Source organism: Caballeronia udeis (genome assembly GCF_001544555.2).
GTDB lineage: Bacteria > Pseudomonadota > Gammaproteobacteria > Burkholderiales > Burkholderiaceae > Caballeronia > Caballeronia udeis.
Map to the genome: position 1 here is coordinate 1 of NZ_FCOK02000009.1, position 188,179 is coordinate 188,179.

The following is a 188,179-nucleotide window of genomic DNA, read 5'->3' on the forward strand; positions in this document are numbered from 1 at the left end:
GCCAACCGCAGCATTCCAACCCTCAGAACCCTGCCGCTTTCGCGTCGCTGCATCTGCAGCACAGAAACGAGATTATGTCCTGCGTTTCGCTTTTCGTCAACAGGTTTTTTACTCAACCCCGACTTTCCGATTCGCTGCGAAGCCCGTCCTGCTTGGCTCCGCGGCATCCTCTTAAACGACACGCCACCTGCACTTTCTCACTCCCCTTCGCTTCTTCGTGAAGCGAAGGAACGGAATTCTAGTGCCCGTTTCCCCCTCGCGCAAGGGGTTCGCGAAAAGAATTTCAGCGGTGCCATTTCCGCCAGTGACAGAGGGCGCAAAACCGGCGTCGCCGAGGGACCGCGCACTAATGGTCCAAGCGGACTCATAGCGACTACAATCTAAGGTTCTCTGCACCTGATAACTGCCTCCTATGCGCTCGCGAATCGCCAAACGACTTCCCCCCGACGCCGACAAGCTCGTCGGTCTTTCGCTCTCGCTGTTCGCATCGGGCAGCCGTATCGAAGACCGGTTCTGGGAAGCGCGCCTCGACACGCTTCTCGGGAAAATTGTTCGCAACGGCAATCAGACTGCGCTCGATGCCGCACTCGATCACCTGCAACTCAAGTTCCCGGACGCATACGGTGCGCTCGCCGACATGGCGGAAACACAAAGCGAATCGTTCGCGATCGAGATCGACGGCGTGCCGCACGAAGCGCTGCTGATCGCGGCGCCCGTGCTGGCATGGACGCGTTACTCAATCCCTTCCGGGCCGCTCAAGGCTGACGTGGTCGACGCGTTGCGCACTCAACTGCAAGCACATGTGCTCGCGGAAGGCGCCAAGGTAGCGGTTGCGCCGTACCTCTATAGCATCGACCAGTTGCCGCGCCACCACGTCGAAACAGCACGTGTTGCGCAGCAACTCATACAGACTGTGCTTGGCCACGCCCCGGCACGTCTCAATCTCGGTGACCTGCCCGAAACCTCACCCATCCTCGCCGATCCGCGATTTTTGCTTGCGATGGCCATTGTGCCCTCGGGCGCCCCACTGTTCCGGTGGCAAGAGGAAACAGTCGGTGGCGCCCGGATCGAACGCGGCCAGTGCCTTGAACATTGGGCGGCGCAAGGCGGCGCCAGTTTTGCCGCCATCCTGCCCGGCTGCGAGTTCGAGTGCCTGCTGCCCGACGCCTACTATTCGGCATGCCGCGACGCCGACGAACAGGTCCGGCCTCACTCGGTCCGCACCGCCGTCCGCTACCTGTTCGACACACTCGGAACAGCGCCTGACGAATTGCGCGCCGTGATTGCCGGGTTCGGTGAGCAACGCGTGGACGAATACCGGATCGGCTTTACGCGCCGTGGCAGCAACGACGTGATCTATGGCGTCGTTTGGCCACTTTACGGACGGGAAAACGGTGAAATTGGCGCAGCGGAAGAAGCGGCCGAACTGGAAGGCGCGGATGGTCCGGTGGAAGAGATCGTTGCGTTGCTGAAGCGCTCGGGCGTGACCGACGTGCGCCGGCACACCGGCCGTTTCGAGCCGGAATATTGCGACGATTGCGGCGTGCCGCTGTATGCGGATCCGCTCGGGGAAATCGTCCATGCGGAAATGCCGGAAGACGCCGAGCCCGCCCAGCCGCATTTTCACTGACCCAAGAGGTTGAAACCGGGCGCGGCTTTTGTGCTGAACGTTGTCACTCACCCGTTTGAATCAACCCAAGCGATCGCGGTGGTAGCGTTTCCGGACCTGTGATGTAACCTGCACCCAAAATCATGTTGCGACGTATCCAACCGTCGCTCTTGAGACGGTACAAAGACCGTTCCCGCGCCCGTTGGAACGGTCTTTTTTTACACGCCTACCTCGTCATGCCCGAGTAACGATTGATGCGACGCTTCCGGGACCGGCATTGCGCCAACGAACAAACGCGCTCGAACTAGCCTCCGCAACAAAATCCATTTCACGAAGCAGTCCCGAGCGTCGAGTCCACGACTATCACGGAAATGCGTTTTCGACGATTGATCGCCCTGCCGTCTTCCCGACACAACCTGGTTAGCGATGCCTTCCGCGTGCACCGCGGTCCCAGAAGCCTTGCCTTCCACTCCTTCAGCGCTACTGAGCGCACAAACTCAATGCGCGAAACGCAGAAAAGCTCAAGATCACTCACTCGGTTGTCAGGTCAAAACAACGCCGTCGGTAGATTCACGCGGGATCAAACAAAATTATCCCGATGCAATTCGACGCCACGGCGCGGAAACGCACGTCAGATTTGTCTCATTACGTCTCGCATTCTCATTCGCACCTAAGAAGCATCTCAACCGCGACCACAGACATTTGAGACTCGTCCCGATAAAACTGCGCTGAGCGAAAATTAATTCACCAAAAGACCCCTCAAGCGAAACACAACCGCAGATTTTGTGCGTAATACCTATGCCATTCGGTCAGGGCGCAATTTCGGCCGCGATTGGTCATTATTGGTTCAGCCGCATATCGTCCGCCCGGAAGCGGGCATCGCGCCGAAGCCATATAACAACGAGGCACGCATGAAATTCACCATAGTCAACTCCGAAGCTGAACGCCGCGAAGGTTTGAAAGCGCTTTTACGGCATATCGACCGGCGCGCGCGCTTCAACGAGGCGAAAGACTGGCGGCAAGCCGCAAGCGCAGTCCTGAGGCTCGACCCGGACATGATCGTGATCGATTGGCACGACGCCATGCGCATGGCCGATCTGCGCACGCTGCTGAACGCCTTCCCGAAGATCCCTGCGGCAATCATCGTGGACGAAGCATCAACCGCGCAGGTCCGCCTGCTTCTCAGTGCCGGCGTGCTCGGCGTGGTGCCGCGCAATCTCGACCCCACACTGATTGTCCGAGCGCTCGAAATGGTTCTGCTGGGTGGACATTACGTCCCCGCGTGCGCGCTCGATCCTGCGCTTGAACCCCTGCTCCTGCCGCGTCGTGACGCCGCACCGAAAGAATTCCGAAAGGGCTCAAAACGGTTCAACACGCTGTCACTGCGCCAGCAACAGATCATGCGGTGCGTGCATATGGGCAGCACCAACAAGATCATTGCCAAGACACTCGGGATCAGCGAAGGCACGGTGAAAATCCACCTGGGCAGTATCTTTCAGCAACTCGGTGCACCGAATCGCGCCGCCGCCGTTGCTATTTATAACGGCTGGCAGAACGGTTACCTCGAAGTCCTGAAGCGCGAAGCTGACGCGTCGCCCCGACCCGCGCTCGGCGATGCCGGCCCGGTACCGCTTCGCGCAACCGCTTTGCTGACCTACGGGCCGCGGCCGGAAATAGACGAACACTTGCTGCCAATGGCAGCTCAACCCCAACCGCGCTTCGGCGACTGAACACGGTTATTCCATAGTCTGGGCGCAACGCGTGAATTGACGCGTTGCGTGTTGGAAAATCCCCGCTGGCACAGTCAATGCACACGTTTTCGGGCGCAAACGAGTAATATAAGATTTATGGGTTTCTTCTACACACCTCTTCCGCTTTGGCTCGCAATAGGTGGCTGGATTGTCACTGCGGGTGTGCTCGCGCTTGCGATCTGGAAGAACCCGTTTCGCCGGTTGCAAGACGGGACACTTCAGCATGTCTGGTTCGGCATCGTCGTGGCGGTGACCGTGCTGTGGGCGTGCAACACGTGGTTCGAAGACGGTCCCGCCATTCATCTGCTCGGCGCAACGCTCATGGTCACCCTGTTCGACTGGCAACTCGCGCTGGTCGGCATGGCGGTGACAAGCGGGCTGGCGGCCGTCGTGCTGGATGCTTCATGGCCCGGCGTTCCCGTGACCTTCATACTGTTCGGCGCATTGCCAGTCGCGGTATCGTCGCTGCTACAGAAGGCCATCCAGGCGTGGATCCCGCGCAGTCTCTTTGTCTTCATCGTCGGCCACGGTTTCCTGACGTCGGCATGCGCCGTTGCAGCAGCATGCTCTGCCGGACTGCTCCTGGAAATCGTGCTTGCCAATGGCGAGCTTATTATCCCGGCTGGATTCATGCTGGCGGCCGCCCTGCTGGTCGCGGGCGAAGCCTTGTTCACAGGCGTGTTCACCATCCTGATCACCGTCTACCGGCCTACCTGGATCACTACGTTCGACGTGCGGCGTTATCGGCTTGATCGTGGGCCGCGGGTCTGAACGCTGCATCAATTCCAACCCTTGCCCGCATCACAAGCCATCCACAATCCATCGCGGAACCTATGTTGTGGCCGGCCGTCATTGACGGTCGATCAAAGAATTTAATATAAGATGGAACTCCCGTTCACTGTCGGGCATCTTACGTGCCTGTTGTCTCTTTAGTGCAGAACCCGATGGATAGTATTCAAGTACCGCGTCGACTGCTTCGGCTGGTCGGCCGGCTGGTGGCAATTGCATCAATGGCGACATTTGCGTCGGCCGCATGCAGCGCTACCGCGTTCGCCGATACGCTCGACGAACGCAACGAGCTCGTCAATCACTTCGTCACCGACTTCAACGCCAATCCCCTTGTGGCCGACTGTGCCGCACACGGGAGTTTCGTAGCAAGTACCTCGACGGCGTTCGACCATGTGGAGTTTCCGGCGAGTTCCTTCGATTCCGCTCATGGCAGCATCGTCCCGTGGAACGACGCTTTCGACGACCGCAAGCAACGCATCAAGGTCGATAACGTCGTGACAGTCGAGGGCCTTGGGATCACGAAGGACGGCGACACCAGCCCTACCACGCTGAAGTTCCGCTGCGGCTATGTAGGCAGCCAGATGCTGGCATTCGGCTGGAATGATCCCGTGCCGTCAGCCAGGCCCCGCGCCGAACCCCGCTCAGGCCACGGCGTAAAAGGCCGGCATGGCGCGGTCAAGGGCAAAGGCAAGACGAGCTCGAAATCAGCCGGCGGCAAGACGACGAAAAAATCGGCGAGCAAAAAGAAACTCTGAGCCACCGTATCGCGTACGAACCGAGCATGAACGTCAACGTCAAGACAAAAGGGCGTGATTGCCAATCAGCAATCACGCCCTTTTGATGCAGGCCCTTCGGAATGCGCGTGCATCCGTGTGCGTTCAGTGGCCCTCACGCGACTCCGCTCGTCAGCCTTAGAACGCCTGCAAGTGCCGCAGGATAGCCTGAAGCATTGACGCGCCCAGTGCCGCGCTGCGCTCGCCATTCCAGCCCACCCGCTCGTCCGGCAGATTCGCGTTGTCCTTGAACGGCATCTCGAGCGTCAGCGACAAACAGCCAAACTCATTGCCCACATATTTCGACGCCAGCTTCAGCGCGTCCGTCTGGTACTTGCTCGCTTCATAGCCGTGCACGTCCTGGAAATCCGGGCTCGCCTGCTTGAAGCATTCGATGAAGGCCTTCTGTTCCTGCGCTTGCTTTTCGGTGAAACCAGGCAGCATCTCCGAGCCGGCCACGAACACGTAAGGCAGCGCTTCGTCGCCGTGGATATCGAAGAAAAGATCGCAACCCAGCGCATGAATCGCGTTGCGCACGGCAAGTACTTCAGGACTGCGCGCAGCGTCAGGTTCCATCCATTCGCGATTCAGGTTCGCGCCCGCTGCGTTCGTGCGCAGGTTGCCGAGTACGCTGCCATCGGGATTCATGTTGGGCACGATATGGAACACCGCGTGATCAAAGATCAGTCGCGCGACGGGGTCACCCGCCCAGTCGCCCCAACCCGCCAGCCGTTTGATCAGCCCTTCGACAAACCACTCGGCCATGGCCTCGCCGGGATGCTGGCGCGCAATGATCCACACGTTCTTCTTCGGCTTTACCGGGCGCTCTGTCTCTTCGGTCAGCCCGAGCGACACCAGCGACATGGGCCGGCCTTGCACCGTCCGGCCTATTTCGGTCAACGTTGCGTGCGGCATCTGCTGCACGGCGCCAAGGAAACCGGCGTGGCGCTCTTCGCTATACGGCTCGAAATAGGCGTAATACACAGCGTCGAAATCAGGTGTGTGCTCAATGGTCAGTACACGGCCGTCATACCGCGTTGGCACGCGAAACCAGTTGATCCGGTCGTAGCTCGCCACCGCCCGATACTCGCGCCAGCCGTCGGCGAACGCGCAGTCAGCGGCGTTCTCGAAGGTCATTGTGAGCGGCTCGTCGCGTACGCCCGAGACGCGGAAGTAAAACCATTGCGCAAAGTCGGCGTGGCTGTCCGGACGCACACGCAGGCGAATGGCCGCGGGGTCCTCGGCAGACACTACGTCGATCGCGCCTGCATCGAATTGACTCGTGATTGAAATGCTCATGATGCTTCCTTGATCAATGCGTAAGCGCTGAGCTTAAAGACCCAGCCGCCGGCGATACACATAACTCGTTTCAGTCGATGCCTTTTTATCGAAGGTATAACCTTCGCTGTCGAAAGCCTGCAGGCCTTCCGGCTCGTCAATCCGATGCTGCACCGCAAATCGTGCCATCAAGCCGCGCGCGCGTTTCGCGTGAAAGCTGATGATCTTGTACTGGCCATTCTTCCAGTCCTGGAAGACCGGCGATATCACCGGTGCGTCCAGGCGCTTCGGCCGCACCGACTTGAAATACTCGTTGGACGCGCAGTTCACCAGTACGCGCGCGCCCTTCTGCTTTTTCATCTGCGCGTTCAGGGCAGCCGTGATGCGATCGCCCCAAAACGCATACAAATCCTTGCCGCGCGTGTTAGTGAACTTCGTGCCCATTTCCAACCGATACGGTTGCAACAGATCCAGTGGCCGCAGCAATCCGTAAAGCCCGGACAACACGCGCACATGATTCTGAGCGTAGTCGAGATCCGTGGCAGGCAGTGACTTTGCGTCAAAACCTTCGTAGACGTCGCCGTTGAACGCCAGCATGGCCTGCTTGGAATTATGCGTGCCAAAGGTCGGCGACCAGTCCGCATAGCGCTGGAAATTGAGTCGCGCGAGCGGATCGGAGATATGCATGAGACTGCCGATTTCCTGTGGCGAGAGCTTGCGCAAGCCATCGATCAATTCAGCGGAATCGGCGGCGAATTCAGGCAACGTGTGCTTGGTGACGTGAGGCGGGGTCTCGTAGTCGAGCGATTTGGCCGGCGATAGAACGATTATCATAGAGGCTCGCCGGCATGCTGCCAACGATGAAGACGGAAACCCTCGATTGTATCGAATGAAAAAATCCCCCGTGCTGCGCGCCGTGCTGGATTCGAATGTCTGGATCGATATCCTGGTGTTCGATGACCCCATCACGCGTCCAATCCGCGCCGCGCTCGAAGCCGGTACGCTGGCAGCGCTGATCGACTCGCGCTGCCTCAAAGAACTGACGTATGTGCTGGACTATCCGCAATTCGTGCGCTTCGCCGTGAATAAGTCCGAAGCGCTTGAAACGCTCGCGCGGCTCTCGCAATTCGTTGCACCCGAACCGCCGCCCGCCGACGCGCCACCATTGCCCAAATGCCGCGACCGCGACGACCAGAAGTTTCTGGAACTGACGCACGCGAGCCGGGCGGACTGGCTGGTATCGAAGGATCGCGCAGTGCTTAAACTCGCGAAACGCACAGCACGCGACTTCGGGTTTCGAATCGCCCAGCCCGCGCCGTTCGTGGCCAGTTTCGAAGCCCACATTGAAGCTTGTGAAGAAACGAAAGGAGAAACAAACGCCATCGACGTTTAAAATGGAACACATTTCCCTTTAGCGCCGCCGATCGCCCACACCATGAACGCCTCGCACGACCTTCCGTACTCGCCCGCCGTTCCTGCCATCACCTCGCGCCTGCCGAACGTCGGCACGACCATTTTTACGGTCATGAGCGCGCTCGCGACGCAAAAAGGCGCAGTCAATCTAGGCCAGGGCTTTCCGGATTTCGCATGCGACCCGCGCATTGTGGACGCCGTGTCGAACGCCATGCGCGACGGCCACAACCAGTACCCGCCCATGGCCGGCGCCGCGCCGCTGCGCCACGCGATCAGCGAGAAGATCGGGCGCTTGTATGGCCGCCAATATGACGCCGAGCGCGAGATCACGGTCACGGCCGGCGCGACCCAGGCCATCCTGACCGCCATTCTGTGCTGCGTGCATCCGGGCGACGAGGTCGTCGTGATCGAACCAATGTACGACTGCTACGTGCCGGCCATCGAGCTGGCGGGCGGCAAACCCGTGTTTGTATCGCTGGAAGCACCCGACTACGCGTTGCCCTTCGACAAGATAGCGGCCGCGATCACGCCGAAAACGCGCCTGCTGATTATCAACTCGCCGCACAACCCGACGGGCCGCGTCTGGCGCGCAGAGGACTTACAGAAACTCGACGAGATCCTGCGCGGCACCGACGTGCTGATTCTCTCCGACGAAGTCTACGAACACATGGTCTTCGACGGCGCCCCGCACGAAAGCGTGTGCCGTTATCCGGACCTGGCCGCGCGCAGTTTCGTGGTGTCGAGCTTCGGCAAGACCTTCCACGTGACGGGCTGGAAGGTTGGTTACGTCGCCGCGCCCGCCGCGCTGACGGCGGAATTCCGCAAGGTCCACCAGTTCAACGTCTTCACCGTGAATACGCCGATGCAGGCCGGCATTGCGGAATACCTGAAGGACCCCGCTCCGTACCTGGAATTACCCGCTTTTTATCAGCAAAAACGCGACTTTTTCCGCGAAGGCCTCGCCAATTCGCGCTTCAAGCTGCTGCCTTGCGACGGCACGTATTTCCAGTGCGTCGACTATTCGGCCATCAGCGACCTGCCTGAAGCCGAGTTCTCGCAATGGCTCACGAGCGAGATTGGCGTCGCGGCCATTCCGGTGTCGGCGTTTTATCACGAGAGCCACGAATCGGGCGTCGTGCGCTTTTGCTTCGCGAAAAAGGAAGAGACGCTGCGCACCGCGCTCGAGCGCCTCGCCAGTCTTTAAAGACTAGATCTTCGGCAGCGCTTTTTTCTGCGCGTTCATGAAGGCGAGCCGGTCCGCCGTGACTTTCTGCGCGGCCGGCCGCTCGCCCACCAGCTTGTTGTGCGTCTTCCAGTCAATCCCCGCTTCCAGCAGGAAATCCCCTCCGTAGATCGCTTTCGTCGTCAGCCCGATCAGCGGCAAATTCACGAATGCACTCACATCGGCGATACTGAAGGTCGTGCCGAGCGCGTACGGTTCGAACTTCGCAATCCGCCTGAATCCGGCAATGCCGTGCCGGAGCCGTTTTTCTGCGCGCACCTTGGTGTAATCGGTCACTGTGCCACCGAAAAACGCCTGCTTGTAGAGCTCGCGGGCAGCCAGTTCCAGGTGTGTCTCAATGAACGCGATCATCTCGCGCTCCTTGGCGGCCGTGAACGGATCGGCGGAAAAAATGGGTTTCTCCGGATAAGCGCTCGCCAGATATTCGACAATCACCTGCGACTCGCACAGCGCCCCGGCCTCGGTCTCCACGTACGGAACCTTGCCAAGCGGCGAGAGCGCAAGTGTTGCTTCGTCCTGGCCGAAATTCGCGCGCACCTCCTCGAACGGAATGCCGTGTTCGAGCAGCACGAACTTCACCTTGTTCACGTAGTTGGACAGCGGAAAACCATACAGCTTGAGCATCTTGAGTCTCCTGGACATCTTTCGTTTTAAGCAATACAGGCAATCGGCGGCCTTCGAGGCCACGTCACGAACAGCACGATCGTGCTAATCTAGCAAATAAGGAGTGAGACACGCCATGAGTTTTCGCGATACAGAGATTCGGACCATAGGGATTGTCGGTAGCGGCGCGATGGGCCGCGGCATCGCGCAGATCGCAGCGTTGGGCGGGTTGAACGTGCGTTTGTACGACACCAACCAGCAAGCCATCACCGCAGCACGCGAGTATCTCGCCGATACCCTGAACAAACTCGCCGCAAAAGGCAAGCTGAACGAAGCCGATGCGAACGACGCGCTGGCGCGCATTCATGCGGCCGGTGCAATTGGCGACCTGGCAGATTGCGATGTGGTGGTCGAAGCGATCGTGGAAAAGCTGGACGTCAAGCGGGAGTTGTTTCGCGAGCTCGAAGGCGTGGTTGGCGAGAATTGCATCCTGGCGTCGAATACGTCGTCGCTATCCATTACCGCCATTGCCGCCGGTTGTGCCAAGCCGGAGCGCGTGGTCGGCCTGCATTTCTTCAACCCCGTGCCCCTGATGAAAGTGGTCGAAGTGATCGACGGCTTGCGGGGAGACCCCGCTGCCGGCGACGCGCTGATGGCGCTCGGCCGCCAGATGGGTCACACGGCCGTGCGGGCGAAGGACATGCCTGGTTTTATCGTGAATCACGCCGGGCGCGGCATGAACACCGAGGGTCTGCGGATCGCGGGCGAAGGCGTGGCGAGTTTCGCGGATATCGACCGGATCATGCGTGAGCAAGCCGGTTTCCGGCTCGGGCCATTCGAATTGCTCGACCTGACGGCGCTCGACGTCTCGCATCCGGTAATGGAGTCGATCTATCACCAGTTCTACGAGGAACCGCGCTTTACGCCGTCCCCTATTACGGGCACGCGGCTCGCCGGTGGGTTGATTGGGCGCAAGGTGGGTGAAGGTTTTTATAAATACGTGGACGGCAAGCAGCAGATTCCCGGGGAAGCGCCCGCGCCTACAGCGCTGCCGCGTCGCGTGTGGGTGAGCCGCTCATCTGCGCATGCGCGTGAAGAAGTATTCCGGCTGATCGCGAAGATGGAAACGGCTGTCACCATCGATACCGGCGGCACCCCGGCACCGGACTCGCTGATCATTGTCACGCCGCTCGGCCACGACGCCACCACCGCAGCCGTCGCGGAGAAACTGGACGCGTCGCGCACGGTCGCCATCGACACCTTGTTCCCGCTCGCCGATGCAGCCCGCCGCACCATCATGACCACGCCCGCCACGACCGCCGAATTTCGCGACGCCGCGCACGCGCTCTTCGCATTCGATGGCGTGCCCGTCACCGTGATCCGCGATTCGACCGGGTTTGTCGCCCAGCGCGTGGTGGCGACCATCGTCAACATTGGTTGCGATATCGCGCAGCAACGCATTGCATCGCCCGCGGATATTGATCTCGCCGTGACGCTCGGCCTGGGTTACCCGCGTGGCCCGCTTGCCCTTGGCGATGCGCTCGGCGCAAGCACCATTCTCACGATCCTGCGCAACATGCAGGCCGTGCTCGGCGACCCGCGTTATCGTCCGTCGCCCTGGCTCGCGCGCCGTGCGCAACTCGGGCTGTCCCTCACCTTCGACGAGGCCGCAGCATGAGCGCCGAACTGCTCTCCGTCCGCCCAGCCGAAAGCGACACCACGCTCGTTCTCAAGCTGTCCAATCCGGGCGCCCGCAACGCGCTGCACCCGGACATGTACACGGCCGGCGTTGAAGCGATGAATACAGCTGAGCGGGATACGTCGGTGCGCGCGATCGTGCTGACCGGCGCCGACAACTTCTTTTGCGCCGGCGGCAATCTGAACCGCTTGCTCGAAAACCGCGCGAAGGATCCGTCGGTACAGGCTGCGAGCATCGACATGCTCGGCGAGTGGATCGTGGCATTACGGTCATCGACGAAACCAGTGATCGCGGCCGTGGAAGGCGCTGCAGCGGGCGCCGGTTTCTCGCTTGCACTGGCGTGCGATCTGCTGGTCGCAGCTGAAGACGCCAAGTTCGTGATGTCATATTCCCGCGTGGGCCTCACGCCTGACGGCGGCGGCTCGTGGTTCCTCACGCGCGCGTTGCCGCGTGCGCTCGCGACCGAAATCCTGCTTGAAGCGAAGCCGATCGGCGCCACGCGCTTGCACGAAGTTGGTGTCGTGAACCGCGTGACGAAACCGGGTGCGGCGCTCGATTCCGCCATTGCCTGGGCGGATGAGCTGGGCCGCATGGCGCCGAAAGCGCTCGTACGGATCAAGACGCTGATCGCGGCGGCCGAAACGCAGTCGTTAGCGGAACATCTGGACGACGAACGCGATGGTTTTGTCGATGCCCTGCATAACGGCAACGCGCTCGAAGGCATCAATGCGTTCCTCGAAAAACGGCCACCGCACTACAAATGACGACCTCGTACGAATTGCCCAAACGCCGCCGCATTTTCCTGATGCGCCACGGCGACGTGACTTACTTCGATGCCAGCGGCCGTGCCATCGATCCGGAAGGCGTGCCCCTGAACGAACGTGGCCGCGAGGAAGCAAGCGCGGCGGGACGCGAGTTCAAGGCGCAGCAGATTCGCTTCGATAAAGTCATCGCAAGCGGTTTGCCGCGCACGCTCGAGACGGCGCAGCGTGTGCTGGCCGAAACCGGTCAGCAGATCGACATCGACATCTGGCCGGAGTGGCAGGAGATTCGCGGCGGCCGGCTAGGAGACCTTCCACCCAAGGACGTCGAGCGCGCTTTCCTCAGCGTATTCGATGGCATCGTGCCTGAAAGCACTGCGTTTCTGGGCGGCGAGACTATCGGCGAGTTGCTTGATCGCGTGTTGCCGTCGCTGCAACGACTGCGCGACCATGCAGCGTGGGACACCGTGCTGCTCGTGCTTCACGGCGGTGTCAATCGTGCGCTGTTGTCGCACGCAATCACAAGCGGCGGCCGTACGTTTTTCGGCCATCTTTCGCAGACTACTGGCTGCATCAATGCACTCGATGTCGGCGATAAACCGAACGATTGGGTGATCCGCGCGCTGAACCATTCGCCGCCCTCGCCGCTTCACGCCGCCGTACGCAACACGACTATGGAACTGCTGTATGCGCAGTTCGTGCGCTTTAAATCGCTCATGAAGTCATAACGGGCACGCGGCCTGCACGCGGAACAACTGCGCCGTGAACGGCGCGATGCCGCGTGATGCTTCAACAAACGCAAGGCCGGAGGAGACAACGATGGCTGCAAACAACACCCCCGCACCGCAGGACTTTTCAGCGTTCGAAGGAACCCGTCCGGTCAACGAGCGGCAACAATTCGATGTAGCGGCATTGTCCGCGTGGCTGGAAACACATGTTGAAGGCTTTGCCGGACCACTCACCGTCGAGCAGTTCGCCGGCGGCCAATCGAATCCCACCTTCAAGCTCATCACGCCCGCGCGCAGTTACGTGATGCGTTCGAAGCCCGGGCCGGCGGCGAAGCTATTGCCATCGGCGCATGCGATCGAGCGTGAATATCGCGTGATGGACGCACTCGCCGGCACCGACGTTCCCGTCGCGAGAATGTTTGCGTTATGCGAGGACGAAAGCGTGATCGGTCGTGCGTTCTATGTGATGGAGTTCATCGAGGGCCGCGTGTTGTGGGATCAGTCGCTGCCGGGCATGACGCCATCCGAACGCGGCGCGATCTACAACGAGATGAACCGCGTGATCGCGGCGCTCCATTCGGTGGACATCGCTCAAGCGGGACTCGACACCTACGGCAAGCCCGGCAACTATTTCGAGCGCCAGATCGGGCGCTGGAGCAAGCAATACGTTGCGTCGGAAACCGAGCCTATCGAAGCAATGAACAAGCTGATCGAATGGCTGCCGAAACATATTCCACGTAGCGAAGCAGGCGCACCGGCAGAACGTGTATCAATCGTTCATGGTGATTTCCGACTCGACAACCTGATCTTCCATCCGACCGAACCGCGCGTACTCGCCGTGCTCGACTGGGAGCTGTCCACGCTAGGGGACCCTCTCGCCGATTTCGCTTACCACTGCATGGCATGGCACGTCGACCCTACTCAATTTCGTGGCATCGGCGGCCTGGACTGGGGGGCGCTGGGCATTCCCGATGAAGAGAAATACGTCGCGGCATACCTCGCCCGCACGGGCTTTGCGATTCAGGGCGACTGGAATTTCTACCTCGCCTACAACATGTTCCGCATTGCCGCGATCCTGCAGGGAATCATGAAGCGGGTGAGCGAAGGCACGGCGGCGAGCACGCAGGCTCTTGATGCCGGAAAGCGCGCGAAACCCATGGCCGAACTCGCGTGGTCGTATGCGCAGAAAGTCGGTGAATAGCGATTAATGAAGAGGAGACGATATGAATTTCGATTACACGCCGAAAGTGCAGGAACTGCGCCAAAAGCTAAGCCATTTCTTCGATGAACACATCTACCCGAACGAGCGCGCGTTCAACAGTGAAGTCGCTGCCAATCGCGCAAACGGCAACGCGTGGGTTCCGACGGAGCTGATCGAAAAACTGAAGGAACAAGCCCGCGATGCCGGTCTCTGGAACCTGTTCCTGCCGGAGTCCGAACGCGGCGCCGGACTGAGCAACCTGGAATACGCGCCGCTCTGCGAGATCATGGGCCGGGTGCCATGGGCGCCGGAAGTCTTTAACTGCGGCGCGCCGGACACGGGCAACATGGAGACCATCGAACGGTACGGCAGCGAGCAGCAGAAGCTGCAATGGCTCGAACCGCTGCTGCAAGGCGAGATCCGCTCTGCATTCCTGATGACTGAGCCGGACGTGGCTTCGTCGGATGCCACGAACATTCAGTGCAGCATCGTGCGCGACGGCGACAGCTACGTGATCAACGGCCACAAGTGGTGGTCGTCGGGTGCGGGGGACCCGCGCTGCAAGGTGTATATCGTTATGGGCAAGACCGATCCCGACGCGCCGAAACATCAGCAGCAATCGATGATCCTCGTTCCTGCGGACGCGACCGGTATCACCGTGCATCGGCCGCTCCCGGTTTTCGGCTATGACGATGCGCCGCACGGCCACATGGATATCACGCTCGAGAACGTACGCGTACCGGTATCGAACATGCTGCTCGGTGAAGGACGCGGCTTTGAAATCGCGCAGGGGCGTCTTGGACCGGGTCGGATTCATCACTGCATGCGCCTGATTGGACTGGCCGAACGCGCGCTCGAATTGATGTCGAAACGCACGCTTCAACGGGTCGCTTTCGGCAAGCCGATCGCCGCGCACGGCGTGACGCAGGAGCGCATTGCCGAGGCGCGCATCATGATCGAACAGGCGCGTCTGCTCACCCTGAAAGCGGCTTACATGATGGACACCGTCGGCAATAAAGGCGCACGCGGCGAGATCGCGATGATCAAGGTGGTGGCGCCGAATATCGCGTGCCAGATCATTGATTGGGCGATTCAGGCGCATGGCGCGGGCGGTGTATCCGATGATTTTCCGCTGGCTTATGCCTATGCGCATGCGCGGACGTTGCGGCTTGCTGATGGGCCGGATGAGGTGCATAGGAACGCGATCGCCAAGCTGGAGCTTTCACGGTACGCGTGAACCGGTGTTCAGCGTCTTTCTGCGAACTATGGTCTAATTTTCGGCAGCGTTTTTGAGTGGCGATCGCGGGTTGCGGGGATCGCCGCTTTCCCGTGTTCAGCACCAGGAGCGAAAATGATCGACGTCTATAGCTGGGCCACGCCGAACGGCCATAAAATTCATATCATGCTCGAAGAAGTCGGACTCGAGTACAAAGCATTTCCCATCGATATTGGAGCCGGCGATCAGTTCACGCCTGAGTTCCTGGCTATCAGCCCGAATAACAAGATCCCCGCGATTATCGATAGCGATGGACCGGACGGTAAGCCACTAGCGCTTTTTGAATCGGGTGCGATCCTGTTTTATCTCGCTGAGAAGACGGGGAAGTTTTTGCCTCAGGATCCGGTCGGCCGATATACGACCATGCAATGGTTGATGTTTCAGATGGGCGGCGTCGGCCCCATGCTCGGTCAGGCGCATCATTTCCGGATTTATGCGCCGGAGAAGATCGAATACGCGGTTAACCGATATTCGAACGAAGCCAGGCGTTTGTATGGCGTGATGGATAAACGATTGGGCGTGACCCGGTTTCTCGCCGGAAATGACTATTCCATCGCGGATATCGCGACGTTTCCGTGGACGCGGTCCTGGAAAAACCAAGGAATCGAGCTAGACGAGTTCCCGAACGTCAAGCAATGGTTCGAGACCATTGCCGCGCGGCCGGCTGTTGTGAGAGGCGTTGAAGTGCTGGCCGCGGCTCGCAAAGAACTTACCGGCGATAAACAACGCGAAGTTTTATTCGGTGCGCAGCAGTACGCAAGGCGTTAAGTGCGCAACGGCAGATTCCTCTTTCGAGGAATCTGCCTGGTTACTGCACAGCGGAGCCACAGCCACGAAACTTCAAAAGTAATGCCGGGTGATGAACTCCGCGATGCATACCGGCTTGTCACTGCCTTCCTTCTCGAGTGTGACGCGCCAGATGACCTGGACGCCGCTTGCTTCCACGTCCGTCACCGTTCTCACTACGAACTTCGCCCTCAGCTTCGCTCCGGCCGGCACCGGCGACATGAAGCGCACCTTGTTCATGCCGTAGTTCACACCCATCTTCTGCTGCATCGGCACGCACTGTTCCAGCCACATCGGGATCAGCGCCAGGGTCAGGAATCCATGCGCAATCGGCCCGCCAAACGGCGATTCTTTTTTCGCCCTCTCGACGTCGACATGGATCCACTGGTGATCGTCGGTGGCATCGGCGAATTGGTTGATGCGTGACTGATCGATTTCCAACCACTCGCTCACATATTCGTCCCGGCCTTCCGCAGCTTTGAACTCGGCTGCATTCGCCAAGGTCATTGCGTCGCTCCTGGATGACGAAGGCCGAATATAGCCGATGAATCTACGGTCAACACCAGTTCGCCGTGCTGGTTATAAGCTTCCCAACGTGTGGCGATAATTCCACGATCAGGCTTGCTGGCGGATACCCGCTTGCTCAACACCCGGCTCGTCAATCGCACTGTGTCATTGACCCGGACAGGTTTAAGCCAGCGGATGTTGTCGAGCCCTGGCGAACCCATTGACGTGGAATCGGAGAGCAGGTCGCGCACCAGAATGCCCATCATTGCAGAACACGTGTGCCAGCCGCTGGCGATCAATCCGCCGAACGGCGATGCCTCGCCACCCGCTTCGCTCAAGTGAAAAGGCTGCGGATCAAAACGCCCGGCAAATTCGATAATCTCTTCTTTCAGAAACGTGTGACTGCCCAATTGCGCCACCGATCCAACTTCGAAATCCTCATAGCTGAACGTCATCCGCGCTCTCCTTTTCTCAATGCTTTGATTGTTCAAACGTCAGTGTCGGTGAATCCAGGCAACGACGCGAACCGTGCAAGGTGATGGTCGACATCACCTAACGTTGTCTCGATGATCGACAGACGCTTGAACCAATGTGCCGCTGCAACTTCGTTCGTCACGCCCATCCCGCCATGCAGTTGCACCGCCTGCTGACCGACGAAACGCGCCGCCTGACCGACCCGCGCCTTGGCCGCGGAAATTGCCCGGCGGCGTTCATCGGCGTCATCGCTCGTGTATCGCGCGGCGGCGAGATAGGTGATCGAACGCGCCTGCTCGGCATGGATCAGCATTTCGACCATACGATGCTGCAACGCCTGGAAACGCGCGATGGGCGCGCCGAATTGCTTACGCTCCTTCGTGTACTCGACCGTCGCGTGATTCAGCGCGTCGAGCACGCCGACGGCTTCGGCGCACAGCAGGAACGTCGCATAGTCGGCTATACGCTCAAGCGTGGCTGCACCCGCATTAGCCTTGCCAAGACGATCGGCAGGCGTGGCCTTGAACGTGAGCGTCGCGGCGCGCTGGCCATCGATCGTCCGATACTCGGTGACTTCCGCGTTCGCCGCGTCACGCGCAACAACGAACAATGCGATTTCGCCATTCAGCCGCGCCGGCACGATCCAGCGGTCGGCCTGTGCGCCGTGCAGAACCAGCGACTTCTGGCCGCTCAGCGCGAAACCATCGCCTTTCTCTTGCGCGGTGGTATCGATCGAGAACAGGTCGTAGCGAGCATGCGGTTCGTGAAACGCCACCGCGAGCTTGATCTCGCCGGCGGCAGCGCGTTCGAGCAATACGTTCGCGTGGTCATCGCCCACCAGTCGCAGCGCTTCGATACCCACTGCCGTCGCCCAATACGGCTCCACGACGAGAGCACGTCCGAGTTCCTGCATCACGACCAGCATATCGGCCGGACCGCCATCGAATCCGCCCTGCGCTTCGGGCGCGGGCAAGGCCGTCAAGCCTAGTTCAGTAAATGCCGCCCAATGTTTTGCATCGACACCGTCCTTCGACGCCACGATCTTCTGCCGTGCATCGAACGTGTACTCGTTGTCGAGATACCGGCGCAATGCGTCCCTGAACTGTTGCTGCTCATCGGTGAAATTGAAGTCCATGTGCAGCTCCTCACAAGCCCAGAATCATCTGCGCGATGATGTTTTTTTGAATTTCGTTCGAGCCGCCGTAGATCGACGTCTTGCGAAAGTTGAAGTAGTACGCGGCAAGCGGCGCGGCATCGTCGTCGCCGGCAAGGCTGTGTTCACGTTCGCCTTCGAGATATGCGGGATCGAACGCGGCAGCTTGCGGGCCAACGGCTTCGACCATGAGTTCGGTAAGCGCCTGCTGGACTTCGGTGCCCTTGATCTTGAGCATGGATGCCTCCGGTCCGGGACCGCGGCCGTTCGCTTCGCTCGCCACCACGCGCTGCACGGTGACTTCAAGCGCCATCATCTCGATCTCCAGCGCCGCGATTTTCGAAGAAAACACGGGGTCTCCGAGTAACGAAACGCCGCCCTTCTTTTGATTCGCGGCAAGCCGTTTCAGGAACACCAGTTCCCGCTTCGATTGCCCGACGCGGGCAATGCCGGTGCGCTCATGCCCGAGCAGATATTTCGCATAGGTCCAGCCGCGGTTCTCTTCACCGACGAGGTTCTCAACCGGCACCTTCACGTCTTCCAGGAACACCTCGTTGACTTCGTGGTCTTCGTCGAGCGTGATGATCGGGCGCACGGTGATGCCGGGCGTCTTCATGTCGATGAGAAGAAAGGAGATGCCTTCCTGCTTCTTCGCGCCGGAGTCGGTGCGCACGAGGCAGAACATCATGTCCGCGAACTGGCCGAGCGTAGTCCAGGTTTTCTGGCCATTGACCACGTAGTGGTCGCCCTGCCGTTCAGCACGCGTTCTCAGCGACGCCAGATCCGAACCCGAACCGGGTTCCGAATAACCCTGGCACCACCAGTCCGTGCCATCGAGAATCCGCGGCAGATAGTGGGCTTTTTGCGCGTCGCTGCCGTATTTGATCAGGACGGGTGCGACCATGGATACACCGAACGGCAACACGCCGGGCGCACCAATACGCGCGCATTCCTCGTCCCAGATATGGCGCTGCGTCGCGTCCCAGCCGGGACCGCCATATTCCTTCGGCCAGGCGACAACCGACCAGCCACGCGTGCCGAGCAGCTTGTGCCAGCTCGCGTAGTCGTCGCGATTCAGACGTTTATGTTCGAGCACCTTGGTCCGCAAAACCTGCGGGAGGTTGGCGTCGAGCCAGGCGCGGATGTCGGCGCGGAATGCGTCGTCGGCGGGGGAATAATTCAGGTCCATACGCTGTGTCTCCTGTCATGACCCGGGTCGGCCATGAGGAGACGCGCCTTAGCTGAACGTATTCAGCTTATTGCAGCGGCTCTTTCAGTGCGGCCGGCACGGGTAACGGCATCACGTCGATGCCTTCTTCCATCAATGCGTGCGCATCTTCAGGCGTTGCGACGCCACGAATATTTCGCGCCGGCGCTTCGTCGTAATGCATGCGCCGCGCCTCTTCAGCAAAACGGTCGCCCACGTTTTCCGTGTTCGCGAGAATTCCCCGCATGAACTGCAGCGCACGCGCCTGAAGCGCTTGATCGGCGTTTTGCGGTGGCTGGGCCACCTGCGTAGCGCTCGATCCGGCAACTTCCTTTTCACCTTGCTCCGAACGGCTGGTCGACAAATTCAGGCGCGGCGCCGACGGCATGCGGCTCACCTCCGTTGTCGAGCACACCGGGCAAGCCACGAGCTTGCGCGACAACTGGGATTCGAACTCATCGGTCGAAGCAAACCAGCCTTCGAAACGATGGTCGTGTGAGCACTTCAAGTCGAGAACCTTCATGCTGATCGGGGCTTGCCAGAAAGTTTAGTCGCAAAAACGCGTTTTGTGAACGACCGTTCGCAAAAATATGGCAATGCGACGGTTTGAGGGGTGTGTAGAAACACACGTTCGATTTTATCCCGCCGTAAGAACGCGTGCCGAACGACGCGCAGCCTTGATTGAACAGACAAATAAAAAGCGGCCTTCACGGCCGCTTTTTTATGCGAATACGTCGGGCATCCCGGTCGCGGTTCAGTCGCTGACCGGATCGCCCAAGGTCCACTCGCCCGACATCACCTTCTCCAGCCAGAAGCTGCCGATGATTGTCTTGACGTCGCTGATATGGCCGCTCCTGATCCACTCGAAAACCTGCGACCGGTCCGCGATGAACGTTTCGAGGAACTCACCCTCGTCGAGCTTGCTCTCGCCTGCCGTCAACCCACGGGCCAGGTACAAATCGATGAACTCGGTCGAATAGGAAATAACCGGATGGATCCGCGTCAGGAAAAACCATTCGCGCGCCGTATAACCGGTTTCTTCATGCAGCTCGCGCTTTGCGCACGCCAGTTCGCTCTCGTTCGGATCGAGTTTGCCGGCGGGAAATTCGCGCAGGACTTTACGGATCGGATAGCGATACTGCCGCTCCAGCAGCACGCGGCCGTCGTCGAACATCGGCAGGATCATCACGGCGCCCGGATGTTCGACGAACTCGCGCGTGGCGTGCTTGCCGTCGGGCAGTTCGACCGTATCGATCTTGAGCGTGAGGAACTTGCCTTGATGGAGCAACTTGCTCTCGACCGTCTTCTCGATCAAGCCATCGTCGGAATCAGGGAACTCGATATATGGGTCAGCCATCGTGCACCTTGAAGGAAACGCGCGAAAGTCAAGCGCGAGGATCAAGCTACGACGGCCGTCGCCGTCAGCGGCGCTTGACGAGATATTGGAACGCGAAACCGGGGAATGCGAGCACCAGGAACAAGCTGAAGGTCACGGCATAAAACTGCCAGCCCTGCTCGAAACGGTTGCCCGCACGCGCCTCAAGCATAAAGCCGAGCGCACCCACAATAAAATAAAGCACGATTATTTCCGCGATGCGAATCCAGACGCTTTTCTTCGCCGCCTTGAGCGGGATAACGGCGAAAAGGCGCTGATTCGCGAACGGGAGGTTGGCGCCGACCAGCGCCAACAACACAATAAACCAGCCCGCCGCCGACATTACAACTGGAACGGCAAGGTGTGCGAGATCGCAGCCAGGCAGGCGTTCATCAGCGGACCGGGGACAATGCCAAGCACCAGCACCGCCAGGCCGTTGAAGGCGAGCAGCGCGCGCTTGAGGTTGTCCGCGACGATCGGCGACGCATCGGTCGGTGCATCGAAATACATCAGCTTGACGATACGCAGGTAGTAGAACGCACCCACCAGCGACGACAGCACCGCCAGCACGGCAAGCCACGTCAGGCCGGCGTTCATGGTGGCCTCGAGCACGGCGAGTTTCGCGTAGAACCCGACCATTGGCGGAATACCGGCGAGCGAGAACATCATGATCATCATCACGAACGCGAACACCGGGCTACGCTGGTTCAGGCCCTTGAAGTCGTCGAGCGTTTCGGCTTCGAAGTCCTTGCGTGCCAGCAGCATGACTACACCGAAGGTGCCAAGCGTGGTCAGCAAATAGATGATGCTGTAGAACATGGCCGAGCTATACGCGTTTGCCGCGCCATCAGCCTTGCCGTCGACCACCCCTGCCAGCATGCCCAGCAGCACGAAGCCCATGTTCGAGATAGCCGAGTACGCCAGCATCCGCTTGATGTTCTTCTGCACGATACCGGTCACATTACCCACGATCAGCGACAACGCAGCCAAAATCACCAGCATCTCTTGCCAGTCCACCGCCAGCGGCAGCAGCGCCATCACCAGGAAACGCAGACCCCACGCAAACGCCGCGGCCTTCGGACCACCGCCTGTGAGCAGCGTCATCGCGGTCGGTGCGCCCTGGTACACGTCAGGCACCCACATGTGGAACGGCACCGCGCCCATCTTGAACGCCACGCCCGCCACCACGAAGATCACGCCGAACAGCAGGACTGCGTCGTTGATGCGGCCGGTTGCGATCGCCTTCGCGACTTCATTCAGTTCGAGCGAGCCGGTCGCGCCGTACAGCATCGAGATGCCGTAGAGCAGGAAACCCGAAGCCAGCGCACCGAGTACGTAGTACTTCATCGCGGATTCGTTGGCCTGCGGCGAGTCCTTGCGCAACGCGATCACCGCGTATAACGACAGCGACATCAGTTCCAGGCCAAGATACAGCGTCAGGAAGTTGTTGCCGGAAATCATCACGCACTGCCCGAGCAGCGAGAACAAGCCGAGCAGGAAGAAATCGCCGCGGAACAGGTCGCGATCCTCAAGATACTTGCGCGAATAGATGATCGATACCGCAAAGCCGAGCGTCACGACCGCTTTCATTGCGCTCGCAAACGGGTCGACCACGTACATGCGCGTGAAGTAGTAATGCGGCGTGGGATCGAGCGCCTGGAAGGCGAACCACACACCGACCACAATGGCCGACACAACCGAAATCAGGTAGGTCGAGTGACGGCTCTTCACACCGAAGATGGTGTCGTTCAACCAGGCCACGACGACCATCAGCATCAACAGTCCATCGGGTAACAGGGCACTCATGGGGGCGTTTTGCATGATCTTTTAATTCCTCCGCACGCGTTACTGGGCCAGCGGCAGTTTGGACTGCGCGACGTGGGAGAGGAGATTTTCTACGGATGCGTGCATCACGTCGGTGAACGGCTTCGGATACAGGCCCATGTACAGCGTGAATACGGCAAGCACGGCGAGTATGAAGAATTCGCGCTTGTTGATGTCTTTCAGCTTCGCCACGTGATCGTTCGCTACAGCGCCGAAGTGCACGCGCTTGTACATCCACAGCGTGTAAGCCGCGCCGAGAATCAACGTGAAGGCCGCCAGGAAACCGATCCAGAAGTTGAACTTCACGGCAGCCAGGATCACCATGAATTCACCAACGAAACCCGAGGTCCCCGGCAAGCCGCAGTTGGCCATCGCGAACAACATGGCGAATGCGGCGAACTTCGGCATGACGTTCACCACACCGCCGTAGTCGGCGATCCGGCGCGAATGCATCCGGTCATATAGAACACCGATACACAGGAACATGGCGCCCGAGACAAAGCCGTGCGAGATCATCTGGATGATCGCGCCTTCCATGCCGAGCGTGCTGAAGATGAAGAAGCCGAGCGTGACGAAGCCCATATGCGCAATCGACGAATACGCCACCAGCTTCTTCATGTCTTCCTGCACCAGCGCCACGAAGCCGATGTAGATCACCGCGATCAGGGACAACGTGATCACCACCGGCGCCAGGAAATGGCTGGCATCCGGCGCGATAGGCAGCGAGAAGCGGATGAAACCGTACGCGCCCAGCTTCAGCATGATCGCGGCCAGCACGACCGAGCCGCCTGTTGGTGCTTCAACGTGGGCGTCAGGCAACCACGTGTGGACCGGCCACATTGGCACCTTCACGGCGAAGGCCAGGAAGAATGCGATGAACAGCAGGATCTGCGGCGTGAAACCGATCTTCAGGGCATGCCACGTAGCGATGTCGAACGTGTGCGTCTGCGTGTAGAGATACAGCAGCGCGATCAGCATCAGCAGCGAGCCCATCAGCGTGTAGAGGAAGAACTTGAACGCGGCATACACGCGGTTCGCGCCACCCCACACGCCGATGATGATGTACATCGGGATCAGCGTCGCTTCGAAGAAGACGTAGAACAACATGCCGTCGGCGGTCGAGAACACGCCGATCATGAGGCCCGACAGAATCAGGAACGCGGCCAGGTACTGCGCCACGCGCACCGTGATGACTTCCCACGCGCTGATGATCGTGATCACCGTGATCAGCGCGGTCAACACGACAAACCACATGGAGAGGCCGTCGACGCCAAGGTGATACGAGATGTTGAAGCGTTCGATCCAGACCGACTTCTCTTCGAACTGCAGCGCGGCCGAAGAGTTGTCGAAGCCGGTAATCAGGGGAATGGTGACGATCAGTCCAAGAATCGAGCCGATCAGCGCAAGCCAGCGCGACGGGCCCGGATTGCTGTCATTGCCTATTGCCAGTACAAGGATGCCGACAATGATCGGCAACCAGATCGCGAGACTAAGAATGGGTAAAGAGTGCATAGATAGGTGTCCCCGCCTTATTTGCCGCCGAGCGTTACAAACAGGGTCAAGAGCCCCAACATGCCAATGATCATGGCGAACGCGTAGTGATAGATGTAACCGGATTGGAGGAAGCGAATCACACCGGCAAACCAGCCGACGAACTTCGCGAGGCCGTTGACGATACCGTCGATAACGGCAACATCACCCTCTTTCCAGAGTCCGCGGCCAATGGCGACCGCGCCCTTTGCAAATACGACGTCGTTGATCTTGTCGAGGTAGTACTTGTTGTCGAGCAAGTTATAGATCGGCAGGAAGCGTTGCTTGATCACGCCCGGCAGATCCGTACGTTTCCAGTACAGGAACCACGACACCACCACGCCCGCGAGCGCCAGCCACACCGGGAGACCCGCGACCGAATGCAGGCCCATCGCGAACCAGCCCTGGAATTCCTCGCCCATCTCGTGGAGCGCAGGATGATTCGCGCCAATGGCGATCACCTGGTCGAACACCACGCCGTGCGCGAAAAAGTCGCCGAACAGCATTGGGCCAATCGCAATCGCACCGATAATCACCGACGGAATTGCCAGCAGGATCAGCGGAAGGGTAATGACCCATGGCGTTTCGTGCGGAACATGCACGTGGTCATGGCCATGCCCGTGATCGTCATGGCCGTGTGCATCGTGGCCATCGTGACCATGCGAGTCGTGCGCGTGCGCCGCGGCTTCGATCGCCATCGGGCTTTCCGGATGCTTCGGACCGCGGAAGCGCTCCTTGCCGTGGAACACCATGAAGTACATGCGGAATGAGTACAGCGCAGTCACGAACACGCTCGCGACCACGGCGAAGTACGCGAAGCCCGAACCCGGAAGGTGCGACAGCTTCACCGCGTCGATGATCGAATCCTTCGAATAGAAACCGGCGAAGAACGGCGTACCAATCAGCGCGAGTGATCCGATAAGCGAAGTGATCCACGTGATCGGCATGTATTTACGCAGGCCGCCCATGTTGCGCATGTCCTGATCGTGGTGCATGCCAATGATCACCGAACCGGCGCCAAGGAACAGCAGCGCTTTAAAGAACGCGTGCGTCGCGAGGTGAAACACAGCGACCGGATAAGCGGAGACGCCGAGCGCCACCGTCATGTAACCAAGTTGCGAGAGCGTGGAGTAAGCCACCACGCGCTTGATGTCGTTCTGCACCACACCCAGAAAACCCATGAACAGCGCCGTGATCGCACCGATCACCGTCACGAACGACAACGCCGAATCCGACAATTCGAACAGCGGCGACATCCGCGTGACCATGAAAATACCGGCTGTCACCATGGTTGCCGCGTGGATCAGCGCCGAGATCGGTGTCGGGCCTTCCATGGAGTCCGGCAGCCACACGTGCAGCGGGAACTGCGCCGACTTACCCATCGCGCCGATGAACAGGCAGATACAGGCAACGGTCAGCAAACCCCAGTCGGTGCCCGGGAACGTCATGGTGGCCAGCGCGGTACGGTGAGCAAACACATCGCCGTAGTTGAGCGAACCGGCAAACGCCAGCAACAAGCCAATGCCGAGCAGGAATCCGAAGTCGCCCACGCGGTTCACGATGAACGCCTTCATGTTCGCGTAGATGGCCGTCGGACGCGTGAAGTAGAAGCCGATCAGCAGATACGACACCAGGCCCACCGCTTCCCAGCCGAAGAACAACTGCAGGAAATTGTTGCTCATCACGAGCATCAGCATGGAGAACGTAAAGAGCGAGATGTACGAGAAGAAGCGCTCGTAGCCCACCTCTTCGTCGGCCATGTAGCCGATCGTATAGATGTGCACCATCAGCGAGACGAAGGTGACGATCACCATCATCATGGCGGTGAGCGAGTCGACCAGGAAGCCGATCTCCATCTTGAGCGGACCGACCGTCAGCCATTCGTAGATGGTCGCGTTGAAGCTCGCGCCCTGCACCACATCGAGGAAGACGATGCAGGAGAGCACGAACGAGATCATCACGCCAAGGATCGTGATGCGGTGCGAGCTCTTACGCCCGATCTTCCAGCCGAACAGCCCCGCGATCAGCGAGCCGGCAAGCGGCGCCAGCGGAATCGCGAGCAGAAGGTTTTCATTGAGTGTCGTGGACATAGCTGTCTTGCCTGAAATTAACCTTTGAGCTGATCGAGGTCTTCGACGTTGATCGTGTCGAGACTGCGGAACAACGTGACCAGGATGGCGAGGCCGATTGCTGCTTCAGCCGCCGCGACCGTCAGCACGAAGAACACGAAGATCTGTCCGTGGATGTCGCCGAGATAGTGCGAGAAAGCGACGAAGTTCGTGTTGACCGCCAACAGCATCAGTTCGATTGCCATCAGGATGATGATCACGTTACGTCGGTTCAGAAAAATGCCGACGATGCTGATCGCGAACAGGATCGCGCCAAGCACAAGGTAATGGGCAAGACTCAACATGGTTATTTATCTCCTCAGCCTTTGTTGTCGACCGTGCCGGCGCCGGCATTGCCGGTCACGGGCGGATTGGCCGTGGCGTCGTCCGGCACTTCTTTCTCGGACTTCATCTTGACGATCCGCACGCGATCTTGCGCACGCACCTTGACCTGGTCGCTGATGCGCTGGCGCTTGCTGTCCTTCTTCTCGCGAACCGTGAGCGAGATGGCCGCAATGATCGCCACAAGCAGGATCAGGCCGGCAATTTCAAACGCGAAGATGTAGTCGGTGTAGATGACCTTGCCGATCAGGTGCGAGTTCGACATCACCGCACTGCCCGCCGCCACGTTGCCGAGCATCGGGTCGCGCACCGGCGTGATGGTCGCACCGTAGCCGTGCCACAGGATCAGCGCCGTTTCAATGATGATGATCGCGCCCACGATACTGGCTATAGGCACGAACTTCTTGAAGTCGCCATGCAGCACGTCGAGGTTGATGTCGAGCATCATCACCACGAACAGGAACAGCACCATCACCGCGCCGACGTAGACGAGAACCAGCAGAATGGCGAGGAATTCGGCTTCAAGCAGCATCCAGATCGCGGCCGCGTTGAAGAACGCGAGCACGAGGAACAAGGCGGACGCCACCGGATTGCGCGAAGTGATCACCTTCAGCGCCGACACAACCAGCAGCAGCGCGAAGATGTAAAACAGTACGGTCGTGAATTCCATGATTACCGGTTCATCGTTAGGCTTTGTGTTTTGACACAAGCGCGCCGCGTCGCGTTTTTTCAGGAACGCAACCTACAACCTTGGCGCGCGGGCCGGAACAGCAGGTCAATTCAAATGCAGGAACAGCAAGGGGCGCGGCGGTATTCTGTCTGCTCTGCCCCGCTTCGCTTTACCGCGTTTACTGCGTTTCACCGATAAGGAGCATCAGCCGCCTTCGCAGCGGCAATCTCTGTTTCATAACGGTCGCCCACTGCGAGCAGCATCTCTTTCGTGAAATACAGGTCGCCGCGCTTCTCGCCGTGATACTCGAGGATGTGCGTTTCGACGATCGAATCGACCGGGCAGCTTTCTTCGCAGAAACCGCAGAAGATGCACTTGGTCAGGTCGATGTCGTAGCGCGTGGTACGGCGTGTGTTGTCAGCGCGCGTTTCCGATTCGATCGTGATGGCGAGCGCGGGGCACACGGCCTCGCACAGCTTGCATGCGATGCAGCGCTCTTCGCCATTTTCGTATCGGCGCAATGCATGCAGTCCACGGAAACGCGGCGAAATAGGCGTCTTCTCTTCCGGGAACTGAACGGTGATCTTGCGCTGGAACACGTAGCCACCGGTCAGCGCCAGACCCTTCAGCAACTCGGTCAGGAAAAACGTTTTGAAGAAATTCTGAAATGCGTTCATGGTTATTTCATCCGCCCATTATTTCCAGATGTTCAGCGGCGACATGATCCAGAACCCGACCACGACCACCCACACCACCGACACCGGCAGAAAGATTTTCCAGCCGAGACGCATGATCTGGTCGTAGCGATAACGCGGGAACGTCGCACGCGCCCAGATGAACACCGACAGCAGGAAGAAGATCTTCAGCACGAACCAGAAAATGCCCGGGATGAAGGACAGGAAACCAAACGGTGCGCTCCAGCCGCCAAGGAACAGCGTGGTTGCGATCGCCGAAATCACGATCATGTTGATGTATTCAGCCAGGAAGAACAGCGCGAACGCCATGCCCGAATAATCGATCATGTGACCCGCGACAATCTCCGACTCGCCTTCCACCACGTCGAACGGGTGACGGTTCGTTTCAGCAATGCCCGAGACGAAGTACACAACGAACATGGGCAGCAGCGGCAGCCAGTTCCACGAGAGGAAGTTGATGCCCCAGCTCGCGAAGATGCCCTGTTCCTGCGACACCACGATGGCCGACATGTTCAGGCTGCCGGTCACCATCAGCACGACCACGAGCGCGAAACCCATCGAGATTTCGTACGACACCATCTGGGCTGCCGCGCGCATCGCGCCAAGGAACGCGTACTTCGAGTTCGACGCCCAGCCGGCGAGAATCACGCCGTACACGCCGACGGATGAAATCGCCATCACGTAGAGCAAGCCCGCGTTGACGTCGCCGAGCACCGCTTTCGCCTGGAACGGAATCACCGCCCACACCGCGAACGCGGGCACCACGGTCATGATCGGCGCGATCAGGTAGATCCAGCGGCTGGCTTGCGTCGGCTGAATCACTTCTTTCAGCAGCAGCTTCAGCACGTCGGCGATCGGCTGCAACAGGCCCATCGGACCCACGCGATTCGGCCCGAGACGGACGTGCATCCAGCCGATGAGCTTGCGTTCCCACAGAATCAGGTACGCCACGCACAGCAGGATCACTACCGAGACCACGAGAATGCGGACTAACGCCCACACCGTCGGCCAGGCGACGCCGAGAATCTGCGTCCCGCCTGCGTTGATCGTATCGAACAAGCCCATTTACGCCTTCTCCACTACCAGTTCACCGAACAGAGCCCCGAGCGCTGCACCGGCCGACGTTCCGCTCGACACACGCACCACGCTTTCCGCCAGATTCGCGTCGCGAACTGCCGGCAGGACCACCGCGAGATCACCTTGAGCGACACGCACCGCATCGCCGTTTTTCAGACCGAGTTTCTCGAACAGCGACGTCGGCAACCCAACCACGTTCGCGTCGCGCGCAGCAGCCGTCAGATGCAGCGATTCGGCGCGGCGCGACAATGCGTCGGCGTGATAGATCGGCGTGTCGGCGAGGCGCTCGTAGCTGCCTTCTTTGGTTTCAGCCGCTTTCGAAACAGCCTTGATCGCGACGTCCGTCTTGTTCGACAGACGCGCCGTCAGATCGCCCGTGCCCAATGCGGCGTCGCGGACTTCTTCGGCGGTATCGAATTCGAAGCCTTTCAACCCGAGGATGCTGCCCAGCACGCGCAGCACCTTCCAGCCCGGACGCGTTTCGCCCAGCGGACGCACCACGCCGTTGAACGTCTGCGCGGTACCTTCGGCGTTGACGAACGTGCCCGAGGTTTCCGTGAACGGCGCGATCGGCAGCAGCACGTCGGCGTAATCGGCGCCATGCTTGAATGCCGACAACGCGACAACCATCTCCGCCTGCTTCAATGCGGCAAGCGCCTGAGCGGGGTTGGCGGTATCGAATGCGGGTTCGACGTTGAACAGCACATAACCCTTGCGCGGCTGTTCGAACACTTCACGAGCGTTCAGACCGCCCTCGCCCGGCAGTGCATCGACGAGATGTGCGCCAACCGTATTGGCCGCTTCCGTCAGATAACCCAGCGTCGCGCCCGTGTTGTCCGCAATCCATTGGCATACGGCCTGGATCTGCGCGAACTGCGGATGCTGAACCGCGCTGTTGCCGAGCAACACCACGCGCTTGTCACCCGCCGACAACGACGATGCAATGTCTTTCGCAGCCGCTGACGCTTCATATCCGGCGAACGCTTCGGGCACTGCAACGCCACGTGCTTCGGCCACCGCTGCAGCCAGACTGCCGAGGCGGTCGAGCCATTCCGACGGCGCCGCGACCACGCGGTGCGCAGCCGGGATCAGCGAGTCATCATTCGTCGCGTTCAGGAACGTGAGCTTCGCACCGCCCTTGGCGGCTTGACGCAGGCGTGCCGCGAACAGCGGATGATCGCGACGCAGGAACGAACCGACCACAAACGCCGTGTCGATATTCGTCAGGTCTGCGATCTTCACGCCAAGCCACGGCGCGCTATCCGACACCGGCGCCGAGAAGTCGCTCTGACGCAGACGGAAGTCGACGTTCGGCGACCCCACGCCTTCGGCGAATTGCTTCAGCAGATACAGTTCTTCGACTGTGCTATGCGGCGTAGCCAGCGCAGCGATCTGATTCGCGCCGTGATCGGCCGTAATGCCCTTGATACCCTTCGCCACGTATTCCAGCGCCGTCTGCCAGTCCGTCTCGATCCACTTGCCGCCCTGCTTCAACATGGGCTGCGTGAGACGTTCGTCGCTATTCAGCGCTTCGTACGAGAAGCGATCCTTGTCCGAGATCCAGCATTCGTTGATGGCTTCGTTTTCCATCGGCAGAACACGCATCACGCGGTTGTTCTTCACTTGCACGACCAGGTTCGCGCCGACGGAATCGTGCGGACTGATCGACTTGCGGCGCGACAACTCCCACGTACGGGCGCTGTAGCGGAACGGCTTGCTCGTCAACGCGCCGACCGGGCACAGGTCGATCATGTTGCCCGACAGTTCCGAGTCCACCGTCTTGCCGACGAACGACGTGATTTCCGAGTGCTCGCCACGGCCCAGCATGCCGAGTTCCATCACGCCGGCCACTTCCTGACCGAAACGGACACAACGCGTGCAATGGATGCAGCGCGTCATCTCTTCCATCGAGATCAGCGGTCCGACGTTCTTGTGGAACACCACGCGCTTTTCTTCGTTGTAGCGCGATTGGGACTTGCCGTAACCGACCGCTAGGTCTTGCAGCTGGCATTCGCCGCCCTGATCGCAGATCGGGCAATCGAGCGGGTGATTGATCAGCAGGAATTCCATCACGGACTGCTGCGCCTTAACGGCCTTGTCCGATTTCGTGCGCACGATCATGCCCGCCGACACCGGCGTGGCGCAGGCGGGAACCGCCTTTGGCATTTTTTCGACTTCGACCAGGCACATCCGGCAGTTTGCCGCGATCGACAGTTTCTTGTGATAGCAAAAGTGCGGAATGTATGTGTCTACCTTATGCGCAGCCTGGATCACCATGCTGCCTTCAGGCACTTCTACACTTTTGCCGTCGATTTCTAGTTCAACCATGATGGGGAATGGTCCTTGGCCTGATCACTGATCACGCGGTAAGCGCTTCGGACGTGTGCGCATGATGCGCGTGTCCGTCGACGAGACAATGTTTATGCTCGACGTGATATTCAAATTCGTCCCAGAAGTGCTTCAGCATGCCGCGCACCGGCATGGCCGCCGCGTCGCCGAGAGCACAGATGGTGCGACCCATGATGTTTTCTGCGACCGAGTTCAGCAGATCCAGGTCTTCCTTGCGCCCGAGTCCATGTTCAATACGATGGACCACGCGATACAGCCAGCCCGTACCTTCACGGCAAGGCGTGCATTGGCCGCACGACTCTTCGTAGTAGAAATAGGACAAGCGCAGCAGCGAGCGCACCATGCAGCGCGTTTCGTTCATCACGATCACGGCGCCCGAACCGAGCATGGAGCCGGCTTTCGCGATGGAGTCGTAGTCCATGTCGGTCTTCAACATGATGTCGCCCGGGATCACCGGTGCCGACGATCCACCCGGGATCACCGCTTTCACCGACTTGCCGCGCACGCCGCCAGCCAGATCGAGCAAGGTTTCGAACGACGTACCAAGCGGCACTTCAAAGTTGCCAGGGAAATTGACGTCGCCTGCAACCGAGAAAATCTTCGTGCCGCCGTTGTTCGGCTTGCCGATCTCGAGATATTTCTGCGGGCCGATAGCCAGCAGGAACGGCACGGCCGCGAAGGTTTCGGTGTTGTTGATGGTGGTCGGCTTGCCGTACACGCCGAAGCTCGCCGGGAACGGCGGCTTGAAGCGCGGCTGGCCTTTCTTGCCTTCCAGTGACTCGAGCAGCGCGGTTTCTTCGCCGCAGATATACGCGCCGTAACCATGGTGCGCATGCAGTTCGAACGAGAAGCCCGAACCCAGGATGTTCGCACCGAGGTAACCAGCCGCACGCGCTTCTTCAAGCGCCTGTTCGAAGATCCGGTAGACCTCGAAAATCTCGCCGTGAATATAGTTGTAGCCGACCGTGATGCCCATGGCATACGCGCCAATGGCCATGCCTTCGATCAGCGAATGCGGATTCCAGCGCAGGATGTCGCGGTCCTTGAACGTGCCCGGTTCGCCTTCGTCCGAGTTGCAGACGAGGTACTTCTGCCCCGGGAACTGACGCGGCATGAAGCTCCACTTGAGACCGGTCGGGAAACCCGCACCGCCGCGGCCGCGCAGGCCCGACGCCTTGACGTCGGCAATGACCTGCTCTTGGGGGATCTTTTCTTCGAGGATGCGACGCAGCTGGGCGTAACCGCCGCGCGCCACATAGTCTTCGAGGTGCCAGTTGTCGCCGTTAAGACCGGCGAGAATCAGGGGCTGGATGTGGCGGTCGTGAAGAGACGTCATTTCGATAGTTCCTCGAGGAGCGTGTCGATCCGCTCGCGACTCATGAAACTGCACATACGATGATTGTTCACGAGCAACACGGGTGCATCGCCGCACGCGCCGAAACATTCGCCTTCTTTCAAGGTGAATTTGCCGTCAGCGGTGGTTTCGCCAAAGCCGATGCCGAGCTTTTGCTTCAGGTATTCAGCAGCGCTTTCCGAACCGCCGTCCGGCCCGAGCTGGCACGGCAGGTTCGTACAGAGCGTGATCTTGTGTTTGCCGACCGGCGAGGTCTCGTACATGGTGTAGAACGTCGCCACTTCCTGCACGGCCACGGCGGGCATGCTGAGGTAGTCGGCCACGAACTGCATCAGTTCCGGCGATAGCCAGCCGTGCTCTTCCTGAGCCACGGTCAACGCCGACATCACCGCGGACTGTTTCTGGTCCACGGGATATTTCGCGATCGCGCGATCGATTTCTTTCAGGCCTTCAGCTGAGATCATTTCAGACACGACTCTTTCAGTTCCTACCGAACGAACACCCGCCGCGTTTTTCTTTTGCGGCAGACCTGGCGTCCTGCTGTTGTTGGTTCGCCGGCATGCTCAGCGCTACTGCGCGTGCTTGCCGGCGAGGTGCGGCGCAGATTCCTCGCGACTGCATGTCAGCGATCGATCTCACCGAACACGATGTCCTGCGTGCCAATGATGGTCACCGCGTCCGCAATCATGTGACCACGAGCCATTTCGTCAAGTGAAGCAAGATGTGCATAACCTGGCGCACGAATCTTCAGGCGATACGGCTTGTTCGCGCCGTCCGAGATCAGATAAATGCCGAATTCGCCCTTCGGGTGCTCGACCGCCGCATACGTCTCGCCTTCGGGAACGTGAAAACCTTCCGTGAAGAGCTTGAAGTGGTGAATCAGCTCTTCCATGTTGGTCTTCATGCCCACGCGCGAAGGCGGCGCAATCTTGTGATTGTCGACCATCACCGGGCCTGGATTCTTGCGAAGCCACTCAATACATTGTTTCGCGATGCGGGTGGACTGACGCATTTCTTCCACGCGCACGAGATAACGGTCGTAGCAGTCACCGTTCACGCCGACCGGAATGTCAAAGTCGAGCTGATCGTAGACTTCATACGGTTGCTTCTTGCGCAAATCCCATTCAATGCCCGAGCCGCGCAGCATCGCACCGGTCATGCCGAGCTGCAACGCGCGCTCAGGACTGACCACGCCGATACCCACCAGCCGCTGCTTCCAGATGCGGTTATCGGTCAGCAGCGTCTCGTACTCGTCAACGCACTTCGGAAAGCGGGTAAAGAAGTCGTCGATGAAATCGAGCAACGAACCTTGACGCGTTTCGTTCATCCGCGACAACGCTTTCGCATTGCGGATTTTCGACGCCTTGTATTGCGGCATTGCGTCAGGCAGATCGCGATACACGCCGCCCGGACGGTAGTACGCCGCGTGCATCCGTGCGCCGGATACCGCTTCGTACACGTCCATCAGATCTTCGCGTTCTCGGAACGCATACAAAAACACCGCCATTGCGCCGACGTCGAGCGCGTGCGAGCCGATCCACATCAGGTGGTTCAGCACGCGCGTAATTTCGTCGAACAGCACGCGGATGTATTTCGCGCGAACCGGAATGTCGATACCGAGCAGCTTCTCGATCGCCATCACGTAGCCGTGCTCGTTGACCATCATCGACACGTAGTCAAGACGGTCCATGTACGGCACGGACTGAATGAAGGTCTTCGATTCCGCGAGTTTTTCGGTCGCGCGGTGCAGCAGCCCGATATGCGGATCGGCGCGCTGAATCACTTCGCCGTCCAGTTCCAGCACGAGGCGCAGCACACCGTGCGCGGCCGGGTGCTGCGGGCCGAAATTGAGCGTGTAGTTCTTGATCTCTGCCATGGCGTTCTCTTAGTGTTTCAGACCGCCATAGCGGTCCTCGCGGATCACGCGCGGCGTGATTTCGCGCGGCTCGATCGTCACTGGCTGGTACACGACGCGCTTCTCTTCCGGGTCGTAACGCATTTCGACATAACCCGACACCGGGAAGTCCTTGCGGAACGGATGGCCGATAAAACCGTAGTCGGTGAGAATGCGGCGCAGGTCGGGGTGGCCTTCAAAGACGATACCGAACAGGTCGAATGCTTCCCGTTCGTACCAGTTCGCCGACGACCAGACGTCGACAGCCGAAGGCACGATCGGCACTTCGTCGTCCGGTGCGAACACGCGCACGCGCAGACGCCAGTTGTTCGCGATCGAAAGAAGATGGAGGACGGCCGCGAAACGCGGGCCTTCGTAGGCGCCGTCGCCGTACGTGGAGTAGTCCACGCCGCACAGGTCGACGAGTTGCTCGAAGCCGAGCGAACGGTCGTCGCGCAGCTTGAGCACTACATCAGCGTAGTTCGCTGCCTTGACAACAATGGTCAGTTGCCCGAGCGACTCGGTGATGCTTTGCAGGCGGTCGCCGAACGCCGCCTCGAGGTTCGCTTTCAGGGTCTCGAGTTTGCTTGCCATATTGGGGAGGCTCTGGCCTTGGTGACGCTTAATGGGACTTCAGGGACTTCAACAGCGCTACTGGCGTGCTTACGTGCGCCAGGACTTGGCGGCGCACTTGGCTGACGACAATTACTGACGAGCGATCGTGCTGGTGCGGCGAATTTTCGCCTGCAACTGGATCACGCCATACACCAGCGCCTCAGCCGTCGGCGGGCATCCGGGCACGTAGACGTCGACCGGCACGATCCGGTCACATCCGCGCACAACCGAATACGAATAGTGATAGTAACCACCGCCGTTGGCGCACGAACCCATGGAGATGACCCAGCGCGGCTCCGCCATCTGGTCGTAGACCTTGCGCAGCGCCGGCGCCATCTTGTTGCACAGCGTGCCGGCGACGATCATCACGTCCGACTGCCGCGGACTCGGACGAAACACCACGCCGAAACGGTCCAGATCGTAGCGGGCAGCGCCCGCGTGCATCATCTCGACCGCACAGCACGCCAGACCGAACGTCATGGGCCACAGTGAACCCGTGCGCGTCCAGTTGATCAGCTTGTCAGCCGTGGTGGTGACAAACCCTTCCTTCAAGACCCCTTCGATACTCATTTGCTTTCACTCCAGATGAGCAGCCAGCCATAGCCGCCCAGCAATCCGGTGATCTTCAACCCGCCCGATACTTCCTTACTCCCAGTCCAGCCCACCCTTTCTCCAGATGTAGGCGAAACCAAGCAGAAACTCGAGCAGAAAAACCATCATTGACAGGAAACCGGGCCAGCCGATGTCGCGCAGGGCAACGCCCCACGGAAACAGGAACGCGGTTTCGAGGTCGAAAATAATGAACAGAATAGCGACGAGATAGTAACGCACATCGAACTTCATACGGGCGTCTTCGAATGCTTCGAAGCCACACTCGTAAGGTGCGTTCTTTTCAGTGTCAGGCTTATTGGGACCGAGGATCTTACCGATGCTGACGAGCGCGATACCTAAACCGGTGCCCACGACAAGGAACAGCAAGACGGGATAATAGGCTGAGAGATTCACGACTATCCTCAAATCGGTTTGATCTGGTGTGCCGGCCGGGACGACTGCCCCACCGATTTTCAACTAAAGCCGAGAAACATGCACAAGAGATCTTGAGCAAATTCACTCGCCAGAAGTGACAATGCCAGCCGAAGCAATGCATGCGGCTGGCATTGGATAACTTTTGGTGCCGACGGCGAGACTCGAACTCGCACAGCTTTCGCCACTACCCCCTCAAGATAGCGTGTCTACCAATTTCACCACGTCGGCACTGTCTTGCAATCCGGAAAAACAACTTCTAATTGCCGGGAATCGCTTCAAGAACAAAATTATAACCGGGTTAACCAGTTTGTTCAACGCACAAAAAGCGCTCCAGGCGAAAAATTATTTCGGCACGTCCGAGCCAGGACCCGACGACGCGACCGGCGCCGAAGCCGCTGCCGGAACCGACCCGGCGACCGCCGGATGTGCCGCAGGCGCGGTTACCGCCGCCCCGCCCAGCAAGCCTGCGGAGGCCGCCGGCTTATAGCTGCCGAGGTACGTCAGCGCCAGTGTCGAGATGAAAAACACGGCGGCGAGGACCGCAGTTGTACGCGACAGGAAGTTGGCCGAACCGGTTGCGCCGAACAGGCTTCCCGACGCGCCGCTACCGAACGCCGCGCCCATGTCCGCACCCTTACCGTGCTGCAACAATACCAGCCCGATAACACCGAACGCCGACAACAACTGGACGACGATAATCAAAGTCTTTAAATACAGCATTCCGTTCACCCGACTCTTTAATGTTCACGTGACACTGTTGCGTCACGCTTTTGATGCTTACATCTTCGAAAGCTTAAACTCGGTTATTAAACCGAAACGTTTTGTGCCGCCTGGCAAATCGCAAGGAAATCGTTCGACTTCAGCGATGCGCCGCCAATCAATCCGCCATCAATGTCCTGCTGAGCGAATAATTCTTCCGCATTCTCCGGCTTGACACTGCCGCCGTACAAGACCGGCACGTCCGCCACTGCTGCACCCTTGCCGGCCAGTTGCGCGCGCAGGAATGCGTGAACCTGTTGCGCCTGCTCCGTCGTCGCGCTTTTTCCCGTGCCGATCGCCCAGACCGGCTCGTACGCCACGACGATCTTCGCCGCCTGGTGCTCGCTCAGCACCAGCAACACGGCTTCCAGTTGCGTGCCGACTACTTGCTCTGTCAAACCGTTGTCACGCTGCTCCAGCGTCTCGCCCACGCACACGATGGGCGTCAGCCCGGCTTCCAGCGCTCGCTGCGCCTTCACCGCGACCAGGTCCGAATGCTCGCCATGATAGGCGCGCCGCTCCGAGTGACCAACGATCGCGAATGTTGCATCAAAATCCGCTGCCATGCCTGCGGCGACTTCACCGGTATAAGCGCCCTGCGTGTGGGCCGAGACGTCCTGGACACCCCACGCGACCACCGATCCGCCCAGCAGCGCCTGCGCCTGCGCAAGATACGGCGCGGGCACGCAAACCGCGGTGCGCACGCCCTTCTGCAACGTCGCGGCGCCAGCGGCCACTGCCTGCATCAAGACCGCGTTCTCAGCCAGACGGCCGTGCATCTTCCAGTTTCCGACTACCAGTTTTGCGCGCTCGGCTTGTTCTTTCGGCATTTGTCTCGTCGTAGCAGCGAGGCTGCCGATCATTGAAATAGAAAAATGGAACTTTCGGACGCAACGCGCCAGCACAACATATGATTTTACTGTGCCCGGCGGAAATCGGTCAAACAACGCGGTCAAACAACGAAACCTGATCCGCCGGTCAATTCAGGTCCCGGACCGGCAATCAGGCAACCTGGCCCCAGTCCAGCATGATCTTGCCGATATGCGTACTGCCTTCCATCAATGCATGAGCGGCGGCGGCCTGATCGGCGGGGAAAACCTGATGAATGACAGGTTTGATCCGTCCGGCCTCGATCTCCGGCCATACGTGCGTCTTCAGTTGCACCGCGACCCTGCCCTTGAACGCGACCGAGCGCGGCCGCAGTGTGGAGCCGGTAATCACCAGGCGGCGACGCAGCACTTCGTTGAGGTTGATCTCGGCTTTCGAACCGCCCAGCGTTGCAATCACGACCACCCGGCCGCCGTCGGCCAGCGTCTTCAGCTCACGCGGAAGATAGTCGCCAGCGACCATGTCCAGGATCACGTCCACGCCGCGGTCGTTCGTCAGCGACTTCACCACATCGACGAAATCTTCCGTGTTGTAGTTGATCGCGCGTTCCGCGCCGAGCTTTTCGCACGCCTGGCACTTTTCGTCGCTCCCAGCCGTCACGAACACGCGATGCCCCAGCGCCTTTGCAATCTGGATGGCCGTCACGCCGATACCGCTCGACCCGCCCTGGATCAGCAGCGTTTCTTCCGCACCGTTCTCGCCCTTGCCCAGATGCGCACGCTCGAACACGTTGCTCCAGACCGTGAAGAACGTTTCCGGCAACGACGCCGCCTCAATATCCGTCAACCTCTGCGGCACCGGCAGGCATTGATCGAGCGGCGCGCACGCGTATTCAGCGTACCCACCGCCCGCGAGCAGCGCGCACACGCGATCCCCTGCTCTCAAACCGAACGGATTGTGCTTCGGATCGAAGTCGCCGCGCACGATCTCACCGGCCACTTCCAGCCCCGGCAGATCCGAGGCGCCCGGCGGCGGCGCATAACCGCCCTTGCGCTGGAACACGTCCGGGCGATTCACGCCCGACGCCGCGACCTTGATCAGCACTTCGCCGGCCTTCGGCTCCGGCATTGGACGCTCGCCCAGCTTCAATACGTCGGGCGAACCGAACTCGGTGATTTCGATGGCTTTCATCTGCTTATTCCCTTCAAGTCACACTCGCCTGACACCGATGCATAACCCCATGGCATTGCGGGCTCACTCAGCCGAAACCCGCAATAACATCGAATCATGTTTGAACCGTCACATTCAAAAACGGCCGGCGCGCGGGACTCACGCGCCGGCCATCCCGAACTTACCGCATTACTGCTGCGTCGGCTGGATCGGTTCGATAGGCGCGCCGCCTTCGTTCAGCAAAGCCTTCGCCGACAAACGAACACGACCCTTTTCGTCTGTCTGGATGACCTTGACCTTCACGATCTGGCCTTCCTTCAGGTAGTCGTTGATGTCCTTGATGCGCTCGTTCACGATTTCCGAGATGTGCAGCAGACCATCCTTACCCGGAAGAATATTCACGATCGCGCCGAAGTCCAGCAATTTGAGTACCGGGCCTTCGTAGACCTGACCCACTTCCACTTCGGCCGTGATGTTCTCGATGCGCTTCTTCGCTTCCGCCATGCCTTCGCTGCTCGTGCTCGCGATGGTCACCACGCCGTCGTCCGAAATGTCGATGGTCGTGTTGGTTTCTTCGGTCAACGCACGGATCACCGAACCGCCCTTGCCGATCACGTCGCGGATTTTCTCCGGATTGATCTTCATGGTGATCATGCGCGGCGCGTAGTCCGACAGGTTCGTGTTCGTACCCGGAACCGCGGTCGTCATCTTGCCCAGGATATGCATGCGGCCTTCCTTCGCCTGTGCGAGCGCGACCTGCATGATTTCCTTCGTGATGCCCTGGATCTTGATGTCCATCTGCAGTGCCGTCACGCCTTGCGCCGTGCCCGCCACCTTGAAGTCCATGTCGCCGAGGTGATCTTCGTCGCCCAGGATGTCGGTCAGCACCGCGAACTTGTTGCCTTCGAGGATCAGGCCCATCGCGATACCCGCGACGTGCGCTTTCATGGGAACACCAGCGTCCATCAACGCGAGACAGCCGCCGCAGACCGAAGCCATGGACGAAGAACCGTTCGATTCCGTGATTTCCGACACCACGCGGATGGAATAGCCGAATTCGTCGGCGCTCGGCAGGCAAGCCGCCAACGCGCGCTTGGCCAGCCGGCCATGACCGATTTCACGGCGCTTCGGCGAACCGACGCGACCCGTTTCGCCGGTCGCGAACGGAGGCATGTTGTAGTGAAGCATGAAGCGTTCGCGATACTCGCCTTCGAGCGCGTCGATGTTCTGTTCGTCGCCCTTCGTGCCCAGCGTCGCGATCACGAGCGCTTGCGTTTCGCCGCGCGTGAACAGAGCCGAACCGTGCGTACGCGGCAGCACGCCGGTACGGATTTCGATCGGACGGACGGTGCGGGTGTCGCGGCCGTCAATACGCGGTTCGCCGTTCAGGATCTGCGTACGGACGATCTTCGCTTCGATGTCGAACATCACATTGCCGATGGTCGCCTTGTCAGCCGGCGTTTCGCCCGCTGCAACCGCGTCTTCGGTCAACTTTGCGGTCGTTGCTGCGTAAACTTCCTTCAGCTTGGCGGTACGAGCTGATTTGTCGCGGATCTGGTACACGGCGTTCAGATCGGCTTGCGCCAGTTCCGACACGCGTGCGATCAGCGGTTCGTTCTTCGGTGCCGGCGCCCAATCCCACTCAGGCTTGCCACCTTCGGCGACGAGTTCGTGGATCGCGTCGATAGCGACCTGCATCTGGTCGTGACCAAACACCACGGCGCCGAGCATGACTTCTTCGGTCAGTTGCTGCGCTTCCGATTCCACCATCAACACCGCGCGTTCCGTACCGGCAACGATCAGGTCGAGCGCCGATTCCTTCATTTGCGGACGGGTCGGGTTCAACACGTATTCGTTGTTGATATAGGCCACGCGTGCTGCGCCCACCGGGCCGTTGAACGGCAGGCCGGAGATAGCCAGCGCTGCCGACGCGCCGATCAGCGCAGGGATGTCGGCAGGCACGTCGGGGTTCAACGACAGCACATGGATTACTACCTGCACTTCGTTATAAAAACCTTCCGGGAACAGCGGACGCAACGGACGGTCGATCAGGCGCGAAATCAACGTTTCGCCTTCCGACGGACGGCCTTCGCGACGGAAGAAACCACCCGGGATCTTGCCGGCTGCGTAGGTCTTTTCCAGATAGTCGACGGTCAGCGGGAAGAAATCCTGGCCCGGCTTTGCCGTCTTCGCGCCGACAACCGTCGCGAGCACCACGGTATCTTCCACATCGACGATCACGGCGCCGCTTGCCTGGCGCGCGATTTCACCTGTTTCCAGGCGAACGTTGTGTTGTCCCCACTTGAATTCCTTGACGATCTTTTTAAACATTCTCACTCCTTCTTCGTTATGCCTCGCGTGTTTCCTGACGTGTTGTCGTGGACGCCGGAGCATCCGGAGCCCGTGCACACGGTAAAGAAACGGCGAAGCCAAGCGATGACCGGAACCGCACGAAAGAGGGGTGTATGTCATTCCAACGCAACACGACACGCGATGCGCATGACGCGCTGGAATGACACAAAGCTCCGCCGTGAAGCCCGGCCTGTAGTCGAATCGGTTTCCGATCCGGGGTTGGCCTTAATGCAAGCCTTCGATATTTCCCGCCACTTTCCTTTCTACGCCCATGAAGAGCGCGCCGTTCAAAAACAAAATGCCTGTATCAGCAAACTGACACAGGCATTTCGTTGTGAACGCTAGCCGCTTACTTGCGCAGGCCCAGCTTCTCGATCAGCGAGCGATAACGGTCAGCGTCTTTGCCCTTGAGGTAATCGAGCAGCTTGCGACGGCGGCTCACCATGCGCAGCAGGCCGCGGCGGCTGTGGTGATCCTTCGTGTGAGCCTTGAAGTGAACGGTCAGTTCGTTGATACGGGTGGTCAGCAGTGCAACTTGCACTTCTGGCGATCCGGTGTCATTAGCGGCGCGCGCATATTCTGCGACAACGTCGGACTTCTTTGCATGAGCAGCAACTACGGTAGACATTTGATTTTCCTTTGAAACGGACAGGCGGTCACGGAAGAAAGGCCGTGCCGTGGGTTTTCTACGTTACTTGAATCAACCTCTGATTCGCTTGCCGGACGGGGTTCTGCAACCCTCCCCAAGTACGGCAAGTCGCGAATTATAGCACAGCGGTTTTCGTCGTCGACCCGGTTGGGGACGACGGACGAAATGATGCAATAGTCCTGCGCCCAGGACGTGTTGTTTTTACGGCGCGGGACGCTTCATCTGGCAGGTGGTGGGCATGGCGGTCTGGGCGGCCGGGATCTTTAACAGCGTTCGAAAGCCAAAACCGGACCCTTCGTTGTCAAAATGCACGCCCGGCGTGCCCACCTTGTCCATCTCCATCACATAAAGGGGCTGGATCAATTGATGATCGGCGGCACGCATTTCTGTTGTCTGGAATCCTTTGTCCAGCTTCATGCCTTCCAGTGCGCGGGCGACCGCGGCCGGGTCGGCGCTGTGCGCTTTCTCCATGGCCTGCGCCAGCATCTCGATCATGACCGGCATGCGCAGGAAGAGGTAATCGTCGGCCGCAGCAGGAAAACGGGTGCGAAAAGCCGCGTAGTAAGCATCCGACGCGCTGCCGCCTACATTCGGATGCCAGTCGGCCACCGCCACGACATGTTTTACGCCGGCGTCCCCCAGAGCGGCGGGCGCGCCCAGGCTGTTGCCGTAAAACGTATAGAAATGCGTGTCGAGCCCCTGTTCGCGGGCAGCTTTGACAAGCAGCGTCAGGTCATTGCCCCAGTTGCCGGTGATCACCGCGTCGGCGCCGCTTGCGCGGATCTTGGCCACGTACGGCGCGAAGTCCTTCACGCGCCCGGCGGGGATGAATTCATCGGCGACGATTGCGATGTCCGGGCGACGCTCCTTCAGCGCACGCTGGGCTTCATGGCTGACGTCGTGGCCAAAGCTGTAGTCCTGGTTGAACAAATAGACCTTCTTCACCGATTGATCGTGCTGGATGACATCGGCGAGCGCATTCATCCGCATGCCCGCGTGGGCATCGAAGCGAAAGTGCCAGAAACTGCAATCGGCGTTGGTGAGCGCGGGGTCGTCGGCGGAATAGTTGAGGAAAACCACGCGATGTTCCGGATCGCGGGAATTTTGCTTATTGATCGCGTCGATAAGCGCAGCCGCGACCGCCGAGCTGTTGCCCTGCATGACAAAGCCAATATCCTGGTCGATAGCCGCACGCAACTGGACGAGGCTGGCTTCGCTGCTGCCCTTGCCGTCGAGGACCACCAGCTGGAGCGGATGTTTGCCGTCGGGCAATGCAACACCGCCGTTCGCATTCACGCGCTCTACGCCAAAGCGAAGATTCCGTTCGACGGCCGCGCCGGCGTTGGCGAACGGACCGGACATGCCTTCGATCATCGCAATGCGAATGGGGGGCAAGCCGGGCGCGGCGTCCGCCGCACGCGCGGGAGCGACAAGCGCACTGACGACGCATGACGCCACCAGCAACAAACCGCTCAGGCGCTTGCCGGCATGCAATGCGCGGCCGAGAAGCCGGGACCGACGCGTCGGCAAGCACCGCTCACTTGCCCTGAGAGAAACCACGCGCCGCAAACCGGGGCCGAGGTCGAGACCCATACAGTCCATTACAGTCCATCCATGGATAAATGACAGCGAAGATGACAGCAAAGCGAATCGCGGATCATAGGACGTTCGCCATGCTGCATGCAACCGCCAGGGAAATGCGAATGGAAATGGAATAGCCGCCCGGCCCCGCACGTTCCATCTACATGCAACAAGCGCGTCCTGACGGCCGCGATCAAAACCGCGCGCCGACCCCGCATGTCAAAATAAGCGATGCGGTGCAAGACAGCAGAAAAACCCACGGCCGATCGTTGATACGGCGTGGATACGAATACGAAGGAGGCTTCGATGTTGAGCAAGGCAATACGAAAACCCGCGGCGGCAATGGCACTCGCCCTTCTGCTCACGGCGTGCGCACAGCCGTGGCAGAACTACCAGGCAGGCGCGGACTCGTCCACCATCACGGCAAAGCTGGGACCGCCCAGGGAGGTCTATGACTTGCCGAACGGCGGCAAGCGCCTGATGTGGCCGACCCAGCCACTGGGCGAAGTGACCACGGCGGCGGATATCGATGCATCGGGAAAGATCGTGAGCGTGCGCCAGGTCCTCGATGAAAACGAGTTCTTCAAAGCCCAGGTCGGCACCTGGACACGCAAGGACGTGCTGATCAACTTCGGGCGTCCGGTGGAGACGTCCTACTTCCCGTTGATGAAACGCGAGGTGTGGACCTACCGGTACATGGAAGCAAACGTCTGGTACATGATGTACAGCTTTTACTTCGACGATCAGGGCACGCTGCGCCTGACACAAAAAACGCCCGACCCGCTTCACGATCCCGATCAACGGAATTTCTTCTGATTTCGCCTTTCGCCTGATTTCACCTGATCAAGCACCGAAGAAATTTTTTGTCGACGAAAAAAAATGCCGCTCGAAAAATGCGGCATTTTTTTATGACTGGACTGCCCGGATCTTTTAATAGAAAGTTATTCGTAAGGTTTCTCGCGGCGCCGCGATGACGCCGGAAATACATTCCCGGCGATAATTTGGCCGTTGCAGTGTTGTGCCTCTCGTTACGCTTTTGGAGCTGATACCCATGAATCGACCCAAACGCATGCTGGTTGAAAACGTCGGCTGGGCGGCTGAAATTGCCGCCAGCGACCCGGATTTCTTCGAAACCCTGGCCCAGGGCCAAAGTCCGACGGTGCTCTGGCTTGGGTGCTCGGACAGCCGCGTGCCGGCCGAAACCATCACGCACTCGAAGCCCGGAGATTTATTCGTCCATCGCAACATCGCGAACCTCTTTTCACCCGACGACGACAACACCATGAGCGTCCTCGAATACGCGGTGAGCGTGCTGAAAGTGGACGACGTGATCGTGTGCGGTCACTACGGCTGCGGCGGCGTGCGAGCGTCGTTGCTGCCGTTGTCCGACGCCCTGCCCCACGTGAACCGGCGCATTGCCCCGCTGTGTGCGCTGGCGCGTGAGCACAGCGGCGAACTCGACGCGATCGGCGCGTTGGATTCACGCATCGACCGGCTGGCGGAACTGAGCGTGCTTCAACAAGTGCGTGCGCTACGCGACACACCCATCGTGCGTGATGCCGAACGCCCGCCGCGCGTTCACGGCTGGATCTTCGGTCTGCGCGATGGCCGTATCAAGGTGCTTTCGTCCGGAGATCCCGCCGATGCCGATACCGGGGGCGAGCCCGCCACTCCATCAATTGTGGCGGCGGGAATAGTAAAACCCGCAAAACCGGCAGAACCCGTGCCGGCGCCTAGCGCAGTCCAGCGCGTGATCGAAAGCTCCCGCAACTAGCCGTTCAATCCCACGTTTCAACCCTTCACCGTGCGATGCCTCCCGGGCATCGCATGGACTAACTCACGCCCGAAAAAGCCCATGACCCTACGTGAAACGTTTGCAACTTTCCCGCGTGATCTGTTCGCGGGCACTGTCGTCTTCCTTGTCGCCATGCCGCTATGCCTCGGCATCGCCAACGCGTCCGGCGTCGAGCCGTTTGCCGGCTTGCTGTCCGGCATTATCGGCGGGCTGGTCGTCGCGCTGCTGAGCGGCTCGCACCTGAGCGTAAGCGGACCGGCGGCCGGACTGGTCGTCATCGTTGTAGACGGCATTGTCAAGCTCGGGAGTTTTTCAACCTTCCTGATGGCGGTCATGCTCGCAGGCGTGATCCAGTTCGGCTTCGGCATGCTGAAGGCCGGGCGCTTCGCCGCTTATGTACCCTCATCGGTCATCAAGGGCATGCTCGCGGCTATCGGCTTGTTGCTGATCATCAAGCAGATACCGCTTGCGGCCGGTTTTGCCAACGGCGGCGCTCATGTTGCCGCGCAAACCCCGGGCACGTTCGATACGCCGTTCGGCGCGATGTCGCTCGCCGCGTGCGCCGTCGCCGTGCTCTCGCTCGCCATACTGGCGGCCTGGGAAACGAAAGCGATGCGCCGCTTTACGCTGGTGCGCGCGTTGCCCGCGCCGCTGGCGGTGGTTTTGCTCGGCATTGCGATCACGCTGGCGCTGGACTTTGCCGCGCCAGGCTTCGCGCCGCCGGCGGAGCATCGCGTGTTGCTGCCGTCGCTCGCTTCGCTTGCTGCATTGAACGCCGCGTTCGACTGGCCTGACTTCGGACAACTCATCAATCCCGATGTCTGGCGCCTCGCGATGACGCTTGCCATCGTCGCAAGCCTGGAGACCTTGCTGAGCCTCGAAGCCGTTGAGCAGATCGACCCGAAGAAGCGTTCTGCTCACCCGGATCGGGAACTCAAGGCGCAGGGTATCGGCAACATGATGGCGGGCGCGATCGGCGCGTTGCCGATTACCTCGGTCATTGTCCGTAGCTCCGCCAATGTCCACGCGGGTGCGCAGAGCCGCTGGTCTGCCGTCGTGCATGGGGCCCTGCTGCTCGCGAGTGTGTTCGCGCTGACCGCCGTGATCAATCTGATTCCACTCGCCTGTCTCGCCGCCATCCTGATTTTTACCGGACTTAAGCTGGCGAAACCTTCGTTGTTCGCGGCGGTTGCGAAGCAGGGATTCGAGCGCTTTGCGCCGTTCATCGTGACGATTGTGGGCGTGCTCACGACCGATCTGCTGATCGGCATCCTGCTGGGTATTGCGTGCAGTATCGGGCTCGCGATTCACGCGAATCTGCAACGGCCGATCACCATCGCGCAGCATGGCGACCACTTCCTGCTGTCGTTTCGCAAGGACGTCTCGTTTCTCGGCAAGGTGTCGCTCAAGCATCACCTGAGGCAAATTCCGGACAACGCGACGGTAATCGTGGACGCAAGCCGTGCCGATTTCGTCGATCCGGACGTGCGCGAACTAATCGATAAATTCATCGTCGATGCGCCCGAACGCGGCATTCATGTGGAATGCCGCCAGCTTGAGCGCGTGGCGCGGGAACGGCCGGGTTTGCAGCAACATTTGGCGTTCTTCAGACGGGCGTCCATCAAGTGAAAGTGCCATGAAAAACGGCCCTCGCTTGTGGCGAGAGCCGTTTTTAAACCGATGAAGCGCCAGGTACGCGCTTCATCAATCGAATCAATTCGAAAGCTGCGGATTCAGCTTCTCGACCTTCGAATGCAGCTTGTTGAGCGCCGCAAGATAGGCCTTCGCCGACGCCGCCACAATGTCCGGATCCGTGCCCACGCCGTTCACAATCCGGCCGCTCTTCGACAGGCGCACGGTCACTTCGCCCTGAGCCTGCGTACCGGTGGTAATCGCGTTCACCGAATACAGCACCAGTTCGGCGCCGCTCGTCACCTTCGATTCGATCGCGTGCAGCGTGGCATCGACCGGGCCATTGCCACGCGATTCACCCTGCACTTCAATACCGTCGACGGCAAACACCACGCGTGCATGCGGCTGCTCGCCCGTTTCCGAGTGCTGAGCCAGCGAGACGAAGCGGAACGTTTCCTTGGCCTGCATTTCCGCTGATTCTTCGGAGACGATCGCCATGATGTCTTCATCGAAGATCTCGGATTTACGATCGGCGAGTTCCTTGAAACGTACGAACGCGGCGTTCACATCCGTTTCCGATTCCAGCGTCACGCCCAGATCTTCCAGGCGTTGCTTGAACGCATTGCGGCCGGACAACTTGCCGAGCACGATCTTGTTGGTCGACCAGCCCACGTCTTCGGCGCGCATGATTTCGTAGGTATCGCGCGCCTTGAGCACGCCATCCTGGTGAATGCCGGACGCATGCGCAAACGCGTTCGCACCGACAACAGCCTTGTTGGGCTGCACGACAAAACCGGTGATCTGCGAGACGAGCTTCGAGGTCGGCACGATATGCGTTGTATCGATACCCAGTTCCAGCCCGTAGTAATCCTTGCGCGTTTTCATCGCCATCACGACTTCTTCCAGCGCCGTGTTACCCGCGCGCTCGCCCAGGCCGTTGATGGTGCATTCAATCTGACGCGCGCCACCGATATGCACGCCGGCCAGCGAATTAGCCACCGCCATGCCGAGGTCATCGTGACAATGCACGGACCAGACCGCCTTGTCCGAATTCGGCACCCGTTCGCGGATAGTCTTGATCAGGTTGCCGTAGCCTTCCGGCACGGCGTAGCCGACGGTATCGGGGATATTGATAATGGTCGCGCCTTCGGCAATCACCGCTTCCAGCACCCGGCACAGGAAATCGAGATCCGAACGGCTGCCGTCTTCCGGCGAAAATTCAACGTCGTCGGTGAACTTGCGCGCGAAACGCACGGCGAGACGCGCCTGTTCGTAGACCTGATCCGCGCTCATGCGCAGCTTCTTTTCCATATGCAGCGCCGACGTGGCAATGAACGTATGGATGCGGAAGTGATCGGCGGGCTTCAGGGCGTCGGCGGCACGCTGGATGTCTTTATCGTTGGCGCGGGCGAGCGAGCAGATCGTGCTGTCCTTGACCAGGCCGGCAATGGTGTGGATCGCGTCAAAATCGCCGTTCGAGCTGGCAGCGAAGCCTGCTTCGATCACATCGACCTTCATCCGCTCGAGCGCCTTCGCGATCCGGATCTTCTCTTCCTTTGTCATCGACGCGCCGGGGGATTGCTCGCCATCGCGCAAGGTCGTGTCGAAAATGATCAGTTTGTCTGCCATGTCGGGCTCCAGTGGGGAGTTTCAGAGTTTTGAAAACGGTGGGGAAAAACAATACGGAATCCGGGTGTTCGCGCCACCGCTGGCGTCGAAAACCACGAACGAGCAGACGGGAGGCGGGAAGCTTAGCGCGGCAGGCGCGCTAGTAGCGGTAGCGCGCGTAGCGGCGCACCAGCTAGGAAAGACGAGAGGGGATGGGTGAAAAAAATCATTTGCAGACTATAACGAGATTTTTGAGAGCGTGCAATTGGGCTTTCCGATCGATCCGATTGATGTCATCCGCCGGGTTTGGGGCCATAAGACGCCCAAAAGCAAACGGCGCGCACCGGGTTCAAGCCAATGCGCGCTGTGCTTTCAATGCGGTTTTTCAGACGACCTGGCCGGATTCGGCCGGCCGCGCATGGCCATGTACCCCCACCACGCGTAACCGGAGAAACCGTACAACACGAACAAGCCGAACAACATCAAAGGCGGATCCGACGATACCAGCACGAACGCCACCACCACCAGCAACACGCCGGCGAACGGAACGCGGAACCGCACGTCGAGCGCCTTGCCACTGTAGAACGGTGCGTTTGACACCATGGTGACACCGGCATAGATGGTCAGCGCGAACGCCACCCACGGCAGCCAGACCAGCTTCAGCGGCACGCGGTTGTCCGTGGCGAGCCACACGAAACCAGCGATCAACGCCGCCGCGGCAGGGCTCGGCAGGCCCTGGAAATAGCGTTTGTCCACTACGCCTACATTCGTATTGAAGCGCGCGAGACGCAATGCCGCACCCGAGCAATAGACGAATGCCGCGAGCCAGCCCCAGCGACCCAAGTCCTTCAGGATCCACTCGTACATCACCAGCGCCGGGGCGACACCAAACGAGACCATGTCGGAAAGGCTGTCGAACTGCTCGCCGAACGCGCTCTGCGTATGCGTCATGCGCGCGACACGGCCATCCATGCCGTCCAGCACCATTGCCACGAAGATTGCTATGGCCGCGATCTCAAAGCGCACGTTCATGGCCTGCACGACGGCGAAAAAGCCGCAGAACAACGCGGCCGTGGTGAACGCGTTGGGCAGCAAATAAATGCCGCGCTTCCTCAAAAACTGTTGCCGCTTCGCACGCCGAGTTTCCAGCACGCCGATGTCCTGCGCCGCCTTGTTGCGGCGAAAAGCCCGCGGGGGTGTTGTCGTGCTTCGCGTCCGGCGCGGTTTGAGTGCCGCCATCGAGTCCTCCGTTGTGCAGCCTGGTTTTACCGCTCTACTTGTGCCGATTCTCCGGCTGATTACTCTGCGAACTCGGCAAGGATGGTGGACGAGGCCGACACTTTCTCGCCAATAGCCACCCGCGGACGGCTGCCCACCGGCAAATACACATCGACCCGCGATCCGAAGCGGATGAAACCATAACGCTGGCCCCGGTTAAGCGGCTCGCCCACGTGGACATAGCACAGGATGCGCCGCGCAATCAGTCCGGCGATCTGCACCGAGGTCACCGTATGCCCCGCAGCGGTCTGGATCACGATCGCATTACGTTCGTTCTCGGTCGAAGCCTTGTCAACGGCGGCGTTGAGATACGAACCCGGAAAGTACTCGACCTTGCTGATGGCGCCATCTACCGGCGAACGCTGCGAATGGACATTGAACACGTTCATGAACACGCTGATCTTCAGCGCTTCGCGGCCCGCGTAGGGATCGTGAGCGGTTTCCACCGCGACAATACGACCGTCGGCCGGACACAACACGGCGTTCGCCTGAACGGGAATCGGCCGGGCCGGGTCACGGAAAAACTGGACGACGAAGATCGTCAGTAGCCAGAACGGCCAGGCAAAACCAAAGCCGCCGATGGCCTGGATCAACACGGCAATGACAGCCGCAATGGCAATAAACGGCCAGCCTTCACGCGCGATGATCGGATGTGGATAGTTCATGAACGAGTTCTATGTTTTTAGTAAAACCGTAGGATAGCAAAAGCCGTCCGGCGCCAAGCGACACCGGACGGCTTGCGGTCTTCACTAGGACCGGCGCACATGGCCGGTCGTTCAGCTTCTTTAGTTCTGAGGCTGCTTAGTTCTTCGACTGATCAACCAGCTTGTTTGCCGCAATCCACGGCATCATCGCACGCAGCTTGGCACCGACCGTTTCGATCTGGTGCTCAGCCGTCAGGCGGCGACGCGATTGCAGCGTCGGCGCGCCGGCCTTGTTTTCGATGATGAAGCTCTTTGCGTACTCGCCGGTCTGGATGTCCGTCAGCACTTGCTTCATTGCCTTCTTCGTTTCAGCCGTCACGATCTTCGGACCCGTCACATATTCGCCGTATTCGGCGTTGTTCGAGATCGAGTAGTTCATGTTGGCGATACCGCCTTCATAGATCAGGTCGACGATCAGCTTCAGTTCGTGCAGGCATTCGAAGTAAGCCATTTCCGGCGCGTAGCCTGCTTCCACCAGCGTTTCGAAGCCGGCCTTGATCAGGTCGACCGTACCGCCGCACAGCACAGCTTGCTCGCCGAACAAGTCAGTTTCCGTTTCTTCGCGGAAGTTCGTTTCGATAATGCCGGCACGGCCGCCGCCGTTAGCCACCGCATACGACAAAGCCACGTCGCGTGCCGAGCCCGACTTGTCCTGCGCCACTGCGATCAGGTGGGGAACGCCGCCGCCCTGGGCGTACGTGCCACGCACCGTGTGACCCGGCGCCTTCGGGGCGATCATGATCACGTCGAGGTCGGCACGCGGGATGACCTGGCCGTAGTGCACGTTGAAACCGTGCGCGAATGCCAGCGCAGCGCCTTCCTTGGCGTTGTCGTGCACTTCGTTCTTGTAGACTTCGGCGATCTGCTCGTCCGGCAGCAGCATCATGACCACGTCAGCGCCCTTTACGGCTTCGGCCACTTCCTTGACCTTCAGTCCGGCCTTTTCAGCCTTGCTCCACGATGCGCCATTCTTGCGCAGGCCGACCGTCACGTTCACACCGCTGTCCTTCAGGTTCAGCGCGTGTGCATGGCCTTGCGAGCCATAGCCGATGATCGTGACTTGCTTGCCCTTGATGAGGGAGAGATCGGCGTCTTTGTCGTAGAAAACTTTCATGGTGGTTCCTTTGCTTGAATTTAATTTGTGAAATTGGGTGCGAAATAACGTTCAACGTTCGCGTTGTTCAGCCGCTCTCAGACCTTCAGGATCCGCTCGCCCCGGCCAATGCCGGAACTGCCTGTACGCACGGTCTCGAGAATCGCCGTTGCGTCCAGCCCCTGAATAAATGCGTCAAGCTTGTCGCTCGCGCCCGTCAGTTCCATCGTGTAGCTTTTTTCGGTGACGTCGATAATGCGGCCGCGGAAGATGTCCGCCATCCGTTTCATCTCTTCCCGTTCCTTACCGACCGCTCTCACCTTGATCAGCATCAGCTCGCGCTCGATGTGGGCGCCCTCTGTCAGGTCGACCACTTTCACCACCTCGATCAGGCGGTTCAGGTGCTTTGTGATCTGTTCGATCACGTCATCCGAGCCAATGGAAACGATGGTCAGCCGCGACAGCGAACTGTCTTCGGTCGGCGCCACCGTCAAGGTTTCAATGTTGTAGCCGCGTGCGGAAAAGAGGCCGACGACGCGCGATAACGCGCCCGGTTCGTTTTCCAGCAGCACGGAAATAATATGTCTCATGATTCACGTTCCTGATTTATCCAGTGAATAAGCGTGTTCCCGCAAAACTCACGCGCCACGATCGTCTTTTGTGGAGACGGGCGCGCGTGAGCCGCGCTAGGGAAAACAGCCGTTATAGATCTTCCGATCCGAGCAGCATTTCCGTGATGCCCTTGCCTGCCTGGACCATCGGAAATACGTTTTCGGTGGGATCTGTCTGGAAGTCGAGGAACACCGTGCGATCCTTCAGGCGCAGTGCTTCCTTCAGCGCCGGTTCAACATCACGCGTGTGTTCGATACGCATGCCCACGTGGCCATAAGCCTCAGCCAGCTTCACGAAGTCAGGCAGCGCGTCCATATACGAACTGGAATAGCGCTTCTTGTATTCGATCTGCTGCCACTGGCGAACCATGCCGAGATAGCGGTTGTTGAGCGAAATGATCTTGATCGGCGTGTTGTACTGCTTGCACGTCGACAATTCCTGGATGCACATCTGGATCGAGCCTTCGCCCGTGATGCACAGCACCTCGTCGTCCGGGTGCGCCATCTTCACGCCCATGGCCGCCGGCAGGCCGAAGCCCATGGTGCCGAGACCACCCGAATTGATCCATCGACGCGGCTTGTTGAAGCGGTAGAACTGCGCCGCCCACATTTGATGCTGGCCAACATCCGAACAGACGAACGCTTCGCCGTCGGTCAGTTCCCATGCCTTTTCGACCACGTATTGCGGCTTGATGATCTGGCTTTCGCGGTCGAACTTGAGGCAGTCCTTCGAGCGCCACGCTTCAATGTCCTTCCACCAGTCGGCCAGCGCCACGGTGTCCGGACCGTGTTCGGCCGTCTGCAGCTGTTCGATCAACTCCTTCAGCACTTCCTTCACGTCGCCGACAATGGGGATATCGACTTTCACGCGCTTGGAAATGGACGACGGATCGATGTCGATGTGAATGATCTTCTTCGCATGCGACGCGAAATGCTCCGGATCGCCGATCACACGGTCGTCGAAACGCGCGCCGATCGCGATCAGCACGTCGCAGTGCTGCATGGCCATGTTGGCTTCGTACGTGCCGTGCATGCCGAGCATGCCGAGGAATTTCTTGTTGTCCGCGCGATAACCGCCCAGGCCCATCAGCGTGTTCGTCACCGGATAACCGAGCAGGTCGGCGAACTGGTTCAACTCACGCGCCGCATTCGCCAAAATGATGCCGCCGCCCGTATAAATGTACGGACGCTTCGCCGAGAGCAGCAACTGCACGGCCTTGCGGATCTGGCCGGAATGGCCTTTGGTCACCGGATTGTACGAACGCAGCGACACCGACTTGAGCGGTTCGTACTTGCACGGCGTCTTCGACACGTCTTTCGGAATGTCGATCAGCACCGGGCCGGGACGTCCCGTACGGGCGATATAAAACGCTTTCTTGACGGTCGCGGCGAGGTCGCGCACGTCTTTGACGAGGAAATTGTGTTTGACGCAGGGACGCGTGATGCCGACCGTGTCGCACTCCTGGAACGCATCCTGGCCGATTGCCGCGGTGGGAACCTGGCCGCTGATAATGACGAGCGGGATGGAATCCATGTAGGCGGTGGCAATACCGGTCACCGCATTGGTGACGCCGGGGCCGGAGGTCACGAGGCACACGCCGACATTACCCGTGGAGCGCGCGTAGGCGTCGGCGGCATGAACCGCGGCCTGTTCGTGGCGCACGAGAATGTGCTGGATCTCGTCCTGCTTGTACAACTCGTCGTAGATATAGAGTACCGAGCCGCCGGGATAGCCCCAAATGAACTCGACTTTTTCGTCAGCGAGCGCGCGCATGAGCACGGTGCCGCCAATGGATTCAGCTTCGAGGGAGGGAGTCGTATCCGACGTGGAGAATTCCGCGCTGGGCATATTCATACATTCACCTTTCGAATTTTCGGCAAAAAATTGATTGGGTGCTCTCTGCCGGGCTTATGGCTCGGGTTCAAGCGGCGCGTCTAAATGGGAAGCGGGCTTCTTGGGCTCGCCTCAAAGAGACAGTTCACTTTATGATGCGAGTCGGAAACGATAGCCCGAGGCCATAAAGCTCGTCAAGCAAAAATTGCACAATATCCCCCTGAAGCACGCCGAAATCGCGCTCTAAAGGCTCGGATTTATCCGAAATACTGAAGAAAACTCCGTGTTTCAGCCTGTAACAGCGGCGCATTTCCTCGCTGTTCACTCAAAAGTTTGCTAGCATCCGCAGGTTTTAAACCTCTCACCAACCCTTATCGACGCACGCTCGTTGCGCCGGGCCTCACGGATGGCATCAGACAAGGAACTCGCCGATTTTCTGGCGGGCGTCGAAAGACGCGCGTTTAAGCAGACGGTGTACACCGTACGCGACGACGATGCGGCGCTCGACATCGTTCAGGATGCGATGATCAAGCTCGCCGAAAAATACGGCGACCGGCCTCAGCCCGAGTTGCCCCTTTTGTTTCAGCGTATCCTGCAAAATGCAACGCACGACTACTTTCGCCGGCAGAAAGTCCGAAATACGTGGGTAAGCCTGTTTTCCTCGTTCGGCAACGCTGACGACGACGAATTCGACCCTCTCGAGACCTTCGAATCACAGGACGGCACGGTCGGTGCGGAAAGCAGCGAAAGCCGGCTCGAGCGTGAACAGGTGCTCAACCTGATCGACGCGGAGATCCAGAAACTACCAGCACGTCAACGGGAAGCGTTTCTCATGCGTTACTGGGAGGATATGGACGTCGCCGAAACCGCCGCTGCAATGGGCTGCTCCGAAGGCAGCGTAAAAACACATTGCTCGCGGGCCACGCACGCGCTGGCACATGCGCTGAAGGCGAAAGGAATCACGCTATGAGCAACGCTCTCGATCACAAGGAAACCGAGTTCGCGCTGAAGGTACGCCGCGCGCTCGACGAAAACATCAATTCGCTGCCCGCCGCCTCGCTCGACAAGCTGGCGGCGGCTCGCCGGACGGCGATCGCACGCAAGAAACCGGAAAAGGTCGCCGTCGCGGCACCGGTTTTCGCGCCTTCGCTCGCCGGCGCGGGTGCGGCCGGCTCCCTGGGCGCCGCCGGGTCTGGTCACGCGGGTAAACGCGGCCGCTTCTCGCGCCTCGCGCTGGCGTGGCCGCTGCTCGCACTTGTGGTCGGATTGGCCGGCATCGCTTATTGGGAGGACCAGCAGCGCACCGCGGAACTCGCCGATATCGACGCGGCCATGCTCAGCGACAATCTCCCGCTCGACGCCTATCTCGACCACGGTTTCAACGCGTACCTGACGCGCAATCATTAAGACTGCAGGAGTCATCGGGTGAGTTACAAGCGCGGCCTCGCGATTGTCTTTGGATGCGCAATTGCGGGACTTGTCGCGTTTGCCGCCACCTATCCGCGTTTTTACTCGTCCGCTTCGGCGGTACCCGCTGCTGCCGCCCCGCTCGGGGCGAGCACGGGAGAAGTCCTGTCTCCGCTTTCTTCGCTCGCCTCCCCGCCAAGCCCCATGGCCTGGGCCCGGCTCACCGACGCTCAACGTGTCGCGCTGGCGCCGTTTGCCTCGGAATGGGATCAGTTCAGCGAGGAACGTAAGCGCAATTGGATCAAGATAGCGTCGCGATACAAGAAGATGTCGCCCGATGCGCAAAAACGCCTTCATGAACGCATGACCGAATGGATCCGCATGACCCCGGATCAGCGTAAGGTGGCCCGCGAAAACTATCAGGTCTCAAAGTCCGTCCCCGTTGAGAAGCGGGAACGCGCCTGGGACGCGTATCAAAAACTCCCGGAAGATCAGAAGAAAAAGCTCGCCGCCACCGAGCGCCCTCGCCGCCCGACCGTTGTCAGCGCGCCGCCTTCCGGCAAAACCGAAGTCAAGGATATCGACCGGCTGATGACCGACCGGGAACATGCGCGTGCTTCCGAAGCGGCTGGTGAAATCGGGGCATCGGCTTCTGCTGGCGCGCCTGCCGCGCCCGCCATCCCAAGTGCCGCCAGCTTTGTGCCGGCCACGCCGATTCCCGTTTCGCCGCAGCAGGCGCCGTCCGTTTTCAACGGGTCATAGCCAAACCGTGAGCGCCTCCCCTTTGGAATCTGTCGAGTCTTCCGGATTGACCGCGCCCCGGCTGCGTCGCCGGCTGGCTACGATGCTCTACGAAGGCGTGATCCTGTTCGGGATCGTTTTTATCGCCGGGTATTTGTTCAGTACGCTCACCCAGCAACGCAACGGGCTCACCCACCATAATATTTTGATGGCATGGATCGGGTTCGTGCTTGCGGCTTATTTCGTCTACTTCTGGACGCATGGCGGGCAAACCCTGCCCATGAAAACCTGGCGCCTGAAAGTAGTCGATGCGCATGGAGCGCCGGTTTCGACTGCACGCGCCATCGCGCGCTATGTGTTTGCGTGGTTGTGGTTCTTGCCGCCGCTGGCGCTGCACCCGCTGCTCAAGCTTTCCGTTCCGACCACGCTTGTGGTGACCGCCGTATGGATCGTGCTCTGGGGCGCCGCGGTCTGGCTCGACCCGGCGCGACAGTTTCTGCATGACCGGCTGGCCGGAACGCGGATCGTGAGCGCGGTACCACCGGCGGCTTAGGCCGGCGTTCTCCGGCTTACTTCAGGTCAACGCCGCCGCTCATGGCAGCGGCACAGGAATACCTCAGGCATCTGAATCGTCATGCTGGTCGCCGGACCACTCCCCGATACTCTCCCCGGGTTTAAATCAGCCACGCCGGATCTTCCTTCAGCGCCATATGCAGGTTGTCATTGAAGTGATGAATCCGATAGCCCAATCCGCCAAACATAGTCTGCAATGATCGTCGCGTGTAAAGCGTGATATGGCCGTTGCGAGGCGCGATGTACCAGTTGTCCATTCCCCGTGGCAACACGTGATCGATCGTCAACGTCGAAAACAAAAACACTCCGCGCTCGTCCAGCAACTCAAGCGCTTCCTGAACCGTCGCCAACGGTTCGGGCGTGTGCTCCAGGACCTCGAATGCGCTGATGAAATCGAATGTGCCGAACGGCGCTACGCCCTCTTCATCCATCGGGTCCCAGCTGTGTCCGTCCGCCCCGCCCTCGCGCAATAACGACGTGAGCGTGCCATTGCCCCCGCCATAGTCGAGACATCTCAACGCGTGACCTTTCTTGATGAAATCGAGAATGAAAGCAGCATTGCCGGCAGGCCGTGAATCAATGTAGTCAGGGTCGACCAGCACGTAGTCATCGTTATAAATGTGTTGCAGATACTCGGCTTTGCTCCAGTGGTCGAACGCGCGGGTAAAGATGAGGCCGCAGGCATCGCATCGGTGGTAATAGACCGGCACACCGGTGAGCGGCAGGTAGCGTCCACGACGCTCTTCGCAACTCTTGTTGAAGTCGGTGACGCCGTAGAGAGGCGCCGGTTCGTTGCATATTTTGCACATCGACATTCGAATGACAGGCCCTATTGTTCCACTATCTGTTTGCATAGGATTCCAATGTAAATACGAAGTATAGGCGATGCCAACACGACAAGCGGCCCGTACGAGTTCACCAGGCAACGTACTTTTTCGGCGATGGAGCACGTCCGGGCAAGAGCGATCCATGCATGATCGACTTACCTCGGAGGAGATGATCGCGGGTCGCCCGGCCGTGGCTTCGCTGTGCACAAGTATGTTGGTCCATACCAACCTCGACCTGCGACGCGCAACACGTCCGATCCCGCACAAGATAGCGGCTCGTGAGCCTCGCGTGATCTCATCGCATGCGAGTGTCGGTGAGGCTCATTGCATCGGCTTTGGATGCGTTCCGAAAACTGCATCGAAGGTGCCGCCATGCCCCCGGTTTTCTCGTTCTTCGCACCCGCTGTACCCGTATAGCAACACTTAGTAATAAGAAGTTTTCGTGACTGTCATGGCTCCGTCACGTGCGCATGGCGCAATGGCCCCACTGCAACCCGTTGCGCGTGCCCATGGCTACCAAATCGTCTGCGAGTCACCTCCTAGGCACTACCCTCCGCGACGCCGAAGCCATCGCGTTTCGCACCGACGTCGCGCCACCCCCTCCTCCCGGCTCCGCCGGCGCCGGCCACGCTCCCCAGACGATTTCCGAGCCGCCCTCCCGCTCCGACGACGGCCCCGCCGATCATCGCTACCGCACCATCTGGCTGTCCGATATCCATCTCGGCTCCGGGGGCTGCCAGGCGCGCTATCTCCTCGATTTTCTCCGCCACAACGATTCCGAGTACCTGTACCTGGTCGGCGACATCATCGACGGATGGCAACTGCGCAAAGGCTGGTTCTGGCCGCAAGCGCACAACGACGTGATCCAGAAAGTGCTGCGCAAAGCCCGCAAAGGCACGCAGGTGGTCTACATTCCCGGCAATCACGACGAAGCCGCGCGGCAGTTCTGCGACCTCGCTTTCGGCGACATCCACGTGCGCAGCGAAGCCTTCCACACCACGCTCGCAGGCAAGCGCCTGTGGATCGTGCACGGCGATCTTTTCGACGGTGTCATCCAGCACGCGAAGTGGCTCGCTTATCTCGGCGACACGCTCTACACGCTGATCCTGCTGCTCAACCGCTGGTTCAACCGGGTGCGCAGCCGCTTCGGCCTGAACTACTGGTCGCTCTCGCAATACCTCAAGCATCAGGTCAAGAACGCGGTGAACTTCATCTCGAAGTTCGAACACGTGATGACCGACGAAGCGCGCCGCCGCGGCTGCGACGGCGTTGTCTGCGGTCACATCCATAAAGCTGAAATCCGCGATATCGACGGTGTCCTGTACTGCAACGACGGCGACTGGGTCGAAAGCCTGTCGGCGCTTGTCGAGACATTCGAAGGCGAGCTGAAGATCATTTACTGGACCGTCCTGCGCTCCCCTGAACACCATTCGCAAAAGGCCGGGGCAACTGCCTGATCAACCGTCTGCGCGCTTTCACTTATCGAGGCCATCGAATGAAAATCATGATCGTTACGGACGCATGGGAGCCGCAAGTCAATGGCGTCGTGCGCACGTTGAAAAGCACCAGCCGCGAACTGACTGCGCTGGGACATCGCGTGGAATTGCTGACGCCGCTCGAATTCAGGACCATCGCGTGCCCGACTTATCCCGAGATTCGCCTGTCGCTGCTGCCGCGCCGCCGCGTCGCCCAGCGCATAGAGGAATTTGCGCCGGATGCGCTGCATATTGCAACGGAAGGTCCGCTCGGCATGGCCGCGCGCTCGTTCGCAGTGCGCAACAAACTGCCGTTCACGACCGCGTATCACACGCGCTTTCCTGAATACGTTCAGGCGCGGTTTCACATTCCGCTCGCCGCGACCTACAAGTTCCTGCACTGGTTCCACAAGCCCTCGCAAGCGGTGATGGCGCCCACGCCGGTGGTCAAGAACGACCTGGAAAAGTTCGGTTTTACGAACGTGGTGCTGTGGACACGCGGCGTGGATCTGGATATCTTTCAACCGATGGACTCGAAGGTCCTGAATACGACGCGGCCCATTTTTCTGTATGTCGGGCGTGTTGCGGTCGAGAAGAACGTCGAGGCTTTCCTGAAGCTCGATCTGCCGGGATCGAAGTGGGTGGCAGGTGAAGGCCCGGCGTTGGCCGAACTGAAATCGCGCTATCCGAACGCGAATTATCTTGGTGTACTGTCGCAGGGGGAGCTGGCGAAAGTCTACGCAGCAGCTGACGTGTTCGTGTTCCCGAGCCGCACGGACACATTCGGTCTCGTGCTCCTCGAAGCAATGGCATGCGGCACGCCGGTCGCAGCGTACCCGGTGACGGGTCCGATCGATGTGCTCGGTACCGATGGCCCGGGTGCGCTCGACGAAGACCTGCGCGAAGCGTGCTTGCGGGCACTCAAGATTGAACGCGCCGATGCCCGTGCTTGGGCGGAGAAGTTCTCGTGGCGGGCGGCATCGGAGCAATTCGCGTCGAATCTGAAGCCGCTTGCGACTCGCGGCGCTACGCAGAAGCAGGCAACGGCGTAATCTGGCTTTAATCTGGCTTTAGCCGGGACAGCGGCATGATTGAATGCCGCGTGGCTCCCGGCGCAATGTGGCGGGTATCAGAACGCGCTGTGCGGTTCGAGATCCACCGGCCACGGAAGGCAACGAGGCGATGTGGCCGCCCGCAGCTGCAACAAGCCGCCGGCGGACTCGCCCCTGGTAACTTCTGCAGAGCGGTCGCTGGAGAAGTCATCCGCGAGTCATCCCCGCCCCGCGGAGCGGCTTTGAGCGTGACTCGGAGCGTGCGTCAGCACAACCACAGCAAGTTTCAAAGAAGCGCAATGTGAAAGCCAAACCTTCAGTGCAAGCGAAATCCCTGCTCTTGATCCACCGGGAACCCTTCAGCAACGAAGACGACGACATCGAGGCCACGCCGCATCCCAGCGAACCCTTGAGCGCCGACGATCCGCTCGCTCCGTTGCCGTTCAATCCCTACAAGGGCAACCGCGGTCTGACCCGCGCCTGGCACGCGATGAAAAACTCGCTGAACGGCTTTCGCGTGGCGATCCGCGAAGAAAGCGCGTTCCGCCAGGAGCTGACGCTCGCGGCAATCCTGGTGCCCTGCGGCATCTTCGTGCCGGTCTCGCCGGTTGAACGCGCGGCGCTGCTCGCATCGGTGCTGCTGGTGCTGATGGTGGAATTGCTGAACTCGAGCGTGGAAGCGGCTATTGACCGGATTTCGCTGGAGCGGCACGAACTCTCCAAACGGGCGAAGGATTTCGGCAGCGCGGCGGTCATGGTCGCCCTGCTGGTGTGCGTGCTCACATGGGGCCTGATTGTCGGCCCGCTGCTCTGGCGCTGGGCCCTGATGCTGTTTTAAACGCGCCTGAACGCGCCTGAGCGAGATTTAACGCGCCGCGGCGCCCCGCCGCCGCCGCTCGCGCAGACCCGGCCCCTGCTCAGCCGTTTATAATCGTCCGATATCCAAGATACCCACCGTTTTCCGGGATCGTGACGCTGTCGCCCAGATTGTCACGCAGGCCGCACCCGGCCGCCCTCACCCGGAACCGGTCAACCAGGTCCGGACGACATGGAAGCAAAACCTCCCCGCCGCACCCGTGAACGGATTCTCGAACTGTCGCTGAAGCTGTTCAACGATATCGGGGAACCGAACGTCACGACGACCACCATTGCCGAAGAGATGGAGATCAGTCCAGGTAACCTGTACTACCATTTCCGCAACAAAGACGACATCATCAACAGCATTTTCGCGCAATTCGAACAGCAGATCGAAAAGCGGCTGCGCTTTCCTGAGGACCATCGTCCGACGATTGACGAGATGTGGTCGTACCTGCAGTACATGGCGGATTTCCTGTGGCAGTACCGGTTTTTGTATCGCGATCTGAACGACTTGCTCGCACGCAACCGGACGCTGGAAACACATTTCAAACAAATCATCACGCACAAGGTCAACTTCGCACAGGCCCTGTGCGAGGGACTGGTCGCCGATAACGAAATGGTAGCAACGCCAGCAGAAATCAAGGTGATGGCGACCAACATGGGCGTGATTGCAACGTACTGGCTGTCGTACCAGTTCGTCATGAACCCGCGCAAATACAACGAGCAGGAGACGATCCGCGCGGAATTGCATCAGGCAAGTCTGCAAATCATTTCGGTGATGGCGCCGTATCTACGCGGGCGATCACGGCAGATTTTCGACGACCTCGTGTCGGGGAAAATGCCGGAACGCGTCTTTGCCGATTACCGCGCGCCGAAGGAAGACGGCGCACCTAAGGAATCTATTTAATGAAAGCTGTCTGCGTATATTGCGGCTCCGCCAATGGGGCCAGACCGGTCTATGCCGAAGCGGCAAAAGCGTTCGGCCGCGCGTTGGTGGAAGCGGATCTCGCGCTGGTCTACGGCGGCGGGAGCGTGGGGTTGATGGGCACCATCGCCGACGAAGTGCTCTCGCTTGGTGGCCGCGCCATCGGCGTGATCCCCGAATTGCTGATGACCAAGGAAGTCGGCCATAAAGGTCTGACGGATCTGTACGTCGTGCCCGACATGCATCAGCGCAAGAAGAAAATGGCCGATCTCTCCGATGCGTTTGTATCGATGCCCGGCGGTGTCGGTACGTTCGAAGAGCTGTTCGAGGCCTACACGTGGGCTCAACTCCGGTATCACGAGAAGCCGGTCGCGCTGCTGAACGTGGACGGGTATTACGATCCGCTGCTCGCGATGCTGCGCCATACGGTGGAAGAAGGTTTCATGCGCGCGCCGTTCCTCGGCATGCTGCAAGTCAACGCCGATCCCGTGAAGCTGATCGAAGCGCTCACCGCGTATAAACCGCCGCTGGTCGACCGCTGGCCAGAGAAACGCGACGCTGTTTAAACGGGGAATCTGACGATGTCGAAAGTGGTGTTGATCACAGGCGGCAGCCGCGGAATCGGCCGTGCCGCCGCCTTGCTGTGCGCGGCGCGTGGCTGGTCGATCGGCGTGAATTACGCGACCAACCGCAGTGCCGCCGATGAAACCGTTGCCCGCGTGGAAGCCACTGGTGGCCGCGCAATCGCGATCCAGGGCGATGTCTGCGAAGAAGCCGACGTGATCGCCCTGTTCGATGCAACCGCGCGTGCGTTTGGCCCGATCGATGGCTTCGTGAACAACGCGGGCATTGTCGCGCCCGGTTCCGCACTCGCCGACATGGACGTCGCGCGCATGAAACGCGTCTTCGATACGAACGTGCTCGGCGCATATCTCGGGGCGCGTGAAGCCGCGCGGCGCATGTCGACGAAACGCGGCGGACGGGGCGGGTCGATCGTCAATGTGTCGTCGGCGGCAGCGCGGCTCGGGTCACCGAACGAATACGTGGATTACGCGGGGTCGAAAGGCGCCGTCGATACCCTGACGATCGGACTCGCAAAAGAGCTCGGCCCTGAAGGCGTGCGCGTGAATGCTGTCCGGCCGGGCCTGATCGATACCGAGATTCACGCGAGCGGCGGCAAGCCCGATCGCGCGGCTCAACTGGGCGCGCTCGCGCCGCTGGGGCGCCCCGGTACGGCGGAAGAAGTCGCGGAATCGATTGTTTGGTTGTTGTCGGATGCGTCGGCGTATGTGACCGGCGCATTGCTCGACGTGGCGGGCGGACGGTAGAACGTCAGAAGCCGCCTTTCTGCTTGAGCCACGTGCGTTCTTCGGCTGTTGTCTCGCGGCCGAGGATCACGTTGCGATGCGGAAAGCGGCCGAACCGCTCGATCACTTCAGCATGACGCAGGGCATAGTTCAGCCGGTCTTCGATGTCCTTGTCGCCGGTTTCATTGAAGAGCGCCTGGTGCAAACGCACGGATTCGTGCTGGCTTGCCAGCGTCTCGTCGTGCTCGAACGGCATGTACACGAACACGCGATGACGAAGCGTTGGCAACGTGAGTTCTTCGCGCGTATCGACCAGCATGCGAGCCAGCTTCAACGCTTCGGCGTCCCCGGCGAAGGCACGCGGCGTGTTGCGAAAACAGTTGCGGGTGAACTGGTCGAGCAACACGATCAACGCCAGCGCGCCAAGCGGTGTGGCGGACCACGCGGCAAGCCGGCCTTCCAATGCATCGTCGAGCAAAATGCCGAAGCGCTCGTCAAGCATGGCGTCGAAGCTTGCGACCTTCTTGAACCAGGCCTTGCGCGGGTGGCCGAACTCCGGTGAATCCGGCGCACCGAACCATGCATCGAGCACCGCTTGAGCGCGTGCGTCGAGCATCACGCGAACTCGATCACAAGACGCCGCGTGCGCGCGCTTTTCTTCTCCACCTTCGTTATACGCAGCTCACCGATCTCGCTCGTATTGCGCACATGCGTACCGCCACACGGCTGCAGGTCGATACCCTCAATGCGCAGCAAGCGCACACGGCCCATGCCGACCGGCGGCTTCACGCTCATTGTGCGCACAAGCTCGGGACGCTCTTCCATTTCCTGATCTGTGATCCATTGGGTCGCCACCGGATGCGCGCCGCCAATCAGCTCACGCAAGCGTGCTTCCAACTCCTCGCGTTCGATCGGTTCGACCGTCGCGAAGTCCATCCGCGCATAACTGCTGGTGATGCTGCAGCCATCGACGGGATAGGGTAATGCCGCGCACAGCAGATGCGTCGCCGTGTGCAAACGCATGTGCCGGTAGCGCCGTTCCCAATCAATCTCGGCCGTCACCCGATCGCCCACGTTCAGTTTCGCGAGCAGCGCTTCCTGATCCGGCGCGGGCACGTGGACGGCGTCGTCGGGTGTCGCCCCTTCGAACCTGGCCTTGCGGGTATCGGCTATTTCAATGCGCGTGCCGTCCGCCAGCGTCAGCGATCCGGCGTCGCCGGCCTGACCGCCGCCCAACGGATAAAACACGGTTTGATCGAGATGGATACCGAACTCATCGATAGCCGTGATCAGCGCCTCGCAGCGCGTCAAATAGGCGTCTTCGCGAAATAGCGCGCGTGTGCTCATGGGGAAGTCTCCTGGTCTGTCGCCGGTTGAAAATGAACCCGTATTATGCGGGCGGCCCGCCAAGCCTCCTTAGCCAGGGCGGTTTACCATCCAGTCGGCGGTATCGAAGAAGGACGTGAGGAGGCGCTCGCGCAAGGCGGCGTCGAGGCCGATGTCTTCCATTGCCCACGCCATGCAGCGCAGCCATTGATCCCGTTCCGGCGATGCAATCGCGAAGTTCATGTGGCGAGCCCGCAACCGCGGATGCCCAAAGCGGCTGATGTAATGATCCGGGCCGCCCATCCAGCCGCACAGGAACCAGAAGAATTTATCGCGGGAATTCTCGAGCGTGGGGGGATGCAATGCGCGTAAAGCTGCGAATTCCGGTTCGAGATCCATCAGGTCGTAAAACCGGTCGACGAGTGCACGCACGCGCTCCTCGCCACCAACGAGTTCAAACGCCGTAGGTTGCGGCGCTTGTTCGATATTTGCTTCGGTCATGCGTTTTCTTCAGGGTTATCGGGACAGGCAGCAATGAATGCTGCGGCAAGCGGCGAGTTTCATCTTGAGTGTAGCGGGGAGCGCCCGGCCATGCTTTATCCGGTCTTGTCCGGCTCGATCAGGCATCCCGCAACGATTGCAGCGCGGGCCGCGACAGCACGCGGCGCAGGCTCATCCAGCCGCCCACGCCCGAACACACGACACCCGCCACGACGCCCGCGGGCACGAGCCACGGGTTGAAATCGATGTGAAATTCGAACACGCGCGACGCCAGCACCCAGCCGATTCCCTGCGCGCCAAGCGCCGCCATCAGCCCGCTCAATGCGCCCACCGCCACGAACTCCGCGGTCTGCACCGCGCGCACCTGTTTGTGCGACGCCCCGAGCGCACGCAGCAACGCGGACTCGTGTACACGCTCGTCGCGCGTACCGGCCAGCGCCGCGTACAACACGAGCACGCCCGCCGCGAGCGTGAACACAAACAGGAACTGCACCGCGCCGATCACCTGCTCCAGCACGCGCTGGATCTGCGCGAGAATCGGCGCGATATCAATGGCGGTCACGCTCGGATATTTGTTGATCAAGCCATCGATCAAACCCTGCTGCCCCGGTGGCAAATGAAAACTTGTGATGAACGTGGCGGGCAGATCGCTGATGGACGGCGGCGGCATCAGCACAAAGAAGTTGACCTTGAACGAATTCCAGTCAACCTTGCGCACGCTTGTGACCGGCCCTTCCACCTGCATGCCGGCTACGTCGAAACGCATCGTATCGCCAAGCTTCACGTGGATAATCTTCGCGAGCCCCTCTTCTATCGATATCTGCGGCTTCGCGTCCGTGCCGTACCAGTCGCCGCCGACCACGCGGTTATCGCTAGGCAGTTCGGTGGTGTACGAGAGGTTGAACTCGCGGTCGACCAGGCGCTTTGCATCGACCTTCTCGTAGTTGTCGGGACTGACCGGCTTGCCATTCACGGCGATCAGCCGACCGCGCACCATGGGCGACAACGCCGCGTCGGCCTGGCCATGCTGCTTGAGGTAGTCGGTTACGCCGGCGCGCTGGTCGGGCTGGATATCGATGAGAAACTGATTCGGCGCATCCGGCGGTGTTGATTGCCGCCAGCCCGCGATCAGGTCACTGCGTGTCATTGCAATGAGCAGCAGGCACATCAGGCCGATGCCGAGTGCCGTGATCTGCAGCGCGCTCGCGCCGCTGCGCCGCTCAAGCGACGCCAGTGCGTACCGCCAGCCCACTCCCGCACCCACGCGTTCGCTGCGAACAAATCGCGCGGCGGCCCAGAGCGCCACCCGCGCAATGCCGCCAAACACCACCAGACCGCCCGCGAATCCTCCCGCCACGATCCCGCCCAGTTTCCACTCGCCCGCCGCCAGCACAAGCAAACCGGCGAACAGCAGCACGCCCACGCCGTAGGCGATCCACGCTACCCGGCCCGCATCGCCAAGCTCCCGGCGAATCACGCGAACCGGCGGCACGCGCGTAAGCGGCAGCAACGGCGGCACGGCGAAACCCAGCAGCAGCACCAGTCCGGTCGCAATGCCCTGCAACGCGGGCCAGGCGCTGGGCGGCGGCAATTCGACATCGATGAGTGTTCCCAGCCAGTCCAGCAGTACCAGGTGCCCGCCGAAGCCGAGCACGACCCCCACCGCACTGCCAAGCAGTCCAACAGCCAGGAATTCACCGATAAACAAAGACCGCAACGTCCCCTGGCTTACGCCGAGGCAGCGCATCGCGGCGCAGCCGTCCAGATGCCGGCGTGCGAAGCGGTGCGAGGCCATGGCGATTGCAACCGCCGCGAGCAGCGCGGTCAGCAGCGAGACGAGCGTGAGGAAATGACTGGCGCGGTCGATGGTCTGACGCACTTGCGGCTGGCCGTCCTGCAACGATTCCAGAGCGACGCCGCGCAGCTTGCCGTCGTCCACCTTCGCGCGGGCGAAGGCGGCGAACTGTTTGACCTGAGCATCCGGTCCCGCCACCAGCAGCCGATAGGTCACGCGGCTGCCGAACGTAACCAGGCCGGTGGACGCGAGTTCATCCTCACGCATCATCAGGCGCGGCGAAAAGCTGACGAACGAAAAACCGCGATCGAGTTCGCGGGTAATGACCGCCGCCACCTTGAACGCGCGCGTACCGACGCGGACGGTGCCGCCGACGGGCACTTTCAGCGCATCGAGTAACGCGGGGTCGACCCAGACGGTGCCGGGTGCAGGAATGGAGGTGGCGGGCGTGCCGGGTTGATCGACGGCCGTCGCAATGCGCACCGCACCGCGCAGCGGATATCCGGGGGAAACGGCTTTCAACGCCGCAAGGCGCGCAACAGGCGGGGTGGATGCATTGCCCGAAACACCCGCGCTGATCATGCTGGGGAAGATGGCAGTGGTGGCAGTCTCGAGCTTGAGTTGCGCCGCTTCTGCGGCGAACGCGGGATCGACCGGATGATCGGCGCGCACGACAAAATCCGCGGCGATCATCTGGCGCGCATCACGCTCCAGCCCCTGGCGCATGCGGTCCCCGAGAAACCCGACGCTCGCGAGCGCTGCAACCGCCAGCACGAGCGCGAGGATGAGCATGGTCAACTCGCCCGCCCGCCAGTCGCGAGCGGTCATTCGCAGTGACTGACGCACGATTTGCACAAAGCCCAGCCCTTGCTTTGACTCCTGCCTGGAATCCTGCTTCGAAATCTGCTCCGAAGTCTGCTTCTGCTCGCCGCCCACGCCACTAGTACTCAATCGTGCTTGCTCCCGAAGCGGCCGACACCCGGATTCACGCGTGCGCTGACACTGGGCACCATGTGCTTGGCCATTCGCCCAAAGCCGCCGCGCACGCCTCTCACGAGCCGTGGCAGCAGCCAGCCGGCACACAACAGGAACGCGATGATCAGGACGAGGCACAGCAGCGGCACGAACAACGCGAGCGTGATGCCCAGCAACGCGCCGAAATCCTCGGTCGCCGAGGCCACCCAGTTCGACACCGGTTCCGGCGATAAATTGATCAGCGCACGCGTGCCGGCTTTCGCCAGATGCGCGGCGCCCGCGAGCGTACCGCCGGCGAGCGCGGCCACGGTCAGCAGCGCCGGATCGGCGTGGCCGAATGCACCGACCGCCAGCACCGCGCCGGCCGGAATGCGAATGAAGGTGTGGATGGCGTCCCAGAGGGAGTCGAAGGCGGGGATTTTATCGGCGAAAAACTCGACCACGGCGAGCGCCGCCGCCACGCCGATCACCCACGGTGAACCTAGCACCGCGAGGGTGTCGGGTAGATGCACCAGACCCAAACGCTCGAACAGCCCCGCGACGAACACCGTCAGGTACAGTCGTAGCCCGCTGGCCCACGAAAGACCCGCTGCCAGCGAAAGTGCTTCAAGCATGACTGTCTCCTTGCGCGCTGCTCGCCCCGCGCCCGAGCGCCGGGCAAATTCCGGCGCATCTGGCTGCGAATGCCTGACCCGCCGCTCAAGCTGCCCGGCGACGGGCTGGGATAAATGGATGCGGCCCGGTATTCGATTGGCCCGGCCCACCTTTCTGGCGCTATGCCGGATTCATATGGCAAATTCAGCTGCCGAACCCGGTGAATTTTTCAAGACAGCTAAAAGTCATTATAGCCACGCGTTGCCCGTTGATGCATCGCGCCATACGTCGGCGTGTTCAGCATCCAACGCTCCTGATTCCGCCCTTAATCGTAAAACCACAGCACACACGGCCCTGTGCTCCGCCCTGTACTCTTTAACGGTCGTTTTTACGATCCCTTTAGCGGTCCCTTAATGGACCCTTAACGGTCCCTTGATGGTCCGCGACAAAAGGCCGCTGCAATGCGCTAAACCGTCGTTTTTAATGTCCCGACGACAATTTCAATCCGATCAGCCCGACCACGATCAACCCGGCACTCGCGATTCGCGCGACCGTTACCGCTTCACCCAGCATGACAATCCCGAACACAAACGCCCCGACCGCGCCGATACCGGTCCACACGGCGTAGGCGGTACCCAGCGGCAACTGGCGCATTGCCATTGCCAGCAGCACGAAGCTGCCAACGGCCGTGACCAGCGTGAACACCGACGGCCAGAGCCGTGTGAAACCTTCGGAGGTTTTGAGACCCGCGGCCCACGCCACTTCAAGCAGGCCGGCGATCAGCAATAGAAACCACGACATGAGAACTCCCGTCGAAAAACGGGGCCGTCCCCGATGTGACTGAGGCGCGCAAGGTCGTCCATGCGGCATGTAATAGGAGTGTAATTATAACGATAATGCCTATGGATCGCTCGCCGGCCGCGACGCTTCAGAGGGAATTCGAGCCGGATTACAAGAAATACCAAAAGCTGAAATAACCCGCGGCCGGCTTGCTGACAACGCCTTTATACGCCGCGTTAATCCGTTCGAGCATTGAACGCATCCTCGAATGACGACACGAAATAAAAACGTCCTTTCACGAAAACCTGCGCTAATCTAAACCAGTACGCAGCGGTCGATGCATGAAACACCGTCGTGACGGGCACAACACAACGCCGCATTGGGCGTCTGGACGTGGCTGGCGCGCCGCGAATCAACCCATTTGAAACTTCTCGCACGGAGTGTTCATGGAGTTCGATGCCGTTTTGCTATCCCGTTTCCAGTTTGCCTGGGTGATTGCGTTTCATATCCTGTTACCGGCCTTCACGGTCGGGTTATCGTGTTTTATCGCGACGCTCGAATTGCTCTGGTGGATCAGTGCACGGGACGTCTACAGGCGGCTTTCTGCCTTCTGGTTAAAAATATTCGCGGTTTCATTCGGCATGGGCGTGGTGTCGGGAATCGTGATGCCGTTCCAGTTCGGCACCAACTGGAGCCGTTTCACCGACGCCACCTCCGCCGTGATCGGCCCGCTGATGGGTTACGAAGTGCTGACTGCGTTCTTTCTCGAAGCGGCGTTCCTCGGCGTCCTGCTGTTCGGGCGCAAGCTCGTGCCGCAATGGGCGCACGTGCTGGCAGCGGTTTTCGTCGCGTCCGGGACGGTGATTTCGTCGTTCTGGATTCTCGCGGTGAATAGCTGGATGCAGACACCGGCGGGTTACAAGCTCCTTCCCGACGGCCGCTTCGAAGTGACGAGTTTCTTCGACGCCATCTTCACGCCCTCCTTCCCCTACCGCCTCGGTCATACGGTCAGCGCGTTCCTGGTGACAGCCGCGTTCGTGATTCTCGGCGTCGGCGCGCTTTATTTACGGCAGCGTCGCGCGCTCGAGGAAAGCCGCGTGATGACCAAGATGGCGCTGATCTTTCTCGTGATCATGGTGCCGGTGCAGATGGTTATCGGCGATATGCACGGTCTCAACACGCTCGAACATCAGCCGGCCAAGATCGCCGCGATGGAAGGCCTGTGGAACACCGGTTCGCGCGTGCCCGCCAATCTCTTCGCGATCCCCGACCAGGCCAACGAGCGCAACGATTTCGAAATCTCGATACCGGTACTCGGCAGCATCTACCTCACGCATGATCCGAACGGCACGGTGCGCGGCCTGAAGGACTTCCCGCGCGAAGACCGCCCGAACGTGGCGGTAGTGTTCTTCGCGTTCCGGATCATGGTCGGCATCGCGTTGCTGATGTTTGCGCTGGTGCTCTCCGGCATCGTGCTGTTCGCACGCGGCAAGCTCGAGACAAGTCCCCGCTGGCTGCGCTGCGCCACGTATGGCATGCCGCTCGGGTTTATCGCCGTGCTGGCGGGATGGACGACGACCGAAGCCGGCCGCCAGCCCTGGACCGTGTATGGCCTGATGCGCACCAGCGACTCGGTCACACCGTCGCTGACAGCCGGCGATGTCGGGCTCTCGTGGCTGCTCTACGTGCTCGCGTATATCGTCATCTTCGGCTCGGGATTCATCCTGCTGCGACGGCTCGTGCGGATCGGCCCCGCCGACGAACATGTGGATACCGACAACGACCTCCTGCAACCGGAAACGCGTGCGGCGCGGCCGTTATCGGCGGCGTCCGCCAGTGCATCGGGCGGCGCGGGCGCGGTCAAACCCGTTGGCCCGGACGACGTCGTTCCCCCTTCCAGGAGATCATGATGCTCGACCTCGTACCGCTGTGGGCCGCCATCCTGGCGCTCGCCGTATTCATGTACGTGCTGCTCGACGGCTTCGATCTCGGCGTGGGCATGGTGTTCCTGATGCGGCGCGACCCCGGCGAACGCCAGTTGATGATCAACTCCGTCGCACCCGTCTGGGACTTCAACGAAACCTGGCTGATCCTTGGCGGCGGTGGATTGCTCGCGGTCTTTCCGCTGGCGTTCGCGATCATCGTGCCCGCGGTTTATTTTCCGATCCTGCTGATGCTGCTCGGCCTGATCTTTCGCGGCGTGGCGTTTGAATTCCGCGAAGTGGTGGGCGCCCGCAAGTGGATTTGGGACGGTGCGTTCGGTTATGGATCGCTGGTCGCGACGTTCTCGCAGGGCGTTGTGCTCGGCATGTTCATGCAAGGCTTTCCCATTCACGGACGCGTGTTTACCGGCACGAGCTGGGACTGGTTTGCGCCGTTTCCGCTGCTGACGGGTGTCGGGCTGATTTTTGGCTACGCGCTGCAGGGCACCACATGGCTTGTGCTCAAAACGGAGGGCGAGTTGCAGGAATGGGCACGTGGCATGGCGAAGAAAGTGCTGTTCGGCGTGATCGCGTTTATCTTGCTGATCAGCATCTGGACGCCGCTGAAGGACGCGCGCATCTCGGAGCGCTGGTTCAGCTTTCCGAACAGCTTCGTGTTCGCGCCGGTACCGGTACTGACGGTGCTGCTGGTCTGGACGTTATGGTCGGCGCTCGAAAAACGCAAGGAAGTGGTCCCGTTCATGTGTTCGATCGGGTTGTTCTTCCTGGCCTTCACCGGTCTGGTGATCAGCCTTTGGCCATTTATCGCGCCGCGGTCGGTGACGTTATGGGATGCGGCCACTCAACCTCTTTCGCAGCAGTTCCTGCTGATCGGGACGATGTTCCTGCTACCCGTTATTGTGCTTTACGTGGTGTGGTCGTATTGGGTGTTTCGAGGCAAGGTGCGCGGTGATATGGGTTATCACATGTAGCTCTATCTCCGGGCGTGCTCCGTGCTGGCGCAAATGAGAAGCCCTTCACAACGTCTGGGCGGCCGCCTTCTCCAGGATCCGGCACCACTTGTGCGCCTCGCGCCGGTCCCGCATCGGAAGATTCCAGCGCGACTGCGTCGTATCCTTCACATCAAGTGCAACTTGCCAGGCGCCTGACGTTCCCGATGCGCCCGGCTCCATCCGCGCTCCGCGCAGATCAGCAAAAATAAACATGCCGACCTGACCGCCCACTCGCACCTCGCACAACCGCTTGGCCGCGGCGAGCCGCACGCCGCCCCAATCCCGCTTGAGTTCGTGGGTCCAGTCGCCATCGTGAACGTTCGGTGCGACTTCCTTCCACCGCATCCAGAAGTACACGGCAATGCTCACCACCGCCAACCCCGCGATCACCGCCGCGCCAATCGCAACACTCACACCGAACGCCGCCGATATGGCGTGAAACGACCAGAACGCACCGTAGATCACGGCAACCAGGACAACAAGCGCAACAATAATCGGCATCGGTCAAACACCTTGCAAGGCTGGTTACGTTATTGGGTCTTGTGCTTCTCGTTCCAGTCTTTCAACGCCTGCAGCGTGTTCGCCACATGCTTGTCCGGCGACAGGCTCGTATATTCATAGATCACCGTACCGTCCGGTGCGATCACGTATGACACGCGATTAGCCATGGTACTGACCAGCGGCATGGTCGCATCGTATTGCTTGATGATGGTCGCATCACCGTCGGCGGCAACCGGGAATTTACTCCGGCACTCGCTCACTGAAAACTTCTTCAACGTGTCGATGTTGTCGTGTGACACGCCAATCACCGTCGCCCCCAGGGCCTTGTATTCATCAACGGCATCCGCAAACTCGTGCGCCTCGATCGTGCAGCCCTTTGTGAACGCAGCCGGATAGAAGTACAAGACCACGGGCCCCTTCTTCAACTCGCTCGCAAGCGAGTACTCATAGGCATTGCCGCCAAGCGAGGCCTGCGCTGTGAACATCGGCGCGTGATCGCCCGGCTTCAGGGTTGCATAAGCCACCAGTGCGTAAGCCGCAAGCGCGGCGCCCAGCGACACTCCCAGCATTCTCCCAGCAAACTTTCGCTTCATGAGACTCCTCTAGTTTCGTGACCCGCGTACGTCCGGACGAACAACCGGAACAACGGCATAACCCATTGACGCAGCAACCAAGCCTACTCCACCCGATGCGCACCGAACCACTCGGCCGCCTCAACCTGAAGATCAGCAAGCACAGCCGGCGTCAACACGCCAAGATCCAGACTTGAACTGATGCTCGAATCGAGCTCCGGCGCATCGCCCCTTTCAGCCGCCTGCGAGAGTCGCAAGAGCGCACCGAGCGGACCTTCGCCATCGACAATCGCAGCACACATTTCTTTCGACAACTTCAGCAAATCCATGATCTCGACCGGCGGCAAATCCACCACCACATGCACAAGCGAAAAGATGCCGGTCATGAAGGCGGCATCGGCGAACTCCTCGCTCGACGGCCGCATGATACGCGCCGCCAGCTCCATGAAACGGGCGCGTGTCCCGACGAGTTGCACGAGCGGATCCGAACGCCACGGCAAGTGGCGGCCATCCGCATAGAGCAGCAACTGGGTCCAGCGCGAAATCTGCCGGGTGCCGGTCGCGACAATCGCCTCGCGCAACGACGACACGGGCCGGCTCAGTTTGAACGCGCTCGAATTGGCCAGCCGCAGCAACTGCACGACCACGTTCGGATTGAGCTTCAGCTCTGCCTCGAGTTCGCTGATATCGGGCTCACCCGACAGTACGCCCAGGAGTCTCAGCAGCGCAGTGCGCGACGGATTCGAGCGGCGCGTGACCAGCACCTGCGGACGGGCAAAAAAGTAACCCTGGAAGAGATCGAAACCGAGCTTGCGGGCTTCTTCGAAGTCCTGGTGCGTTTCGATCTTTTCTGCGATCAGCGTCTTGCCATGTTGCTTGAGCGTTAACGCGAGTCCGGGCAGATCGGCGCGCCGCGTGGCAAGAAAGTCGACCTTTACGTAATCCACGTAAGGCAGCGCCTCGTGCAGGGGTTCGGTGAGCGACACGACGTCGTCAAGGGCGAACTGGAAGCCGGCTGCACGCAACTGGGCGCAGCGCTTGAAAAGCTTGGCGTCGAAGGTAACGGTTTCCAGGATCTCGAGCACGAAACGCTCGGGCGGCATGATGTGGACGATATCGTCGAACAGCAGGTCCCGGTTCATGTTCACGTAGCCGCGATGATCCCCCAGCACCGCCGACAGCCCGATCTCGCCAACCGTTCGCGCGACCACATGGGCGGTGGCCTGCACGTCGTCGAAAATGCGTGCGCGATTGTCCGGGCTATCGCGAAACAGCAGTTCGTAAGCATGCAGCGCGCCGTTGCGGTCGATGATCGGCTGACGGCCGAGATAAACGCTTTCCGGTTCACGGAGAACTGGCCGGCCAGGCTTCGCAGCGGTCTTCGCCGCGCCCTTCGGCGGCGCTGCGAGACTGTCCGCGGCGTTACGCGGCGCGCCGGAACTTGAGTCCCGGTCAACCGGCGGCATGAATGGACCTGCTGCGTTCATTCGATACCGGCGATACCGCGTGCTCAATGCAATGGACAGCCTTCGCCGCGACCTCGGGCGACACGATGCGTGCACTCGGCGCGTTCAATACGCCTGGCTTGGTGGCCGGCTCCGGCAATCGGCTTGGGGACGCAATCATGGCGTGCAGCAATGGAACGGTGTTGATTGAATGGCGACCACACAGCGGTTAGCTCAAACGGGTAGCTTGAGGGGTTGGCTTGAGGGCTGGCTTAAGGAGTTCACTTACAAGCACAAAAGAGCAACGCAAACGCGCAATGAGTGGTTGGAGAGCGGCCAAGCGATAGCTCGAAACAACTCGAAACAACCCTGGGCGGCGCAACTGACCGGTTCAGGACTTGGCGGCTACCAAGCCTCACTCTACCCCAAATCGCGATGTCGACAAATTGCGTCAAACCCGCCGCGGCCATGGCTTGCGGGCGCACCGCTATTCCTCTAAAGAATTTCGGGACACAACCGTTAACTTGCAAAGAACGCGTCCGACTCGCGGTTACCAGATCATCGGATGGCTCACGCCCGCATCGCCGGCCCATCAACAGCCGGCGCCCGATGCAGCGCGCTTGGCCGGACGGCGTGCGCCGCGCCCCTACCGGCCGGCGTGCAATCAGACAGGCTATAACCGAAACATGCCAGTAAAACGGATCACCGCCCAGCGCTTGAATGCATGGCTCGCCCTAGCCCGCCAAACCGGCATCGCCATGCGCACGAGCGCCCGGGCGCTGACCGCGACAACGTTGCCTGGCTGCATCGCCAGGTTCGCCATGGCGGAAGCAACACCCGCCACTGCGCTGGCCACGGGCAGCCGCGAACCTCTGCCGCTCACGCTCCCCGGATCAACGCCGCATGGCCCACGGGAGACAAGAGCCGGACGCCCCGCTACGGCATTGTCGCGGGCGCAAGCTTCGCCTGCGACGCTTCACGTGCTGCACCCGGCCGCGGAGAATGAAGCTGAAGCGCCCGCGAACATCGCTTCGGACGCAACGCTTGCCGCCGTCGACTTCCTCGCGCAAGTGGATGCGTCGCTGCGGTTTTGCTATGTATCGCCGAGGAGCATCGACTTCCTGGGTTACCACCGCGATTACCTGAGCTCGCTCACGTTGCACGAACTGGTGCCCTCGGCTGAAATCGATGAACTCGATGCGCTCGTCGCCCGCGCCGAGCAAAGCGGCAAGCTCGAGAGCGCGACGCTGCATCTGCTGAAATCCCTGACCACGCCGATTTTCGTCGAGCTGCGGGTCCTCGCGACGCACACGCAAGGTCTGCCCGGCTTTGCGCTTGCCGCGTTCGAGGTTTCGCACTGGCGCGACCGCGAAGCTGCCCTGCGGCATGAGCTGCACCACGATCCGCTGACCGGCCTCGACAACCTGACAGCGCTGAAGCGCGCGCTCGATGCCGCCCAGGCGCAGGCTGTTCAAACGCACACGCATGCGGCGCTGCTACTGGTGGATATCGACGATTTCCAGCGCATCAACCGTGCACTCGGCTACGACGCCGGCGACGACATGCTGCGCGAGACGGGGCGCCGCATCCAGCACGCAGGGCGTGCCGGCGAGCGCGTGGCGCGGGTCGCCAGCGACGAATTTGCCGTGCTGTTCTCGGCCGGTACCTCGGCCGAAGCGGCCGCGATGGCCGAAGATGTGTCGCGGCGAGTGCTGAGTGCGATTGCACAGCCCTACCGGTATCGCGGACAACATACGCATTTGTCGGCGAGCATTGGCGCCGCCATCTTCCCCGATGAAGTCGAGCAGGCCAGCAGCAGCCTGCTGCGCATGGCCGACCATGCCCTGGCGCAGGCAAAGAGGTCGGGCGGCAATGTCGTCGTGTTCCATGTCCCCGACGACGACCCCCGCAACGCCGAGCGCCTGAACCTGGAAGCCGACCTTTACGAAGGCGTGCGCAACGGCGAATTTTCGCTGCACTTCCAGCCCATCACCGAAAGCCGCAGTGGCGGCGTGATCGGCGTGGAAGCACTGATCCGCTGGCAGCATCCGGTCCACGGCCTCGTCCCGCCGGGAGCTTTCATTCCGCTCGCGGAGTCGATTGGCCTGATCAACTATCTTGGCAACTGGGTGCTCAAGGCTGCGTGCATGCAACTGGCGCAGTGGGACAGCGAAGGTTTCGTGCTGGACTACGTCTCGGTGAACGTCTCGCCGCAGCAATTCCGCGACAAGCGTTTTACGCAGAACGTGAAAGATGCATTGCAGCTGACGGGCCTCGATCCGCGCCGGCTCGTGTTCGAAATCACGGAAAGCCTGTTGATGCACGATCCGAAAGAAGCCACGCCCCTGCTCGAAACACTGACGGCGCTTGGCATTGCGTTCGCCGTCGATGACTTCGGCACCGGCTATTCCAGCCTGGCCTACCTGCAGCGCTTCCCGCTGTCGAAGCTGAAGATCGATCGAAGCTTCATAGAAAACCTCCTGAGCTCGCGCAATAACCGGGCGATCGTGGCCGCGGTCGTGGGCCTGGCAAAATCGCTGGAGCTCGAACTCGTGGCGGAAGGCGTGGAGACAGAGGCGCAGCGCGAACTGCTGATCGAGATGGGCTGCGACCAGATCCAGGGCTGGCTGATCAGCAAGGCCCTCCCCGCAGGCGAACTGATGCGTTGCTTTCAGGATAAAACGCTCTTTCTCCGGGCGCCCTTATAAGATACCGTCACATTTTTGCGTCGGCACGGCCAAAAACGGGTGCTATTGCAGCGTTTCATTAACGGTCTGCGGTAAAGCTTCCGTGTGAGAGCGCCGTTAAACAATTTATGCAGGCTTTTTTCCGCGCATTACACTTCGACTCAGGTCGACGATTCAAGCCGTTCCGGGTGCCCGGTCCGGAACGTGTAAGGCATTGACACCAAACGCATGGCAAGCAATTCCAAAGCCGAATTACTGGACAAGCTGTGGGGCCGCATGAGCGAGCGCGGAGACTTTCCGATGCTCTCCCAGGCCCTGCGCACCACTGTGTCCGCGATGAGCGACGACGATCTGGACTTTACCGCTCTGGTCCAGGTCGTTCTATCGGACTTCGGCCTCACGCAGAAGGTGTTGCGGCTCGCCAATTCCGCGATGTACATCTCGTTCGGCGGCAACATCACCACCGTGACGCGCGCGTTGATGGTGCTCGGCATGGATGCGGTCGGCCATCTGGTGGTCGGGCTGAAACTGGTCGATCACTTCCATCAGAGCGCCCCGCGGCGCATCGACGCCAAGCTCGAACTGAATCGCACGCTGCTCTCCGGTGCGGTCGCGCGGCAAGTCACCGAGTGCAGCGAGTTCCGGGCGTCGGAAGAAGCGGTGGTCTGCACGCTGATGCGTCAGATCGGCAAGCTGCTGGTGGCGTTTTATCTTGAGACCGAGTGGGACCAGTTGCGCCGCAAGGCCACGGCCGAGCACATCAGCGACAGCCTCGCGTGCAGCACGTTGCTCGGCGTCACCTTCGAGGAAATCGGCATGGAAGCCGCGGATCGCTGGCGCCTGCCGGAGACCATCCGCACCGGCATGCTGACCCGCGACCCGCTTGCCCCTGTCGATGAAAAAACGCCGCGCCATGTGCGCTGGCTGCAGGCCGTCACCAACTATTCCACCGAAGTCGCCGATGCGCTCACCGCGCAGCATGTCGACGAGACACATCGCGAGATATCGCTGGTGGAGATCGCGAACCGCTATAGCCGCGCGCTGCTGACCGACGCTTCCACGCTCGCCGCGATGAGTCTCGCGCTCGCGAACGAGGACTCGAACGACGGCGTGATGCGGGAAATCGTGGAACTGCGCGCAGATGCCGATGCCATCGCGCGCGCGGGGTTATCGGCGGAAGCGCGGATTGCCGCGGGCCTTGAGGACTTGCGCTCGCTGCCGTCGAAGAACGCGCTGGGCGCCGTGCTCGCGCTGGCCTCGGAAGCGGTGCTGGCCGGGCTCACGTTTTCACGCACGGTGGTGTTCGTGCGCCAGTCCAACAATGAGTTCCAGGCGCGTCTTGGCCTTGGGTCGGGCGTGGACCGGTTGCTGCCGTCGCTGACGTTTCCGGCGGCGTTCGAGCCCGACGTGTTTCATCTGGCGATCTCGAACCCGGTCGGGATTTTTATCGAGAATGCTCGCGATCCGCGTATTGAAGCCCGCTTGCCGCGCTGGTTCAAACCGTCATTCGGCGACGCCCACGCGTTCGTCCTGCTGCCCGTGAAGGCACACGGCTCGACGGTGGCCATGCTCTACGGCGACTGGACGCAAGCCGAGCAGGTGCGCAAGATCACGCAGCCGGAAATGGCTGCGTTGAACGAGTTGATGCGTGAATTGAGCCGGTTCTTTTCCAACGCGGACTGGAAGGAACTGGAGCTGCTTTAACGCTTTTTGAGATTCGGCCGTGGCGCTGCTGACTCTTCTTCACGAGCCGGCAGCGCCACGGTGAGTTGCTTGTCCTCACCCTCGTCCTCACCTTCGTTGTTACTCGCGCCAGAGTATCGCCACCGCCTGATCGCCGTACTCCACGATGTACCCCCCATGCTCGCGCTGCCACTCACGCGCGGCGCCGGCACCGGCAAACCACACCTTCTCATGGTCGCCAAAAGCGCCCGCATCGAAGCGGTATCGATCGATGACGGCGGGCTCGCGCGTATCGAGCACCGGCTTGCAGGCGTCCCAGCCGGAATGACCCCGCTCGACCGCCAGCATGTTCAATATGTGCTTGAGCTGAACGTCAGCGCGGGACTCGTGAAGCTGTGCGAGCGTCTCGGCGCGGGTTACGCCCGCAGCGAGCAAGCGGCGCACGACAGGCATCGCCGTGCTTGTGCTGTCCGCGTGAGCGCGACGAAGCAGCCGGCGCGCGTGGCGTCGAAGAAATTCGGTGTTGGTGAGATCGGAATTGACAGTGCGAGGACAGGATGTTGACCACATGACGTTTCTCCTTGTTGCGCCGTTCTCGCTGCGGCTAAAGGTTCAACGTTGCGGTTTATCCAGATGAAGCGATAACGCATGACAGGTGTTTTCACTTTCGCGAGACCGGGCGCCCTGCCGCGCCCGTCGCGAATTCTAGAACAAAGGCTTGCGGTTGAGCAAGCCTGCGTTCGTCGATCAGCGTGCATACAGCGTTACATCACGCGAGTTGAAACTTCCCGACCAGTTGTTTCAATGCATGTGCCTGATCGTCCAGCGACTGCGCAGCAGCAGCGGCCTGCTCGACCAGTGCCGCGTTCTGCTGCGTGCCCGCGTCCATTTGCGTCACGGCGAGATTGATTTCCTCGATTCCGCTGCTCTGCTCGGCCGACGCCGCCGAAATCTCGCCCATGATGTCCGTCACGCGCTTGACCGCCTTCACGACCTCGGCCATGGTCGCGCCGGCTTCGTGCGCGAAAGTCGAACCATCGGACACACGCGCCACCGACGCGTGGATCAAACCCTTGATCTCCTTCGCCGCCGCCGACGAACGCTGCGCGAGGTTGCGCACTTCCCCCGCGACGACCGCGAACCCACGCCCCTCTTCGCCCGCCCGCGCCGCTTCGACGGCTGCATTGAGCGCCAGAATATTCGTCTGGAACGCGATGCCTTCGATCACCCCGATGATGTCGCCAATGCTCTTCGCGCTCGCATTGATCTGCTCCATGGTCGACACCACGCGGCCGACCACCACGCCGCCCTTTTCCGCAATCTCCGATGCGTTGTAGGCCAGCGAACTCGCCTGCTTCGCGTTCTCGGCGTTCTGGCGCACCGTCGACGTCAACTCCTCCATGCTCGATGCCGTCTTTTCCAGCGCGACGGCCTGTTGTTCCGTGCGCTGTGACAAGTCCACGTTGCCCTGCGAGATTTCGCTGGACGCCGACGCGATTGCTTCCGCGCTGGCCGCGATTTCGCCGACTGTCGTCGACAAATCCTTTTGCATGCCGGAGAGCGCGTAGAGCATGCTGGCGTTATCGCGTTTGGAGATCGCGATGCGGTTCGACAAATCGCCCGCCGCAATCCGGCTGGCGATTTCCATGGCGTAGACCGGTTCGCCGCCGAGCTGTTTTGCGAGGCGCCGCACGACCCATTCGCTCACCACGAACGCCAGCACGATCAGCACGAGCGTCAGCAGCGCCACCATCACGAACGACGCGTGATAAATGGTGGCCGCCGATTCGATAATCGCCTTGGCCGCCGCGCCTCGCTGTTCAATGAGCGCGTTCACGAGCTTTTCCAGCTTGCCCGTCGCCACCAGCAGCGAGACGTCCTGCATCCCGACCTGCCAGTTCATCTGCGACAGATCGAGCGGTTGTTCCTTCACCAGCTTGACGAAGGTGCGCAGGTCGGTGCTCCACGCGCCAACGGCCGTCGCCAGGCGCTTCTGGTCGCCGGTCGGGTCCACGTAGTTTTGCAGGTTACGTTGCCCGCGGCCGATATCCGCGAGCGCATGCTCGATATCCGCGCCGAGTTCGTCGCGCTCCTTGGCGGTCGTCGCCGTCAGCAGCATCTTTTGCGACCGGCTCGCACGCAGCACGGCGCTGCGCAGTTCTTCAACGGCGCGGCTGGCGACATACCCTTCACGATAAATGGATTCCGTCGAACCGTTGAGACGGCTGATCTGCGTCAGCGCGATCACGCCGATCGCGAGCGTGCCCACCAGCAAAAACGCGAACGCCAGCCGCAGCGAAGCCTTGACTGACAACGAACGGCCGCCTGTGCCGGCGATCTTGACCACCGCCCGGGCGGCGGCCTTGGCGCCGCCTCCGGGAATAAATCCAGCGCCGGGATTACCCGGTAGCGAAAACGGTTTCATCTATTGAATTCCCCAATTTTGATTGGCGTCGCGTGACCTGCTTCTTGGGCGGGACGCACGGCTACATCAATGGTCTACGGCCGGGAACGGCGCTTCTTTATAGGTATTTTCTTCACATGTTACTAAGTTGCATCGACTTCACCAAAAGCGGGCGTGCACGCGCCAGGCACGGGCAAGCTCTTGTCTGCTTCGCGACAAACTTTGGCCGGACAATGCATAGAGGACACATTAAAATTGTCAGCAAACGGCGCGTCCGGAGCGCTTCTGACATATAACGAAACACGACGGGACACTACTTCCAGCCATCATCATGCAGACAAGTATTGATAAAAGCGCGCTCGGCGCCGCACCCGCCCTGAGTGCTGTCGTTCCGCGCACGGCGTTTTCCGTACTGGGCGCGATCAGTTTTGCGCATTTGCTCAACGACATGATCCAGTCGCTGATCCTCGCCATCTACCCAATGTTCAAAAGCGAGTTTTCGCTGTCGTTCGGGCAGATTGGCTTGATCACGCTGACCTACCAGATCACGGCGTCGCTGCTGCAGCCGCTGGTCGGCTTGTATACCGACAAACATCCGAAGCCGTATTCACTGCCGGTCGGCATGGGTTTTACGCTGTGCGGCTTGTTGCTGATGTCGATGGCCGGGAGCTTTCCGGTATTGCTGATCGCCGCAGCGCTGGTCGGATGCGGATCGTCGATATTTCATCCTGAATCCTCGCGGGTGGCGCGCATGGCATCGGGCGGACGCCACGGGCTTGCGCAGTCGGTGTTCCAGGTCGGCGGCAATGCGGGGAGCTCCCTCGGGCCCTTGCTGGCCGCGCTGGTCGTGATGCCGCATGGACAACGCAGCATTGCGTGGTTCTCGGCTGCGGCGCTGCTCGCCATCTTCGTGCTGGCAAACATTGGCCGCTGGTACCAGCGCCACCCGGCAGTGAAGAAGGCGCGTGCATCGGTCGCGGTGTCGGCATTGCCGCGCAGTAAAGTCATGCTCGCAATGACCGTCCTGATGCTGCTCGTATTTTCGAAGTACTTCTATCTGGCGAGCATCAGCAGTTACTTCACGTTTTATCTGATCAGCAAGTTTCATTTGGCGGTGGAAACCGCGCAGGTACATTTGTTCTGGTTCCTCGCGGCAGTGGCGGTGGGCACGATCGTGGGCGGTCCCGTGGGCGACAGGATCGGCCGTAAGGTTGTGATCTGGGTATCCATCCTGGGCGTTGCGCCGTTCACCCTGATGCTGCCGTATGCAAACCTGTTCTGGACCGGCGTGCTGTCGGTCGCGATCGGGCTGATCCTGGCGTCCGCGTTCTCGGCCATCCTGGTTTATGCCACCGAGCTGATTCCCGGCAAGGTCGGCATGGTGGCGGGACTGTTCTTTGGGCTTGCGTTCGGCATGGGCGGCATTGGCGCAGCAGTCCTCGGCCATCTGGCTGACGCGACGAGCATCGACTATGTCTATAAGGTTTGTTCGTTCCTGCCGCTGATCGGAGTCCTGACCATCCTGCTGCCCAACACACGGGATGCCAAGGAAAAAACGGTAACGGCAAAAGCGTGACGATCACGGTCATGTGAGCAGGACACACACGACCGACGAACGCACAACTCTAAAACGAGTTTTCGTTTCGACGTTCCAGGCGCCTCACAAGGTTGTCACTTGACAACCTTGTGAGGCGCGTCTACTATGGGGCTAACGATGACTCGATCACAGCATCAGAAGAAGGAAATTGAAGAAGCATTGCGGCACGCGGAAACGCATGGCTGGCGCATCGAACAAGGAGGAAGCCATGCGTGGGGGCGGATCTATTGCCCTTACAACGCGGCCGAGTGCCGCTGCGGCGAGTTTTGCATTACCAGTGTGTGGAGTACGCCGAAGAATGCGGTGAATCATGCGCGAGCCATCAAGCGCGTGGTCGACAACTGCACGTTTCAGGCACGCAAGGTTTCCGGACAATCAACGGTCTCAATCAAGGCAACGCCATGGAATACACGTTCACATTGAAGTACCGGTTATCGGACAGCGACTGCGATCACGAAACGTTGATCGGCCGTCTCGGTGCCGCAGGATGCGACGACGCATTGATCGGCGTGGGTCAGCCGGGCCGGATTGCACTGGCATTTACGCGGGAAGCGGACAGCGCGCACGCGGCATTGATGAGCGCTTTGAAAAACGTCAAGTCAGCCATTCCGTCAGCAGCACTAGTGGAGGCTTCACCGGATTTTGTCGGCCTGACCGACGTCGCCGACGCAATCGGCGTAACGCGTCAGAACATGCGCAAGTTAGTGCTCACGAACCCGGATACGTTTCCATCGCCGGTGCACGAAGGCAGCACCGCCATCTGGCATCTGGCAGAAGTCATGGACTGGCTTAAGGCAAAGGGCACGTACCAGCTCGAGCAGGCGGTTCACGAAATTGCCGAGACAACCATGCAAGTCAATCTCTCGAAAGAAGCGCAGCGACTCACGCCCCGGGCGGAGCGTGAGTTGCGCGCGTTGGTGAAGTAGAAAGAAGAAGCGCCATTACCGCGCCAAGGCTTCCTTCACCTGCACCAGCGCCCCGGCATCCTCGATCATTGGCAGATCGCCGGGGTCACGCCCTTCAGCCAACGCAGCAATTGCCCGCCGCAACAACTTGCCCGACCGGGTCTTCGGCAACATCGCCAGGAAATGCACTCGGGCAGGACGAGCGATCGCTCCCAAATGCGCATCCACGCTGCGAGAAAGTTCGGCTTCAAGCGCCTCACGCGCGCCGGCTGCGTCCAGCGCCTGGGCATCGCGTAACACGACGAAGGCCAGTGCAACTTGTCCTTTTACCGAATCGGCCACGCCCACCACCGCCACTTCGGCCACGGCCCGATGGCTGCTTAGCGCTTCCTCGATTTCACGCGTCCCGAGCCTGTGCCCCGCGACGTTGATCACGTCGTCGGTACGTCCCAGGATGGAGACGTAACCGTCTTCATCGGTCACGCCCCAGTCGAAGGTCGAATACAACTGCTGCCCCGGAATACTCTGCCAATAGGTCTTGATGAAACGCGAATCGTCGCCCCACACCGTCTGCATGCAGCCCGGCGGCAACGGATAGTCGAGCGCGATCACGCCCTTCTCGCCCGGCGCACAGATCTCGCCAGTCTCCTCGTTGCGTACGGTCAACGCGAAGCCCATCGACGGCACGCCGGGCGAGCCAAGTTTCGGCGGCAACGCTTCAATCCCCCGCGGAATCGCGATCATCGGCCAGCCGGTTTCGGTCTGCCAGTAGTTATCGACGACGGGCTTTTTCAATGCGCCCTGAATCCACTGCGCGGTAGGTTCATCCAGCGGTTCGCCGGCCAGGAACAGCGTGCGCAAACTCGATAAATCCGCCTGCTCCATCAGCTTCGGGTCCTGCTTCTTGAGCACGCGTAGTGCGGTTGGCGCGGTGAACATCAGGTTGATCTTGTGCTGCTCGATGATCCGCCACCAGATGCCGCCATCGGGACGGATCGGCGTGCCTTCGTACATGACCGTCGTCAGGCCGGCAATCAGCGGCGCGTAGATGATGTAGCTGTGCCCGACCACCCAGCCCACGTCCGATGCGGTCCACATGGTGTCGCCGGGATTGCCCTGGAAGATGTGTTCCATCGATGCCGCCAGCGCGACCGCGTACCCGCCCACGTCGCGCTGCACACCCTTCGGCTTGCCGGTCGTCCCCGACGTATAGAGCACGTATGACGGCTCATTCGACTCGAGCCAGACGCAAGGAATGTGGGCATCGAAGAACTGCTCACGCAACGGCTCGTAGGAAACCAGATACGGCGCCTGCAGCCTTTCCGGGGCGAGCTGGCGGTCGATCAGCAACACCTTTGGCACCTTGTGCGTGGTGCGCGCCAGCGCCTCGTCCACGAGCGGCGTGTAATCGATCACCTTGCCCGCACGCGCACCGGCGTCGGCGGTAACGATCAGCACGGGCGTGGCGTCATCAATGCGCGCCGCCAGGCTCGGCGCCGCGAAGCCACCGAACACGACCGAATGGATCGCGCCGAGCCGCGCACAGGCGAGCATCGCGAACAGGGCTTCGGGGATCATCGGCAGATAGATCAGCACGCGCTCGCCCTGCGCCACGCCAAGCGAGCGCATCACGGCAGCCATGCGGTTCACTTCGGCATGCAGCTCGGCGTAGGTGTAGCGCCGCTCGATGCCCGTTTCCGTCGAGACGTACACGAGCGCGTCCTGCTGGGCACGCGCTGCGAGATGCCGGTCGACGGCGTTGTAGCAGAGGTTGGTCTTGCCACCGACGAACCAGCGGGCAAACGGTGGATTGCTGCGATCGAGCACCTGCCCGAATGGCGTTTCCCAATGGATGCGCCGCGCCTGTTCACCCCAGAACGATTCCGGATCTTCAATGGAACGGCGATGAGCTTCACGATAAGTCGGCATTCGAACCCCTGTCTGGTAGCGGAACGCCACGCCTGAATCACGCTCGGGCGCGGGCGAATTGCTCCTGAGCATAGTTCAGGCCGTGGGGCGCTGCTAGAGAGGGACGGCCCTGAGTCGACGGTTGAACAATCGGCTCCGGACATCGTTTCAAACTGCCGCGATAAATGCGATACGCCGCTACGGCATCTGCAAACGCGGCTTGCCGGTCGGGCGAGGGTTCTCAAGATCGCCGGCGGAATGCTTGAGCAGCACGGGAGCGAGTTCGCCGGCCACCCGCATGCTGGACACGACAACCAGACGCACACCGCTGCCGTGCGTTGCGGCACGCACGGCTTCGCGCGTCGAAGCCCGTGCTTCTATCCTCGGCTCGATCACGATAAACCCGCGGCAAAAGAGGGCAAGCGTTTCCCGGTGCGACCTTAGCCAGGCGTTGCGAAGGCGCGTGTCGTCGGTGGTTTCATCGGCGTCGTGGTCGGACACAATGACAAACGGCGTCTTCAGCGATAACAACCGCTGCATCTCGGCGCCCCAGCCGAACGCATAGCCCGGCTGCACTGCACACCGGCGCAAGCGCACGAGCGGAAAGCGGCTGGCGTCGTGCATGCGTTGGCGGGGTACATCGGACGCGTCGATAACAACCGGGGACGGGCTGACGGACTTCGCCAAGGAAGATTGGATGGCAATCACAGCGGTCTCGTACTCCAGAAATTCATGGCTAATGCAAGATTTGCGACTATCGGACGACGTGAAAACCGGGGTGGCCGGGGCTGCGTGGCGATATCGCCAACAGGCTGCGCCGCTGCGGCGAGCCATGCCTGGCGCGTGGTCTCGATCACCCGTGCGGCGTTCGCGGACATTGCGCGCTGTGCCCGGCTGGAGTCGGGCGTCGTTTCGGCCATGTGGACCTCCTGTCGTCCCGAGCATTGTAATTGATAATCATTAGCATTTAAAAGAGAGAATTTTGGGGAGCGGGTCAGGGGGAAAACGAAGGGAATGACGGGATAGGCCACGGCGCTGAAGGCGGTGGCAGGGAGAAGTTGCGTGATGCTGGTCCGCCCTGCCGCGGCAGCAAGACGCGTGAGGACGCGCCTTGCTCAGCTGCGAACGGTCACGCGTTCAGGAAGGAAGGTGTTCATTGCCGGAAGAAGTCCACGCAGCCAGAAACCGCCGCAGGATTCCCGACGAATAGGCGCCGCCCAGCGCATGCAGGAACTCGAGGAAGGATTCGTGCGCATCGGCGTCAGCGGTATCCGACACCGTGCGCACGATCGCGCACCGGACACCGTGCTCGAAACACACTTGCGCGAGCGCAGCGCCTTCCATCTCGACGGCCAGCGCATCGGGCAGCGCTGCACGCAGCGCATTGACCTCGTCATGACTCGATACAAACCGGTCCCCGCTCACGATCAATCCGCGATGTAATTGCGGCGGATGCACGCCGAAACGCGTTTCCAGCGCAGCGTGTTCATCGGCGAGAAAGGCGCTGCATGCATCCGCCAGCGCGGCATTCAGCGCGGCGTCGCCAGGAAAACGCGCCATGCCAAGCAACGGCACTTCAAAGCGCGGAAACAACGGCGATGCGTCGAGATCGTGCTGCATCAGCGTTTCACCGATCACGATATCGCCTACACGCACGTCCGCGCGAACACCGCCCGCCACGCCGGTGAACACGATGGCGTCCACACCGAACAGATGGATCAACGCGCTCGCCGTTGCCGCAGCAGCCACCTTCCCGACACGCGCCAGCGTCACCACGCACGGCACCCCATGCGCGATGCCGACGTGGTACTCACGCTGGCCGATGGTTTCGGTACGCACCTCACCGCCCGCGTGCATCGATTCGATCAGGTCGCCCAGTTCCTGCGGCAACGCGGCCATGATGCCGAGACGCTTCACCTCCGCGTTCATTCCACCGCCTGCAACTTGGCCACCGCCAGCGCCAGCCACTTCTCGCCGTGGCGTTTGAAACGAACTTGTGCTTTTGCATCCGTGCCTGAGCCTTCCAGTGCGATCACCGTGCCCTCGCCAAATTTGTTGTGGAAGACGGGCTGACCAATCTTGAAACCGGTGTCGGCGGCACGCTGGTTGTTGGCGAACGCCGGCAGTGGCTTGCCTGCATCGGGATCGGCGTACGCGGCGCGTTCCTTGTCAGGCCGCGCGAACCAGTCGCGGCCCCAACCGGCGTTATCTGACCGGCCGCCCCAGCGTGCGCCCGCCTCCACCTTCGGCGTGAGCCACTTGAGCGAGCCTTCCGGGAGTTCATCGAAGAAACGGGAGCGAATGTTGTAGCGCGTCTGGCCATGCAACATCCGGCTCTGCGCAAACGAAAGATACAGCCGCTCCTTCGCCCGCGTGATCGCCACATACGCCAGCCGCCGCTCCTCTTCGAGCCCATCGCTTTCCTGCGCGCTGTTCTCGTGCGGGAACAGCCCTTCCTCCAGACCAGTGATGAACACCGCCATGAATTCAAGGCCCTTGGCCGCATGCACCGTCATCAGTTGCACCGCGTCCTGACCGGCTTGCGCCTGGTTGTCTCCTGCTTCAAGCGATGCGTGAGACAGGAAACCAGCCAGCGGCGTCATGGTGTCGGGATTTTGCGCGGGATCGGCGAGGCTTGGCCGGTCGAGCACGTCGACGGACGGATCGTCGGTCGCCAAGCCGATTTCCGGCGCGTTCGTCGCGCCCGGACGAAGCGGAATGGAACGCGCGGGGGTATCAAGCCCGTAGCCCTCCTCCTGCACGAACGCCGCTGCGGCGTTCACCACTTCCTGCAAGTTCTCCAGCCGGTCCTGACCTTCGCGCTCGTTCTCGTAATGCGTGGCGAGACCGCTTGCGCGAACCACGTATTCCACGGTTTCCGGCAAGCTCATGTGCTGGGTCTCGGCGCGCATCCTGGCGATCAGTTGCGCGAACGCGCCGATGCTCGAACCCGCCTTGCCTGTCACATAGGGAACGGCAGCGGCCATCGAACAGTTGTACAGGCGGGCGGCGTCGGCCAGTTGCTCGATCGACCTTGCCCCTATCCCGCGCGTCGGAAAATTCACGACGCGGGCAAATGCGGTGTCGTCGTTCGGGTTGTCGATCAGGCGCAGATACGCCAGCGCGTGCTTCACTTCCTGGCGTTCGAAGAACCGCAAGCCGCCATACACGCGATACGCAATGCCCGCGTTCACCAGCGTGTGTTCGATGGTCCGCGACTGCGCGTTGCTTCTGTACAGGATGGCGATCTCGCCGCGCGCGGCGCCCGCATGGATCATCGCCTTGATCTCCTCGACGATCCACCCCGCCTCCTGCGTATCGGTCGCGGCTTCATAGACGCGCACGGGTTCGCCGTGGCCGGCGTCGGTACGGAGATTCTTGCCGAGCCGCCGCGAGTTCTTGGCGATCAGGAAGTTGGCGGTATCGAGAATATGACCGTGCGAGCGATAGTTCTGCTCGAGCTTGATCATGTTGCGCACGTGGTACTCGCGCTCGAAGTCGTGCATGTTGCCGACGTTCGCGCCGCGAAATGCGTAGATGGACTGATCGTCGTCGCCGACCGCGAAGATGGCGTTGTGCTCGCCCGCCAGCATCTTCAGCCACGCGTACTGCAGCTTGTTCGTGTCCTGGAACTCGTCGACGAGGATGTTTCGAAAGCGCGCCTGATAATGCGCGCGCAGCGGTGGATTGTGCGCGAGCAATTCGTAGCAGCGCAGCAGCAGCTCGGGAAAATCGACGACACCCTCGCGCTGGCATTGCTGCTCGTAGGCCGCGTACAAGTCGACGAACTTCATGTTGAAGGAATCGGTCGCGTCGACGTCTTTCGGGCGCAGCCCTTGTTCCTTCGCGTTGTTGATGAAGTACTGGAGATTTTTTGCCGGATATTTTTCGTCGTCGATATTCAGGCCCTTCATCAGCCGTTTGATGGCTGACAACTGGTCGGACGTATCGAGGATCTGGAACGTCTGCGGCAGGCCCGCGTCGCGGAAATGTGCGCGCAGCATGCGGTTGCACAGGCCGTGGAACGTGCCGATCCACATGCCGCGGGTGTCGATCGGCATCATCGCGGTGAGGCGCGCCATCATTTCCTTGGCGGCCTTGTTCGTGAAGGTCACGGCGAGAATGGTCGTGGGCGACGCCAATCCCTGCTGGATCAGCCAGGCGATACGTGTGATGAGTACGCGCGTCTTGCCGCTGCCCGCACCCGCGAGGATAAGCGCCGGCTCGTTCGGCAGCGTGACGGCGGCTAATTGTTCAGGGTTCAGATTGGCGAGCAGATCGGGCATGGGGGAGTTTTCCGGTGGGACAGGTATTATAAATCGGCAGGGGAGTGGCCGTTGGCACTTGGGTTCGGGACAGGCTCGTTCGCTCCAGCTCTGCGGTATCCGCCCCAAGCGCCCGCCAGGACCCCGCCAAACACAATCCCGCGCGCGAACGAAGAACCTTCCCGCTGACCCCGCCCTGTCTACGCCTTATAATTCCCCGACCTCCGCTTCTTTTACGCATTTTTCGGCAGATTCCACCCCATGAGTGACAACACGAGTGACAACACGCTTGCGAAGAGTTTCGAGCCCCAAAACATCGAGTCCCATTGGGGCCCGGAATGGGAAAAGCGCGGTTACGCCGCGCCGACCCTGATCGAAGGCAAAAAAGATTTCTCGATCCAGCTCCCGCCGCCGAACGTCACCGGCACGCTGCACATGGGTCACGCATTCAACCAGACCATCATGGACAGCCTCACCCGCTACCACCGCATGCTCGGCGAAAACACGCTGTGGCTGCCTGGAACGGATCACGCGGGGATCGCCACGCAGATCGTGGTGGAACGGCAACTCGATGCACAAGGCGTGTCGCGCCTTGATCTCGGCCGCGAGGAATTCCTGAAACGCGTCTGGGAATGGAAACAGAAATCCGGCTCGACCATCACGGGCCAGGTCCGCCGCCTGGGCGCGTCCATTGACTGGTCGCGAGAATATTTCACGATGGACGACAAAATGTCTCCCGTCGTGCTGGATGTGTTCGTCACGCTGTACAAGCAAGGCCTGATCTATCGCGGCAAACGGCTGGTGAACTGGGACCCGGTGCTGGGCACCGCCGTCTCGGACCTGGAAGTCGCCAGCGAAGAAGAAGCCGGCAGCCTCTGGCACATCCAGTATCCGCTGCCGGACGGCTCCGGCCACGTCACGGTCGCCACCACGCGCCCGGAAACCATGCTCGGCGACACCGCCGTGATGGTCCATCCGGAGGACGAGCGTTACGCTCACCTGATCGGCAAGACGGTCATGCTGCCGTTATCGAACCGGGAAATCCCGGTGATCGCGGACGATTACGTGGATCGCGAGTTCGGCACCGGCGTGGTCAAGGTCACGCCCGCGCACGACTTCAACGACTATCAGGTCGGCCTGCGCCACAAATTGCCGATGATCGAAATCCTCACGCTCGACGCCAAGATCAACGACAACGCGCCGGAAAAGTATCGCGGCATGGACCGCTTCGACGCCCGCAAGCAGGTCGTGGCCGACCTCGAAGCGCTTGGCCTGCTGGAGTCCGTCAAGCCGCACGCGCTGATGGTGCCGCGCGGCGACCGCACGGGCGTGGTGATCGAGCCCATGCTGACCGACCAGTGGTTCGTCGCCATGAGCAAGCCGGCGCCGGAAGGCACGTTCCACCCGGGCAAATCGATCGCTGAAACGGCGCTCGACGTGGTGCGCAATGGTGAAATCAAGTTCGTCCCGGAAAACTGGTCGACGACCTATTACCAGTGGCTCGAAAACATCCAGGACTGGTGTATTTCGCGTCAACTCTGGTGGGGCCACCAGATTCCTGCCTGGTACGGCGATAACGGCGAAATCTTCGTGGCGAAGACCGAGGAAGAAGCCCGCGCGGAAGCCACGGAAAAAGGCTATACCGGCGCGCTCAAACGCGACGACGACGTGCTCGACACCTGGTTTTCATCGGCGCTCGTGCCGTTTTCATCGCTCGGCTGGCCGAACGAAACGCCCGAACTCAAGCACTTCCTGCCCTCCTCGGTCCTCGTGACGGGTTTCGACATCATCTTCTTCTGGGTCGCCCGGATGGTGATGATGACCACGCATTTCACCGGCAAGGTTCCTTTCGATACGGTCTACGTCCACGGTCTCGTGCGCGACGCGGAAGGCCAGAAGATGTCGAAGAGCAAGGGCAATACGCTCGATCCCATCGATATTGTCGACGGTATCGACCTGGAAACGCTTGTTTCCAAGCGGATTACCGGCCTGATGAACCCGAAGCAAGCCGAAAAAATCGAGAAAAAAACCCGCAAGGAGTTCCCGGACGGGATTCAGCCGTTCGGCACGGACGCCCTGCGTTTCACGATGGCGTCCATGGCAACGCTCGGTCGCAACGTGAATTTTGATCTGGCAAGGTGCGAGGGATATCGTAATTTTTGCAATAAGCTGTGGAATGCCACCCGCTTTGTCCTGATGAATACCGAAGGCCACGACTGTGGCTTCGGCAAACCGGAAGAGTGCGAGGCAGGCGATTGCGGACCCGGTGGATACCTCCACTTCTCGCCGGCGGACCGCTGGATCGTGTCGCTTTTGCAGCGCGTGGAAGCGGAGGTGGAGAAAGGTTTCGCCGACTACCGTTTCGACAACGTGGCGAGCGCAATCTACAAATTCGTCTGGGACGAGTATTGCGACTGGTATCTGGAACTGGCCAAGGTGCAGATCCAGACCGGCGCACCCGAGCAGCAGCGCGCTACGCGCCGCACCCTGCTGCGGGTGCTGGAAACGGTGCTGCGTCTCGCGCACCCGGTGATTCCGTTCATCACGGAAGCCTTGTGGCAGAAGGTAGCGCCGCTAACCGACCTCTATCCGCAAGCCGCCGAAGGCGGGCAAACCGCGTCTATCATGATTCAGCGCTACCCGGTCGCACAACCGTCTAAAATTGATGAATCGTCTGAACAGTGGGCAGCCGAACTGAAGGCCATCATCGATTCATGTCGTAATCTGCGCGGTGAGATGAATCTGTCGCCGGCGGTCAAGGTACCGCTGCTGGCAACAGGTGACGAAGCGCAGCTCAAGTCTTTTGCGCCCTATGTCCAGGCGCTGGCGCGTTTGTCGGAGGTGAAGATCATTGCCGACGAATCCGCGCTCGACAAGGAGGCAAGTGGCGCGCCAGTTGCTATCGTAGGAACGAACAAGCTGGTGTTGAAGGTCGAAATCGACATTGCAGCGGAACGCGAACGGCTCACGAAGGAAGTGGATCGGCTGACGCAGGAAATCGCGAAGGCCCGTGTGAAGCTGGAAAACGAAAGTTTCGTGGCGCGCGCGCCCGCTGCGGTGGTGGAGCAGGAGCGCAAGCGGCTGGCGGAATTTGAATCGACTGCTGACAAGTTGAAAGCGCAGTTATCGCGGCTTCCTGCGTAAGCGGCTTGTGCGGGTGGCCTGACAGCCCTTAGCCGGCCCAGGCGCGGTCGGCTAAGGCCTGAAATCAACCGATTGCTTGTTCCGCCTTATAGCAAAGTGCGTATTTGTGCTTGAAGAATTAATCTCGCCGCACTTTTTTATCAACGCATCAACCTGCATCATGGCATTTGCTTCCATGCCGACCGTTTCAGGCTTGACGTTTAAACACGATAAGAGGATCAGGGTCATCAAATGCTAAAAGTTACGAAAGCGGTTTTCCCGGTTGCGGGTCTCGGTACCCGATTCCTCCCCGCGACCAAGGCCAGCCCGAAGGAAATGCTGCCCGTTGTCGACAAACCGCTGATCCAGTACGCGGTCGAAGAGGCCATGGCCGCCGGCATCACGGAGATGATCTTCGTGACGGGCCGCAGCAAACGCGCAATCGAGGATCACTTCGACAAGTCGTACGAGATCGAAGCCGAACTGGAAGCCCGCGGCAAGCAAAAGCTGCTCGACCTCGTGCGCAGCATCAAACCGAGCCACGTGGATTGTTTCTACGTGCGCCAGGCCGAAGCGCTCGGTCTCGGCCATGCCGTGCTGTGCGCGGAAAAGCTGGTGGGCGACAACCCGTTCGCCGTGATTCTCGCGGACGACTTGTTGTACGGCACGCCGCCGGTGATGACGCAGATGATCGAAGTCTTCGATCACTATCACAGCTCCGTGATCGGTGTGGAGGAGATCCCGGCTCAGGATTCCAAGTCGTACGGCGTGATCGACGGAAAAGAGTGGGAAGACAATATTTTCAAGCTGTCGGGCATTGTGGAAAAGCCGGAACCAGAAGTTGCACCGTCGAATCTGGGTGTTGTGGGCCGGTATGTGCTCAAGCCGCGCATCTTCGATCACATTCGTGCCTTGAAGCCGGGCGCCGGTGGCGAACTGCAACTGACGGACGCAATCCAGTCGTTGCTCGCCGACGAACAAGTGCTTGCGTACAAGTATCACGGCACCCGTTTCGATTGCGGCAGCAAGCTGGGCTATTTGAAGGCGACGGTGGAGTTCGCGTTGCGGCATCCGGAAGTGGCCAAGGATTTCCAGGAGTACCTGAATACGCGTTCGCCGCATCTGCTTGGCTAACCAGGCACCAAGCGCTGAACCATAAGCCGCCTGCACGCGGTTTGCGGCCGAAAAAAATGCCCATGGCTAAAACCATGGGCATTTTTCATTGAGCGGTCCCGATCAACGGCGCCGCATCAAAAACGTAAACACCTTGTCGTGCGACGTCGATTCCACCAGCTCATTGCCCGTCTGCTTCGAAAACGCGGCAAAGTCGCGTTGCGAACCCGGATCGGTCGCCAGCACTTTTAATATCTGACCGCTCTGCATATCGGCCAGCGCCTTCTTAGCCCGCAGGATGGGCAGCGGGCACGTGAGCCCGCGCGCATCGACTTCCTTGTGCACTTCCATCAGATTGAGCCTTGTTCGAACCCGCTTATTGATTCCGCTTAATGAGGGTTCGATTTTACCCCAGTGCTTAAAAATTCACCGCCTGGCCTTTAGCCAGGGACTCCCGCATCGCAATACCAATGCGCGTGGCCTCGCGTGCATCGTCAAGCGTCAGACCCGTGGCCGGGCCTCCGGTCAGCGAGGCCACGAACACCTCCGCCTCATTCAGGAACGCTTGCTCGAAGCGCTCGAAGAAGGTCGGCACGCATTCATTGCGGATCCCGCCGGCATCGTAGATTTCTACTCGATTGGCCCGCGGATTGTGTCCCACCGACAACGCCCCGTTTGTTCCCACCACCTCCGTCTGCGTGTCGTGACCGTGGGCGCTGGTCCGCGATGCCTGGAATACCGCGAGCCGGCCGCCCTCGAATTCGCAAATGGAGACACCGTTGTCAATATCGCCGCATTCGGCCAGCCCTTCGTGGATCGCAATCGTGCCGCTGGCGAACACTCGCGTCACGCGCGGATTGCCCAGCATCCAGCGCGCGAGATCGATGTCGTGGACGCTGCAATCGAGGAATAAACCGCCCGACGTGGGCGCGAAACGGACGAAAAAGCCATCGGGATCGTTCTTGTCGACGGTCTGCGAACGGACCATGAACGGCCGGCCGATCGCACCTTGCTGGATCTTGTTGAAAGCGTCGCGATAACTGGCGTCGAAGCGGCGCACGAAACCGATCATCACCTGAAGATCCGGAAAACGCGCGCTTTCTTCAATCACGCGATCGCACTGCGCCAAGTCCAGCGACAACGGTTTTTCGCAGAACACATGCTTGCCTGCGCGCAACGCCGCAATGATCTGGTCAGGATGCAGCGAAGTCGGCGTGACGAGCCAGACCGCATCGAGCGATGTGTCTTTCAGCATGGCTTCGTAGTCGCTGTAGAGCGCGAGTTCGGGCAGGTTGGCGCCCGCCCATTCGCGCTCCGCTGCGACCGGACTGCAAGCAGCCGCTAGCGTCGCGCCTGGCACGTGCCACGCCAGGTTACGTGCATGGCGCTGACCCAGCCGCCCCAATCCGACAATCCCAATCCGCACGGGCGCTTTCATGCTGCCCCCAGCTTGATGATCGTGCCTTCACGCCATGACCGCGTGGCCGCATCGGCGAGTTCCAGCGCCTTCAGGCCGTCCGCCACCGTCGTGCGAACCGGCTTGCCTTCCTGGACGGCATCGAAGAAATGGGCGATTTCCAGCGCGTACGCGGCGCGGTAACGCTCGAGGAAAAATGCTTCCGGCACATCGTTCGATACAGCGGTCTTTGAATACGCAGTGACTTCCGTCGGGCGCACATTGCCGGCTTGCAGCATGCCTTGGCTGCCGAGCAGTTCGAAACGCTGGTCGTATCCGTACGCTGCACGCCGCGTTGTATTGATCTGGCACAAGCGGCCGCGTTTGGTGCGGATCGTGACAGCCGTCGAATCGATATCACCCGCCTCCGCAATCGCCGGGTCCGTCAGACAGCTTCCCGTGGCGTGCAGCGTGTCGGCTTCGTCGTCCAGCATCCAGCGGAAGATGTCGAAATCGTGGATCAGCATGTCCTTGAAAATGCCGCCCGAATGCAAGATGTACTCCACCGGCGGCGCGCCCGGATCACGGCTCGTGATCACCAGCATTTCCGGATCGCCAATTTCACCCGCCTCCACACGCGCCTTCAATGCAGCAAAGGTCGGATCGAAGCGGCGCTGAAAACCGATCATGCAGACCACGCCGGCTTTCGCGACAGCGTCGGCGCAAGCACGCGCGCGCTCGAGCGTCAGGTCGACCGGCTTTTCGCAGAACACATGCTTCTTTTGCGCCGCCGACTTCAGGATCAGGTCGGCATGCGTGTCCGTGCTCGAACACACGACGGTCGCACCAATCGATGCATCGCCGAGCGCGCCTTCCACATCGGCCACTTGTGCACCGTGAAGCGCGGCCAGTGCGGCGGCGGCTTCCCTGTTGACGTCCACCACGTACTTCAGCCGCACACCCGGCTGTTTCGCCAGGTTCGCCGCGTGGATCTTGCCGATCCGCCCTGCTCCGAACACCGCCACATCAATCGTCATAGCCACCTGTCTCCCTTGATTCTTCCACGTTCAGTTCAAGCCGGTACGCAAGCGCGATAAACAGCGCCTGGCACAGGCAGATCGTGCTCGTGAGCGAACGGAACGCGAACGCGCTGCCTTCCTTCACGAACAAATGCGCGCTCGCGTGACGCGCGAGCGGCGAAAGCTGGCCATCGGTAATTACCAGTGTCTTGGCGCCGTGATGCTGCGCGGCGCGCACGCAGTACTGCGTCTCCTTGCCATAAGGCGCGAAGCTGATCGCGATCACCACGTCGCCTTTCTTCACGCTGCGGATCTGCTCCCGATACATGCCGCCGAAACCGGACACCAGATGTACACGTTTCGCCGTGTGCTGCAACGCGTAGACGATATAACTCGCCACCGGGAACGAGCGCCGCACGCCGACCACGTAGATGTTCTCGGCCTGTTCCAGCATCTTCACCGCGGCTTCGAACTGGATGTCGTCGAGACCCGCTTCGAGTTCCTCCAGCCCGCTCCGGCTTGCCGCAATGAATTCGCGCGCCACCGAGCCGCCCGACAACTTTCCCGGCTTTTCATCGATGAGTTTGCGGATGCGCTGCTGATAGCTCTGCGCGGAACCGTTCTGGCCCGTGTAGGCCTGCTTGAAGATTGCCTGGAGGTCGGAGAAGCCCGAGAAGCCGAAGCGCTGGGCAAAGCGCACGACCGCCGAAGGATGCACGCCGCACGCGCTGGCAATGTCTCCGGTGCGATCCATCATCACGTTGCTGCGGTGCTGTTCGATGTACGTCGCCACGCTTTTAAGCTGGCGCGGCAACGCGTCGTACGCCTCGGTGATCCGCTGCATCAGCTCGTCGACTGTCTGGATCTCGGCCGTCTCTTGGGGGTCTTGCGCGTCTTCCTGCATGCCGTGCTCGTCATTGTTCTGTCTTCGATGAAACCGATTATAGATATCCGGAGGAACAAATGGAATTAATTTTCCAAACTTCGAATAGTTAAACTTCCTATTGCAGATCGATCAAACTTGTCCTAATCTTGGTCGTGAGCAAGGGGGCGTCAAACGGTCAAGCGCCGTATGCAAGACGCCGGATGCTCGTTCAGAACAACAACCGTGATAGGTGGAGACAATGAGACTTTGCAATCGCCGAGGCGCCCTGCGCGCGCTCGCGGCTGCCGCTGCGTTGTGCGGCGCAGCAGCACTGAGCAGTCAGGCAGCGCACGCCGCTCCCGACGCCCATTTCGTTTTGATCAGCCACGCGCCGGATTCGGACTCGTGGTGGAACACGATCAAGAACGCCATCAAACAGGCGGACGAGGACTTCAATGTCCAGACGGATTACCGCAATCCGCCGAACGGCGATATTGCCGATATGGCCCGCCTGATCGAACAGGCAGCGGCACGCAACTATGACGGCGTGATCGTCACCATTGCCGACTTCGACGTGCTGAAGGGCGCAATTTCCAAGGTCACGGCGAAGCACATTCCGCTGATCACGATCAACTCGGGCACCGAGGAGCAAAGCGCCCAGCTCGGCGCGATCATGCACGTGGGACAGCCTGAATACACGGCCGGTAAAGCGGCGGGAGAGAAGGCGAAGGCGGCGGGCATCAAGTCGTTCCTGTGCGTCAACCACTACGCGACGAATCCGGCTTCGTTCGAGCGTTGCCGCGGCTTCGCCGATGCGATTGGCGTCGATTTCAAGGCGTCCACGCTGGACGCAGGCCAGGATCCGACGACCGTCCAATCCAAGGTGAGCGCGTATTTGCGTAATCACCCGGACACCCAGGCGGTGCTCGCACTCGGGCCGCTGTCGGCTGATCCGACGATCAAGGCGCTCAAGCAGATGGGCGTTGCCGGCAAGCTCTGGTTCGCGACCTTCGACTTCGACACGGACATCGCGAAGGCGATCCAGGACGGCACGATCCAGTTCGCCATCGACCAGCAACCCTACTTGCAGGGTTATATCCCGGTCGCGGTGCTGGCTATCGTAAAGAAGGATCACACCACCGACCCGGCCAAGATCCGCCAGGCCCTCGAAGCGAATCCGAAGTTCCAGGCGCGGCTTAGCACCTATGGGCTCGCTCCTTCCTACGGGCCGCGCAATATCGGCTCGGGTCCGGGCTTCATCACCAAGGAAAACGTCGACAAGGTACTCAAGTACGCAGGTCAGTACCGTTGAACCCGATGGCGGCGCGGCCAGCGTGACGCATGAGTCAAGCACCGCGCCGCCGTCTTCGAAGCATCTGCAGGCACCAGCAACTTCACACGTCATCCGCACCACTCAACTGTATCGCTCGCGCATCAGCATGTTCGCTTTGTGAACCAGCGCCGCATCGCGAATGAAAGACGAAGGAGACATCATGGGCGTAGCCGGAAAACCTATTCTCTCGGGACATCGCAAGCCGTCTGACGGCGCCGCGACATCGAGCTCATCCACCCCCGCCGCCGACGAGCGCATTCGCCGGCAATCCCGTTTCGGGCACATCCTGAATCGTCCGGAATTCGCGGCAATCTCGGGAGCGGTACTGGTCTTCGTCGTGTTCGGAATCGCCGCCGGCGGCTCGGGCATGTTCAATCTCGACGGCATCATGAACTGGTCGCAGGTGTCCGCTTACCTGGGCATCCTCGCCGTCGGCGCCTGCCTGTTGATGATTGCCGGGGAGTTCGACCTCTCGATCGGCTCCATGATCGGTTTTGCCGGGATGATGGTCGCCATTCCCACCGTCTATTTCCACTGGCCGATCTGGCTCGCGATCATTTTTGCCTTTGCGGGCTGCATGCTGCTCGGCGCGCTGAACGGCTATATCGTCATGCGCACGCGGCTGCCGTCGTTCATTGTCACGCTGGCTTTCCTGTTCATCCTGCGCGGCCTCACGCTTGCGCTGTCGATCATGTTCGCCGACCGGACGATCGTTTCCGGCGTGGGTGACATTGCCGCGAAAGACTGGTTTGCCAATACCCTTTTCCATGGCGTCGCCTTCCACGATATTTTCGCGTGGCTCGGGAAAATAGGAATCCTCAAGATGCTCGACAACGGCCAGCCGCTCGTGCCGGGGATTCCGAAAGTCATCCTCTGGTGGGTTGTGCTCGCAGCCATTGGCGCATTTGTGCTCGCGAAGACCCGTTTCGGCAACTGGATTTTCGCGTCCGGCGGCGACGCGGTGGCGGCCAAGAATGTCGGCGTGCCGGTGCGGCGCGTGAAGATCTCGCTCTTTGTCCTGACTGCGTTCTGTGCATGTCTGTTTGCCGTGCTGCAGGTGTGCGACATCGGTTCGGCTGCGGCTGACCGAGGGCTCGAAAAGGAATTCGAGGCGATCATTGCCGCGGTGATTGGCGGAACCCTGCTGACGGGCGGTTACGGTTCGGTAGTCGGCGCATGTTTCGGCGCGCTCATCTTCGGCGTGGTCCAGATCGGCATTGGCTACACCAGCGTGCCCTCTGACTGGTTCCGCGTGTTCCTCGGCATGATGCTGCTGATCGCCGTGCTGTTCAATCACTACGTGCGCCGCCGCGTTTCACAGGCTCAATAAACAGGCTCAATAAACAGGCTCAATAAGGTCAAGGAGAACAAACCATGTCCGATCCCATCCAGAGCGCACCGCCCGCGCCCGCCGACACCATCCTCGCACTGGAAAACGTCAGCAAGTTCTTCGGCAAGGTGATTGCGCTGAACGGCGTCACGCTGCGCCTGAAACGCGGCGAAGTGCACTGCCTGCTCGGCGACAACGGCGCCGGTAAATCCACCCTGATCAAGACGCTTGCCGGAGTGCATACGCCCTCCGCCGGCGAGTATCTCGTCGATGGCAAACCGGTCCACTTCGGCTCGCCGAAAGAAGCGCTCGATCTGGGCATTGCAACGGTCTATCAGGATCTCGCGCTGGTGCCGCTGCTGTCGGTGGCGCGTAATTTTTTCATGGGACGCGAGCCGCAGAAAAAGCGCTTCGGCTTTATCAACGTGATGGACCTGGACCTCGCCGCCGAAACATCGCGTGCGCGGCTCTCCGAAATGGGCATCAATGTGCGCGACCCGCACCAGCCTATTGGCACGATGTCCGGTGGCGAGAAGCAATGTCTCGCCATTGCGCGGGCGATTCACTTCGGTGCGCGCGTGCTGATCCTCGATGAACCTACCGCCGCGCTCGGCGTGAAGCAGAGTTTCAATGTGCTGAAGCTGATTCACACGGCGCGCGCCAAAGGCATCTCCGTGATCTTCATCACGCACAACGTGCATCACGCGTATCCCATCGGCGATTCGTTCACGTTGCTCAATCGCGGCAAATCGATGGGCACGTTCACGAAGGACACCATCACCAAGAACGAAGTGCTCGACATGATGGCGGGCGGCGCCGAGATGCAGCAAATGATGAACGAACTGGAAGGCGAGCCGGCTTAGGCAGGTACGTACGGCCGCGCTCGTTTGTCGTCATCTACAGAACAGGATTGAACATGGCATTGCAATCATCAACCGGATCGCGCTTCGCAACTGGGCGAACCCGCGACATCATCTGCCTCGGGCGGCTCGCGGTCGATCTCTACGCGCAGCAAGTCGGCGCACGGCTCGAAGACGTGTCGAGCTTCGCGAAATATCTCGGTGGATCGTCCGCGAATATTGCATTCGGGTGCGCGCGGCTCGGCCTCAAATCCGCGATGCTCTCACGCGTGGGCAACGACCACATGGGCCGCTTTCTCACCGAGACGCTGGAGCGCGAAGGCTGTGATACGAGCCACGTGCGTATTGACCATGATCGTCTCACCGGGTTGGTGCTCCTTGGCATAGAAGACCGCGATACGTTCCCGCTCGTGTTCTATCGCGATGACTGCGCGGATATGGCCGTCGATGAAAACGACTTCGACGAGGCGTTCATCGCTTCATCGAAAGCGCTGCTGATTACGGGCACGCACTTCTCCACCGACCAGGTCAACCGCGCGAGCCGCCGCGCGCTCGAATACGCCCGGCGCAACCAGGTCCGCACGGTGCTCGATATTGATTACCGGCCGGTACTTTGGGGGCTCACCGGCAAAGCCGATGGCGAGACACGATTCATCGCAAACGAGGGTGTGACCGCACATCTGCAAAGAATCTTGCCGTTGATGGATCTCGTGATCGGCACGGAAGAAGAGTTTCGGATTGCGGGCGGCAAGGATAATTTGATCGATGCGCTCGTGGCCGTGCGCGCCGTAACAGCCGCCATGCTGGTGGTCAAGCGCGGCCCGATGGGTTGCTCGATCGTCGACGGCGCCGTGCCGGCTTCCATCGACGATGCGCCGGTTCATCGCGGCGTGGAAGTGGAAGTGCTGAACGTCCTCGGCGCGGGTGACGCCTTCGCGTCCGGGTTCCTCGCCGGATGGCTGAGAGACCAACCGCTGGAAGTCTGCGCGCGCACGGCGAATGCATGCGGCGGGCTGGTCGTATCGCGTCACGGTTGCGCCCCCGCCATGCCCACGCCCGCCGAGCTCAGCTACTTCCTCGATGCCGCAAACGCCGACCCGGTCCGCATGCGCAGGCCCGATCGCGATGCAACGCTCGCGCGCCTGCATCGTGTAACGCCCGCTCGTAAAACGTGGGACGAAGTGCTCGGTTTCGCCTTCGATCACCGCAACCAGTTCTTCGATCTCGCGCAGCAAACCGGCGCGGATGAATCGCGCATCGCCGCGCTCAAAGCCTTGTTCGTGGAAGCCGTAGCGCAGACCGAAAAAGAACGCGGCCTGGAAGGGCGCATTGGCGTGCTGATCGACGACCGCTATGGTCAGGACGCGTTGAACGCGGCGACGGGTCGTGGCTGGTGGATCGGCCGCCCCGTGGAATTGCCTGGCTCCATGCCGCTGGTCTTCGATCATGGCCGGTCGATCGGCACGACGCTGATCGAGTGGCCGCGCGAGCATGTCGCGAAGTGCCTGGTCCACTATCATCCCGATCATCCGCACAATCTTCGTCTGGAACAGGAAGCGCAGATTCGCGCACTGTACGACGCGGTCCAGGTGAGCGGACACGAGTTATTGCTCGAAGTCATTGTGCCGAAGAACGGCCCGCCCATCGAGGAAGACACTGCTTTGCGTTCGCTGAAACGCCTCTACAACCTTGGCATCTATCCCGAGTGGTGGAAGCTCGAACCCATGAGCGCGACGCAGTGGCAAGCGATCGATGCACTGATCGCCGAGCGTGATCCGACGTGCCGCGGCGTCGTGCTGTTGGGCTTGTCCGCAGCCGTCGATCAACTGTGCGAGGGCTTCAAGCCGGCGGCGTTGTCGAAGACGTGTCGCGGATTTACCGTCGGCAGGACGATCTTTCACGAGCCGAGTCACGCGTGGCTGGCGGGTTCCATCGACGACGCGGAGCTTATCGCGCGGGTTCGACGGACCTTTGAAACATTGATCGATGCATGGCGCGAAGCACGGGCAAAAAACACCACGCAAGCGCTCACGCAGGAGCAGGCAGCATGAACAGCACGCTTCGTTTGACCACCGCGCAGGCGCTGGTCCGCTATCTCGCCGCCCAGCAAACCCCGGACGGCGAACCGCTGTTCGGCGGCGTCTTCGCCATCTTCGGGCATGGCAACGTGGCAGGAATCGGCGAGGCATTGTACGCACATCGCGAGACGCTGCCGACCTATCGCGCGCATAACGAGCAAGCAATGGCGCACGCGGCGATTGCGTATGCGAAGGCGCACTTTCGACGCCGCATGATGGCGGTGACCACGTCCATTGGTCCGGGTGCGACCAACCTGGTGACGGCCGCCGCGCTCGCGCACGTGAACCGGCTGCCGGTGTTGCTGCTGCCCGGCGATGTGTTCGTGTCACGCGCGCCCGATCCGGTCTTGCAGCAAGTGGAAGATTTCGCCGATGGCGGCATTTCCGCGAACGACGCGTTGAAACCCGTCTCGCGTTACTTCGACCGTATCGTGCATCCGGCGCAATTGCTGACTGCGCTGCCGCGCGCCATGCGCGTGCTGACGGACGCCGCATTGTGCGGACCGGTGACGCTCGCGCTGCCGCAAGACGTGCAGGCGATGGCCTACGACTACCCCGCGTCGTTCTTCGAGCCGCGCGTGGTGTCGTTCCATACGCCCTCGCCCATCGATGAGGAAATCGCGAACGCCGCCGCTGCATTGCGCGCCGCTAAAAAGCCCTTGCTCGTGTCAGGCGGTGGCGTGCTTTACGGCCTCGCGACCGACGCGCTGCGCTCTTTCGCCGAGCGTCACGGCATCCCCGTTGCCGAAACGCAAGCGGGTAAAAGTGCGCTCGCGTGGGACCATCCGCTGAATCTTGGCGGTATTGGGGTGACGGGATCGGACGCTGCCAACGAGCTCGCACACGAGGCGGATTGCGTGCTCGCGGTCGGTACGCGGCTGCAGGATTTCACGACCGGATCGAACACGCTGTTCGCGCAGGCCAAGCTGGTTGGTATCAATGCAAATGCATTCGATGCCTTGAAACAAGGCGCTTTATCGGTAGAGGCGGATGCGCGTCTTGCCCTCGACGCATTGAGCGCGGCGCTCGACGACTGGCGCGCGTCGCCACCGTGGACCGCACGCGCGCATGAACTCGCGGATAGCTGGCGCGCCACCGTCGACCAGGTGACGAACGCATCGCAAGACGACGACACGTTGCCGCGCGAAGCCGATGTGATCGGTGCTGTGCAGCGCTCGAGCGCGCAGTCAGCCTCGCATGACGTGGTGGTATGCGCTGCCGGCACCCTGCCGGCCGATCTGCAAAAGCTGTGGCGAACGAGCACCCCCGGCGGTTACCACGTCGAATACGGTTACTCGTGCATGGGTTATGAAATCGCGGGCGGACTTGGTGCGAAACTCGCACGGCCGGCAAGCGAAGTGATCGTGATAGTCGGCGACGGCAGCTATCTGATGATGAACAGCGAGCTGGCGACGTCCGTCATGCTTGGGGCCAAACTGATCGTGGTGCTGCTCGACAACCGCGGATACGGTTGTATCAACCGCCTGCAGCAAGCATGCGGCGGCGCTCCGTTCAACAACCTGATCGACGATTGCCGCCAGGGTCCTGAAGGCGCACCCGCTATCGACTTCGCGATGCATGCGCGCTCGCTCGGCGCGAGCGCTGAACACGTGGCTAATATCGACGAACTCGAAGCCGCGATGCAACGCGCACGCGCGTCCACCCGCTCGTATCTGATCAGCATCGACACCGATCCGGCACGTCCTACTGAAGAAGGCGGCTGGTGGTGGGAAGTCGCGGTGCCGGAAGTGTCGTCGCGCGAAGCGGTGCGCTCGGCGCGCGCAAACTATGAACATGAAATCACGGCGCGTTCGAAGCGCACGAAGGAATAAGCGATGAGCACGTTCGATGTACGAATCGGCATCAACCCGCTGTCATGGATGAACGACGATCTGCCCTCTCTCGGCGGCGAGACACCGCTGAGCGTGGCGCTGACCGAAGGCAAGCAGATTGGCTATGAAGGGTTTGAACTCGGCAACAAATTCCCGCGCGAGCCGCAAGCGCTGAAAACCTTGCTTGCCGGATACGACCTCGCACTCGTCTCGGGCTGGTATTCCGGGAGGCTGGCCGAACGCAGCGCCGAGGACGAAATCGCGGCCGTGGGTCCGCATCTCGACCTGCTGGCGAAGAACGGTGCGACGGTCATGGTGTACGGCGAAGTATCGGACTCGATCCAGGGCTCGCCGCGACCGCTGTACCAGCGCCCGCGCTTTTTCTCCGATGACCGCTGGAACGAATACGCGACGCGCCTGAACACCTTCGCTGAATACACGCTCTCGCGCGGCGTCCGGGTGGCGTATCACCATCACATGGGCGCGTATGTGGAGACGCCTGCGGATGTCGACCGACTGATGAGCCTCACGAACGAAGCCGTGGGCCTGCTCTTCGATGCCGGACACATTACGTTCGCCGGCGGCGATCCGCTCACGGTTCTCAACAAGCACATCGCGCGCGTTTGCCATGTGCATTGCAAGGATGTACGGCCAGAAATCACCAAGCTTGCCCGGAACCGGAACTGGAGTTTCCTGGAAGCAGTGATCAACGGCGCGTTCACCGTTCCAGGCGACGGCACGGTAGACTTTCCATCGATCATCGCCCGGTTGAAGCAGCACGGTTATCGCGGCTGGCTCGTGGTTGAAGCGGAGCAGGATCCGGTCATTGCCACCAGCTATGCGTACGCCGAAAAAGGCTACAAGACGCTGCGTGCGCTCGTAGACCAAAACCTTCAGGAGGCAGCATGAGCCTGCTCGTCAAGGCATCGCGCGAAGGCCAGACTATCGCGCGCGTCACGCCGGAAACGGCGCTATGGAAACACGTGGGCTTCGCTGCTTACCGACTGGAAACCGGGGACATCGTGCATGTGCATGAAGCACAGCGCGAGGTCTGCATTGTGGTGTTGTCCGGAACGGTGAGCATAGAAGCCGGAGATCATAAATGGGAGAAACTCGGCACGCGCGACAGCGTGTTCGAAGACACTGCGCCCTACGCCGTTTATCTCCCGCCCAAGCTCGCCGCGACTATTCGCGCCGACCGCGATGCGGAAGTCGGTGTGGCGAGTGCGCCCGCTACGGGCAAGTACCCGGCGCGGTTGATCGAGCCGTCGCAGATGAAACGCTCGACCCGCGGCAAAGGCGCGAATACGCGATACGTGTGCGATATTCTTCCGCAAACCGAACCCGCCGAAGGCCTGCTCGTGGTCGAAGTCAAGACCCCCGGCGGCCATGCGTCGAGCTACCCTCCGCACAAGCACGACAAGGACAATGTGCCGGTGGAGAGTTCACTTGAAGAGACTTATTATCATCGGCTGAATCCGCCGCAGGGGTTTGCGTTCCAGCGCGTCTACACTGACGAACGCGATCTCGATGAAACCATGGCCGTTGAAGATCATGACGTCGTCATGGTGCCGCGTGGTTATCATCCGGTCGTGGTGCCGTATGGCTACGACAATTACTACCTGAACGTGATGGCCGGCGACAAGCGAACCTGGCACTTCAAGAACGATCCGAAGCACGAGTGGATCGTGGAGAGGGATAGCAAGGCTTCGTAAGCTAACCTACAGAGAGCCATTCGTTGATCACACGCTCGTTCGCAGCAAGGGCGGCGGGCGTGTCGTCGAAGACGATTTTGCCGTGACCCATCACGGCGACCCGCGTGGCCAGATCACGCGCAATGCTCATGCGTTGTTCGATCAGGAGAATCGCCACGCCACGGTCCCGCAGGTTCTTCAGGCATGAAGAGACTTGCTCCACGACCTGTGGCGCGAGCCCTTCCGTCGGTTCATCGACGATCACGAACGACGGATCGCCCATCAACGTCCGGGCAAGCGCGAGCATTTGCTGCTCGCCTCCTGACAACATCCCCGCCTTCACGGCCGCACGTTCCTGCAACACGGGGAAAAGTTGCTCGGCGTCGTTGATGGTGAAACTGCTGAACCGCGATCCGCCCCGCTTGATGCCAAGCTGCAGGTTCTCGCGCACGCTTAACGTAGGGAAGACATCACGCTGTTCAGGCACGTAGCCCAGGCCCATCCGCGCGATAACGTGAGGCCGTTTTCCGATCATCGATACCCCGCGAAAGTTTGCTACCCCTTGCGCGTGTACCAGCCCCATCAGCGCTTTGGCGAGCGTCGAGCGTCCCGAGCCGTTGCGTCCCGCCAGGGCCACGATCTCGCCCTCGCCTATGCGCAGGCTCACGCCGTGCAGTACATGACTTGCGCCGTATCCAGCGTTCAGGCCATCGATTTCAAGCAACCTGGTCATGGCATTTCGCCGAGATAGGCCGTGCGAACCGATGGGTTCGCTGCAATTTCAGCGGGCGTTCCCGTCGCAATCACGCGGCCTTGCACAAGCACCGAAATGCGATCGGCGAGCGCAAACACCGCTTCCGTATCGTGCTCCACGATCAACAAGGTCTTGCCCTGCGTCGTCTCGCGAATTAACGCGAGTGCACGCACGGCTTCCGCGCGATTCATGCCGGCGGTGGGTTCATCGAGCAACAGCACGGACGCACCCGTGGCCAGCGCGAGGCCCAGATCAAGCGCGCGCAACTCGGCATAGCTGAGGCTGGTGGCGAGTGCATCGCTGTGATCGGCAAGACCGATAGCCGTTATGACCCGATGCGCCTCCTCGTCGATCACGCTCGAACGGAACCATCGATCCTTCCAGGTGGCTACGCGAGAGCCAAGCGCCGCGCAACGGACGTTGTCGCGGACGGTGAGACCCGTGAACACGCTTGTGGTCTGGAAGCTGCGCGCGAGGCCCTTGCGCCCCAACCGATGAGCCGGCATCCCGGTGACGTCGACGCCGTTCAACGCGATGCGGCCACTCGTGGGTTGCGTGCGTCCCGCAATCAGGTCGAACAGAGTGGACTTGCCGGCGCCGTTGGGACCGATCAACGCATGACGCTCGCCTTCACGAATGCTCAGATCGACACCGCGAAGAATCTGCGTCGCACCGAAACGCTTCGTGATCTCCTTCAGTTCGAGCGCGGTGTTCATGGTGCGCTCCGGGCTTGTCGTGTGAATAGAACCGCAATCACAGCGCTGAAGAACGCGAAGCACCAGGGAGCGGCATGCCGGCCATCGAGAAGGAAACCCGCGATGTGCGCAAGGCCGTCGCCATGACTATCGAATTGCAGCGCGTAAGCGAGTTCCATAGCGATGACGATCGCCAGCATCCAAGCGCCGGCGGCGCACAACGCAAACGCGGTAACTACGTAACCCTCACGTGATCGTGCAGCAATAAAGCCCACCATGCCCTTGGGCGCCACCACCACAACCCACACAAAAAACAGCCCAAGATAGGCCACCCACGCCACCGATACACTCCCCACCGCCAGGCTGAAAAACGTCAGCACCACGGCGCCCAGCACCGGCCCAAAGAATTCCGCAGTCCCACCGATCACCGCTGCGATCAGCACGCTTCCCGAACGCGCGAGGCCTACCCCTTCCGCCGATGCCAGCTCCACATTGATCAGCCCCAGCCCGCCGGCCACACCCGCGAAAAACGCCGCGACGATCACCATCACAAAGCGCACGCGGCGCGGATCGAAGCCGATAGCCGCCGCACGCACGGGGTTATCGCGCACCGCATTCGCCACCCGCACGAACGGCGTGCGCGAGAACACGAACATCGCGATACACGCCAGCACGCACCATCCGGCGATCAGGGCATAGGCCTGAATCGAAGGCCCGAAGTTCAAGCCGAAGAGGACAGGGCCGCTCGCCCGATCGATAGGAACACCGCCCTCGCCGCCGAACCATCCCGGCACAAGCCACACACCCGCCGCGACCAGTTCGCCGATACCAAGCGTGATCATCGCGAATGTCGTACCGGCACGACGCGTTGAAAAAAAGCCGAATACGATCGCCGCGAGAGCCGCCGACACGCCGCCGATCAACGGCAAAAGGGGCAGCGGCATGGGGTATCGATTGAAGATTTGCGCGGCGGCAAACGCTCCGAGCCCGGCGTACACGGCGTGCCCGAACGACAGCAATCCTGTCTCGCCGAGCAGCAAGTTGAATGAGAGAGCGAACACGATCATGGTCGCGGTTTGCGCGAGATAGGCGAGCAGCCAGCTCTGCGAGGTGAAGACCGGCGGCAACGCAAGACCGGCCACGAGCAGCAGCCACGGAAGCGCTTGACGCAGAGCGGTGCGGGAGTGGGTGAGAGAGTCAAGCATCGTCATCGCCACGCTGGCCGAAGAGTCCGCGAGGGCGCAGCGCGAGCATCGCGACCAGCAGCACATACGGCAGCACGGGCGCGATCTGCGCGACGCTCAATGCAGCCCAGGCGGGCGGCAACGGAACGCCGGCAAACTGGGCGGCGCTCCCAAGCGACAACGTAGTCCCGACTGCAAACGTCTGCACGCATCCGATCAGAAGCGACGCCACCAGCGCTCCGCCCACCGACCCGAGGCCACCGACGACCACGACAACGAACACGATGGGGCCGATGTTCTCGGCCATAGAAGGTTCGATCACGAACAGCGGCGCGCCGATCACGCCCGCCAGCGCAGCGAGCGCGGTGCCTGTCGCGAACACCAGCGTAAACACACGGGGAACGTTGTGCCCAAGCGTCTCGACGGTCGCGGCATGGGTGAGCGCGGCCCTCACTACAAGGCCTATTCGCGAGACCCGCAGCACGGCATACAAAGCCAGCAGCATGGCCAGCGATACACCCATCATGAATGCGCGATAACGCGGGAAAGCGGCGCCGTAGAGCGTGAACAACGGACCATCGAGGCCTGAAGGAACAACCGCGTTGATAGGCGCAAGACCCCAGACCAGCTTCACGACTTCAGCGATCAGATAGGCCGCGCCGAACGTCAGCAGAAGCTCCGCGAGCGCGCCGCGGGTTTCAATCCGGCGCAATAAAAACCGCTCGAACAAACCGCCGAGCGCGCCAACGAGCAAAGGCGAAATGACCAGCGCAAACCAGAAACCCCCGACGGCCGCAAGCGCGTAACCCACATAGGCGCCGAGCATATAAAAGCTCGCATGCGCGAAGTTGAGAACGCCCATCATGCTGAAGATCAGCGTCAGTCCCGCCGACAGCATGAACAGCAGCAACCCGACGCTCACTCCATTCAGAAGGTTGATCGCGAACCACTGAACGAATGAGGTCACGTTACGCGGACCTACCCGGTGACCATGCTGACGAGCGGCTTGAGTGCCGCGACGAGCGTGTCGGGCAGCGGCACCGGACGGCGCGTATCGCGATCGACATAGACGTGCACGAAATGCCCTTGCGCCGCAGGTTGCTCAGAGCCCGCGCTGAAGATGCCCACTTCGTAACGCACGCTTGTGGACCCGAGTCGCGTCACGCGCAGGCCGGCATCGATGCGATCGGGAAACGCGAGCGAAGCGAAGTAGCTGCAATGCGTTTCCACCACGAGCCCGATCGTCTTGCCAGCTTCAAGGTCGAGCGCGCCGTGCCGGATCAGATACTCGTTCACGACCGTATCGAAGTAGCTGTAATACACCACGTTGTTCACGTGGCCGTAGAGATCGTTATCGGACCAGCGCGTATTGATCGACAGAAAATGCGGATAATCCGCGCGCGTCGTGGGTACAGGGCGGCTCATGGATCAGAACGACTCCTGCAGCATCCGCCGATAATCCTCCGCACTCACTTCGCGCGGATTGGTCTTGTGGCAATGATCGGCAAGCGCGCCCTTGATCACCTTGTCGAACATGCCCTGCTCGACACCCATTTGCGACAGACGCGTTGGCAGGCCAAGGCGCTCGGTCATGTCATGGACAGCTCGAGCGATGTCGGCATCGGCGGCGAGATTCATCACGCGGCGCATCCGTGCGAAACGCTTGTCGGCTACCACGCTCGGCGCGCTTTCGTTGAAGCGCAGCACGGCGGGCAAAACCACCGCGTTCAGCGTGCCGTGATGCAGTCCGGTGCGGCCGTGCACGACCAGACCGCCCAGCGGATGCGACAGCGAATGCACGCAGCCCAGACCCTTCTGGAACGCCATGGCCCCCTGCATGGACGCGCTCATCATGTTCAGGCGCGCATCGCGATCCTGACCGTCATGCGTCGCCCGTTCGATGGACGCCCACGCGCGCTCGAGCCCATCCAGCGCGATGCCGTCGGCAGGCGGATTGAATGCCGGTGCCAGAAATGTTTCGATGCAATGCGCGATCGCGTCCATGCCGGTTGCAGCGGTGAGCATGGGCGGCAAGCCCAGCGTCAGGGACGGATCGCAGACTGCTGACTTGGGCAGGATGTGCCATGAGTGAAAGCCGAGCTTGCGGCCGTCGTCGAGAATGATGATCGCCCCGCGCGCCACTTCGCTGCCGGTGCCCGAGGTGGTCGGCACGGCGATCAGCGGTGCGGCCTCAGCGGTGATCTTGTTGCTGCCGCCTTCGATGGTCGCGTACTCCGTCAACGTCCCCGGATGGGTCGCCATGATCGCGACACCCTTCGCCAGATCAATGGACGATCCGCCGCCCACGGCGATGAGGCCATCGCAGCCTTCGCTTTTGTAGAGCGCGGCGGCTTTCATCACCATGGCTTCGGTCGGGTTCGACGGGGTGTCATCGAAGATGGGAACAGCGCCCGCATCCAGGTCCAGCGCCTGGACGGTCTGCGACACGAGCCCCGCGGCCAGCACGCCTTTGTCCGTGATGATCAGTGGCCGCCTGATGCCGACGCGCGTGCATTCGCTGTCGAGCACGGCGAGTGCGTCGTAACCGAGGTGGATGTGGGTGACGTAGAAAATGAAGGCCATGACGAGTGTCCGCGGTTGACGCAGTTAAGTGAGGCGTCTGGCATGTTAGGAGTCGCACGGGAGTCCGTCAATCCGCGCGGACGCCATGTATCGTGCGGGCGTTACGCGTTTTACTGCCCCGGCCGGTCCACATATTCCACGGTCAGACCGCGGCGGCGCATCCACTCCGCCACGGCATGGCCGGTTCCGGCGCGCCAGGGCCTGAGCTTCGCGGGCTCGACCAGACGATATTCAAGCAGTTCCGGCGACAGGTTGATGGTCCCGTTCGCCTTCACGTGATACGCAATGATCAGCTCGTTCTTGCGCATGAATTCATACACGCCGACCAGTTCCACCGATTGCGCTACCAGCGACGTTTCCTCCAGCACTTCGCGAGCGATGCCCTCTTCGGGCGTCTCGCCGTTCTCGAGAAAACCCGTGATCAGCGCGAACATGCCCTCGGGCCATGCGGCATTGCGCGCGAGCAGGATCTTGCCCTCGTACTCCACGATCGCCGCAACCACCGGCAGCGGGTTATTCCAGTGCACGAAACCGCATTCCGGGTCCGGACACGCGAGTCGCACACGTCCGCCTTCGTGGCTTGGATCGGCGCGGTCGACGAGCTTGTTGGCATCGCGTGGACAGAAATGGTATTCGATCATGGTCTGGGGTCAGGGGATCTAAAAAAGGTCAGTGGGCGGCGCACAGTACGCGCACCTCGCCGGCGAACTGTTCCACCGTTTCCGGCAGCGTGTCCCACGCACACATCAGCCGGCAGCCACCCGAGCCGATGAACTGATAAAACTTCCAGCCCTTGTTGCGCAGCGCCTGCGCGACAGCCGGCGGCAGCTCGGCGAACACCGCGTTCCCCTGCGGCCTGAACATCACCTTCACGCCTTCTATGCCTTCCAGCCGCTCGGCCATCAATTGCGCCATGCCGTTTGCATGGCGCGCGTTGCGCAGCCAGACATCGTTATTGAGCAAACCGAGCCACGGCGCCGAGATAAAACGCATCTTCGACGCCAGCTGCCCCGCCTGTTTCAGCCGATACGCAAAGTCGACGGCCAGCGCCTTATCGAAGAAAATCACCGCCTCGCCAACGGGCAGGCCGTTCTTCGTGCCGCCGAAACACAGCACGTCGACGCCCGCACGCCACGTGATCTCCGACGGATGCACGTTCAGCGAAGCGACCGCGTTCGCAAACCGCGCCCCGTCCATATGCACCTTCAGATGGCGGCGCTTCGCGATCGCCGCGATGGCGCGAATTTCTTCCACGCTGTAGACCGTGCCCACTTCGGTGGATTGCGTGAGCGTGACGACCTTGGGCTTCGGATAGTGAATGTCGGCGCGGCGCGTCACGATGGCTTCGATAGCGTCCGGCGTGAGCTTCCCGTCGATACCCGGCGCCGTCAGCAACTTCGAGCCGCCGGAGAAAAATTCGGGGCCGCCGCATTCATCGGTTTCGATGTGTGCAAGTTCGTGGCAGATCACCGAGTGGTACGACTGGCAGAGTGACGCGAGCGCCAGCGAATTGGCCGCCGTGCCGTTGAAGACGAAGAAGACTTCGCAGTCGGTCTGGAACAGGTCGCGGATGCGGTCGCACACGCCCTGGGTCCAGGAATCGTCGCCGTAGGCTGGCTCGTGGCCGCTGTTGTTGGCTTCGATCAGCGCGGCGAGCGCTTCGGGGCAGATGCCGGCGTAGTTGTCGGAGGCAAAATGTTGCATGCGGTCAGGGGGCCAGGGCGATAGTGGGCGTGGCCGTTATTTTAGCGGGTCGCGCGCAAGCGCGCGGGCACCGCCGTGGCCACCCCATTCACGTCTGCCCGCTGGCGGCTTTTACCGGGTTATTTTCCGGCGGGTTGATTGCCTTGCGCAGCCTGCTGCGCTTTCTTGTCCTTCTTGTTCGCTTCGTGATGACCGATCGCGCAACCGCCGGCTGCGCCCACCGCTCCATGCTTGCCTGCCATGTGGCCCGCCACGCCGCCTACTGCCGCACCTTCCAGACATCCTTTGGCATAGACGGCACCCGTGGCGAAAAACATCGAGGAAGCGGCGACGAGTGTGACGAGTTTTCGATTCATGAGACAGATTCCTTTTGTAGTCGACGCGCAAGGCCTCTTGCCTGCGCTGAACAAGGAAGGGCAAGCCCCATACCTGTCAATTTGCTTGCGATTTTCATGGATGTTTGCGGCAATATTCGCACGTCGAGGCCGCATGGAAACCACGTCTTTCGCGCACGAAAAAAAGCCCGTTCTGTCGTTGCGACAGAACGGGCATTTTTAAACGGCTGAAGCGCCTGAGGCTTTGAAAAGCTGACTGCTTAAAGCTTGCCCTTCACCCAGTCATTGACGCCGGCCAGAGCCGCCGCCAGGTTCTCCGGCTCGGTACCGCCCGCCTGCGCCATGTCGGGCCGTCCACCGCCCTTGCCGCCGACTTGCTGCGCAACGAAGTTCACCAGATCACCAGCTTTCACCTTCTTCGATGCTTCCTCCGTCACACCCGCAATCAGGCTGACCTTGTTGCCATCGACGGCTGCCAGAACAACGGCTGCGTTCTTCAGCTTGTCCTTCAATTTATCGACAGTTTCGCGCAGCGTCTTGCCGTCCGCACCCGGCAATTGCGCGGCCAACACAAACACGCCACCGATCTCGACCGCCTGCGACACGAGTTCGTCGCCCTGGCTGGAAGCAAGCTTCGACTTCAGCGCACCCAGTTCCTTCTCCAGCGCCTTCACGTGATCCTGGACTTGCGTGATGCGCTGCGTGAGCTCCGACGGTTGTGCCTTCAGTGCCGCCGACGCGGCGTTGATTCGCGCGTCCAGTTCCTGCACGAAACGCACGGCGTTGTCGCCGGTGATCGCTTCCACGCGCCGAATCCCTGCCGCCACGCCACCTTCCATCACGATCTTGAACATCCCGATATCGCCCGTGCGCTGCACGTGCGTACCGCCGCAAAGTTCGCGCGAAAAACCGAGGTCGAGCACGCGCACTTCGTCGCCGTACTTCTCGCCGAACAGCGCCATTGCGCCGCCCTTCACGGCTTCGTCGTACGGCATGACACGCACGATGCCCGGTGCATTCGCCAGCACTTCGGCGTTGACGATTTCTTCCACGCGGCGAATCTGCTCGTCGGTCATGGGCGTGTTGTGCGCGAAGTCAAAGCGCGTCTTGTCCGGATCGACGAGCGAACCCTTTTGCTGCACGTGGCTGCCGAGCACTTCGCGCAGCGCCTTGTGCATCAGGTGCGTGGCCGAGTGATTGCGGGCGGTGCGAAGACGGCGAACCGTATCGATTTCCGCCTTCACTACGTCACCCACTTTCAGCGTGCCCTGCTCGACCGTGCCGTGATGGCCAACGACGTCGGACTGGACCTTGAGGGTATCGACGACCGCGAAGCGCACCGCTGCGTTCGCGAGCACGCCCTGATCGCCCGCCTGACCACCCGATTCGGCGTAGAACGGCGTGTGATCGAGCACGACGACGGCCTGCTGGCCCACGTGCGCCTCTTTCACCTGCGCACCGTCAACGTAGAGCGCAACCACTTTGGCGTCGTCGAAGATTTCGTCTTCATAGCCGTGGAAGGTGGTTTTGGCGCCGGCGTAGTCCAGACCTTGCGCCGACTTGAACTTGCCCGCTGAACGCGCCTGTTCGCGTTGACGTGCCATGGCTTCGTCGAACGCGGCTTCGTCCACCGTGATGCCGCGCTCGCGGCAAACGTCCGCGGTCAGATCCAGCGGGAAGCCGAACGTGTCGTGCAGCTTGAACGCGAGTTCGCCGTCCAGTTGCTTCGACCCCTTTGCATCGAGTTCGGCGAGCGCGGTTTCGAGCATCGACATACCGTGGTCGATGGTTTCGAAGAAACGTTCTTCTTCCTGCCGCAGAACGTCCGTGACGCGCGTTTGCGCGTCCTTGAGTTCCGGGTATGCCGTGCCCATTTCCTCGACCAGATCAGCCACGAGCTTATGGAAAAACGCGCCCTTGCGGCCGAGTTTGTAGCCGTGGCGAATCGCGCGGCGCACGATCCGGCGCAGCACATAACCGCGGCCCTCGTTGCCGGGAATCACGCCGTCGACAATCAGGAACGAGCACGCGCGGATATGGTCCGCAATCACCTTCAGCGAGTTGTTGGTGAGGTCTTGCGTGTCCGTTTCACGGGCTGCGGCCTTGATCAACGCCTGGAACAGGTCGATCTCGTAGTTGCTGTGCACATGCTGGAGCACGGCGGCGAGGCGTTCGAGGCCCATGCCGGTGTCCACGCTCTGCTTGGGCAGCTTCGTCATGTTGCCCTGGACGTCGCGGTTGAACTGCATGAACACGAGATTCCAGATCTCGATGAAGCGGTCGCCATCCTCTTCCGGGGATCCCGGCGGGCCGCCCCACACTTCCGGGCCGTGGTCGTAGAACACTTCCGAGCATGGGCCGCACGGGCCGGTGTCGCCCATGGTCCAGAAGTTATCCGATGCGTAGCGCGCACCCTTGTTGTCGCCAATGCGGATGATCCGCTCTTTCGGTACGCCGATTTCGTTTTCCCAGATGGCGAACGCTTCGTCGTCTTCCTGGTAGACCGTAACGGTGAGTTTTTCGGGCGGCAGGCCGTAGACCTTGGTCAGCAGTTCCCAGCAATAGTGGATGGCATCGCGCTTGAAATAGTCGCCGAACGAGAAGTTGCCCAGCATTTCGAAGAACGTGTGATGGCGGGCCGTGTAGCCGACGTTTTCGAGGTCGTTGTGCTTGCCGCCCGCGCGGACGCTGCGTTGCGAGGTCGTGGCGCGCGAATACGGCCGGCTCTCGGTTCCCAGGAAGACGTCCTTGAACTGGACCATGCCCGAGTTCACGAAGAGCAGCGTGGGATCGTTGCCGGGCACAAGGCTGGACGAGCGCACGATCGTGTGGCCCTTCGATTCAAAGAACTTGAGGAATTTCTCGCGGATGTCGGCGGCTTTCATGGCGTGCGGGTCTGCTGTTTTGTACGGCGGCGGCGCTTGGGGCGGAGCGTCTGACTTTTGTCTTTAGTCGCTGATCGCGCGCGAGGGCCGAATGCCGGGTGCCAAAATGGGATTGTCGATTATACGGGGTTTGAAGAGGGATTTTGCTGGCGCCGACACCGCCCACAACTCCCGCTCCCCACAATCCCTTCTGCCGCCGCGGTAATAGCCCCCCGCTTACCGCACCCCTGCCCCGATCAATCCGCCCGCCGCCGCACCCGCCACCGTCCCGAGCGGACCGCCGGTCAGCACGTAACCCAAAGCCCCGCCGGCGGCCGCGCCAATACCCGCGTGCGCCTGCGTACGGTTCATCGCACATGCCGACAGCGAAGCGATAAACACGCCAATTGCCGCAACCCGTGCAACCTGAAAAGAAACCCGCGTGATCTTGTTCATGATGAGACTGTCCTTTTTATCGTCGATACCGCTCACATTCCAACCTTACAATTTCATTATTTCGGAACGCGAGGCTATCTTAAAATCCTCCCATCATTGGCGACAATTCGATTTACGTCCCGTTACGCTGGATACATCCGGTATAGGAAACGGCCCGGCCTCGTTACAACCGCGCAGGCGCCCCGATGTCGCAGCTACGCCGCACATCGCGGCAAAATCCCGGCCTGCGCTGTCCTGACCCTCACGCTAAGGTAGAATCGAAAGACCAGATAAGTCTTACCGAACGCAAGCTGCAAGTCTTCAACGCTAGCGCCCTCGTCCGCTCTCTCTTTCTCGCATGAACACCGATCGCAACGACGCTCCGGCGGTAAACAATTTCATTCGCAATATCATTGACGAAGACAATCGCAACGACAAATGGTCGCAGCGGGTCGAAACACGTTTTCCGCCCGAGCCGAACGGCTATCTGCACATTGGCCATGCGAAGAGCATTTGCGTCAATTTCGGCATCGCGCGTGATTACGACGGCGTCTGTCACCTTCGTTTCGACGACACGAACCCGGAAAAGGAAAGCGTCGAATATGTCGATTCCATCATCGACGCCGTCAAGTGGCTCGGCTTCGACTGGAACAAGGACGGCACCGAACACCTGTACTTCGCAAGCGATTACTACGACAAGCTCTACGAATTCGCCGAGCTGCTGATCGAACGCGGCCAGGCTTATGTCGACAGCCAGTCGGCCGAAGAAATGCGCCTCACTCGCGGCTCGGCCCAGGAGCCCGGCAAGAATTCACCGTTCCGCGACCGTACGCCGGAAGAGAACCTGGACTTGTTCCGCCGCATGAAAGCGGGCGAGTTCAAGGAAGGCGAGCACGTGCTGCGCGCGAAGATCGACATGGCGTCACCGAATTTCAACCTGCGCGACCCCGTCATCTACCGGATTCGTTTCGCGCATCATTACCGGACCGGCGACACGTGGTGCATCTATCCCATGTACGACTACACACACTGTGTATCGGACGCGCTCGAGAACATCACGCATTCGCTGTGCACGCTCGAGTTTGAAGATCACCGTCCGCTGTACGACTGGTTCCTGAATCAACTCGCCGACGACGGCAAGTTCACCCGCCCGCTGCCGCAGCAAATCGAGTTCTCGCGCCTGAACCTGACCTACGCCATCACGAGCAAACGCAAGCTGCTGCAACTGGTGACGGAAAATCATGTCGACGGCTGGGACGACCCGCGCATGCCGACTATTGTGGGCGTTCGACGCCGGGGTTTCACGCCGGAAAGCATCCGCCTCATGTGTGACCGCGTGGCGGTGACGAAGGTGGATTCCTGGATCGACATGAGCGTGCTGGAAGGCGCATTGCGCGACGACCTAGACGAAAAGGCGCCGCGGGCAATCGCGGTGCTGGACCCGCTGAAACTGATCATCGACAACTATCCGGAAGGCACGAGCGAAACGTGCAACGCACCGGTCCATCCGCATCATCCCGAGCGTGGCACCCGCGAATTTCCGTTTTCGCGGGAGTTGTGGATCGAGCGCGAAGACTTCCAGGAAGTCCCGAAGAAAGGCTATTTCCGTTTGTTCCCGGGCAACAAGGTGCGGCTGAAGTATGGCTTCGTGGTGGAATGCACGGGCGCGGACAAGGACGAGCACGGCAATATCACCGCTGTGCATTGCACCTATTTCCCCGACAGCAAATCCGGCACGGAAGGCGCAAACGGCTACAAGGTCAAAGGCACCATTCACTGGGTCAGCGCACAAGGCGCGTATGAAGCCGAGGTACGGCTCTACGACCGTCTCTTCAAAGAACCGCAACCCGGCGCGGGCGGCGCGGAATTTCTTGACGCACTGAATCCGGACTCGAAGCGCATCGTGCGTGCTTATCTCGAACCGGGCGCGCGCCAGGCCAACGCCGAAGATCGCTACCAGTTCGAACGCCACGGTTATTTCGTCGCCGACCGTGTCGATTCGAAACCCGGCAAGCCGGTGTTCAATCGCATCGTCAGCCTGCGCGATAGCTGGACCAAGCCGGCTTAAAGCCATAGGCGCGTCCCGCCGGACGCTCGCACCTGTTGTGGGGGATGCTTTGCAACGCACCTTGCCAAGGTCGTTCATCCGCGCATTGCACGCGTCATGGGTGTTGCGCAGGTCGTGCACGTTTGCGCTGCTAATTGCGGCGCAAACGGCTTTCGCGGGCACACGCGACCTGTCCTCGCCCACGTTGCGCAAGATCGCCGAGAACGACACCATCGTCCTCGGCGTGCGCGAGTCGTCGGTCCCCTTCTCCTATCTCGACGCGAACAGGCGGTCCATCGGCTATTCGCAGGCCATTGCGCTCAGGATTATCGACGAGGTCCGGCTCCGCTTGCAAACCCCGCGGCTCGCCGTGAGCACGGTAGTAGTCACACCGGCGAATCGAATGTCGTATGCGGTGAATCACCAGATCGATCTCGAGTGCGGGTCGACCGCTCATGTTCGCGACCGGGAACAACTGGTCGCGTTCTCGAACAGCTTCTTCGCCTATGGCATCCGGATGGTGGTGAAGCGCAAATCCGGCATCCGCAACTACGCCGATCTCGCTGGCAAGACAGTGTCGACAACAGCCGGCACGTCCGACGAACAGCTACTGCGGGAACTGTCGCTGAGCCGGAAACTCAATCTGCGAATCATCAGCGCGAAAGACCATGCAGAAGGTTTCGATGCGCTAAAGAGCGGCCGTGCCGTGGCGTTCGTGATGGATGATCCGTTGCTGTACGGAAAGATAGCCCAGGAAGGTCCGGCTCAAGACGAGTACATGGTCACCGGTGACCCGCTCGCGCACGAATCCTACGCATGCATGATGCGCAAGGGCGACCCGGTCTTCAAGAAATTGGCCGACGACGTGATTGCCGGCATGGAGCGCTCAGGCGAAGCTGAACAGCTCTACAACCGGTGGTTCACGCAGCCCATTCCACCCGACAACATCAACTTGCGTTTTCCCCTTTCGCCAGAAATGAAGGCGTTGTTCGCCAATCCGAACGACCAGGCCTCCGATGACTAGAGCGTAGAGCGGCCGGCGCTGATCAACGGCGAGCGAAGGCGCTCGCCGCAAGCCTTCCAGCTCAGGCGAGCGTCTGGTGCAACTCAGTCAGCGACAGCGTGGTCTGGAACAGCCGCGCGAGGCTGCGGCTTGCGTACTGATCGATGTCGACCGGCGTGACCCATCGGTACGCGTCCATTTCGGGGATCATCGTGCCGTCGCGGCGACGCGGAAAATACGATTCGCAGACGCATTCTTCAAGCTTCACTTCGTCGTCGGTCACGCGTACCGCGAACAGATGCAGATCCTTGTCGCGGCGATAAACAAACCGTCCCAGATCCTTCAGACGCTCCGCGTTCAGCACGATCCCCGTCTCTTCCACGAGCTCTCTCAACGCCGCTTCCACGGGTTGTTCGTCCGCCTCACCCTGACCTTTCGGGATATCCCAGTGCGACGTCTCGGTCGCGTGGCATAGCAACACGTCCCCTTGCGTGTTAAGGATCACGACGCCGCACGAAACCGTCCGGTCGGCCATTTAACCGGCCCTCCGGATTCGCGATACCGCGTGACGGGCAACCTCCGGCTGCTTCAAACAGGTCACTGTTTCAACAATGCCCATTTAGCGCCGTCCGTCTTGCAGACGGTCGGTGCCCAGCTCTGCGTCTGACCCTTGGCATAAGCCACCATGGTGAGCTTGCGGCACGTGCGGTCGCCGTCCTTCTTCGTATCCGACGGTGTGATCGTGCCGTTGATGGCGACCGGATTGCCCGCGCCTTCGTTGTTCCAGTCGAGCGACTCGCCGTCTTGCTTGGTGTCGAGCGTCGAATGCGCCGCAGTGTTGAGCGCCTGCAAGTCGCGCTGCTTCATGTACGTGATCGGCGTGTTGTTGAGAAACCCGAGGTTAGCAGCGTGTGCCGCGCCGCTGGCAAGCACAATACAGCTTGCTATCAGTTGCACGGAGACGCGCTTGAGCGCGCGAGACGGGTATGACATGAAACACTCTCCCTCGTTGGTATTGATATTGAATTGGATTTTGGCGGTATCAGCAGCATTCGCGTTACACCATTATTCGCGGCAATTGCTAGCGTCACGTGTCAGGAACAGTCGGAGCCCGCTGATCAATAACCATCATTTGGCGTCGAGGATAGCATGAGGACATCACGACTTTGCAAGCGTCCAATGTCCGCCAAATGAGCCCATAACGTGATTTTCAGTGCCATCCAGGGTTATCTCAGAAATGTCCGATAGAACCATTGGCGACGGAAAACTAATATCAGAAACTTGTCGACTCCGCTTCAAAACCGATCATGGACACCCTTCTCGCTACTGCCGGGACACCTACGCTGTACCAGTGGCTGTGGGTCGCGATTATCGCGTGCGCAATGGCGACGCCCAAAGGCTTGATAGCCATGGACAGGATGCTGGCCAGACGTCCTGAACGCTCGGAGCGCTCAGGACGTTCTTATATCCCCCACGTGCAGGACCCAACGCAGCCGTCAATCTGGCCGCGCGTCATGACTGCTATCGGTGGTGCATGCTGGATTGCCGCGTTGCTCACATTGGTGTTGTTATGCCGGCAACTCGCACCATAGACTGGTTGCAACCCGTCGTGAATCAAGGGCAGCTTCGGCTGCCCTTTTTTATCGTCGAACGCTTTCGCATGTCCGTTTCGCGTATTCCGTCATTAGCTTCGAAGCATCGCTTATTCGACGCGCAAACCCATCGCCGTTATGGTCAGCGATATCTCTTCTCCCACGGAAATCGCCATGAAAAAACCGGGCTTGTCGTTGTCTTCATTAGTGTCATGGGTTGCTGCCGCATTCATGTTGTTGCCGCTGTCTGCGTTGGCGCAAGATCCGGCGACCGCGCCCGCAAAGCAATTGCGGATCGGTTTTCAGAAGGCCGGCCTGCTTGCCGTGCTCAAGGCCCAGGGTTCGCTCGAACAAAAGCTCAAACCGCTCGGCTATACCGTCAGTTGGTATGAGTTTCCCGCCGGGCCGCAATTACTCGAAGCACTCAATACAAGCAATATCGATTTCGGCTATACGGGCGCACCGCCGCCCATTTTTGCGCAGGCTGCGGGCGTAAACTTCGTTTATGTCGGCGCCGAGCCGGGCGGCGAAACCAACGAGGCACTGTTCGTCAAAGCCGATTCGCCGATTCACACGCCGGCCGAGCTAAAAGGCCGGCGCATCGCGTTGCAAAAGGGCTCAAGTTCGAACTTCCTGCTGCTTGCGGTGCTGCAGAAAGCAGGCTTGAAACTCGACGATATCCAGCCGGTTTATCTCGCGCCCGCCGACGCCCGTGCGGCCTTCGAAAACGGCGATGTCGATGCATGGATCGTCTGGGACCCGTATTACGCCGCCGCACAGAAGGCGTTGAGCGTGCGCACGCTTGCGAACTACGCGGGCTTGCCGAAGCCATTCAGTTTCTACGAGGCCACGCGCAGTTTCGCCACGCAAAATCCGCAGGCGGTACGTGCCGTGATCGAGCAGTTGCGCACAACCGGCGCATGGGTCATGCAGCACCCCGCAGACACGGCGGCTTTGCTCGCGCCGAAAATCGGGCTTGATGCGGGGCTGGTGGAAACCTGGGTACGCCGCGTGCCGTATGGCGCTATACCGATCGACGAGAAGATTGTCACGACCCAGCAGAACGTTGCCGATATGTTCTATCGCGCGAAGCTGATTCCGAAGGCGGTGACGGTGAAGGACAACGTGTGGCGGGACCAGGACGCGCTGACAGCGCGGTAGGCGGAACGTCTATTCGAGAGATGTCGGGTTCGGTCAGGCACACGCCGGAGACGTTGAGATGAACCCGAGGTTCTGGCACGGCAGGAGGGACTCGAACCCCCGCCCCTCGGCTTAGAAGGCCGATGCTCTATCCAGCTGAGCTACTGCCGCGTCGCAGGTAATCCAGGATTTTACCTCATCGAAAGCATGCGAGGCCTCATTCCGAGACCTCGCATGCTTCAATGCGGTTTAAACCGGTTGCGGATGCAACATGAACCAGCCAAGACAGAACGCGCCCGCGAGCACGCAATACAGGCCGAAAGCTGCCAGCCGGCCGCGGCCTTCGAAGTAACGCATCAGGAAACGCACGCTCAAGTACGCCGCGATTCCCGTCAGCACGCCACCAAGAACGGCATCGAACAGTTGATCGGGTGCGTGGAACAGCTTCGGCAACTCAAGCACGCCTGCCGCGAAGATGATCGGCGTACCCAGCAGGAACGAGAACTCCGCCGCTTTCTCGGAACTCATCCCGGCGCCGACGCCCGCAATAATCGTCAGGCCGCTGCGCGAAAAACCCGGAATCAGCGCGCCAATCTGCGCAAGGCCCACGAGGAACGCCTGCCTGAACGTGAGGTCTTCGGGCGCACGCTCGGCACGCGCACGCGTCAGCCGGTCGCCAAACCACAGCAGCACGCCGTTCACCATCAGCGCAGCCGCGACGATCCGCAGATCGTGGAACAACGCCTCCAGCCGCTTTTCAAGCACGAGCCCGACAATACCCGTCGGAATCGTACCGATGATCAGCGCCCACATCATGTGGCCATCAGCGTTCTTGCGGCCGCCCAGTGAGCCGATAAACCCCTTGATCAGCGCAACCCACCGCTTGCGGAAGTACCACAGCAGTGCGAGCGCCGTGCCCAGGTGCAACGCGACCAGGAACGGCAACAACTGCGGCGCGTGTTTATCAATGTGCATCCCGATCAGGCCGGGCACCAGGAGCGTATGTCCAAGGCTGCTGACCGGAAACAACTCAGTCACACCCTGGAGTACGCTTAGAAAAATCAGAAACCACAGAGTCACGCTTCGATCCCCTTTCGTAATTGGCGACAGCCACATAGCCGCAGCGGTGCAGCAAATGGCCAAGCAAACCGGGCCGATTATGCCGCTCATGAAAAGCAGCGCCAAGCATTTGCGTGATGCCTTTCAATATCGAAAGCAAATCGTTTGTTTAATAAAATTAATTTGTAATAAATAAAAAAGCCCGTTGTAAAAACGGGCTTTTTGTATGCTTGCGTCACACCAGCGTCATGGTCGCAGCTTGTATAAAAACAGCAGCGTGCCAGCGCCGAAGGTGCCAAAAATGAACACTCCAAACATCATCGCCAGATCCATATCATCCTCGTCGTTCCGCAGGACCAGCTTGATCGATGTGAGATCGTCAAGGTCGAAAAATGTTTCATGCGCGTTACATCGCGTTTGCATTATCAGCGCAATGAAAGTGGCTGTGTCAGTCGCAATTTCCCGAAAAGGGTTTCCCCGTAGAATTGAGCCGCCCGTTGCGCCGCACCGTTTGTTCATTGCTCGTTCGAACGCCTGGTTTGAACCCGCAACTTGACCACCGCAGTTTGCCCATTAATCAAGGAGACAACTGACATGTCATCCCAGCCTGAAGACATCCTGGAAATCACGTTCGACGACGCCGCTCTCGAACTCGCGCCGCGCGCGGGCGGGCGGCTGATGACGTGGCGCGTCGGTGGCGAGCCCGTCATCTTCTGGCCGGCCGCGCCGGACTGGTCCAACTTCGTCAAGATCCGAGGCGGCAATCCGTTGCTGTTTCCGTTTCTCGGCCGCCATTTCGTCGATGGCGAAATCGGCAAATGGCGCGATCCGGAAGGCGTCGTGCACAACCTCCCCATGCACGGTTTCGCGCGCAACCTGCCGTTCGAACATCGCAAGGACGCGGATGGCCACGGCGTGCGAATGACGCTCGTGGACAATGATTTCACGCGCCAGGGTTATCCGTTCGCATTTCGCTTCGAAGCGGCGTACAGGCTGGTCGATGCCGTGACGCTCGATGTCCAGCTCACCACGTCGAACCCCGGCGAAGTGCCGCTGCCCTACTACTCAGGCCATCATTTCTACTTCGTGCTGCCGCACGATCAGCGCGGCATCAGCAGCCTGGAATTACCGCGCACGGAAACCCGCCGGCAACTCGATGACGGATCAATCACCGCCCCGCAAGCGGGCGCGGCGCGCTACGCGCTGGACAACGCCAACATCCTGGATCGGTTCCACTGCTTTACCGGACCCTCGGACCATCCGGTGCGGCTTGTCACGCCGGGTTTGAAACGCGCGGTGAATTTCGACCTGCAACGCCCTGACTCGGTGCCCTGGTACGCCGTGACGACCTGGACCGAAGCTCCCACGTCGGATTTCTACTGCATCGAGCCGTGGGTCGGACTTCCCGATGCCATTCACAACGGCCACGGACTGCGCTGGCTCGCCCCGGGAAAGACCGAAACAGCGGCACTGCGGCTAACGGTTTCGCCGGCTGCATGAGGGGCATCCCGTAGCGACGACGAGCGGCAGCGAGCGGCGACGCTGGCCGCTTCTGAGGGCTGCGGGGCCGGGACGGTAAAATCAGACATTTCGCCGTTACACGGTCTGTTTTGTTTGCCGCAGCGTTTTCGGTTTCTGCGGCGCTTTGCGAGGTTTTGGATTTGGTAAAAATAATTCGACGGCTGGCCTGCGTTTCATTGATCGCAGTACTCGCCGCGTGCGGCTCAGCGCCGGTCGGACCAGGGTTTTATCGAGTTGAACGGGGTGACACGGTGTCTAAAGTCGCGCGTGCGAACCGGACATCGGTGCAGAACATCGTGCGCTGGAACAACCTCACCGACCCGAATGCAATCGAAGTCGGCCAGGTGCTGCGCGTGGCGCCGCCCCCGGGCAGCGTGACGGCGGCCACGCCTTCCGCGCCGCCCCCTCGCACCACCAGCGGGGATACATCGGATTCGGCGCCGTCATCGTCCGCATTGATCACTCCGGCCACCAGCATTTCGCTTATCTGGCCAACGCAAGGCAGCGTGATTCGCGGTTTCGACGGCAAGAATTCGAAGGGTATCGACATTGCCGGCGCCTCCGGGACGCAAATCGTGGCAGCGGCCGCCGGGACCGTAGTCTATGCAGGAAATGGGTTGCGCGGTTACGGTAACCTGCTGATTGTGAAGCACAATGCCGACTACCTGACCGCCTACGCGCATAACCGTGCGTTGCTGGTAAAGGAGGGCCAGAGCGTCACGCAAGGTCAACCCGTCGCGGAAATGGGCGACACCGACACGAATCGCGTGATGCTGCACTTCGAATTGCGCTACAAAGGTAGTTCAATCGATCCATCGCGCTATCTACCGGCACGGTAACGCACCGCTCAATGAAAGGCGGGCGTACTTAATCAAACACAGGGAAGAATCAATGAAGTTGCAAGTTTGCGCCACGACGCTTGGAAAGGTAACCGCGACGGCCGCTGTAATGGTGGCTGCGCTAGCACTCGCGGGCTGCGCCAACTCGGCGAAGATGACCTATCTGCCGTCCGGCGATACCGGTTTTGCGATCAATTGCAGCGGCGGCGACGCGAGTACGAGCTGGGCGGAATGCTACAAGAAGGCGGGCGAGATGTGCGGTTCGTACGGCTACGACGTGGTGTCGAAAGATGTCGACAACGGTGCGACGTCGGGCGGAACAGTGGCGGGAATTTTCGGCGCGAACGTCAAGAACCGATCGATGGTGATTCGCTGCAAGCAATAGCGCTAGCGTATTTCTTGACCGAGGCGCCAAGGCGTGCAACCCGATCACCCGCCGCCTGGTTTGCTCGCGGCCCCAGCGAGCCGAGCAACTGTGCGCCGCGCCAGCGACCGGACAATGGGTCGATATGCGAGGCGAACACGAGCAACGAACCCAGTGCGATCGGACAAATGGAGAGGAAAATCCACAACGAGGTCATTATCGGAAATCGGCTTCAAGGAGGTCTGATGATACCTTTTCAGCAAGAAACTCGCATAACACCTGTCATACCTGCTCTTCGACCGTAGTAATTACGTGCTGCGGCCTTCGTTGACCAGGCAGGCTTAAGCGCTGGAAACGCCCGTGCACATTGGGTTACGCGTTGATACAAGTGATCACAATCAGCCCGATTGATGCACTCTAGAATGGATGCACTCTAGAATGGGTTCAGCCTGCGATAATCTGCGCGAACAGTCCTCGCGGGTCAGAAGCCCCGGTGTGCCCGCATCGGGGTTTCGCCTCGGGTTTCGCCTCGTTTGAGCCGTCAGTTTTGGCGTCAGCGCGCGGCTCCGGATTTCTCCCCAGACACTACACCCCAGCCTGCGGAACCGGCAGAGCGGCGTTCCAAGCCATCCAGGAATACAAAAATACAAAAGGCCGTTTCGGACTGGTGTCGGAAACGGCCTTTTGCGCGAATTGCGCTCCTATACGGTGTGTGCGGAGCTCAGTGAGACGCGTGGTCGTGATCGTGATCGTGCTTATGCGCGCTGGGGTCTTCAGCGGCCTGACATGCGGGACATATACCCTTCAATTCGATGTCGTCGCCGGCCAACCTGTATCCGCTTGCCTCGACTTGCGACATCAGGCTCTGGCGCAACTGCTTTTGCTGCTGCAACTCGGTCACGCGGCCGCATTGCTGGCAAACAATCAGCACGCCGTGCTGGCAATGGGTGAGATCGTGGCAGACAGTGAACGCATTGATTGATTCGATCCGATGTATCAGCCCCGCCGACAGCAGGAAGTCCAGCGCCCGGTACACCGTGGGCGGCGACGCGTTCGGATGCATCGCCCGCATTTCGTCGAGCAGCGTATAGGCCTTGGTCGCGCGGCCCGAGGCCAGCAGCAATTCGAGCACGGTGCGGCGAATGGGCGTGAGTTTCTGACCACGCTCGCGACAATAGTCGTCGGCCATTGTGACGGCCGCCTGGAGCGCGTCGGCGGACGAGTCGGTGTGAGACTGGGCGTCGTTGGCGGGCGTGTTCATAAGCGGATTATACGCTGCGGCATAAGGGCGAGGCTCCGGCGCGCGGCGTCACGGCTGTCATTGCGGCTGATCGGCCTTGGCCGGCGCGATGATCATGACGGGCGGCGTGGTATCGGTGGGCACGCCCTTGTAGTCGGGCGGGTCTTGCGGCGGCGTGTGATGAGGCACGGTAGCGTCGGCACACGCGGACAGGATCAGGGAGCAGATAAACAAAGCGGCGAAACGCGGCATGGACGGCCCGGAAATGAAGTTCAGATACGAATACGAAGGGTGAACGCAGAAGATTAAACGATATTGAGGATTTGCGAGAGGACGGAAACGCCGGGCGGCTGTGGCTGCAAGCGCCGTGTGAATGGAACAGCGCCACAAATGGCAAAGGGGTCGCGAGTTAAACTCGTGACCCCTTTATTTGTAACGCGGCCGGAGCGAAAGGATTCGAACCTTCGACCCTCCCTGTGCCTTTAGCGCCTCTTTCAGGCGACTCAGATGCTCATGCTCTGCCATGTTTGCTTCATACGGGGTTGGATTGCTACATCGTCGTGGGACCGTACAGTTCGTCAAAGGATCGCAGTGGTCCCCTGCCTCGCATCGCAGCGAATGACCTCGGAACCTGTACCGCCCGACAGTAGAACCAGTTGGACAAAGCTATTCAGATGCGCATAAGGGGCGAAGAACCGATCCATCACGCCAACGAAGGTGCTGAGGCTGGTATCGACAAACGCCGTTTCGTCGATCGTCAGTAGTACCTCGATGCCACGCACAAATGTAGGCAGCGGTTTGACTGGCATCCATTTCATGCATGGACGATGTTCGAGTCCGACAATGCTATCGATGAGCCGTGAAATCGATGGCGACCGCGAATGCGAATGCTGGTGCAGCAAGGCTCTGAGGCCGGACGGTCTTAACGAAAGCGGGTTCGGCGTGAACTGGGCGAGAAGACTCCATAGTGCACTGCTGCCACGCGGCAGCCTGACGCTTTCGGTGGGCGCCCGCAACATTGAAATCGTGCAGGCAAATGACGCGTCCTCGTTCAGCAAATCTCCGCCGGGCGTCCCGAACGGTATCGTTGGCGGCAAGTCGCGATTAGTGCAGGTCACTTCAATACTTAACTGCTCGGTTTCCAGAGAGATCGGGTTCTCGTCAATTCCTACAAGCGAAATCTCGGTTTCATAACCGGGACGCTGCTGGGCGATCCATGGGTCACGGCGAGCAACCCAGTATGTGCCAGATGATTGCGCCGATCCGTCGTGCCGTAGCGAGCGATACGGTGGGATTTCCGTCATCATTTTGCCCGTCGGTTTCTGCTCCGCAACGTAGACGGAATCGATTGAATAGACTTCAGTGTTAGAGACGCGCAGTGCTTGCGGCACAACCGGATATGAAGTCGCGGTGCTCGTGATGTGGACCGGTTGCGCCTCACGTTTGTACAGGTTGATGACCGGCGTGCAGAAGAGCTTCAGATTGTCTGCGCTCAGCGCCTCCATTGCGCGCGCCACGGGCGAGTCGTTCGGCACGTTCCCAATCGCGAGATGCAGCGTCAGCTTCCTGCATGAGCCAGCGGCACGCACCAGGCGTGCAAAATCGACATCGACAAACTGGAACTTGTCCGGAAACGCGAAAAATTCCATTAGCAACCGGAAGGCGGATGCGGCGTCCGATGGTTCGCCAAGCAGTGTGTCGCGATCATCGAAACCAACGGATTTTAGCGGGACGTGCATGAGAGGCTTCCACCGGCCACAACCGTCGGCCTCGACAAAGGCGGCTAACGTTCGCATTAGAAGCGTGTCGGTCAACGCGGATACGAACGGCTGCTGGCCCGCGAGATGTATGCGGAGTGCCTCAGGAGGCGTCGTCGAACCAAAGCCTCCAGTTTCCGTTGCCGGTTCAAACGTAATCGAGATCAATCCGGTGGTGTTGGTTGGAAGCTGGACGCTCGCTGGTGCCATCGCCGTCGCAGAGTACCGGGCCGCCGTCAGACGCAGTGGCAGGACCGTCACGTCGTAGACCGTGCGAAACCGGCATTCGCCGATACGTGCTTCCAGCGCCGCTCCACGCCTAACGACAGCGGCTTCGGTTAGTTGGCTCGCGCGCGTATCTGCCGTGAACTGAGCAATCGAACACGACGGAATCGTCCGCAGATATTGCGGAAACAGGATCTCTAGCAGCGCCTCGGTAAACTCGGAATACTCATCTTCTATTTTTGCGCTGATCCTGGCACCCAGAAGCGCAGACGACTGCAGCATTCGCTCAACGTGCGGGTCCTCCGAGCGGCCACCAGACATAGCAAGTCCAGCAGCAATTTTCGGATTCCGTTCGGCGAAGTCGCGCGCATATTGCCGCAGCAATGAAAGTTCGCGCTCGTAGAAAGGGAGTAGTTCTTCCATTCCGATTGTCGTCGTTGTACGTCATTTCGCTTGCGGATTTGCTCGGTCGCCGTACTACCGTGCCGGAGGCACCACTTGCCGCAGCCTGGGATTGATGAGCCGGGCGACGCTCAACTTCGCACGCTCATGTTGCAATGCCTCGACATCGTCGAACACAAATCGGGTCCGCTGTCGTTTCTCGACGCGCTTCACTTCGTGAACGCCCACGAAATACACCATCACGAAGGGCAGCACCGCGAAGGGTGACACTAGAATCGCGGCCTCAACGGCGCATTGAAAAAGCGCTTTCCCCTGGGCACCAAACACAGCGCCGACGACTGTCATCGCGACCACGCCTGCCGCCGCACCAAGCGGCGCAAGCAGCGATGGCGATTTGCTTCTTTTCGCCTGAGAGCTTCCTCGCGAACGAATGAACCGCACCACCCTCACGCCTTCGATAGCGAGCGTGGGGCTGCGCAGCGAGTCCAGGAAGTCGTTCCAGTTCCGCCCCCGTTCCCGGAAGAAAAAAATGAAATACGCCGTGATTAGCGCGGCAAAATATCCGCTCGTCAACATGAGCATCGCTCGCGACGTAAGGCCGAGTGTATCTGCAAGCAGTGCGCAGACGGTTGCCGCGAAAAGGCAGAAATTGAGCCGCATAAGAATGCTCATGCCCTGATGATAGGCCGTGTACCCGGTCGCAAAAAAAGCCGCAAACACGGCATACACGAGCGCGGCGGCAAGCATCACAGGCAATGCCCAGATCAGAACCGGAAAACTGGCCACCGCCAGCGCGCCGAACAACACATTGAACGCAAACATGCCGAGCGGCAGCTTGATAATATTTTTTTCCATGCACCCAGCCTACCAGTGATGCGAACCGGCGAATCGATCCCAGGTGTCGCCGATGCTTTTGCCGTAATAGTGATTCACGGCGACCTGCACGATGAGCCCGACGCCAAATCCGACTGCAATCACAGCCAGAACCGGTACCTCGAACGGCAACGCGACTACGACTGCCGGTAGCATCGCACCCGCCCCCCAACCCGCCAGCCATCCGGCGGCATTCGCGGGCTGGCTATGCGCTTCCAGACTGGCGAAATCGCGCAGATTACGCGCATCGATGGCATCGAAAATCGCCTGGGGGCCGAGAGCCAGCAATCCGCCAGCGTGGAATCCAGTAATACGGCCGCCAATTGTGCCGCTAAACCCCTCAATGCTGATCCGGTTTCGCGCTTCGAGCGCTTCCAGCGCTGCCTGACGATAAGCCGGAATGCGGACGACATTCGCTGCGGCGCGTCCTTTGATGACATAACCCGCAGCCTGTTTGTTGACTGGAATTTCGAAAGCCCATTTTCCGTCGACGCGCACGAGTTTTAGTGTGTCTCCAAAACGTTTCTGTGCGGATTTGATGCCTTGATTACCGCCTTTATTGGCCCACGAGATAAGCTTCCGCTTTGTAGACTCGGGAATGTCGATCAGTTGCGAAGTGGGTGCTTTCGACACCAGTGACACTGCAGCACCTGTCGCGGTCGCCAATGTCGCGCCAACATTTGAAGGTGCATAAAGCGCGTTAAGAAAATCCCCCGTCAAGCCCGGAACGCCCTGCGCTTCTTTGTATAGCTTGCCAAATTCAGTCTTATTAACTGTGGTTTCGGCATCGCGAAGCGCTTGTTGCAATTGCGCCAGATCGTTGAGACGTTCCTGTGGACTGAGCTTGTCGTCGTATTTCAGTTCGGCAATCAGGTAGCGCGCGGCCGTCGCACAATCTGCCGGATAGAGCTTGCCGCCCAGGTTCAGCGTCAACGGTGCAACCTCCGAGCCATACGACCCCGTTGCGCCTAGCCACGGCGAATACCCCGGTCCCAGCAGACCGTAATGTCCAGTCAGCGTACTTGGATCATCGGCGGTGCACGCGTAAAAATCTGTATCGCTCATGGTTGCCTGCGCTGTTGAATCGGAATAGGCACGGAATATTTTACCTGTCTATGCAATTCGAATAAAACAAGAAAATATTGCCACATCACTGCTCATGACCGCGTGAATAAATCGTTAATTTTTATCCAGAGCGGTTATGGCCTGCGACACGCAATATAATCGCGAGGCAGATTTCGTCATACCTTTCAGGTCTTCGACATTGTATGCGCATAACTGACTAGCAGGAAATGGGGGAACGTCATGCAGATGTCCGATGTAACAAGCTTCTTTGGGCTGCAGAACAGCAGACTCTTTTCGATTGACACCCCGCTGTCTGGGCAGTCCCAGTTGCTGGTTAGCGACTTCAGCTGTAGTGACGAGTTGTCCCAGCTTTTCAATATTGAGGTTGGACTGGTTTCCCAGCACGCAACCATCGAGCTGAAACAACTGATCGCCCAGCAAGTTTCAATCGAATTGGAGGTTAATGACGGATCGACACGTTATTTTAACGGTTATGTCACGCGATTTATCCACCTTGGAACTGACGGCGGTCTGTCGACCTACTCGGCAACTGTGCGTCCGTGGATGTGGATGTTAGGCCGGCGCTTTGACACCCGCATTTTTCAGGACAAAACCGTAGAGGACATACTTAGCGATGTCTTCTCGCAATACTCGAAGCTGGCGTCTTATGAATTTCGTGTTCGCAAGGACCCGAAGCCCTACAGCTATTGCACCCAGTATCGCGAGTCGGACCTGAACTTTGTACGCAGGTTGCTTGAGCAGGAAGGACTCTACTTCTATTTCGAGCACACGAAGGACGGTCACAAGCTGATTATCACCGACGACTCGCAGGGGGCAAAGGCGATCGACGGCGACTCAACGTTGCGATATGCGACGGGGGAGATGCTCGACAACGAGAGCGTGGTGACAAACTGGCGAGCTGACCGGCAACTCGAGTCCGGCCGCATCAGCATGAAAACGTTCGACTACAAGGCACCGGGTGCGCGTCGCTTTGTGTCAGCGGACACGACCACCGACCAGGGCAATGCCGAACGCTACGAGATTTACGATTACGTGGGCTTGCACGGATTTGAGTCAACGGATCGCGGCGAAGAGTTGACACGCTTTCGCCTGGAGGCGCTTGAGGCAGCCGGCAAGGTTTTCATCGGATCGAGCAATTGCCGGACGCTCAGCCCTGGCCGCTTTTTCCAGTTGACCGGGCATTACGACCATGATTCCGGCACGCAGGAGGACAGCCAGTTCCTGATACTGTCCGTAAGCCATCACGGAACGAATAACTATCAGTCGCACGAGGGTTCGGCAACGTATTCGAACAGCTTCGTGTGCATCCGCAAGAAGATTCCATTCCGGCCTTCGCTGAGCACCCAGAAGCCGATGATACTTGGCCCACAGACCGCCTTCGTGGTCGGCCCGAAGGGCGAGGAAATCTACACTGACTCGTTGGGTCGCGTGAAGGTGCAGTTCCACTGGGATAGGCTCGGCCAGAGGGATCATCGCAGTTCGTGCTGGGTGCGCGTGGGTCAGCCCTGGGCGGGTGGAGGATTCGGCGCAGTCCAGATTCCGCGCATCGGCGATGAGGTAGTCGTTTCGTTTCTGGACGGAAATCCGGACCGGCCGCTCATCACCTCGCGCGTGTACAACGCGCAGAACATGCCGCCGTGGGCGCTACCCGCCAATGCGACCCAAAGCGGCTTTCTCACCCGTTCGAGCAAGGGAGCAACGGCAGCCAACGCCAATGCAATCCGCTTCGAGGATCGTAAGGGGCAGGAAGAGGTGTGGATTCATGCGGAGAAGGACCAGCGCATCGAGGTCGAGAACAACGAGTCCCACACCGTCGGCAATGACCGCGTCAAGACCGTCGATCACGACGAGACCGTTCAGGTGAATCACGACCGCACGGAAACGGTCGGTAACAACGAGACGATCACGGTCGGCGTAAATCGTACCGAGCAGGTTGGCGGCAATGAGACCCTTTCGGTCGGAGGCAATCGCAACGAGACCATCAGCGGGATGGAGAACCTTGTGGTTGCGCTGACGTCCACCGAGACGGTCGGGCTCGCGAAGGCATTAACCGTGGGCGGAGCCTACACAGTGACGGTTGCTGGCGCGATAAATTCTGCGGCCGGACTCGCGAGTGCTGAAGAGGTCGGACTGTCCAAAACCACCATGGTGGGCAAGAGCTACACGATCACTGCTGGAGATCGGATCGAACTCAAGACCGGCAGTGCCGTCCTGATTCTCGAGAGCAACGGACACATCACGCTGCGCGGCACTCAGTTGCTGATTGAAGGCTCCGGGCCGGTCCAGATCAACGGCAAAGACGTCGACATCAACTGAGCGTCCGCCGATGGAATTCTCCAATCACACGCCCTTTCCGGCGCTGGCGTTCGAGTCGGTGATGCCCGACGGTGCGGCATTTCACACCATCGTACTGCGGCAAACCTTCGAACTGCACGACGGCTCGCTTGTGCTTGCACAAGCGCAGAAACCGCTCGCGACCTCGGATCGCTTCTATGGCGAACCCAACCGGTCCAGCGTAGCGGAGGAAAGCGATCTAGCGCCCTACAAGCCGCTTTGCGATGTAGTGATCGTCGGCACTGCGCATGCTCCATCGGGTCGTGCAGTACCGCGGTTTGCTGTACGGGCGCAGATCATCGCATCGTCTGCCGCCTCGGGGCAGATGGGTGCTTCAGCGCCGCAGGTTCTGCTGGATCGCCGCCTTGCGATCACCGGGCCGCGAGAGTTTGTGCGGCGCTCGGGACTTGTGCGGCGAGCGAGCCAACTGATGACACTGTGCACCCTTGGCCTCGTCCGCCTCCCCGCGTGGAAATTGACGTCGCCTGAGCCGATAGCTGAACTGCCGGTCCGATACGAATATGCATGGGGTGGGCAATGCCTCGTCTCCGCAAATGATCCTGCGGCGAAGCGCGTACCGAAAGAATTTCTTCTGAATGGCCAGCAGCAGGCAGAGCATCCCGATCAGGGCGATAGTCCGGTCGCGCATATGGTCTGTGAGGACAATCCGGTCGGAATCGGCTTTACCGAGCCGTGGTTCCTGAAGGCGGTCAAGCCGGAGAGGATTCGCGCGCCGCAAATCGAGACGGACGGTGCTCCGGTTACCGCACAGGCATGGATCGATAGCCTACGGGGGCAACCGTCTCGTGCTCTGCAACCGGTGGCGTTCGGCGTCGTCGGCAAAGCGTGGTCCCCGCGACGTGCACTTGCCGGTACATACGATGAGCACTGGTTGGCCGAACGCCATCCGGGATTGCCCGACGACTTCCAGTTCGGCTACTGGAACGGTGCACCTGAGCAGTTGCAGACACCCCATCTGAAGGGTGACGAAGCGATCCTGCTGACTAATCTCCTGCCCGCAGGCACAACCGGCACTGACAGCGATGCCGAGGGCAACACGTTGTTGCGCATCCAGTTGCCGGGCCATCTACCGATGGGATGGGCATACACGGATCAGGCATTGAAGTTTGCTCCGCTTCTGCTGGACACCCTGTCGATCGACCTGTCGGATGCATCGAAGCCCGCAGTGACACTCGTGTGGCGCGCCACCTTCCTGAGAGCCACGGGCATCCAGCGCTTCGAAGCCCGGTTCATCGAGCGCTCTGACATTAACCGCGTATCGGCATTGCCCGAGACCGGCGTGGGTATCGATCTGGGGGCAGCCAATGGCTGATCCCTTGCAGGTTTCGATCAGCGGCGATGCCGCTGACGCTTTCCGCCAGCAATTCAACATCCAGAACGTCGGACAGGCGAGGAATGCGGCCAGCAATCTCGACGCGCTGTGGAACACGCCGAATCCTTGGAGCCAGCAAGGTCGTCCGGAAGACAGGGAAACGTTCGACTGGGCTGGCCAGGAAGTGCAAAAACGCTTCGAGTCGGGGCGATATCAGCCAGAGACGGACGCGCAGCCTTCCGATCATTTTTCCAAGGGCAATCGGATCGCGACGCGTCAGAACGGTAGCTTCAAGGCGGTGAGCAATACGCCGGATGTGTGCAAAACGCCGATGGGCGGTTCAACGCCACCCGTGCCGTATCAGATAGTGGCCGATCTGGGTGGCTCGACCGGCATCGTGCCGAGCGTACGGTTCAACGGCAAGCCAGCCTACGTGCTCGATCAAAGCGTGGTGCCGACCTGCACGGGCGATGAACCGGGGACCGCGAACGGGGTGAAGTCCGGCACGGTTGGCGGTGAGGTCAAACCGACGAAGGGTAGCAGCACGGTAAGAGCTGGCGGACACGCGATCATTCGTGATGGTGATCCGTGCACCATGAATAATGGCAACTGTACGGGAACGTATGTCACAGCGCCATCTGCGGGGAGTTCGATAAACGCCAGCGGGAAGGTTGTTGGAGATGCAAATCCACCGCCCGACAAGGGCGTGATGCATCAGGTTGGCGGGTTCTTCAAGGGGGCCGGGGGCGCACTGTGGGACATGGGGAAAGGCTTGGTCGGCCTGGGTGTGGGCGCGGCCAAATTGTCCTCGGTATCGCAGGCTGCCGAAGGGCTTTCCAATGCAACGGGCCTGTACAACTATCACGGATATTCCGAAACGCAGCAAGCCGTCTCCCAGACCGCGCAGGCGATATATAACCATCCCGGCGCTATCGTTGAAGGCATCACGAAACCGTATACGGAGGCTTGGGCGCAGGGCAACTATGGTGAGGCGCTCGGGCGCGGCGCGATCGACGTTGGTGGCCTGTTCGTCGGTGGCGTCGGTGCGGCCGGAAAGGCTGGCGAAGCAGCAAACGTTGCGGGCGAGGTGGGTGAAGCGGCGAACGCCGCTGGTAAAGCGGGCGAAATCGCAAACACAGCTGGAAAGCTCGGAGAAACCGCTGATGCTGCCGGACAGGCTGGTAAGGCGGCAGAAGCGGGAACTGCGGGCGCGAATGGGGCAGATGCTGCAGAAGCCTTGGCGGATGTCAAGCCGGCAGGAAACGGGGTAAAGATCAAACCCAAACGGCTTCGCGAAAAATACCTTGGCCGAACGCCCGGGAAGAATTCACGGACGGGTAGAGAAGTCCAGGAGCGGCTCGCTGAAGAGGGAAGATTACGCGAAGACCCATTCACGGGGGAGAAAGAGTTTGAATACGACGGTCAATGGTATCCGCTCAAGGACGCTGACATGGCTCACCAGACTGACGCGGTGACATGGTGGAATGACGTTGGCAGACAGTATGGGGCGAAGTCCCCTGAAGTCCGTGATTGGATGCTGGATTCCGACAATTACGATCTCCAACCGTACTGGGTCAACCGATCCCTCGGTGCTAAACTTGGTGAACGTTACTTACCCCCACTTAACTAATGGCTACGAAACTACCAGAGAATCTGACCAAGGAAGTCTACGCACTCGGCGCTGCAGGTCGGGAAGCTTGGAAGCGTGGGGCGCTAGACGAAGCCGAGACTGATTTCCTTAAGGCTTGGAAAGTGTTGCCCGAACCAAAGCGTCAATATGACCTAGCTCCGTCACTTTGCCGGGGTTTTGTCATTTTTTATCGCGACACAAAGCAGTTCGACAAGGCACGACATTGGCTTTCTGAAATGCGCGAAGCATATGGTCCGGGAACCGGGCCGGACTTGACAGTAGGCTTCCTCAGCGGAACCGTTTATTTTGAAGCGGGCGATCTCGACAAGGCTTCTCAGTTCTTTTTACCTCTGTTTGAACAGTACGGAAATAGGCCATTTTCCGGAGAGGACAAAAAATACTTGGAATTCGTGAAGCGAGTATCAAAGGACAAGAAGTGACGACATTACCGGCAAACATTGCTCTCAAGCTGGACGAACTCAGTCAGCTTGGGAACGACTTCCTTGACCAGGGCCGCGCGCCTGAAGCCATAAGCACATGGGAAGAAGCTTTAGAGATTTTGCCGGAGCCTAAAATTAATTGGGAAGCGTCGGAGTGGCTGTATGCATCTATTGGCGATGCGTACTATGAACTCAATAACTATAAGCGTGCGCAGGAAGCGCTGCAGAATGCTCTAAACTGTTCCGGCAGTTCGCCCTCTCCCTTTGTAACCTACCGATTAGGTCAAGTCTTCGTGGAACAAGGACAGACTGAAAGAGGCGTAGAGATGCTCTTGCGGACCTATATGCTGGATGGCGACACAATTTTTGTGGAAGATGGCGGGGAAAAGTACCTGGACCTGATACGGCAATGGAAGTTGATCTGATCGTTCGATCGAAAACAGCAGTGGCCGGTGGCATGACTACAAGTCCTATATCCGCCGAACGAAAATCCATAGGCCGACATGCTCTTTCGGCATTCGGCGGCAAGCCCAAAGTCCAAGAATACATTCACGACGATATGCCGCTCGCCGTTGACGTCCTCTCCGTCGCGGATTCGCCAAACGATGGCGTAGCCTCCTACAGCACGATTGGACTGTTCGAGACTGCGTTAAACAAGAATGAACAGCTTGGCACGCGAGTCGAACTATGCGGAGCGATGCCATTAGAAGTGACCCAGTGGGGCAACGTCCTTGCTTCAGCGTCTTTCGCGTTAATGCGGTCAAAGCGAAGTGTCAAGCCTGGAAGCGTGTTGGAAGGATATGTCGCCGAGTATTATCTGGAGACTTCCGTGCCTCACTTGTATTTGACCGCTCCTTTTCTGTGGAACAACGGGCATTTCCCGGAACTGGTTTTGGATAACGGTACAAAGGTGAACTGGTTACAAGTGATTCCGATCTCAACGGACGAGGTTGAGATTTTGCGCACGCGTGGGGAGTCTGCGTTTGAGGATCTACTTGAAGAATCAGATGTCGATGTCTTTGACCTGAACCGCACGACCCTATAGGGAAATGTGCCGTTAATGGCGACCACCATCGAGCCGATGTGCTGGCCTTCGTGATCGACGTCTTCGCCCGGCGCATTGTTGGCTGGCACGTCAGCAGTTCGATGCGCACGGACTTTGTACTCGATGCATTGGAACAGGCGCTCTGGGCACGCAAACCAGAGCAGGACAGCCGCTTGATCCACCATTCGGACAGGGGATCGCAACGTGTCTATTCGTTATAGCGAGCGCCTGCCAGAGGCCGGCATCGAACCGTCGGTGGGCAGCAGGGGCGACGGCTACAACAACGCCCTGGCAGAGACTATCAATGGGCTTTATAAAGCCGAGCTGATTCATCGACGAGCGCCCTGGAAGACTAAAGAGGCTGTGGAATTCGCAACGCTGGAATCCGGAGGCTAAACGCTTCTACTGCTCCTCCGAGATGCAACGAGACGTCCTCGCGTGCTAAAGCAAGAGTTTGCTTTAGCAAAAGAAGAGCTTGAATTGCGCTGCTTTTCCCACTGTTATTCCGCCCGATCAGTACCGTCAGCCCGCCGAAAGTGATGGTGGTCGGCTCCTTGTAGCTCTTAAAATTCTCAATCGTAAGGGACTGCAGCTTGGCCTTGGCCATGATTAACCTCGATTATGCTTACGAAATCCCGAGCGTTCTGATTCGATAGACCCCGAGCGCTTGAGCGGCAAGTGCAATCGTAGCTCCGGAGCATATCGTTAGCGTCCTGTCGCAGCAAGATAACGCTGCCAAAAGCCGACGAGCCACGGCGCCAAAACGCTCGAAGCTCGCTTGCAGACTCGCGTCATACAACGCACCTAAGACAAACCGCAGGCTGCGACCCATCGGATATTTAACCTATGTAGAAGTCCGCATCGCAGCTCTTACGACCGTGATCATCGTGTGCGGTTGATCTGAATCTGCTGCCTTACAGAGCAAGGATGCGAGGCGGGCGCACATGGAACCCACTCGAATTGATAGTCGATTAGTGAATTGCAAACCAAAAAATCCCGCAGATGATTGATCTACAGGGTTTTTCTAGAATTCTGGCGGAACGGGTGGCAATCACTGCCAACCCTGGACGCCGGTCCCCGTAGCGTAAAGTTCGTGACCGGGCTTGGCCGCACGCGGAACAGGGACGAGGCGGCAATGGCTCAGCAGCCACGATAAACCCGGTAACCAGACGGTAACAGATATGCTATCGGTAACCGAAAAAGAAAAAGGACTTACGGCGTTAGCTCGTAAGTCCTTGTCCCTGCTACGTTTTTCGTGGTCGGAGCGAAAGGATTCGAACCTTCGACCCTCTGATCCCAAATCAGATGCGCTACCAGGCTGCGCTACGCTCCGACAAGAACGAGATGATAGCGTTTTACCGATACCCGCGCAATCGAAACTATCTGGCCTGAGTTGAGCCCGACGCCGTAGCACGTTCGCGGCCTTTGCCGGTCCAAATTGCAAACCGCATGAAAACCGGTGAAAACCTCGCACACCACCAAAGGAGACATTCGATGAACCTCATTCTCTGGCGCCACGCAGAAGCAGAAGACCAGGCAGCGAGCGATCTCGTACGCCAGCTAACGCCGCGCGGCGTCAAGCAGGCTCAGGGAGCGGCGAAGTGGCTGAAGAGCCGGCTAGACGACGATACGGTGTTCCTCGTCAGTCCGGCCACGCGCACGATCCAGACAATGGAAGCGTTTGGCGACCGGTATAGCGTCATGAAGGAGCTGGCGCCGGGCGCCAGCGCCCAGGCCGTGCTCGATGCCGCGCAATGGCCGCGCGGCATTGCGGAGACAGTCGTGGTGGTGGGACATCAGCCGACGCTCGGGCGCGTCGCAGCTTCGCTGATGACCGGCCACGAAGCCGAATGGACCCTGAAGAAAGGCGGTATCTGGTGGTTCCAGCAACGCTCCCGCGCCGGCGACGACCAGGTCGTGCTGCGCGCGGTCACCAGTCCTGATTTACTGTAGCAAAAGACTGCGGCAAGAAACAAAACGCCCCCAAGGCGGCAAAACTGTGGCTTCGCGGTGACGCTTCATTGAATCGTCATGCTCACGCCATGCGAGCGTCATTCGGAATACTTACATTGGCTAACATTATTACGTCAGCCAAATCCACTTGGGGGTTGCCAATGCAGAAATCGACGACGCTCGCCCTATTGGGCACATCGAATGGACTGAGCGGGTCTGGTGGCTCAAACGTTACCGAATTCCGCCGGCGCTTGCCGAATGCAGCAGAGACCGTGGCGGGGCAACATCGGCTGCGCGTATCGTGGGCGCATTCCGAAGCGGAGTTGCGCGAAGCGCAGCGCCTTCGCTACCGCGTGTTCGCCGATGAGATGGGTGCACAACTGAAAGGCCCGGCGGGCCTGGACGTAGATGCATTCGATGCCTTTTGCGATCATTTGCTGGTCCGCGACCTGAACACGTTGAAGGTGGTGGGAACGTATCGTGTGCTGCCTCCTCATCAGGCGGCCCGAGCCGGACGCCTGTATGCCGAGAGCGAATTCGATGTGTCCCGTCTCGCGCATCTGCGCCCGAAGCTGGTGGAACTCGGCCGCTCATGCGTGCATGCGGACTACCGCAGCGGTGGCGTGATCATGTCGTTGTGGGGCGGCCTGGCGGCGTACATGAAACAGAACGGCTATGAAACCATGCTTGGCTGCGCGAGCGTTGCGATGGCTGACGGTGGCCACTACGCCGCGGACCTGTACGAGGGGCTGGAGAAGGAAGCGCTGACGTCGCCGGAATACCGGGCGTTTGCGCATACGCCGTTGCCGGTGCAGGAACTGCGAACGGGTGCCACGGTAGCACCGCCGCCCTTGTTGAAGGGCTATTTGCGTCTGGGGGCGAAAATCTGCGGCGCGCCGGCGTGGGACCCCGATTTCAATACGGCTGACTTCCTGACGTTGCTGCGTATATCGGAGATAGGTGAGCGTTACGCGCGCCACTTCATGGCCGACTGAAGACGCTATCGAGCAATAGAAAAGCGAAAGAGACACAGCGCGCCGGCAATAACGATCAGACCAACACCGCTGGCGCGACAAACTGCGATGCACCGTGACGCCGCATCAACAATGTGCGAAGGACATCCTGTTCAAGCGCAAGCATAAGTTCGAAGTCCGTACTAATTTCGTATCGCGGAATAGTGAGCGAGGAAGGGAGCGAGGCCTGCGCGAAGCCACGCCCCCTTCGGCAATGCTCAAACGCCCGTATAAACCACCCGATACGGCTTGCCGATCTTCTCCCACTCAGCCGCTTCCTGAACGAGGCTGTAGTCGGTAAGCGGATTGAGCGCCACCCAGTCGTTGGGCAAACGCACATCGAATCCGCCGTTGGCCAGAGCGACCTGAATGGCCGGAAGCCCGACATCCGCCCGCCGCCGGCAAAGCAGCGCCGCAAGCCGGAGACAGAACAGCAGGGTCCAGTCGACATCCCGAGCCTGCGAAAGCTTGCCCAACTTCCCGACGTGTCCAAGCACCAGGCCGGCTAACCGGGCCTGATCGGTCCTCGAGAACCCGGGCATATCCGCATGACTCGCGATATACGCAGAATGCTTGTGATAAGCGCTATGCGAGATGGACAGCCCGATCTCGTGCAATGCAGCCGCCCACCCCAGGAACATTTGATTTTCAATCCGCCGTTCGGCATCGACATCGCGGGCTTCCAGCTGTTCATAGAAGCTGATGGCCAGCCCGGCAATTCGGTCCGACTGGTCACCGTCCACCGAATAGCGCCGCTTGAAGCCTTCTACCGTCACCGTGCGCATGTCCTGATGCTGCGTGCGTCCCAACAGGTCATAAAGCACGCCCAGCCGCAACGCGCCATCGGTGGTATCGACGTATTCAATGCCCAATTCCTCGAACACGCCGAGCATGATCGACAAGCCGCCCGCGAGAACCGGAATCCGGTCGGCCTTCAACGCGATCAGCTTCAGCCGGTTCACGTTCTCAGCCTTGATCAGCGCCCTCTTCAGCCGCTCCAGCCCGCCGCGCGAAATGCCGTGAGTGATGCCGGGGTCGTTGAAACCGTTTGCTTCGATCAGCTCGGCCAGCGCCCGCGCCGTACCCGACGACCCGATTGCCTGATCCCAGCCCGTCTGTTTGTATTCGCTCGAGATAATCTCGATTTCGCGCTTGGCGGCGAGTTCGGCTTGCCGCATTGAATAGTCATCGACATTACCGGCGGCAAAAAACTGCCGGCTATGACTCACGCAGCCTATATACAGGCTCTCCATATGAATAGGCGTATAGTGCGAGCCGATAATAAATTCCGTCGATCCCCCACCAATATCCACCACCAGCCGTTTTCCCGCGCTGGCCGGGACCGAATGCGCCGCGCCCGCATAAATCAGGCGCGCTTCTTCCCGCCCGGCAATCACTTCAATGGGAAAACCGAGTGCGTTCTGCGCTTCAGCGAGGAATTCGTCGGCGTTTTTAGCGACGCGCAACGTGTTGGTCGCGACCGCGCGTACGTGATCGGGATGAAAGTCCCGCAGCCTTTCGCCGAACCGCTTCAGTGCGTCCCAACCACGCAGTTGCGAAGCGCGGTCGAGAAATTTGTCCCGTGACAGACCCGCCGCAAGCCGCACGGGTTCACGCAGCGCGTCGACCTGATAGATCGGGCTGCCGGAAGGCGTCTCCTCGACGCGTCCGACGATCAGCCTGAAGCTGTTCGATCCGAGATCTACGGCTGCCAAAAGATGAGGGGGGTTGACCATCGATTTTCCAGGTTCCGTAGGGTTGTGCCCGCTAGCGCCTTACAGACAGCTCCAAGCGGTGCGGGCAGCATTTGAACACGCTGAGCCGCAGCAGCGCGCCAATTTTAAGTCCAAGCGGACGACTGTGCTGGTCTGGCAAATAATCCAATGCAGCAAAGTGCGCCGATGATTCGATTATTAGACGGAACAGGGCGAATCTTGCCAGAATCAACCTTACCGGAGGCCTGCGTTAGATTTATGACACTATGATTTCATAAAAACGTCATCATATTGTGGTGCATTCCGAGCGATCCTTGCACATTCTGTTTTTTTTGACTGCCAATACTATCGATGTCCTTACGCTATCCCCTTCTCAATCGCGAACTGGGCATTCTGGGTTTTAACGAACGTGTATTGTCGCAAGCCGCCGATACCGCCGTTCCGCTGCTCGAACGGCTCCGCTTCATCTGTATTACCAGCAGCAACCTGGACGAATTTTTTGAAGTCCGCATGGCCGGCATGCAGGAACAAATGCGCGACAACCCGGGCTCGCTCTCGCCCGACGGCATGTCGCTGCAACATGTGTACGACCTCGTGGTCGAACGCGCGCACCGGCTGGTCCATCAGCAATACGCCATGCTTCAGAACACCGTGTTTCCCGCACTGGAAAGCGAAGGAATCTACTTTCACGGCGTGGAATCGTGGAGCGAAGCGCAGACAGATTGGGCCCGCGATTATTTCCAGAACGAGTTGCTGCCGGTGCTGACACCAATCGGCCTTGATCCCGCGCATCCGTTTCCACGCGTGCTCAACAAGAGCCTGAATTTCGTGGTCGAGCTGGAAGGCAAGGACGCGTTTGGCCGCCAGGCGATGATGGGCATTGTGCAGGCACCACGTGCACTGCCGCGGCTCGTGCGCATGCCCGAGGCGCTGTCAGGATATCCGCATGGCTTTGTGCTGCTGAGCTCGCTGATGCAGCGTTTTGTCGACGCGCTGTTTCCGCATCTGGTCGTGCGCAGTTGCAACCAGTTTCGCATCACCCGCAACAGCGAATTGTTCGTCGATGAAGACGAAATCACCAACTTGCGCGTGGCGCTGCAGGGCGAACTGCCCGCGCGGCACCTGGGTAACGCGGTGCGCCTGGAAGTATCGGCGGAGACGCCGCCGCACATGATCCGGCGCCTGCTTGACGAGAGCGAACTGAACGACCGCGATTGTTATCGCGTGGACGGGCCGGTCAATCTCGTGCGCCTGATGCAGTTGCCCGAGATGGTCGACCGGCCGGACCTGAAGTTCGTGCCGCATATTCCGGCGGTGCCGAAGGCTATTGCTGCTGCATCGAATATGTTCGATGCCATCGATCAGGGCGACATCCTCCTTCACCATCCGTACGAGAGTTTTCAACCGGTGCTCGAGTTGCTGCTGCAGGCAGCCAAGGACCCGCAAGTGGTCGCGATCAAGCAGACGATCTATCGGACCGGCACCGACTCGCCGCTGATGGACGCGCTGATGCAAGCCGCGCGCAACGGCAAGGAAGTCACCGTGGTGGTGGAGCTGCTCGCGCGCTTTGACGAAGAGACGAATATCAACTGGGCGTCGCAGCTCGAGGCCGTCGGTGCTCACGTGGTGTACGGCGTGGTCGGCCATAAATGCCACGCGAAAATGATGCTGATCGTGCGGCGGGTTTCGAAGAACGGCAAGATGATGCTCAGGCGTTATGTGCACCTGGGCACGGGTAACTATCACCCGCGTACCGCGCGGCTTTATACCGATTTCGCGGTAATGACGTCGGATCAGGAAGTCTGTGAAGACGTGCATCACGTGTTTCAGCAACTCACCGGTATTGGTGGTGAGCTGCGCCTGCATCAGCTCTGGCAAGCACCTTTTACACTGTGCCCGAATCTGATCGAAGCCATTCGTGCTGAAGCCGACAATGCGCGGGCAGGAAAGAAAGCCCGAATTGTTGCCAAGATGAACGCGTTGCTCGAACCGACCGTCATCATCGCGTTGTATGAGGCGTCGCAGGCGGGCGTGAAAATCGACCTGATCGTGCGTGGCGTCTGCGCGCTGAAACCCGGTGTGGAAGACCTGTCCGAGAACATCACGGTGCGCTCCATCGTCGGACGTTTTCTCGAACATCACCGCATCTTTTATTTTTATGCGGGCGGAGAAGAGAAGGTGTACTTATCGAGCGCGGACTGGATGGACCGCAACTTCTTCCGGCGCGTGGAAGTGGCGTTTCCGGTGAATGACCGGCGTCTGAAACGGCGCGTGATTGCCGAAGGACTGTCAGTGTTTCTCGGTGATAACCGGTCGGCATGGCTCATGCAAAGCGACGGGCATTACAAGCGGCGGCGCCCGGGCAAGTCGACGCGCAATGCGCAACTGGGTCTGCTCGCGAAGTTCTGCTCTTGATGTCTCGACGGCTTGAGGATGCGCTGTTTCCAGGCACTTCAAGCTGCTTTACATCCTGCTCCACATTCCGCTTCAGATCGCCTCATCAAGCGGCGATCGACTTTCTCAACACCGTACGGGCGGCCGAAAACCTGACCGAGAAGGTACTTCCCCGCCCTTCCTCGCTCTTGACTTCAAGGTCGGCCAGATGCCGTTGCAATACATGCTTCACGATCGCGAGCCCAAGGCCCGTGCCGCCGGTATCGCGCGAGCGGCTTCTGTCCACACGATAAAACCGCTCGGTCAGACGCGGAATATGTTCCGCCGGAATGCCGAGCCCGCTATCGCGCACTGAAAACACCGCCCGGTCGCGAATGCGCTGCCAGGATACGTCGATGGTGCCGCCATCCGGCGTATAGCGAATCGCATTCGTCACCAGATTCGCGAGCGCACTGACAATCTCCGTTTCCGAACCGGACACCGTCAACGCTTCATCAGCATCGAACGTAATTTTATGTCGGCCATTCGAAAGATTGTCGGCGTCCTCTTCAAGATGGCGCAGCACCGCGCGCATATCGAGAACGTCGTCGCTGGGTGGTTTGACATCGCCTTCCAGATTCGCGAGCACGAGCAGATCGCGAACGATGTTCTGCATCCGCGACGACTGCTGTTCCATCATCTCCAGATAACGCGCGCGGTCAGACTCATTCAGCGGCAACTCGCGCATGGTTTCAAGAAAGCCCGACAGCACGGTCAACGGCGTCTTCAACTCGTGCGAAACGTTCGCGACAAAATCGCGGCGCATGGAATCGGTTCTTTCCAGTTCCGTTATGTCCTGGGTCAGAATCAGTTTCCGGTTTTCACCGTAGGGGAATATTTGCACCGACAACACATGCTGCCGGTTCAGCCCCATTCCGCGCATCACCAGCACCGACTCGTAATGTTGTGAAGCGAGATAACGAACGAAGTCCGGCTGACGCACAAGATGCGTGATGTGCTGGCGCAGATCGCGTTTGGCGTCCAGCCCGAAATGGGTTTCAGCAATGGCGTTGCACCACTCTATCTGGTCGCTGTCATCGAGCATGGCCACCCCATTCGGCGACGCCTGGATGCCCTGGATAAACCGTGAATGCTGTTGCTCGACCTGACGCACCTGCGCATGCCAGCGTTTTGCAAGCTTATGCAGCCGATAGTAAATCTCGCCCCACACGCCCGGCGCGCTCGGCACTTCGCCATACACGGGTGCGTCGAGCAAACGCCAGAGGCGTTGCGTATGAAAGGTAGTGAAAAAAGTTTGCAGGACCAGCATGAAGACTGCAAAACAGAGCGCGACGCGCACTCCGAACAGCGCGCCGACGATCCCGCTCAATACCGCGAGCAACGCGAGGGACACGAGGGAACGCGTCCAGATGATATTCATGAATTAGCGGATCGAGATTATTGCCACGTGACCACGATTGGTCTCGGGCTTCATTCACTCTTATCAAGCACTCTTGGCTAGCCGGTACCCACTGCCACGAACCGTTTCAATCATAGCATCACAACCCGCAGGCTTTAATGCTGCGCGCAGACGCTTGATATGCACGTCCACCGTCCGCTCTTCCACAAATACATGATCGCCCCACACCTGATCCAGCAATTGCGTGCGGCTATGCACGCGTTCAGGGTGTGTCATGAAAAAATGCAGCAAACGGAACTCGGTCGGTCCGAGATCGAGCTTGATATCGTCGACATGGCCGTTCGAATGCGCCGCCACCCTATGGGTTGCCGGATCGAGACGCAGGCCATTGATAGCGACCACGTCTTCGGTCAGTTGCGGCGCGCGCCGGCGCAATACTGCCTTGATCCGCGCCATCAGCTCCTTGGGCGAGAACGGCTTCGTCACATAGTCGTCCGCACCAATTTCAAGGCCGAGCACCTTGTCCTGCTCGTCGCCACGGGCGGTGAGCATGATGATCGGAATATGTTTCGTGCGTTCATTGCCCCGTAATTCCCGCGCAAAGGCGATGCCGGATTTACCCGGCAGCATCCAGTCGAGAAGCACCAGGTCGGGCAAGACGTCGCTGATCAGGTTTTGCGCCTGTTCCGCGTTATAAGCACGAATGGGGCAATGGCCCGCGTGTTGCAGATTCACCGAAATCAATTCGGAGATCGCGGGTTCGTCTTCTATAACGAGAATGCTGCTGGGCATCGGCACCTCTGTAACCTTCTTCGCGTAAGTTAAATAACCAACATCTGGATCACAAAAGAATCAGCTCAGTGCTTCACGTTCGAGTTGATCGCGCGACACATGACGGACATCCGTTCCCTTCACAATGTAAATAATGAATTCGGCAATGTTCTTCGCGTGATCGCCAATCCGTTCGACCGCCTTGGCGATGAACAGGTAGTCGAGACCTGCTGAAATCATGCGCGGGTCTTCCATCATGTACGTGACCAGCTTGCGCACGAACGCACGGAATTCTTCGTCAATGGCTTTGTCGTCGCGAACAATTTGCGCGGCGGCAACCGTATCCAGGCGCGCGAATGCATCTAGCGCGCGGCGCAGGATAGTGACCGCCATTTCGCCGGACAACTTGATTTCCGCGATGTTGACGTTACGCCCCATGCCATCTTCGTTGATGCGCTTCACACGCTTGGCGATCTTTTCGGCTTCATCGCCGGCGCGCTCGAGATTCGTGATCGTTTTCGAGATTGCCATCAACAAACGCAGGTCACGCGCGGCGGGCTGACGGCGCGCGATGATGTTGCTGCATTCCTCGTCGATCTCGACTTCCATGGTGTTGAGGCGCGTCTCGGCTTGAATCACGGCCTCGACAATATCCATGTCGAACGTATTGAGCGCCTGCATGGCATTGATGATCTGGGACTCGACCAGACCGCCCATTTCCAGCACCTTCGACGACACCGCATTCAGATCGGCGTCGAACTGGCTCGACAAATGTTTATCGGACATATGTGCTCCTGAAGTCCTTTTTTAGCCTGTATGACCTGGCGACAGGCTCAGCCCGCGCCACTCAACCAAACCGGCCAGTAATATAGTCTTCCGTTTCCTTGCGGGACGGCTTGATGAAGATCTTTTCCGTATCGCCGAATTCAATCAATTCGCCCAGATACATATAAGCAGTGTAGTCCGAACAACGCGCCGCCTGCTGCATGTTGTGCGTGACGATCACCACCGTGTAATCGTCCTTCAGTTCGGCGATCAATTCTTCAATGCGACCCGTCGAAATCGGGTCGAGCGCGGAACACGGTTCGTCGAGCAGCAGCACTTCCGGGCGAATTGCAATGCCGCGTGCAATGCACAGGCGCTGCTGTTGTCCGCCCGACAGGCCATAGCCGCTTTGCTGCAGCTTGTCCTTTACTTCGTTCCAGAGTGCTGCTTTCGTCAGCGCCCATTCCACGCGGTCGTCCATCTCCGAGCGCGACAGTTGCTCGAACATCTTTACGCCGAATGCAATGTTGTCGTAGATCGACATCGGGAACGGCGTCGGCTTCTGGAACACCATGCCCACGCGCGCGCGCAGCAGCGAGATATCGCGGCGGGTATCGAGCAGGTTGTTGCCGTCCATCAGGATCTCGCCTTCCGCGCGTTGCTCCGGATACAGCGCGTACATCTTGTTGAACGTGCGCAGCAGCGTGGACTTGCCACATCCCGACGGACCGATGAACGCCGTCACCTTATGTTCAGGAATCCGCAGGTTAATGTTCTTCAGCGCATGAAACTTGCTGTAGAAGAAGTTGAGGTTGTTCACCTCGATCTTCGGTTTCATGGAGCCGGCCGGCGGCGCGTGATGGGTCGGCTTGAAGCTGCCGGGCGCGGCACCGCGCTCGACCGGGGAGGTGTCACCGCCGGCGGCCGGATTAGCGCTCCGGGCGCTCACATCGCTTGCGACTGTGTTCATGGAATGATTCCGCCTTATTTTTTCGAGAAGATCGTGCGTGCAAGGATGTTCAGGCCGAGCACGCCCAGCGTGATCAGGAACACGCCAGCCCACGCGAGCGCTTGCCATTGTGGGAACGGGCTCATCGCGAACTTGTAGATCGTGACGGGCAGGTTGGCCACCGGTTGATTCATGTCCCACGAGAAGAACTGGTTGGACAGCGCCGTGAAGAGCAGCGGCGCGGTTTCGCCGGTGATACGTGCAATAGCCAGCAGGACGCCCGTTACGATGCCGCTGACCGACGCCTTCAGCGTGATCGAGACAATCATCTTCCACTTCGGTGTGCCGAGTGCGAAAGCTGCTTCACGCAGCGCGTTCGGCACCAGCCGCAGCATGTTCTCGGTCGTGCGGATCACAATGGGGATCTGCAGCAACGCAAGCGCGATCACGCCGGCCCAGCCGCTGAAGCGCCCCATTTGCGCGACCACCAGCGCATACACGAACAAGCCGATCACGATCGACGGCGCCGACAACAAGATGTCGTTGATGAAACGCGTCACACTTGCGAGCCAGCGCTTGTCGCCGTATTCGGCGAGATACACGCCCGCAAGAATCCCGAGCGGCGTCCCAACGAACGTGGCAAGCAGCACAAGCATCAAGCTGCCGACAATCGCGTTCAGCAAACCACCGCCATCGGTATTGGGCGGGGGGGTGTTCTGCGTGAACAGGTCGATCGACAAACCGCCAATGCCCAGCTTGACCGTGGTGAACAGAATCCACACGAGCCACAACAAGCCGAACGCCATCGCAGCCAGCGACAACACCAACGCGACCACGTTCTTGCCGCGGCGGCGGCGCTGCAACTTGATGCGCGTGGCTTCTTCCCGTTCCGGATTGCCGGAGCCGGGGAATTGAGTCATGGGCTGGTTCACTTGCCACCCTCCCCTTTTTCAAGGCGCAGCAGCATGAGTTTGGAGAGCGAAAGCACGATGAACGTAATCAGGAACAGGATCAGGCCGAGCTCCATGAGCGCCGACGTGTGCAGGCCCGGACTCGCTTCGGCGAATTCGTTGGCGAGCGCCGAGGTAATGCTGTTGCCCGGAGAAAACAGCGAGACGTTGTCGAGCAGGTTGGTATTGCCGATCACGAACGTCACCGCCATCGTTTCGCCGAGTGCGCGGCCGAGGCCAAGCATCACGCCGCCGATAACACCGGTTCGTGTGAACGGCAGCACGATCTTCCACATCACTTCCCAGGTCGTGCAGCCAATGCCGTACGCCGATTCCTTCAGCAAGACCGGCGTGACTTCGAACACGTCACGCATCACGGCCGCGATGTACGGGATGATCATGATCGCCAGGATCACGCCGGCGCACAGGATGCCGATACCGATAGGTGGCCCCTGGAAAAAGCGGCCGATCAACCAGACATTGCCGAGCAGGCTGCCCAGCGGTTTTTCGAAATACGTCGCGAAAATGGGCGAGAAGACCAGCAGGCCCCACATGCCATAGACAATCGACGGAATGGCTGCGAGCAGTTCAATTGCCACGCCGAGCGGCCGGCGCAGCCACGCGGGCGCGAGTTCGGTCAGGAACAGCGCAATGCCGAAGCTCACCGGCACGGCAATGATCAGCGCGATGATGGACGTTGCGATGGTGCCGTAGATAGGAACGAGCGCGCCGAAACTATCGGCCTGCGGATCCCACTCGGCGCGCCACAGGAAACTGAGGCCGAATTTTTCAAGCGTAGGCAGCGAAGCTACCACCAGCGACACAATAATGCCGCCCAGCAACAGCAGCGTGACGACAGCGGAAAGCCGTGTCAGCCCACCGAAAACGATATCACCGACACGGCTCGGAGCGCGTTGAGCGCGACTGGCAGGCGGAGTCGATGCGAGGTTGATGTCCGACATGGGAACCTTCGGAAGGGCCGCGCGGCGGATGCCGCGCGGCTATACAGGCCAAGAAGCCAGATGCTTGTTGCTTGCCGCGTGCTAAATGCGGCTTACTGCGCGACTGCCTTGCCCGAAGCGTCCTTCACCTTTGCCTTCCACTGCGTTTCGATTTCGGCGACCACCGAATCAGGCAGCGGAATGTAGTCGAGTTCGTTCGCTGCTTGCGTGCCGTTCTTGAACGCCCAGCCGAAGAACTTCAGCGTTTCCGCGCCTTGCGCTTCCTTGTCCTGCGTCGTGTGCAGCAGCACGAAGGTTGCGCCCACGATCGGCCATGCGTCCTTGCCCGGCTCGTCCGTCAGGATCTGGTAGAACGACTTCGACCAGTCTGCGCCCGCTGCCGCTGCCTTGAACGTTTCCGTCTTCGGCTCGACCACTGCGCCCGACGAATTCTTCATGTCGACGTAGGTCATCTTGTTTTGCTTAGCGTACGCCCATTCCACGTAACCGATGGCACCCGGCAGACGCTGAACGAACGCGGCGACGCCGTCGTTACCCTTGCCGCCCGTGCCCGTCGGCCAGTTGACCGTCGAACCTTCGCCCACCTTGCTCTTCCATTCCGGGTTCACCTTGGACAAATAGTTCGTCCAGATGAAGCTCGTGCCCGAACCGTCAGCGCGGCGCACGACAGCAATGTCCGTATCCGGCAGCTTCACCTTCGGATTCAGCGCGACGATAGCCGGGTCGTTCCACTTCTTGATCTTGCCGAGGTAGATGTCGCCGAGAACTTCACCCGACAGCGTCATCTCGCCCGCCTTGATGCCCGGCACGTTGATCGCCGGAACTACGCCACCAACCACTGTCGGAAACTGGAAAAGCCCCTGCTTTGCCAGTTCGTCGTCCTTCAGCGGTGCGTCCGAGCCAGCGAAATCCACCGTCTTCGCGATGATTTGCTTGATGCCGCCCGAGGAACCGATACCTTGGTAGTTAACCTTGCCGCCGCCCGACTTCTGGTACGTATCGGCCCATTTCGTGTAAATCGGTGCAGCGAAGGTACTACCCGCGCCGGTGATGTCCGCAGCTTGAGCCGACATCGCAAACATTGCGCCGACGATGCCTGCGAGCGCGGTGTGCATCAATTTCATGTGATCTCCAGGGTTGTGAGCAAGTGGCTCGACACCGCGAAGGATAGGGGCTCAATGTGACAGTTCGATGACTATTGATGAAACCAGCGTGACAACTAGCTTACGATAACGAAAGTTTATGGTGTGATGATTTGGCCGCAGAGCCTTGACGGCAAAGCCATGGAGGCGATTTAGCCATGTTTCTTTCAATTATTTCCTGGCTTAACAAAGCCTTGTAATGCCGCGACCTGGATGGTGCAATTTTTTTGAGGATGATCGTTCTTTTTAAATACTCCAATACTTGAGATTGACGGCGGCCAAGGCTCTCATGCGCTCTCATGTGATAACGCCACGGCGCAAACCGTGGCGTTATTAGTCCCGGCGCCTTCGCCATGCTCAGGTTGTCGCGTCCTTCACGACCTTCGCAATACTTTCCGCGTACGCGACCGCGTCCGCTTCCGACGCCGCCTCCACCATCACGCGCAACACGGGCTCCGTGCCCGACGCGCGAATCAACACCCGGCCATGCGATTCCAGCGCGACCTCGGCTTCCGCAATCGCCCGCTTGATGGCGTTGCTGCTCTTCCAGTCGGCGTCCGGACTCATCCGCACGTTGATCAGCTTCTGCGGGAATAACGTCACGCCCTCAAGCAGGTCGGCAAGCGCCTTGCCGCCGCGCTTGATTGCCGCAAGCACGAGCAGTGCCGAAACAATGCCATCGCCCGTGGAATGCCGGTCAAGCGACAGGATATGTCCCGACCCCTCAGCACCCAGTATCCAGTTGTTCTCGCGCAGCTTCTCGAGCACGTAGCGGTCGCCCACGGCCGCGCGCACGAACTGCACGCCCGCCTGCTTCAGCGCAACCTCCACCGCCATGTTCGTCATCAGCGTGCCGACCGCGCCGTCCACATGCCCGTCCGTCGCAATGCGATCCTTCACGAGCACGTACAGCAGCTCGTCGCCGTTGTAGAGCCGGCCCGAGGCATCGACGACCTGCAGGCGGTCCGCATCGCCATCCAGCGCAATGCCGATATCGGCACGATGCTCTTTCACCGCACGCACGAGCGCGTCGGGCGCGGTGGCGCCAAAACCGTCGTTGATGTTGAAGCCGTTCGGCGACACGCCGATCGTCACCACTTCCGCACCAAGCTCGTGGAATACCTGCGGCGCGACGTCGTACGCCGCGCCGTGAGCGCAGTCGACCACCAGCTTGAGACCATGCAGGTCGAAACTGGCCGGGAAGGTACTCTTGCAGAATTCGATGTAGCGTCCGCGTGCATCGTCCAGCCGGCGCGCCTTGCCCAGCAGTTCGGACGGCGCACAGGACATGGGTTCGTCAAGTTGCGCTTCAATCTGTAACTCGACCTCGTCCGGGAGCTTGTTGCCATCGGCGGAGAAAAACTTGATGCCGTTGTCGTAGTACGGGTTGTGCGACGCGCTGATCACCACGCCCGCCGCCAGGCGCAATGCCCGCGTCAGGTAGGCAACGCCCGGTGTCGGCATAGGCCCGGCCAGCATCACGTCAACGCCCGCCGCCGAAAAGCCCGACTCCAGTGCCGCTTCCAGCATGTACCCCGACACCCGTGTGTCCTTCCCAATCAGCACGGTCGGGCGGCTGCCGCGCTGCGCCCACCGGTCCGCTCCCGCCAGCACTTTCCCTGCTGCATAACCCAGCCGCAACACAAAATCAGGCGTGATCGGCGCATCACCGACCTTGCCTCGAATGCCATCCGTTCCAAAATATCGACGTGCCATTGTTTCGCTTTTATCCTTGCGCAAAAATTAAGCGCGAACTATGAATTCCAACACTCGCGATGCGTTCGCGAAGTCTATGTTGTCAAAACAGGATAGGCGGCGGCACGCACCGCCTGCCATACCTTCAAAGCATCCGACGTAGCGGCGACGTCGTGCACACGCACAATCGCCGCGCCTCGCTCAGCCGCGCACACCGCCGCTGCCACGCTCGCCGCCACGCGCTCGACCGGCTGCGTTCGCCCGGTCACGGCGCCAAGCATCGACTTGCGTGACATTCCGGCCAACAACGGGGCACGCGAATTCGCGGGCTGCGTCTCCGCGAAATGCGCCAGCAAGGCGTAATTATGATCGATCACGGATTTGCCGAACCCAAAGCCGGGATCGAGGCAGATCCGCTCTGCGCTTATTCCCGCGCTCGTCAGCGTGCGGAGCCGTTCCTCGAAAAATTCCCGCACCTCCGTCACAACGTCGCGATACACAGGTTCATGCATCTGCATGGTTTGTGGCTCGCCGAGCATGTGCATCACGCAGATCCCGCACGCGCTGTTCCCGACCGCATCGAGTGCGCCTTCACGACGCAGGCCCCAGATGTCGTTGATCATGTCCGCGCCTGCGTTCAGCGCCGCGCGCATGACCGCGGGTTTGTAGGTATCGATGGAAAGCGGTACCCCCGCCGAGTGCAACGCTTCGATCACGGGGATCACGCGTTCAAGCTCCTCGTCGAGCGGTACAGGCGGCGCGCCCGGGCGGGTCGACTCACCGCCAATGTCAATCATGTCGGCGCCGTCACGGATCATCCCGGCGGCTTGTGCGAGCGCCGCCTCACGTGCGACAAAACGACCGCCATCGGAGAACGAATCCGGCGTGACGTTGAGAATGCCCATGATCAGCGGGCGCTCGAAGGTCAGCGTGAACCGGCCGCATTGAAGCGGTTGAGCCGCAGCGTGAGAGTTGTTCGGCAAAGGCGAAGACAGCATAGTGGTCCAGCGGGACTGATGAATTAGCTATGTTTTGACGCCGATCGGTCGGCCATTCGAATCGCATACCGCGGTGCTTGGCAATCACCGGCCCAAACCGGCGACCCTGCCCAGGCGGTCTCAAAAAGCGGGCTACAACGGAAAAGGGCTGGTGTGAAAACACACCAGCCCCTTCTGAATTGCCTCAGGATCGCGTCAGGCTGAAGCAGGAGCCGTGGCGTTACCCGGTTTGACTTCCGCGCCGGTGTTTCCGCCACCCGACGACGGATCACCCGACGGCGGCGGCAGGTTCTTCGGCGGACGCGGCGGACGACCGCCCATGATGTCGCTGATCTGGTCTGCGTCGATGGTTTCCCATTCCAGCAGCGCCTTCGTCATGGCTTCGACCTTGTCGCGGTTATCTTCCAGCAGCTTGCGCGCAAGACCGTATTGTTCGTCGAGAATCCGGCGAATTTCGGCATCGACCTTTTGCTGCGTGGCTTCGGATACCGTCTTCGACGCCATCTTGCCAAACATGCCGTCCTGTTCAGTGTCGACATACACCATGGTGCCGAGCACATCCGACATGCCGTAGCGCGTCACCATGTCGCGCGCCATTTTCGTTGCGCGCTCGAAGTCGTTCGATGCACCCGTCGACATGGAGTTCAGGAACACTTCTTCCGACGCCCGGCCGCCAAACAGAATGGCGATTTCCTCGAGCATCTTGTCGCGATACAAGTTCACGCGATCATGTTCCGGCAACTGCCACGTGACGCCCAATGCCCAGCCGCGCGGCATGATGGTGACCTTGTGGACCGGATCGGCATGAGGCAGCAGCTTCGCGACCACCGCGTGACCCGACTCGTGATATGCCGTATTGCGGCGCTCTTCTTCACGCATCACGGCAGACTTGCGTTCCGGACCCATGAAGATCTTGTCTTTCGCGTCTTCGAAGTCCGCCATTTCGACGATCCGCTTGCCGCGACGAGCAGCAAACAGCGCTGCTTCGTTCACAAGGTTCGCCAAATCAGCGCCCGAGAAGCCCGGCGTGCCACGTGCAATCACCGAAGCGTCGACGTCATTCGAAATAGGCACCTTGCGCAGATGGACCTTCATGATGTGTTCGCGACCGCGGATATCCGGCAAGCCCACGTACACCTGACGGTCGAAACGGCCCGGACGCAGCAATGCTTTGTCCAGCACGTCCGAGCGGTTGGTCGCGGCGATCACGATCACGCCGGAGTTCGCCTCGAAACCGTCCATTTCCACGAGCATCTGGTTCAACGTCTGTTCGCGTTCGTCGTTACCGCCACCCATGCCGGCGCCGCGATGACGGCCCACAGCATCGATTTCGTCGATAAACACGATACACGGAGCATGCTTCTTGGCCTGCTCGAACATGTCGCGCACTCGCGCTGCACCCACGCCCACGAACATTTCAACGAAGTCCGAACCCGAGATGCTGAAGAACGGTACCTTCGCTTCGCCCGCAATGGCGCGCGCCAGCAGCGTCTTACCCGTACCCGGAGGGCCGACCAGCAGCACACCGCGGGGAATCCGGCCACCCAGCTTCTGGAATTTCTGCGGGTCGCGCAGGAAGTCGACGAGTTCGGAGACCTCCTCCTTCGCCTCGTCACAGCCTGCGACATCGGTAAAATTGATCGCGTTGTTGTTTTCGTCGATCAGCCGCGCTCGCGACTTGCCGAACGAAAATGCTCCGCCTTTCCCGCCGCCCTGCATTTGCCGCATCATGAAGAACCAGAAACCGATGATCAGGATCGTCGGTCCGAGGTAATACAGCGCGGAAACCAGCGCGTTCGGTTCGTCATCGGCCTTGCCGCTGACCTGGACGCCATACTTCATCAAGTCGCCGACCATCCAGATATCGCCAGGCGACACGATTTGATATTTCTGACCGTCTGCGGGAGTAACGGTGAGATTACGGCCCTGAACGGTAACGGTCTTGACCTTACCGGACTTCGCGTCGTCCATGAATTGCGAATACGAAACACCTTCCTGGACGCGGGGCTTGTCGAACTGCTTGAACACCGTGAACAGCACCAGTGCGATAACCAGCCACACCGCTGCCTTAGAGAACATATTGTTGTTCAAAGCACCACTCCTTCACTCATAGACGGGCGCCTACATTCGCCTTGCGGCACCACGAAAGCATTCTAATCCAGACCGCAAACCCCTGCTATAGCCTTTAACTAGCACGAAGATAGCGGCCGGGACCCGATTTTTGGGCATATCCGGCGAAAATGCCCGCCAGGACACCCGGTCACCGGCGGCGTTTCCACCCGCAACTCTCAATCCGGATGCTTGAGTTGCCTGCCCAAAATAAACGTTTCGGACGATTTATCGCGCGACGCCTTCGGCTTGCGCGGCGCGACGATTTTGAATTGATGCTTGAACTTTTCCACTATTTGACTATAGCCGCTGCCATGAAAACATTTGACCAATAAAGCGCCTTCCGGCTTCAGATGGTTCTGCGAGAAGTCGAGCGCCAGATCGCACAGATGTTCCATTCGTGCTGCATCCGCACTGGCAACACCTGAGAGGTTGGGGGCCATGTCCGAGATTACAAGATCGACTTGATGATCTCCGACGATTTCCTTCAACTGGTCCAGTACCAGGTCTTCGCGGAAGTCGCCCTGGATGAAGATCACGTCGGCAATCGGCTCCATGGGCAGCAGGTCGAGCGCGATAATCTTGCCGTCGATCCCGCCTTCGCGCGTTTCGCCGCGCTTGGCGCCTTTAGCCAATTGGTTGCGCGCGTACTGGCTCCAGCTTCCCGGGGCCGAACCCAGGTCGACGATGATCTGGCCCGGTTTGATCAACTTGTCCTGCTCGTCGATCTCCTTGAGCTTGTACGCTGCGCGCGCCCGATAGCCCTCGCGCTGCGCGAGTTTCACGTACGGATCGTTGATGTGGTCGTGCAGCCACGAGTAATTGAAGCGATTTTTTGCCATTAAGAATGAACTCTTGCTGCGTGAAGCTGTGCTTTTAGCGGATAATACGCGTCTAATTCGGGCTGCTGCTCATTTGCTGGGCACTCATTTGGCCAATAAGAAGCAGCCTTCGTCGATGTGGACAACCGAAGTGGCCAGCCAATACCGGCGCCGTTGCGTCCTGTGTTTGCCTGCGGTGTTGCTGGCGGTTTTGCCAGCGGTGTTGCCAGATGCCCGAGGTGAATAACGTGCTTCGGGCTTGCCTGGCAACGGGCGGCGTCCGAGCTCCGGCGATTAAAGATTCGTTAAAATCAAGTCCGTTGCTCGCCGCACCGCCTCGCGCCGCCCGTCATTTTCTTGAGCAAGGCGTCCCGCCCTGCCCGTCTTTGTTTTGCAATCGCGACCGTTCAGCCGTTTTTACGCTACGGCGCCTCTCATTTTAGTCGAGTCCGTTACTTCTCATGCCAGCTCTCAAACTTTCTCCCGCCCAACGCGCCGACCTCCGCTCCCAGGCTCACGCGCTCAAGCCCGTCGTACTCGTTGGCGGCGAAGGGCTGACCGAGGCCGTGCTGGCCGAGATCGAGGTGCACCTTGCTGCACATCAGCTCATCAAGATCCGCGTATTCGGCGACGACCGCGAAGCCCGCACCGCAGCCTACGTCGAAATCTGTGACCGGCTGGGCGCGGCGCCGATCCAGCAGATCGGCAAGTTGCTGGTGGTGTGGCGGCCGGAAAGCGACGAAGCAGCCAAGCCTTCCCGCGCTGCCGGTGTCCGCGGCGCCAACCGCATAGCGCCTCCGAGCGCCGGCGAGGCCGCTGCCGAAACCTCGTCGAAGGGACGTGCGCCGCGCGTGGTCAAGGTTGTCAAGATCACGCGTGACGCACCTGTGGTCCGCAAGCCGAAGAAGCAAAAACTGTTGGTTCGCGGCAACGAACGTGTGACGGCTGGCGGCAACGTCAAGCGCGCAAAGAAGCGTCTGCCCAGCGCCAAGCGTCACCATCAATCGTCGAAATAAGCCTTTCCAGGCTCACCCGGAAAGCAAAAAGCCGGCCACGCCCGATACTCTCGGGCATGGCCGGCTTTTTTTAACCGCGCGCGCGACGTGCCGCGACGCTGGCTGTCTTTCCCTTCGGAATGACCGATTGCGCCGGAAATTGCCCAGGCGGCAGGCGCCAGAACAACACCAGCCCCAGCACGCTCTCCACCAGGTAGAACGCGCTGGATACCCCGTGCAACATGCCGAAGCGGCTTGCATAGGGTGATTGCGCGAGTTCCATTCCGCCTTCCTGAGCCGCCACCCGCAGCGCGCTCATGAACGGTTGCAGGCCGAAATAACCGATCAGCACGCATAGCAGCATGCCCGCTATGACCCACCGGGTCCGCTTGTATTCGGCGAAACCCGTCCGAACGAGGCGATTGGCCAATACCAGCAGCAGCAGCGCGCAGATCACGCCGAGGAATCCCTCGATGCGAAACAGCTGCGCCGCAACCGATCCCGCCGATGTTCGATCCAGCATGCTGAACAGTACCGGCGCCGCCACGTACCCGAGCGTCAGCACGCTGCCTACCCAGATCATGGCGATGATCCGAAAGAATCGATGAGCCATCAGACGTACTTGACCGCGATGATTTCGTACGCGCGCGCGCCGCTCGGCGCCTGCACCGACGCTACGTCACCCTCGGTCTTGCCGATCAGCGCACGCGCGATGGGCGAGCTGATGGAGATCAGTCCGTGATCGATGTCCGCTTCGTCGTCGCCGACGATCTGGTACGTGACCATGTCGCCGGTGGCCGTCTCTTCCAGCTCGACCGTTGCGCCGAAGATCACGCGGCCGTCGGCTTCCACCGCCGTCGGGTCGATGACTTGCGCGCCGGCCAGTTTCGACTCGATCTCGGCAATGCGGCCCTCGATAAAGCCCTGCTTCTCCTTGGCCGCGTCGTATTCGGCGTTTTCCGACAGATCACCCTGTGCGCGGGCTTCGGCGATCGAATTCACGACAGCCGGACGCTCCACGGATTTGAGGCGTTGCAATTCGTCGCGCAGCAATGCCGCGCCGCGTTTAGTCAAAGGAACTGTGCTCATAAACAACTCATTACGCAAAAATGCAGACGTAAAAAAATTACCGCGGTTAAGTGCATCTCCCGGTAAAAAAGGAAGACGCCGCTTAACCGCGGCCCTTGATGCTTAGACTTCGTTTAGAGACTCTGATACTGCTGAGACTCGAATCAGAAGCCTTAGTTTAGGCGAGCATGCAGTCCTTGTAAATCATAGACTTCCAGGTCCTTCAGATATCGCAGCCCTTCGACCGCCGCGCGCGCGCCCGACATGGTCGTATAGTACGTGACCTTGTTGGCTTGTGCGCTCATGCGGATCGAGCGGGAATCGGCAATGGCGGCGCGGGTTTCGTCTACGGTGGTGAAAACCAGCGCGATTTCGCCGTTCTTGATCATATCCACAATGTGCGGCCGGCCGTCCTTCACCTTGTTGACCACTTTCACCGGCACGCCCGCTGCCTGAATGGCCGACGCGGTGCCCTTGGTCGCCACGATCGGGTAGCCGAGCTCATGCAGCATGGTCGCGACTTCCACGGCCTTCTGCTTGTCGGCATCCATCACCGTCAGGAGAACCGTGCCGCTTTCCGGAAGGCGCGAACCTGCCGCGAGTTGCGACTTGAACAGCGCTTCGCCGAACGTCCGGCCCACGCCCATCACTTCGCCCGTCGAGCGCATTTCAGGTCCGAGCACCGGATCGACCGCCGGGAACTTCACGAACGGGAACACCGCTTCCTTGACGCTGAAATACGGCGGGATCACTTCCTTCGTCACGCCTTGGTCGGCAAGTTTCTGGCCGACCATTGCGCGAGCGGCGATCTTGGCCAAAGGCAAGCCCGTCGCCTTCGATACATACGGCACCGTCCGCGAAGCACGCGGATTCACTTCGAGCACGTAGATCACGTCCTGCTTCGTGCCGTCTTCACGCGGCACCTGCTGGATCGCGAACTGCACGTTCATCAGGCCGATCACGTTCAGCGCGCGGGCCATGGCGCCGGTCTGGCGCTTGAGCTCATCGACGGTTTCCTGCGACAGCGAATATGGCGGCAGCGAACAAGCGGAGTCGCCGGAATGCACGCCCGCCTGCTCGATGTGCTCCATCACACCGCCGATAAACACCGCTTCGCCATCCGAAATACAGTCCACGTCGCATTCGATTGCGTCGTTAAGGAAACGGTCCAGCAGCACCGGCGAATCGTGCGACACCTTCACCGCTTCGCGCATGTAGCGTTCGAGGTCGCGCGGCTCGTGCACGATTTCCATCGCGCGGCCACCCAGCACGTACGACGGACGCACGACCAGCGGATAGCCGATTTCTTCGGCCAGGCGCAACGCTTCGTCTTCGGCGCGTGCAGTGCGGTTTGGCGGCTGACGCAGGTTCAGGTCCTGCAGCAGCTTCTGGAAACGCTCGCGGTCTTCGGCGGCATCGATCATGTCCGGCGACGTTCCAATGATGGGCACGCCATTCGCCTCGAGGTCCAGCGCGAGCTTCAGCGGCGTCTGACCGCCGTATTGCACGATCACGCCAACCGGCTTTTCCAGTTCGACGATTTCGAGCACATCTTCCAGCGTCAGCGATTCGAAGTACAGCCGATCGGACGTGTCGTAGTCGGTGGAAACGGTCTCGGGATTGCAGTTGACCATGATCGTTTCATAGCCGTCTTCGCGCATCGCGAGCGCTGCATGCACACAGCAGTAGTCGAACTCGATGCCCTGCCCGATCCGGTTCGGGCCACCGCCCAGCACCATGATCTTCTTTTTATCGGTCGGATTCGCTTCGCACTCTTCCTCGTAGGTCGAGTACATGTAGGCCGTTTTCGTCGCGAACTCAGCCGCGCACGTGTCCACGCGCTTGTAGACCGGACGCACCTTCAGCGCATGGCGATGCTTGCGCACAGCCGTTTGATCCGAGCCAAGCAACTTGGCGAGGCGTCGATCCGAGAACCCGCTCTGCTTCAGATACAGCATTTCCTCTTTGGTCAGGCTCTCGATCGTACGACCGCTCAATGCCTTTTCCTTCGAGATGATCTGTTCGATCTGCGCGAGGAACCACGGGTCAATAGCCGTTTCCTCGAAGATTTCTTCCGCAGTCAAACCGAGACGGAACGCGTCGCCCAGGAACCAGATCCGGTCCGGACCCGGCTCGCCAATTTCGCGAATCACTTCGTCGCGGCTGGTGGTCTTTTCATCGAGCCCGTCGACGCCCACTTCCAGCCCGCGCAACGCCTTCTGGAACGATTCCTGGAAGGTGCGGCCAATGGCCATCACTTCGCCGACCGACTTCATTTGTGTCGTCAGGCGTGCATCGGCTTCACGGAATTTTTCGAACGCAAAACGTGGAATCTTCGTAACCACGTAGTCGATGGTCGGTTCGAACGACGCCGGCGTCTGACCGCCCGTGATCTCGTTCTTCAGCTCATCGAGCGTGTAGCCAACGGCCAGCTTCGCCGCGACCTTGGCGATCGGGAAACCGGTCGCCTTCGACGCCAGCGCAGACGAACGCGACACACGCGGATTCATCTCGATCACGACCATGCGGCCGTCTTTCGGGTTGATCGCGAACTGCACGTTCGAGCCGCCCGTGTCCACGCCAATCTCGCGCAGCACGGCGAGCGATGCGTTACGCAGGATCTGGTATTCCTTGTCGGTGAGCGTCTGGGCCGGCGCGACCGTGATGGAGTCGCCGGTATGCACGCCCATCGGGTCCAGGTTTTCGATCGAGCAAACAATGATGCAGTTGTCCTTGGTATCGCGGACCACTTCCATCTCGAACTCTTTCCAGCCCAGCAGCGACTCTTCGATCAGCAATTCGCGCGTGGGCGACAGATCCAGTCCGCGCTTGCAAATCTCTTCGAATTCTTCCTTGTTGTACGCAATCCCGCCGCCCGATCCGCCCAGCGTGAACGAAGGACGAATCACCGTCGGATAGCCGCCGCTGCCGGTCTGCACGGCGATATCCGCCTGCACCAGCAGCGCCTCTTCCATGGAATGCGCGATGCCTGACTTGGCCGAACCCAGGCCAATCTTGGTCATTGCTTCCTTGAACTTCTGGCGGTCTTCGGCCTTATCGATGGCTTCCGGCGACGCGCCGATCAACTCGACCTTGTACTTTTCCAGCACGCCGTGATGGAACAAATCCAGCGCGCAGTTCAGCGCGGTTTGTCCGCCCATGGTCGGCAGGATGGCGTCGGGGCGTTCTTTGTCGATGATGCGCTCGACGACTTCCCACGTGATCGGCTCGATATACGTGACGTCGGCCGTGTTCGGGTCGGTCATGATCGTCGCGGGATTGCTGTTGACGAGAATGACCTTGTAGCCTTCCTCGCGCAGCGCCTTGCAAGCCTGCGCGCCCGAATAATCGAACTCGCACGCCTGGCCGATGATGATCGGTCCCGCGCCGATGATGAGGATGCTCTTGATGTCTGTCCGCTTCGGCATAACTGCTCTCAATGATTGTGTTGCTGTGTTCTGTCTTTGCGTGTCTGCGTGACTATTTAAGCTGCGACCCTTTGCGCTTCCATCAGGCCGACGAATCGATCGAACAAGTACGCGATATCGTTCGGTCCCGGCGACGCTTCAGGGTGACCCTGGAAGCAGAACGCGGGTTTATCGGTGAGCGCAAAGCCCTGCAGCGTGCCGTCGAACAGCGACGTATGCGTGACTCGGGCGTTGGCCGGTAGCGTGGCGGCATCGACAGCAAAACCGTGGTTCTGCGACGTGATCACCACGCGGCCGTTCTCGAGATCCTTCACCGGATGATTCGCGCCGTGATGGCCCGTTTTCATCTTCATGGTCTTCGCGCCCACAGCCAGGCCCATGATCTGGTGACCGAGGCAAATGCCGAACGTCGGAATACCGCGTTTGATGAATTCGCGCGTGGCTGCAATCGCGTAGTCGCACGGCTCCGGATCGCCGGGACCGTTCGAGAGGAAGATGCCGTCGGGGTTCAGCGCGAGGGCGTCGGCGGCGGTCGACTCAGCCGGCAGCACGGTGACATGGCAACCGCGCTCGGTCAGCATGCGCAGGATGTTGTACTTCACGCCGAAGTCGAACGCGACCACGCGATACTGCGGCGCCTTCTGCTCGCCGTAGCCGCTTTCCAGGCGCCATTCGGATTGCTTCCACTCGTACTTTTCCTTGGTGGAGACGACCTTGGCGAGGTCCATTCCCGACAAACCCGGGAACGAGCGCGCGAGTTCCAGGGCTTTCGCTTCAGCGTCGGCACCCGCACCGGCGAGAATGCAGCCGTTTTGCGCACCCTTGTCGCGCAGGATTCGCGTGAGTTTGCGTGTATCGATATTCGAAATGGCGACGACGTTTTCCGCTTTCAGATAGTCGGCGAGGGATTGTTCGGAGCGGAAATTCGAGGCGAGCACCGGCAGATCTCGAATGATCAGGCCGGCGGCATGGACTTTGGTGGATTCGACGTCTTCAGCGTTCACACCGACATTGCCGATGTGCGGATACGTCAGGGTGACGATTTGCTGGGCGTAGCTCGGATCCGTCAGGATTTCCTGATAACCGGTGATAGCGGTGTTGAACACCACTTCGCCGATCGTGTGACCGGACGCGCCGATCGAGTGACCACGAAAGACCGTGCCGTCGGCGAGTGCGAGGATTGCGGGAGAGAATGACGGCAACACGGGAGGCTCCTTTGGAACACCCTGTTTGCCGACCTGTCATCCGACCGTGGAGTCGCGCGCGGCCGTGAATTGGCGCGCACAGACCCGCATCGCGTTCGATTGCGTCGGGCGCAAGACTCGCCGGTTTCGCCGATAGGGCTCCAATGTTTGGGCGCGCGAATCAGGCGTCAGGCGGGTTGCGCGCGTGTTGCAAGGCGCGGCGGATGAGCGGTGAGTGGGAGGTAGGCGCTAGGGTGTAGGTTGATTTGCTCAAACCTTCGAATTATAGCCCGAAAACGCCCCTCCTTCCAAATTTGAGACGCGCAACATGCAAGACGCGTTCCAGGTTAGGCGCTGCGGGCCTTATGCAGCGGACATGTAGCGATCATGATGCCACGCCGCCGCGCTTTTCGAGAACGCTGCTTGGCAGGACATACCAGATGGCACTGGCAATTTGCAGTGCGATCAACACGCCCCACGCGCTTAAGTGCGCCGCCGCGGGATAGTGGCCACCCTGGGCTGGCCAGCGCGACAGCATCGCACCTATGCCCACCTGCAAGCCGAAGATCAGGATGAACAGCACGAGCGTGAGTGTGCTGTGCGCCCGGCCGATCATGTGCGTCGGGAAATACTCGGCCATCACCGCGTAACTCAGGATGCCCGTTCCGCCGAAAACGCCATAACACGCAATCAGCAACGCCGGAGATATAGGGGCGCGCACAAGCATAAGCACCTGCACAACTACGAAAAGCGCCATGCCGAAGCCACAAAACGCGTAGACCGTGACGCCGCGTTTCTGCAGACCACGTGCCGCCACGCCAAAACCGACACAGCCGATCATCATCGCGATGCCGAGCACCGACACCAGCACTGCGGCGTATTGGGCGCTGAGACCCATGACATCGAGGAGATAGGGCCTTATCCAGAGCGACTGCATCGCGTAGAAAACGCCTTGCGTAACGACCGAAAACGACGCGATCTTCCAGAATGTGCCGCTGCCGAGGATGCGCCACGTGCCCTTGAACTGGGTGAGCATGCCGGCATTTCGATGTACGCCGTCGCGATGTTCCGGCGCGAACAGGAAAATGGCCGCCGCGACCGCGAGAGTCATCGCGACGAGACCGTAGCAGACGTTGCGCCAGTCAGTCACGCCGAGCAGGATGGCGAGCGGCGAACCGACCACCACGCCGCCAAGGCCGCCTACCGCCATCACGAGGCCGTTGACCATCGGAAGTTGTGCCACGGGCAGGATCTGCGCGAGCGCCTTGAACGCTGCGCTCATGCAGACAGACACACCCACGCCAATCAGCAGCCGCCCCAGCATCATTGCGCCAATGCCATGCGCCGCCCCGAATACGCCGATTCCCACCGCCGCGAACAACAGCATGCCCGCCGTGACGCGGCGCGGGCCAAAGCGGTCGAGCAACATGCCCACGGGAATCTGCGCCGCCGCGAAGCCAAGGAAATACAGCGACGTGAGCAAGCCGAGATCGGCGCCGGACAAACCCAGGTCGTGCGTAATGTAGGGCGCGAAGCCAAGATTGACCCCACGGAACACGTACGAGACGAAATATCCGGCAGAAAACAGAAAAAAGACGCGAAGCCGAACGGAAGACGTCATGTGCGGCGCAGTGATTTTTATATGAAGCGGCAGTTTAACGCGCACGCGCAAATGAAAACGCCGTCACCTTGGTGACGGCGTGGATACTTGACCGCGCAGACAGGTTATTGCTTCTTCTTTTTATCTGTCGACTTGGTTGATTTCATGCTTTTGGAAACCGCCTCAGGTTTGACCGCCGCTGATTTGACCGCTTTGGACGGTGCACTGAATTTTTCAGTTACGCGCGTCACCTTGGCCGGAGCGCTGGTCTTCCCGCCACGCGCCGCGCTCTTCGACTCCGGCACGTGCGTGCCGATCTTCGTCACGCCGCCCTTGTTGCGGCTCGACGCAGACACCGTTTCCACATGCACGGGGCCGGGTTCAGCCGGGACAGCACGCCCAACCGGCACGTGCAGCACGATCAGCTGGCCAGGCAACACGGAATCGCGGCGAGTGCGATTCCAGCTCTTGACCTGCGCGATCGACACGTTATAGCGATCGGCGAAGGTCGACATGGTTTGCGCGCGGCGAACGCGAATCAGCATCTTGCGGGTATCGGGAACATCCGGCTCCACAGCCAGCATCGCGCTTTCGGCAACGTCGGCGCTGATGTCCTCGTCGTCGTCATCGCTGCGCGGCACAACAATGGTCGAGCCCGCTTTCAGCCGCATGCCGGCCGGAATGCGGTTCACCGACATCAGCGTATCCGCGTCCACACCAATCTTCTGCGCGATAACCGCGGGTGTTGCCCGTTCGCTCACCGTATAAGTGGTCCACGACGACAACTGGCCCGAGTACGACTTCAGATTCTTCTGGAAGGCGCTGGCGTTATCGAAGGGAAGCAGGATTTGCGGGTTCGTTGCGCCGAGAATCACCGGTTTTGCAAACGAGGGATTCAGCGAGCGGAACTCCTCGACCGTCATGCCCGCGAGCTTGGCGGCCATGGTCACGTCCATGTCGCGCGACGTGGTGACCGTCACGAAATACGGGTGATTTGGAATGTCCGGAAGCGTCAGCCCGTACATTTGCGGATTGGCAACGATGTTCTTCACCGCCTGCAGCTTCGGGACATAGTTGCGGGTCTCGTTCGGCATGCGCAGGCTTTGATAGTCTGTCGGCAGGCCCATCGCCTCGTTCTTGGCGATCGCCTTCTGCACATTGCCCTCGCCCCAGTTGTAGGCGGCTAGCGCCAGATCCCAGTCGCCGAACATGTCGTGAAGGCGCGAAAGATAGTCGAGCGCCGCGCTGGTCGAGGCAAGCACGTCGCGGCGCTCATCCTGAAACATGTTCTGCTTCAGGTTGTAGTCGCGGCCCGTGCCCGGCACGAATTGCCACATGCCCGCGGCCTTCGCGACCGATAGCGCCTGCGGGTTATAGGCCGATTCAATAAAAGGCAACAGCGCGAGTTCGGTCGGCATGTGCCGCTGCTCGAGTTCCTCGACAATGTGATACAGGTATTTTTGCGAGCGGCCCGTCATGCGCTCGACGTAATCCGGGCGTTGCGCGTACCAGTTGACCTGCATGTCGACCAGGTCGCTTTGCAAGTCGGGAATCTGGAAACCCCGGCGGATACGGCCCCACAAATCACCGTCAGGTCCGCTAAGTGAATCGAGGGACGTCTTGTCGACGTTGATCGTTTCCTTGGCGGTGGCGTTCTTGCGGATTGCGTCTGCTACGGCTTGCTGATTTTGCGCTGAAGGGAGGGAAGAAAGGGAGTTGGTCGCTGTCGGGCCCTGGCTGGCACAAGCAGCCAATGTCAGGACGAGGAGCGCGCTTAAAATCAATCGCATGAACGTCTCGGATTCCAAAAAATGTGCTTGGAAATTTGGACCCGATAGTACGGAACCGCACTCATCGCGTCAATATAAATGCAAAAAACACAGCAAAATCCGAGGCCTGCAATGGTTTTCAACGTTTCAGATGAAGATAACCGCAGGCGTCTACGGGTTAGCGAAATTTGTCCTTCCAGCCGCGCAGCAGCGTGAACGCGTCGAGCCGGTCGCGCACCGGGCGCTCGAACTGCGCGGCAAGCGTGGCCTGCACGCTTTTTTCACCCACGCGCAGGAACGGATTTGCATTTCGTTCGTGCAGGAGCGTGGTTGGAATGGTCGGCTGATTGCACGCGCGCAGGCTCTCGGCTGCCTTCTGCCAGTCGGCCAGCGCTGCATTGCCCGGCTCGGCGGCGCGAGCGAAACGGATGTTCGACAGCGTATATTCGTGGGCGCAGTGAACCAGCGTGGCGTCGGGAAGCGCGGCGAGCGCGTCGAGCGAATTCAGCATTTGTTGCGGTGTGCCTTCAAACAGACGGCCGCAGCCGCTCGCGAACAGGGTGTCGCCGCAAAAGAGATGCGGCGTGCCTTGGGGATCGTCCGGCTGGAAGTACGCTATATGTCCGGCGGTATGCCCCGGTACGTCGATAACCGAGCATTCCAGCGCCGGACTCGCGATACTGACGTGATCGCCCTGTTTCACGCGCCGCGTCAGATGCTCGATAGCCTCGCCAGCCGGACCGATCACCGGGATATCTCGATCGGCTGATTGGCTAACGAGCAGTTTTGCGACGCCGCCGACGTGGTCGTGATGGTGGTGCGTGAGTAAAATAGCAGTCAGCCGCCAACCGCGTTTCGTCAGATAGGCTTCGACGGGCGCGGCGTCGCCAGGATCGACCACGACGGCATTGTGACCGTCCGACACCAGCCAGATGTAGTTGTCTTCGAACGCCGGAACCGGCACGTACTCAAGCGTTTTCATAAGGCGACTCACCCGAACATGTCAGAGCGAACAATTATAGACTGGCCCGCCTGGACACTTTCCGCGCCCGGCCGCTATGTGCTCGAGTGGGAACAGGCGCAGCTCGACCGCGTGGTGTCGGATATTTTCGGCTATCACGCGCTGCAACTCGGCCTGCCCGGGCTTGACGCGTTGCGCGAGAATCGTATGCCCTATCGCGGCCTCGTGCTCGATACCGCCAGCGCTGCGAGCGCGCCGTTCACGCTGCCGCCGGCGGTTTCGGCCGACGCGCGGCCCGGCGTGACGTCGCTGCCGTCGGCAAGCCGCGGCCTGCACGCGCCTGAGGGGCGCAGCACTGTGTGGTGCGACCTGCTCGATTTGCCGTTCGAGGCGCAAAGCGTCGATCTGCTGGTCATGCCCCATACGCTGGAGTTCACGAGCGACCCGCATCGGCTGCTCAGAGAAGCTGAACGTGTGCTGATGCCTGAAGGGCAGTTGATCATCCTGGGCTTTAATTCCCTGAGCCTGTGGGGTGCGCGGCAATCGCTCGGCAAGGTTGCAGGCAAGCCGTTTGTCCCGTCGGCGCACGAAATGATCGCGTTCACGCGGATCAAGGACTGGATCAAGCTGCTCGGATTCGACCTTGAACGCGGGCGCTTCGGCTGCTATCGTCCGCCTCTCCTGACCGAACAGTGGCTGGCGCGCTATCAGTTCATGGAAGCCGCCGGCGACCGGTGGTGGCCGATCTTCGGCGCCGCCTACATGATTACGGCCATCAAGCGCGTGCGCGGCATGCGCCTGATCGGGCCGCGCAAGCTGAAAAAACCTGCCCTCGCACCGGGACTCGCCCCGGTCGCCACGCCGCATACACGCAACGAGCATTGATGACCTTAGACACCACAGACAAAGTAATCGACATTTATACCGACGGCGCCTGCAAAGGCAATCCTGGCCCCGGCGGCTGGGGCGCACTCCTGCGTTTCGGCGATCAGGAAAAGGAATTGTTCGGCGGCGAAACGCCGACGACCAACAACCGCATGGAGCTCATGGGCGTGATTTCGGCGCTCGAAGCGCTCAAGCGGCCGTGTCGCGTGGTCATTCACACCGACTCACAATATGTCCAGAAGGGCATCAGCGAATGGATCCACGGCTGGAAAAAGAAGAACTGGATGACGGCGGCGAAAACCCCCGTCAAGAATGCGGATCTGTGGAAACGGCTCGATGCGCTGGTGGGTCAGCACCAGATCGAATGGCGCTGGGTGAAAGGGCATTCTGGCCATCCGGAAAATGAACGCGCTGACGCGCTTGCGAATCGCGGCGTCACTTCACTCGCCGAAGGTTAATTTTTATCTCTATGCGCCAACTCGTACTCGATACCGAAACAACCGGCCTCAACGCCCGCACGGGCGATCGTATTATCGAAATCGGCTGCGTCGAGCTTGTGAATCGACGGCTCACCGGCAATAACCTGCACTTCTACGTGAATCCGGGACGCGACAGCGATCCGGGCGCGCTCGCGGTGCACGGCCTGACAACGGAATTTCTCAGCGACAAACCCAAGTTCGCCGATATCGCCGCCGAGTTGCGCGACTTCGTGGCGGGTGCGGAGCTGATCATCCACAACGCACCGTTCGACGTCGGCTTCATGGACGTGGAGTTCGCTCTGGTCGGCATGCCCGGCGTGAAGGAAGTGTGCGGCGGCGTGATCGACACGCTCGTGCAAGCGAAGCAGATGTTCCCCGGCAAGCGCAATTCACTCGATGCGTTGTGCGACCGGTTTGGCATCAGTAACGCGCATCGGACGTTGCATGGCGCCCTGCTCGACTCGGAATTGCTGGCAGAAGTTTATCTGGCGATGACGCGTGGCCAGGAAAGCCTCGTGATCGATATGCTCGGTGAAGCGCAGTCGACCGGTGAGGGTCACGCGCCACGTATTGCGCTCGATGATCTGCAGTTGCCGGTGCTGGTGGCGTCGGAGGAAGAACTGAGCGCGCATCTCGCGGTTCTCGACGATCTCGACAAGGCGGTCAAGGGGACAAGCGTGTGGCGGATCGAGACGGTGATCGCGGTCGAAGTACCGGCGGGGTCCTGATCCATCCAAATAACAAGTAACGCAATTATTGAAGTGCTCAAAGATTCGCTTTACGAAACAGCCAGGCTCTGACATAATCCAAAGCTCTTCGGGTGGTTAGCTCAGCGGTAGAGCACTGCCTTCACACGGCAGGGGTCACAGGTTCAATCCCTGTACCACCCACCAGGATTTCGCGGTTGAGTTTGCATCGCGTTGAAAAAGGCTCTCAGGCAAATGCTTGAGGGCCTTTTTCTTTTCGTGCACAGAAACCTCGCTGGGTGACGCGCAGGATGATACGGGCATTGCTTTGGAAACTATGCAGACAGCGCGCTGGTCAGCGACAGCATCCTCCAACACTCGAGCCGTTCATCAAGGCCAGTAACGGCCCAAGAGTCCTCTCAGAACAGTTCCGAATGCGTGCCGGCGCGAACAAAAACGACCTCTTTGTCGTCGGCGCGGTAGATCAACAAGAAATCTCCCCCAACGTGGCATTCGCGATGATCGGCCCACTCACCGTTTAGCTCATGGTCCTTGTATTCGGCCGGCAGCGGCTCGTCATTGGCGGTCAGCAACTGCATCGTATTCTTGAGTGCTCGCATGTCGTAACGACCCGAATGCGAGAGACTCACCCAATCTTTCTCAAACTGCTTCGTGTGATCGCTTTTTCGAGGCAGCTTTGCCTTTTTTTGCTTCGAGTTCATTAAATAGATCCGCCGGGGAGTCGAAGCGTGCGCTCCCCTTCATTTCCCGAGATTCGCGAAGCGCTTGCAAAGTGGTTTCGTTCGAGATGCGGACGTCGAACGGCAGACCGCCATGAACGATCACCTGGCGAAGAAACATCCGAATAGCGTCGGATAGGGTTAGCCCGTTTTCGGCCAACACCGTTTCGGCGCCTTTTTTCAGGTCCGGCTCAATCCGCGTGCGGACATCAGCAGATTTAAGGGTGACAGGTGCCATGGTTTGACCTCGTAGCGTTAGTTCTGGACGCTCAACGCGACAACGTCCCTGACGCACGGAGAGTAAGAATCCTCATTGGATAGCGAGCGTCGTAGCTGCATTGTAGCTACATTGGTACTACGCAGCAACGTGATGCCATCTGAACTGCACTGACTCGGCGCCTGAAACACCCACAATCCGGGTACATGCCGCGGATCGTTGACCACTCCGCCGCGTTGTAGAACTCGCACGGGTTATCCGTCGATGCAACCGTGAACCGCTTGGCAACCTCGACGCAAAAGCGCACGACCTCCGCAATGTCGGTTTCATGGTTGGCGCTTGAGTCGCTACCGCCCACCACCGACTGCGCGGTCACCGTGACCCCGACAACCGGCGCTTCAGTCGCAATATGCGGTTGCATGATGCTGTTGACAATGACGGGAAAATACTCATTAGCCGTGCGGAGGCTGAAAATAATCAGGAATACAAATTAAATGAGATGGGGATATCGATGGAAAATACTGGCGGCGGAATCTGGCAAACGTGGGGGCGAGACGAATAAAAAAAGCCCTCAGGCAAATAACTGAGGGCTCCGCTGGTTGCTGGTGCCTACGCCGGGTTCAAGCCCCGATGCTCGAACTCTGGCGCAACGACATGTCTAGCGCGCGTGCCGTCTTGCGATCGCCCTCGCTTGCCAGCGCGGCGCGGAAGACAGTTTTGCGATTGTGTCCGGCGGCGGCGGGCGAATCCCACAGCAGTTCCATCTTGGGCCGCGCCTCCCGGCCGAACAAACCGCGTTTCGTTGGCACAACGGCCGCCGCGGTAGCGCTGCTTTCCAAGCCGGCAGCCCCGGTATCGGAAGCCGACCCCTCAGGCCATTTCACCGATAACTCCCGCGCATCGTACTGACCGAGTTTGCGGCTTTCGGCCCAGACGACCGCCGTGCGCGTGGTGGTATCGATGGAAATGGCATAACGCCCGATCGCAAACCGGCGCGCGGCAATATTCGTGCGCCACAGTGCGCGAGGCCGGCAAATCCACAGAACTACCCCATAAAGCGCGGGTGCGACGAGCAGCCAGCCGTTGGTTTCGGCCAGTGCGTGAATGGCATCTTTCCAGCCGGCGGTCCAGGTAAAGAACCCGACCGACCACACCGCGAACAGGAAACTCAGCAGCGCGAGCAGCCGCAAGGCTTGCCGCAGCCACTGCGGCAGCGGGTGCAGCGGCCGTTCCGCGCGCGCCCGGGCACCGGGAAGGAACAGCAGCAGAAACAAAAGCACGAGGGTGACGCAGGCCCACGGCGACGAAGTCATCGCGCGCAGCGAAGAGAGATAGCCCATCTGCGACATCGAGAACAACCAGCGCGCGGCCAGCACGAGTCCGATCGCCCGCAGCGCGAACACAGTGCCAGCACCGGGTGCCGGGCTCGCGCTACTCTGCTTCGTTCTCGCCAAAACTTCACTCCTGTTCACGACTGTCCTTGTTCGCGCGGTAAGTTCCTCCCGTCGCGCGATGCGATTTTCAAGAGACTTCCACACCCGTCCACACGTTCGTTCCGATGCTGCACCGCATTTCGCGAGGCCCGCACATTATAGGGAGAATGTCGAAAACGGCATCGGCCCGGCATGCTCAACCCGCCGATAACGTGTGAAGCTTGCCCCTGCAGTGTGTCAAAACAACAACGCCCCGTGCGCCTGACGGCGCACGGGGCGTTGTTTTAGCTTTAATCGAGCGCCCGATCAGGCAGCGCTCAAAACAGCGTCATCGAACCTGAGAATCAGCTCGCGTTGACTTCGCGCAGAACGGTGCGGCGCTTGGCGCGCAGCAGTTCTTCGTACGTGTGAACATAGCGGGCAGCCATGACTTTCGACGAGAAACGCGTTTCGAACGCCTTGCGCACCTTGGCGCGCGGCAGCGTGTCGAGTCGCTTCACCGCAGCGATTGCGCTCAGTTCGTCTTCCACGACAAAACCCGACACGCCGTTTTCGATCACTTCCGGCACCGATCCGCGATTGAACGCGATCACAGGCGTACCGCAAGCCATGGCTTCGATCATCACCAGGCCAAACGGCTCCGGCCAGTCGATCGGGAACAGCAGCGCGTGTGCGTTGCCGAGGAATTCGGTCTTCTGCTGCTCGTTGATTTCGCCGATGTATTCCACGTGCGGCAGCGCGAACAACGGCTTGATCTGCTCTTCGTAATACGCGCGGTCGGCGTTGTCGATCTTCGCCGCGATCTTGATCTTCATGCCCGCTGCCCCAGCAATCCGGATCGCCCGGTCAACCCGCTTTTCCGGCGAAATGCGGCCGAGGAACGCGAGGTAACCCGGCTCCACGTTCGGGATCGGCTTGAGCAGGTTTTCCGGCAGGCCGTGATACACGGTCGAAAGCCAGTTGGCTTGCGGCAACGGCTGACGCTGGTTGTCGGAGATCGAAACAACCGGCGCATCATTGAACGTGCTGAAGATCGGCTGCAGTTCCGGCAGGTCAAGACGGCCGTGCATGGTCGTCAGGAACGGCACCGGCTGGCGCGAGAACAGCGAGAACGGGTAATAGTCGATGTGAAAATGCAACACATCGAATTCGTCAGCGCGGCGGCGCACTTCTTCCAGCAACAGCATGTGCGGCGCCATCGTGTCGCGGATGGTCGGGTCGAGGCGCAGCGCTTGCGGCCAGAAGGCTTCGAGCTTCGCCGACGTTTGCGAATCACCGCTCGCGAACAACGTGACGTCATGACCAGCCTCAACCAGCGCTTCGGTCAGATAGGACACCACGCGCTCCGTGCCACCGTAGAACTTGGGGGGGACGGCTTCGTGAAGAGGCGCGATTTGAGCGATTCGCATGTCGGAAACTCCTAAATATGTCAGGCAAAATTGATGCGCTTGGCATCGGTCGTTAAATCAAGCGAATCGCCCACCCGGGTTCGGCACGGTGCTGGTGTCTCCAGCGGAATGGCCGATAGCACGAGAAAAAATCGCGATGCTTCGCTGTTTGCTTGGGGTGCTGCTGGTGCTTCGGGTGTCGGGCGTCTGTTTCAGAGCGTGATCAGGCAGAGCAAGATCGATTCCATCTCGTAAATTCAGCGCACCCAGCCATAAACGCACAACCTACGGAGCCGTTGACCGGAACCTACAACAACCTGTCAAAACGACTAAGGGGAAACCCGGGTGAAGTATCCCGGTTTTTACACGGTTTCCTACCTGGCATTTCAACTTATTTACGTTGTTACACCGTCGATACACTTTGCAAACCCTTGTTTATCAAGGCTGTTCTACGCTGGTCGACATGAATCCGAACCGGTCGCAGCCCGGCGCGAGACGCCAAAGCGCTGCGACACCCAACAGATCCGGCCAAGCCATGACCGACCCGCTGGCTACCGGATTTGCCATTAGCGGCGCTGTGCAGGTAGCGGGACCGCGACGTGCTTTCACCCTCCCAGGGGCATAGTTCTCAGCTCCAACTCGTTCACGTCGAGGTACTGCGGACAGCACAGCGCGAGCCGTGTGCGGACCGTGGAAGGTGCAGGACGCGTCGCCAGCGGGCATTGATTGCCCGGTTCGGGCGACGCACTTTTGCTGAAAATCAGCCTTGGCTGATGGATATGCACCACGGAAAGCATTATGCGAGACGATTTGGCTCGCTACACTCGCTACAATTCAGCAATCGGTGCTGCACGCTTGTCGCCTCGCTCTGGTCAGACACGCCGCATGCGGCCACGGTGAAGCATCGCGCTCAACCGCTCTACTCAACAAAAAAGACCATTGGACCAACTCACCGTCTCTCAGCGTAACGTGCACAACGCGAAGCTAGCGAGCTATGCAAGCCGCCCGCTGGCCTTTCTGTTTCGTTACATCCGCCGGCATCCGGTCGCGCACACCATCGTCCTGGTCAGCGTGCTGTCCGCTGTCGGCTGCGCGCTCGCCTCGCAGTACGCGATCAAACACCTGATCGATGTGCTCGGCCAGGGCCGCGGCCATCCCGGCCCGCTCTGGGCCGCCTTCATGATCCTGGTCGGCCTGATCGCCGCCGACAACATGCTGTGGCGGGTCGGCGGCTGGGTCGGCGCGCATACGTTCGTCGTCGTGACGGGCGACTTGCGGCGCGACCTGTTCTCCTACCTCAGCGGCCATTCCCCCACCTACTTCTCCGAGAAACAGCCCGGCATGCTCGCCAGCCGGATCACGGCGACATCGAACGCAATCTATACCGCCGAAAACACCATGGCGTGGAACGTGTTGCCGCCGTGCATCGCGGTGATCGGTGCGATCGTGATGATCGTTGCGGTGAATCCGCTCATGGCCTGCTGCCTGATGCTGGCTTCGGCCATTCTCGCTTTTGTGCTTTACCGGCTGGCCGGTCGTGGTTCGGCACGGCACCACACGTTCGCCACGAAAGCCGCGTCTGTAGACGGCGAGCTGGTCGACGTGATCGGCAACATGGCGCTGGTACGCGCATTCGGTATGACGTTTCGAGAGCAAAAGCGCTTTGGCTCGACGGTCAAGGCCGAAATGGTCGCGCGTCAGCAAAGCTTGCTGTATCTCGAGAAATTGCGGCTGTTCCACGCGGTCGTCACCGCGATTCTCTCGGCCGGGCTGCTCGGCTGGGCGTTGTGGCTGTGGTCGAAGGGGCGAGCCACGTCCGGCGATATCGTGCTGGTCAGCTCACTCGGCTTCACGATTCTCCACGGCACGCGCGATCTGGCTGTTGCCCTCGTGGATGTGACGCAGCACGTCGCGCGTCTGGCGGAAGCCGTGCAGACGCTGCTGGAACCGCATGGCATGCCCGACCGGTCCGACGCTACGGAGCTTGTGCAGCAAGGCGGCCGGGTGGATTTCGAGGAAGTCACGTTCGCGTATCCGCGCCGCCGGCCGATCCTCGATAAATTCAACCTGCACATCGAGCCGGGTCAGCGCGTTGGCCTGATCGGCAAGTCGGGTGCGGGGAAATCGACCGTGCTCGCGCTGCTGCAACGCTTCTATGAAGCGCAGGGCGGCGCCATCAAGGTCGACGGGCAGGATATCTCGCTGATCACGCAGGACAGCCTGCGGATGTCGATTGCGCTCGTGCCGCAGGACATTTCGCTGTTCCACCGCACCGTGTACGAGAACATTGCGTACGGCCGGCCGGACGCGTCGCGCGAAGAAGTGCTCGCCGCGGCCCGCGAGGCGCGCTGCTCGGACTTCATCGAAGCCATGCCGGAAGGGTTCGACACCATAGTGGGCGACCGTGGTGTGAAGCTGTCGGGCGGACAGCGTCAGCGCATTGCCATCGCCCGCGCAATCCTGAAAAACGCGCCAATCCTGCTGCTGGACGAAGCTACGTCGGCACTCGATAGTTCGTCCGAAGAAGCGATCCAGCAGGCGCTCGACCGGCTGATGGTCGGCCGCACGGTGATTGCAATTGCGCACCGGTTGTCGACGCTGCAAGGCTTCGACCGGATTATCGTGATGAGCGCCGGCAAGGTGATCGACGACGGTTCGCCGGAACAGTTGCGCAACCGGCCGGGGTTATATCGGGAACTGCTCTCCAAGCAGCACGGCAAGTTGCCGCCGACGACCATGCCCTCGCAACAACTTGCGGCAAAGGCTGAGTCGACCTGAGCTTGCGTCGGCAAGACTCGAGCAACTCGCAATAAAAAAACCGCTTCGGATTCATCAGACCGAAGCGGTTTTTTTACGCCTGCAGATCGCGCATGAAGTTGTCGCGCCAGACGGACACGTTGTTCTCGCGAAGCTGGGCGAACATGTCCGCGTACCGGACCTGCCGCTCGTTCAGCGGCATGGCGAGGGCCGTGGCGAGCGCGTCCGCCATGCCGTCGATATCGAGCGGATTCACGATCAGCGCGCCGTTCAATTCCTGCGCCGCGCCCGCGAATTGCGACAGGACGAGCACGCCGGGATCGTCGGGATCCTGTGCCGCCACATATTCCTTGGCGACCAGGTTCATGCCGTCGCGCAACGGCGTGACGAACCCCACATGCGACGCGCGGAACAACGCGGCCAGCACAGGCCGCTCATATTGCCGATGGATATAGCGGATCGGCGTCCAGTCGAGCTCGGCGTACCGCCCGTTGATGCGCCCCGATTCCGCCTCGAGCTGCAACCGGATGTCGCGATAGGTATCCATATCGGCGCGCGTGGGTGGTGCGATCTGCACGAAGGAGACGTTGTTGCGCTGCGTCGGCTGATGTTCCAGCAGCTTTTCGAACGCACGAAAGCGCTCGACCAGCCCCTTTGAATAATCAAGCCGGTCGACGCTCATGATCAGCTTGCGATCGCGCAGCGTCGTCTTGACGGTCTGCACTTCGCGTCCGCTTTCACCGTCTTTGGCGAGCGACGCAATCTCGTCGGGATAAACGCCGATCGGGTAGGCCGCCGCCCGCAGGGTCTTGCCGAAAGCGCTCACCGCGTTCGGCTGGCCGGCAATACGCAGGACCGCGCCGTTCGCTTCCGTCTCGATGTAGTCGCAAAACGCGCGCAGATCGGGCGCCGTCTGGAAACCGAGCAGGTCGAAGGAACACAGCGCCTCGACCAGCACGCGATGGCGCGGCACGCTAAGCAGAACCTGCGCCGCCGGAAACGGAATGTGCAGGAAAAAGCCGATGCGGTTGGTCACGCCCTCATCGCGCAGCGCCTGGGCAAACGGGATCAGGTGATAGTCGTGGACCCAGATGACATCGTCGGCTTTCAGCAGCGGCGCCAGTTGCTTCGCGAGCCAGCGGTTTACGCGGCAATATCCATCGAATTCATCGCGGTCAAACTGGATCAGATCCGGCCGATAGTGAAACGCCGGCCACAACGTGGCGTTCGAGAAGCCGCGGTAGTACTGGTCGTAATCGCGCTGCGCGAGGCCAATGGTCGCGAATGTCACCCGGCCGCGCTCCTCCAGGGTGATGCCTTCGGGCGGCTCCGTCACCACGTCGCCGCTCCAGCCGAACCACATGCCGCCGGTTTCCTTGAGCGCGTCGTAGACCCCGACCGCCAGACCGCCGGCCGCCGGGCCGCCTTCGGAAATTGGCGCGACCCGGTTCGAAACAATGATCAGCCTGCTCACGAACGCGTCCCTTTGGAACCTTCAATTCCCGCAATACGCTGCAGCCAGTCGAGCAGCGCGCCAACCGACTCCACCCGCGAATGCGCGAGCGTGTCGCCGGCCCCGACCTTGATCGAGACCCCGTTACGCTCGTTCACCACCGCGAAGCCTTTCTCGTCCGTCAGATCGTCGCCGATAAACACCGGCCGGCGACCCGCAAACGGTGGTTCATTGAGGAAGGCACGCACCGCACGGCCTTTATCGACGTCCTTCGGCTTGATTTCGTAGACCATCTTGCCGGGCTGCAGCACATAGGCGTCGGCGTATTGGGCGACGAGTTTCTCGGTCACCTCGCGCGCCGCCAGGCCGCGCTCCGGCGCATTGCGGTAATGCAGCGCAAGCGCCGCGCCCTTGATTTCCAGCAGCATGCCCGGATTGGCCGTCACCGCGCCTTCGAGCACGTGTTCCATGCGCAGCAGGCGCTCGTCGTTGAAACCCACGCGCTGGACATCCGCGTTCGAGTCGCGCCGCTCGGCGCCGTGCAAACCCGCCACGGGCAAATCGGGCATTGAAAGAAACGAGTCGATGCTCTCGATCCCGCGTCCCGACACGATCGCCACCGCGCCGTTGGTCGCGCGGCGCAATGCGCTCAGGATGGCCGGCACGACCGGCGGCACGGTGATGCCGTCCGGCGTGGGTGCGAGTTCGACGAGCGTCCCGTCGAAATCGAAGAAAAAAGCGGTGGTGGCAAGCGGAAAATTGTCTGGGAGGTTTTGCATCGATATCTGCCTTTCAGCCGGAGAAAGACCGGAAAAGTGTGCGCATGTTACCGCGCTTTGTAACCCCGTCTGGGAAAGCGGCGCTGGACGCTACGTTGCACGCTCATGCGGCGAGCCAGCACCGGACGCTACGTCCGCGCTTCACGCGGCTTTCAAATCTGCTTCGACCAGCTTTCAGTCTTGCCTGGCACGGCTGCGGCATAACGCCTCGGCCACGTGCCGGCGCGGGTGTACGCCCGGCGTAAGCTTCTATTCTGAGATAGAGTCGGCACCCGGATGGCTTCAAGGACCACTTCTTGATGACCCGTCCGCGTTGCCGCCTTGATGCACCCACCCTCGTCCGAGTTGCAAAATGTCTTCCTGGTTCAGTTTTCAACCCAAGGGCTGGTTCGCCGCACTGCTCGCCGCCCTGTTCCTGAGCACGGGTCTTGCTGCGTGCTCGCGCCCTGATACGACACCCTGGAAGCTGACCGATGTCAGCGGCCATCTGCCAGACCTGGACTTCAAGCTTACCGACGATACCGGCAAACCCGTCACCGGCCAGTCGTTCCTGGGCCAGACCACGCTGGTTTATTTCGGCTACACGCACTGCCCGGACGTGTGTCCGGAAACCATGGCACGGCTGATGCAAGTCATGCAGCAACTTGGGCCCGACGCGAAAAACACGCGCATTGTGTTCATCACCGTCGATCCCGCACGCGATACCGCGGCGGCCCTGCATGACTACGTGCGCGCGTTCGACGCGCAGCACGCCGTTGGGCTGACCGGTACGGACGGGGCGATCGAGAGCATTGCAAAGCGCTACCGTGTGGCTTACCAGATGGAGAAACGCGATCCTTCCGGCGCGTACGACGTGACGCATAGTTCGGCCGTCTATATCTTCGATACCCACGGCCACGCGCGCCTGCTCGCCACCGAGACCGATTCCATCGAGTCGATCACGCACGATCTGCGCCGCGTGATCGACTCGACCCCGTCCTGATATCGCTCCCTGACGTCCTTAAGCTTTCGAAGTTCGCCCGCGGTTCGCCCGCTGTTCGTCTATGCGCGGCGCATCCAGATGTGCTCAATGTCGTCTTCCACGTGAACATCGGAGATGGGCTCGAAGCCGAAGCCGGCGTAAAAGCCCTGCAATCGCGCTTGTGCGTGCAGGCGTATCGGCTGGCCGGGCCATCGTTCGTGGATCAAATCCAGCGTGCGTTCGAGCATCGCCTGACCTAATCCAATGCCGCGGAAACGGGCTGTGGTCAGCACACGGCCAATGCGGATATCGGCTTCTTCCGCGTCCTCCGTTCCTTCTGCAGCGTTCGGCAGCAGGACCCGCAAATAAGCGGCGAGCGCCGGCCGTGCATCGGCGGAATGTGGATACACGAGCAAATGCCACGCATCCACATCCTTTCCATCGATATCCCCATACACACAATGCTGCTCCACCACGAATACTTCGCTTCGCGCGGCCAGCATGGCGTAGACGTCGAGTGCGCTGAGGTCGTCGAATGGCTTCCAGCGCCAGTCGAATTCGGAAAATGGCTCGGTCATGGGATTTTGTTCGTTTCGGTTCTTCGACGCCGGGCATCGCGGGAAATGAAGACACCGGCAGGCTTCAGCCTCCAATTATGCCGCGCAAGGCAAGCGGAGCATGTGCGCATTGTCGATATGAACAGCTTCACGCGCGCATCCGAATCTCTCGGGATTGCGCGGGCGCGCACGACGACGATCGTGCAGCATCTCGAAGCCTTGCTCGGCGTGCCGCTGCTTCTGCGCACGACACGCAGGCTGACGCTCACCGCCGAGGGCATGCACTACCACGACCGCTGCGTGCGGATCCTGGCCGATATCGACGAAGCCGAGTCAGCGTTATCCAACCGCTCTCAAAGCCTCCGCGGACGGTTGCGCATCGAGATGCCGGGGGCGATTGCACATGCGGTCGTGCTGCCATCGATTGCGGATTTTCACGCGCGCCATCCGCATATTGAGCTTGCCGTGGGCGTCAGCAGCCGGACGGTGGACCTGGTCAGCGACGGCGTGGATTGCAGTATTCAACTCGGCAACCTGCCGAACTCGGGCTTGATCGCGCGCAGGCTTGGCGATATCGAGAGGGTCACGTGCGCGAGTCCCGCTTATCTCAGGCAACGGGGCGTGCCGCGTACGCCCAATGATCTGTCGCACATGTCGGCATCAAGTGCGCGGCGGGTTCGAACCGATACTGCATGGGATTCGATTTCCACGCGGCCGGGAAACTTGCGAAAGTGAAGCTCGACGGATTTCTGCAGATCGACGACGAGCATGGTTGCCTGCTTGCGGACATTGAAGGCGTTGGGCTGCTGCAGCCGAGCCGGCTCGCGGCGGAGCCTTATCTGCGCTCGGGGCAACTGCGTGAAGTGCTGCCGGCGTGGCGGCCGGTGCCGTCGCCTGTGTCGCTGGTGTATCTGGCCGGAAGGCAGATGTCATCGCGGCTGAGAGCGCTGGTCGACTGGCTGTCGGAGCGCTTTGACGAAAACCGCCGTGTGGAAGCCCCGACAGTGACTCAGTGCGTGCAGAGGAAAATGACGGCGATGTCCGGTGGTCCAGAGCGATCAATGGCCGACTTGACCATCGAGCCGCTTTAGCCACTTCGACACGCTCGTCATGTCTGGCCGCTCCTCTGCTTTCGTGACCCGGGTGCCTATCGCTTCATTGCGATGAAACTCCAGCTCACGTCCGCTCGGCGTCCGGCGCTTCGTGGGGCATAGCGAACCGTGGATTGCTGTCCCACTGCCTGATCATCGCTGGGCCGCGCGCAAGCGTGCCAACAGCCCGTGGAGAACGCTCGCTGATGCGGTGCGCGGGCGCTGAGAGTCGCGATGACTGGGCATTCAGTTCAGCCTCAGCTGCAAGGCTGATCGATCTTTCGGCCCTCGGGATTTGGGCCCAGACCACCGTCTGCTTTGATTCGCACAGACACTTGCTCATGGATTTGCCGCGGACGGAATGAGCCGTCGAGTTCCGCACGAATTGCTGCCATGATTGAATCTCACCAAACGCGGTCACTATACGGACCAGAATTGGTCAAGCATTTATGAAATCATTGCTATGACGATCAATTTTGGTCTACATTAAGAACCAAAATAGTTCTTTGGAGATTATCGATGAAAAAGGCTGTCGCAGGTTTCCTGGTCGCCACGGCGGCTTTTGCCAATGCCGGCGTCTACGCGCAAGAAGTCGTGACGGTTGGTCATTCGGCTCCACTAACCGGCCCGCAAGCTGTCAACGGAAAAGACAACGAGAACGGTGCGCGCCTCGCAGTGGAAGATTTGAACAAGAAAGGCGTGGTGGTCGCGGGGAAAAAGGTGACGTTCAAACTGGACTCGGAAGATGACCAGGCTGACCCTAAAATTGGTGTTCAAATCGCCCAAAAGCTTGCTGATAGCGGAGTGATTGCCGTCCTGGGACCGTACAACTCGGGCGTCGCCATTCCGGCGTCGCAGGTCTACCATTCCGCGGGCATCCCGATGCTCCCGGTCGCGTCAAATCCTGCCCTGACCACGCAGGGCTTCAACAACATCTTTCGCATAGGCGCGAGCGACGAGCAACTCGGCGGCACCATGGCCGACTTCGCCGCGAAGACGTTGAAGGCGAAGACGGCGGCGATCATCGACGATCGCACGGCTTACGGCCAAGGTGTCGCGGAACAGTTTGCAAACGTGGCGAAGGCGCACGGCATCAAAATTGTCGACAACCAGTACACCAACTCCAGCGCGACCGATTTCCTCGGCATCCTGACCACGATCAAGGCCAAGAATCCCGACGTGATCTTCTTCGGCGGTTACGCCGCACAGGGCGCGCCGATGGCCAAGCAGATGCGCCAGCGTGGACTCCGGGCGAAGCTGCTCGGCGGCGACGGCATCTGCTCTGCCGACATGGGCAAGGTGGCGGGTGAAGATGCATCGGTCGTGTATTGCGCGCAAGGGGGCACGTCGCTTGACAAAACCGCCGCCGGCCGCGACTTCCTCAAGCGCTATAAGGACACGTATCACACCGATACACAGGTCTACGCCGTCAGCTACTACGACGGCATGATGCTGCTCGCCGACGCGATGGTGAAGGCCGGCACGACCACGGACAAAGCCAGGCTGATCGCGCAACTGGCGAAGACGGACTACAAGGGCATCGCAGGAACATATTCCTTCGACGCGAAGGGCGATCTGAAGGGCGCGCCTACGACCGTGTACATCATCAAGAATGGCTTGCCGGTTGCATACGGTCAGTAATCCACCTGGAGTCGATATGAGAATCACGCAAGCACTCAGCACGGTCGAGGTTCATACCGGCGGCGAGGCGTTTCGCCTTGTCACGAGCGGTCTGCCGAAGATGCCGGGCAAGACCATCGTTGCGCGTCGCGCCTGGCTGAAGGAACACGCCGATCACATTCGCCGCGCGCTCATGCTCGAGCCGCGCGGTCACGCCGACATGTACGGCGGTTACCTCACGGAGCCCGTCAGCGAAGGCGCGGATTTTGGTGTGATCTTCGTGCACAACGAGGGCTACAGCGATCATTGCGGCCATGGCGTGATCGCCCTCGCGACAGCGGTGGTGGAACTCGGCTGGATCGAACGCACTTCGCCGGAAACACGCGTGGGGATAGATGCCCCTTGTGGTTTCATCGAGGCGTTCGTGCAATGGGATGGGGATCACGCCGGCAATGTGCGCTTCGTCAACGTGCCCTCGTTCATCTGGCAGCGTGACGTTACCGTGGCGACACCATCGTTCGGCAACGTCACGGGCGACATCGCGTTCGGAGGAGCCTTCTATTTCTACACCGATGGCGCTCCCTTCGACCTGCCCATCCGTGAATCTGCCATCGACAAACTGATTCAATTCGGCACCGAGGTCAAGGCCGCTGCCAATGCAGCGGTCAAGGTGAAGCACCCCGAGATTCCTGAACTGAATCACGTCTACGGCACGATCATCGCCAATCAAGCGCGGCACGCGGGTTCCACGCAGGCGAACTGCTGCGTCTTCGCCGACCGGGAAGTCGATCGCTCGCCAACTGGTTCGGGCACGGCCGGCAGGGTCGCGCAACTGTATTTGCGCGGCCTGCTGGGCAAAGACGAAACGCTGATAAACGAGTCGGTGATCGGCACGGTATTCAAGGGGCGCGTGCTGAGCGAAACGAAGCTCGGACCGTTCGATGCAGTCATCCCGGAAGTCGAGGGCAAGGCATATATTTGCGGCTTCGCCAACTGGATCATCGACGACCGCGATCCGCTGACCTACGGTTTCCTGGTGCGATGAGCGCGACCAGGTCCTACGGCTTTGGCAGACTGCCTTTGCGCCGGATGATGCATCCCCATGTTCTATATGGGCACATTCTTTTTGTGGAAGCAGCTCCGAGCAAAACTCACGCAGATGGCCAATGCGCCGATGTGCGAATGGTTTCGCGTTTTTTTTGAAGTGGTTAGAGCGGACTTTTTACCACTTTAGCGGCGCATTTCCGTATATGGAAATGCCGCGGACAAAGAAAAAGCCCTGACTTGTCAGGGCTTTTTCTTTGAATCTCTGGAGGCGCGAGCCGGAGTCGAACCGGCCTAAACGGCTTTGCAGGCCGCTGTGATTTTCGAGCAGTCAATGAGTTATCGAAATAAGCCACTCAGATTAATCGCTTCGTTTTCGCGGGTCATGGTCGTTGCCGGCCACCGACCATCGGACGCTCCACAGCATCTTGGTTCGCGTAACGTACCGCCAACCTTCTGCAAGATACGCTGCTGCAGGACGGGGGAGAACGCTCGGATTGGGTCTTTCGCCTGATCCGGAATGTTCGGGTCCGAGCTTGGGCATCTACGATAGATCGTTCGCCTGGATCTCGCCTGCTAGAATCGTGCTCGAATTTTAATCAGGCAGTCCATGAGCAAAAACAGCACCCGTATGCATGAGCTCGACAGCCTCCGGGCGCTCGCAGCAATCGGCGTGATCGGCTGGCATTACACCAATCATTTCGGTGCATCACCTTTACCGTATCTCATGGCGCCGTTCTATCGGCATGGCCTGCTGCTTGTTGACTTCTTCTTTGTCCTCTCGGGCTTCGTGCTTGCGCGGACATATTGGTCAACCGGGCGCTCGTCGGATTTATCCAGCAATGTCAGAGACAGAATCGCACGCATGTACCCATTGCATGTCGCAATGCTGTGTGTCGTCGCAGCCTTGCAATGGGTACTGGTCCATCCACTGGCGAGCGAGCCGTTCATCTATACGTTCAATGACAAGCGCGACTTCGCTCTAAATCTCCTGCTGCTGAACAGGACTGGCCTTGAGCGTGGCTTCTCGTACAACGCGACTTCATGGTCGGTATCAACAGAGTTTGTAGTGAACATGCTTTTCCTGGCGACAATCGCTGCAGGCCGCCGTACCGCAACGGTCGTGTTAGGCATCGGTTTCGCCGTTGCTCTCGCAGCGCTATGGCGCAATAGCCTCATCAGCAGTGGAACGGTGCTCGGAATTGACAACGACATATTCAGAACCATCGTCGGCTTCGGAATAGGCGTCGCCCTTTACCGGTTGGATTGCCATGCGATCAGACGCATGAACTTCAAGAACGGTTTCTATGACTTGATGGCGTCTGCAGCGATCATCGGCTTTCTCTACTACTGCGCCCGAGGGACATTTACGCAGCATTCAGATCTGGCGATCGCCGCTATATGCTTCCCGGCACTCATCGTAGGAGCAACCAGAGGCAGCCTCGTCAAGCGCGCTTTGCTGCTGCCGCCGCTCGTCTATCTCGGCACCATCTCCTATTCGATCTATCTCGTGCACTACCCGTTGCAACTCGCGATTCACGTCGTATCTGTAGCGACGGGAATCGCAATGCCCTATGCCAACGCATTTTTCTTCATTGCTTTCCTGGCCATAACAATTGGTTTAGCTTCAATCACCTATCGGCTGATTGAAGTTCCATGGAAAGAGTTTCTGCGGACACCCAGACGGCAGGTCAGAGTATCTGAATAGCGACCTACTCGGTCGCTCATGCTATTTGTTCCGCGGCGACGTTACTCGCCCGGACGGCGAAAGATAACCCTTTGGCCGCGAAACCGCGCCTCAAATTCGCAGGATTGGCGGCCACACTGGCCGATAACTATCCCGCGCCCTCGGCGGCCCGCGCCAAGGCTGCGGCTCGTTGTATTTCCAGATCGAGCAAGACCGAGTTCAGTTCAGAGACAAGTTCTTGCGCTTGGTCAGGCGTCAATACAACGCTATGTGCTCTGTTGTCCATTCTCCAGGAGTCTGAGAACCCTCGACCGGATAAGCGAATGGTGGCCTGTTCAGTAGTGGATTCGGCGTCAATCTTCCAGCGGCCGGCCGGAATAAGTAAGCGTGGCATCATGGTTTCGCCCGTGTATCGGGTCTGTAAGCGACATGTGTGAATTCGGGACTTCAAAACACCCGCAGGCGTGGTCGCGAAAAACTTTTGTTTGATTATCCAAGTACGCAGGTCGTGCCGGGCTCACTCAGGTAAAAAGCCCCAATCTCCTTTCGAAGATTGGAGCTCGAAGACACTTACTTTAGAAGTCAAAGCTGG

At 60.2% G+C, this 188,179-nt stretch carries 174 protein-coding genes, 5 tRNA genes and 2 pseudogenes; 72 read left to right on the top strand and 109 right to left on the bottom strand.

The window, feature by feature from the left end:
- The first annotated feature begins 412 nt into the window (after positions 1–412).
- The 4 genes from AWB69_RS08825 (at position 413) to AWB69_RS08840 (ending at position 4,904) form a co-directional block, all read left to right on the top strand.
- Positions 413–1,630, top strand: coding sequence for a DUF2863 family protein (locus AWB69_RS08825; RefSeq protein ID WP_062084447.1), 1,218 nt, complete (start codon positions 413–415; stop codon positions 1,628–1,630).
- An 890-nt stretch (positions 1,631–2,520) separates the two neighbouring features.
- Entirely contained in the window at positions 2,521–3,339 is an 819-nt protein-coding gene (locus tag AWB69_RS08830) for a LuxR C-terminal-related transcriptional regulator (RefSeq protein WP_062084676.1), read from the top strand.
- A gap of 117 nt (positions 3,340–3,456) precedes the next feature.
- Positions 3,457–4,131, top strand: a complete 675-nt coding sequence (locus tag AWB69_RS08835; protein ID WP_062084450.1) for an energy-coupling factor ABC transporter permease — start codon at positions 3,457–3,459, stop codon at positions 4,129–4,131.
- 173 nt (positions 4,132–4,304) lie between these two features.
- On the top strand, positions 4,305–4,904 hold the full coding sequence (locus AWB69_RS08840; RefSeq protein ID WP_062084452.1) for a BspC domain-containing protein: 600 nt from the start codon (positions 4,305–4,307) through the stop codon (positions 4,902–4,904).
- Positions 4,905–5,060: 156 nt separating this feature from the next.
- On the opposite strand, the gene AWB69_RS08845 is transcribed toward AWB69_RS08840, so the two are convergent.
- Positions 5,061–6,221 (bottom strand): M14 family metallopeptidase, encoded by a 1,161-nt coding sequence (locus AWB69_RS08845; RefSeq protein ID WP_062084454.1) that lies wholly within the window; start codon positions 6,219–6,221, stop codon positions 5,061–5,063.
- Between the two features lie 33 nt (positions 6,222–6,254).
- Positions 6,255–7,034: a peroxide stress protein YaaA gene (yaaA, locus tag AWB69_RS08850; RefSeq protein WP_062084456.1), complete on the bottom strand. Its 780-nt coding sequence runs from the start codon at positions 7,032–7,034 to the stop codon at positions 6,255–6,257.
- A gap of 55 nt (positions 7,035–7,089) precedes the next feature.
- On the opposite strand from yaaA, the gene AWB69_RS08855 reads away from it, so the two are divergent.
- Positions 7,090–7,593 carry a putative toxin-antitoxin system toxin component, PIN family gene (locus AWB69_RS08855; RefSeq protein ID WP_082913316.1) on the top strand — a complete coding sequence of 168 codons (504 nt, stop codon included), beginning with the start codon at positions 7,090–7,092 and terminating at the stop codon, positions 7,591–7,593.
- Between the two features lie 42 nt (positions 7,594–7,635).
- Positions 7,636–8,817, top strand: a complete 1,182-nt coding sequence (locus AWB69_RS08860) for a pyridoxal phosphate-dependent aminotransferase (protein ID WP_062084458.1) — start codon at positions 7,636–7,638, stop codon at positions 8,815–8,817.
- A 3-nt stretch (positions 8,818–8,820) separates the two neighbouring features.
- Here the strand turns inward: AWB69_RS08860 and AWB69_RS08865 are convergent, their stop codons facing one another.
- Entirely contained in the window at positions 8,821–9,480 is a 660-nt protein-coding gene (locus AWB69_RS08865; protein WP_062084460.1) for a glutathione S-transferase family protein, read from the bottom strand.
- A gap of 115 nt (positions 9,481–9,595) precedes the next feature.
- Between AWB69_RS08865 and AWB69_RS08870 the strand changes: the two genes are divergently transcribed.
- From AWB69_RS08870 to AWB69_RS08895, 6 genes are all read left to right on the top strand, one after another.
- Positions 9,596–11,137, top strand: coding sequence for a 3-hydroxyacyl-CoA dehydrogenase (locus AWB69_RS08870; protein WP_062084462.1), 1,542 nt, complete (start codon positions 9,596–9,598; stop codon positions 11,135–11,137).
- Positions 11,134–11,922, top strand: coding sequence for an oxepin-CoA hydrolase, alternative type (locus AWB69_RS08875; RefSeq protein WP_062084465.1), 789 nt, complete (start codon positions 11,134–11,136; stop codon positions 11,920–11,922). The genes AWB69_RS08870 and AWB69_RS08875 overlap by 4 nt, the downstream gene beginning before the upstream one ends.
- On the top strand, positions 11,919–12,647 hold the full coding sequence (locus AWB69_RS08880) for a histidine phosphatase family protein (RefSeq protein ID WP_062084468.1): 729 nt from the start codon (positions 11,919–11,921) through the stop codon (positions 12,645–12,647). The genes AWB69_RS08875 and AWB69_RS08880 overlap by 4 nt, the downstream gene beginning before the upstream one ends.
- 91 nt (positions 12,648–12,738) lie before the next feature.
- Positions 12,739–13,848 (top strand): phosphotransferase, encoded by a 1,110-nt coding sequence (locus AWB69_RS08885; RefSeq protein ID WP_062084470.1) that lies wholly within the window; start codon positions 12,739–12,741, stop codon positions 13,846–13,848.
- A gap of 22 nt (positions 13,849–13,870) precedes the next feature.
- A complete protein-coding gene (locus tag AWB69_RS08890) occupies positions 13,871–15,085 on the top strand; it encodes an acyl-CoA dehydrogenase (protein ID WP_062084473.1) in 1,215 nt (404 codons plus the stop codon).
- A gap of 114 nt (positions 15,086–15,199) precedes the next feature.
- Positions 15,200–15,892 (top strand): glutathione binding-like protein, encoded by a 693-nt coding sequence (locus tag AWB69_RS08895; protein ID WP_062084475.1) that lies wholly within the window; start codon positions 15,200–15,202, stop codon positions 15,890–15,892.
- Between the two features lie 72 nt (positions 15,893–15,964).
- On the opposite strand, the gene AWB69_RS08900 is transcribed toward AWB69_RS08895, so the two are convergent.
- The 26 genes from AWB69_RS08900 to pnp form a co-directional block, all read right to left on the bottom strand.
- Positions 15,965–16,417: a MaoC family dehydratase gene (locus AWB69_RS08900; protein ID WP_062084479.1), complete on the bottom strand. Its 453-nt coding sequence runs from the start codon at positions 16,415–16,417 to the stop codon at positions 15,965–15,967.
- Complete coding sequence (locus AWB69_RS08905) at positions 16,414–16,872, bottom strand: MaoC family dehydratase (RefSeq protein ID WP_062084481.1); 459 nt, start codon at positions 16,870–16,872, stop codon at positions 16,414–16,416. The genes AWB69_RS08900 and AWB69_RS08905 overlap by 4 nt, the downstream gene beginning before the upstream one ends.
- Before the next feature lie 32 nt (positions 16,873–16,904).
- Positions 16,905–18,026: an acyl-CoA dehydrogenase family protein gene (locus AWB69_RS08910; protein WP_062084484.1), complete on the bottom strand. Its 1,122-nt coding sequence runs from the start codon at positions 18,024–18,026 to the stop codon at positions 16,905–16,907.
- A gap of 10 nt (positions 18,027–18,036) precedes the next feature.
- Complete coding sequence (locus tag AWB69_RS08915; protein WP_062084486.1) at positions 18,037–19,233, bottom strand: acyl-CoA dehydrogenase family protein; 1,197 nt, start codon at positions 19,231–19,233, stop codon at positions 18,037–18,039.
- Positions 19,234–19,300: 67 nt separating this feature from the next.
- Positions 19,301–19,774, bottom strand: coding sequence for a DUF1178 family protein (locus AWB69_RS08920; protein ID WP_062084488.1), 474 nt, complete (start codon positions 19,772–19,774; stop codon positions 19,301–19,303).
- Positions 19,775–20,005: 231 nt separating this feature from the next.
- Positions 20,006–20,608, bottom strand: coding sequence for an NUDIX domain-containing protein (locus AWB69_RS08925; RefSeq protein ID WP_062084491.1), 603 nt, complete (start codon positions 20,606–20,608; stop codon positions 20,006–20,008).
- Positions 20,609–20,672: 64 nt separating this feature from the next.
- Entirely contained in the window at positions 20,673–20,969 is a 297-nt protein-coding gene (locus tag AWB69_RS08930) for a DUF2818 family protein (protein WP_062084493.1), read from the bottom strand.
- Positions 20,969–22,447 carry an NADH-quinone oxidoreductase subunit NuoN gene (gene nuoN, locus AWB69_RS08935; RefSeq protein ID WP_062084496.1) on the bottom strand — a complete coding sequence of 493 codons (1,479 nt, stop codon included), beginning with the start codon at positions 22,445–22,447 and terminating at the stop codon, positions 20,969–20,971. The genes AWB69_RS08930 and nuoN overlap by 1 nt, the downstream gene beginning before the upstream one ends.
- A gap of 24 nt (positions 22,448–22,471) precedes the next feature.
- The gene (locus AWB69_RS08940) at positions 22,472–23,962 is read right to left on the bottom strand and encodes an NADH-quinone oxidoreductase subunit M (protein WP_062084498.1); all 1,491 of its coding nucleotides are present in this window, start codon (positions 23,960–23,962) and stop codon (positions 22,472–22,474) included.
- A 17-nt stretch (positions 23,963–23,979) separates the two neighbouring features.
- Positions 23,980–26,070 (bottom strand): NADH-quinone oxidoreductase subunit L, encoded by a 2,091-nt coding sequence (gene nuoL / locus AWB69_RS08945; protein WP_062084501.1) that lies wholly within the window; start codon positions 26,068–26,070, stop codon positions 23,980–23,982.
- Positions 26,071–26,087: 17 nt separating this feature from the next.
- Positions 26,088–26,393 (bottom strand): NADH-quinone oxidoreductase subunit NuoK, encoded by a 306-nt coding sequence (nuoK, locus tag AWB69_RS08950; protein ID WP_031360677.1) that lies wholly within the window; start codon positions 26,391–26,393, stop codon positions 26,088–26,090.
- A 14-nt stretch (positions 26,394–26,407) separates the two neighbouring features.
- Entirely contained in the window at positions 26,408–27,100 is a 693-nt protein-coding gene (locus AWB69_RS08955) for an NADH-quinone oxidoreductase subunit J (protein ID WP_062084503.1), read from the bottom strand.
- Between the two features lie 188 nt (positions 27,101–27,288).
- A complete protein-coding gene (nuoI, locus tag AWB69_RS08960) occupies positions 27,289–27,777 on the bottom strand; it encodes an NADH-quinone oxidoreductase subunit NuoI (protein WP_062084505.1) in 489 nt (162 codons plus the stop codon).
- Between the two features lie 18 nt (positions 27,778–27,795).
- Entirely contained in the window at positions 27,796–28,860 is a 1,065-nt protein-coding gene (gene nuoH / locus AWB69_RS08965; protein WP_062084507.1) for an NADH-quinone oxidoreductase subunit NuoH, read from the bottom strand.
- A complete protein-coding gene (nuoG, locus tag AWB69_RS08970) occupies positions 28,861–31,200 on the bottom strand; it encodes an NADH-quinone oxidoreductase subunit NuoG (RefSeq protein WP_062084509.1) in 2,340 nt (779 codons plus the stop codon). It abuts the gene before it with no gap.
- Positions 31,201–31,231: 31 nt separating this feature from the next.
- Positions 31,232–32,557 (bottom strand): NADH-quinone oxidoreductase subunit NuoF, encoded by a 1,326-nt coding sequence (gene nuoF / locus AWB69_RS08975; RefSeq protein WP_062084512.1) that lies wholly within the window; start codon positions 32,555–32,557, stop codon positions 31,232–31,234.
- Complete coding sequence (gene nuoE, locus AWB69_RS08980) at positions 32,554–33,039, bottom strand: NADH-quinone oxidoreductase subunit NuoE (protein WP_062084514.1); 486 nt, start codon at positions 33,037–33,039, stop codon at positions 32,554–32,556. Before nuoE ends, nuoF begins: the two co-directional genes overlap by 4 nt.
- 158 nt (positions 33,040–33,197) lie before the next feature.
- Entirely contained in the window at positions 33,198–34,451 is a 1,254-nt protein-coding gene (locus tag AWB69_RS08985; RefSeq protein WP_062084517.1) for an NADH-quinone oxidoreductase subunit D, read from the bottom strand.
- A gap of 9 nt (positions 34,452–34,460) precedes the next feature.
- Positions 34,461–35,063: an NADH-quinone oxidoreductase subunit C gene (locus tag AWB69_RS08990; RefSeq protein ID WP_062084520.1), complete on the bottom strand. Its 603-nt coding sequence runs from the start codon at positions 35,061–35,063 to the stop codon at positions 34,461–34,463.
- A 111-nt stretch (positions 35,064–35,174) separates the two neighbouring features.
- The gene (locus AWB69_RS08995) at positions 35,175–35,654 is read right to left on the bottom strand and encodes a NuoB/complex I 20 kDa subunit family protein (protein ID WP_027819582.1); all 480 of its coding nucleotides are present in this window, start codon (positions 35,652–35,654) and stop codon (positions 35,175–35,177) included.
- Positions 35,655–35,729: 75 nt separating this feature from the next.
- Positions 35,730–36,089 (bottom strand): NADH-quinone oxidoreductase subunit A, encoded by a 360-nt coding sequence (locus tag AWB69_RS09000; RefSeq protein ID WP_056353980.1) that lies wholly within the window; start codon positions 36,087–36,089, stop codon positions 35,730–35,732.
- 164 nt (positions 36,090–36,253) lie between these two features.
- Positions 36,254–36,338 (bottom strand) — tRNA-Leu (locus AWB69_RS09005).
- A gap of 114 nt (positions 36,339–36,452) precedes the next feature.
- The gene (gene secG, locus AWB69_RS09010; protein ID WP_062084523.1) at positions 36,453–36,830 is read right to left on the bottom strand and encodes a preprotein translocase subunit SecG; all 378 of its coding nucleotides are present in this window, start codon (positions 36,828–36,830) and stop codon (positions 36,453–36,455) included.
- An 86-nt stretch (positions 36,831–36,916) separates the two neighbouring features.
- Complete coding sequence (gene tpiA, locus AWB69_RS09015; protein ID WP_062084677.1) at positions 36,917–37,699, bottom strand: triose-phosphate isomerase; 783 nt, start codon at positions 37,697–37,699, stop codon at positions 36,917–36,919.
- Between the two features lie 172 nt (positions 37,700–37,871).
- Positions 37,872–38,888 (bottom strand): NAD(P)H-quinone oxidoreductase, encoded by a 1,017-nt coding sequence (locus AWB69_RS09020; RefSeq protein WP_062084525.1) that lies wholly within the window; start codon positions 38,886–38,888, stop codon positions 37,872–37,874.
- Between the two features lie 168 nt (positions 38,889–39,056).
- Positions 39,057–41,204 (bottom strand): polyribonucleotide nucleotidyltransferase, encoded by a 2,148-nt coding sequence (pnp, locus tag AWB69_RS09025; RefSeq protein ID WP_197500201.1) that lies wholly within the window; start codon positions 41,202–41,204, stop codon positions 39,057–39,059.
- Between the two features lie 162 nt (positions 41,205–41,366).
- On the opposite strand from pnp, the gene AWB69_RS47545 reads away from it, so the two are divergent.
- Entirely contained in the window at positions 41,367–41,564 is a 198-nt protein-coding gene (locus AWB69_RS47545; RefSeq protein WP_156528782.1) for a hypothetical protein, read from the top strand.
- Between the two features lie 4 nt (positions 41,565–41,568).
- On the opposite strand, the gene rpsO is transcribed toward AWB69_RS47545, so the two are convergent.
- Together rpsO and AWB69_RS09035 are read right to left on the bottom strand one after the other, a co-directional pair.
- Entirely contained in the window at positions 41,569–41,847 is a 279-nt protein-coding gene (gene rpsO, locus AWB69_RS09030; protein ID WP_062084529.1) for a 30S ribosomal protein S15, read from the bottom strand.
- Between the two features lie 222 nt (positions 41,848–42,069).
- Entirely contained in the window at positions 42,070–43,470 is a 1,401-nt protein-coding gene (locus tag AWB69_RS09035; RefSeq protein WP_231937038.1) for a branched-chain amino acid ABC transporter substrate-binding protein, read from the bottom strand.
- A 285-nt stretch (positions 43,471–43,755) separates the two neighbouring features.
- Between AWB69_RS09035 and AWB69_RS09040 the strand changes: the two genes are divergently transcribed.
- The 3 genes from AWB69_RS09040 (at position 43,756) to AWB69_RS09050 (ending at position 46,873) form a co-directional block, all read left to right on the top strand.
- A complete protein-coding gene (locus tag AWB69_RS09040; RefSeq protein ID WP_062084531.1) occupies positions 43,756–44,265 on the top strand; it encodes a hypothetical protein in 510 nt (169 codons plus the stop codon).
- A 235-nt stretch (positions 44,266–44,500) separates the two neighbouring features.
- Positions 44,501–45,223 carry a carbonic anhydrase gene (locus AWB69_RS09045; protein ID WP_082913318.1) on the top strand — a complete coding sequence of 241 codons (723 nt, stop codon included), beginning with the start codon at positions 44,501–44,503 and terminating at the stop codon, positions 45,221–45,223.
- An 81-nt stretch (positions 45,224–45,304) separates the two neighbouring features.
- Entirely contained in the window at positions 45,305–46,873 is a 1,569-nt protein-coding gene (locus AWB69_RS09050; RefSeq protein WP_062084533.1) for a SulP family inorganic anion transporter, read from the top strand.
- Positions 46,874–46,957: 84 nt separating this feature from the next.
- Here the strand turns inward: AWB69_RS09050 and AWB69_RS09055 are convergent, their stop codons facing one another.
- From AWB69_RS09055 to AWB69_RS09085, 6 genes are all read right to left on the bottom strand, one after another.
- Positions 46,958–48,505, bottom strand: coding sequence for a 2-isopropylmalate synthase (locus AWB69_RS09055; protein WP_062084535.1), 1,548 nt, complete (start codon positions 48,503–48,505; stop codon positions 46,958–46,960).
- A 351-nt stretch (positions 48,506–48,856) separates the two neighbouring features.
- On the bottom strand, positions 48,857–49,723 hold the full coding sequence (gene pssA, locus AWB69_RS09065) for a CDP-diacylglycerol--serine O-phosphatidyltransferase (protein ID WP_062084540.1): 867 nt from the start codon (positions 49,721–49,723) through the stop codon (positions 48,857–48,859).
- A 59-nt stretch (positions 49,724–49,782) separates the two neighbouring features.
- Positions 49,783–50,427: a phosphatidylserine decarboxylase gene (locus AWB69_RS09070; protein ID WP_062084542.1), complete on the bottom strand. Its 645-nt coding sequence runs from the start codon at positions 50,425–50,427 to the stop codon at positions 49,783–49,785.
- 136 nt (positions 50,428–50,563) lie between these two features.
- Positions 50,564–51,580 (bottom strand): ketol-acid reductoisomerase, encoded by a 1,017-nt coding sequence (gene ilvC / locus AWB69_RS09075; protein WP_062084544.1) that lies wholly within the window; start codon positions 51,578–51,580, stop codon positions 50,564–50,566.
- 77 nt (positions 51,581–51,657) lie between these two features.
- Complete coding sequence (gene ilvN, locus AWB69_RS09080; protein ID WP_047844600.1) at positions 51,658–52,149, bottom strand: acetolactate synthase small subunit; 492 nt, start codon at positions 52,147–52,149, stop codon at positions 51,658–51,660.
- A 112-nt stretch (positions 52,150–52,261) separates the two neighbouring features.
- On the bottom strand, positions 52,262–54,025 hold the full coding sequence (locus AWB69_RS09085) for an acetolactate synthase 3 catalytic subunit (RefSeq protein ID WP_062084546.1): 1,764 nt from the start codon (positions 54,023–54,025) through the stop codon (positions 52,262–52,264).
- Positions 54,026–54,410: 385 nt separating this feature from the next.
- On the opposite strand from AWB69_RS09085, the gene AWB69_RS09090 reads away from it, so the two are divergent.
- Genes AWB69_RS09090 through AWB69_RS09105 form a run of 4 tightly spaced genes read left to right on the top strand, consistent with a single transcriptional unit; the run spans position 54,411 to position 56,705 of the window.
- Positions 54,411–54,974 carry an RNA polymerase sigma factor gene (locus tag AWB69_RS09090; protein ID WP_062084548.1) on the top strand — a complete coding sequence of 188 codons (564 nt, stop codon included), beginning with the start codon at positions 54,411–54,413 and terminating at the stop codon, positions 54,972–54,974.
- Positions 54,971–55,411: a DUF3619 family protein gene (locus AWB69_RS09095; protein ID WP_062084551.1), complete on the top strand. Its 441-nt coding sequence runs from the start codon at positions 54,971–54,973 to the stop codon at positions 55,409–55,411. The genes AWB69_RS09090 and AWB69_RS09095 overlap by 4 nt, the downstream gene beginning before the upstream one ends.
- 18 nt (positions 55,412–55,429) lie before the next feature.
- The gene (locus tag AWB69_RS09100; protein ID WP_062084553.1) at positions 55,430–56,173 is read left to right on the top strand and encodes a DUF3106 domain-containing protein; all 744 of its coding nucleotides are present in this window, start codon (positions 55,430–55,432) and stop codon (positions 56,171–56,173) included.
- 46 nt (positions 56,174–56,219) lie between these two features.
- Positions 56,220–56,705, top strand: coding sequence for an RDD family protein (locus AWB69_RS09105; protein ID WP_269447472.1), 486 nt, complete (start codon positions 56,220–56,222; stop codon positions 56,703–56,705).
- Between the two features lie 121 nt (positions 56,706–56,826).
- Here AWB69_RS09105 and AWB69_RS09110 read toward each other — a convergent pair whose 3' ends face one another.
- Positions 56,827–57,534 carry a class I SAM-dependent methyltransferase gene (locus AWB69_RS09110; protein ID WP_062084557.1) on the bottom strand — a complete coding sequence of 236 codons (708 nt, stop codon included), beginning with the start codon at positions 57,532–57,534 and terminating at the stop codon, positions 56,827–56,829.
- Positions 57,535–58,217: 683 nt separating this feature from the next.
- Here AWB69_RS09110 and AWB69_RS09115 point away from each other — a divergent pair.
- The 6 genes and pseudogenes from AWB69_RS09115 to AWB69_RS09140 form a co-directional block, all read left to right on the top strand.
- Positions 58,218–59,009 (top strand): annotated as a pseudogene (locus tag AWB69_RS09115) (UDP-2,3-diacylglucosamine diphosphatase); the annotation flags it as partial.
- 38 nt (positions 59,010–59,047) lie between these two features.
- Positions 59,048–60,079 (top strand): glycosyltransferase family 4 protein, encoded by a 1,032-nt coding sequence (locus tag AWB69_RS09120; RefSeq protein WP_062084561.1) that lies wholly within the window; start codon positions 59,048–59,050, stop codon positions 60,077–60,079.
- Positions 60,080–60,419: 340 nt separating this feature from the next.
- On the top strand, positions 60,420–60,917 hold the full coding sequence (locus AWB69_RS09125; RefSeq protein ID WP_075583369.1) for a diacylglycerol kinase: 498 nt from the start codon (positions 60,420–60,422) through the stop codon (positions 60,915–60,917).
- Positions 60,918–61,127: 210 nt separating this feature from the next.
- Positions 61,128–61,844 carry a TetR/AcrR family transcriptional regulator gene (locus tag AWB69_RS09130; protein WP_062084563.1) on the top strand — a complete coding sequence of 239 codons (717 nt, stop codon included), beginning with the start codon at positions 61,128–61,130 and terminating at the stop codon, positions 61,842–61,844.
- The gene (locus AWB69_RS09135) at positions 61,844–62,428 is read left to right on the top strand and encodes an LOG family protein (RefSeq protein WP_062084564.1); all 585 of its coding nucleotides are present in this window, start codon (positions 61,844–61,846) and stop codon (positions 62,426–62,428) included. The genes AWB69_RS09130 and AWB69_RS09135 overlap by 1 nt, the downstream gene beginning before the upstream one ends.
- A gap of 15 nt (positions 62,429–62,443) precedes the next feature.
- Complete coding sequence (locus AWB69_RS09140) at positions 62,444–63,190, top strand: SDR family oxidoreductase (protein ID WP_062084566.1); 747 nt, start codon at positions 62,444–62,446, stop codon at positions 63,188–63,190.
- A 4-nt stretch (positions 63,191–63,194) separates the two neighbouring features.
- Here AWB69_RS09140 and AWB69_RS09145 read toward each other — a convergent pair whose 3' ends face one another.
- The 6 genes from AWB69_RS09145 to sugE form a co-directional block, all read right to left on the bottom strand.
- Positions 63,195–63,785 (bottom strand): DUF924 family protein, encoded by a 591-nt coding sequence (locus AWB69_RS09145; RefSeq protein ID WP_062084568.1) that lies wholly within the window; start codon positions 63,783–63,785, stop codon positions 63,195–63,197.
- Entirely contained in the window at positions 63,785–64,516 is a 732-nt protein-coding gene (locus AWB69_RS09150) for an alanyl-tRNA editing protein (protein WP_062084570.1), read from the bottom strand. Before AWB69_RS09150 ends, AWB69_RS09145 begins: the two co-directional genes overlap by 1 nt.
- 69 nt (positions 64,517–64,585) lie before the next feature.
- A complete protein-coding gene (locus tag AWB69_RS09155; protein ID WP_062084572.1) occupies positions 64,586–64,996 on the bottom strand; it encodes a group II truncated hemoglobin in 411 nt (136 codons plus the stop codon).
- A 118-nt stretch (positions 64,997–65,114) separates the two neighbouring features.
- The gene (locus tag AWB69_RS09160) at positions 65,115–67,619 is read right to left on the bottom strand and encodes an ABC transporter permease (RefSeq protein ID WP_082913326.1); all 2,505 of its coding nucleotides are present in this window, start codon (positions 67,617–67,619) and stop codon (positions 65,115–65,117) included.
- Between the two features lie 119 nt (positions 67,620–67,738).
- Positions 67,739–68,380, bottom strand: a complete 642-nt coding sequence (locus AWB69_RS09165; protein WP_062084574.1) for a DUF4126 domain-containing protein — start codon at positions 68,378–68,380, stop codon at positions 67,739–67,741.
- 460 nt (positions 68,381–68,840) lie between these two features.
- Positions 68,841–69,161 (bottom strand): quaternary ammonium compound efflux SMR transporter SugE, encoded by a 321-nt coding sequence (gene sugE / locus AWB69_RS09170; RefSeq protein WP_062084576.1) that lies wholly within the window; start codon positions 69,159–69,161, stop codon positions 68,841–68,843.
- Between the two features lie 425 nt (positions 69,162–69,586).
- Between sugE and AWB69_RS09175 the strand changes: the two genes are divergently transcribed.
- Positions 69,587–71,050, top strand: coding sequence for a cytochrome ubiquinol oxidase subunit I (locus tag AWB69_RS09175; RefSeq protein ID WP_062084578.1), 1,464 nt, complete (start codon positions 69,587–69,589; stop codon positions 71,048–71,050).
- Positions 71,047–72,054, top strand: a complete 1,008-nt coding sequence (gene cydB, locus AWB69_RS09180) for a cytochrome d ubiquinol oxidase subunit II (protein WP_197500202.1) — start codon at positions 71,047–71,049, stop codon at positions 72,052–72,054. The genes AWB69_RS09175 and cydB overlap by 4 nt, the downstream gene beginning before the upstream one ends.
- A gap of 45 nt (positions 72,055–72,099) precedes the next feature.
- Here cydB and AWB69_RS09185 read toward each other — a convergent pair whose 3' ends face one another.
- The 3 genes from AWB69_RS09185 to AWB69_RS09195 all read right to left on the bottom strand — a co-directional run bounded on the left by AWB69_RS09185 (position 72,100) and on the right by AWB69_RS09195 (position 74,614).
- Positions 72,100–72,576: a hypothetical protein gene (locus AWB69_RS09185; RefSeq protein ID WP_062084582.1), complete on the bottom strand. Its 477-nt coding sequence runs from the start codon at positions 72,574–72,576 to the stop codon at positions 72,100–72,102.
- 29 nt (positions 72,577–72,605) lie between these two features.
- On the bottom strand, positions 72,606–73,169 hold the full coding sequence (locus AWB69_RS09190) for a peroxiredoxin (RefSeq protein WP_062084584.1): 564 nt from the start codon (positions 73,167–73,169) through the stop codon (positions 72,606–72,608).
- Between the two features lie 83 nt (positions 73,170–73,252).
- On the bottom strand, positions 73,253–74,614 hold the full coding sequence (locus AWB69_RS09195) for an EAL and HDOD domain-containing protein (protein WP_082913320.1): 1,362 nt from the start codon (positions 74,612–74,614) through the stop codon (positions 73,253–73,255).
- A gap of 2 nt (positions 74,615–74,616) precedes the next feature.
- Here AWB69_RS09195 and AWB69_RS09200 point away from each other — a divergent pair, with 2 nt between their 5' ends.
- From AWB69_RS09200 to AWB69_RS09210, 3 genes are all read left to right on the top strand, one after another.
- Positions 74,617–74,826: a hypothetical protein gene (locus AWB69_RS09200; RefSeq protein WP_062084586.1), complete on the top strand. Its 210-nt coding sequence runs from the start codon at positions 74,617–74,619 to the stop codon at positions 74,824–74,826.
- A 453-nt stretch (positions 74,827–75,279) separates the two neighbouring features.
- Positions 75,280–77,301, top strand: a complete 2,022-nt coding sequence (locus AWB69_RS09205) for a putative bifunctional diguanylate cyclase/phosphodiesterase (protein WP_231937039.1) — start codon at positions 75,280–75,282, stop codon at positions 77,299–77,301.
- A gap of 207 nt (positions 77,302–77,508) precedes the next feature.
- Entirely contained in the window at positions 77,509–78,984 is a 1,476-nt protein-coding gene (locus AWB69_RS09210; RefSeq protein ID WP_062084588.1) for an HDOD domain-containing protein, read from the top strand.
- 99 nt (positions 78,985–79,083) lie between these two features.
- Here the strand turns inward: AWB69_RS09210 and AWB69_RS09215 are convergent, their stop codons facing one another.
- On the bottom strand, positions 79,084–79,533 hold the full coding sequence (locus AWB69_RS09215) for a hypothetical protein (RefSeq protein ID WP_062084590.1): 450 nt from the start codon (positions 79,531–79,533) through the stop codon (positions 79,084–79,086).
- A gap of 199 nt (positions 79,534–79,732) precedes the next feature.
- Positions 79,733–81,388, bottom strand: a complete 1,656-nt coding sequence (locus tag AWB69_RS09220; protein WP_062084592.1) for a methyl-accepting chemotaxis protein — start codon at positions 81,386–81,388, stop codon at positions 79,733–79,735.
- 310 nt (positions 81,389–81,698) lie between these two features.
- Here AWB69_RS09220 and AWB69_RS09225 point away from each other — a divergent pair, with 310 nt between their 5' ends.
- From AWB69_RS09225 to AWB69_RS09235, 3 genes are all read left to right on the top strand, one after another.
- Positions 81,699–82,943 (top strand): MFS transporter, encoded by a 1,245-nt coding sequence (locus AWB69_RS09225; protein WP_062084594.1) that lies wholly within the window; start codon positions 81,699–81,701, stop codon positions 82,941–82,943.
- A 138-nt stretch (positions 82,944–83,081) separates the two neighbouring features.
- A complete protein-coding gene (locus AWB69_RS09230) occupies positions 83,082–83,387 on the top strand; it encodes a hypothetical protein (protein WP_062084681.1) in 306 nt (101 codons plus the stop codon).
- Positions 83,366–83,890: a helix-turn-helix transcriptional regulator gene (locus tag AWB69_RS09235; RefSeq protein WP_062084595.1), complete on the top strand. Its 525-nt coding sequence runs from the start codon at positions 83,366–83,368 to the stop codon at positions 83,888–83,890. The genes AWB69_RS09230 and AWB69_RS09235 overlap by 22 nt, the downstream gene beginning before the upstream one ends.
- Before the next feature lie 15 nt (positions 83,891–83,905).
- Here AWB69_RS09235 and AWB69_RS09240 read toward each other — a convergent pair whose 3' ends face one another.
- From AWB69_RS09240 to AWB69_RS09260, 5 genes are all read right to left on the bottom strand, one after another.
- Entirely contained in the window at positions 83,906–85,870 is a 1,965-nt protein-coding gene (locus tag AWB69_RS09240) for a propionate--CoA ligase (protein ID WP_082913321.1), read from the bottom strand.
- A 105-nt stretch (positions 85,871–85,975) separates the two neighbouring features.
- Complete coding sequence (locus tag AWB69_RS09245; RefSeq protein WP_231937040.1) at positions 85,976–86,485, bottom strand: hypothetical protein; 510 nt, start codon at positions 86,483–86,485, stop codon at positions 85,976–85,978.
- Positions 86,482–86,697, bottom strand: a complete 216-nt coding sequence (locus AWB69_RS09250; RefSeq protein ID WP_062084599.1) for a hypothetical protein — start codon at positions 86,695–86,697, stop codon at positions 86,482–86,484. The genes AWB69_RS09245 and AWB69_RS09250 overlap by 4 nt, the downstream gene beginning before the upstream one ends.
- Before the next feature lie 217 nt (positions 86,698–86,914).
- Positions 86,915–87,706, bottom strand: coding sequence for a 5'-methylthioadenosine/adenosylhomocysteine nucleosidase (locus tag AWB69_RS09255; protein WP_062084600.1), 792 nt, complete (start codon positions 87,704–87,706; stop codon positions 86,915–86,917).
- Entirely contained in the window at positions 87,703–90,063 is a 2,361-nt protein-coding gene (locus AWB69_RS09260; RefSeq protein WP_062084601.1) for a UvrD-helicase domain-containing protein, read from the bottom strand. Before AWB69_RS09260 ends, AWB69_RS09255 begins: the two co-directional genes overlap by 4 nt.
- A 240-nt stretch (positions 90,064–90,303) precedes the next feature.
- On the opposite strand from AWB69_RS09260, the gene AWB69_RS09265 reads away from it, so the two are divergent.
- Both AWB69_RS09265 and galU read left to right on the top strand, forming a co-directional pair.
- Positions 90,304–93,186 carry a valine--tRNA ligase gene (locus tag AWB69_RS09265; RefSeq protein WP_062084602.1) on the top strand — a complete coding sequence of 961 codons (2,883 nt, stop codon included), beginning with the start codon at positions 90,304–90,306 and terminating at the stop codon, positions 93,184–93,186.
- Between the two features lie 231 nt (positions 93,187–93,417).
- Positions 93,418–94,299, top strand: a complete 882-nt coding sequence (gene galU / locus AWB69_RS09270) for a UTP--glucose-1-phosphate uridylyltransferase GalU (RefSeq protein ID WP_062084603.1) — start codon at positions 93,418–93,420, stop codon at positions 94,297–94,299.
- A 102-nt stretch (positions 94,300–94,401) separates the two neighbouring features.
- Here the strand turns inward: galU and AWB69_RS09275 are convergent, their stop codons facing one another.
- From AWB69_RS09275 to AWB69_RS09290, 4 genes are all read right to left on the bottom strand, one after another.
- Positions 94,402–94,629: a sulfurtransferase TusA family protein gene (locus tag AWB69_RS09275; protein ID WP_062084604.1), complete on the bottom strand. Its 228-nt coding sequence runs from the start codon at positions 94,627–94,629 to the stop codon at positions 94,402–94,404.
- A gap of 67 nt (positions 94,630–94,696) precedes the next feature.
- The gene (locus AWB69_RS09280) at positions 94,697–95,716 is read right to left on the bottom strand and encodes a Gfo/Idh/MocA family oxidoreductase (protein ID WP_062084605.1); all 1,020 of its coding nucleotides are present in this window, start codon (positions 95,714–95,716) and stop codon (positions 94,697–94,699) included.
- Complete coding sequence (gene iolG / locus AWB69_RS09285) at positions 95,713–96,711, bottom strand: inositol 2-dehydrogenase (protein ID WP_062084606.1); 999 nt, start codon at positions 96,709–96,711, stop codon at positions 95,713–95,715. Before iolG ends, AWB69_RS09280 begins: the two co-directional genes overlap by 4 nt.
- Positions 96,701–97,597 carry a MurR/RpiR family transcriptional regulator gene (locus AWB69_RS09290; protein WP_062084607.1) on the bottom strand — a complete coding sequence of 299 codons (897 nt, stop codon included), beginning with the start codon at positions 97,595–97,597 and terminating at the stop codon, positions 96,701–96,703. Before AWB69_RS09290 ends, iolG begins: the two co-directional genes overlap by 11 nt.
- A gap of 220 nt (positions 97,598–97,817) precedes the next feature.
- Here AWB69_RS09290 and AWB69_RS09295 point away from each other — a divergent pair, with 220 nt between their 5' ends.
- The 7 genes from AWB69_RS09295 to iolB all read left to right on the top strand — a co-directional run bounded on the left by AWB69_RS09295 (position 97,818) and on the right by iolB (position 106,706).
- A complete protein-coding gene (locus tag AWB69_RS09295) occupies positions 97,818–98,870 on the top strand; it encodes a sugar ABC transporter substrate-binding protein (protein WP_062084608.1) in 1,053 nt (350 codons plus the stop codon).
- Positions 98,871–99,051: 181 nt separating this feature from the next.
- Complete coding sequence (locus tag AWB69_RS09300) at positions 99,052–100,221, top strand: ABC transporter permease (RefSeq protein WP_062084609.1); 1,170 nt, start codon at positions 99,052–99,054, stop codon at positions 100,219–100,221.
- Between the two features lie 44 nt (positions 100,222–100,265).
- Complete coding sequence (locus tag AWB69_RS09305; protein WP_062084610.1) at positions 100,266–101,084, top strand: ATP-binding cassette domain-containing protein; 819 nt, start codon at positions 100,266–100,268, stop codon at positions 101,082–101,084.
- 53 nt (positions 101,085–101,137) lie between these two features.
- Positions 101,138–103,132, top strand: coding sequence for a bifunctional 5-dehydro-2-deoxygluconokinase/5-dehydro-2-deoxyphosphogluconate aldolase (locus AWB69_RS09310; protein ID WP_062084611.1), 1,995 nt, complete (start codon positions 101,138–101,140; stop codon positions 103,130–103,132).
- Positions 103,129–104,991 (top strand): 3D-(3,5/4)-trihydroxycyclohexane-1,2-dione acylhydrolase (decyclizing), encoded by a 1,863-nt coding sequence (gene iolD / locus AWB69_RS09315; RefSeq protein WP_231937041.1) that lies wholly within the window; start codon positions 103,129–103,131, stop codon positions 104,989–104,991. The genes AWB69_RS09310 and iolD overlap by 4 nt, the downstream gene beginning before the upstream one ends.
- 3 nt (positions 104,992–104,994) lie before the next feature.
- A complete protein-coding gene (iolE, locus tag AWB69_RS09320) occupies positions 104,995–105,900 on the top strand; it encodes a myo-inosose-2 dehydratase (protein ID WP_062084613.1) in 906 nt (301 codons plus the stop codon).
- Positions 105,897–106,706 (top strand): 5-deoxy-glucuronate isomerase, encoded by an 810-nt coding sequence (iolB, locus tag AWB69_RS09325; RefSeq protein WP_062084614.1) that lies wholly within the window; start codon positions 105,897–105,899, stop codon positions 106,704–106,706. Before iolE ends, iolB begins: the two co-directional genes overlap by 4 nt.
- A 1-nt stretch (position 106,707) precedes the next feature.
- On the opposite strand, the gene AWB69_RS09330 is transcribed toward iolB, so the two are convergent.
- The 11 genes from AWB69_RS09330 to AWB69_RS09385 form a co-directional block, all read right to left on the bottom strand.
- Complete coding sequence (locus tag AWB69_RS09330; protein ID WP_062084615.1) at positions 106,708–107,418, bottom strand: ABC transporter ATP-binding protein; 711 nt, start codon at positions 107,416–107,418, stop codon at positions 106,708–106,710.
- Positions 107,415–108,155: an ABC transporter ATP-binding protein gene (locus tag AWB69_RS09335; RefSeq protein WP_062084616.1), complete on the bottom strand. Its 741-nt coding sequence runs from the start codon at positions 108,153–108,155 to the stop codon at positions 107,415–107,417. Before AWB69_RS09335 ends, AWB69_RS09330 begins: the two co-directional genes overlap by 4 nt.
- Positions 108,152–109,345: a branched-chain amino acid ABC transporter permease gene (locus AWB69_RS09340; RefSeq protein ID WP_231937042.1), complete on the bottom strand. Its 1,194-nt coding sequence runs from the start codon at positions 109,343–109,345 to the stop codon at positions 108,152–108,154. Before AWB69_RS09340 ends, AWB69_RS09335 begins: the two co-directional genes overlap by 4 nt.
- Positions 109,332–110,216, bottom strand: a complete 885-nt coding sequence (locus AWB69_RS09345) for a branched-chain amino acid ABC transporter permease (RefSeq protein ID WP_062084683.1) — start codon at positions 110,214–110,216, stop codon at positions 109,332–109,334. Before AWB69_RS09345 ends, AWB69_RS09340 begins: the two co-directional genes overlap by 14 nt.
- An 80-nt stretch (positions 110,217–110,296) precedes the next feature.
- A complete protein-coding gene (locus AWB69_RS09350) occupies positions 110,297–110,743 on the bottom strand; it encodes an acyl-CoA thioesterase (RefSeq protein ID WP_062084618.1) in 447 nt (148 codons plus the stop codon).
- 3 nt (positions 110,744–110,746) lie between these two features.
- Complete coding sequence (locus AWB69_RS09355) at positions 110,747–111,901, bottom strand: iron-containing alcohol dehydrogenase (RefSeq protein WP_062084619.1); 1,155 nt, start codon at positions 111,899–111,901, stop codon at positions 110,747–110,749.
- 110 nt (positions 111,902–112,011) lie between these two features.
- Complete coding sequence (locus AWB69_RS09360; RefSeq protein ID WP_062084620.1) at positions 112,012–112,542, bottom strand: NUDIX domain-containing protein; 531 nt, start codon at positions 112,540–112,542, stop codon at positions 112,012–112,014.
- Positions 112,543–112,570: 28 nt separating this feature from the next.
- Positions 112,571–113,605, bottom strand: a complete 1,035-nt coding sequence (locus tag AWB69_RS09365) for a threonine aldolase family protein (RefSeq protein ID WP_062084621.1) — start codon at positions 113,603–113,605, stop codon at positions 112,571–112,573.
- Between the two features lie 119 nt (positions 113,606–113,724).
- Positions 113,725–113,922 carry a hypothetical protein gene (locus tag AWB69_RS09370; protein ID WP_407923028.1) on the bottom strand — a complete coding sequence of 66 codons (198 nt, stop codon included), beginning with the start codon at positions 113,920–113,922 and terminating at the stop codon, positions 113,725–113,727.
- A gap of 278 nt (positions 113,923–114,200) precedes the next feature.
- Positions 114,201–116,825 (bottom strand): alanine--tRNA ligase, encoded by a 2,625-nt coding sequence (gene alaS / locus AWB69_RS09380; RefSeq protein WP_062084624.1) that lies wholly within the window; start codon positions 116,823–116,825, stop codon positions 114,201–114,203.
- Between the two features lie 216 nt (positions 116,826–117,041).
- Entirely contained in the window at positions 117,042–117,260 is a 219-nt protein-coding gene (locus AWB69_RS09385) for an ornithine acetyltransferase (RefSeq protein WP_082913328.1), read from the bottom strand.
- 337 nt (positions 117,261–117,597) lie between these two features.
- Between AWB69_RS09385 and AWB69_RS09390 the strand changes: the two genes are divergently transcribed.
- Together AWB69_RS09390 and AWB69_RS09395 are read left to right on the top strand one after the other, a co-directional pair.
- On the top strand, positions 117,598–119,307 hold the full coding sequence (locus AWB69_RS09390; RefSeq protein WP_062084625.1) for a glutamine--tRNA ligase/YqeY domain fusion protein: 1,710 nt from the start codon (positions 117,598–117,600) through the stop codon (positions 119,305–119,307).
- Between the two features lie 85 nt (positions 119,308–119,392).
- The gene (locus AWB69_RS09395; protein WP_062084685.1) at positions 119,393–120,310 is read left to right on the top strand and encodes a transporter substrate-binding domain-containing protein; all 918 of its coding nucleotides are present in this window, start codon (positions 119,393–119,395) and stop codon (positions 120,308–120,310) included.
- Positions 120,311–120,371: 61 nt separating this feature from the next.
- Here the strand turns inward: AWB69_RS09395 and AWB69_RS09400 are convergent, their stop codons facing one another.
- Together AWB69_RS09400 and AWB69_RS09405 are read right to left on the bottom strand one after the other, a co-directional pair.
- Positions 120,372–120,824 carry an NUDIX domain-containing protein gene (locus AWB69_RS09400; protein WP_062084626.1) on the bottom strand — a complete coding sequence of 151 codons (453 nt, stop codon included), beginning with the start codon at positions 120,822–120,824 and terminating at the stop codon, positions 120,372–120,374.
- 62 nt (positions 120,825–120,886) lie between these two features.
- Complete coding sequence (locus AWB69_RS09405; RefSeq protein ID WP_062084627.1) at positions 120,887–121,282, bottom strand: hypothetical protein; 396 nt, start codon at positions 121,280–121,282, stop codon at positions 120,887–120,889.
- 314 nt (positions 121,283–121,596) lie between these two features.
- On the opposite strand from AWB69_RS09405, the gene AWB69_RS47550 reads away from it, so the two are divergent.
- Positions 121,597–121,881: a hypothetical protein gene (locus tag AWB69_RS47550; RefSeq protein WP_156528786.1), complete on the top strand. Its 285-nt coding sequence runs from the start codon at positions 121,597–121,599 to the stop codon at positions 121,879–121,881.
- Between the two features lie 174 nt (positions 121,882–122,055).
- Entirely contained in the window at positions 122,056–123,042 is a 987-nt protein-coding gene (locus AWB69_RS09410; protein WP_062084628.1) for a sulfonate ABC transporter substrate-binding protein, read from the top strand.
- A 73-nt stretch (positions 123,043–123,115) separates the two neighbouring features.
- Here AWB69_RS09410 and AWB69_RS09415 read toward each other — a convergent pair.
- The 3 genes from AWB69_RS09415 to AWB69_RS09425 all read right to left on the bottom strand — a co-directional run bounded on the left by AWB69_RS09415 (position 123,116) and on the right by AWB69_RS09425 (position 124,599).
- A tRNA-Arg gene (locus AWB69_RS09415) sits at positions 123,116–123,192 on the bottom strand.
- Between the two features lie 78 nt (positions 123,193–123,270).
- Positions 123,271–124,101, bottom strand: coding sequence for an undecaprenyl-diphosphate phosphatase (locus tag AWB69_RS09420; RefSeq protein ID WP_062084686.1), 831 nt, complete (start codon positions 124,099–124,101; stop codon positions 123,271–123,273).
- Between the two features lie 225 nt (positions 124,102–124,326).
- Entirely contained in the window at positions 124,327–124,599 is a 273-nt protein-coding gene (locus AWB69_RS09425; RefSeq protein WP_062084629.1) for a hypothetical protein, read from the bottom strand.
- 75 nt (positions 124,600–124,674) lie between these two features.
- Here AWB69_RS09425 and AWB69_RS09430 point away from each other — a divergent pair, with 75 nt between their 5' ends.
- The 3 genes from AWB69_RS09430 to AWB69_RS09440 all read left to right on the top strand — a co-directional run bounded on the left by AWB69_RS09430 (position 124,675) and on the right by AWB69_RS09440 (position 126,825).
- Positions 124,675–125,580 carry an aldose epimerase family protein gene (locus tag AWB69_RS09430; protein WP_062084630.1) on the top strand — a complete coding sequence of 302 codons (906 nt, stop codon included), beginning with the start codon at positions 124,675–124,677 and terminating at the stop codon, positions 125,578–125,580.
- Between the two features lie 155 nt (positions 125,581–125,735).
- Entirely contained in the window at positions 125,736–126,440 is a 705-nt protein-coding gene (locus AWB69_RS09435) for a peptidoglycan DD-metalloendopeptidase family protein (protein ID WP_407923027.1), read from the top strand.
- A 52-nt stretch (positions 126,441–126,492) separates the two neighbouring features.
- A complete protein-coding gene (locus AWB69_RS09440; RefSeq protein ID WP_062084631.1) occupies positions 126,493–126,825 on the top strand; it encodes a hypothetical protein in 333 nt (110 codons plus the stop codon).
- Between the two features lie 700 nt (positions 126,826–127,525).
- Here AWB69_RS09440 and AWB69_RS09445 read toward each other — a convergent pair.
- The 5 genes from AWB69_RS09445 to AWB69_RS09460 all read right to left on the bottom strand — a co-directional run bounded on the left by AWB69_RS09445 (position 127,526) and on the right by AWB69_RS09460 (position 132,234).
- The gene (locus tag AWB69_RS09445; RefSeq protein ID WP_062084632.1) at positions 127,526–128,065 is read right to left on the bottom strand and encodes a Fur family transcriptional regulator; all 540 of its coding nucleotides are present in this window, start codon (positions 128,063–128,065) and stop codon (positions 127,526–127,528) included.
- Positions 128,066–128,122: 57 nt separating this feature from the next.
- Positions 128,123–128,296 carry a hypothetical protein gene (locus AWB69_RS48605; protein ID WP_197500203.1) on the bottom strand — a complete coding sequence of 58 codons (174 nt, stop codon included), beginning with the start codon at positions 128,294–128,296 and terminating at the stop codon, positions 128,123–128,125.
- A 326-nt stretch (positions 128,297–128,622) separates the two neighbouring features.
- The gene (gene tssF, locus AWB69_RS09450) at positions 128,623–130,449 is read right to left on the bottom strand and encodes a type VI secretion system baseplate subunit TssF (protein ID WP_062084633.1); all 1,827 of its coding nucleotides are present in this window, start codon (positions 130,447–130,449) and stop codon (positions 128,623–128,625) included.
- Positions 130,450–130,503: 54 nt separating this feature from the next.
- Positions 130,504–131,283, bottom strand: a complete 780-nt coding sequence (locus tag AWB69_RS09455) for a hypothetical protein (RefSeq protein WP_062084634.1) — start codon at positions 131,281–131,283, stop codon at positions 130,504–130,506.
- Between the two features lie 9 nt (positions 131,284–131,292).
- A complete protein-coding gene (locus AWB69_RS09460; protein WP_156528787.1) occupies positions 131,293–132,234 on the bottom strand; it encodes a hypothetical protein in 942 nt (313 codons plus the stop codon).
- A gap of 372 nt (positions 132,235–132,606) precedes the next feature.
- Between AWB69_RS09460 and AWB69_RS09465 the strand changes: the two genes are divergently transcribed.
- The 7 genes and pseudogenes from AWB69_RS09465 to AWB69_RS09495 form a co-directional block, all read left to right on the top strand.
- On the top strand, positions 132,607–134,703 hold the full coding sequence (locus tag AWB69_RS09465) for a type VI secretion system Vgr family protein (RefSeq protein WP_062084636.1): 2,097 nt from the start codon (positions 132,607–132,609) through the stop codon (positions 134,701–134,703).
- 10 nt (positions 134,704–134,713) lie between these two features.
- A complete protein-coding gene (locus AWB69_RS09470; protein ID WP_062084637.1) occupies positions 134,714–136,054 on the top strand; it encodes a DUF2169 family type VI secretion system accessory protein in 1,341 nt (446 codons plus the stop codon).
- Positions 136,055–136,238: 184 nt separating this feature from the next.
- Entirely contained in the window at positions 136,239–137,684 is a 1,446-nt protein-coding gene (locus tag AWB69_RS09475; RefSeq protein WP_231937044.1) for a PAAR-like domain-containing protein, read from the top strand.
- Positions 137,684–138,124, top strand: coding sequence for a hypothetical protein (locus tag AWB69_RS09480; RefSeq protein ID WP_047896094.1), 441 nt, complete (start codon positions 137,684–137,686; stop codon positions 138,122–138,124). The genes AWB69_RS09475 and AWB69_RS09480 overlap by 1 nt, the downstream gene beginning before the upstream one ends.
- Entirely contained in the window at positions 138,121–138,549 is a 429-nt protein-coding gene (locus tag AWB69_RS09485) for a tetratricopeptide repeat protein (RefSeq protein WP_062084639.1), read from the top strand. Before AWB69_RS09480 ends, AWB69_RS09485 begins: the two co-directional genes overlap by 4 nt.
- Positions 138,534–139,169, top strand: a complete 636-nt coding sequence (locus AWB69_RS09490; protein ID WP_231937045.1) for a suppressor of fused domain protein — start codon at positions 138,534–138,536, stop codon at positions 139,167–139,169. Before AWB69_RS09485 ends, AWB69_RS09490 begins: the two co-directional genes overlap by 16 nt.
- Positions 139,170–139,210: 41 nt before the next feature.
- A pseudogene (locus AWB69_RS09495) lies at positions 139,211–139,553 on the top strand (DDE-type integrase/transposase/recombinase); the annotation flags it as partial.
- On the opposite strand, the gene AWB69_RS45630 reads toward AWB69_RS09495, so the two are convergent.
- Both AWB69_RS45630 and AWB69_RS09500 read right to left on the bottom strand, forming a co-directional pair.
- Positions 139,522–139,776: an AAA family ATPase gene (locus AWB69_RS45630; protein ID WP_075643886.1), complete on the bottom strand. Its 255-nt coding sequence runs from the start codon at positions 139,774–139,776 to the stop codon at positions 139,522–139,524. The pseudogene AWB69_RS09495 and the gene AWB69_RS45630 overlap by 32 nt on opposite strands.
- A 649-nt stretch (positions 139,777–140,425) precedes the next feature.
- Positions 140,426–140,502: transfer RNA gene (locus AWB69_RS09500), tRNA-Pro, on the bottom strand.
- Positions 140,503–140,663: 161 nt separating this feature from the next.
- Between AWB69_RS09500 and sixA the strand changes: the two genes are divergently transcribed.
- On the top strand, positions 140,664–141,122 hold the full coding sequence (gene sixA / locus AWB69_RS09505) for a phosphohistidine phosphatase SixA (RefSeq protein ID WP_062084640.1): 459 nt from the start codon (positions 140,664–140,666) through the stop codon (positions 141,120–141,122).
- A gap of 161 nt (positions 141,123–141,283) precedes the next feature.
- Complete coding sequence (locus AWB69_RS09510) at positions 141,284–142,117, top strand: GNAT family N-acetyltransferase (RefSeq protein ID WP_082913323.1); 834 nt, start codon at positions 141,284–141,286, stop codon at positions 142,115–142,117.
- Between the two features lie 236 nt (positions 142,118–142,353).
- On the opposite strand, the gene ppx is transcribed toward AWB69_RS09510, so the two are convergent.
- Complete coding sequence (gene ppx / locus AWB69_RS09515) at positions 142,354–143,871, bottom strand: exopolyphosphatase (RefSeq protein WP_062084641.1); 1,518 nt, start codon at positions 143,869–143,871, stop codon at positions 142,354–142,356.
- 330 nt (positions 143,872–144,201) lie between these two features.
- Here ppx and ppk1 point away from each other — a divergent pair, with 330 nt between their 5' ends.
- Positions 144,202–146,265, top strand: a complete 2,064-nt coding sequence (gene ppk1 / locus AWB69_RS09520) for a polyphosphate kinase 1 (protein ID WP_062084642.1) — start codon at positions 144,202–144,204, stop codon at positions 146,263–146,265.
- An 85-nt stretch (positions 146,266–146,350) separates the two neighbouring features.
- Here ppk1 and phoR read toward each other — a convergent pair whose 3' ends face one another.
- The 11 genes from phoR to AWB69_RS09575 all read right to left on the bottom strand — a co-directional run bounded on the left by phoR (position 146,351) and on the right by AWB69_RS09575 (position 158,826).
- Positions 146,351–147,664, bottom strand: a complete 1,314-nt coding sequence (gene phoR, locus AWB69_RS09525; protein WP_062084643.1) for a phosphate regulon sensor histidine kinase PhoR — start codon at positions 147,662–147,664, stop codon at positions 146,351–146,353.
- Between the two features lie 63 nt (positions 147,665–147,727).
- Positions 147,728–148,435 carry a phosphate regulon transcriptional regulator PhoB gene (gene phoB, locus AWB69_RS09530; RefSeq protein WP_062084644.1) on the bottom strand — a complete coding sequence of 236 codons (708 nt, stop codon included), beginning with the start codon at positions 148,433–148,435 and terminating at the stop codon, positions 147,728–147,730.
- Between the two features lie 60 nt (positions 148,436–148,495).
- Positions 148,496–149,200, bottom strand: coding sequence for a phosphate signaling complex protein PhoU (gene phoU, locus AWB69_RS09535; protein ID WP_050382498.1), 705 nt, complete (start codon positions 149,198–149,200; stop codon positions 148,496–148,498).
- A 61-nt stretch (positions 149,201–149,261) separates the two neighbouring features.
- Complete coding sequence (gene pstB / locus AWB69_RS09540; RefSeq protein ID WP_197500204.1) at positions 149,262–150,017, bottom strand: phosphate ABC transporter ATP-binding protein PstB; 756 nt, start codon at positions 150,015–150,017, stop codon at positions 149,262–149,264.
- A gap of 146 nt (positions 150,018–150,163) precedes the next feature.
- Positions 150,164–151,048: a phosphate ABC transporter permease PstA gene (pstA, locus tag AWB69_RS09545; RefSeq protein WP_156528788.1), complete on the bottom strand. Its 885-nt coding sequence runs from the start codon at positions 151,046–151,048 to the stop codon at positions 150,164–150,166.
- An 8-nt stretch (positions 151,049–151,056) separates the two neighbouring features.
- Positions 151,057–152,040 carry a phosphate ABC transporter permease PstC gene (gene pstC / locus AWB69_RS09550; RefSeq protein ID WP_062084646.1) on the bottom strand — a complete coding sequence of 328 codons (984 nt, stop codon included), beginning with the start codon at positions 152,038–152,040 and terminating at the stop codon, positions 151,057–151,059.
- 92 nt (positions 152,041–152,132) lie between these two features.
- Positions 152,133–153,164: a phosphate ABC transporter substrate-binding protein PstS gene (gene pstS / locus AWB69_RS09555; protein WP_062084647.1), complete on the bottom strand. Its 1,032-nt coding sequence runs from the start codon at positions 153,162–153,164 to the stop codon at positions 152,133–152,135.
- 375 nt (positions 153,165–153,539) lie between these two features.
- On the bottom strand, positions 153,540–154,898 hold the full coding sequence (gene glmM, locus AWB69_RS09560) for a phosphoglucosamine mutase (RefSeq protein WP_062084648.1): 1,359 nt from the start codon (positions 154,896–154,898) through the stop codon (positions 153,540–153,542).
- Between the two features lie 74 nt (positions 154,899–154,972).
- Entirely contained in the window at positions 154,973–155,875 is a 903-nt protein-coding gene (gene folP, locus AWB69_RS09565; protein WP_062084649.1) for a dihydropteroate synthase, read from the bottom strand.
- A 195-nt stretch (positions 155,876–156,070) separates the two neighbouring features.
- The gene (gene ftsH / locus AWB69_RS09570) at positions 156,071–157,966 is read right to left on the bottom strand and encodes an ATP-dependent zinc metalloprotease FtsH (RefSeq protein WP_062084650.1); all 1,896 of its coding nucleotides are present in this window, start codon (positions 157,964–157,966) and stop codon (positions 156,071–156,073) included.
- Between the two features lie 197 nt (positions 157,967–158,163).
- Positions 158,164–158,826, bottom strand: coding sequence for an RlmE family RNA methyltransferase (locus AWB69_RS09575; protein ID WP_062084651.1), 663 nt, complete (start codon positions 158,824–158,826; stop codon positions 158,164–158,166).
- Positions 158,827–159,266: 440 nt separating this feature from the next.
- Here AWB69_RS09575 and AWB69_RS09580 point away from each other — a divergent pair, with 440 nt between their 5' ends.
- Complete coding sequence (locus AWB69_RS09580; RefSeq protein ID WP_062084652.1) at positions 159,267–159,821, top strand: YhbY family RNA-binding protein; 555 nt, start codon at positions 159,267–159,269, stop codon at positions 159,819–159,821.
- 70 nt (positions 159,822–159,891) lie between these two features.
- Here AWB69_RS09580 and AWB69_RS09585 read toward each other — a convergent pair whose 3' ends face one another.
- The 7 genes from AWB69_RS09585 to gloB form a co-directional block, all read right to left on the bottom strand.
- The gene (locus AWB69_RS09585) at positions 159,892–160,413 is read right to left on the bottom strand and encodes a DUF4149 domain-containing protein (RefSeq protein ID WP_062084653.1); all 522 of its coding nucleotides are present in this window, start codon (positions 160,411–160,413) and stop codon (positions 159,892–159,894) included.
- Positions 160,413–160,889, bottom strand: a complete 477-nt coding sequence (gene greA, locus AWB69_RS09590) for a transcription elongation factor GreA (RefSeq protein WP_062084654.1) — start codon at positions 160,887–160,889, stop codon at positions 160,413–160,415. The genes AWB69_RS09585 and greA overlap by 1 nt, the downstream gene beginning before the upstream one ends.
- A gap of 152 nt (positions 160,890–161,041) precedes the next feature.
- Positions 161,042–164,296, bottom strand: a complete 3,255-nt coding sequence (carB, locus tag AWB69_RS09595) for a carbamoyl-phosphate synthase large subunit (protein ID WP_062084655.1) — start codon at positions 164,294–164,296, stop codon at positions 161,042–161,044.
- Positions 164,297–164,352: 56 nt separating this feature from the next.
- The gene (carA, locus tag AWB69_RS09600; protein WP_062084656.1) at positions 164,353–165,501 is read right to left on the bottom strand and encodes a glutamine-hydrolyzing carbamoyl-phosphate synthase small subunit; all 1,149 of its coding nucleotides are present in this window, start codon (positions 165,499–165,501) and stop codon (positions 164,353–164,355) included.
- Positions 165,502–165,865: 364 nt separating this feature from the next.
- Entirely contained in the window at positions 165,866–167,101 is a 1,236-nt protein-coding gene (locus AWB69_RS09605) for an MFS transporter (protein WP_062084691.1), read from the bottom strand.
- Positions 167,102–167,205: 104 nt separating this feature from the next.
- Complete coding sequence (locus AWB69_RS09610; RefSeq protein WP_062084657.1) at positions 167,206–168,870, bottom strand: transglycosylase SLT domain-containing protein; 1,665 nt, start codon at positions 168,868–168,870, stop codon at positions 167,206–167,208.
- Positions 168,871–169,027: 157 nt separating this feature from the next.
- A complete protein-coding gene (gene gloB, locus AWB69_RS09615; protein ID WP_062084658.1) occupies positions 169,028–169,831 on the bottom strand; it encodes a hydroxyacylglutathione hydrolase in 804 nt (267 codons plus the stop codon).
- A gap of 18 nt (positions 169,832–169,849) precedes the next feature.
- Here gloB and AWB69_RS09620 point away from each other — a divergent pair, with 18 nt between their 5' ends.
- From AWB69_RS09620 to AWB69_RS09635, 4 genes are all read left to right on the top strand, one after another.
- Positions 169,850–170,695 carry a class I SAM-dependent methyltransferase gene (locus tag AWB69_RS09620; RefSeq protein WP_062084659.1) on the top strand — a complete coding sequence of 282 codons (846 nt, stop codon included), beginning with the start codon at positions 169,850–169,852 and terminating at the stop codon, positions 170,693–170,695.
- Positions 170,695–171,153: a ribonuclease HI gene (gene rnhA / locus AWB69_RS09625; RefSeq protein ID WP_062084660.1), complete on the top strand. Its 459-nt coding sequence runs from the start codon at positions 170,695–170,697 to the stop codon at positions 171,151–171,153. Before AWB69_RS09620 ends, rnhA begins: the two co-directional genes overlap by 1 nt.
- An 11-nt stretch (positions 171,154–171,164) precedes the next feature.
- Positions 171,165–171,902: a DNA polymerase III subunit epsilon gene (dnaQ, locus tag AWB69_RS09630; RefSeq protein ID WP_062084661.1), complete on the top strand. Its 738-nt coding sequence runs from the start codon at positions 171,165–171,167 to the stop codon at positions 171,900–171,902.
- A 90-nt stretch (positions 171,903–171,992) separates the two neighbouring features.
- Positions 171,993–172,067, top strand: a tRNA-Val gene (locus AWB69_RS09635).
- Positions 172,068–172,279: 212 nt separating this feature from the next.
- Here AWB69_RS09635 and AWB69_RS09640 read toward each other — a convergent pair.
- The 5 genes from AWB69_RS09640 to AWB69_RS09660 form a co-directional block, all read right to left on the bottom strand.
- Positions 172,280–172,582 (bottom strand): type II toxin-antitoxin system YafQ family toxin, encoded by a 303-nt coding sequence (locus AWB69_RS09640; protein ID WP_062084662.1) that lies wholly within the window; start codon positions 172,580–172,582, stop codon positions 172,280–172,282.
- Complete coding sequence (locus AWB69_RS09645) at positions 172,521–172,838, bottom strand: type II toxin-antitoxin system RelB/DinJ family antitoxin (RefSeq protein WP_062084663.1); 318 nt, start codon at positions 172,836–172,838, stop codon at positions 172,521–172,523. Before AWB69_RS09645 ends, AWB69_RS09640 begins: the two co-directional genes overlap by 62 nt.
- A 106-nt stretch (positions 172,839–172,944) precedes the next feature.
- Positions 172,945–173,238 (bottom strand): DUF1177 family protein, encoded by a 294-nt coding sequence (locus AWB69_RS09650; protein ID WP_062084664.1) that lies wholly within the window; start codon positions 173,236–173,238, stop codon positions 172,945–172,947.
- Positions 173,239–173,437: 199 nt separating this feature from the next.
- Positions 173,438–174,271: a hypothetical protein gene (locus AWB69_RS09655; RefSeq protein ID WP_062084665.1), complete on the bottom strand. Its 834-nt coding sequence runs from the start codon at positions 174,269–174,271 to the stop codon at positions 173,438–173,440.
- A gap of 323 nt (positions 174,272–174,594) precedes the next feature.
- The gene (locus tag AWB69_RS09660; protein WP_062084666.1) at positions 174,595–175,659 is read right to left on the bottom strand and encodes a glycosyltransferase family 4 protein; all 1,065 of its coding nucleotides are present in this window, start codon (positions 175,657–175,659) and stop codon (positions 174,595–174,597) included.
- 918 nt (positions 175,660–176,577) lie between these two features.
- Here AWB69_RS09660 and AWB69_RS09670 point away from each other — a divergent pair.
- Positions 176,578–178,416: an ABC transporter ATP-binding protein gene (locus AWB69_RS09670; RefSeq protein WP_062084668.1), complete on the top strand. Its 1,839-nt coding sequence runs from the start codon at positions 176,578–176,580 to the stop codon at positions 178,414–178,416.
- 73 nt (positions 178,417–178,489) lie between these two features.
- Here the strand turns inward: AWB69_RS09670 and otsA are convergent, their stop codons facing one another.
- Together otsA and otsB are read right to left on the bottom strand one after the other, a co-directional pair.
- On the bottom strand, positions 178,490–179,869 hold the full coding sequence (gene otsA / locus AWB69_RS09675; protein WP_062084669.1) for an alpha,alpha-trehalose-phosphate synthase (UDP-forming): 1,380 nt from the start codon (positions 179,867–179,869) through the stop codon (positions 178,490–178,492).
- The gene (gene otsB, locus AWB69_RS09680; protein WP_062084670.1) at positions 179,866–180,627 is read right to left on the bottom strand and encodes a trehalose-phosphatase; all 762 of its coding nucleotides are present in this window, start codon (positions 180,625–180,627) and stop codon (positions 179,866–179,868) included. The genes otsA and otsB overlap by 4 nt, the downstream gene beginning before the upstream one ends.
- 352 nt (positions 180,628–180,979) lie before the next feature.
- On the opposite strand from otsB, the gene AWB69_RS09685 reads away from it, so the two are divergent.
- Positions 180,980–181,609, top strand: coding sequence for an SCO family protein (locus tag AWB69_RS09685; protein WP_082913324.1), 630 nt, complete (start codon positions 180,980–180,982; stop codon positions 181,607–181,609).
- A gap of 59 nt (positions 181,610–181,668) precedes the next feature.
- Here AWB69_RS09685 and AWB69_RS09690 read toward each other — a convergent pair whose 3' ends face one another.
- Positions 181,669–182,166, bottom strand: a complete 498-nt coding sequence (locus AWB69_RS09690) for a GNAT family N-acetyltransferase (protein WP_062084671.1) — start codon at positions 182,164–182,166, stop codon at positions 181,669–181,671.
- A gap of 45 nt (positions 182,167–182,211) precedes the next feature.
- Here AWB69_RS09690 and AWB69_RS50295 point away from each other — a divergent pair, with 45 nt between their 5' ends.
- From AWB69_RS50295 to lhpH, 4 genes are all read left to right on the top strand, one after another.
- Complete coding sequence (locus AWB69_RS50295; RefSeq protein ID WP_269447473.1) at positions 182,212–182,880, top strand: LysR substrate-binding domain-containing protein; 669 nt, start codon at positions 182,212–182,214, stop codon at positions 182,878–182,880.
- The gene (locus AWB69_RS50300; protein ID WP_269447474.1) at positions 182,877–183,236 is read left to right on the top strand and encodes a LysR substrate-binding domain-containing protein; all 360 of its coding nucleotides are present in this window, start codon (positions 182,877–182,879) and stop codon (positions 183,234–183,236) included. The genes AWB69_RS50295 and AWB69_RS50300 overlap by 4 nt, the downstream gene beginning before the upstream one ends.
- Positions 183,237–183,755: 519 nt before the next feature.
- Positions 183,756–184,877 (top strand): branched-chain amino acid ABC transporter substrate-binding protein, encoded by a 1,122-nt coding sequence (locus AWB69_RS09705; RefSeq protein ID WP_062084673.1) that lies wholly within the window; start codon positions 183,756–183,758, stop codon positions 184,875–184,877.
- 16 nt (positions 184,878–184,893) lie between these two features.
- A complete protein-coding gene (gene lhpH, locus AWB69_RS09710) occupies positions 184,894–185,901 on the top strand; it encodes a trans-3-hydroxy-L-proline dehydratase (protein ID WP_062084674.1) in 1,008 nt (335 codons plus the stop codon).
- Between the two features lie 265 nt (positions 185,902–186,166).
- On the opposite strand, the gene AWB69_RS47555 is transcribed toward lhpH, so the two are convergent.
- Positions 186,167–186,272, bottom strand: a tRNA-Ser gene (locus AWB69_RS47555).
- A gap of 238 nt (positions 186,273–186,510) precedes the next feature.
- Between AWB69_RS47555 and AWB69_RS09715 the strand changes: the two genes are divergently transcribed.
- Positions 186,511–187,608, top strand: a complete 1,098-nt coding sequence (locus AWB69_RS09715; protein WP_062084675.1) for an acyltransferase family protein — start codon at positions 186,511–186,513, stop codon at positions 187,606–187,608.
- Positions 187,609–188,179: the final 571 nt, after the last annotated feature.

Bases quoted from the DNA above. Each gene is read 5' to 3' on its own strand.
- AWB69_RS08825 (WP_062084447.1), top strand. From the start codon at position 413: ATGCGCTCGCGAATCGCCAAACGACTTCCCCCCGACGCCGACAAGCTC.
- AWB69_RS08830 (WP_062084676.1), top strand. From the start codon at position 2,521: ATGAAATTCACCATAGTCAACTCCGAAGCTGAACGCCGCGAAGGTTTG.
- AWB69_RS08835 (WP_062084450.1), top strand. From the start codon at position 3,457: ATGGGTTTCTTCTACACACCTCTTCCGCTTTGGCTCGCAATAGGTGGC.
- AWB69_RS08840 (WP_062084452.1), top strand. From the start codon at position 4,305: ATGGATAGTATTCAAGTACCGCGTCGACTGCTTCGGCTGGTCGGCCGG.
- AWB69_RS08845 (WP_062084454.1), bottom strand. From the start codon at position 6,221: ATGAGCATTTCAATCACGAGTCAATTCGATGCAGGCGCGATCGACGTA.
- yaaA (WP_062084456.1), bottom strand. From the start codon at position 7,034: ATGATAATCGTTCTATCGCCGGCCAAATCGCTCGACTACGAGACCCCG.
- AWB69_RS08855 (WP_082913316.1), top strand. From the start codon at position 7,090: ATGAAAAAATCCCCCGTGCTGCGCGCCGTGCTGGATTCGAATGTCTGG.
- AWB69_RS08860 (WP_062084458.1), top strand. From the start codon at position 7,636: ATGAACGCCTCGCACGACCTTCCGTACTCGCCCGCCGTTCCTGCCATC.
- AWB69_RS08865 (WP_062084460.1), bottom strand. From the start codon at position 9,480: ATGCTCAAGCTGTATGGTTTTCCGCTGTCCAACTACGTGAACAAGGTG.
- AWB69_RS08870 (WP_062084462.1), top strand. From the start codon at position 9,596: ATGAGTTTTCGCGATACAGAGATTCGGACCATAGGGATTGTCGGTAGC.
- AWB69_RS08875 (WP_062084465.1), top strand. From the start codon at position 11,134: ATGAGCGCCGAACTGCTCTCCGTCCGCCCAGCCGAAAGCGACACCACG.
- AWB69_RS08880 (WP_062084468.1), top strand. From the start codon at position 11,919: ATGACGACCTCGTACGAATTGCCCAAACGCCGCCGCATTTTCCTGATG.
- AWB69_RS08885 (WP_062084470.1), top strand. From the start codon at position 12,739: ATGGCTGCAAACAACACCCCCGCACCGCAGGACTTTTCAGCGTTCGAA.
- AWB69_RS08890 (WP_062084473.1), top strand. From the start codon at position 13,871: ATGAATTTCGATTACACGCCGAAAGTGCAGGAACTGCGCCAAAAGCTA.
- AWB69_RS08895 (WP_062084475.1), top strand. From the start codon at position 15,200: ATGATCGACGTCTATAGCTGGGCCACGCCGAACGGCCATAAAATTCAT.
- AWB69_RS08900 (WP_062084479.1), bottom strand. From the start codon at position 16,417: ATGACCTTGGCGAATGCAGCCGAGTTCAAAGCTGCGGAAGGCCGGGAC.
- AWB69_RS08905 (WP_062084481.1), bottom strand. From the start codon at position 16,872: ATGACGTTCAGCTATGAGGATTTCGAAGTTGGATCGGTGGCGCAATTG.
- AWB69_RS08910 (WP_062084484.1), bottom strand. From the start codon at position 18,026: ATGGACTTCAATTTCACCGATGAGCAGCAACAGTTCAGGGACGCATTG.
- AWB69_RS08915 (WP_062084486.1), bottom strand. From the start codon at position 19,233: ATGGACCTGAATTATTCCCCCGCCGACGACGCATTCCGCGCCGACATC.
- AWB69_RS08920 (WP_062084488.1), bottom strand. From the start codon at position 19,774: ATGAAGGTTCTCGACTTGAAGTGCTCACACGACCATCGTTTCGAAGGC.
- AWB69_RS08925 (WP_062084491.1), bottom strand. From the start codon at position 20,608: ATGGCTGACCCATATATCGAGTTCCCTGATTCCGACGATGGCTTGATC.
- AWB69_RS08930 (WP_062084493.1), bottom strand. From the start codon at position 20,969: ATGTCGGCGGCGGGCTGGTTTATTGTGTTGTTGGCGCTGGTCGGCGCC.
- nuoN (WP_062084496.1), bottom strand. From the start codon at position 22,447: ATGCAAAACGCCCCCATGAGTGCCCTGTTACCCGATGGACTGTTGATG.
- AWB69_RS08940 (WP_062084498.1), bottom strand. From the start codon at position 23,962: ATGCACTCTTTACCCATTCTTAGTCTCGCGATCTGGTTGCCGATCATT.
- nuoL (WP_062084501.1), bottom strand. From the start codon at position 26,070: ATGTCCACGACACTCAATGAAAACCTTCTGCTCGCGATTCCGCTGGCG.
- nuoK (WP_031360677.1), bottom strand. From the start codon at position 26,393: ATGTTGAGTCTTGCCCATTACCTTGTGCTTGGCGCGATCCTGTTCGCG.
- AWB69_RS08955 (WP_062084503.1), bottom strand. From the start codon at position 27,100: ATGGAATTCACGACCGTACTGTTTTACATCTTCGCGCTGCTGCTGGTT.
- nuoI (WP_062084505.1), bottom strand. From the start codon at position 27,777: ATGAACGCATTTCAGAATTTCTTCAAAACGTTTTTCCTGACCGAGTTG.
- nuoH (WP_062084507.1), bottom strand. From the start codon at position 28,860: ATGGGCTTGTTCGATACGATCAACGCAGGCGGGACGCAGATTCTCGGC.
- nuoG (WP_062084509.1), bottom strand. From the start codon at position 31,200: ATGGTTGAACTAGAAATCGACGGCAAAAGTGTAGAAGTGCCTGAAGGC.
- nuoF (WP_062084512.1), bottom strand. From the start codon at position 32,557: ATGACGTCTCTTCACGACCGCCACATCCAGCCCCTGATTCTCGCCGGT.
- nuoE (WP_062084514.1), bottom strand. From the start codon at position 33,039: ATGATCTCAGCTGAAGGCCTGAAAGAAATCGATCGCGCGATCGCGAAA.
- AWB69_RS08985 (WP_062084517.1), bottom strand. From the start codon at position 34,451: ATGGCAGAGATCAAGAACTACACGCTCAATTTCGGCCCGCAGCACCCG.
- AWB69_RS08990 (WP_062084520.1), bottom strand. From the start codon at position 35,063: ATGGCAAGCAAACTCGAGACCCTGAAAGCGAACCTCGAGGCGGCGTTC.
- AWB69_RS08995 (WP_027819582.1), bottom strand. From the start codon at position 35,654: ATGAGTATCGAAGGGGTCTTGAAGGAAGGGTTTGTCACCACCACGGCT.
- secG (WP_062084523.1), bottom strand. From the start codon at position 36,830: ATGCTGTATTTAAAGACTTTGATTATCGTCGTCCAGTTGTTGTCGGCG.
- tpiA (WP_062084677.1), bottom strand. From the start codon at position 37,699: ATGCCGAAAGAACAAGCCGAGCGCGCAAAACTGGTAGTCGGAAACTGG.
- AWB69_RS09020 (WP_062084525.1), bottom strand. From the start codon at position 38,888: ATGAAAGCCATCGAAATCACCGAGTTCGGTTCGCCCGACGTATTGAAG.
- AWB69_RS47545 (WP_156528782.1), top strand. From the start codon at position 41,367: ATGACGCGCTGGAATGACACAAAGCTCCGCCGTGAAGCCCGGCCTGTA.
- rpsO (WP_062084529.1), bottom strand. From the start codon at position 41,847: ATGTCTACCGTAGTTGCTGCTCATGCAAAGAAGTCCGACGTTGTCGCA.
- AWB69_RS09035 (WP_231937038.1), bottom strand. From the start codon at position 43,470: ATGGACTGTATGGGTCTCGACCTCGGCCCCGGTTTGCGGCGCGTGGTT.
- AWB69_RS09040 (WP_062084531.1), top strand. From the start codon at position 43,756: ATGTTGAGCAAGGCAATACGAAAACCCGCGGCGGCAATGGCACTCGCC.
- AWB69_RS09045 (WP_082913318.1), top strand. From the start codon at position 44,501: ATGAATCGACCCAAACGCATGCTGGTTGAAAACGTCGGCTGGGCGGCT.
- AWB69_RS09050 (WP_062084533.1), top strand. From the start codon at position 45,305: ATGACCCTACGTGAAACGTTTGCAACTTTCCCGCGTGATCTGTTCGCG.
- AWB69_RS09055 (WP_062084535.1), bottom strand. From the start codon at position 48,505: ATGGCAGACAAACTGATCATTTTCGACACGACCTTGCGCGATGGCGAG.
- pssA (WP_062084540.1), bottom strand. From the start codon at position 49,723: ATGGCGGCACTCAAACCGCGCCGGACGCGAAGCACGACAACACCCCCG.
- AWB69_RS09070 (WP_062084542.1), bottom strand. From the start codon at position 50,427: ATGAACTATCCACATCCGATCATCGCGCGTGAAGGCTGGCCGTTTATT.
- ilvC (WP_062084544.1), bottom strand. From the start codon at position 51,580: ATGAAAGTTTTCTACGACAAAGACGCCGATCTCTCCCTCATCAAGGGC.
- ilvN (WP_047844600.1), bottom strand. From the start codon at position 52,149: ATGAGACATATTATTTCCGTGCTGCTGGAAAACGAACCGGGCGCGTTA.
- AWB69_RS09085 (WP_062084546.1), bottom strand. From the start codon at position 54,025: ATGAATATGCCCAGCGCGGAATTCTCCACGTCGGATACGACTCCCTCC.
- AWB69_RS09090 (WP_062084548.1), top strand. From the start codon at position 54,411: ATGGCATCAGACAAGGAACTCGCCGATTTTCTGGCGGGCGTCGAAAGA.
- AWB69_RS09095 (WP_062084551.1), top strand. From the start codon at position 54,971: ATGAGCAACGCTCTCGATCACAAGGAAACCGAGTTCGCGCTGAAGGTA.
- AWB69_RS09110 (WP_062084557.1), bottom strand. From the start codon at position 57,534: ATGTGCAAAATATGCAACGAACCGGCGCCTCTCTACGGCGTCACCGAC.
- AWB69_RS09120 (WP_062084561.1), top strand. From the start codon at position 59,048: ATGAAAATCATGATCGTTACGGACGCATGGGAGCCGCAAGTCAATGGC.
- AWB69_RS09130 (WP_062084563.1), top strand. From the start codon at position 61,128: ATGGAAGCAAAACCTCCCCGCCGCACCCGTGAACGGATTCTCGAACTG.
- AWB69_RS09135 (WP_062084564.1), top strand. From the start codon at position 61,844: ATGAAAGCTGTCTGCGTATATTGCGGCTCCGCCAATGGGGCCAGACCG.
- AWB69_RS09140 (WP_062084566.1), top strand. From the start codon at position 62,444: ATGTCGAAAGTGGTGTTGATCACAGGCGGCAGCCGCGGAATCGGCCGT.
- AWB69_RS09145 (WP_062084568.1), bottom strand. From the start codon at position 63,785: ATGCTCGACGCACGCGCTCAAGCGGTGCTCGATGCATGGTTCGGTGCG.
- AWB69_RS09150 (WP_062084570.1), bottom strand. From the start codon at position 64,516: ATGAGCACACGCGCGCTATTTCGCGAAGACGCCTATTTGACGCGCTGC.
- AWB69_RS09155 (WP_062084572.1), bottom strand. From the start codon at position 64,996: ATGACCGAAGCAAATATCGAACAAGCGCCGCAACCTACGGCGTTTGAA.
- AWB69_RS09160 (WP_082913326.1), bottom strand. From the start codon at position 67,619: ATGACCGCTCGCGACTGGCGGGCGGGCGAGTTGACCATGCTCATCCTC.
- AWB69_RS09165 (WP_062084574.1), bottom strand. From the start codon at position 68,380: ATGCTTGAAGCACTTTCGCTGGCAGCGGGTCTTTCGTGGGCCAGCGGG.
- sugE (WP_062084576.1), bottom strand. From the start codon at position 69,161: ATGTCGTGGTTTCTATTGCTGATCGCCGGCCTGCTTGAAGTGGCGTGG.
- AWB69_RS09175 (WP_062084578.1), top strand. From the start codon at position 69,587: ATGGAGTTCGATGCCGTTTTGCTATCCCGTTTCCAGTTTGCCTGGGTG.
- cydB (WP_197500202.1), top strand. From the start codon at position 71,047: ATGATGCTCGACCTCGTACCGCTGTGGGCCGCCATCCTGGCGCTCGCC.
- AWB69_RS09185 (WP_062084582.1), bottom strand. From the start codon at position 72,576: ATGCCGATTATTGTTGCGCTTGTTGTCCTGGTTGCCGTGATCTACGGT.
- AWB69_RS09190 (WP_062084584.1), bottom strand. From the start codon at position 73,169: ATGAAGCGAAAGTTTGCTGGGAGAATGCTGGGAGTGTCGCTGGGCGCC.
- AWB69_RS09195 (WP_082913320.1), bottom strand. From the start codon at position 74,614: ATGCCGCCGGTTGACCGGGACTCAAGTTCCGGCGCGCCGCGTAACGCC.
- AWB69_RS09200 (WP_062084586.1), top strand. From the start codon at position 74,617: ATGGACCTGCTGCGTTCATTCGATACCGGCGATACCGCGTGCTCAATG.
- AWB69_RS09205 (WP_231937039.1), top strand. From the start codon at position 75,280: ATGCCAGTAAAACGGATCACCGCCCAGCGCTTGAATGCATGGCTCGCC.
- AWB69_RS09210 (WP_062084588.1), top strand. From the start codon at position 77,509: ATGGCAAGCAATTCCAAAGCCGAATTACTGGACAAGCTGTGGGGCCGC.
- AWB69_RS09215 (WP_062084590.1), bottom strand. From the start codon at position 79,533: ATGTGGTCAACATCCTGTCCTCGCACTGTCAATTCCGATCTCACCAAC.
- AWB69_RS09220 (WP_062084592.1), bottom strand. From the start codon at position 81,388: ATGAAACCGTTTTCGCTACCGGGTAATCCCGGCGCTGGATTTATTCCC.
- AWB69_RS09225 (WP_062084594.1), top strand. From the start codon at position 81,699: ATGCAGACAAGTATTGATAAAAGCGCGCTCGGCGCCGCACCCGCCCTG.
- AWB69_RS09230 (WP_062084681.1), top strand. From the start codon at position 83,082: ATGACTCGATCACAGCATCAGAAGAAGGAAATTGAAGAAGCATTGCGG.
- AWB69_RS09235 (WP_062084595.1), top strand. From the start codon at position 83,366: ATGGAATACACGTTCACATTGAAGTACCGGTTATCGGACAGCGACTGC.
- AWB69_RS09240 (WP_082913321.1), bottom strand. From the start codon at position 85,870: ATGCTCAGGAGCAATTCGCCCGCGCCCGAGCGTGATTCAGGCGTGGCG.
- AWB69_RS09250 (WP_062084599.1), bottom strand. From the start codon at position 86,697: ATGGCCGAAACGACGCCCGACTCCAGCCGGGCACAGCGCGCAATGTCC.
- AWB69_RS09255 (WP_062084600.1), bottom strand. From the start codon at position 87,706: ATGAACGCGGAGGTGAAGCGTCTCGGCATCATGGCCGCGTTGCCGCAG.
- AWB69_RS09260 (WP_062084601.1), bottom strand. From the start codon at position 90,063: ATGCCCGATCTGCTCGCCAATCTGAACCCTGAACAATTAGCCGCCGTC.
- AWB69_RS09265 (WP_062084602.1), top strand. From the start codon at position 90,304: ATGAGTGACAACACGAGTGACAACACGCTTGCGAAGAGTTTCGAGCCC.
- galU (WP_062084603.1), top strand. From the start codon at position 93,418: ATGCTAAAAGTTACGAAAGCGGTTTTCCCGGTTGCGGGTCTCGGTACC.
- AWB69_RS09275 (WP_062084604.1), bottom strand. From the start codon at position 94,629: ATGGAAGTGCACAAGGAAGTCGATGCGCGCGGGCTCACGTGCCCGCTG.
- AWB69_RS09280 (WP_062084605.1), bottom strand. From the start codon at position 95,716: ATGAAAGCGCCCGTGCGGATTGGGATTGTCGGATTGGGGCGGCTGGGT.
- iolG (WP_062084606.1), bottom strand. From the start codon at position 96,711: ATGACGATTGATGTGGCGGTGTTCGGAGCAGGGCGGATCGGCAAGATC.
- AWB69_RS09290 (WP_062084607.1), bottom strand. From the start codon at position 97,597: ATGCAGGAAGACGCGCAAGACCCCCAAGAGACGGCCGAGATCCAGACA.
- AWB69_RS09295 (WP_062084608.1), top strand. From the start codon at position 97,818: ATGAGACTTTGCAATCGCCGAGGCGCCCTGCGCGCGCTCGCGGCTGCC.
- AWB69_RS09300 (WP_062084609.1), top strand. From the start codon at position 99,052: ATGGGCGTAGCCGGAAAACCTATTCTCTCGGGACATCGCAAGCCGTCT.
- AWB69_RS09305 (WP_062084610.1), top strand. From the start codon at position 100,266: ATGTCCGATCCCATCCAGAGCGCACCGCCCGCGCCCGCCGACACCATC.
- AWB69_RS09310 (WP_062084611.1), top strand. From the start codon at position 101,138: ATGGCATTGCAATCATCAACCGGATCGCGCTTCGCAACTGGGCGAACC.
- iolD (WP_231937041.1), top strand. From the start codon at position 103,129: ATGAACAGCACGCTTCGTTTGACCACCGCGCAGGCGCTGGTCCGCTAT.
- iolE (WP_062084613.1), top strand. From the start codon at position 104,995: ATGAGCACGTTCGATGTACGAATCGGCATCAACCCGCTGTCATGGATG.
- iolB (WP_062084614.1), top strand. From the start codon at position 105,897: ATGAGCCTGCTCGTCAAGGCATCGCGCGAAGGCCAGACTATCGCGCGC.
- AWB69_RS09330 (WP_062084615.1), bottom strand. From the start codon at position 107,418: ATGACCAGGTTGCTTGAAATCGATGGCCTGAACGCTGGATACGGCGCA.
- AWB69_RS09335 (WP_062084616.1), bottom strand. From the start codon at position 108,155: ATGAACACCGCGCTCGAACTGAAGGAGATCACGAAGCGTTTCGGTGCG.
- AWB69_RS09340 (WP_231937042.1), bottom strand. From the start codon at position 109,345: ATGACGATGCTTGACTCTCTCACCCACTCCCGCACCGCTCTGCGTCAA.
- AWB69_RS09345 (WP_062084683.1), bottom strand. From the start codon at position 110,216: ATGCTGTCGGCGGGACTGACGCTGATCTTCAGCATGATGGGCGTTCTC.
- AWB69_RS09350 (WP_062084618.1), bottom strand. From the start codon at position 110,743: ATGAGCCGCCCTGTACCCACGACGCGCGCGGATTATCCGCATTTTCTG.
- AWB69_RS09355 (WP_062084619.1), bottom strand. From the start codon at position 111,901: ATGGCCTTCATTTTCTACGTCACCCACATCCACCTCGGTTACGACGCA.
- AWB69_RS09360 (WP_062084620.1), bottom strand. From the start codon at position 112,542: ATGATCGAATACCATTTCTGTCCACGCGATGCCAACAAGCTCGTCGAC.
- AWB69_RS09365 (WP_062084621.1), bottom strand. From the start codon at position 113,605: ATGCAACATTTTGCCTCCGACAACTACGCCGGCATCTGCCCCGAAGCG.
- AWB69_RS09370 (WP_407923028.1), bottom strand. From the start codon at position 113,922: ATGTTTTTCGCCACGGGTGCCGTCTATGCCAAAGGATGTCTGGAAGGT.
- alaS (WP_062084624.1), bottom strand. From the start codon at position 116,825: ATGAAAGCCGCCGACATCCGCGAGAAATTCCTCAAGTTCTTTGAATCG.
- AWB69_RS09385 (WP_082913328.1), bottom strand. From the start codon at position 117,260: ATGAACAAGATCACGCGGGTTTCTTTTCAGGTTGCACGGGTTGCGGCA.
- AWB69_RS09390 (WP_062084625.1), top strand. From the start codon at position 117,598: ATGAACACCGATCGCAACGACGCTCCGGCGGTAAACAATTTCATTCGC.
- AWB69_RS09400 (WP_062084626.1), bottom strand. From the start codon at position 120,824: ATGGCCGACCGGACGGTTTCGTGCGGCGTCGTGATCCTTAACACGCAA.
- AWB69_RS09405 (WP_062084627.1), bottom strand. From the start codon at position 121,282: ATGTCATACCCGTCTCGCGCGCTCAAGCGCGTCTCCGTGCAACTGATA.
- AWB69_RS47550 (WP_156528786.1), top strand. From the start codon at position 121,597: ATGGACACCCTTCTCGCTACTGCCGGGACACCTACGCTGTACCAGTGG.
- AWB69_RS09410 (WP_062084628.1), top strand. From the start codon at position 122,056: ATGAAAAAACCGGGCTTGTCGTTGTCTTCATTAGTGTCATGGGTTGCT.
- AWB69_RS09425 (WP_062084629.1), bottom strand. From the start codon at position 124,599: ATGAACAAACGGTGCGGCGCAACGGGCGGCTCAATTCTACGGGGAAAC.
- AWB69_RS09430 (WP_062084630.1), top strand. From the start codon at position 124,675: ATGTCATCCCAGCCTGAAGACATCCTGGAAATCACGTTCGACGACGCC.
- AWB69_RS09440 (WP_062084631.1), top strand. From the start codon at position 126,493: ATGAAGTTGCAAGTTTGCGCCACGACGCTTGGAAAGGTAACCGCGACG.
- AWB69_RS09445 (WP_062084632.1), bottom strand. From the start codon at position 128,065: ATGAACACGCCCGCCAACGACGCCCAGTCTCACACCGACTCGTCCGCC.
- AWB69_RS48605 (WP_197500203.1), bottom strand. From the start codon at position 128,296: ATGCCGCGTTTCGCCGCTTTGTTTATCTGCTCCCTGATCCTGTCCGCG.
- tssF (WP_062084633.1), bottom strand. From the start codon at position 130,449: ATGGAAGAACTACTCCCTTTCTACGAGCGCGAACTTTCATTGCTGCGG.
- AWB69_RS09455 (WP_062084634.1), bottom strand. From the start codon at position 131,283: ATGGAAAAAAATATTATCAAGCTGCCGCTCGGCATGTTTGCGTTCAAT.
- AWB69_RS09465 (WP_062084636.1), top strand. From the start codon at position 132,607: ATGCAGATGTCCGATGTAACAAGCTTCTTTGGGCTGCAGAACAGCAGA.
- AWB69_RS09470 (WP_062084637.1), top strand. From the start codon at position 134,714: ATGGAATTCTCCAATCACACGCCCTTTCCGGCGCTGGCGTTCGAGTCG.
- AWB69_RS09480 (WP_047896094.1), top strand. From the start codon at position 137,684: ATGGCTACGAAACTACCAGAGAATCTGACCAAGGAAGTCTACGCACTC.
- AWB69_RS09490 (WP_231937045.1), top strand. From the start codon at position 138,534: ATGGAAGTTGATCTGATCGTTCGATCGAAAACAGCAGTGGCCGGTGGC.
- AWB69_RS45630 (WP_075643886.1), bottom strand. From the start codon at position 139,776: ATGGCCAAGGCCAAGCTGCAGTCCCTTACGATTGAGAATTTTAAGAGC.
- sixA (WP_062084640.1), top strand. From the start codon at position 140,664: ATGAACCTCATTCTCTGGCGCCACGCAGAAGCAGAAGACCAGGCAGCG.
- AWB69_RS09510 (WP_082913323.1), top strand. From the start codon at position 141,284: ATGCAGAAATCGACGACGCTCGCCCTATTGGGCACATCGAATGGACTG.
- ppx (WP_062084641.1), bottom strand. From the start codon at position 143,871: ATGGTCAACCCCCCTCATCTTTTGGCAGCCGTAGATCTCGGATCGAAC.
- ppk1 (WP_062084642.1), top strand. From the start codon at position 144,202: ATGTCCTTACGCTATCCCCTTCTCAATCGCGAACTGGGCATTCTGGGT.
- phoR (WP_062084643.1), bottom strand. From the start codon at position 147,664: ATGAATATCATCTGGACGCGTTCCCTCGTGTCCCTCGCGTTGCTCGCG.
- phoB (WP_062084644.1), bottom strand. From the start codon at position 148,435: ATGCCCAGCAGCATTCTCGTTATAGAAGACGAACCCGCGATCTCCGAA.
- phoU (WP_050382498.1), bottom strand. From the start codon at position 149,200: ATGTCCGATAAACATTTGTCGAGCCAGTTCGACGCCGATCTGAATGCG.
- pstB (WP_197500204.1), bottom strand. From the start codon at position 150,017: ATGAAACCGAAGATCGAGGTGAACAACCTCAACTTCTTCTACAGCAAG.
- pstA (WP_156528788.1), bottom strand. From the start codon at position 151,048: ATGACTCAATTCCCCGGCTCCGGCAATCCGGAACGGGAAGAAGCCACG.
- pstC (WP_062084646.1), bottom strand. From the start codon at position 152,040: ATGTCGGACATCAACCTCGCATCGACTCCGCCTGCCAGTCGCGCTCAA.
- pstS (WP_062084647.1), bottom strand. From the start codon at position 153,164: ATGAAATTGATGCACACCGCGCTCGCAGGCATCGTCGGCGCAATGTTT.
- glmM (WP_062084648.1), bottom strand. From the start codon at position 154,898: ATGGCACGTCGATATTTTGGAACGGATGGCATTCGAGGCAAGGTCGGT.
- folP (WP_062084649.1), bottom strand. From the start codon at position 155,875: ATGCTGTCTTCGCCTTTGCCGAACAACTCTCACGCTGCGGCTCAACCG.
- AWB69_RS09575 (WP_062084651.1), bottom strand. From the start codon at position 158,826: ATGGCAAAAAATCGCTTCAATTACTCGTGGCTGCACGACCACATCAAC.
- AWB69_RS09580 (WP_062084652.1), top strand. From the start codon at position 159,267: ATGCCAGCTCTCAAACTTTCTCCCGCCCAACGCGCCGACCTCCGCTCC.
- AWB69_RS09585 (WP_062084653.1), bottom strand. From the start codon at position 160,413: ATGGCTCATCGATTCTTTCGGATCATCGCCATGATCTGGGTAGGCAGC.
- greA (WP_062084654.1), bottom strand. From the start codon at position 160,889: ATGAGCACAGTTCCTTTGACTAAACGCGGCGCGGCATTGCTGCGCGAC.
- carB (WP_062084655.1), bottom strand. From the start codon at position 164,296: ATGCCGAAGCGGACAGACATCAAGAGCATCCTCATCATCGGCGCGGGA.
- AWB69_RS09605 (WP_062084691.1), bottom strand. From the start codon at position 167,101: ATGACGTCTTCCGTTCGGCTTCGCGTCTTTTTTCTGTTTTCTGCCGGA.
- AWB69_RS09610 (WP_062084657.1), bottom strand. From the start codon at position 168,870: ATGCGATTGATTTTAAGCGCGCTCCTCGTCCTGACATTGGCTGCTTGT.
- gloB (WP_062084658.1), bottom strand. From the start codon at position 169,831: ATGAAAACGCTTGAGTACGTGCCGGTTCCGGCGTTCGAAGACAACTAC.
- AWB69_RS09620 (WP_062084659.1), top strand. From the start codon at position 169,850: ATGTCAGAGCGAACAATTATAGACTGGCCCGCCTGGACACTTTCCGCG.
- rnhA (WP_062084660.1), top strand. From the start codon at position 170,695: ATGACCTTAGACACCACAGACAAAGTAATCGACATTTATACCGACGGC.
- dnaQ (WP_062084661.1), top strand. From the start codon at position 171,165: ATGCGCCAACTCGTACTCGATACCGAAACAACCGGCCTCAACGCCCGC.
- AWB69_RS09640 (WP_062084662.1), bottom strand. From the start codon at position 172,582: ATGAACTCGAAGCAAAAAAAGGCAAAGCTGCCTCGAAAAAGCGATCAC.
- AWB69_RS09645 (WP_062084663.1), bottom strand. From the start codon at position 172,838: ATGGCACCTGTCACCCTTAAATCTGCTGATGTCCGCACGCGGATTGAG.
- AWB69_RS09650 (WP_062084664.1), bottom strand. From the start codon at position 173,238: ATGCAACCGCATATTGCGACTGAAGCGCCGGTTGTCGGGGTCACGGTG.
- AWB69_RS09660 (WP_062084666.1), bottom strand. From the start codon at position 175,659: ATGCGAATCGCTCAAATCGCGCCTCTTCACGAAGCCGTCCCCCCCAAG.
- otsB (WP_062084670.1), bottom strand. From the start codon at position 180,627: ATGCAAAACCTCCCAGACAATTTTCCGCTTGCCACCACCGCTTTTTTC.
- AWB69_RS09685 (WP_082913324.1), top strand. From the start codon at position 180,980: ATGTCTTCCTGGTTCAGTTTTCAACCCAAGGGCTGGTTCGCCGCACTG.
- AWB69_RS09690 (WP_062084671.1), bottom strand. From the start codon at position 182,166: ATGACCGAGCCATTTTCCGAATTCGACTGGCGCTGGAAGCCATTCGAC.
- AWB69_RS50295 (WP_269447473.1), top strand. From the start codon at position 182,212: ATGAAGACACCGGCAGGCTTCAGCCTCCAATTATGCCGCGCAAGGCAA.
- AWB69_RS09705 (WP_062084673.1), top strand. From the start codon at position 183,756: ATGAAAAAGGCTGTCGCAGGTTTCCTGGTCGCCACGGCGGCTTTTGCC.
- lhpH (WP_062084674.1), top strand. From the start codon at position 184,894: ATGAGAATCACGCAAGCACTCAGCACGGTCGAGGTTCATACCGGCGGC.
- AWB69_RS09715 (WP_062084675.1), top strand. From the start codon at position 186,511: ATGAGCAAAAACAGCACCCGTATGCATGAGCTCGACAGCCTCCGGGCG.